The following is a 226,915-nucleotide window of genomic DNA, read 5'->3' on the forward strand; positions in this document are numbered from 1 at the left end:
ACCCGCTGGACGCCGCCGGAATCACCTACGTCGACTACAAGGACACCGACTTGCTGCGCAAGTTCATCTCCGACCGCGGCAAGATCCGCAGTCGCCGGGTGACCCATGTGACGCGTCAGCAGCAGCGGCAGATAGCACAGGCCATCAAGAACGCACGCGAGATGGCGCTCCTGCCCTACAGCTCCCGATAGGGCGATGGCCACGTGGCGGAGGTGGCAGAACCGGCTTCTTCCGCCACGCCCGGTACCGGTAGCGGACCCGGCCGCGGGTGAGGTTATCCGGAACTCTTGGTGTCCATACCGGGCCGGGCGGCGCCGTGGCCGTGTTCGCCGCCCGGCCCGGGGTCCTCAGGGGCTCGCCACGAGTTCGGGATGCTCGTGGTCGCAGGTGTCGTCGATGCCGTAGGTGTCCCAGACGGGGAACGGGTCCGTTGGCGGCAGGCTCTCGCCGCCGGCCATGAGGCAGTCGGTCAGTGCCGCGCGGAGTGCGTCCGCGTTCAGGTGCGTGCCGATGAAGACCAGTTCCTGGCGCTCGGGGCTGTCGGTGTCGCGTGCAGCGGAGGGCTCGAAGCGTGCGACGGAGCCCGCCTGTGACCACAGGCCCGTCACGTGCGGGCGGCTGGCGAGGGTGAAGAAGCCCTTGGAGCGCAGGATCTGTCCGTATGCGCCGCTGTCGAGTTCCTCGGTCACCAACGTCCACAAGTGACCATGGTGTCCAGGCGGGCGAGGTCGCCGAGGGTGGCGCCGTCGTCGCGGGCGAAGGCGAAGGTCGCGGCGACCGGCATGGGTTCGGAGATGCCGGACGACTCGATGAGCAGGTAGTCGAAGCGGCCCTCGCGGGCCAGCCGGTCGACCTCCTGAAGCAGGTCGTCGCGCAGCGTGCAGCAGATGCAGCCGTTGGTCATCTCGACCAGGCGTTCCTCGGTACGCGACAGGGCCGCCTCGCCGCCCCGCACCAGGGCGGCGTCGATGTTGACCTCGCTCATGTCGTTGACGATGACCGCGACGCGTAGTCCCTCGCGGTTGCCGAGGACGTGGTTGAGGAGAGTGGTCTTGCCCGCGCCGAGGAATCCGGACAGGACGGTGACGGGCAGGCGGCTGGCGGGGGCGGACGGCACCAACGCTCAGCCCTCGGGGCGGAGCAGCCCGCGCTCGTACGCCTTCACCAGCCGCTGAGGCACCAGGTATGACACTCCGTCGACGGTGACCGGCACGAGCGCCGGCGTGGTCGCCTTCCACTGGGCGCGGCGGTGGCGGGTGTTGCTACGGGACATCTTCCGCTTGGGAACGGCCATGGGAATCCTCCTGATTGGGTGGCGAGTAAAGGCTACATGAAAATGAACACCATTACGAAGTGGCGTCCATGGTTCATGGCTTTTGAGGCACCCGCCTGTTCCGCCGCCTCGGCCACGCGCTCGACGACCTGCGCACCGCCGTGGTGCCGGGGTTCACCGGGGCTGGTCCGCCGCCTGCAGTCGGCCGCAGTCCGGGCACACCCCGGACAACTCCACCGTGTGCCGGACGTTCGCGAACCCGGAGGTCTGCGCGATGGTGTCGGCCCAGTCCTCCACCGGGCCGGAGTCGACGGGTCGGCTCAGGCCGCATTCGGTGCAGATGAGGTAGTGGCGGTGTTCGGGGCCGGGGCGGTAGCGGAAGAGGCGTTCACCATTGGTGTCGCGGACCATGTCGGCCCGGCCGACTCCGGCCAGGGCGGTCAGCGTGCGGTAGACCGTGGAGAGGCCGACTGACGAGCCGGCGGCGGCGAGTTGGTTGTGGAGGGCTTGGGCGCCGATGAAGCCGTCGGCCCGGATGAGTGCCTCGACCACGGTGGTGCGTTGCTCGGTGAGGCGGCCGATCAGCGTGACGTCGTCCGACGGGGTGGGGGTGCACTTGCGGTCGGGTGCCATCGGTGCCTTCGCTCATGTGCCGGTGGGGACGGCGGTGTGCGGACCGGCCGTACGAGGATCGGAGGCGGGCCGTCGTATCAGGAAGGTGGCGGCGTATACGGCCGTGGCGGCGGTCATGATGGCGAAGCTCGGCGGCATCTTCGGCACCGCGTACGAGGCGAACAACCCCGCCCACATCTCCAGCACCGCAAGGCCGGCGGAGAGGGCGAGCGCACGGTAGGGGCGGTCGGTGAGGCGGATCGCGGCGCCCGCGGGGGCGGCGAGCAGGCCGAGCAGGAGCAGGGAACCGACCGCCTGGGTGGCCTCGGCGGCGCTGATCCCGGCCAGGGCGAGGAAGCCGTACCCGAGGAGGCGGACCGGTACTCCACGGGCTGCGGCCACGGCCTCGTCGAGCGTGGCGAACAGCAGCGGCCGGGCGATGAGGATCACCAGCAGGCCGACCCCGGCTGCCACCAGAGCGGCGACGACCGCGCCGGCGGAGGAGATGCCGAAGATGGAGCCGAACAGCACGCTGACGCCGGCGGTGCCGTTCGTGGTGCTGCGCGAGGTCGTGTAGAGCGTGATGAAGAAGGCGCCCAGGCCCAGGATCCAGGAGAAGACGCTCCCGATGACCACGTCGTCGGGTCGCGCCTTGCGGCCGAGGGTGCCGAAGAGCAGCGCCATGCCGATGGTGGCGGCGAACAGCCCGAGGCGCAGGTCGATGCCGAAGGCGAGGGCGGCCATCGCACCGGTGAAGGCGACATGGCTGAGCGCGTCGCCGGTGAAGACCTGGGCCCGCAGCACCAGGAAGTAGCCGACCAGTCCGCAGGCCGCGGCGATGGCGGTACCGGCGAGGAAGGCGTGCAGGAAGAACGGGTGGGACAGCGGGGAGGCGGCGAGCAGGACGCTCATGCGAGCACCTCCTTGGCGGTGGGCGTGGCCCCGGCCCCGGCGCGGCTGAATACCTCGCGCAGCGATCGTCGGCCCAGCGCGAGCAGGTATCCGGCGAAGGCGATGGTCGTCACGAAGAAGCCCAAGGGGTAGGGCGAGTAGTAGGCGGCGGTCAGTCCCAGCCAGGTGGCGGCGAAGGCCAGCAGGACGGCCAGCGCGAGGCTCAACGCCGGGCGGGCGGTGAGGACTTGCGCGGTGGCGGCCGGGATCACCATGAGGGCGAAGACCAGGAGGGTTCCGGTGATCTGACTCGCCTCGGCGGTGGCCGCGCCGAGCAGGACGAGGAAGACCACCGACAGGGCGCGGACCGGCACTCCGCGACCGGCGGCGACCTGAGGGTCGACGGACGCGAACAGCAGCGGCCGTCCGATGAGCGCCAGCACCGCGAGCACCACCGCGCCGACCACCGTCAGCACGGTCACCTCGGAGGAGGTGATCCCCAGGAAGGTGCCGAAGAGGATGGTCTGCGGCCCCTCCAGCAGCCCTCTGTACAGGGCGGTGAACAGGAACCCGGACGCGAGCAGGAACGCCTGCACGGTCCCGGTCAGCGCCGACTCCTCGTGCTCACCGCCACCGCGCAGGGCGGCGATGACCAGCGCGGCGGCCACGCACAGCGTGAAGTACCCGTAGACCGCGCTGAACCCGAGCAGCAGCGCCCCGGCGGCGCCGGGGAAGGCGACGGTGGAGACGGTGTGCGCGGCGAACGTCTGCCGCCGCAGCACCACGAACCACCCCACGACCGCCGAGACCACGGCCACGACCGCGCCGGCGCGGAACGCGTTGACCATGAAGGGGTAGGACCACATGTCCTGGAAGTCGGCCAGGAGGTTCCACGACCAGGTTGGTGCCCCTGTCTCAGCCAGCAGCATGACCGCTCCCCGGGGTGTCGTGCCGGTCGGTGTGCACCGCGGGCGCCTCCGGCTGTCCTACGACGACCAGCCGGCCGTCCGAGGTCCGCAGTACCTCGACCGGTGTGCCGTAGAGCCGGGTCAGCGTCTCGGAGGTGATGACCTCGGCCGGTGTGCCTGCGGCGGCGCCGCCCTCGGCCAGGTACACCACCCGGTTCAGGTGGTGGAGTATCGGGTTCACGTCGTGGGCGACCATGACCACCGAGACACCCTCCTGGTGGCAGATGCGCCCGATGAGTGCTGCGACGGCACTCTGGTTGGGCAGATCGAGGCTGTCCAACGGCTCGTCGAGCAGCAGCAGTTCGGGGCGGCGGACCAATGCCTGGGCGATCAGCAGCCGCTGCTGCTCACCGCCGGAACACTGCCCGATCGGCCGGTGCGCGTACGCCGAGGCTCCGACCAGTTCGATCACCTCGTCCACCCGCGCGCGGGCGGCCCGCCGACGCCCACTCGGGAGGGGCAGCGGCACCCCCCACCGGTCACCGTCCAGGCCCATGCGCACCACGTCCACGCCGCGGATCCGCAGATTGGCGTCGAAGCTGCGGCGCTGCGGCAGATAGCCGATGCGCTCGCTGGCCTGCCCGGGCCGGGCGCCGAGCACCTGAACCTCACCGGCCGCCGCGGGCAGCGCGCCCAGCAGGACCTTGATCATGGTGGACTTGCCGACGCCGTTGGGGCCGAGCACGGCGGTGAATTCGCCGGTCCCGATGCGAAGGTCCACCCCCGACCACAACGTCCGGCCGCCGACCCGCACGGCGGCCCCGCGCAGGGCGACCACCGGGCCGCTTCCCTCTCCCTCGACCGCCTCGTGACCGCCGCTGCGCTGGGTGGGCGCAGTGGGCACCGCGTGTGTGACGGCCTCGCGGGCCTTCGCTATCGGGTTCATGGCTTCAGTTCACTTCCCGGTGGCCTTGGCCAGGGCCTGCTCGATGCCCTGCAGTTCGGTGGTCTGCCACTGCTGGAAGGAGGCCCCAGCGGGGGCGAGGGTCTCGGTCACCGTGGCGACCGGGATGCCCTGGGCCTTGGCCTCCTTGACCTGCGCCTGCACGTCCGGCGTGGAGTTCTGGGAGTTGTAGACGTAGATCTTGATCTTCTTGTTCTTGATCTGCTGGTCGATGGTGGCCTTGTCCTTGGCCGTGGGGTCGGAGCCCTCGCTCATCGCGTCCAGGAACGTCTCCGGGGTGAGCATCTTCAGCCCGAGGCCCTCGGCGAGCGGCGTGACGATGGACTCGGAGGCACCGATCGGCGTGCCCGCGTACTTCGCCTCGATGTCGGCGATGAGCTTGTTGTAGCCGGCGAGCGTCTTCGTCTCGAAGGTCTTCTTCTGCTGGTCGAAGTAGGCCGCGTCGGCCGGGTCGATCTTCTTGTAGTCGGCGGTGATCTTCTCGATGACCTGGTGGACGTTGTCCGGGGAGTACCAGCGGTGCGGGTTGCCGCCCGGCTTGATGCCGACCAGGTCGCCGACCTTGAGCTGGGTGCGTCCGCTGCCGGGGTTGGCGGCCAGCAGCTTGTCGGCCCAGGCGTCGTAGCCGATGCCGTTGACGATCGTGTACTGGGCGCCGGCCACGGTGCGGGCGTCGGCGGCGGTCGGCTCGTAGTCGTGGGGGTCGGTGGCCGGGTTGTTGATGATGCTGGCCACCTTCACGTGGCTGCCGCCGAGTTGGGAGGCGATGCTGCCCCAGAAGTTCTCCGCCGCAACCACCTGGATCGTCTTGCCCGAGCCGCTGCCGCTTCCGGTAGCGGCGGTGTTGCTGGTGTGCGAGGAGGAGGTCGAGCAGGCGGTCGCCGTCGCGGCCGTCAGGGCGGCCGTCGCGGTGACCAGTGCGATCCTCGCGGTCGGGCGGGCGGAACGGGAGGCGGGGGCGGTGGACATGCGGGAACTCCTTCGGGCGATACCGGGCGCGCTACGGACACGCGCCGGCTGCGGGGCGACACCTTCGACTCTAGATGGAAATGATTTTCAGATCAATGTCAGATGAAAACCGTTGCCATCTTTTGACCGGGCGTACGACTGCTCCGAGGGCTGCGCAGGTAGGGGGTGGGGCGGATGTCGTCGGCACAAGCCTCGGCGGCCGTCGCTCACGAGAACCGGTTGTCCTGGTGGGCGACGGCCGCCAAGGGGTGAAGCGGCCGGCCTGATTACCGAACGCCGGTTCCGGCAGTCGGCGGTCGCGAGCGGCAGTGGTTCAGCAGTCGCGGAACTCCGGCGACTGGTTGAGGATCTGCGCCCGGAGCGAGGTGAAGCGGGTGTGGGTGTCGCCGCCGCGCGCCTCGGGGTGGAAGGCGGCGACGCGGTGGCAGTTCTGGAAGGCGAGGGCGATGCCGAAGTGGCGTTCCAGGCTGCCCCGGATGGCGTCGCTGGACAGGGCGCGCAGGAGTTGGCCGCGCTCCTTCTCGGAGGGCGGCGGGGTCTGGTTGTCGGTGAACTCCGCGGTGCCGGAGCGCAGTTCCTCCGCGAGGCGGGCGATGAGGTCGTAGGCGTACGGCAGGGAGGTGCGCACCGTTTCCACGAAGTCCTGCTCCCGTACCTCGCCGTTCTCGGCTTCGGCGAGCAGCTGCGGGGAGACGTCGAGTGACATGAAGGGCTGTCCTGTTCTCTTGCTCTCTGAGGCTCTGGTCTTGGGGAGTGGGGGTCAGGCGAAGGCGGTCAGTGATGCGGGGCCGTGCCGGAAGTCGGGATCGACCTGAGTGGCGAGGTCCTGGCCGGTGGCCTCGTTGGCCCAGGCGGCGGCGTTGCGCAGGTGGAAGTCCACGGCGTGCTTCTGGAAGGCCACCCAGTCCTTGGGGCGGGCGTCCACGGCCGCGCGCAGCAGGTTCAGGGTGTGAGTGTTGCGCGTCTCCAACTCGCCGTGGTCGCGGCCCTGTTCCTGCGCGCGCACGTAGGAGGACTGCTCGCAGTGCGCGAGCAGATCGTCGCCGACGTGCTCCTTGAGGAAGAGCAGGTCGTCCTCGCCGGTGACCTTGTTGCCGACGACGGCGATCGGGATGCCGAACTCGGCCGCGTGATCGCGGTACTGGCGGTACACCGAGACGCTCTTGCGGGTCGGCTCGACGACCAGGAACGTCATGTCGAAGCGGGTGAACAGGCCGGAGGCGAAGGCGTCGGCGCCGGCGGTCATGTCGACGACGACGTACTCGCCGGGGCCGTCCACGAGGTGGTTGAGGTACAGCTCGACCGCGCCGAGCTTGGAGTGGTAGCAGGCCACGCCGAGGTCGCTCTCGTCGAAGGTGCCGGTGACCATGAGCGGTACGCCGCCGACCTCCTGGACGTGGGGGCCGTGGATCTCGTCGTCGCCCAGCAGCCGCAGCAGCCGGGAGCCGCGTCCGGGCGGGGTTGTCTTGACCATGGCGTCGCGGGACGGGATCCGCGGATTGGTGCCCCGCAGGTAGTCCTTGATCTCGCCGGTGCGCGCGCTGAGCGGCGGGGCGGCGAAGAACTCGTCCTCGTCGAGACCCAGGGCGTGGGCCAGGTGCTGGTTGATGTCGCCGTCGATCGCGACGACCGGCGCCCCCGAGTGCGCCAGGTGACGGGAGAAGAGGGCCGACAGGGTCGTCTTGCCGCTGCTGCCCTTGCCGACGAAGGCAACACGCATGGCTAACCGCCACCCTCCCTATTGAAAATGGATGTCATGAGCATAGGCTGGTGGTGCGGCGAGGTGCTGTCAAATCGTCCGGCCTCAACTTGCTGTCGGCCAAGGCGGGTTGGAGTTTCCCTGGCGGCGAACAGAGGGATCCCTTTCACTCATACGGAGGAGACACGGAGATGAGCGATAGCGCAGGCGGCCGTCGGAGTCGCCCTTTCACCCTCGTGGTCTGCGGCTCATGCCGTGCCGCCGCGAGAGGGCGGGCGATGGACGAGCTGCGCCGTGCGGTCCAGCAGTGCCCCCACGGGGTGATGGTCTCCACCGGTTGCCTCGGGAAGGTGCTTCACTGCCGCAGGGGCCGCGGGCTCTACGCCGCCGTGCAGCCGTGCGTGGTCGACCGCACTCCCGCTGGGATCGTCGTACGCCTCGGTCCGCTGGTGACAGAAGCCGACGCCGAGGTGATCGGGGCGTGGCTGCGGGCCGGGATGCCCGACGACGGCACGCTGCCCGACCGGCTCCGCGCGGCCCCCGCGCCCCAACAGGTCGCCCACCTCAACTGACGGGCTGGTCGCGCACACCGAGTCGGAGGTGCTCGATGTGGTGGACGGCCTGGTCGAGGAGTCGGGCGACGTGGTCGTCGTAGAGGCTGTAGACGATGCGGCGGCCGTCGCGGCGGCCGGTGACCAGACCGAGGGCGCGCAGCAGGCGGAGTTGGTGGGAGACGGCGGACTGTTCCATGCCGACGGCGGCGGCGAGTTCGCCTACCGGGTAGGGCCGTTGCCGCAGGGTGGTGAGGATCAGCAAGCGGGACGGCGTGGCCAGGGCCTGGAGCGTGGTGGCGACGGAGGCGGCGGTGGCTTCGTCGAGCCGGGCGGCCGCGAGGACGTCGCGGCCGCCCGCGTCGAGGTCATCGGCGTGCACGGGCGCGGGCCTCGTGCGGTGGGCGGATGAACTGGAGGGCCAGGGCGGCGGGCGGCTCGGCGATGCCGGGTCCGCCTTGGGCTGCCCAGCGCAGCAGGTCGTCGGTGCTGTCGTCGTCCATGGCGAAGCCGACCCAGACGGCGCGGCCTCCGGCCCGGCGCCCGGCGGTGGAGGGCTGGACGACGATGACGTTGGCCTGGTCGCAGGGGCCGAGGCAGTCCGTCGTACGGACCTGGAAGCCGTACTGAGCCGCGCCGGCGCGCAGGCGTTCCAGTTGCCAGGCGTGGTCGGTGCCGGGGTGCTTGCGGGGGTTGCCGCAGCAGCAGCCCCGGCACACGACGAGCGTGCAGGGGCGGGGAGCGGCCGCCCGGATCACAGACCGGTTCACAGCGCGGTCCGGGACGGCACGCCGTACGTCTGGATCCGGCCGTCCCGCCAGGCGACGGCCAGCAGGTGAGGGCCTGCCCAGGCCAGCGCCCCGACCGCCGCACCGGTGCCGTCCAGTTCGCGCGCCGGGCGCAGGCGTGCCTGCGGCCGCCCGGCCGTGGCGTGCCACAGGGCTACGGTGCCGTCGGCGCCGCCGCTGGCCAGATGCCCGGCCGCCCCCGGCCGCCAGGCGAGCGCGGTGACCGTCTCGTGGCAGCGCAGGGAGCGCGGTGCCGTGCCCTCCGGGCCCTTGCCGGAGAAGTCCCAGACGGTCACGTCGGGTGCGCCGTCGGCGGCCAGCCAGAAGCCGGTGTCGTCGAAGGCGAGGCGGGAGACCTTCTCCGGGTAGCCGGACATGGTGAGTTCGCCGCCGTCGCGGGCGGGGGAGGCTTGGGCAACGTGGATGGAGGCGTCCTGGTTGCCGCTGCAGATCCACCTCCCCGTGGGTGCGACGGCGAGTGCGAGGTGGGAACCGACGTAGGGGTAGGTGGCGACCGGCTTCTCGGTGTGCCGTTCGTGGCAGCGCACCGCCCCGTACGCGGCCACGGCCAGGCGCCGTCCCTGCCGCATCCAGGCGAGGTCGGTGACGGTGGACGCGGCGGGCTCCGTGCGCCACAACTCGTCGCCGTCCGTGTCGAGTACGAGCGCGCGGCGGCCGGAGGCGACCGCGACCCGTGTGCCGTCGGCCCAGGCGGCCGCGGCCGACCAGGCACCGGACTCCCGCACCGTCGTACGCCCGTCGGAGCGGTGCCACAGTGCGTATCCCAGGGGGCCGGTCGCCATCACGTGGCCGGCATCCGGGGAGAGCGCGACCGCGAGGGCGCCTCCGGGAAGCTCGAACGCCCCGATCTCGGCGCCCATCGCCGCGTCGAGGACCTTCACGGTCCCCTCGGCCCCGGCGACGGCGACCAGATCACCTCGCGCACTCAGCGCGACGGGTGCGTCGTCGACGCGGGCCTCCCAGGCGAGCGGGGACTCCATCGTCGTGCTCACCGTCGTACTCACGCGGCCGCTCCCGCCGTGGCCAGGCAGTCGGCGAAGCCGCGTTCGAGGGCCTCGCGGTCGAGGTTGCGGCCGATGAACACCAGCTTGTTCGTGCGGGTTTCGCCGTCGCGCCAGTCGCGTCCGAAGGTGCCGTCCAGCAGCATGTGGACGCCCTGGAAGACGTACTGCTTGGGCGCACCGGCGATGGCGAGGATGCCCTTGGAGCGGAAGAGGTCGACGCCCTTGGTGCGCAGCAACTGGCCGAGCCAGGCGTTGAGCCGGTCCTCGTCCAGCTCGCCCGCCAGCTCGATGCCGACCGAGGTGACGGTGGTGTCGTGCTGGTGCTCGGTCTCGGTGAGGAAGGCGGGGTCGTCGGCGAGCACCCGCTCCAGGTCGAACGCGCCCACATCCAGGACTTCGTGCAGATTGATGCGGGCGTGCTGTGCGGGGATGATCCGCACCCCGCCGTTGACGGCCCGGATGCGGCGCACGACCTGTCCGATGGTCTCCTCGTCGGCCAGGTCGGTCTTGTTGAGGACGACCCGGTCGGCGAAGGCGATCTGCTCGACGGCCTCGTTCTCCACGCCCTCCGGCTTGATCTCGTCCAGGTGCTGGAGCACGTGTGCGGCGTCTACGAGCGTGACGATGGCGTCCAGCCGCAGCTGGGCGGCGATCTCGTCGTCCATGAAGAAGGTCTGCGCGACGGGCGCGGGGTCGGCCAGTCCGGTGGTCTCGATGAGGATGTGGTCGAACTTCTCGCGGCGCCGCATCAGCGCACCCAGGATGCGGATCAGATCTCCGCGCACGGTGCAGCAGATGCAGCCGTTGTTCATCTCGAAGATCTCTTCCTCGGCGTCGAGGACGAGCGCGTCGTCGATGCCGACCTCGCCGAACTCGTTCTCGATGACGGCGATCCTCATGCCGTGGTGCTCGGTGAGGATGCGGTTGAGGAGGGTGGTCTTGCCGGAGCCGAGAAAGCCGGTCAGGACGGTGACGGGAACCCTTTCGTCGCGCGGCTCTTCGGTTACGGGGGTGGTCAAGTCGTTCTCCTAGTCGTGCTGTTCAGCGGCGAGGAGGGCGGCCCGTAGGTCGTCCTCGGTGATCTGGTCGGCGGGGCGGTGCAGCGTCCAGCGGCGGGCGTCGCCCTCCATCGGCAGCACGACGACGACCGTCTCCAACGGCGGGCAGCCCGGTTCGGTGCAGGCGAGCTGGCGGATCAGGACGGCGGTGTCGTCGTCGAGACCGAGCAGGGCGCGCACGGTCTCCTTCAGCTCGCGCAGCTGCGGACTGGGTCCCGGAGGCCCGGGCCGCGAACCCAGTGGCATGGCTGTTCCTCTCCTCCCTCTGCGTCCCCGGACGGCCGGCCTCCGCCGGTGCGGGGCAGACACTCGGCGCAGACGCCGGTGAGTTCGACGGTGTGCTCCACGGCGGTGAAGCCGGTCGCGGCGGCGATCCGGCCCGCCCACTCCTCGACGACCTCGGAGTCCACCGGCCGGCTGCGGCCGCAGCCGCGGCACATCAGGTAGTGGCGGTGCCCGTCGGCCGGGCGCAGCCGGTAGAGCCGCCCGCCGGTCTCGTCGCGTACGACGTCCACACCGCCGTCCGCCTCCAGCTCGCGCAGGGCGCGGTAGACGGTGGTCAGGCCGATCGTGTGCTCGCCGGCCACCAGAAGGGCGTACAGCTCCTGGGCCGACACGAAGTCCTGGCAGGCCGCGAGTACCCGCGTCACCGCCTTGCGTTGTCGGGTCGTCCGGCCGCCCATGGCGCATCACCCCCTGTGGCTCGTGCCGGGTCGGCACGCTCCACCGTAGATGGAAATGAAATCCATGTCCATATGAATGACCGGTCATGTGCGGCTTGATTGGCGACGGCCTGGTTCAGCAGTGCTGCCGGGGCCATCGGACAGCAGGTCCTTGCGGGTGTGGGCTGTCAGGCCGGTGCCTTCGGGACGGTGGGATGTGACGGGAACCTCCCCGTGGAGCACCTCCCGGACTCCGACCCGCGTCGATAATGACCTTGTGCGCTCGCTAGCCAGGAATGCCGTCCTGCTCCTGACGCTGGTCATCGTCGGGACAGCCGCAGTGGTGGGCGACGCCGCCTGGGAAACTCATACGGCCACAAGCAGCGGGCGCGGCGGTTTCGGCAAGTCCGGCGAGCGGGGCCAGTCCCCGCAGGACCAGGACCAGGTCCTCTCCGCGACGGCCCCGGCCAAGGACGGCACCGCGTACACCCCTCGCAGGACCGAGGAGAACGCCCGGATCGGCGCGGTCTTCGAAAAGGACGACCAGGGCGCCCACTTCTGCACGGCGAGCGTGGTGCAGAGTCCGGGCCGGAACATGCTGATCACCGCGGCCCACTGCGCCTTCGACGCCGACGCCGGACAGCCACTGAACGACCTGGTCTTCGCCCCCGGCTACCGCAACGGCGACGAACCCACCGGCCTGTGGAAGGTCAGCAAGGTGGTCGTCGACGATCGCTGGGCCAAGTCGCAGGACGAGGACCTCGACGTCGCCTTCCTCATCCTCGACCAAAAGGACGGCAAGAACATCCAGGACGTCCTGGGCGGCAACACCCTCGGCATGAACCGCGGCTTCGACAACAAGGTCAAGATCACCGGCTACCCCGCCAGCCGGGACACCCCGATCTCATGCCAGAACCGCACCACGAAGTTCAACGACACCCAGCTGCGCATCCAGTGCACCGATCTCGAGGACGGGACCAGCGGCAGCCCCTGGCTCGCCCACTACGACCCCAAGAGCCACACCGGCACCGTCATCGGCGTCCTGGGCGGCCACGAGGGCGGCGGCGACCAGGACGATGTCTCTTACGCCGCGTACTTTGACGACGACATCGCCAAGCTCTACCGACGCGCCCAGGACGAGGACTGAGCCCAGTTCATCCGCACCCAGCTCACGGCGAAAGGGCCAGGACCGACAGCGGCAGGAAGGGCACTGAACCTGGGCAGAGCGGACCGGCCCAGCGGGCGGCGGCACCGCGGTGACCCTGTGGACGCCCGCGATGGAAGGCCAGCACCGCCCGTGGTGATCCCGCTGTTCTGAGGAGTCGGGCGGTCATGCCGGGGACAGGTTTTCGTCGCCGAGCTGCACGAGCTCCTTGAAGGCGGCCCGTCGGCCCACGGCGGCGACCGTGTGGGACAGGACGTCGCTGACGATGTGCGGGGTGCCGTACACGGTGACTCCTTCGTCGGGCCGGCTCTCTCACACGGCGCTTGCGGCGCCGTTGGGGGCGTAGAGGTCCAGCAGCCGGGTCCTGGTGGAGCGCAGGCGGTGGGCCAGTACGTCGCCGGCCCACTGGGTGACGGCCTGGCCGAGTGCCGGGTCGTCCTGGCAGAGGGAGCGGACGGCCGTGGCGTCGAACTCGTAGGCGCGTACCGGTGTCGCAGCTGTGGCGCCCAGATGCCACACGTGCGGCGCGAACAGCCAGGACACGCCGACGAGTTCGTTGTGGCCCAGGGTCTCGATGACGGCACGGCGCCGGCCGGGGACGTGTGTGTCGAGTTCGATGGAGCCGGTGCGGATGATCCAGAAGCGGTCCGCGCGTGCACCTTCGTTGAACAGGCGCGTCCCCTGCGGGAAGGACACCTCCCGGGCGAGACGCATGAGCCGTTGCCGGTGCTGGATGGGCAGGATGCGCAGCATGCTCGGGGTGTTCATGGCCGGCCTCCCGGTCAGGGTGTACGGACTGATACCTCAAGGGTGTGGCGCCGACTCGGCTCATGCGAGGGGCCATTGGGGCCGGAGCAGGGCCATCCGGCCCCGGGCAGAGGGCAGCGAAGACGGCCGCCGCCCCCGTGTCAGGGAGGGGCGGCGGCCATGGCGCGAGGATCGTGCCTCCCCAACACGAGACTCGCGCGGAAGCCCTCGCGGCTCCTGGGGTCTACGGGAGAACCGCCCCATCTCGAACGAGCCGTAAGGACATGGCACCGTCGGCCGGCCGGCACCGTGTCGCGAGCCCGGCCGTAGCTCCTGCCCTCGATTGTCGAGTTCGGCCCGGTGCCGACGATGGGCTGGGCGGGCCATGCCGTGGACCGAACGGCCCATGTCCTGCGGCCAGGAGCACCGGCAAGCAGACGAGTTGGGCTGGCCAGGCCTATGACAGCGGGACCATCGGGGTCGCGCGTGGGCCGTGTGGCCGCTGACTGTGTGCGGCGGATGGGTCACCGCCGACCGCGACACCGGCGCACTGACGGGCGTGGAGGCCGTCATCGACAAGGACCTCACCGCGGCTCTGCTCGCCGAGGACCTCAAGGCCGACTTCCTGCTCATCCTCACCGACGTCCCCTACGTCTACGAGAGTTACGGCAACCCCGGCCAGCGCCCTGTGCTCGACGCCACTCCCCGGGACCTGCGGCACGGAGGTTTCCCGGCCGGCTCCATGCGCCCCAAGACCGAGGCGGCTGCCCGCTTCGTCGAGCACACCGGCGGCCTGGCCGCGATCGGCGCCCTGGACGCGGCCTACGAGATCGTCCACGGCAGGTCGGGCACGCTCATCCGGCCGGACCTCACGGTGGGGTGACACAGCTGGGCGGCACCGCTCCGCGCCGCGCCTCCCGGACCGGTCCCTACCGCTCGCCACTCCACTCGCGGTAGGCGGCCACCGCGGTGGGCAGCGTGGGGAAGATGAGATGCGCGCCCACGGAGTCCGCCAAGCCGTACGCCTTCAGGTCGTCCAGGAACTGCTGCTTGACCCGGGCGAGTGCGAACACGATGCCGCGGTCGGTGAGTTCCCTGGTCCGACTACGGAGCCGGCATCGTCATCGAGTCCACCGGCCGCTTCCGCGGCCGCGACGCCGCGGCCCTGCACCTGAAGGCCACAGGTCTTCGGCTGGTACGACAACGAGTGGGGCCACACCAACCGGCTGTTGGATCTCACCGCGCTGGTCGCAGACGACTGACGGCGGGAGGGAGCGCGGCAGGCGTGCACCCCGGCGCGTGCTCACACCTTGAGGCTGAACCACGTTGTCTTCCCCTCGTCCGTGGGACGCACGCCCCAGTCGTCGGCGAGGGCACGGACGAGCAGCAGGCCTCGCCCGGACTCCTCGTCCTCCGTCGCGAGACGCGGCTGGGGCAAGTGGGAACTGCAGTCGCTGATCTCCACAGTGAGATCGGTGTCCGTGCGGCACACGTGCACCCCGATGGGGCCCTGGGCGTGCTGCACGGCATTGGTGAGGATCTCGGAGAGCAGCAGGAGCGCGTCGTCGGTCGTGCCGCCGCAGTTCCATGTGCTCAGTGCCTTGGCGAGGAAGTCGCGGCCCGCCGGCACCGACGCGGGCGTGGCGGGCAGGTCCGCGGTGGCCGTGGCCAGGGGAGCCGCGGGGAGCTGCGTCAGCAGCAGCGTGACGTCGTCGTGGCCGTCCGCGTCGGGCAGCAGCGTCGTCAGGACGTGGTCGGCGGCGGTCTCCAGGTCGGGCACCGCGGTCGGGAGTTCGTCGAGGGTGGCGACGAGCTGGGTGAGCTTGTCCTCGATGTCGGTTCCGGGGGTTTCTATCAGACCGTCGGTGTAGAGCACGAGGGTCGCGCCGGGCTCGATGGTGCTGCAGCACTGCTCGTAGATCACCCCGCCGACACCGAGGGGGGCGTTCACCGGTGCGGGTAGCGTCCGGGTGGGTGCGCCGGGTACGGCGACGAGAACCGGCAGGTGGCCGGCGGAACACACGGTCACCTCCCCTGTGTCGGCGGCGATGACCAGATAGCAGCAGGTGACCAGCTGGTCGGGGACGTCGAGATCGGCGACGACGGTGTCCATCGCCTGCATCAGTTGCCGCGGCTGCAGCCCCGTCTTGGCCAACGCATGGGCTGCCGAGCGGAGTTGGCCCATGACGGCGGCGGCCTCGAGACCCCGGCCCATCACATCACCGATCAGCACACCCACTCGGCCGGCGCCCAGCGGGATCAGGTCGAACCAGTCGCCGCCGACGCCGGCCCCCTGGGTCGCGGGCCGGTAGCGGCTCGCGGTGGCGAGGCCGGGGATGGCGGGCGGCGTACCCATCAGACTGCGCTGCAGGGTCAGGGCGATGTGCCGCTGCTGCTCGTACAGCTCCGTCAACTCCGCCTCGGCGCGCTTGCGGTCGCTGATGTCCCGGACGATCGCGCACGCTCCCACGACCGAGCCGTCCGCTGCCCTGGTCGGCCACAAGGTGACATCGACGTCCAGCAGCTCTCCGGAGCGGGTCAGCCGCAACGTCTCGAAGTGCTCGACCTTCTCCCCCCGGCGCAGCCGCTCCAGGAGCGCGGTGATCTCGTGCTCCCTCGCGGACGGCGCCAGCACAGAGACGTGCCGTCCCAGGACCTCGTCCGCCGTGAACCCGTACAACCGCTGCGCCGCGGCGTTCCAGTACGTGATGCGGCCGTCCAGGGTCTTCGCGAGGATCGCGTCCTGGGAAGACTCGACCAGCGCGGCAAGCTCGTTGATGCGCTCCTCGGCGGCTTTGCGTTCGCTGACGTCGCGTACGGCGGCGGAGACGAGGAGGCCGTCGGTGGTTTCCAGGGGGCTGAGGCTGATTTCGACGGGGAATTCGGTGCCGTCTTTGCGTAGTCCGTACAGGTCGAGTCCGGCGCCCATGGGGCGGACCTGCTGGTTGTGGGCGTAGCCGTTGCGGTGTGCGGTGTGGTGGGTGCGGAAGCGGTGGGGGACGAGGAGTTCGACGGGGTGGCCGAGGAGTTCTTCGCGCTGGTAGCCGAAGAGGGCTTCGGTCTGGGCGTTGACGAGGCGGATGGTGCCGGTGTCGTCGACGATGACCATGGCGTCCGGTGCCGCCTCCAGCAGCCCCCGGAACCTCTCCTCGGCGGCTTTGCGTTCGCTGACGTCGCGTACGGCGGCGGAGACGAGGAGGCCGTCGGTGGTTTCCAGGGGGCTGAGGCTGATTTCGACGGGGAATTCGGTGCCGTCTTTGCGTAGTCCGTACAGGTCGAGTCCGGCGCCCATGGGGCGGACCTGCTGGTTGTGGGCGTAGCCGTTGCGGTGTGCGGTGTGGTGGGTGCGGAAGCGGTGGGGGACGAGGAGTTCGACGGGGTGGCCGAGGAGTTCTTCGCGCTGGTAGCCGAAGAGGGCTTCGGTCTGGGCGTTGACGAGGCGGATGGTGCCGGTGTCGTCGACGATGACCATGGCGTCCGGTGCCGCCTCCAGCAGCCCCCGGAACCTCTCCTCGGCGGCGCCCGGAACGCCACCGGGGACCGCGGCGCCGCACCGGCACCTGCCAGGCTCCACCGTGCAGAGGGGATCAGGTGGTGCTGTTTCGATCAGGTCGTTCATTCTCGTCCTCGCCCCCCAGGCTCACGTTGAGACAGGTCATCCCAACGCAAACCATGTGGTTCTGTCACGACAAGTCATGTAGTGGCCCTCAGTGTCCGAACTTGTGCGCACACGACGGCCGCGCTGACTGTTCCTTGGCGGTGTCCGTCCGGTCACTGCCAAAGCGGCGATCCGCGGACACCCGCCCCCGGGGGGAATAAGGGCCGACCGGCCCTCAAAGGACCTCCGCACAGCCCATGGGATCCCGTCGTGATCCGCCTGATGCTCGAACCATCGAGAGGCTTGGAGGAGATCCCTGATGCCGGACGCCGTGCTCAACCGACCCCCGGTTCACGCCCTGCTCGCGGACGGCACCACCGTGTGCATCCGTCCTGTGACCCCGGCCGACCACGACCAGGTGCGGAAGCTCTACGAGGAGATGTCCCCGGAGAACCTGCGTCTCCGGTTCTTCTCGCTGAGCCCGCGGTCCGCCGCCCTCGCCGCCGACCGGGCCTGCGCCCCGGCGCACCCCGGCTACCGGGCCCTGCTGGCCGAGACGCACGGCCAGGTGATCGGGCTCGCCGAGTACGACACGGCGGGGGCGAAGGACGAGGCCGAGATCTCCATCGCCGTATGCGACGGCCTGCACCACCGCGGAATAGGGACCTTGCTTGTCGAGCACCTGGTCTCCGCCGCCCGCGCCGACGGCATCACGACCTTCACCGCCGACGCGCCCAGCGAGAACCGCGAGATCCTGCGGCTCTTCGCCGACCTCGGCCTGCGTACGGCCCGCCGGTTCGAGGGGCCCGAGGTGCGCTGCACCATACAGCTGGACTCGGACGACGCCTATCTGTCGGCCGTGGAGGCCCGGGGCCGTGCCGCCGACGTGGCCAGTCTCGAGCCGCTGTTGCGCCCGAACGCGGTCGCCGTCGTCGGCGCCGGCCGCAAACCCGGTTCCGTGGGCCGGGCGATCCTGCACCACCTGAAGGCGGGCGGCTACACCCACCGTCTGTTCGCAGTGAACCCGAGCGTGAACCACATCCTCGGCGTGCCGTCCTACTCGTCCGTGAGCGCGCTGCCCAAGACCCCCGACCTGGTGGTCGTGGCCGTCCCGGCAGCCGCTGTCCCGGCCACGGCCGAGGAGTGCGGCAAGGCGGGTGTCCGGGCGCTGCTCGTCGTCACCGCCGGCCTCGACGCCGACCAGGCGCACACGCTGCTGGCCACGTGCCGCACCCACGGCATGCGGCTGGTCGGGCCCAACTGCCTCGGGATCTCCCACACCGATCCCGGCCTGCGTCTGGACGCCACGTTCGCCGCCGACCACCCGCTCCCGGGGACCGCCGGTGTCGCGGTGCAGTCCGGCGGGGTCGGCATCGCGCTGCTCGACGGACTGTCCCGGCTCGGCATCGGCGTCTCCACCTTCGCCTCCCTCGGCGACAAGTACGACGTCAGCGGCAACGACATGCTGCAGTGGTGGGAGAGCGACGGCCGCACCGAACTGGCTCTGCTGCACCTGGAGTCCTTCGGCAGCCCGCGGTCGTTCTCCCGCACGGCCCGCCGTGTGACGCGCCGGATGCCGGTGCTGACCGTGGACGCGGGCCGTACCGAGGCGGGCCGCCGTGCCGCGGCCTCGCACACCGCGGCGGCCGCCACCCGCACCATGACCCGGCAGGCGCTGTTCACCCAGGCCGGCATCACCGCGACCCGCTCGGTCGGCGAACTGCTGGAAACCGCCGCCCTGTTGCACTCACAGCCGCTGCCCGCCGGTACCCGCGTCGCGATCGCCACCAACGCCGGCGGCGCCGGGGTCCTCGCCGCGGACGCCTGCACAGAGGCGGGACTCTCGTCGCCGCCGCTCCCCACCGAGGTGATCGACGACCTGCTCGCCGTGCTCCCGCAGGGTGCCGCGGTCGGCAACCCCGTCGACGCCACCGCCGCCGTCACCGAGGACCAGCTCGCCGGCTGCCTGGACCGGCTGATGCGCCATCCCGGCGTCGACGCCGTACTGGTGGCGCTCGTACCCACGGCGGTCGCCGCGGCGACCGGTGACGACCTGATCCGGGCACTCACCGACGCTCCCGGTCGCCGGGCCAAGCCGATTGCCGCGGTACGTCTCGAACAGGACCTGCCGGTCAGGCTGCTGCCCGCCGCCGACGGCGGCACGGTCCCCTCGTACGCCGAACCGCAGGCGGCCGCACGGGCGCTGGCCCACGCCGCACGCCGCGCGGCCTGGCTCGCCCGGCCCCTGGGCACCGTCCCGGAACTCGACGGCATCGACACCACCCGTGCCCAGGAGATCACCGACACCTTCCTGGCCGCGCATCCGGACGGCGGCTGGCTCGACCTGCGCCCCTGCGCCGACCTGCTGGCCTGCTACGGCATCCCGCAGATCCCGTGGGCGTGGGCGGAGACCGAGGACGATGCCGTCCTCGCGGCCCGGCGGCTGCGCGGCCCGGACGGCCGGGTGGTGATGAAGGCCCACTGGCCGGGACTGGTCCACAAGAGCGAGCAGCACGCCGTGCACCTCGACCTCCAGGGCGATGCCCAAGTACGCGCAGCCTTCCGGGACTTCGTCACACGCTTCTCGGGACTGCTCACCGGTGTGGTCGTGCAGCCGCTCGCTCCGCGCGGCACCGAACTGTTCGCCGGCGTCGTCCAGGACGAGGTCTTCGGCCCGCTCGTCCTGTTCGGCCTCGGCGGCACCGCCACCGAGGTCCTCGGCGACCACGCCGCACGACTCGCCCCGCTCACCGACCACGACGTCCACGACCTGATCACCGCGCCGCGCTGCGCCCCGCTGCTGTTCGGCGCCCGCGGCAACGGGCCGGCCGACCTCGAAGGCCTGGAGCAGCTGCTCCTGCGCCTGTCGCGCATGGCTGCCGATCTGCCGCAGCTCGCCGAGGTCGACTTCAACCCCGTGCTGGCGACCACGGCCGACGTCTCCGTGCTCGACGCACGGGTGCGGCTCGTGCCGCGCACACCCCACGACCCCTATCTGCGCCGACTGCGCTGAGGAGGAACCCGGGACGAAGCACGACAAGGTCGGATCCGTGATGACCGAAGACGTCGTCCGCGCCTCCTACGGCACCCCTTTCATCACCTCGTGACGGGCATCTGCCTCGTCGGGGAGCAGGACCGACGGGCCCAGTCCTCCAGGGCGGTTCGGCCCTATTCCGGGTGACGGCTACACCGGATGATCGAAGTGCCGGTCGGACCCGCACGACGGATCCCGGCTGTGACGGTGAACGCCGTCCCGCTGCCAGCTGATGGCCGGCGCGCTCATAGCCCAGGAGGCGCGCCTGTACCAGGAAGCCGAGGTCGACCCGCGCAAGCCGTGGCGGCCGTGGACCGTGGTCGAGCGGCGCGAGGAGACCCCGGACGTGGTCTCCTTCCTGCTGCGCCCGGCCGACGACGGCCCCCTGCCCAAGGCGTGCGCCGGCCAGTACGTCAGCGTTCGGGCGCTCATGCCTGACGGCATCCACCAGACCCGCCAGTACAGCCTGTCCAACGCTCCCGGCGACCGCCTGCGGCGCATCACGTCAAGCGGGTGGCGGGCGTCGCCGACGCCCCGGAGGGCGAGGTCTCCAACCACCTGCACCGCACCGTCCGGACCGGCGACGAGTTCACCCTGTCCGCTCCGTTCGGAGACGTGGTCCTCGACGACGCCGACACCCCGCTGCTGCTGGTCTCCGCCGGCACCGGCTGCACCCCGATGGTCGCCATGCTCGAACACCTCGCCGCCACCGGTTCGCCCCGGCCGGTATGGGTCCTGCACGCCGACCGCACCCCCGCCGGCCACGCCCTGCACGCCGACACCCGGCGTCTGGTCGGCCAACTGCCCGACGCGAGGGCTGAGTTCTGGTACGAAGAGGACGCGACCGAGAAACCCGGCGCTCACACCGGCCTGATGGACCTCGACGGTCTGGACCTGCCCACGGACGCCGACGTCTACCTGTGCGGCTCGCTGCCCTTCATGCGCGCCGTCCGCACCCAGCTCCTCCAGGCCGGCGTCCCGGCACGCAGCATCCGCTACGAGGTCTTCGGCCCCGACCTGTGGCTCGCCCACGCGGAAGGCTGAGGGCCCCCGACGGCGTAGGACGCCCGCCGGCGCGAGGTGAACCAGGGCAAGGGCGACTCGACGGGCGCGGAACCCGGAGCTGTCGCCCTGGCTGGTCACGCTGTGTGGCTCGGCTCGACGCCCACGCGGACGCGCAGCTGAACGGGACCGTAGCCCGCCTGCCGGTCCGCCGTACGTGAGCGTGCTCAGTCCCCACCCCGGCTGCGTCCACCGTGTCGCGGAGGCCTGCCCATGGTCGGGTGAGCGCGTAGGGTGACAGGGAACGGCGAGGTGATGACGGCGCCGGGTGGCGCCGGGAGGAATCTCACCATGGTGCACGACCCGTCCAACGACAGCCCGCAGGCCAGGGCCTTTCCGGTCGGCGAGGCGTGGCAAGCGGTCCCGGACGGAGTGACCGCGCATGGCTCGCCGCTCGTTCTCGATCCACAACGGCTGCGGCAGTTGCTCGGCACGGTCGTGGCGATGAGCGGCGACATGGACACCCGCGCCGTGCTGCACCGCATCGTGGAAGCGGCCGCTCAGTTCGTCGGTGCTCGCTACGGGGCATTGGGCGTGCTCTCGGAGAGCGGCAAGGTGACCGACCTGATCACCGTGGGTATCGACGACCCGCACCTGTGCGCTGCCATGGGCCTGCCGCAGGGCCATGGCCTGCTGCACACCATGGTGGACGACCGGCAGCCGTTGCGGGTGGCGGATGTGGCCGCGCACCCTCGTTCCGCAGGATTTCCGGCCGGGCATCCGGTCATGCGGACGCTGCTGGGCGTTCCGCTGATGGTGCGCGGGACCGTCTACGGCGACCTCTACCTCGCCGACAAGACGGACGGCACGCCCTTCGACGACGATGACGAGCACCTGCTGACCGCGCTGGCCAGCGCCGCGGGCGTCAGCATCGAGAACGCCCGTCTGTACGAGCACCTCAAGCGCGCCGCCGAGCAATTCCAGCGCCGTATGCTCCCCGTCCTTCCGGACCTGGCACCGCTTGAGGCCGCGGCCCGCTACGAGCCCGCGTCCGAGCTGCCCAGGCTCGGCGGGGACTGGTACGACGCCGTGGTCCTGCCCGACGGTGCCACCTGTGTGGTGGTGGGCGACGTGACCGGCCACGACGTCGAGGCCGCCCCGCTGATGAGCCAGATCCGCAACATGCTGCGCGCCCTCGCCTTCGACCGGTGCGGGCCGCCCGGCCTGGTCGTGTCGCGCCTGGACCACGCCCTGACGATGTTCGAGGAGCCGCCGACCGCCACCCTGGTGTTCGGCCGCCTGGAACGGATCCGGGAGGGATACACCTTCGGCTGGAGCAACGCCGGGCACCCGCCTCCGCTGCTGATCGGACCGGACGGCAGCACCTGCTACCTGGCGCCCGCCCGGCACGGGATCCCGGTGGGCATCGACGCGTCCGTCCCACGGTTCAACCACACGCACCCACTTCCGCCGGGCGCCACCCTGCTGCTGTTCACCGACGGACTGGTCGAGCGCCGCGACCAGGACATCGACACGGGGCTGGGCGATCTGGCCGAGCACGCCGCCCACCTGGCCAGGGCCCCGCTGGAGGAGCTGTGCGACGCCCTGATCATCCAGAGTCGGCAGGTGTTCGACGATGACGTGGCCCTTCTCGCCCTGCGCACCCCGGGCGGTTCAGGCCGATGAGACGCCGGCCCCTCCGTCCACCCTCGCGTCCGGGTCTCTGGGTCGCGCAGGGAACCGACGGCCGTCGGGCTCGGAGAAGCGGTGCCTCAGGTGGACGACGGGTGTGGCCAGTGCACGAGGCTCCCCAGCGAAGGAGCGGATCGCGTCGCGTCGGCCGACGAGTGGTAGATCTCGTAGCTCTCGCGCATGCCGCTGAGGTCGAAGATCTTCAGTACCCGGCCAGGGACGGACGCGATACGCAGCGAGCCTTCCTGTTCACGGATGCGTTTCGTGACCGCGACGATCACGCCCAGTCCCATCGAATCCATGAAGGGGACGAAGCCGAGGTCGAGGATGAAGTGGCGGTGTCCCTCACCGAGGAGCTTGATCACCGCTTCACGGATCATGGGGGAGGTGTGGGCGTCCAGGTCACCGTCGACCTCGACGACGGTCCACCCGTTCACCACGTCGTAGCTCGCCATCATGCTCTGTTGCCGGATGATGTTCGTCCGCATGTCCATCACTCTCCACGTCTCAGGACGGCGTCGGCTTCATCGCCGGCATCCCGCGTCTTCGTCATCGGTTCTTGGTGAGCCAATCGGCGAGGACGGCGGCCTGGCTGTGGTCCACATCCTTGGTGGCCGTCAGCAGCACGAGCTTGTCGTGCCCGGCCAGGTCACGCAGATGCCCGGCTGCCTCGCGGTGCCCGGCGTCGCGCAGTTCTGCCAGGTAGCGGCGACGGAACTCGCTGAAGCGGCTGGGTTCATGGCCGTACCACTTGCGGAGTTCGGTGGATGGGGCGACCTCACGCAGCCACTCGTCCAGGTGCGCTTCCTCCTTGCGCATACCCCGAGGCCAGACCCGGTCCACGAGTACGCGCTTGCCGTCCTGCGGCGAGGTCTCCTCATAGACCCTGCGGCAGGCGATCTGTCTGACCATGACGGTGCCCTTCCAGATCGGCCGGTCGGCCCGCCCGCGAGCGGATGGGTGGGCTCGCTTTCCCGCTGCGCAGGCGGGCCTGTGGCTCACTCATTTTATCGAGAGCCGGGGCCGCAGCAGCGTCTGCATCTCGGTGACGCACGCAGTGATCGTGATACGGGACCGGCTGATCATCGGCAGTCGCACAAGGTGTGCCTGGTCCGGCTCAGACGGCCGCCTTGGCCAGAGGGCCGCCTTGGCCGCCGTCGCGCCCTCGCAATGATCACGCCGGACATGAGAGAGCACGGGAGCGGTGTGAGACTGGGCGCGGAAGGGGTGATGCCCGTGTCGGACCCACCACACGCGTCCTCCGATCCTGACACCACCGTCGACGAGAATCGACTGGAAGAGCTGATCATCGAGGCGCAGACGGCCCTCCCCGTCGAACTGCCTGCCCTGGCGAACCGGTGTGCCTCGGCCCTCGGCCTGCACACTGCGCTGATCTACCTCGCCGACCTGCAACAACGGCTGCTCATCCCGCTCGACGAGGCCTCGGAGCCGCTGCCGGTGGAAGGCTCGTCGGCCGGCTGGGCGTACCGCACACTCGCTCCGCGGGTGGCTGATACCGAGGACGGCTTGATCGTATGGATGCCTCTGGTCGACGGTGCGGAGCGGCTGGGTGTGCTGGCGGTGGGGACCGCCGCGCTCGACCGGGTGCGGATGCGCCGCAGTCGGATGCTGGCCCACCTGTTCGCCATGCTGATCACCTCCAAGCGTGCCTACAGCGACTGGCTCGCAGCCCGTGCCCGCACCGCGACCATGGGGTTGCCCGCCGAGATGCTGCGGGCCTTCCTGCCACCGCGCACCATCGGCAGCATCAGGTGCGTCTCGACCGCGGTCCTGGAACCGGCGTACGACATCGCAGGAGACGCCTTCGACCACTCGGTGGTCAAGAACGTGCTGCACACCATGATCCTCGATGCCATGGGTCATGACCTGACCGCCGGCCTGACCACGTCGGTTGCCATGGCCGCGGCGCGCAACGCCCGCCGCGGCGGGCGCGACCTGGCCGACGTCGTCGATTCCGTCGACCAGGCGCTCGCCGAGTGGCTGCCCGACCAGTTCTGCACCGGCGTGCTGTGCCAGCTGGATGCGGAGACGGGGGTGCTGCGCTGGGTCAACTGCGGTCACCCCCCACCGCTGCTGATCCGTGCCGAGCGGGTGCTCACCGGGGCACTGGACAGCCCCCCGCAACCGCCGATCGGCCTGGCCGGCCCACTCGCCCCGGCAGCCCGGAAGGTCCACGAGACGACGCTGGAACCGGGGGACTGCGTCCTGCTCTACACCGACGGTGTCGTGGAGGCCCGCGACGCGGACGGCGCGGAGTTCGGCCTCGACCGGTTCACCGACTTCATCATCCGCTCCAACGCCGCCGGCCAGCGCCCGGCCGAAGTGCTGCGCCTGCTCATCCACGCCATCCTCGAGTACCAGCGCAACCAACTGCGGGACGACGCGACCATCCTGCTCTTCGAATGGCGCCCGCAGTACCAGTGAGGCGGTCTGCGCTGAGCCGGAGCCTCCCGGCCGTGATGAAGCCTCAGCCAGGGCGACGGTAAGCCGTGCCACGGCAGCGGGGTCGCGGTCCACGGCCGTGTAGGCGGCCGGGCCGCGTTCGAGGGTCAGCCGGGCCGTGGCCCCGAGGCCCGCGGCGAACTCCACCACTCGGTCGTCGCTGCGGATGTCCAGGGCGTCCAGCATCCAGCGGGTCAGCTCCAGGCCGCCGGTGCGGAGCACCCGCTTGCCCGGGCGGGCCAGCAGCCAGTGGCCGGGCATTCGGGCGGCGTCCAGTCCGTCGCCGGGTACGGGGATGCTTTCGTGGAGGGCACGAGGGTCCGTCGATGCCATGTTCGTGCCTCGCTCTCTGCGCGCACCGACCTCTACTTAGGCGAACCTAACTCGGAGTGCCGTCTGGGTGTGGGCCGAAGGTCCCGACCGAAGGGCCTCGTGGGCCGGTGTTAACGGGCACCGCCGGGTGTCTCTGCCGAGTTCGGACGGTGGTCGTCCTCGGCGGCCCACCTGGCCGCGAGTTCTCCTGCGCGCCGGGCTGCAGTTCCCACCGCGTCGGGACCGCCGCCGGCACGACCCGCCGCGTATCCGGCCAGGAAGGTGGTGATGTTCCAGCCCGGCTGCTTCGGTACGTACGGCATCCAGGTCGGTCCTCACACCCTGATCCTGGATGTTCTCCCCTCGTGTTCAGCCACGTCCGGCAGGGCTGACTACTCTGCCTGCATGGCTGCCCTCTCCCTTTCACCGCTTCGCTTCGCTCCGCAGGAGATCGCTGAGGTGGTCGACCTCTACACGAGCAACCCGGAGTACCTGCGCGCCGCTGGCGAGTACGACCCCGAGAACATCCAGGCCGACCGGGTCGAAGCCGATCTGCGGGAGGAATCCCGTACTGAGGGCTGCGAGGTACTGCTCGCCCGGGATGCGCGGAGGCAACTCGTCGCGCTACTGTGCCTGCTTGACCGTCACCCAACAGATGGCCAGCCCTGGATCGGGCTGCTGATGGTGCACGGCAACTTTCACCGCAAGGGCATCGGCCGATTGCTGGCCAACCTGGTTGAGGAGCGGTTCCGCAGCGAGGACCGGGACGGCATCCGTCTCGCCGTCCTGGAGAGCAACCCCGCCGCCCTCGTCTTCTGGAGTTCACTGGGCTGGCGGGAGATCGACCGTCGTGCCGACAGACAGCACGGCCGCCCCTGCATCGTCATGCACAAGCAACTGACCTGACCTTTGGAATACCTCGTCCAGCCTCGGTCTTTCATCAAGCCTCTGAGCGTTGCGGCTGAGTCTAAGTTCTGAGTGGGCTGGGTCGTGACGGTGTGATGCGGGCATGCGGCAGGTCCGGCGCGGTGACCGGGTGCTCCAGGAGTCCTCGGGGTCGTGGTCGGGCGGCATCGCGAAGCGGCTGGTCAGCAGATGGCCGGACGGGGCAGCGCGGCCAGGCGGGCGAAGGCGGTGACGAAGTCCCGGGCCCAGGGCCAGTGTTCGGCGATCCGCAGCCAGGTCTGTCTGCCGCCGGGGGTTGCGAGCGGCGGTGTGCAACAGTCGGCAGCGCCGTCGCTTGGGCTCGGCCTTGGCCAGTTCGCCGTCAAGGAGCAGTATCTGGATCCAGGCGATGAGGCCGATGCCGGCCAGGGCGAGTTCCAGCCAGGCGGCGTTGATGTTCGCCTGGCGCGACGGGAAGCGGCCGGACCCGGTGTCCTTGCCGCCAGATCGGCCAGCAGCCGGGCCCCGGCAAGCGAGACGCCACCTCGCCCGCCGGACGTTACGGACAGCCTCGAACGAGACGTTGCAGAGTTCACGTGAAACTGCTTCCGGCTGCGGCGCTTTGATCCTCGACAAGTCGGATCATCACAGCTCAGGGCGCACTTCTGCGTTCCGGTGTCAAGATCCGGACCTACTCGGTGAGACTGGTCGAGATCGAGTAGGCCCACGCCTGACCCACGCCGCCGATCCGCCCGGCCCCGCTGCGCGATCGACAAGGTGTTGAAATCCGGATGATGCGAAAGGAGCAGGGCGCTAGCGTGCGCGTATGGATCTTGAACCTGGAAAGACCGTGCCTGCCGTTCCCGTTCCTCTCGATGCCGAACTTCAGGTCGCTTATGACGCCTACCTGGCGGAGGAACCGGACTTGGCGCCGATGAGCCTCGAGAAGCTGTCGGCGATCCGCGCGGAGGCCGACGCCGCAGTGGCGGCGCTCGAGGACCTCAGCCATGGCGGGCGCTTCACCGTCTTCCAGCCTTCGGTGCCCGGCCTGGACGGCGCCCCCGAGATCCCGCTGCTGGTGTGCACACCCTCCGGCGCGCCCGCATCGCGGCCGGCGCTCTACTTCATGCACGGCGGCGGCTTCTACGGTAGCGATCACCGCACCGGGCTCGACCAGATACTCGAGACGGCCGAGCGGTTCGGGGCCACGCTGATCTCGGTCGGCTACCGGCTCGCGCCCGAACACCACTACCCCGCCCAGATCAACGACGCTTACGCCGGTCTACTGTGGGTCGCCGACCACGCGGACGAACTCGGCATCGACTCGGAACGCATCGTCGTCACGGGCTTCAGCGCCGGCGGCACCCTCAGTGCCGCGCTCGCTTTGACCGTGCGCGACAAGGGCGGTCCCCGCCTGCTCGGCCAGCTGCTGATTGCCCCGCTGCTCGACGACCGCCACGACAGCGCCTCGGCCCTGCAGATGGACGACGTCGAACTCTTCGACCGCAGCCGCAACGGGTTCGCCTGGAGTTCGCTGCTCGGCGACGCCCAGGGCGGAGCTGACGTGCCGCAGTACGCTGCGCCCGCCCGCGCCACCGACCTGGCCGGCCTGCCGCCCACATTCCTCGACGTCGGCTCCGCCGAGTGCCTGCGCGACGAGATCCTCGCCTACGCCGACCGGATCTGGCAGGCCGGCGGCGAAGCCGAGCTGCACGTGTGGCCCGGTGGAATCCACGGTTTCGACCGGAAAGCCCCCGAGGCGCGGATCAGCAAGGCCGCTGTCGCGGCACGCCGCAACTGGCTGGAGCACCTTCTCGCCACCAACTGACGGTCTCCTCCAGCGGTAGTCGGTCGCGGGATGGACAACGTGCCGGCCAGGTGTCCTGGAGCAACGTGGGCGAGGAACCTCGCGACGGAACTCAGGCGGATAGCTGCGTGACACCGAGCCCTCCAAGGTTCTGGACCAGCAAGTGTCCAGCATCCCGGCTCCGTCAAACCCCGAGCGCGTAGGAGCCGCGAAGCTCTGTGGCGGTCTTCGGGTACGCGTACGAGCCGGGCCCGGCCCTCCGACTCTGTCGCCGGGGCCGTACCGTATGCCCGCCCCGGTCGGCTGGTCTCCCCCGAAGTCCTGCCGCAGGGCCGTCTTGAGTTCGCCGAGCTGCGGATGGCCCAAGAGCGCAGGCGAGGAGGCAGCGGTGCCCTTCCCCCTCCCAACGTCGCCCCGAACGGCTGATGGTCCCGGCACGGGGCGGGCCCAGGCTGATGCCGGGCCTCGTACGGGTTCGGGGCCTCCTCACGGCCTGCGGGCTCCGACCTCATGTTGTGAGGTCGGAGCCCGCAGGGACGTGCTGCTTGCTTCGCAGATGGCCGCAGCGGATCTGCTGCGATCAGCCGCAAAGGCGGCTGGTCGTCTTGCCGTCAAGCGGGAAGCGCCTCACCGGCGCAGCACTGGGCCCTATGCGTACCTGCTGCTGGAGGCTGCCTTCGTGGTCCGCGCCGTGGTCACACGCAGATGCTCAGGGCGCAGACACCGACCTTGACCGGCAGGATGGTGATGCCGAACTGCGTCAGGTAGGTGTTGACGACCGCGGTCTGCAGCGCGGTGAGCTGGGTGGTGATGGGGGCGTTGACGTTGTTGTCGGCGACGTTGGCGAGCGCGACCTGCAGGTCGCTCAGCTGGGTTCCGTTCAGGACGTTGATGTCCTGGACGTTGACCGTGGTGTTGTCGAGCACGTTGTTGACGGTGATCAGTCCGGAGCAGTTGACCGTGTGGTTGGCGCCGCCGCCCTGGTTGGAGCAGGTGTAGGGGTGGCTGGTGGCGGGGCGCTGCTGCTGCGCTGCCGCGGGGGCGACCGCCGCGCCGGTCAGGGCTGCGGTCGCGGCGACGGCGGCGGCGAAACGAGCAAGCTTCACGGGTCGTCTCCTTCATCCAGGCCACTGGCCTGTGCCGGTGGCATGTGTGGTGCGGGACGCTGGAAGTCTTCCGCCGCAAGCAGCCTGGGCCCAAGAAGGATTTCGGCACGCCGGACACGCCACACGAACGACACACTTGCGGACCGTATGGCCGCTGGTGGGAGGCCTGATTCATCGATGAGCGCCGTACTGGAAGCTGTAGGTTGCTTCTCGGCCCCACTTCCTGACCCTGCAGGCAAAACCCCAGACCGCGGTGCTGCACTACCGGCGGGATGACGCCACGCTTGTGCACGTCAACCACGTCCCAAAAGGCCATGCGGCCAGGCGAGGTGGTCCCGTGTCCCGTCGCACACCACACGGGATCATCTCAAGCCCAAGGCCCGGTGACCGCGTCGTGTGCAGCGGTCAGTCGCGGAGGTGCTCGAGGAGCCACAGCCGGCCACCGCGTGACGCTGGGGGCGTGCCGCCGTCGGACAGCGCGACTCCATACAAAGTGAATCCCCAGGTCATCACGCGACTGCGGGAACGTCCCTTGCGGGCATTGCCCAGGTATGGGGGCCGTGGCAAGGGGCCCGCAGCTGTCGAGGAACGGCCCAGAGCGCCGCACGCTGCTGTCCTGTGCCACCGAACCGAGCGTGTGTGGTGGCCGGAGGGCTTGCAGGTGCACCGCATCCCCGCCACCCTACAGCTGAGCTGCTCGGCCAGTCCGACGATGATGCCCTCGGGGCCGCGGACGTAGCAGAGCCGGTAGCTGTCCTCGAACTGTGCCAGCTCGCCGACGAGTTCGGCGCCGTGAGTGCACAGGCGGGCAACGGTGTCCTCGATGTCGTCGACGGCGAACATGACGCGGTGCGTGCCCAGAATGTTGTGTGGTCTGTTGCGCGGCCCGGTGCTGATCGCCGCGGGGCTGCGGTACTTCGCCGGCTCAAGCCGGCTGTGACCGTCCGCGAGGCCAAACAGCGGCTGGGCGACCCGGTGGCCGCCTGGGCGGACATCGTGTCCGACCCCGAGCGCGCCCGCCGCTACAAGTCCGTGCGCGGCAAGGGCGGCCTGGTGCGGGCGAGTTGGGATCAGCGCGATGCTGCTCTTCGCGGCCTGGCCCTTCACCCGCCTGGTGCACATGCTCACCGCGCCGATCGGCTACCTCACCCGCCCCTGCATCGTCTACCGCAGCCGCGACACCCAGCGCGGCGCTCGCCCTCCCCGCCGCGGCTGGGAGCGTGTGGGCTGACCATTGCCGTGCAGGCAGTCCCTCGAAGGCTTGTGAACTCAGCGCCTGTCAGGGACCGAGTTCTGCTCCAACACTTCCTTCATCCGCTCGTGGCGGGCGAAGTCCCGCCCCAGCGGCGGAGTGTGGACGCGTTGCACGAGGATGGACCAGATACCGGCCCCCACCCCGACGACGAGCGGTATCAACAGCCAGACCAGTGCTCCCACGGGCGTGCCTCCTTCGGACCGTGTGTGCGGACGCCTTTCCGGCCTCCTCCGGGGTAAACGGGGTGAGTCCAGGCCTTCTTGCTTGGCCGGGGCGTGTTTGCAGCGAAGGGCTCGGGGCGCCTGCCGAGGGATGCTCCGTTTGGTTCTCTTCGGCAGGTGTAGCCCGAACGGCCCTGTCGGGTACCCGGCGCGGCGGCAGAGGGTGGGGCGTGCAGACCGGGATGTACGGCACCCGGAGCCCTGCCCCGACTCGGAAAGGATCCCCGATGTCCTTCGACACGCAGCAGACGCCCGTCCAACTGGAGGAGGACGAGCTGAGGTCGCTGGACGCCCACTGGCGCGCCTCGAACTATCTGTCCGTCGGCCAGATCTACCTCATGGCGAACCCCCTGCTCACCGAGCCCCTGCGCCCCGAGCACGTCAAACCGCGGCTGCTGGGCCACTGGGGTACGTCGCCCGGCCTGAACCTGGTGCACACCCACCTCAACCGCGTCATCAAGGCCCGCGGCCTGGACGCCCTGTGCATCTGGGGGCCTGGTCACGGCGGTCCGGCCGTGCTGGCCAACTCCTGGCTGGAGGGCTCGTACACCGAGACCTACCCGGACATCACGCGAGACGCGGCCGGCATGGGCCGGCTGTTCAAGCAGTTCTCCTTCCCCGGCGGGGTGCCCAGCCATGTCGCACCGGAGACGCCCGGCTCGATCCACGAGGGCGGCGAACTCGGCTACTCGCTCTCCCACGCCTACGGCGCCGCCCTCGACAACCCGGACCTGCTGGTCGCCTGCGTGATCGGCGACGGCGAGGCGGAGACCGGCCCGCTGGCCGCCTCCTGGCACTCCAACAAGTTCCTCGACCCCGTCCACGACGGCGCGGTCCTCCCGATCCTGCACCTCAACGGCTACAAGATCGCCAACCCGACCGTGCTGTCCCGCCTGCCCGAGCACGAACTCGACGAGCTGCTGCGCGGCTACGGACACGCCCCCCTTCACGTCACCGGCGACGACCCGATGGCCGTCCACCGGGCGATGGCCGCCGCGATGGATGACGCGCTGGAGCGCATCGCCGCCATCCAGCGCAGCGCCCGCGAGGACGGCGTAGCGGAGCGGCCGCACTGGCCGGTGATCGTGCTGCGCACTCCGAAGGGCTGGACCGGCCCGGCCGAGGTCGACGGCCTGCCCGTGGAGGGCACCTGGCGCGCCCACCAGGTCCCGCTGGCCGCCGTCCGCGACAACCCGGAGCATCTGCGGCAACTGGAGCAATGGCTGCGCTCCTACCGGCCGGAGGAGCTGTTCGACGAGCACGGCGCCCCCCGCCCCGACGTGCTCGCCTGTATCCCCGAGGGCAGGAGCCGGCTCGGCGCCAATCCCCACGCCAATGGCGGCCTGCTGCTGCGCGAACTGCCGCTGCCGCCCCTGGAGAAGCACGCCGTCGAGGTCGACAAGCATGGCGCGACCCTGCACGAACCCACCCGTGTTCTCGGCGACCTGCTCCAGGACGTCATGCACGCCACGAGCGGACGGCGCGACTTCCGTCTCGTCGGCCCCGACGAAACCGCCTCCAACCGGCTCCAGGCGGTCTACGCCGCGAGCGGCAAGGCCTGGCAGGCACAGGTGCTCCAGGTGGACGAACACCTCGATCGTCACGGCCGGGTGATGGAGATCCTGTCCGAACACACCTGTCAGGGCTGGCTGGAGGGCTATCTCCTCACCGGCCGGCACGGGCTGTTCTCCTGCTACGAGGCGTTCGTGCACATCGTCGACTCGATGGTCAACCAGCACATCAAGTGGCTGCGGACCACCCGCCGTCTGCCCTGGCGCGCTCCGATCGCCTCGCTCAACTACCTGCTCACATCGCACGTGTGGCGCCAGGACCACAACGGCTTCTCCCACCAGGATCCCGGCTTCGTCGACCACATCCTCAACAAGAGCCCCGAGGCGGTAAGGGTCTACTTCCCGCCGGACGCCAACACGTTGCTGTCGGTCGCCGACCACGCCCTGCGCAGCAAGGACTACGTCAACGTGATCGTGGCCGGCAAGCAGCCCTGCTTCGACTGGCTCTCCATGGAGGAGGCGAAGGTCCACTGCGCGCGCGGCGCAGGCATCTGGGAGTGGGCGGGCACGGCGGACGGCACTCGTGAACCGGATGTGGTGCTGGCCTGCGCCGGCGACGTCCCGACCCAGGAGGTGCTGGCCGCTGCCCAATTGATGCGCCGCCACCTGCCCGAGCTGACCGTGCGGGTCGTCAACGTGGTCGACATCGCCCGGCTGCTGCCCAGCGAGGAACACCCGCACGGGATGACCGACTTCGAGTACGACGGCCTGTTCACGCCGGACAAGCCCGTGATCTTCGCCTATCACGGCTACCCGTGGCTGATCCACCGCCTGGCCTACCGCCGCACCGGCCACCGCAACCTGCACGTGCGCGGCTACAAGGAGATCGGCACCACCACCACGCCGTTCGACATGGTCGTCCGCAACGACCTCGACCGCTACCGCCTCGTCATGGACGTCATCGACCGCGTCCCTGGCCTCGCGGTCCGCGCCGCGGGGGTACGCCAGCACATGGAGGATGCCCGTCAGCGCCACCACACCTGGATCCGCGAGCACGGCATGGACCTGCCCGAGGTCGCCGACTGGACGTGGGATGGCTGACCAGCCGTCCGCTGTCTCCGACGCCCCGGCCGCCCGACAGGGCAGCCGGGGCGTGCGGCGCGCACGATCGGTACGTGTCGCTGGAGGCGATCTTCCTGTCGACGTTCGTCATGATCGGCCAGAACCGGCAGGCGGCTTTTCAGCAGATCGTCCATCTGATGGAGGTGTTCCCCGTCTACGAGAGGCTGGACGAAGCCCTTGACCGGCGGGAAGCGTCAGCCTGTTGACGAGAGCGGAACAAACCACTCGATGACGGTACCGCTCGGCTGGTTCGCCGAGACGCTGAAGCCGCCGTCCAACTCCTCCGCGCGCTTGCGCAGGTTGGCCAAGCCGCTGCGGTGGGTGACCGCCGGGTCGATTCCGCGGCCGTTGTCCGCCACTCGCAGCTTCAACTCGGCATCGGTGACCCCGACGGTGACGTCGACGGTGCCGGCGTGCGCGTGCCGGGCGGCGTTGGACAGGGCCTCGCCGAGCACGGCCAGCAGTTGCTCGGCCTGGTCGGCGGAGACAACCGTGTCCAGCAGACCGGTCATGCGCAGAACGGGAGTCGAGCCGAGCGATTCGGTGGCCCGTTCGGTGGCCGCCACCAGCTCGGCGCGCAGCCCGCTGCCCCGACGGGACTGATCGTGCTCGCGCAGCCATCGCTGCCGGCGGTGGACGTCCTCGTACAGCCGGGCGTTGTCGATCGCCACACCGGCCGCCGCGGCCAGGGTGCGCAGCACCGCCTCGTCGTCGCTGTCGAACTCCGCGCCGCCCTGCTTGTTGGTCAGGTACAGGTTGCCGAAGACCTGATCACGCACGCGGACAGGGGCGCCGAGGAAGCTGGTCATCGGCGGGTGCCCGGCCGGGAAGCCGGCGGAGGCCGGGTGGTCCGCCAGGTTCGCCAGACGCGGCGGCTCCGGGTGCCGGACGAGCAGGCCGAGGATGCCCTCGCCGCGCGGGTAGTGCCCGATGCGTGCGATCGCCTCATCGTCCACCTCACGCGGACCTGGGCGGTGTGCGCAAGGCGAGGATGGCCAGGTCGTCGTGTCCGTCGCCGGGATGGACAATCGTCGGGGAGCCGGCCGAGTGAGATGCGGCGGAAGTCGCCGTGGGATCGCAGATGGGCGCGGCGCGTGGCTGCCGGAGTCCGGTGGGGTAGGTCAGGCGTTGCCCGGGGCCTCGGTGAAGTCTGATCCATTGGCCTCCCAGTGGCCGACATCGAGAGGGATCAGCTGTGCCATTGGTGCAGTCAATCGTGCGACAGTTGAGCCAATGGGTAGGGAGGTGGTTCCCTTTGTCCCATCCATGTACTTGTGGCGCCGCGTAGCGCCGGACGGCGACGAAGCCGGTCCCGGACCGCGGTGCCTTCGTCGTGCCTGCTTGTCGTCCGCCACCCGGGACGGCCGTTGGCAGGACGCGTACCACCATGAGGGGGGCGGCGCACCGCCGTGAAAAGGATGTTCGTGGCTCCGGACCCGGGGCGCTTGAGGCTGCGGAACGCGACCCGTGCCGTCATCGGTGTCGCCGCCGCCGTGGCCGTTTCCGAACTCTGCGGGCTATCGCTCACCGCATCGATCACCGGAGGGCTCGCGGCACTTCTCGCCCTCTTCACGGTCACCGATGCGACCGTCCGAGGCCAACGGCTCACCACCGCCCTGTTTCCTGTCGCCGGATTCCCCGTGCTGGCGCTCGCCACCACACTGCACGGCATCGCCCCGGCCCGTGACGTCGCGTTCCTGGCCGTCGTCTTCGGTGGGGTCTATGCCCGCCGCTGGGGCCCGCGGGGCCACGCGCTCGGGATCTTCGCGTTCATGAACTTCTTCATCCCGCAGTTCCTGCACGCAGTTCCCGCTCAGCTGCCCGAGCTGTACGCCGCCATGAGCCTCGCCCTCTTCGCGGCCGGTGCCATGCGCTTCGTACTCTGGCCCATCGAGCGTCACACCCCACCCGCGGCAGCCCCGCCGGCCCTGCCCGGCAGCGGATGGGCGCGGCCCACCACCCGGCAAGCCTTCCAGGCCGCTGCTGCCTCGACTCTCGCGCTTCTGGCCGGGCAGCTGCTCTCCGAAGCGCGCTGGTACTGGGCCGTCGGTACTGTCTGGTGGATCTTCGTCAACACGGCTTCTCGCGGGGAAACCCTGGTCCGCGGTTTCCGCCGGGTCTTCGGAACTGTGACCGGTATCGCCGTCGGCCTGCTGGTCGCCATCCCGCTGCATGGCGCCCCCGCGCCGACGGCCGCCCTCGTTGCCGTCTGTGTCTTCGGCATCTTCTACACCGCCGCCGTCTCCTATTCCTGGATGATGCTGGCAGTGACGGTCATGGCCAGCCTGCTCTACGGCTTGCTGGGCGTGCTGGACCTCAGCCTGCTCGAACTCCGTCTTGCGGAGACCGGTGTGGGCGCGCTGTGTGCCGCGCTGGCCGTGGCCCTCGTCCTGCCGGTCACCACCCACGCCGTCACCGACGCGTGGATCCAGCGCGCCCTGCGCTGCGTCCGCTCCTGCACGGCGGAGGCCGCCGACCGGCTCGCCGGCTCCGCGACGGCCGACCCGGCGCCGCGCGTGGCCGAACTGGAGCAGTTGCTCGGCCGGGTGCGGCTTGCCGTCGCCCCGCTGATGCACCCGCTGAATCCGATGCCGGCCCGCAAGCGGCGCGCCCGCCGGGTCCTCGCGCTCCTCGACGACTGCGCGCGCGAGGTGCGCGGCCTGGTGGCGATCGCGGCCGACCCCGAGGCCTCGCACGACGCCCGGCTGGCCGCGGCCTGCTGGCGGGTGGAGGCCGCCGTCGAGGCGCTCACCACGGGGCGCCCCGAGCCGGTCCGCGGCCCGGACGAGCCGCCCGCCGAACCCGCCCTGGCCCATCTGCACGGCCTGGAGCGCGCTCTCGCCGACCTCTCCGAGCCCCTGCGGGCACCGTCGGGCTCACGACTGGTCGGCGCCTGAGCCGACGAGAACCGGCGCCTGAGCCGACGAGAACCGGCGCCTGAGCCGACGAGAACCGGCGCCTGAGCCGACGAGAACCGGCGCCTGAGCCGACGAGAAGAGCAAGCGCATCGCCGCGCCTCTTGGTCTAGACCGGCATGATCGGCTGCTACCGTCGGCCCCGGACTGGCTCGACCGAGAGGGGACAGCGGTGGCACAGGACGGCAGCTCCGGCGCGCGCAGGGCGTTCATCGGCTCGTTCACGGCGGCGGGCGGACCCGGACTGGTGACCGCGCAGCTCGCGCCGGGCGGCGGGGCCCTCACGCTCGGCCCCGCCGTGGACGCCGTACCCGACCCGTCCTACCTGGTCCTGTCGCCCGACGGGGGCACGCTCTACGCGGTCAGCGAGACGGCCGAGGGCGCCGTCGCCGCCTTCCGGGTCGGCGGCGATCGGCCGGAACTCGCCGGGCCGCCCGTGCCGGTGGACGGCAGCGGCCCCACCCACCTCGCCCTGTACGACGGACATGTGCTGACCGCCAACTACGGCTCCGGCAGCGTCACCGCCGTACCCGTACGCCCGGACGGCACACTCGCCGCCAAGCCCTCGGGACTGCTCCAGCACACCGGTTCCGGCCCGCACGACCGGCGCCAGCGCGGCCCGCACGCCCACCAGGTGCAGCCCGATCCGAGCGGCCGGTGGGCGGTCAGCGTCGACCTCGGCACCGACTCGGTACGGGTGTGCGCCCTCGCGGACGGCACCCCCGTCCTGCACCGCGAGATCGCCCTGCGTCCCGGCTCCGGCCCCCGTCACCTGGTCTTCCATCCCGAGGGCGGGCACGCCTACGTCGTCAACGAACTCACCCCGACGGTGACCGTCTGCCGCTGGGACGCCGTCAGCGGCTCCCTGAAGCCGCTGACCGAGGTCCCCGTGCTGCCGGGCGCCCCGGTCGGCGACGCCTATCCGTCGGGGATCGTGGTCTCGCCCGACGGCCGCTTCGTGTGGACCGCCACCCGCGGTGAGGACGTCCTGTCGGTCCTCGCCGTCACGGGCGACGCACTCCGCCTCATCGGCGCGGTGACCTGCGGCGGGAACTGGCCGCGCGCACTCGCCGAGCACGCCGGCTTCCTCTACGTGGCCAACGAGCGTTCCGGCGACGTCACCTGGTTCACCGTGGACGAGGCGACCGGGCTGCCCCGCTACGACGGCTCGGTGCCGGTCCCTGCGGCCTCCTGCGTCGTCTTTGGCTGAGCTTTCCTGGACAGCGCCGTACGGAAGGCCGGCAGACACGGTGGAGCACGGCGAAGGGCCCGCTCCGGGGTGGGGAGCGGGCCCTGGGTGGTACGGGAGCCTTCGGGCGCCGGCGCGGGTCAGCGGACCGGCGTGCCCTGCGGCTGCTGCGGGGCGATGCCCAGCGCCGTCGTGTACTTGGCGAGGGCGAGTTTGCCGATCGCCGGGTACGCGCCGAGCGCCTCGGCCGTGGCGCAGCCGGCCTCCTCGGCGGCCGCCGCCAGCAGTCCCGGGTCGATCTCCGGGCCGATCAGATACGGCGCGAGGGCCAGCTGCTGCGAGCCGGAGGAACGCAGCTGCTCCGCGACGGAGGAGATCGCGCCCTCCTGGTCCAGGGCCGCCGCCATCACCGGCACGGCCAGGCGCGCGGCGAGCAGCATGCCGGTGATCCCGGCCGCCTGCACGGCCTCGTCGCCGCCCACGGACGCCAGGATGATGCCGTCCGCGGCGGTGGCCACCGTGAACAGCCGGGCGCGGTCGGCGCGGGCGAGGCTCGCCTCGGACAGCCGCACGTGCAGCGCCTCGGCGAGCAGCGGGTGCGGACCGAGGACATCGGTCAGGTCGGCCGCGACCCGGCTGTCCATCACGGACTGACGGATCTGGCGCAGCAGGGCGCTGTCCGGACCGGCCAGCAGCGGCACGACGACGGCCACCGGCCCGTCGGGCTCCTTGATCCCCTCGACACCGGCGGCGACGGCCTGCTCGTAGCGGGCCGCGCGCTCCTCGGCGGCGTGCGCCAGCACGGACCGGAGCGTGGGGAACTCGGCGTCGTCTCCGTCCAGGAACCCGATCCGGGCGTCCAGGCCGGGAAGCTCGGAGCGGGCGATGCTCACGACCTCCTCGGCGAGGCCACGGGTGGCGGTGCTGGGCGCACCGGGCACCGCGAGGACGAGCGCGGGCGCGCCCTCGGGAGCCACCAGCGGTTCCGGGCGGCGGTGCCGTCCGGGCTGGCGGGGTCGCGGCATTCGTACTGGCAGGCCGGACGCGGGTCCAGTGGGGGAGCTCATGGCGCCGCATGTTACTGGCTTCGCCGGTTCCTTCGTTCGGGGAGGGTGCAGGTGAGTGGTTTACGTCCGCTTTTGTCTGATGAGTTACGTACACGGGACACGTGTTCCGGGCACGTGCCGGGAACATGGGCCCGCACCGGCGCACAAGAGGGACAATCCGCTTTTACGGGGATCTCGACGCCGTTGCCGTACGGTGTCCTCAATCCCCTTGACCGGGGAGGACGTAGAGCATCGTCGCTTCACCCGGCAGGGTGAGGCGGCCGGCCGCCAGGTCGGTCGCGATCCGCACCGAGCCGTGCAGCGGATCGCCCTCGGCGGGCACCTGCCGGGCGTGCGGCAGCCTGCTCGCCAACTCCTCGCGCAGCGGTACGAGGAGGGGATCGCCCATGCCGAACAGGCCCCCGGTGAACGCCACTTCGGGCTCTCCCTCCGCCGGGCACACCGCAGCGGCGGAGTCGGCCATGTGCCGGGCCGCCGCGCGCAGGATGCCCGCGGCCACCGGGTCGTGCGCGGCGCACGCGGCCACCCGGGGCGCGAAGGAGGCCAGCACGGCGGGCCGGTCGGAGCGCGGGTAGAGCCGGCCCGGCAGCCCGTGCACCGGGCCGAACTGCTCCTCGGCACAGGCCAGCAGTGGTGCGGAGCCGCCGTCCCGGCCGTCGTGGGCGCGGAGCGCCGCCTCCAGGCCCGCCCGTCCGATCCAGGCGCCGCTGCCGCAGTCGCCCAGCAGATGACCCCAGCCGTCGGCCCGCCGCCAGCCGGTGAGGTCGGTGCCGACCGCGATCAGTCCGGTGCCCGCGGCGAGCACCGCGCCCGGACGCGGCCCGAGGGCGCCGACGTAGGCGGTGACGGCGTCGGCGGCCAGGGCCACCCGCCGCACCCCCAGCTCCCGGGCGAGCGCGCCCGGCAGTTCGGCGCGCAGGGCGTCGCCCAGCGTGGCGAACCCGGCGGCGCCGACGACGGCCGTGTCCAGCCCGTGGAGCCCGGCCTCCGCGGCCGCCGCGGAGGCCAGCGGGAGGAGTTCTGCCAGCAGATGGGCGGGATCGATGCCTCGCGCACCGGTGCGGACCGGCTCTCGTGACTCCCGTCGTGCCACGGGCGCCTGCCCCGGCACACCGACGGCGACCCGGAGGCCGGAGCCCCCGGAGTCGACCGCCAGATAGCCGCCGTCGGTCACGGCAGACGCCAGTCCACCGGCTGTCCGCCCTGCTGGACCAGCAGGTCGTTGGCCCGGCTGAAGGGACGCGAGCCGAAGAAGCCGCGGTCGGCCGACATCGGCGAGGGATGCGCGGACTCCACCGCCGGCAGACTGCCCAGCAGTGGACGCAGGTTCCTGGCGTCCCGGCCCCACAGCACGGACACCAGCGGCTTGCCGCGCGCCGCCAGCGCCCGTATCGCCTGCTCGGTGACCTCCTCCCAGCCCTTGCCGCGGTGGGCTCCGGGGCTGCGCGGGGCCGTGGTCAGCGCCCTGTTGAGCAGCAGGACGCCCTGCTGGGTCCAGGGGGTCAGGTCGCCGTTGGACGGCTGGGGCAGCCCCAGGTCGGTGTTCAGCTCGCGGAAGATGTTGATCAGGCTCGGCGGCAGCGGGCGTACCTCGGACGCGACCGAGAACGACAGGCCCACCGCGTGCCCGGGGGTCGGATAAGGGTCCTGACCGACGATCAGGACCCGTACGTCGTCGAAGGGTTGCTGGAAGGCCCGCAGGACGTTGGATCCCGCCGGGAGGTAGGTGCGTCCCGCGGTGATCTCCGCGCGCAGGAAGTCACCCATCGCGGAGATCCGTCCGGCGACGGGGTCGAGGGCCTTCGCCCAGCCCGGTTCGACGATTTCATGCAAGGGTCGTGGTGCCACGGGCGTCACCCTACTGCCGTGCACAGGCAGGTGATCAACCGATGGCCGGAGCACGACGCACAGGCTCCCGGCGCCCGGTCCGCGCGGTTCAGGCGATCACCGCCGCCCGCACGCACAGCACGTCCGGCAGGTGCGAGGCCAGCTGCTGCCAGCTGTCGCCGTCGTCGGCCGAGGCGTACACCTCGCCGTTGCGATTGCCGAAGTACACGCCGGCCGGGTCGGAGTCGTCCGTGCACAGGGCGTCCCGCAGGACCGTGCCGTAGTGGTCCTCCGTCGGCAGTCCCTTGGCCAGCGGCTCCCAGGTGCGGCCCGCGTCCGTGGTGCGGAAGACCCGGCAGCGGTGCTCGGCGGGCACCCGGTCCGCGTCGGCGTTGATCGGGAAGACGTAGGCCGTGTCGCCCCGGCGCGGGTGGGTGGCCACCGCGAAGCCGAACGTGGACGGCAGATCCGCCCCGATGTCGGTCCAGCGTCCGCCCGCGTCGTCGCTGCGGTACACCCCCCAGTGGTTCTGCAGGTACAGCCGGTCCGGGTCGGCCGCGTCCTTGGCGATCTTGTGGACGCACTGGCCGAACTCCGGGTTCGGATCCGGCAGGAACACCGCGGACACGCCGGAGTTGGACGGCTTCCAGCTCGCGCCGCCGTCGGTCGTACGGAACACCCCGGCCGTCGAGACGGCCACGGTCACCGTCTTCGGATCGCGGGCGTCGGTGACCACGGTGTGCAGGCCCTCACCGCCGCCGCCCGGCACCCACTGCGCGCGCGTCGGGTGCTCCCACAGCGGGCGGACCAGCTCGAAGCTCTCGCCGCGGTCCGCCGAGCGGTACAGCGCCGCCGGTTCCGTGCCCGCGTAGACCACGTCCGGCTCGGCGGCGGCCGGGTGCAGCTGCCAGACGCGCTCCAGTGAAGCGCCGGTGTCCTTCGGGAACTTGACGGCCGGCTGAGACGGCTCGGTCCAGCTGCGGCCGAGGTCGTCGGAGTGGAAGACCGACGGGCCCCAGTGGGCGCTGTCGCCGCCCGCCAGCAGCCGGGGCCGGCCCTCCCGGGTGTCGATGGCGACCGAGTAGACCGCCTGCGCGTTGAAATACGGGCTGTCGTCGAACTCCCAGGCCCCGCGGCCCTTTCGCCGCCCGATGAACAGGCCTTTGCGGGTGCCCACCGCCAGCAGAACCTCGGTCATGCCGATCACCTCCGGGACGCCTTTGTCCGGGTAGTCGTCAGATATCGGCCAGTGTGCACCCCACCACTGACACTCTCCCTCCCAGCTGGTGTTTGCACAGGTCACAGCGGTGCCGTCGGCCTTCGGCGAAGACCGTCGGGATGCGTTCCGGCATGCGCCTGCGCGAACGGGGTGCCGCGTGCGACCGTCGAGGAGACGGCTCGTCGTGAGCAATGGAGCGATCTCCCGCGTATGGGAGGGCGGTCCGGCCGGTCGGTGCGCTCGTGAGGAGGATGCCTTTGAAGGCGTTCCGTGGTCCGAAGGTGTGGCTGTGGCGCTGGCGGCGCAATCCGCTCAAACGCCGGGCCGACGTGGTGGAGGCCTGGGTGGTGCTCGGCGCGTGGCTGCTCACCGCCGTCGTCGGCGTGCTGAGCGGCCTCGCGGCGGCCCGGTCGGTGGAGGACGGACTCGCCCGGGAGCGCGCCGCCTGGCGTCCCGTCGTGGCCCGGGTCGTGGCACCGGCCCCTGGTGCGCCCTCCACGCATGGCCACATCCCCGCGGGTGAACGGGTGTGGGCCGAGGTGAGCTGGACGGCCGCCGACGGTTCCGCCCACACCGCTCAGGTCCGGGTGGAGCCCGGCAGCAAGGCCGGCACCCCGGTCACCGTATGGACCGATCCCCAGGGCCGTCTCGTCAGCCGGCCCACCTCCGCCACGGAGGGCGTCTTCCGGGGCACCCTCATCGGCGTGCTGGTGGGCCTGAGCGCCGCGGCCGTCCCCTTCGTCGGAGGCCTCGCCCTGCGCGGCCGGCTGGAACGCCGCCGGATGGACGCCTGGGACACGGAATGGTCGAGGCTCGGACCGCAATGGGGACGGATGGTCTGACCCCCGGCACCGTCCCCTGGCGGGCCACGCGCGCCGACGACGGCTGCCGGGCGAGGGCTCACCGCGCGGTGGCCTGGCCCGGCGGTTGGCCGGTGACGGTGTTACGCGATGGGGTTCATGTGGTGGGGCGGGCGGTTGGTGATGGTGTCGCGGTGGGGGTGCGTGCTCCGGTGGTGGCCGGGGCGGGATTCACTGTGGCGTGGCGTGGCGTGGTCCGGCTGCCGGCCGGTGACGGTGTCCGCCACGGTCCTGCCTTGGTTGGAGTGGTCGGCGACGGTGTACGGCGGGCCGCTTGGGCCGGCGGTCGGCCGGGTGATGGCCCACGGTACCGGGTGATGGCCCGCGGTGGGGTGGCGTGGTCCGGCGGTCAGCCGGCGTCGGCCTCGCCGCGCGGCCGTATGGTCCTGTGGCCGCCCCTACATCCCCGCCAGCACCTCCCGGCACGCGCTCAGCAGTGCCTCGTCCTGCGGTATGCCCTGGCCCCCGGAGCCGCCGGGGCCGCTCGGACGCGTCAGGTGGCGCAGATGGCGGCGCGGGGCGGCGAGTTCCGCCGTCACCAGGTCCCGTAGCGGAGAGGCGGCCGGGCCCATCGTCGTCAGGCACCGGGCGATCGGACCGCGGCTGCGCGGGTCCTCCGCCCAGGAGGACCGGAACACGGGCAGGACCGGCTCCGGATCCCCGTCGATGCGCCATAGCGCGCACGCGGCCGACGCCCGCTGCCGTATCCGCCCGGCCCCGGCGGTCCGGCGCAGTGCGGGCAGGGCGCGCCGCGCGGCCGGACCCAGTCCGCCCAGCCGCCGGGCGGCCAGACACCGGCGCGCCGGGTCGTCCTGTGCCAACTCCCGCAGCAGGACGGGGAGTACGGCCCCCGTGTCCCCGTCGGCCGACCAGAGCGCGCCGGCCGCGGCGGCCGCGTGCCGGGTGGGCAGGAGCGCCCGGAGGATCGGCACCGCATGCGCGGTGGCGCCAAGCGCCTCCAGTGTGCCGATGGCCTGTTCCACGATCGCGTCCCGCGCCCTCAGGCCGTCCGGGGCGTCCGAGAGGAGCCGCAGTACTTCCGGGACCGCGTCCGCGTCCCCGACGGCCCTGACCGCCGCCAGCAGCGGAGCGGCCAGCCGGGCGGCGGCGGGGGAGGACAGCGGGATCCGGCCGAGCCGGTGCCGTACCGCAGGGGCGAGCGGGGCCGCGGCTGCACCCAGGTGGGCCAGTTCGAACCCCAGCTCCTCGGGTGCGGCCGGGCCGGCCAGCAGCCGGGCCAGGGCCGGGACCGCCCGAGGATCACCGCTCCTGGCCAGCGCCTTGAGCGGGCCGCCGAGTGCGGGGGAGCCACGCTCCCAGCGGTGCGTCCACAGGTCGGGCCGGGCGCGCACCAGCGTGTACAGGTCGCCCCCGGCCGGCGCGGCCAGCGCGAACAGCTCCGTCAAGGCCGCGACCGCGGCGTCCCGCAACGGGTCCTGCTCGGCGGCCAGCTGGCCGCCGAGCAGTTCGACGGTCGCCGTGTGATCGCCGCGCCAGCCGCGCAGCAGGGAGGCCGCCATCCACACCGCGTTGCACCGGTCCACCGGGTCCGGACTGGTCAACTGCCCGGTCAGCAGGGCGATCCGGTCGCTCACCCGGTCACCGAGCGCGGTGTGCAGGGTGCGCAGCAGCTGGGCGCCTTCCTCGTCGGAGGGGCGCAGCCGCCGTATCCGGCCCACGAGGGTGTCGCCGCCGGAGGGCTCGGCGATCCGGGCGCGGTCCACGGACCGTTCCCGAAGCAGCTCGACCGCCGTCGGCACCAGGCCGGCCGGAAGCCGGGCGGGCGCGGCGAGCGCGAGCTGGCCGAGGGCGGCGAGCCGCAGACCGGCGTCGTACGGCGGCGCGCTCTGCTCGGCCAGGAGGGCCGCCGCGGCGTCGGCGTGCGCGGGGTGCCGGCGGACGAACAGGCCGAGCGCCTCGGTGAGGGCGAACAGGACGCGGCCGTCCCGCTCGGCCCGCAGCCGCTGCCGTAACAGCCCCAGGGCGCGCGCGGGCTCGGCCAGGAAGTGCACCAGGGCCCCGGCCGCCGCGCCGCGCACCGCCGGATCCGGGTCCCCGGCCAGCGGGACGAAGACCTCCGCTCCGGCGGACACCGCCTCACGCGCGCGTGTGTCCCCGTCCGTGCTCTCCGTGCCGATTCCGACCAGCAGTTCCACGATGCCGGCCCGGTCCGGCACTTCCGCGCGGGCCGCGAGCGAGAGCAGGAAGGGGACACAGGCCAGCGTCGAGTCGTACACCCGGCCCTCGTGGCGCAGCGCGCCGTACATCCCGTCGAGCGCGGTCGTCCGCTCGGCGGTGTCCGCGGACGCCAGTGCCCGCAGCCATCCGGGCACGTCCCGCGCGCTGCCGTGGGCGTGCCGCAGCGAGGCCCAGTCGACCTCGTCGATCCCCGTGAACACGTTGTCCTCCCCCAGGTGAGTGCCACCTGGTCGCGAGTGTGCACCATGGCACTGACAACGGTCCGGAATCACGCCCTGACTGTGTGCGATCCGTCGGCTGTCACCGGCCACACGCGCGCGTGGCGGCACCCGCCCGGTGAGAGGGGTCAGTTCAGGCCGGGCAGGGCCCGCTCGAGGATCGCGTCGACGCCGGTCCCGGAGGGCAGCGTGCCGAACGCGTGCCCCCAGTCGCCGCCCAGCCTGCTCGCGCAGAAGGCGTCCGCGACCGGCTGCGGGGCGTGCCGGACCAGCAGCGAGGCCTGGAGGGCGAGCGCCATCCGCTCGACCAGCCGACGGGCGCCCATCTGGTCGGTTTCGGCCAACTGGTCCTTGAGCGCGGCCACCGCCGTGTCCAGGCGGGCGTCCGCCCCGCGCGCGAGGGCGAGTTCCGCGAACAGGGCTTCGGCGGTGTCCTGTTCCCGGCCGAGGGCGCGCAGCACGTCGAGCGCGTTGACGTTGCCCGAGCCCTCCCAGATCGACAGCAACGGGGCCTCCCGGTAGTGCCGGGGCATGCCGGAATCCTCGACGTAGCCGTTGCCGCCCAGGCATTCCAGGGCCTCGGCGGTGAACGCCGGGCCGCGCTTGGTGACCCAGTACTTGCCCACCGCGGTGGCGATCCGCCTGAAGGCCCGCTCCCCGGCGTCCCCGCGCACCGCCCGGTCGGCCGCGCCGGCCAGCCGCAGCGTGAGCGTCGTCGCCGCCTCCGACTCCAGCGCGAGATCGGCCAGGACGTTACGCATCAGTGGCTGGTCGACGAGCCGGGCACCGAACGCGCTTCGGTACCGGGCGTGGTGCCCCGCCTCGGCCAGCGTCTTGCGCATCAGGGCCGCCGTGGACATCACACAGTCCAAGCGGGTGCAGTTGACCATCTCGATGATGGTCTTCACCCCGCGCCCCTCCGGCCCCACCAGCCAGGCCACCGTCCGGTCGAACTCCGGCTCGGAGGAGGCGTTGGAGCGGTTGCCCAGTTTGTCCTTCAGGCGCTGGATGCGGAAGGTGTTGCGGCTGCCGTCCGGCAGTACGCGCGGCACCAGGAAGCACGACAGCCCGCTCGGGGCCTGCGCCAGCACCAGGAAGACGTCGCACATCGGCGCCGAGGTGAACCACTTGTGCCCGCGCAGCGTGTACACCCCGGGCTCCCCGGTCGGCGTGGCCACAGTGGTGTTGGTGCGGACGTCCGAGCCGCCCTGCTTCTCGGTCATGCCCATGCCTGCGAGCAGCCCCGGCTTCTCGGTCGGCACACGCAGCTCCGGATCGTACTCCCGGCTCGTGAGCAGCGGTTCGTACACCTTGGCCAGGTCAGGCTGGGCGCGCAGCGCGGGGACGGCGGCGTACGTCATCGAGGTCGGGCAGCCGTGCCCGGCCTCGGTGTGCCCCCACACCAGTCCGCCCGCGGTCCGGGCCACGTGGGCGCCGGGCCGTCCGTCCGCCCACGGGGCGCCGGCCAGGCCCTCGGCGACCGCCGTGCGCATCAGGTGGTGCCAGCTGGGGTGGAAGTCGACCTCGTCGATCCGGTGGCCGTAGCGGTCGTGGGTGCGCAGCACCGGCTCGTGCCGATTGGCCAGTTCGCCCCACTCCTGCGCCTCGGCGCTGCCGGCGCGCGCCCCCAGCAGCCGGATGCCGTCCTCGGCCCACCCGGCGCCCTCCCGGCGCAGCCCCTCCAGCAGGGCCGGGTCGTCCGAGGCGTCGTAGGGAGCCAGGGGCGGGGCCTGGTTGGTGACGTCGTGCGTGGCGTACTGCGGCTGGGGCGGCGACTGCGCGGGAATCGAGACCATACCGCCATGTTGCACTCTTCCTACGGCTGCAGCAATAACGCAACAAGAGCGGTGCCCGTACAGTACGTGCCCATGCGCATGAACGTGTCGGCCGAGTCCCAGGGGGCGGACCTGCGGCCGCTGTCCGCCCGGTCGGTCGTGCTGAGCCTGCTCCTCGGCGCGCACCCGCCTCAGCTGCCGGTGAAGGACCTGGTCAGGCTCGTGGAACCCTTCGGCGTGGGCGGCTCCACGCTGCGGGCCGCGCTCAGCCGGATGGTGGCCGCCGGGGACCTGCGGCGCACGGACGCCGTCTACCGGCTCAGCGACCGACTGCTGGCCCGCCAGCGGCGCCAGGACGAGGCGTTGCGTCCCGGCACGCGCGCGTGGGACGGCGACTGGGAGATGGTGGTGATCACGGCGACGGGCCGCGGCCCCGCCGAACGCGCGGATCTGCGCGCCCGGTTGACGGCCCTGCGGCTGGCCGAACTCCGCGAGGGCGTGTGGCTGCGCCCGGCGAACCTCGACCGGCCGCTGCCGGCCGGTCTGCACCGCGTCGCCCTGACGTGCGCCGCCCGGCCCGAGGAGTCCGCGCACGACCTGGTCGCCCGGCTCTGGCCGCTGGACACCTGGGCGGCCACCGCGCGGACACTGCTCGCGCACACGGCGGCCGACCAGAGCCCGGCGAACCGTTTCACCGCGTATGCCGCGGCCGTACGGCACCTGCTCACCGATCCCGTCCTGCCGCCCGGGCTGGTGCCCGCCGACTGGCCGGGGGAGACCCTGCGCACGGACTACGCCGCCTATCAGCGGGAACTGACCGCGTCGGTGGGCCGACGGGAGCGCGCCGCGTGACGGCGACCGCCCTCGAGGCCTTCCTGCGGGCCCGGTTCGAGGAGGAGGAACGGGTGGCCCGGGACGCGATCACCGGCGCGCCCGGCGCCGTCTGGGGCGTCATGGCCGACGAGATCGAGCAGGTGCTCACCTCCCAGGACCGCGGAGTCACCCACACGCCCCTGGTGCAGTTCGGCGCCGACGACCCGGTACGCATGCTCAACCATGTGGCCCGCCACGATCCGGCCCGGGTGCTGCGCGAACTCGAGGCGAAACGGGCGCTGTTGGGGGAACACCGGACGTGGGACGACGGCAGGTGCCGCACCTGCCGCGAGGGTTCCCGTTCGCCCTGCACCACACTGCGCCTGCTCGCGGTCCCGTTCGCCGGCCACCCCGGGTACGAGGACCTCTGGCGCCCCTAGGTCCGGCCGGTCTCGGCGAGGGCGGCCGCACGTACTCGGCGGAGCGCGGCTCGAGGCCCACCCAGGCCGTGAGGACGGGGCTCACCTGTAGGTGATGTCGGAGCTGGACTACTCGCAGTACGTCCCGTCCGGGCCCGAGCCGTTGGTGGTCGGTTCCTTGCCCGTGTTGTTGCCGATGTACTTCTGGCACGGGACGATCTTCTTGCCCGAGTCCCCGACGACGCCGACGTCCTCCCATCAGACGTTCTGCAGGGTGCAGCTGCCCTCGCAGTGGATGCCGTCCGCGGCGGGAGCGCCGATGATGACGTTCTTCAGGGCTGTGCCGGGGGCCAGGTCCAGGATCGGGAGCTGGTGCTCGCTCTGTCCGCCGGTGCCCAGGTCCCCGCTGCCGTACAGGCGTTTCATCCCATAGTCCCTGGTGCCGGAGAGCGAGATGGTCTTGGTGACCGCCTGACTTCCGTTGGCGGTGGGCCAGGTGGCGGCGTGGGCGGGACCGCCGCTAGCCGTGATCATGCCTAACGTCAGGCCGAGGGAGGCGAGTCCGCCCGTCAGGGCGCGACCGGAGCGCGCGTGTGCTCGAGAAGTCATGTCCCGAACGCCTTCTTCCGAGTGGGGGTTATGTACATGACCAACGTGCGCTGTACCGAACTGAGTTGTGGAGGCGCGGGCACCGATCCGGACGCGCATGTCCCCTGTGCGGCACATCTGGTCACATCGATGAACGGACCGTAGGGTGTAAGCGCTTTCTGGTCAATGGATCGGGCAGAGGTGTCCCCAGTCGGCGGGAAGTATGGTGGGAGCGCTTCCATGGCGGATGTGTTCATGCCACGATGCCGCCGTGAAGCAGCCCGCCAGAGCGCCGTTCGCCACCGCGCTGAGTGTCTGTGTCCTCGTGCTGACCCTGGTCGTGACGGGTACGGCGGTCAGGTCCCTGCTCGGCAGACCCGGGCCGGCCACGGCCGGCGGGAGTCCGGGCGCCGGCAGGCACTGGGTGAACACGTGGACCGGCATGCCCCAGCTGACCGAGCCCGCCAACCTCCCGCCCGCGCCGTACACCGGTGACAAGTCGGTGCTCGTGGACACCACCCTGCGGCAGACCGTCCGGGTCACTGCCGGAGGCCATCGCATCCGGCTGCGTTTCTCCAACGCCTACGGCGACACCCCGCTGCCGCTCACCGCCGTGACCGTCGCCCTGCCCCAGGGCGGGAAGGCCGGCGTCAGCGGGGTCGAACCGGGGAGCCTGCGCCGGGTCACCTTCGCCGGCCGGGACTCCGCCACCGTGCCGGTCGGTGCCCAAGTGGTCTCCGACGACCTCGACTTCGACCTGCGCGCCGGGACCGAGCTGACGGTGACGGCGTACACCGCGCGCGGCCAGGCCTCGCTCGCGCTCACCTCGCACCCCGGCTCGCGCACCACCTCCTACCTCGTGCACGGCGACCACACGCGCGACCTGGACCTGTCGGGCGCGGCCGCCGTCGACCACTGGTACCTGCTCAGCGACGTCGAGGTGCTGGCCCCCGGCGGTACCCGCGCGGTGGCCGTCGTCGGCGACTCGCTCACCGACGGGCGCGGCTCCACGACCAACGGCAACGACCGCTGGCCGGACCAGTTCTTCGACCGCCTCCACAGCCGGCCGGACACCTCCGGCGTCGCCGTGCTCAACCAGGCGGCCGGCGGCAACCGTGTCCTCAACGACGGTCTCGGCCCCAACGTCCTCGCCCGCCTCGACCGTGACGTCCTCTCCCGCAGCGGGGTCGCCTGGCTGATCCTCTTCGAGGGCGTCAACGACATCGGCACCGCCGACGCCACCGTCGAGGCACAGCGAGCCGTCACCGACGACCTGATCGCCGGATACCAGCAGATCGTCGTCCGCGCCCACGCCCTGGGCATCCGGGTCTACGGCGCGACGCTCACGCCGTTCGGCGGAAACGCCGCCTATGACGACGCGGCCGGGCGGCGGGAGGCCTCCCGGCAGCGCGTGAACGCCTGGATCCGCACCCCGGGCCACTTCGACGCGGTGATCGACTTCGACCGGGCGGTGCGCGACCCCTCGGCGCCGGACCGGCTGCGGCCCGGCCTGCAGGTCGGCGACTGGCTTCACCTCGATCCGCAGGGCTACGGGGTGCTCGCCTCGGCGGTGCCCGAGGGGCTGTTCCGCGCCAAGGGATGACCGGCGGGTGGGGCATGCGGCGGGCAGGGGTGGCGGTCCTCACGGGCTTGCCAAAGCTGAGGGGCGCGCGCTGTGGTCCGCCGCCTTTCAGTACGCCGCCTTCAGAACACAGCCCCTGGGCGCCGTCCAGGGCGTCGGGCGTACCCCGCCCGGCCTGCCGTCCAGGGCGTCGGGCACACGCCGGTCGGTCCGGTCACCCGGTCAGGGTCCTGCCCGTGATGGGTCTGGCGCCGGCGGGGCAGTGGCGCCAGACCCACCGGGAGGAGAGGGTCCGCCGGCTGCTGTCGGGCCGGCCCGGGATCAGGCCGACCGGTGGTACTGGTCCGGCACACCGACCTCGCCGCCCAGTTCGCGGGCCGCGTGCCGGGCCCAGGACGGGTTGCGCAGCAGCTCGCGGCCCAGCAGCACGGCGTCGGCCTCGCCGTTCGTGACGATCTTCTCGGCCTGCCCGGCCTCGGTGATCAGGCCTACGGCGGCGACGGGTAGCGGGGTCTCGGCCTTCACCCGGGCGGCGAACGGCACCTGATAGCCGGGCTTGACCGGAATGGTCACACCGGAGGCGTTGCCGCCGGTGGAGACGTCGAGGAGGTCCACACCGTGGGCGTGCAGATCGCGGGCGAAGCGGACGGTGTCCTCGGTGGTCCAGCCGCCGTCCTGCAGCCAGTCGGTGGCCGAGATGCGGAAGAACACCGGCTTGTCCTCGGGCCACACCGCCCGCACGGCGTCCACGACCTCGAGGGCGAACCGGGTGCGGTTCTCGTACGAGCCGCCGTAGGCGTCGCTGCGGCGGTTGGAGTGTGGCGAGAGGAACTCGTTGATCAGGTAGCCGTGGGCGCCGTGGATCTCGGCGACCTCGAAGCCGGCGGCCCGCGCCCGTCGGGCCGCGGCGGCGAACTGGCCGACGATTTCGCTGATTTGATCGAGCGTCAGCTCGGTGGGTATGGCGTGGCGTTCGTCGAAGGGCACGGCGCTCGGGGCGACCGGCTGCCAGCCGTGTGCCTCCGGGCCGACCGGGGCGCCGCCCTTCCAGGGCCGGTCGGTCGACGCCTTGCGGCCGCCGTGGGTCAACTGGATCCCGGGCACCGTGCCCTGGGCGGTGAGGAAGCCGGTGATCCGGCGGAAGGCCTCCGTCTGTGTGTCGTTCCACAGGCCGAGGTCGTACGGCGAGATCCGGCCCTCCGGCGAGACCGCGGTGGCCTCCACGATGATCAGGCCGGTGCCGCCCGTGGCGCGCGCCGCGTAGTGCGCGAAGTGCCAGTCCTGCGGGGCACCCGTGAGCGGACCCTCCGGCTCGGCCGAGTACTGGCACATCGGGGGCATCCACACCCGGTTGGGGATGGTCACTTCGCGCAGGGTGATGGGCTCGAAGAGCGCGCTCACGACGGACTCCATTCGTCACGGACCGGTGGTGGCTCGTACGATAACCCTCGTACTACGACAGATGTCAAACTACGAAGAGTCTCGTACTATTCTTGGGATCGAGGGGTTCCGCGACGAAGGGCAACCGTCATGACCGACACCGCCGCCGCCGGCCGTGCCCTGCCGCACCCGGAGCCGGCGGAGATCCGGCTGGAGGCCGTGCTGCACGCGCTCTCGGATCCGATGCGGTTGCGGATCGTCCGTGAACTGGCAGCCGACGAGGCCGAGTTGTCGTGCTCCCACTTCGTCCTGCCGGTGACCAAGTCCACCACCACCCACCACTTCCGGGTGCTGCGTGAGAGCGGGGTCATCCGGCAGGTGTACCGGGGGACGGCCAAGATGAGCGTGCTGCGCCGGGACGATCTGGACGGCCTCTTCCCGGGACTTCTCGACTGTCTCCTGGCCGCCGCGGACCGGCAATCCGAACGCCTCGGCGACGGAACCTGACGCAGCCGCCTCGCTCGCGCCCGGGAGGCGGGGCGCCGTCACGGGCGTCATCGACCGTGTCCCCGGCGACCCGCGTGTGCTCTTCGCGGCGCGGCGCGGTGACTGTCGTGCCCGCGCGATGCCCAGGCGCAGGCTGGCGGTTCGCTACGCCGACCGCGCCGCCCCCAGCAGCGCGTCCCAGTCGGCCAGCTTGACCATGTTCCGCCCGAGCCGCGCGCCGAGCGCGGCCTCCGCCCGCTCGATCGCCAGCCATCCCTGCCACGGCACGGGGTCGATGCCCGCCGCCCGCAGCGCCGCCAGCGGCTCCTCGGGAGCCAGCGCCGCCATCAGCGCGGGGGCGTCCGCGAGCAGGGAGGCCGCCGTCTCCTTGGCGCACGGCCGGTTGGTGCCGATGACGCCTGTCGGGCCGCGCTTGATCCACCCGGCGACGTACTCGCCCGGCGAGACGACCCCGTCGCGCAGCACACGGCCCTCGCGGTGCGGCACGGTGCCGCTCGGCACGTCGAACGGCAGGCCCTCCAGCGGGACTCCGCGATAGCCCACCGAGCGCAGCACCAACTGGGCCGGCACCTCCTCGTACCGCCCGGTGCCCGTCACCCCCCCGCTCCCGTCCGGCGCCGTCCGCTCGAAGCGCACGGCGGCCACGCGGCCGTCCTGCTCGAGCAGTTCCACGGGCCGCAGGAAGAAGCGCAGCCGGATCCGGCGCTCCGCCTGCCGGGGCGGAGCGGCCGCCCAGCCGCGCAGCACCTCCACGTTGCGCCGCTGGACAGCCGTCAGCGCGTCGGGCGCGGATGTCGCCAACTCGGCTTCCTGCACGGTCACTTCGGTGCCGGGGACGGTGCCCAGCTCGCGCAGTTCCTTGGTGGTGAAGCGGGCCTGGGCCGGGCCGCGCCGGCCCACCATGTGGACGTCGGTGATCCCGCTCGCGGTCAGCGTGTCCAGGGCCGACTGCGGGATGTCCGTCGGATGCAGTTCCGCGGCCCCCCGGACCAGCATCCGTGCGACGTCCACCGCCACATTGCCCACGCCGATGACGACGGCCGAGCGCACGCCGCGCAGACAGCCCGCGTCGGCCGCGTCCGGATGCGCGCTGTACCAGGCCACGAAGTCGGTCGCCGACCAACTGCCCGGCAACTCCTCGCCGGGAATGCCGAGCCGGCGGTCGGCGGCGGCGCCGACGCAGTACACCACCGCGTGGTACAGCTGCCGCAGCCGCTCCACGGGCAGCCCGTCCGGACCGCCGACCCGGACCCCGCCGAGGAACCGCACCCGCTCGTGCTCCAGCACCGCGCGGAGGCTGCCCTGCAGGGACTTGATCTTCTCGTGGTCCGGGGCGACGCCGTAGCGGACCAGGCCGTACGGGCAGGGCAGCCGGTCCAGGACGTCCACGTGCACCCCGGGATCCCGCTGGACCAGGCTCTGGGCGGTGTAACACCCGCTCGGCCCCGAACCGACGACGGCGACACGCAGCACAGCGCTACTCCTTGCCCGAAGGACGGGTGCGGACACCTCCAGCATGGCATCGCCCGGCCCGTGACGGCAGAGGCCGGCGGGGTGAAGCGGACGCGTGTCCGTTCGTATGGAATGTGATCATGCGGTTACGTTGCGTGTGTGCTGGAAGCGTCCTTTCTTGATCTTTCTGCTCTCAATCTTTCCGAACGGAACGCGGAGGACGGCGCGGTGTCCGTGTGGCCCGCGTGGGAGGTGCGTGAGCACGGCGGCACCCTGTCCTGGTTCCACCTCCGGCTCTCCTTCCCCGACGGCGCCGGGGTCGACGCCCTGGCCGTCGTGCGCGAGGGCCGCGTCTCCATCGAGGACGTCCGGGCCGAGCCGGCCCTGTCCCTCGCCGACCTGTCGGTGCTCGCCGACTGGATCCAGGGCCCGCTGTTCGCGTCGTGCGGCGTGACGGCGGAGAGGACGGAGAGGACGGAGGGGAGGGAGGAGGAGAGGGAGGAGGGGGCGTTTGCGGGGGCGGGCGAGGGGTGGATGACGGTGTGGCGCGCGGGTCGTACGAGGAAGCCGAGCGAGAAGCCGGCCGGGAAGGCGGGCGGGAGGAGCGCGACCGCTCGGACGGTCGTGGGCCGGATGCCTGCGGCGGGCCGGGGGGCGGCCCCTGTGCGGGAGTGCGGCGCGCGCGGCCGGCCTGGCCGCGTGGCATCGAGGGGCGGCTGATGGTCGCCCGGGAGTACCGCGCGGCGCAGGAGGAGGGCGCCGATCCGGTGCTCGCCGTGATGAGCGCGACCGGGCGCAGCCGTCGCCGCTCCCTCAGGCTGATCGCCCAGGCGCGGGACGCCGGATTCCTGACGGCACGTCATGTACGGCGTGAATGACGGGTGCCGGGACCCTCAGGTCCGGTCCGGCCGTTCCTCCGTGGCGAAGAACCGGGACAGGTCCTGCCCCCGTGCCTCGGCGGCCGTCCCGCTCTCCGGCGGCACACCCAGCGACGAGTCGAGCCCGTACCGCTGGAACAGTTCGGCCCGCAGCACCGGAACGGGCATCGGCGCCCCGGGCATCAGCGCCGCGTACACCGCCCCCATCAGCAGGGCCCGCAGCCTCGGGTAGTCGGCGGAGACGTTCTGCGAGCCGTACCGGGCGACGGTGTCCCCGAGCAGCTCGCCCAGCCGCTGCTGTTCCGGGCACTGTACGAAGCCCTCCGCCTGGAGCAGGCCCGCCATGTGCTGGCGCATGAGCACGGGCTGGTCGCGGGCGAGGCCCAGGATCGCGTCGATGGCACGGGCCAGCCGCTCCCGGCCGTCCTCGGTGCGCGGCTCGCGCTCCAGCGCCTCCTCCAGGGTGCGGTGCATCAGCCGGTGCACGGCGGACTGCACCAACTGGCGCTTTCCAGGGAAGTAGTACGACACCAGGCCGCGTGCCGAACCGGCCCGGTCCGCGATGTCGCCCAGGGTGGTGGCCTCGAACCCGTGCTCGCCGACCAGCTCCACGGCCGCCTGCAACAGCCGCTCCCGGGAACGCCGCCGCAACTCTTCATTGACCGAGGCGCTGCGCGGGGACATCCTGTAACTCCTGCGTTGACTGGCTGCCAGCCAACTATACTCATCGCAGGGGACCGCCGTCGTGCGCGGGGTCCGTCCAGGGCTGCCGTCCGTCTGGGGCGACGCGGGGGATCGTCTCAGACGGACGGCGCGTGAACGAGTCCTTTTCAGCGGGCCCGGTCACGTCCACACCCACCACCGAGACCAGCACCGCCGCCACCGCGGACACGGAACCTATCGGTCGGCAAGGGCCGGGTGCCGCCCTGCCCGCTGCACCGCGGCACCCGCGCGCACCAGGCGCAGGGTGAGTGGATCCCGGCGGATCACGACGAGGGCGGGAGGCGGTCCGCGACAGGCGGCGAGGAGGGCCGCGGCGGGAGGCTCAGCCGAGTGCCCGCAACGCCGGTACCAGCGCCACCAGTACCGGGATCACCGGCACCAGCGCGGCCAGGGCCGTCAGCCGGAGCCGGTGCAGGGCGGGAAGGCGGTCCGGGGCGGACAGCAGGCGGTGGACGCGTTGCGGGACATGCGCCTGCGGGGTGGGTGAGGGGCCGAACACGCCCCGCTCCTCGTTGAGTTCGACCAGGGCCAGCGCGGTCGTCAGCCGGCCGAAGCGCCGGGAGGCCGTGTCGTCCGCGGCCAGTTCGACCAGCCGGTGCATCTCGTCCCGGAACGCGGCGAACACCGGCACCTGCGGGAATCCGCCCGCCAGCGCGGCCGAGCTGTGCAGCAGCCAGTCGTGCCGGGCCTGCGCATGGCCCTGCTCATGCGCGAGGAGCGCGTCCAGCTGACGCCCCTTGAGACGGCGCAGCGCCGCCGTGGTGATGACGAGCTGGGGCGCCGCACCGGGCAGCCACCAGGCGTCGGGACGCTCGCCCTCGAGCACCACCAGGCGACCGCGCACCGGCTCCTCACCGGGCAACAGCGGTGCGCGCACGAGGAGTTCGGCCCGCCGGGTGCGCCGCCGCGCCCGGGACCGTACGACCTCGCGCACCAGCATCGCGAGGCTCCACAGGCCACCGGAGGCGAGCACGACGGCGGTCGGCGCGGCCCACGGACCAGCCGTGCCGAGCGCGTACGCGTCCACGACCGCGCGCGGCGCCGGCCCGAACACGTTCCCCCGCACCGCCTCCCAGGCCGCGGCCGCGCTCAGCGTCATCGACAGCGCGCAGCACAGCAGGACGGCCGCCACGACGCACTGCCACGCCCAGAGGGCGACGACCGGTTCGCGGTCCACCCAGTCGGCCCGGGCGAGCAGCCGGGGACCGGCGACGGCGGTCAGGACGCCGAGCAGCAGCAGTGCCACGGGGACCATCATGGACAGCACCCTATGAGCGCGAGGCCGCTCACCGTACGGCCCATGGTGCCGAAGTGACGCAGGCAACGCTTCCGGCGGCCCCGCCCGCGCCGTTCACATGGCGAGCAGCATCGCCACCATGCCGATCCCCATCGACAGCCGGCACGCCCGCGCCAGCTCCGGGCGGTCGCCCCAGCGCACGGGCCCGGACCCGGCCACCGCGACCGCGGCGGGCACCAGACGGGCCCCGGCGAGCAGCACGTACCCCGTGAAATACACGAGGAGCGCGCCGGTCAGCAACGGCACGCCGAAACCGCCGTGCTCATGGTGCGCGGCGGGCGGGACCGCGGCCATCGCCACCGACATGTAGACCATCGCCGACGTGCCCACCAGGTGGTGCACATGGTGCGGCACGGTGCGGGCCGACCACAGCGCGCGCAGCGCCGCCGCCCCGAAGACGGCCGCGTACAGCGGCCATGCCCACCGCGGCGGAGTGAAGACCGCCGCCGGTACGGCCATCACGGCCATGCCGAAGCCCATCAGCGCCTCGCCGCCCGCGGCCCGGCGCTGCTCCTCCACCGCGCTGCGCATCCGCAGCAGGCAGTAGACCCCGGTCGCCGCGCACAGCGCGACCAGCAGCCAGGCCGCCGGTACCGGTCCGTGCACGCGCACCTCCCCGCTCGACGGTCGGTCCAGGGATGCGATGCCCACGCCATGCGGAGCGCACGCGAGCGCAAGGGGGTACACGGGGAGCATTCGGCGGAGCACGGCAGGTGAGCAGGGCCGGGAAGGGAATTACTTTACAAATAAAACACGTGCTAAATTGATGGGTATGAGCAGTGCGACCCCACACCGACTTCCCCTCGCCGGGGTGCTCCGCCTCGGGCGGCCCTCCGACATCTGGTTCAAGCCCGCGCTGAGCGTGGTCGCCGCGGTCGCCCCGCCCAACCTGATCCTGCTGGCGCTGGGCCACCTCGATCTCGCCATGTACACGATGGCCGGATCCCTGTGCGCGCTCTACGGCCACAACCGGCCCTATGCCGCCCGGGCCCGCGTCCTGGCCTGGGTGGTGCTCGGCATGGTCGGCGGCCTGGCGGTCTCGCTGCTCGCCGCTTCGCTCACCAGCGACGCCGTCGTCCTGGTCACCGTCGGCGCCGTCATGGCCGCCGCGCAGAAGACCGTGTGCGACGCCACCCGGCTCGGACCGCCCGCCAACGTCGTCCTCACCTTCATCAGCTCCGCCTCGCTGTTCGCACCGCAGACCCTCGGCCAGGTCCCGGGACACGTGGGGCTGGCCCTGACGGCGGGCGCCTGGGCCTGGCTGGTCGGTATGGCGCCCGGCCTGCTGCGCCCGCACGGCCCAGAACGGCGCGCCACCGCCCGGGCCCTGAACGCCGCCGCCGCGTACGCCGCCACGCGCGGCACCGGCGACGGACATGCCAAGGCCCGCGCGGCGAGCGCCGCCGCGATCCACGCCGCCTGGCAGTCGCTGCTCGCCCCCGGCGCCCGCCCCGACCGCGCCCGGCGTGCCCTCGAACAGCTCCTGGTGCGCGCCGAGGTCGCCCTCGCCGCCCCGGCCGACTGCGACCCGGCCCGGCTGCGCGCCTGGGCCCGCGAGCTGCGCGGCACCGGCCGCATACCGCGGGTCGCGAACCCGCGCGCAGCCGTCGGCGAACTCCTCGGCGTCGACCTCGACCTCGAACTCGCCCGGCCGACAAGCCCGTTGAGGCACCGGCTCGCCCCCCTCGCGCCGATCGCCGTGCGCACCGCGATCGGCTGCGCCCTCGCCGGCTACGCCTCCCTCGCGCTCGGCGTCGGCCGTCCCTACTGGGCCCTGGTCACGGCGGCCTCCCTCTACCAGGCCAACGTCACCCTCACCTGGAGCCGGGGCGTCCAGCGCGTCGTCGGCAACCTCCTCGGCGTGCTCGCCTTCGCCGCCCTCGCCCCGCTCGCCCATCTGCACCCGGCCGCCCTGGTGCTGTGCTGCCTCGCCCTCAACTTCGGCGCCGAGGCACTGATCGGCCGCAACTACTGGCTCGGCAGCGTCTGCGTGACCCCGATGGCCCTGCTCGTCACCGAGTTCGCCCGCACGCAGGACCCGGGGCGGCTGATGACCGAACGGGCCCTGGACACCCTCGTCGGCGCGCTGGCCGGCTTCGCCGCCGCCGTCGCCGTGACCAACCGGCGCGCGGGCGACCGCCTCGAACAGGCCCTGACCACGGCGGAACGCGCCCGTGAGAACACCGCCCGGCTGCTGGCCGAGCCACACCCGGCACCCGCCGTCCTGGAGTCCGCCCGCCGTGCCCTGGCCGCCGCCCTGGCCGACCTGCGCGCCACGGCCGACGCCGCCGCCGGCGAATGGTGGCAGCGCGCCCTGCCCGAGGAGCGGGTCGTGCTCGCCGAACAGGCCGGACACCGTACGCTCGCGGCGACGGTACGACGGCAGGGGTTCGTGCCGGGGCAGGACGAGGACCAGACCTGGGGCCGGGGGCAGGACCCGGACCGGGCGACGGAGGACATACGGCCATGACGGCGAGGAACGGCGGACCGGCGCCCGCGGGCGACCCGGCAGACGCGGGCCCGGGCGGCGGAGCGGACCGGACCGGCTCCGGCTCCGGGAACGGCCCCGGCTCCGGCTCCGGGAATGGCTCCGGCTCCGCAACCGGTACCCATTCCGGGACCGGCACGGTCACCGGCGAGGGCGGCAGTGCCGGCACCGCGCCGGGTGACACCGTCGCCGCGGTCGTCCGGCAGTGGCAGGCCGTGCACCCCGAGCTGGACACCGGACCCATGGAGGTCATCGGCCGGATCAACCGCTGTGCCGCCCTGCTCCAGCAGGCCGAGGACGCGCCCCTGCGCCGCGCCGGTCTCAGCCGCCCGGAGTTCGACCTGCTCGGCGCGCTGCGCCGCACCGGCCACGAGCTGACCCCGGGGGACCTGGTCCGTGAGACCTTCTCCTCCGGGGCCGCCGTCACCAAGCGGCTCAAGCAGCTGACCGAACGCGGTCTGGTCGAGCGGCGCGGTGACACCCGCGACCGCCGTGTCGCCCACCTCCGGCTCACCGACGCAGGGCGCGACCTGGTCGACGGCATCCTCCCCGAGCAACTCGCCTACGAGTCCACCGTCCTGTCCGTCCTGGCCCCCGCGAGGCAAGGCGAACTCGCCGGGATGCTGGGGGAGTTGCTCAGCCGTCTGGAGGGCCGGACGGGAGCGCTGCGGGCGTAGCGCGGGGCGGTCACAGGACGTCGTCCACCGTACGGCGGTGGGTGGAGCCCCGGTCGCCGTACCGCGTCCGCGTCCAGCCGGACCTCGGCGCTCGCCGGGCCGGCGGCGAGCTGCGCCTCCTGCGCGGCCACGCTGACCGGTACGACGTTCCCGGGCCGTTCCCAGACCACTTCGGGGTGCGCTCCAGCGGGCTGCAGCGCACCTGCGAACCGCTGGAGCGGGCCCAATCCCGCAGCTCTGCAAGGGCGTTGGCCACGGCGGTCTCCCGCGCGGTCCAGCCCCTCAGCCCTCCATGTCCGACACATGCACCCCGAACTCCGCGCCCTGCGGGTCCCGCAGCACGGCGATGCGCGGGCCGTCCGGCACCGTCACGGGGGCCACGACGACGGCCCCGCCCGCCCGCTCCGCGACCTCGGCCGCGGCGTCCACGTCGGCCACCGCGAAGTACGGCATCCAGTGCGCCGGCACCTCGGGCGGGAACCGGTCGCCCATGTCGGCCATGCCGCCGAACTCCGCGCCGCCGAGCGCCCACTGCGTGTACCACTCGGAGGATTCGGCGCTCCAGTCGAACACGGTGGTGTAGAAGTCCCGGGCCCGAGCGGTGTCCCGGGTGGCCAGCTCCACCCAGCCGAGCGTGCCGGGCGCGTTGAACAGCCCGGCGCCCCGGAAGGACCGCGCCTGCCACAGCTGGAACGCGGCACCCGTCGGGTCGAGGGCGACCGCGAACCGGCCCACGTCGAACACGTCCATCGGGCCGACGACCACCGTCCCGCCGGCCTCCTCCACGCGCCGTCCCGCCGCGTCCGCGTCCGGCACGGCGAAGGAGACGTTCCACGCCACCGGCTGGGCCTTCTGGTACAGCGGGGTGAGCGCGGCGACGGGGACGTCACCCAGGTGCGCCATCGTGTACCCGCCCGCCTCGGGCCGTGGATCCGTCTCCGGCCGCCACCCGAACAACTCGGCGTAGAACCGCTTGGCCCCCTCCAGATCGTTCGTCCCCAGCTCGGTCCAGCACGGGCCGCCGGTCACCGGCTTGTCGAACTCCATCACGGTTCCTTCCGGACGGGCGGACGGGCGGACGGGCTCCCCCACCACACGGAGCCCTCACCCGGCACGCTAACCCCGGCCCACGACCCCGGCCATCCGAGCCGCACCGGGGGCGGGGACCCGTCTGCCGCGTGCCCCTGAGCAGGTGGGGACCGTCGGCCGGGGGCGGCCCCGTCCGGAGGCCCGGCCCCGGCCCCTGTCCCGTTCCCGTCCCGGCCGGTGTCCCGTCCAGCCCCCGTCGGTGACCGCCTCAGATTCCCGGGCGGTACCGCATCGGATGGTCCGGCGGGATCTCCACCAGGGCGATGCGGACGCCGTCCGGGTCGGTGATCCACATCTCGATCAGGCCCCAAGGCTCCTTCACCGGTGGCCGGGCGATGGCGACGCCCTTCGCCCGCAGGTCGTCGTGCGCGGCCGTCACGTCGTCGACCTGCAGCCACAGCCGTACCGCGGGCGCCGGCGGGGTCTCGGACCGCCCGGAGACCTCCAGGAAGCCGCCGCCGAGGAAGTAGACCGTCCCGCGCTCGGGGCCGGTACCGAACTCGCGGTAGACGGACAGCCCCAGCTGCTCGCCGTAGAAGACGCGGGAGCGCTCGGGGTCGGTGGGGGTGAGCAGCGTCCGGCTGCTGAGTACGTGCACCATGCAGGCGGAGCCTAATGGCAGGGTTACCCTCGACCCTGGCTCAGCCACGCCCGAGATCGAAAGGCCGCCGTATGGACACCCCCGCCACCGGACTCACCTTCCGCGCCGCGACGGACGCCGACGTGGACGCCCTGGTCGCGCTGATCGAGTCGGCGTACCGCGGCGACTCCAGCCGGGCCGGGTGGACCACCGAGGCGGACATCCTGCAGGGGCAGCGCACCGACCCCGAGGGTGTGCTCGAGGTGATCAAGTCGCCGGACAGCCGGCTGCTGACCGTGGAGCGGGACGGCCGCGTCATCGCCTGCTGCCAGCTCGAACACCGCGGCGACCACGCCTACTTCGGCATGTTCGCCGTCAGCCCCACGCTGCAGGGCGCCGGCCTCGGCAAGGTGATCATGGCCGAGGCGGAGCGCCGGGTCCGCGAGGAGTGGGGCGTCACCGAGATGCACATGACGGTGATCTCCGTACGGGACGACCTCATCGCCTGGTACGAGCGCCGCGGCTACCGCCGTACGGGAAAGATGACGCCCTTCCCGTACGGCGACGAGCGCTTCGGCATCCCGCAGCGCGCGGACCTCCAGTTCGAGCTGCTGGTCAAGCCGTTGGCGTGACCCTCAGGCGGTGAAGCGGGCGGTGCGCTTGATCTCCGGGAAGTCGGTCGTCGCGCCGTCCAGCTGCAGGGCGCGCACCAGCCGCAGATGGTCCTGCGTGTTGACCACCCAGCCGATGATCCGCAGACCGGACGCGCGCGCGTGCTCGGCGATCTCCAGGGTGAGCCGGCGGATGTCGAGACAGACGGTCGGGGCGCCCACGGCCACGGCCCGCTCCACCACGTCGGTGCCGTAGCGTTCCGCGATCAGCGCGGTGCGCACGCCCGGCACCAGCCGGGCGATCTCGGCGATCGCGTCGTCGTGGAACGAGGACACCTCCACCCGCCCGACCAGGTCCCGCTCGTGCATCACCTTCGCCAGCGAGCGGGCCGCCGCCACATCCTTGATCTCGGCCTGCAGCGGCGTGCGGACCGCGTCCAGCACCTCCTCGAACACCGGCACCCGCTCCCCGCGGCCCGCGTCCAGGCCGCGCAGCTCGGCCAGGGTCTTCTCGGCGATCGGCCCGGAGCCGTCGGTCGTGCGGTCCACCTCGGCGTCGTGCATGACGACCAGCGCGCCGTCCTTGCTCAGGTGCAGATCGAGTTCGATGAGATCGAGGCCGGCGTCCTGCGCGGCGACGAAGGAACGAAGGGTGTTCTCGGGCTCGACACCCATGACCCCGCGGTGACCGATGGTAAGGAAGTTCAAGGTTCGACTCGCTTCCGTCGACGGCGGCTCGGCACGCGCGGGACGGGCGGACGCCGTCGTCCGCGCGGGCAGAGTCGCAGCCTAATCGCCGGGGCCCGCGATGAACCCGCACGTGCACGCCGTACGGGTGCGTGGCGCGCGCTTCAACTGGCCGGTATGCGCCCCGGCCGTCACCCGCTCGTGGGCGAGTCCCCGCGCTCTTGACCGGCCGGATCGGTGCCGCGGCGGGACCGTACCCGCTCGACGGAAGTGACCGCCGTCACGGTTTACGACAGGAAAATCGGCGGCCTACACGAGAATCGACAGGAAATTTTCCCGGGCTGCCCCTTGATGACGGAAACCGGGTATGCATACGGTGTCCTTACGCGAGGTTCTCCCGTGGAGGATGGGAAATGACGGAAATTCTTGTGCAGGCGGCTATGGAGGGACACGTTCCTTCGTCGACCAGGGTGATTGAGCACCCGGCCTGGCCCGTGCTCAAGGATGCCGTGGAGCAGATCCGGCCATGGCAGAGCAAGGACGGGTCGATCGACTTCGCGGCCGAGGGTGCCCCGGCCCGGGCCGAAGCCGAGGCTGCCGTGCGGAGTGTCGTCGAGGCGATCGAGCTGCTCTCCCCGTTGCTCCCGCACGACAAGGCCTACCACCAGGCCGTCGTGGACGACCTGCGGCGCTGGGCCGGGGGCGGCTTCGAGGTGCCCGACTTCCTGGACTCCCTGCTGGCCTTCCAGCCCGCCGCGCAGCGCGCGGACGGCCTGCAGCACCTGGTCGTCTTCCCGATGTACACGCAGAACGGCAACCTGGATCGCAACCTCGAGGCGGTCGTGCTGCGCATGGTCTGGCCCGACTGGCTGGCCGAGCTGGAGCGCACCCGCTACGACAACCCGCTGTTCTGCGGCATCACCTTCGAGGACTTCACGTCCGGCTACGACACCAACTCGGCCGTCCTCTTCCCGGAGACCATCGCCGTACGCGAAGCGCCGGAACGTTTCTCCTGGGGCGGCATCTTCTGCGACCGCGAGGCCGCCCGCTTCCGCCGGGTCACCGAGGCCGCCGTCGACATCCTCGGCCTCCAGCTGCCCGAGGACATCGCCGCGATGGTCCACGACCAGAAGCGCTGCGAGGAGGCCTTCGTGCTGTGGGACATGGTCCACGACCGCACCCACAGCCACGGCGACCTGCCGTTCGACCCGTTCATGATCAAGCAGCGGCAGCCGTTCTGGATGTACGGCCTGGAGGAGCTGCGCTGCGACCTCACCGCCTTCAAGGAGGCCGTGAAGCTCCAGGCGGACGGTGTCCCGCAGGCCCGTGACGTGCAGTACGCGGTGCTCTTCGACCGGATGTTCCGCTTCCCGGTCACCGGCGACCGCAACCGCAACTACGACGGCCTCGGCGGCCAGCTGCTCTTCGCCTACCTGCACAAGCACGACGTGATCCGCTGGACCGACAACAAGCTCTCCATCGACTGGGAGCGCGCCCCGCAGGTCACCAACCAGCTGTGCGCCGAGATCGAGAAGCTGTACCGGGACGGCATCGACCGCCCGAAGCTGGTGCACTGGTTCGCGGGCTACGAGCTGGTCGCCGACTACCTCGCCCCGCACCCCGGCTCCAGGTGGGCCAAGGGCCCGGACGCCCTGGACCTGACCCAGCCGCCGCGCAAGCTCGTGGACGACGTGCTTCCGGACGAGTTTCCGCTGAGCATGTTCTATGAGGCCCTGTCCAAGAAGCTGAAGAATGTGATCGCCTCCACCAAGGGCATCACGGCGGACGGCGCCGAGCGGGTCGCCGCGTGAGCGACCGCGTCCAGAACACTGCTTCAGAGGGGAAGAACATGGGGAACGGGGCGAACGGGCCGCTCAGCGGTTCGGTGATCGCGGTGGCCGGCGCGGGCGGACCCGCCGGCCGCGCGACCCTGCTGCGCCTGGCCGAGGCCGGGGCGACCGTCGTGGGCGCGGACAACGACCCGCAGCGCCTGTCGGAGGCCGTGGACGCGGCCCGGTACGCCTCCGGTGGCGCCTCCGTCACCGGAGACACGGTGGACCTGCTCGACCTGCAGTCCACCCGGGAGTGGGCCGCCCACGTCGAGAAGGACTTCGGGCGCGTCGACGGCCTTGTGCACCTGGTCGGCGGCTGGCGCGGCAGCGAGACCTTCACCAAGACCAGCCTCGACGACTGGGACTTCCTGGAGCTGCTGCTCGTCAAGACCGTGCAGCACACCTCGCTCGCCTTCCACGAGGCGCTGCAGCGCAGCGACCGCGGACGGTACGTCCTGATCAGCGCGGCCGGGGCGAGCAAGCCCACCGCCGGCAACGCGGCCTACTCCGCCGCCAAGGCCGCGGCCGAGGCGTGGACGCTGGCCATGGCCGACTACTTCCGCAAGGCGGGGATCTCCGAGGGCGCCGAGGGGCCCACCTCCGCGGCTACGATCCTGGTGGTGAAGGCGCTGGTGCACGACGCGATGCGCGCCGAACGCCCCAACGCGAAGTTCGCGGGCTTCACGGACGTCAAGGACCTGGCCGAGGCCATCGAGGGCGTCTGGAGCAAGTCCGCCGCCGAAGTGAACGGAAACCGTCTGTGGCTGACCGAGAAGCCGTGAACCCACCCAGGACCGACGCGCGTCGCCATCACGACCCGCAGGTCCGCGGTTTCGCCAGTGACAACTACGCCGGTGCCCACCCGGAGGTACTGGCCGCCCTGGCCCTGGCCAACGGCGGCCATCAGGTGGCGTACGGCGAGGACGAGTACACGGAGAACCTCCAGCGGATCGTCCGCAGCCATTTCGGGGCCGGTGCGGAGGCCTTCCCGGTCTTCAACGGCACCGGCGCCAACGTCGTCGCGCTCCAGGCCGTCACCGACCGCTGGGGCGCGGTGATCTGCGCCGAGAGCGCGCACATCAACGTCGACGAGGGCGGCGCTCCCGAACGCATGGGCGGTCTGAAGCTGCTCACCGTGCCCACGCCCGACGGCAAGCTCACCCCCGAGCTGATCGACAGGCAGGCCTGGGGCTGGGAGGACGAGCACCGCGCGATGCCGCAGGTCGTCTCGATCACCCAGAGCACGGAGCTGGGCACGCTCTACACGCCCGCGGAGATCCGCGCGATCTGCGAGCACGCCCACGCCCGCGGCATGAAGGTGCACCTGGACGGCTCCCGGATAGCCAACGCGGCCGCCTCCCTGGACGTGCCGATGCGGACCTTCACCAGCGCGGTCGGCGTCGACATCCTCTCGCTCGGCGGGACGAAGAACGGCGCCGTGTTCGGCGAGGCCGTCGTCGTCATCAACCAGGACGCGGTGCGGCAGATGAAGCACCTGCGGAAACTGTCGATGCAGCTCGCCTCCAAGATGCGCTTCGTCTCGGTGCAGTTGGAGGCGCTGCTGGCGAAGGACCTGTGGCTGCGCAATGCCCGGCACGCCAATGAGATGGCCCAGCGCCTCGCCGAGGGCGTGCGCGCGGTGCACGGGGTGGAGATCCTCTACCCGGTGCAGGCCAACGGCGTCTTCGCGAGGCTCCCGCACGACGTGAGCGAGCGGCTGCAGAAGCGGTTCCGGTTCTACTTCTGGGACGAGGCCGCCGGGGTGGTGCGCTGGATGTGCTCCTTCGACACCACGGAGGAGGACGTCGACAGCTTCGTGGCGGCGCTCAAGGAGGAGATGGCCCGCTAGTCACGCCGTATGCGCGGCGGTGTGGGTCAAGCTGCATAGATATGCGGTCACCTGAAAAGTCATTGACGTTCGGGTGATCGCATTCCTATGCTCTGCGCCCATGGAGCTGATCCAGAACACCGCCGACCTCTCGGCCTACTTGGCCGCCGACGAGGTCATCGACCATCACCATCCCGTGGTACGGGAAACGGCTGCCAAACTGGCCGGGGACGCCGTGGACTCGTATGCCTATGCGCGCGCCGCGTTTGAATTCGTACGCGACACCATCCCGCACTCCGACGACGCCGGTGACCCGCGCGTCACCTGGCGCGCCTCGGACGTGCTTCGGCAGCGCACCGGCATCTGCTACGCCAAGGCCCACGCGCTGGCCGCGCTGCTTCGGGCCGAGGACATCCCCACGGCCCTGTGCTACCAACGGCTGATGCACGACGACGGCAGCGGCCACGCCGTGCACGGCCTGGTCGCCGTGCGCTTCCACGGCGCCTGGCACCGGCAGGATCCGCGTGGCAACAAGCCCGGTGTGGACGCCCGGTTCTCGCTGGACGGCGAGCGGCTGGCCTGGATCCCCGACGCAGCGTCCGGAGAAGTGGACTATCCGGTCCTGTACGCCGAGGCGCATCCGCTCGTCCTCGCCGCCCTCGAGGCCGCACCGGACCGGTCGTACTTGTGGAAGACACTGCCGGACTCACTCTGAGACGAGCGGCGGCTCCCCCGCCCACCGCTCAGCCCGTCGCACCCGCCAACCCCCTTGGTGAAGTACCCGCCGTCGGCGGCGAGTTCACGCACCGCACCGGAAGGCGGCCGCGAACCCCGTCGACCGGGCCGTACGGCCGCAGGACCGGGTGCAGCGCTCAGTGGGCCTCGGCCGCGCGGAGTTGTTCCGCCGTCGGGGCCGTGCCGCCCAGGTGGGCGGGCAGCCACCAGGAGTCCTGCGGGTCCCTGGGGCGGCCGGGGTAGGCGCGCTGGGCGGCCTCGAGCAGTTCCTGGACGCGCTCGCGCAGGCGGCGGGTGATGGCGCCCGCGTACTGGTCGCGGGGCGCCTCGACCGCCTCGCCCACGCGGATCGTGACGGGCAGGTGGTTGCGCTTGAAGTTGCGGGGGTGGCCCTTGGTCCACAGCCGCTGCGTGCCCCACACCGCCATCGGGACCAGCGGGACGCCCGCTTCCTGGGCGAGGCGGGCCGCACCCGACTTGAAGCCCTTCAGCGTGAACGACTGCGAGATGGTGGCCTCCGGGAAGACCCCGATGACCTCGCCGGAGCGCAGCGAGTCCAGCGCGTGCGCGTAGGCCGCCTCACCCTGGCCGCGGTCCACCGGAATGTGCTTCATGCCGCGCATCAACGGGCCGGAGACCTTGTGCCGGAAGACGGACTCCTTCGCCATGAAGCGCACCAGGCGCTTCTGCGGCAGGGCCGCCAGGCCGTTGAAGATGAAGTCCAGGTAGCTGATGTGATTGCTCACCAGCACGGCGCCGCCCGAGTGCGGGATGTTCGCCGACCCCTGGCAGTCGATCTTCAGGTCCCAGACCTTGAACATCGTCTTGGCGAAACCGATGACGGGACGGTAGACCAGCTCTGCCATGGGCGGGGTGGACCCTTTCTGCTCTGCTCGGGAAAGGGGCTCCCGGCGGGAAGTTACGCAGCCGTAGGTTTACGGCGTCTCGCAGATCGTGCCCGAAGAACGGACCGGTAGCCAGTCCTGGTGCCCTGCGGCGGCGAGATCCTCGTCACGTCGGCCTACATCCCACCTCGGATCTTTAATGCGCCATTACGTGTGATTCGAGCCTTGCGCCACCAGGACTCTTCCGCGCGGCGGGAATCTTTGCACGCTGATCAGTGCTGACGCGGATGGTGACCGGAAGTGGCGGAGCGGGAGAGTGCGGGTGCGCGTGCGGGACGACGGCATACGGCTGGGAGCGGCCGAACTGGGCGCCGAACTGGGGGAGCGGGCCACGCTCGTGCAGTTCTCGAGCGCATTCTGCGCGCCCTGCCGGGCCACCCGGCGCGTCCTCGGCGAGGTGGCGGCGATGGTCCCCGGCGTGGCGCACGTCGAGGTCGACGCCGAGGCCCGACTGAGCCTCGTACGCGAGCTGGAGATCCTCAAAACGCCCACCGTGCTCGTCCTCGACGCGGGGGGCCGCGTCGTGCGGCGCGCCACCGGACAGCCCCGCAAGGCCGACGTCATCGCGGCACTGGGGGAGGCCGTGTGAGGGTGCCTCAGAAGCCGGCACGGGGTTCTCCGGATCCCGGACCGCACTTGACTGTGCCCATCACCTATCGTCAGCCTGACCGTATGCCGATCGAACTCCTTCTCTACGGGCGGGCCCACGTCGACCTCGCCCGCACCGCGAGCGCGTGCTGTCCGTGCTGTTGAGCAGCTACGAATCCGCCCCCACTCTCGGCTTCGCTCGAGCGGGGGACCCCAGCCTCCCTCGCCAGAAGGACAATTCCATGACGGCCTCGCCCGAACTCGGCACCCCTCAGCTCGCCTCCCCCGACCTGCTCCGCTCGGTCTTCCGCCGGCACGCGGCCGGTGTGGCGGTGATCACCGCGCGTGGTGCCTCCGGCCCCGTCGGCTTCACCGCCACCTCCCTCACCTCGGTCTCCGCCGAGCCCCCGCTGATCTCCTTCGGTATCGGCACGGGCGCCTCCAGCTGGCCCGCGATCGCCGGGACGGACCATGTCGGCGTGCACATACTCGGTGAGCACCAGAGCGAGCTGGCCGCCACCTTCGCCCGCAGCGGCGCCGACCGCTTCGGCGCGCCCACGGCCTGGCGTGAGGGCCCGGAAGGGGTGCCGGTGCTCGACGACGTGCTCGCCTGGCTGGTCTGCCGGATCACCGCCCGCGTCCCGGCGGGTGATCACCGCATCGTGCTCGCCGAGGTCGTCCTCGGTGACCCGTCCGGCTCCGGCAGCCCGCTGCTGTACCACCAGGGCCGCTTCAACGGCCTGCGGGATTGATCACGCCGCAGTCGCCTGCGCGGCCGTCGAGTTCCGGTTACGCTGCGTTGCAAAGGTCACAGTTCAAAGCGCTTGCTTAGCGGGCAGGAACTGGGTGTACTGGCGAGTAATATTTCGGTCGGAGCGCGCGGACGCCCCGATCGGGATCGGCCGCTTGAGGCGCCTATGCTGCCTGCAAGAGGCAGCCCGGAAATGACGATGCAGTAGGAGAGCCGGCGTGAGCTTGAGGATCGTTGTCACTGTGAAGTACGTGCCCGACGCCACTGGCGACCGGCACTTCGCCGATGACCTGACCGTCGACCGCGACGACGTGGACGGTCTGCTCTCCGAGCTGGACGAGTACGCGGTCGAGCAGGCGCTGCAGATCGCCGAGGACGCGGACGACGCCGAGGTCACCGTCCTGACCATCGGCCCCGAGGACGCCAAGGACGCGCTCCGCAAGGCCCTGTCCATGGGTGCCGACAAGGCCATCCACGTCGAGGACGACGACCTGCACGGCACCGACGCCATCGGCACCTCCCTGGTGCTGGCCAAGGCGATCGAGAAGGCCGGCTTCGACCTGGTCGTCTCCGGCATGGCCTCCACCGACGGCACCATGGGTGTCGTTCCCGCGCTGGTCGCCGAGCGTCTCGGTGTCCCGCAGGTCACCCTGCTGTCCGAGGTCTCCGTCGAGGACGGCACGGTGAAGGGCCGCCGCGACGGCGACGCCGCCTCCGAGCAGCTGGAGGCCTCCCTCCCGGCGCTCGTGTCGGTCACCGACCAGTCGGGCGAGGCGCGTTACCCGTCCTTCAAGGGCATCATGGCGGCCAAGAAGAAGCCGGTGGAGTCCTGGGACCTGTCCGACCTGGACATCGAGGCCGAGGAGGTCGGTCTCGAGGGTGCGTTCACCAAGGTCGAGGCCGCGAACGAGCGTCCGGCGCGCACGGCCGGCACCATCGTCAAGGACGAGGGCGAGGGCGGCAAGCAGCTCGCTGAGTTCCTCGCGAGCCAGAAGTTCATCTAAGGGCTCGCCCCCGCTGACCGCCCCTCAACTTCGTTACGCAGGAGAGCAATCCCATGGCTGAAGTCCTCGTCTACGTCGACCACGTGGACGGTGCCGTCCGCAAGCCGACCCTCGAGCTGCTGACCCTGGCCCGCCGCATCGGCGAGCCCGTCGCCGTCGCGCTGGGCAACGGCGCCGCCGACACCGCCGCCACGCTCGCCGAGCACGGCGCGGTGAAGGTCCTCACCCACGACGCGTCCGAGTACGCCGACTACCTGGTCGTGCCGAAGGTGGACGCCCTGCAGGCCGCCTACGAGGCCGTCTCCCCGGCCGCCGTGCTGGTCCCGTCCTCCGCCGAGGGCAAGGAGATCGCCGCCCGCCTGGCGCTGCGCATCGGCTCCGGCATCATCACCGACGCCGTCGACCTCGAGGCCGGCGACGAGGGCCCGGTGGCCACCCAGTCGGTGTTCGCCGCGTCCTTCACCACCAAGTCCCGTGTCATCAAGGGCACCCCGGTCATCACGGTCAAGCCGAACTCGGCCGCCGTGGAGGCCGCCCCGGCCGCCGGCAGCGTCGAGGCCCTCGCCGTGACCTTCTCGGACAAGGCGACCGGCACCAAGGTCACCGCCCGCACCCCGCGCGAGTCGACGGGCCGCCCGGAGCTGACCGAGGCCGCGATCGTGGTCTCCGGCGGCCGTGGCGTCAACGGCGCCGAGAACTTCTCGATCATCGAGGCCCTCGCCGACTCCCTCGGCGCGGCCGTGGGTGCCTCGCGCGCCGCCGTCGACGCCGGCTGGTACCCGCACACCAACCAGGTCGGCCAGACCGGCAAGTCGGTCTCGCCGCAGCTGTACATCGCCAACGGCATCTCCGGCGCCATCCAGCACCGCGCCGGCATGCAGACCTCCAAGACGATCGTGGCCGTCAACAAGGACGCCGAGGCCCCGATCTTCGAGCTGGTCGACTACGGCGTCGTCGGCGACCTCTTCGACGTCGTCCCGCAGCTCACCGAGGAGATCAAGACCCGCAAGGGCTGAGCCCCTCCCCGGCTGTACCAAGGCCCCTGTGACCGACGCGGTCACGGGGGCCTCGGTGCATCCTGAAGACGGCTCGGTGGGTGTTGACCAGCGGGAACCATGCCGGATAACTTCATCATACGGATTGTTGATTCCGCACAGCGGAAAATTGGAGGGTGTGGGATGGGTCAGCAGGAGAAGGTGGCGACGAGCCTCGCGGGCGCCGTGAGCGAGGAGATCAGCGCCTCCCTCGCACCGGTCGACGCGGAGCTGGAGCGCCGCTACCCCGGGGACCCCGGCACCCGGCAGCCCGTCCACACCGTCTACGTCCCCGGTGACGCCTTCGCCGCCGACACCATCGGCTCCTGGGGCGACCAGGCCCTCGCCGCGCTCGACGAGCACGCCCCCGACGCCGGCTCCTTCGCGGACGTCCTCGGCCTGTCCGGCGAACTGGCCGAACCGGTCTACTCGCGCGTGCGCGCCAAGCTGGAGCGCGAGCCCATCGAGGACCTGCGCGTCGACTTCGAGGACGGCTACGGCCCCCGCCCCGACGCGGAGGAGGACGAGACGGCGGCCCGCGCGGCCCGCCTGATCGCCGAGGCGTACGCGAACGGCACGGCGGCGCCGTACATGGGCATCCGCATGAAGTGCATGGAGGCCGCCGTCCGCGACCGCGGCATCCGCACCCTCGACGTGTTCCTCACCGGCCTGATGGGGGCGGGCGGCCTGCCCGAGGGCCTGGTCCTCACCCTGCCGAAGGTGACGTACGCCGAGCAGGTCGGTGCCTTCGTACGCCTCCTGGAGGCCTTCGAGAAGGCTCACGGCCTCGATGCCGGCCGGCTCGGCTTCGAGATCCAGATCGAGACCAGCCAGTCCATCCTCGCCACCGACGGCACCGCGACCGTCGCCCGGATGATCCAGGCCGCCCAGGGCCGCGCCACCGGGCTGCACTACGGCACCTTCGACTACAGCGCCTGCCTCGGTGTCTCCGCCGCCTACCAGGCCAGCGACCACCCGGCCGCCGACCACGCCAAGGCCGTCATGCAGGTCGCGGCGGCGGGCACCGGCGTCCGGGTCTCCGACGGCTCCACCAACGTGCTGCCCGTCGGCCCGACGGCCAAGGTCCACGACGCCTGGCGCCTGCACTACGGACTCACCCGCCGCGCCCTCGCCCGCGCCTACTACCAGGGCTGGGACATGCACCCGGGGCACATCCCGACCCGCTACGCCGCCGTCTTCGCCTTCTACCGCGAGGGCTTCGAGCAGGCCGCCGGCCGCCTCGCCCGCTACGCCAGCCGGGCCGGCGGGGACGTCATGGACGAGCCCGCCACCGCCAAGGCCCTCAGCGGCTACCTGCTGCGCGGCCTGGACTGCGGCGCCCTGGACATCGCCGAAGTCGCCCGCCTCAGCGGCCTGACCCGCGCCGACCTGGAGGGCTTCGCGGCGCCCCGGCGCGGCGACCTGACGGCCTCCGCGAAGTAGGCGAAGGCTACCTCGAGGCAGGGGGCGACCACACACCGGCGCCCGGGCGTGCGCTCCGCCGCCCGTCGGCGTACGGCTCGAGACCCGATGCCGTCACCCACCGCTGCTCGGCGAACAGCCGCGTGCCCCGCGCGCACAGCCCGGGATCACGGCGGGCCCGCGCACAGAACTCCTCCGGAGTGAGCCCGAACAGCTCGCGCAACGCAGCCGATCCCACGAGGAGTTCGGTGAGGAGCGTGTGCTGGTCGGCGGGATGCCGGCGCGGTGCACCGGCGCCGTCGTGCAGCACCCCGTGCCGGTTGACATAGGCGTAGGCCCCGGTGAGCCGGGAGCCGTCCGGCAGTTCGACCCGCACGTCCGGCGCGGGCAGCCAGGCCCGCCGGAAGTTGCCGCCGGGCAGCGGCACGCCCTCGCTGGCGTCGACCACCGCCAACTGGCGCCGGTCCAGCCAGAGCAGGAACAACTCCCGTGAAGCACCAGGTGACTTGACGGGAGACGCGGAGACATAGCCCATGAGGCTGACGTGTGCCGAGACGCCCACGTCGAGCCCGGACACCCGCGAGCGCACCATCGGCAGGGGGGATCCGATCCCGGACTCGGCCATCTTGTACCGCAGTTGGCCCGGGCAGGCGTTGGAGCCGACGGCGAGCACCGGCGTCCGGTCGTCGTACACCAGGCGTTCCAGCGGGAGCATCCGGTCGCCGTGCAGCAGCCCGGACTCGGCGGGCCAGGCGCCGGGATAGGTCAGCGGATGGTCGCGGGGGGCGTCGGCGAGGCCGAGTTCCTCCAGGGTGCGGCCGGTCACGCGCGGCTCAGTCGGCCGGCGGCAGCTCGCCCGAGCCGCGCGTGATCAGCCGGGTGGGCAGCTCGATGCGCTCCGGGGTGACCAGGCCGCTGTCCAGCTGGCGGAACAGGCGCTCGGCCGCCGTACGGCCGAGGGCGGCCGCGTCCTGGGCGACGACCGTGACACCCGGCTGAAGCAGGTCGGCCAGCTCCAGGTCGTCGAAGCCGACCAGGGCGACGCGGCGCGGATGCTCGGCCAGGACCCGGATCACGGTGACCGTCACCCGGTTGTTGCCCGTGAAGATCGCGGTGACGGGCTCGGGCCGCGACAGCATCTCCTGCGCGGCCCGGCGCACCCGCTCCGGGTTCGTCTGCCCCAGGGACATCCACGCGTCCTCGACGGGTATCCCGGCGTCCTCCATGGCCGCGCGGTAGCCGCGCAGCCGTTCGGCCGCGGTGTGGATGCGGGGCATGTCGCCGATGAACCCGATCCGGCGGTGGCCGTGCGCGATCAGATGGGCCACGCCGTCCCGGGCGCCGCCGAAGTTGTCGGACAGGACCACGTCGGCGTCGATCCGCCCGGCCGGACGGTCCACGAACACGGTCGCCACCCCGGCCCGGATCTCCGGCTCGAGATAGCGGTGGTCGTCCCCGGCCGGGATCACCACCAGCCCGTCCACCCGCCGCGCGCACAGCGCCAGCGCCAGCTCCTGCTCGCGCTCGGGATCCTCGGCGCTGGAGCCGTTGATCAGCAGCGCGCCATGGGCCCGGGCCACCTCTTCCACGGCGCGGCTGAGCGGGCCGTAGAACGGGTCGGCGAGGTCCTCCAGGACCAGGCCGATGCTCGCCGTACGGCCCTTGCGCAGCACCCGCGCACTGTCGTTGCGGCGAAAGCCCAGTGCGTCGATCGCCTCCTGCACCCGGCGTTCGGTGTCCGGCGTGACCCCCGGCTCGCCGTTGACCACCCTGGAGACCGTCTTCAGGCCGACACCCGCCCGCGCCGCCACGTCCTTCATGGTCGGGCGGTTGCCGTAGCGGCTCGCGGGCAGGCGGTCCGAGGAGCGGGTGGTGTCGGGCACGATGCGGCGTCCTGTCCTGTGGTCCGTCTGGTCCGTGTGATCGGTGCGTCCTGAAGGGGGTGGTGCGCCGATCCGGCGTTTGTATGAGGATGTGGCGTCGAGCATAGAGCCTGGACAACGTTGTCAGATGCGAGAGAGACTGTCCACCGCTGTCTGTCGGCCTGCGCCCCCACCGCTTGACCGGCCTGCTTCGCTTTGGTTCTCAAGCTTTGACGGGGAGATCTGACGCTCATGCACACCGACCTCGTGGCGGCCCTGGACATCGGTGGCACCAAGATCGCCGGCGCGCTCGTGGACGGCGACGGCCGGATCCTGGCGCGCGCCCAGCGTGGTACGCCCGCCCAGCAGGACGGTGAAACGGTCATGCTGGCCGTCGAGGAGGTGCTCACCGACCTCGCCGGATCCCCGCTGTGGGACCGGGCCGGCGCCCTCGGCATCGGCAGCGCCGGTCCGGTGGACGCCTCGGCGGGCACCGTCAGCCCGGTGAACGTGCCCGGCTGGCGTGAGTTCCCGCTGGTCGAGCGGGTCCGGGCGGTCACCGGGGGCCTGCCGGTCGAGCTGATCGGCGACGGCGTCGCGATCACCGCGGCCGAGCACTGGCAGGGCGCCGCCCGCGGCCACGACAACGCGCTGTGCATGGTGGTCTCGACGGGCGTCGGCGGCGGCCTGGTGCTGAACGGCCGGCTGCACCCCGGCCCGACCGGCAACGCCGGGCACATCGGCCACATCAGCGTCGACCTCGACGGCGACCCGTGCCCGTGCGGCTCGCGGGGCTGCGTGGAGCGCATCGCCAGCGGGCCCAACATCGCCCGCCGAGCCCTGGAACAGGGCTGGCGGCCGGGCCCCGACGGCGACACCTCCGCCGCCGCGGTGGCCGCCGCCGCCCGCGAGGGCGACCCGGTCGCCGTGGCCTCCTTCGACCGGGCCGCCCAGGCCCTGGCCGCCGGAATCGCGGCCACCGCGACCCTGGTCGAGATCGACATCGCGGTGATCGGCGGCGGCGTCGGCAAGGCGGGCGACATCCTCCTCGCACCGCTGCGCAAGGCGCTCACCGACTACGCGACCCTGTCCTTCGTCCAGCGTCTGACGGTCACCCCCGCACAGATGGGCACCGACGCGGGCCTGGTCGGCGCGGCGGCGGCCGCCCTGGCCCGCCGGCCGGACGCGACGGCGGCGGGGGTCTGAACCCCGGGTTCAGCAACTCACCCGTGCGTCCGCCCAGTCCGCGTGGTCCGAGTCGTTGCCGTCGCCGCCGTCGGTGACGACGAGGCGGACCACCTGGGCGCCGGTGACGTCGGCGGTGATCGGCTGAGCGGGCATCGCGTTGGTCAGGACACCCGTCGAGGCGACCTCGGCGCCGTCCGCCCAGATCTCGAAGGCGACGGTGCCCCGGGTGCCCTTCTCGTCGTCCACGCCGACGTCCGCGCTGACCTTCGTACAGGCCCTGCCGGTGTAGAAGGAGATGTCGCTCGGCGCGTGCGCACCGAGCCCCTTGGCGTACACCGTGGCGCCGATGGTGATCGGGTGTCCGTCGCCCGCGGCGCTCTCCCCGTTGCTGGTGTCGCGTTCCACCGGCCCCCAGCCGTTGGCCGCCGACAGCCAGGGCAGGTCGCTGAGGTACGACGTCCCGGCGGGCGGCCGCACGGCCACGGACGCGGTGACCGGGAGGGTGTCGCTGACCTGCTGACCGGCCGGTGAGCGGTAACGGGCGGTCAGCGTGAGGGCGTAGGAGCCGACCGGTGTCCCGGCCGGTGCGGTCACGCTCCAGCCGGTGCGCAGGGTGCGGCCGGTGGCGAGGGCGGCGGCCGTGGTCGCCGTGGTGGGCCGTAGGGTCCACCCGCCCGGGCCGGTCAGCGATACGGAGACCCGGCGCGCGGGCGTACGGCCGAGGTCGGTGACGGTGCCGGTCAGCGTGACCGGAGTGGCGGCCTCGAGCAACGGGCTGCCGTCCAGGCCGAGTTCGGCGGCCGGGGGCTGGGCCGCCCAGTGCGGGTCGGCGGCGATGCGCAGCAGGGCCGTGCCGTGGGCCGGGACCGTCGCCGCGATGGTGCCCGCGGTGTTGTAGCCACGGTGCTGCCACAGGTCCCGCAAGGTGTACGCGGGGGCGCCGGGCAGGCCCACGGCGCTCGCGGTGGTGGCGATGCGCTGCGCGGTGCCGGACTCGTTGAACAGGGCCACCGCGCGGCTGCCGTCCTTCATCTCCTTGGCGATCACCCAGCGCCCGCCCTCCGAGGAGACGACCGTTCCCTGCTTGCCGAGCGGGTCCTGGTCGACGGCGATGACCTCCTTGTTGTCCAGGATGGCGAGGGTCGCCGGGGAGGCCTTGCGCAGGTCGGTGCCGATGAGCAGCGGCGCGGCCATGACCGACCACAGCGAGAAGTGCGAGCGGTACTCGGTGTCCGTCATGCCGCCGTTGCCGACCTCCAGCATGTCGGGGTCGTTCCAGTGGCCGGGGCCGGCGTAGGGCGCGAGCGGCAGGTTCTGCTTGAGGATCGACACCATCGAACCCCAACTGTCGCTGATGTCACCGGTGGTGCGCCAGAGATGACCGATGTCCGACGCCCACTGCCAGGGCTTGTTCTCACCCCATTCGCAGATGCTGTAGACGATGGGCCGGCCGGTCGCCTTCAGTGCGTCGCGCATGGTCCGGTAGCGCGACTTGGCGTCGACGCCGAGGTTGTTGCAGTTGTCGTACTTCAGGTAGTCCACGCCCCAGTCGGCGAACTGCCGTGCGTCGCTGTACTCGTGGCCCAGAGCGCCCGGAAAACCCGCGCTGTTGCAGGTCTTGACGCCGGCGCTGGTGTAGATGCCGAGCTTGAGGCCTTTGGCGTGGACGTAGTCGGCGACGGCCTTGATGCCGTTCGGGAAGCGGGCCGGGTCGGGCACCAGCTTGCCGTCGGCGTCGCGGTTCGGCAGGGCCCAGCAGTCGTCCAGGTTGACGTACCGGTAGCCCGCGTCCTTCAGGCCCTTGGACACGAAGAGGTCCGCTATCCCCTTGACCATGGCCTCGTTGAAGTCGGCCCGGCAGTGCGTGGAGTTCCAGTTGTTGAAGCCCATCGGCGGAGTGAGGGCGAGGCCGTCGGCCAGGGCGGGGGTGGCGGGGGCGGGGGCCTGCGCGCGGGCCGCGGCGGCGGGGGCGGCGAAGCCCGCCGTGCACAGGAGCCCGGCCGTGAGTGCTCCGAGCAGTCTTCGCCGGGTGGTGCGGGTGTGAGGGTGACGCATCGTTGACGTTCCTCCGACTCGCGATAGGTGGCTGACGACAAGGCGCCGTCTGGGCGTCGTATGTGGGTCAGCTGTGCGCGTTTACGGTAGGAGCTGTCGGACTGTGTTGGAAGAGGTGTGCGTGACTGTTCGATATCTCGTCAAAAGCCTTGACAGCGGGGCCATTTCACTCTTTGTGTCCGCCGAGTGTTCGGATGTGTTGACTTTCGGCCGTCACGACCCGTCGCCGACGCGGCCCCAGCCCGGCAGTGGCGGCTGGGGCCAGGCGGGCGGGCGCGGCAGCGGGCGCGCCGGTCCGCCGGTGGTCAGCGTGCCGGCCTGAAGCCGTCCGGCGAGCCAGCCGAGCACCCGGTGTCCGGCCCCGGCGACCGAGGGACCCTGCGCCGCCAGGTACCATCGCCGGCCGAGATCCACGGCCTCCACCGAGGCGAGCGGGAACCCCTGGGCCCGCAGCGTGCCGAGGGTGTCGTCCAGTGCCCAGGAGACGTATGCGTCCGGCCACCGCTCGGTGCCGTGCCCGACGCCCAGGTCGAGGTGGTGCGTCTCCAGCTCCCGCAGACAGCGCAGCAGGAGGTACCAGGCCGGGTGCCGCCAGCCGGCCAGCGCCGCGACCACCGTGTCCCAAGCGGGAGCGGGCATCGCGCGCGCCTGCCCGGTGAACTGGTCGAGGCTCTCGCGCAGCAGGTCCGTGAGCCGCTCGGCGGACAGCGCCGCGTCCCGCCGCAGCGCCGCGGCCAGCGTCGCCCTGTCCGCGCGCGGGCCCGGCTCACGGCCGGTGCGCGCGAGCCCCAGCAGCCACACATAGGCGTCGGCGCTGTGGGCGACATGGGCGAGCACATGCCCGCGCGTCCATCCGGGCAGCGCCGACGGGGCGCGCAGTTCGGCGTCGGACAGCGCGGCGGCAGCCGCTACGAGCCTCTCGCCCGAGCGCGTCACGAGGTCGAGGGGATCGCCGTCGGGGCCGGCGGCCGGGAGGCCGCTCACCTGCACGCGCATACGACCTCGACCTCGATCCGTCCGGCATGGGGCGTGGACGGCGGCGGGGCACCGGCCCGGCGCCGTCGCGCTTGAACGTTCCGCCCGGACGATATCCGTCGGATGATCGCCGTGACCACGCGTTTTCCGGCCCCCGCACCGACGAGGACCGGCCTGGCACCGGCCCGGGACCGGCCCGATGGGCGGAACCGCCGCGGTTCGCGTGACCCTTGCGCCGTCGGCGTAGTTGATCAGCCCATGAAGAAGCGCAGCATCCTCGCCCTCGCCACCTTGGCCACCGGCTTCGTCGTGGCCGCCGTCACCCCCTCGCCCGAGGCGCACAACGCGTCGTTGGGCGACCTCAGCGTCCCGGACTCCCTCCACTCGGCCGGTGACCTCGTCTCCCAGGACAGCCTGGCCCCCGCCGACGCCCCCACCCCCGGGCTGGAGTAGGCCCGGCGGCCCATGGCGTGTGTGCCGGTGTCCCCGCCGCAGGGGGCACCGGCACTCGTGTGCGGGCACCCTCACCGGGGCGGGGTTTCCGTGGCAGGGTGTTGCGGGCAAGCCACAGGGGGCCAACAGAAGAGGGGGAGTCCGTGACCGTCGTCTGGATCAACGGCGCGTTCGGTGCGGGGAAGACCACAACCGCACGGGAGCTGATCGAACTGATCCCGAACAGCACGCTCTTCGACCCCGAGCTGGTCGGCGGGTCGCTCACGCACCTGCTGCCGCCCAAGCGCCTCGCCGAGGTCGGCGACTTCCAGGACCTGCCGATCTGGCGCCGGCTGGTCGTCGACACGGCCGCGGGGATGCTCGCGGAGCTGGGCGGGACCCTCGTGGTGCCGATGACCCTGCTCCGTCAGGAGTACCGCGACGAGATCTTCGGCGGCCTCGCCGCCCGCAGGATCGCCGTGCACCATCTGCTCCTCGCCCCGGCCGAAACGATACTGCGCGAGCGGATCGCCGGCCGTGAGGTTCCGGCCGACCTGCCCGACGGCGAGATACGGATACGGCAGTGGGCGTACGACCACATCGAGCCCTACCGCGCCGCCCTCGCCTCGTGGCTCGCCGCCGACGCCCACCTCGTCGACACCAGCGCCCTCACCCCGTACGACACCGCCGTCCGCATCGCCGACGCCGTCGCCGGCGGTGCCGTACCCCCCTGCGACATCGTCCAGACCCCCGAGCCGACCGCGGAGACGCTCGCCGCCGGGGTGCTGCTCTTCGACGAGCACGACCGGGTGCTGCTCGTGGACCCCACCTACAAGCCCGGCTGGGAGTTCCCGGGCGGTGTGGTGGAGCGCGGCGAGGCACCGGCCCGCGCCGGGATGCGCGAGGTCGCCGAGGAGACCGGGATAGAGCTGCGGGACGTGCCCCGGCTGCTGGTGGTGGACTGGGAGCGGCCCGCACCGCCCGGCTTCGGCGGGCTGCGGCTGCTGTTCGACGGCGGCCGGCTCGAGCCCCGCGAGGCGTCCCGGGTGCTGCTGCCGGGCCCGGAGCTGCGCGGCTGGCGCTTCGCCACCGAGCAGGAGGCCGCCGGAATGCTCCCGCCGGTCCGCTACGAGCGGCTGCGCTGGGCCCTGCGGGCCCGTGAGCGGGGGACTGTGCTGTATCTGGAGGGCGGCGTGCCGGTCGGGTGATCCGGGGTGCGCCCGGTGATCAGGAGGTGGCCGCCACCTCGCGCAGGGCCGCGGCGGCGTCCTTCAGGACCGGGTCGCCGTGTCCGAAGCACGCCACGGCCGCGTCCAGCTCGGCCAACTGCCGTACGGAGGCGAGGAGTCGGGGGCGGTCGAGGTTGAACACACCCGGCAGCACCGCGCCGTCGGCCGGCGAGGCCGCCACCGTGTCCCCGGTGAACAGCACGCCCTCGGCGGGCAGGAACAGCGCGATGCTGCCGTCCGTGTGCCCCGGGACATGGATCACCCGGGCCCCGCCGCCGAAGCCGAGGACGTCGCCGTCCGACACCTCGGTGACCGAGGCGGGCGGCATCGGCGATCCCTGGGGCAGCTGCCTGACCGCCGCGGCGTGGACCGGCAGCTCCCAGTCCTCGAACAGCGGCGGCGGGCCGGGCAGTTCACCGCGGACGAACGGAGCGTCCAGATGGTGCGCCAGCACCTCGGCACCGCTCAGCGCGGCGAACTCGCCCGCCCCGCCCGCGTGGTCCTCGTGGAAATGCGTCAGCACGATCCGCCGTACGTCCGCGGGCGCGCGGCCCTGCGCCGTGATCGCGTCGGCGATCGTCCGGCCGGCGCCGAGCGCGCCGGCATCGATCAAGGTCAACTCCTCGCCGTCGCGCCAGAGATAGGCCTGGCCGACGGGGAAGCGCAGCAGGTGCAGCCTGGGCAGCAGTTCGATGACGTCCATGGGCCGACCGTAGGCAGCGCCCCCGCCCGCGGGCGAGGGCGCTCTGCGGCGGGCAGAAGCGGTCAGCCGGCCGCGTAGTTGCGCAGGAACAGCGCCTCGGCGACCGACAGCCGCTCCAGCTCCTCGGGCGAGACGCTCTCGTTGACCGCGTGGATCTGCGCCTCCGGCTCGCTGAGGCCGATCAGCAGGATCTCCGCCTGCGGGTACAGGCCGGCCAGGGTGTTGCACAGCGGGATGGAGCCACCCTCGCCCGCGTACTGCATGGTCTCACCCGGGTAGGCGACCGCCATCGCGTCGGCCATCGCCTGGTACGCCGGGCTGGTGGCGTCGGCGCGGAAGGCCTGGCCCTGGCCGATCTGCTCGGTGGTGACCCGGGCGCCCCAGGGGGTGTGTGCCTGGACGTGCGCCTGGAGCAGCTTGGTCGCCTCCGTGGCGTCCACGCCCGGCGGCACCCGAAGGCTGATCAGCGCGCGGGCGCTCGAGTGCACGGACGGGGTGGCGCCGACGACCGGCGGGCAGTCGATGCCGAGGACGGTGACGGCGGGCCGGGCCCAGAGGCGGTCGGCGACCGAGCCGCTGCCGATCAGCCCGACCTCGTCGAGCACCTTGGCGTCCGCGCGGAACTGCTCCTCGGTGTACTCCAGGCCCTCCCACGTCCCCGTGGCGTCAAGACCGTCGACCGTCGTGGAGCCGTCCTCGGCGCGCAGCGAGTCCAGCACGCGGATCATCGCGGCGAGCGCGTCCGGAGCGGCGCCGCCGAACTGGCCGGAGTGCAGATTGCCCGCGAGGGTGTCGATCCGCACCCGGACCAGGGTCATGCCGCGCAGCGTGGTGGTCACCGTCGGCAGGCCGACGCGGAAGTTGCCCGCGTCGCCGATCACGATGGTGTCGGCCTCCAGCAGCTCCGGGTGCTCCTCGGCGTACCGCTCCAGGCCGCCCGTGCCCTGCTCCTCGGAGCCCTCGGCGATCACCTTGATGTTCACCGGGACGCCGCCGTTCGCCTTCAGGGCGCGCAGCGCGAGCAGGTGCATGATCACGCCGCCCTTGCAGTCGGCGGCCCCGCGGCCGTACCAGCGGCCGTCGCGCTCGGTCAGCTCGAACGGCGGGGTGGACCAGCCCGCCTCGTCCAGCGGCGGCTGCACGTCGTAGTGCGCGTAGAGAAGAACCGTTTTGGCGCCCTCGGGGCCCGGCAGGTAGCCGTAGACGGACTGCGTGCCGTCCGGGGTGTCGAGCAGGGCCACGTCGACGAAACCCTCGGCGCGCAGCGCGTCGGCGACCCAGTTCGCGGCGGCCTCGCTCTCGCTCTTCGGGAACTGCGTGAAGTCCGCCACCGACTTGAACGCGACCAGCTCCGCCAGCTCCGCCCTGGCTCGGGGCATCAGCGAGGCGACGGTCTCGGCGACCGGATTCGACGACATGGGCACGCTCCTCGTGGGTGCGACGTTGAACAGCTCGAACAGGGTGTGTGCCCCCGATACTCCCACAGTGGCCTGCGACGACTCCGCCGTAGGATGCGAGGGACACTACGGCAGCGGCTGGATCGGAGCGGTAGACCAACGTGAGCGGCGAGAACTCTTCGGCGGACGGCGTTCAGCAGGTGTGGGACGTCGTCGTGGTGGGCGCGGGACCCGCGGGGGCCTCGGCCGCCTATGCGGCCGCGGTCGCAGGGCGGCGCGTGCTGTTGCTGGAGAAGGCCGAGCTGCCGCGCTACAAAACCTGCGGCGGCGGCATCATCGGCCCCTCCCGTGACGCGCTGCCCCCCGGCTTCGAGCTGCCCTTCCGTGACCGGGTGCACGCGGTCACCTTCTCCCACAACGGGCGTTTCACCCGTACCCGCCGGGCCAAGCAGATGCTGTTCGGTCTGGTCAACCGCGCGGAGTTCGACCAGCAGCTGGTCGAGCACGCCCAGAAGGCGGGCGCCGAGCTGCGTACGGGCGTCACGGTGCAGCGGGTGGAGCAGCACGGCTCGGCGGTCCCAGACCGGCGCACGGTCGCCGTCGTCCTCCAGGGCGGGGAGACGGTGCTGGCCCGCGCGGTCGTCGGCGCCGACGGCAGCGCCAGCCGCATAGGAGCGCATGTCGGGGTGAAGCTGGACCAGGTGGATCTCGGCCTCGAGGCGGAGATCCCGGTCCCGGAGCCGGTCGCCGAGGACTGGAAGGGCCGCGTCCTCATCGACTGGGGCCCGATGCCGGGCAGTTACGGCTGGGTGTTCCCGAAGGGTGACACCCTGACGGTCGGTGTGATCTCCGCGCGCGGCGAAGGCGCCGCCACGAAGCGGTATTTGGAGGACCTCATCGCCCGGCTCGGCCTGTCCGGCTTCGAGCCCGCCGTCTCCTCCGGGCATCTGACCCGCTGCCGCGCGGACGACTCGCCGCTGTCCCGGGGGCGGGTGCTGGTCTGCGGTGACGCGGCCGGCCTGCTGGAGCCGTGGACCCGCGAGGGCATCTCCTTCGCGCTGCGCTCGGGCCGGCTCGCGGGGGAGTGGGCCGTCCGGATCGCCGAGGCGCACGACGCGGTCGACACCCGCCGCCAGGCGCTGAACTACGCGTTCGCGGTCAAGGCCGGGCTCGGCGTCGAGATGAGCGTCGGCAAGCGGCTGCTGACCGTGTTCGAGAAGCGTCCCGGCCTCTTCCACGCGGGCCTCACCGGCTTCCGCCCCGCCTGGCGGGCGTTCCGGGAGATCACCCAGGGCAAGAACTCGCTCGGTGAGATGGTCCGTTCCCACCCGCTCGCCCAGCGCGCCCTGACCGCGATGGACCGGGGGCAGGACGCCCCGGCTCAGGATCCGGTCAGTTCGTGACGGTGATGTGGAAGACGGGGTGGTCGGGGGCGATCCGGCGCAGGTCCTCGTCCGGGGAGTCGGGACCGACGCCGTTGAAGAAGACACCGACCTCCGCCTTCCAGCGCTTGAGGTAGGCGCGCAGCAGCGGGACCTTGTCGTCGTCGGCCACCTCGGTGGCGGCGAAGACGTCCACGTTCCTGCCGAGCCGCAGCTCGCCGCCGCCCGCCGCCCGCATGTTGCGGGTCCACTGGACGTGACCGCGCGGGGCGATCAGGTACTGCTGCCCGTCCACCGTCAGCAGGTTCACCGGAGTCGTGCGCCATTCTCCGCTCTTGCGTCCCCGCACGGCGAGGACCCGGGAGCCCCAGACGCTGATGCCGCGCCCGGTGAGCCAGGCCACCGCCCGGTTGAAGACATGGACGGTGAACCAGCCCGGCTTCTTGACGTGTGACGACATGGTGACCCCCACGGTTTGGGAGAGCGGTGCTCTCGGACGGCTCCAGTGTGGGGCAGGCCGGTACGAGAAAGCAAGAGCGGTGCTCTCTTTTGTGTGCACCGCTCTCTTTCGTGGCAGACTTCCGGTATGAGCACCCCACAGGGCGCCCGGGCGCGGGCCAGGATCGAAGTCACGGCCGCGATCAAGGAAGCGGCCCGCAGACAGCTGGCGCAGGAGGGCGCGGCAAAGCTCTCGCTGCGGGCCGTCGCCCGCGAGCTGGGCATGGTCTCGTCGGCCCTGTACCGCTACTTCCCCAGCCGCGACGAGCTGCTGACCGCCCTGATCATCGACGCCTACGACTCCCTCGGCGAGGCCGCCGAGCGGGCGGGCGCCGCGGTGTCCGGCGCCGCGCCGGCGGCCCGGTGGACCGCCGTGTGCGAGGCGGTGCGCGGCTGGGCGCTCGCGCATCCGCACGAGTACGCGCTCATCTACGGCTCGCCCGTGCCCGGCTACTCGGCGCCCGAGACCACCGTCCCGGCCGCCTCCCGCGTCGGCCTGCTCCTCATCGGCATCATCCGTGACGCCCACGAGGGCCCGGGCCTCGCCGGCCTGCCCCTGCCCGCCGCCGTGCGCCCCGAGGCCGAGCGCCTGGCCGCCGACCTCGCCCCCGATCTGCCCCCCGAGGTCGCCGTGGCGATGGTGGCGGCCTGGGCGCAGTTGTTCGGGCTGGTGGGCTTCGAGCTGTTCGGCCAGTTCAACAAGGTGGTGGAGGACCGGGAGGCCTTCTTCCGGCACGCGGTGACGGGGCTGGCGCACAGTGTGGGGCTGCGGTAGGCGGCACGGGTGGGGGCGCCGCCGGGTCCGGCGCGGGCGTCGTCGCACCTCGAGGGAGGCGCCGTACTCCCCGGGGAGTACGGGTGATCACCTCGACCGGCTGACGCCCTTGCGTGCCGGCGGCGTCTAGCGTGGCGGGCATGGAAGAGCAGCACGCGCCCGCGCCGTGGTGGCGGTACGGGCCTTGGTGGTCGCGGTACGGGCCGCCGTGGAGAGGCGGCCCGGACGACGCGCAGCCGCGCAGCGGTCCCCGCTGGCCCTGGCGCTCCACCGCGCTGTTCACCGCCTTCGTGCTGATCGGCAGCAACTTCGCCGGGCACGGCCAGCAGCACCGGGTGCCGCTCGACCCCTACGCGCGCGTGCTGCTGCTCGCCGCCTCGCTCCTGCTGCTGTGGCGGCACCGCCACCCGGTGGCCGTGGCGTTCGGCACCGCGACGGTGACCCTCGGCTATCTGGCCGCGGGCTACCCGTACGGGCCGGTCTACCTCACCGTCGCGGTGAGCTGCTTCAGCGCCGTGGTCGCCGGACACCGGCGGGCCGCCTGGGTGGCCGTGGGACTGCTGTGGGCGGGACACGCCCTGGTCGCGCTCTGGCTCTACCGCTGGCTGCCGCCCTCGGGGGACAAGGGTGCGGGCCTCGCCCAGGAGATCGTCATCGCCACCTGGGTGCTGGCCGTCGTCGCCCTGTCCGAACTGGCCCGGGTGCGGCGCGAGCAGTGGGCGCGGGAGCGCGCCGACCGGGTCGAGGCCGCCCGGCGGCGCGCGGACGAGGAACGGCTGCGGATCGCCCGCGAGCTGCACGACGTCCTCGCGCACAGCATCTCCGTCATCAACGTCCAGGCCGGCATGGGACTCGCGCTGCTCGACAGCGACCCCGAGCAGGCACGGGCCGCGCTCACGACGATCAAGGCCGCGAGCAAGGAGGCCCTCGGCGAAGTGCGTCAGGTGCTCGACACACTGCGCGCCTCCGGCGCCGCCCCGCGCACCCCCGCGCCGGGCCTCGACCGGCTGCCGGAGCTGGTGGCACAGGCGGCGGCCGCCGGTCTGACCGTCGAGGTCGAGGGCGAGCCGCCGCAGCTGCCGCCGGGCGCCGACCTGGCCGCCTTCCGCATCGTGCAGGAGGCCCTGACGAACGTCGTACGGCATTCCGGCTCGCGGCACGCGCGCGTGGTGTTCGCCCACGACGGCGACGCGCTGCGGCTGCGCATCGACGACGACGGACCCGCCACCGGAGCCGACGCCGGGGGCAGTGGGAACGGGCTGGCCGGGATGCGGGAGCGGGCCGCCGCGCTCGGTGGCACCATCGAGGCCGGCCCGCGCCCCGACGGCGGCTTCCGGGTGCTCGCCGTACTGCCGTCGCATCTCAGGGAGGACCAGTAGTGATCCGGGTACTGCTCGCCGACGACCAGTCGCTCGTGCGGGCCGGTTTCAGAGCGCTGCTCGACGCGCAGCCGGACATCGAGGTGGCCGGCGAGGCGGCCGACGGCGAGGAGGCGTCGCGCCTGGTGCGTGAACTGGCGCCGGACGTCGTCCTGATGGACATCCGTATGCCCCTGCTGGACGGCCTGGCCGCCACCCGGCGCATCACCGGCGACGCGGGGCTGAAGGACGTCAGGGTGGTCATGCTCACCACCTTCGAACTGGACGAGTACGTCTTCGAGGCGATCCGTTCCGGCGCCTCCGGCTTCCTGGTGAAGGACACCGAGCCGGAGGAACTCGTGCGCGCCGTACGGGCGGTGGTCGAGGGCGCCGCCTTGCTCTCGCCGGGCGTCACCCGCCGTCTGATCGCCGAGTTCGCGGCCCGTTCCAAGGAGCCCGCGGCGGCCGACGCCCTTGCCCGGCTCACCGAGCGGGAGCGGGAGGTGATGGCGCTGGTCGGCATCGGCCTGTCCAACGAGGAGATCGCCCGCCGGCTGGTGGTGAGCCCGCTCACCGCGAAGACCCATGTGAGCCGCGCGATGGTGAAGCTGGGCGCCCGGGACCGCGCCCAACTCGTCGTGCTGGCCTACGAGTCGGGGCTGGTACGACCCGGCTGGCTGGGCTGAACGGCGGCTGCGCCGCCCGGGGTGTCGCAGGTGCACGGCCGTGCGGGAACGTGACGACAGGGTCTAGTCGCGGACCGGCACGCGCTCCGCTTCCGCCGCCGTCATGGTGGATCCGGTGACCACGAGAGACGGCTGGCTGCGACGACCGCGCAGGCCTGTGAGGGTGATCAGCAGGCCGGCCAGGGCGATGCCCGTGACGACGAGGAAGCCGGGGCGGTAGCTGTCGAGGACGGCCTGCGGGCTGGCGTGCGCGGGGGCGCCCGCGGTGACCACGGCCGTCACGACCGCCAGGAAGAGCGCACCGCCCACCTGCACCGAGGTGTTGAGAAGACCGGAGACCATGCCCTGCTCGTGGTCCTCGACCCCGTTGGTGGCCTGGATGTTGAGCGAGGGGAAGACCAGCGCGCACGCCGCACCGATCAGCAGCATGGACGGCAGGACGACGGCCGCGTACACCGGGTCGAGGTCGACGCGCAGGAACAGGGCGTACCCGAGGGCCATGAAGGCGAAGCCGAGCGCGATCAGCCGCGGGGTGCCGAACCGGTCGACGATCGCGCCGACCTTCGTGGAGGACACCGCCACCAGCGCGCCGGCCGGCAGGAACGCGAGCGCCGTGTGCAGCGCCGACCAGCCGAGCAGGGACTGCATGTAGAGCGTCGTCAGGAACTGGAAGCCCACGTACGAGCCGAAGAAGGCGATCGCGCCGAGCTGGGCGCGGACCTGGCTGCCCGAGCGGAGCACGCCCAGCCGGATCAGCGGGCTCGGCGAGCGCCGCTCCACCAGGACGAAGGCCGTGAGCAGCACCGCGACGGCGAGGAACGACAGCAGCGTACGGGCCGAGGCCCAGCCGGCCTCGGGGGCCTGGACGACGGTGTACACCAGCAGCAGCATCGAGGCCGTGCCCAGGACGGCGCCGGGGATGTCGTAGCCGTCGTGGTTCTCCTCGCGGGCGCTGCGCGGCAGCAGCCTCAGGCCCGCGACCAGCGCGATCAGGGCGATCGGCGCGGGCAGCAGCATGGTGAAGCGCCAGCTGGCCTCGGTGAGCAGACCGGAGAGCACCAGGCCCATGGAGAAGCCGGTGGCGGCGCAGGTGGTGTAGATGGACAGGGCCCGGTTGCGCAGCGGGCCCTCCGGGAACGTGGTGGTGATGATCGACAGTCCGGCCGGTGCGGTGAAGGCCGCGCTCAGGCCCTTGATGAAGCGGCTGGCGATCAGCAGCGGACCGGAGTCCACGAGACCGCCGAGCAGCGAGGCGAGCGCGAAGACACCGAGCGCGACGAGGAACACCTGGCGCCGGCCGAGCAGATCGGCGGTGCGTCCGCCGAGGAGGAGCAGGCCTCCGTAGCCCAGGATGTAGCCGCTGACGATCCATTGCAGCGTCGACGTGAACAAGTGGAGATCGGAGCCGATGGACGGGAGTGCGACACCGACCATCGACACGTCCAGCGCGTCCAGGAACATCGCGGCGCAGAGCACCAGCAGGGTGCCCCACAGGCGAGGAGTCCAGCGGACGGCCGGGGACGGGACCGCGGAGGAGGTGAGCGGAGAGGTCATGCCGGCGACACTACATGCACATGCATCTCATGCAAATGCATTTAATTACGATGCAACAATCACCGTTCTCTGCTACGGTGCGCTCATGGCGGCGAACAAGGCCGAGCAGGCGCTCGTGGAGCAGTGGCGGGACATCCTGGCCCTGCATGCCCGCACCCAGTGCGAGCTGGACCGGGAGCTGCACGGACACGGCCTGTGCGCCAGCGACTTCGAGGTCCTCGACCTGCTGGCCGACGGGGTGGGGAGCGACTGCGCCTACCGTGTGCAGGAGATCTCCGAGCGGGTTCATCTCAGCCAGAGCGCGCTGTCCCGGCTGATCGGCCGCCTGGAGAAGGACGGCCTCGTCGAGCGCGCCATGTGTGCCGAGGACCGGCGCGGGGTGCGGGTGGCGCTGACGGCCAAGGGGCGCGCGCTGCACGGTGAGGTGCGGCCCGTGCAGCGCGCGGTGCTGGCCCGGATGCTGGCCCAAGCAGCCGACTGACGAAGTGTCAGATCCGGCCCTTCTCCCGCCACAGCTCGGCCAGGGAGCGGTCGCCGGTCACGCTCGGCACCGGCCCGCGGTTCCACAGCGCGAGGTACAACTGGTCGGCGGGACCGGACAGTTCGGCCTCGGCCTCGCCGACCGCGTCCCGTACGGTCACCGGCGGCTCGGCGGACAGTCGTACGGTCCACACCGCGTCCGTCCCCTGAGTCCCCCGCGTCCCGTCCGCGCCCGCGGTCAGCGCCCGCACCCGCACGATGCGCGGCTCCTCGGTGCGCAGCCGGCTCCGGGAGCGGGCGTGGAAGCCACGCAGCAGTTCGTCGATGCCGTCCAGGGCGAAGTCGGACGTGAAGTCCGGGGCGAGGGGGGACGCCGTACCGCCGCGGGCCGCCTCGGCGTCGTAGCGGTGGATCGTCGTCTCGTGCGCCTGCCGGCGGGTCCAGAACGCCAGCGGTGAGGGGCTGGGCGCCGGAAGGAACGTCCAGCACTCCACGTCGGCGGGTGCGGCGGACAGGGTGTCGACCAGCAGGCGGTGACTGTCCCGGTACCAGGCCACCAGCTCGGCACCGTCCAGGTCCGGCAGGTCGCCGAAGGGACGCGGCGCCAGGTCCGCGTCGGCGACGAAGCCGGCGGCCCAGCGGTGCACGGCGCCGGTGTGCCGCAGCAGGTCGCGCACCTGCCACTCGGGGCAGGTGGGCACCTTGGCACCGGTTCCCGCGGCTTCGGCGGCGGCCGCGAGCAGTCGGCCCTCCCGGTCCAGGGTCTGAAGGAAGTCGGCAGTCTCCATGGAAGCGAGTGTGCCGGATGGAGCGCGCTCGAAGATCCCTTCCACCGTGCGAAGTCCGCCCCCGCCGTGCGGCCGGGCCGTTCAGTGGCCCATGGTCCGTCGTGTCGTCACCCCGATGAGCGCGGCGACGGCGGCCAGCGCGGCCACGCTGGTGAGGGCGGTCGGCAGGGAGAACCAGTCGGCCATGAAACCGATCGACGGAGGTCCGAGGAGCATGCCGCCGTAGCCCAGCGTCGAGGCGACGGCGACACCGGACGGGCCGGTCAGCGCGCCCGCCCGCTCGACGGCGACCGGGAAGAGGTTGGCGAGCCCGAGTCCGGTGACGGCGAACCCGGCCAGGGCCGCCCACACAGAGGGCGCGAGGGATCCGAGCAGCATGCCCGCCGCCGCGACCGTGCCGCCGGCGACCACGGTGCGCGCTCGGCCGAGGCGCTCCAGAAGCGTTGTCCCGGTCGCCCGGCCGACGGTCATCGCCAGCGCGAAACACGAGTACCCGGCCGCCGCCACGCCCGACGACGCCGCCAGGTCCTGCTGGAGATGGAGGGCGCCCCAGTCGGCCATGGCGCCCTCGCCGTAGGCGGTGCACAGCGCGATCAGTCCGAATACGACGACCAGTGCGCCCCGGCCGCTTGGCCGCGTGCCGTCGTGGTCCGGCTGCGCGTGCGGCGATGCGCTCCGCTCCGGCGGCGCGGGCGGCTCGTGCCGCAGGAGAGTGCGCCCGGCGACGGCGGTGACGAGGAGTCCGATGAGCGTGAGACCGAGGAGGTGCCGGGTGGGGGAGAGCACACCGGCGACCAGTCCGCCGAGGCCCGCACCGATCATGCCGCCCAGGCTGAACGCCGCGTGGAAGGTGGGCATGACGGGCCGCCGCAACGCGGCCACCAGGTCCACGGCGGCACTGTTGAAGGCCACGTTGATGCCGCCGTAGGCGGCGCCGAAGAGCAGGAGCACGGCACCGAGGGCGGGCGCGGAGTGGGTGAGCGGGGGCAGTGCGACGCTGAGCGAGAGCAGTACGGCGCAGAGCACGGTGACCGGATGGCTGCCGTAACGGCGGCACAGACGTCCGGTGAGGGTCATCGTGATCACGGCACCGGCGGAGACCCCGAGCAGCGCCAGGCCCAGGTCGCTGGCCGAGGCGTGGGTCTGCTCCTTGATGGCGGGGATCCGGACGACCCACCCGGCGAAGATGAATCCGTCCAGGGCGAAGAAGGCGGTGATGGCGATCCGGAGACGGGTGAGGTCGTGGTGGCTGCCCGGCACGACACTGTGCGACAGGGGTTTGTTTATTAGCGGCACAAAGTCAGGTTAGGGGGAGCCGAGGGGAGGGGCAAGGGCATTCCGGGGCGCTCGACGTACCGGCTCGCGCCCGCCACGTCACCCGCTTCGGCACCCGCTCCCGTTGCGGTCGGGCCCGCCGCGGCCCGGTGTGACCGGCGCGCGTCGGTTCCGTCGTGAACGATGTGCCCTTGACCTGCGCCGACTTGTGGTGTCTCACGCCGGCTGTGACGTCAACGCGGAGCGGCGCATGCCCCGTTCGGGGTCGCGCGGACCTCGCCGCGCCCGGTCCCCGCTCGGATACAGGTCGGTTAATGCTTGCTCACGAGCTGGTTGCGGAGGGGTGAGCGGTCCATGATGGGCCCATGACGTTGGCCTCGCGCGCGCTCGCGCAACTGGCGACCTGGCCCGACCTGAGTCAGGCGGTCCCGAGCTGCGGCCTGGGACAGGCGGTGAGTTCGGCCCAGGGCGAGATCGCCCACTTCCACTCGGACCGCGATGTCGATCTACGGCTGACCGACCGGGCCGTCCGGCGCTTCGCCAAGGACCTCAAGGACTCGGGTGCGATCAGGATCGTGCCCGGCTCGCAGTGGGTGACCTTGCGCCTCGACGCGGCGAGCGACGTCGACCTGCTGCTGACGCTGGTGAGCGTGGCGCTCCAGGCCCAGCAGGTCTGGCCCGACCCGGCCGAGCGGCCGCCGACCGGCTGCAACGACCAGCGTGGCGCGGGGTTCGTGAAGGCCGACCTCGGGCGGATCTGAACCTGTTCGCCCGGCGCGGGTGCCGCTCGGGCCGACGGCAACCGGACCGGCTGGAGTGGGGTACGGACACCGTGGGTGCCTGCTGCCCGTCAGACCGCCGGTATCCGTAGCCCGTCACACCGTCAGGACCCGGACCCCCGCCTCCTCGAAGCGGCGTACCGTTTCCCGGGCCGCCGCCGTGTCCGTCACGAGGGTGTCCACCAGCTCCGTGCCGCAGATCCGGGCGAAGGCGCGCTGGCCGAGCTTGCTGGAGTCGGCGGCGACCACCACCCGCTCGGCGCGCTCGCACAGCAGCCGGTTGATCGCGGCCTCCGCCTCGTCGTGCGCCGCCGCGCCGTGTGTGACGTCGAAGGCGACGACGCCGAGTACGGCCACGTCGAGCGTGATCTGTCCGAGCACGCCGTCCGCGAGCGGGCCGATGAGTTCGTACGACTGGGGTCGTGCCACCCCGCCCGTCACCACGATCTTGAACTGAGGCCGTACGGCCAGCTCGTTGGCGATGTTGAGCGCGTTCGTGACGACCGTCAGCGCCGGTGAGCCGGTGGACAGGTCGCCGCGCACTGCCAGCGCGCGGGCCACCTCCGTAGTGGTCGTCCCGCCGGTCAGTCCCACCGCCTCGCCGGGCGCGAGGAGTTCGGCCACGGCCTTGGCGATGCGCTGCTTCTCGGAGGCGCGGCGGGCCGTCTTGTAGCGCAGCGGGAGTTCGTACGACACCCCGTGCACCACTGCTCCGCCCCGGGTGCGCACCAGCATCTGCTGTTCGGCGAGCTGGTCGAAGTCCCGGCGGATCGTCGCCGCCGACACCTCCAGCTCGGCCGCCGCCTCCTCGACCTCCAGCCGGCCGCGCTCCACGAGCAGCTCCAGCAGCGCCTGCCAGCGGGCGTCCCGGGACATCCGCACCTCCGTTCCGTTCTCCGCCCGGCCCTTGGCCGATCGGTGACCGTGTTGCGTCGACCTGTGACCGTACCCCGCCGATACGCGACCGCGTCCCGGCATTCCACGACCGCTCTCTGGTCGTTCGCCGACGTCCGTTCCCTGCCCGCTCGTCGGCCGCCGTCCGCTCCTCCGGCGACCCTAGCGCACCCACACTGCGCGCAAATGCTTGATTGTGCTCGAAAGTTCGCTATATCTTGCAGGAACAATCAGCCAAGGAGGTGTGGGTGTGACCCATGTCGAGGACGAGCTGAACAGCCAGCCCGAGTGCTGGACGCGGGCCGCCGAGCGGGCGGAGCGGCACAAGGCCGCGCTGCCTGAGCCGGGGGAACGGGTCGCGATCGTGGGGTGCGGGACCTCGTACTTCATGGCGCAGGCGGTGGCCGGCCTGCGGGAGGGCGCCGGACAGGGCGAGACCGACGCGTTCGCGGCCTCCGAGTTCCCGTACGAGCGGTCGTACGACCGGGTTCTCGCCCTCACCCGCTCCGGTACGACCACCGAAGTGCTGGAACTGCTGGGGCGGTTGAGGGGGCGGACCCGGACGACCGCGGTCACCGCCGACCCCGCAACGCCCGTCATGTCCGCGGCCGACGACCTTGTCGTCCTGGACTTCGCCGACGAACGTTCCGTCGTCCAGACCCGGTTCGCGACCACCGCCCTCACCCTTCTGCGCGCCCATCTCGGCCTGCACACCGACTCCGTCGTCGCCGACGCACACACGGCCCTGTCCACTTCTCTTCCCGAACGGCTGGTCGCCTGCACCCAGTTCACGTTCCTGGGACGCGGCTGGACCGTGGGCCTCGCGAACGAGGCCGGGCTGAAGATGCGCGAGGCCTCCCTGTCCTGGACCGAGGCCTATCCGGCGATGGAGTACCGGCACGGCCCGATCAGTGTCACGACCGAGGGCACGGCCACGTGGATGCTCGGCGAGGCGCCCGACGGGCTCGCCCAACAGGTCGGCGACACCGGTGGGTTGTGGATCGAGGGCGGGCTCGACCCGCTCGCCGAACTCGTCCGCGTCCAGCGGCTGGCGATCGCCGTCGCCGCCGCCCGCGGCCTCGACCCCGACCGCCCGCGCCACCTCACCCGCTCGGTGATCCTCACCCCCTGAAGCCCCTGGCCGAGCCCAGGCCGAGCCCCGGCCGGGCCATGGTCGAGTCTTGGCCGAGCCCGTGACCGATTCCTGGCCGAGCCCGGGCAGCCTCTGGCCGAGGCTCGGCGGATCCCTTGACCGACGCCCGGCCGAGGCTCGGCCGGGTCCCTGAACGATCCCCGGCCGAGGCTCGGCTGATCCCCAGACCGATGTCTCGCCGATCCCGGCCAGGCTCCCGACCTCCCGCCACCTCAACCGCTCGGTGTTTCTCACCCCTGAAGCTCCTGGCCGACCCCAGGCCGACCCCCGCCCCCCGGCCGCTCCCCGGCCGCCCCCGGTCCGCGTCCCGGAAGGACACCCGAAGTGCCCCTCGCGTCCACCGGCGAGCTGGTCACCGCCGCCTCCGCGGCCCGCCGCGCCGTCGCCGCCTTCAACGTCATCACGCTGGAACACATCGAGGCCGTCATCGCAGGCGCCGAGTCGGCCGGTACGTCCGTCGTCCTCCAAGTCAGCGAGAACGCCGTCAAGTTCCGCTACGGACGGCTGCTGCCGCTGGCCCGCGCCGCGGTCGCCGCCGCCGAACGGGCCACCGTACCCGTCGCGTTGCACCTGGATCACGTGCAGAGCGACGACCTGCTGCGGCAGGCGCCCGGCGCCGGGTTCGGCTCGGTGATGTACGACGCCGCCCGTCTGCCCTACGCCGACAACCTCTCCGCCACCCGGGCTGCCGCTGACTGGGCGCATGCCCAAGGTCTGTGGATCGAGGCCGAGTTGGGGCAGGTCGGCGGCAAGGACGGCAGGCCCCCGCTGGACGCCCACGCGCCCGGCGCGCGTACCGACCCCGACCAGGCCCGCGACTTCGTGGCCGGTACTGGTGTCGACGCCCTCGCCGTCGCCATCGGCAGCGTGCACGCCATGACCACCCGTACGGCCCGCCTCGACCACGGCCTGCTCAAGCGGCTGTCCGCCGCGGTCGCCGTCCCGCTCGTCCTGCACGGCTCCTCCGGTGTACCGGACGAGGGGCTGGTCGAGGCGGTCGTGGGCGGCATCGTCAAGGTCAACGTCGGCACGGCCCTCAACGTGGCCATGACCGGGGCGATCCGGGGGTTCCTCGCCGCGCACCCCGAGGCCGTCGACTCGCGCAAGTACCTGAGTGTGGGCCGGGAGGCGATGGCCCAGGAGGTCCGCCGGATCATCGGGGTCCTGACCCGGATCTCGGGCTGAGCGTGCGGGTGCTCGCGTCAGTCCTTCCTGACCGCCCGCAACACCACGAACTTCGGGTCGGACGCGACCAGTTCGCTGTTGCCGAACAAACGCCTCAGCTTCACGTGGTACCCCAGGTGCCGGTTGCCGATCACCCACAGCTCGCCGCCCGGCCGCAGCGCGCGCTTCGCGCCGGTGAACATCCGCCACGCCGTCGCGTCCGTCGTCGCCTGGTGGGAGTGGAACGGCGGGTTGTTCAGGACGAGGTCCACGCTGCCGGGTGCCACCCCGGCTAGCCCGTCCCCGACCCGGAACTCGGCGTGCCCGGGCACCCCGTTGGCCTTGTACGTCGCCTCCGCGGAGGCCACCGCCTGGAACGACTCGTCCACGAACAGCACCTCGGCCGCCGGGTCGGCCAGCGCCACCGCCGTACCGACGACACCGTTGCCGCAGCCGAGGTCGACCACGCGTCCCGCGCCCGGGCCGGGCAGGTGCTGCAGGAAGAAGCGGGTGCCGATGTCGAGCCGGTCCGCGCAGAAGACGCCCGCGTGGTTGACGACCGTACGCCCGGAGGCCGCCCCGATGCCGTCCGGGAGGGTGTAGGTGCAGGGCCACGGGTTCGTGGGGCGCTCCAGCGCCGGGTCCGGGGTGCAGAAGACCAGCCGGGCCTTCTGGCGTGCCAGCGAGGTGCGGGTCGGGCCGAGGATCCGCTCGAACAACTGGAGCGTGGAGGTGTGGATCTCCTTCACCATTCCGGTGCCGACGACCACTGTGCCCGCGTGCACGGCGGGCGCCAGCCGCAGCAGCTGGTCCTCCAGCAGCGCCAGGCTCTTCGGCACCCGCACCAGCAGCACGTCCACCCGCCCGGGCGCCGGATCCTGGGTGGTGAGCAGCTGGACGGCACCGGGCTCGACCCCGGCCCGGGCCAGGTTCAGCCGGGTCGCCTCCTGGCTCAGGAAGGAGTCGGTGATCTGCGTCGGACGATGCTCCGCGAGCGCCGTGGCCAGCGCGCCCCAGCGGTCCCCGAGCACCACCACCGAGCCGGTGAGCGGCACCCCCTCCTCGGCCAGGTGGCGCAGCAGGTATGCGTCGGAGGCGTCCCAGGCACGCAGCCGGTCGCGGGGATCCTCGGGGAAGCGGGTCAGCTCGACCTCGCCCCACGGTGTCGTCATACGGTCGCTCATCGTGTGTCCAGGCTAGCCGAGCCGCAGATCAGGGGTGGTGCGGCGGGCCTGCGCGATGATGGAGCGCGTGGACGCGGAGCTGTTTCCCAGGGAGCGCGCGCAAGTCGCGCCGGGCGCCGTGCACGCCCCGGACTGGCTGGACGACGAAGCGCAGCGCGAGCTGCTCGCCGCCTGCCGCGCGTGGGCGCGGCCCCCGGCCGGGCTGCGCACGGTCCGCACCCCGGGCGGCGGCACGATGACCGTCCGGCAGGTCTGCCTGGGCTGGCACTGGTACCCGTACGCCTACGCCCGCACGGCCGTCGACGGCGACGGCAGCCCGGTCAAGCCGTTCCCGGACTGGCTCGGCGAGCTGGGCCGCCGCGCGGTGGCCGACGCGCTCGGCCCGGAGGCGGTCCCGGCGGCGCCGTACGACATCGCGCTGATCAACTTCTACGACGGCGACGCCCGCATGGGCATGCACCGCGACGGAGACGAGCGCGCGGACGCTCCGGTGGTCTCGCTGAGCCTCGGCGACACCTGTGTGTTCCGCTTCGGCAACACCGAGACGCGCGCCCGGCCGTACACCGACGTGGAGCTGCGTAGCGGCGATCTGTTCGTCTTCGGCGGGCCGTCCCGGCTCGCGTACCACGGGGTGCCGCGGGTACATCCTGGTACGGCACCGCCCCGGCTCGGCCTGGCCGGCCGGCTGAACCTCACCCTGCGGGTGAGCGGCCTGTAGCGGGCGGCCCGGACCGACGATTGCGGATCATGGGAGACTCGCCCTCATGAGCGGCAAGGCGGACCCCCGGACGGCGGGGGAGAGAACGACCCCGAGGGCGCGGCTGGACCGGGGGCGCGGTGCGCTCGGGCCCGCGCTGGAGCTCGTGCACACCGGGCGGGCGCCGACCCGGGCCGTGCTCACCGCCGAACTCGGCGTCACCCGGGCGACGGCGGGCGCGGTGGCCGCCGAGCTGGAGGCGCTCGGGCTGATCCGGGTGGACGCCAGGCCCGCCGCGGCGGCCGGTTCCCAGGGGCGCCCCTCGCACCGGCTGGAAGTCGCCGAGGACGGGCCGGTCGCCCTCGCGGCCCAGGTCCACGCGGACGGGTTCCGGGCCGCGCTGGTCGGCCTCGGCGGGCGGATCGTGGCGACCGCGCCCGGCTGCGAGACCGTCGACGCCGACCCGGCGAAGGTCCTCGGCTCGGTGGTGGAAGCCGGCGCCGAGCTGCTGCGCACGACCGGCCGCCGCTGCGTCGGCGCGGGGCTCGCCGTACCGTCCGCCGTCGCCGAACCCGACGGACTGGCGCTCAACCCCCTCCACCTGGCCTGGCCGGTCGGCGCCCCCGTGCGGCAGATCTTCGCGCAGTGCGTGCGCGCCGCCGGCCTCACCGGCCCCGCCTTCGCCGGCAACGACGTCAACCTCGCCGCCCTCGCCGAGCACCGGCACGGCGCCGGCCGGGGCGCCCGGGACCTGCTGTGCGTGGCCACCGGTCACCGGGGCGTCGGCGGCGCCCTGGTCCTCGACGGCCGTCTGCACACCGGCAGTTCGGGCCTCGCCCTGGAGGTCGGCCACCTCACCGTCAACCCGGAGGGCCGCCCCTGCCACTGCGGCAGCCGGGGCTGCCTGGACGTCGAGGCGGACCCGCTGGCGCTGCTCGTCGAGGCGGGCCGCGAGCCGGGCCCCGAGGTGTCCCTGCTCCAGCAGGCCAACGACCTGCTGCGCACGCAGTACGACGACCCGGCCGTCCGCGGGGCCGCCGAGGCGCTGATCGACCGCCTGGGCCTCGGTCTCGCCGGGCTGGTCAACATCCTCAACCCGGACCGCATCATCCTCGGCGGCCTGCACCGCACCCTGCTGGACGCCGATCCCGGCCGGCTGCGCGCGGTCGTCGCCGACCGCAGCCTGTGGGGCCAGAGCGGCGGCGTGCCGATCCTGGCGTGCACACTGGACCACAACAGCCTCGTCGGCGCGGCCGAACTGGCCTGGCAGCCGGTCCTGGACGACCCGCTGGAGGCACTGCGGTGACCGACTCGGCCGTGGAGATCCTGCCCGCCGGACGCATCCGCCTGGTCGAGACGGCACTGCCGGCGCTGTCCGGTCCGCACCGCTCGGCGATGGACCGGGCGTGGGCGGAGGCGGTGGGGGCGAACCCCGCCCTCTTCGACGGCCCGGTGGCCGTCCTCACCCGGCTGGACCGGGACGGGGCGGGCGGCCTGGTGCTGTCCTGGGCGCGGGCCCGCTACCGGTACCGCGCGCTGCGGCACGTGCCCGGCGCGCCCGCGCTGGCGTCCTTGTTCGTGTCCGTGCTGCAGCCCGCCGACGACGGCCGTCTGATGGTGGGCCGGATGGCCCCCTCGACCGCGGCCCCCGGCCGCTGGCAGCTGCCCGGCGGAACCATCGAACCCCCGGACGCCGACGGCGAGTTGGACCTCGCCGCGCTGCGTGCCCACGCGGCCCGCGAACTGGCCGAGGAGACCGGCTCCGACACGCCGGCCGACGCCCTGACCCCATGGCTGACCACCCGCGGCGGACGCGGCAGCGTCGGCGTGACGTTCACCGCCCCGCCGCGCCCCGCACGGGAGTTGTACGACCGGTACGCGGAGCTGGTGCGCACGGAGACCGCCCGCGGCGCCGACCCCGAGTTCGACCGGATCGAGCTGATCGGCGCACCCTCGGATCTGGACGCGCTCGACGGACCGCACGTCGACTATCTGCGCCCGGTCGTACGCCGCAGCACCGGCGGCTGAGCACAGCCGACCCGTACGTGCACACCGCCGTGTGCGCCGTCAGGCTCCACAGCGCCGCCACCGGCGGCCGGCGCAGATCCGTGCGGCGCACACACAGCCCGATCGTGAACCGCTCCGGCGCCGGAAATGCAGGGACGGCCGGATCGGCCGGATCGGCCGGGACGACGGCCGGCCGGTCGCGGACCGTGCTGCGCTCCGGCACGAGCCGGGGGACGACGCCCGTGCCGCAGCCGAGCGCGACCGGAGTGGGGCAGGAACGACTACCTCCAGTCGGCGGCGAACGCCCGCCCCGGATGCCCGGTCAAGATCCGCTCCACCAACTCCTCGCCCAGCTCCGCCACCAGCCGTGGCCTGGCCCTGCGCAGCAGATACGGCATACCGGGCCCACCGTCGACCGAGCGGGCAGCGGCAAGCACGGTGTCGCAGCCGAGCAGCAGCCGGTCGCCGAAGCCCGCCTGCGCCAGCTCCCGCAGCGCATTCGGCATCCGCCAGTCGGTGGCGTGATGCGCGCGCGACGGCCCGTCGAAGGCCAGCCAGCAGCCCGATCCGGCCGCCTCCCGGTGCGTGACCGGGTCGGGCGAGCGGTTCAGGTGGCCGAGGATCACCCGGTCACCGGGCACGCCCAACTCACCGCACAGCAGGTCGAGTACGTCCAGCGCGCCGGTGCCCATCTCCAGGTGCACGGCGATGGGCGCACTGGTGGCGTGGCTCGCCTCGGCCGCCGCCGTCATCGTCCAGCGGGCGTGCGCGTCGAGCGTGTGGAAGCCGCCCGCCACCTTGATCAGCCCGGCCCGCACCCCCGTCCTGCCGATGCCGTCGGTCAGCTCGGACACGAACAGCTCGGCCAGCCGACCGCGCACCGCGTCGAGCAACTCCGGTGCGTAGTGCGCGGCTTGGTGCAGTCCGGTGGCACACACCACTGTGACGCCGGTGGTCCGGGACAGCTCCGCCAGGTCCGCCGCCCGGCGTCCCATCCCGTACGGCGTCCACTGCACCACGGCGGCCCCGCCGGCCGCCCGGAACGCCTCCAGCTCGGCCCGGGCCGCCACGGCGTCGTCCAGTTCCTGGCCCGGGAACTGCGGGCTGCTCAGAAAGAGATGGTCGTGCGCGTCGCACACGCCCAGCTCACCGGGCGGGATGTCGCCGAGGACCGTGCGGACGCGGCTCACCACTGCCGGCCCCGCGCGAGGCGGTCCCGGCCGGGCGCGGACAGGTGCAGCACCTGGAAGACGTCCCCCTCGGCCTTGGGCGCGTCGTGCTCCCAGAGCGAGAAATGCACCAGCTCCCACGCGCGCGTGTCCACGGCCGCCGCCGCCAGCACCGCACCGTCCTCGGCGGCCAGCCGCTCCGTCTCGCCCGCCGCGTCCGCCATGAAGGCCGCCAACTCCACGCCCTCCGGCACCGGTCGGCGCCTGCGCACGGCGAGCGCGGGCGCGGAGCCGGTGGCGGTGCCCTCCTCGAACGCCAGGCCCGTCCACTGCCGTATCGCCGGCCGCCCGAAGTCGCGCACGGTCCGCTGGAAGGCGTCCTCCGCCCACAGGAAGCTGTTCATGCCCTCCACGGTGTTCCAGAGGTAGAACGGCCCGTACTGGTTCACCGGCGAGCCGTGCACCCCGCGCTCGCGCAGCAGGTACGTCTTGATGCCGAGGCCGTCCCAGTCGTCCAGCAGATGCCCGACGCGGGCGACGCGGGAGCGGATGATCCCCAGGTCGTAGTTCGCGGGCAGGGTGAACTCGTACTGCATGGCGTGCATGTCGCGCGTCCTTTCTCAGGCGGTCCGGCCGGCGGGGCGGTCGGTCACGTGTGCGTGCCACTCGGTCGACGTGCTGTCCTCGGCGCCTCCACGACCGCGAGGCGGCTCAGGCCGGGTGATGTGCACGAAGTCACCGCTCCTGCTGGGCAGTCGGGGGTGCGAGCAGGGAGAGCAGGCCGCGTACGCCCGCGTCGAACGCGGCGGGCGAGCCCGAGGCGCGGGCGAGGACATAGCCGCCCTGGACGGTCGCGAGGACGGCCGCGCCGATCTCCTCGCCGTCCAGCGAGGGCGCGAACTGCCCCTGTCGCTTGCCCTCTTCGACGATCTGCGCGATCCGCTGCCGGATCCAGGCGATCGTCTCGTCCACCGGCGCGCGCAGTTCGTCGCTGGCGATCACGTCCGGGTCCATCGTCAGCCGGCCGATCGGGCAGCCGCGCAGCACGTCGCGCTCGCGCAGCAGATACGCCTCGATGCGCTCGTACGGCGTGCCCGGCCCGGCGAGGACGCGCTCCGCGGTGCCGCGCAGTTCCTCGGCGGTCCGCTCGATCGCCGCCAGGGCGAGGTCCGGCTTGCCCTTGAAGTGGTGGTACATGCTGCCCTGGCCCGCGCCCGCGCGCTCCAGGATCGCCTTGGGGCTGGTGCCCACGTAACCCCGCTCCCACAGCAACTCGCGTGTGGACTCGATCAGTCGTTCCGAGGTGCTCATGCACTCACTGTACATACTAGTAGTTACAGTTCGCCAGTCCCGGCGGAGCAGTTCACCGTCCCCGCCGTACTCCCCGGGGGGTATGCGCGGTGCCGCCGGCCGCACGACGACCCGGGCCCCTTGCCGGAGGGAACCTCGTGGCATCCCCGAAGACCGAGGACTACGCAGACGACAAGGGAGATGACCCCCGATGCAGACCCTGGCCAGCTGGCACGGCGGACCCGGCCCGTGGATCCTGTTCTTCCCGCTGATCTGGGCGGCCGTCGTGATCGGCGCCGTCACCTTCCTGCGGCGCACCGCGTGGCGTGGTCGCGGCGGCCCCTGGCGTCCCGTCGGCGCGGGCCGCCCGGCCGGTGACTCGCCGCTCGCGGTCCTCGGCCGCCGCTTCGCCTCCGGCGAGATCGACGAGGACGAGTACTGGCGCCGCCTGTCCGTCCTGGAGGAGCAGTTCGGCCGCACGGGCAAGGGCGGTGCGGCATGACCACGACGACCACCCTGCGAGCCGCCGCCCGTGTGACCGGCGCGGTGAAGGTCTACGGCGGCGGCGACACCGCCGTACGCGCGCTCGACGGCGTCGACGTCGACTTTCCCGCCGGACGCTTCACGGCGATCATGGGGCCCTCGGGCTCCGGAAAGTCCACCCTCATGCACTGCGCGGCCGGCCTCGACACGCTCACCTCCGGCAGCGCGCACATCGGCGACACCGACCTGGGCGCGCTGGACGACCGCCGGCTCACCCTGCTGCGCCGCGACCGGATCGGCTTCGTCTTCCAGGCGTTCAACCTGGTGCCGACGCTGACCGTCGCCGAGAACATCACCCTCCCGCTGGACCTGGCCGGCCGGCGCGGCGACCCGGAGTGGATCGACGCGCTCGTGGACGTCGTCGGACTGCGCGACCGACTGCACCACCGGCCCGCGGAACTCTCCGGCGGCCAGCAACAACGCGTCGCCGTGGCACGGGCGTTCGCCGGCCGGCCGGACGTCGTCTTCGCCGACGAGCCGACCGGCAACCTCGACTCGCGCTCCGGCGCGGAGGTCCTCGGTCTGCTCGGCCGGGCCGTACGGCAGATGGACCGTACGGTCGTCATGGTCACCCACGACCCGGTGGCCGCCGCACACGCCGACGAGGTGCTCTTCCTCGCCGACGGCCGCCTGGTCGACCGGATGCAGGCGCCGACCGCCGACCGGGTCCTGGACCGTATGAAGGCCTTCGAGGTGCGGACATGAACGCATCGGCACCGCTCCGGCTCAGCCTCGCCTCGCTGCGCGCGCACCGGCGCCGTTTCGCCGGCACCTTCCTCGCCGTGTTCCTCGGCGTGGCGTTCCTGGCCGGCACCCTCGTCATGGGCGACACACTGCGGGCCAGTTTCGGCACCATGTTCGGCGAGGCCACCGCCGGCACGGACGCCGTCGTACGCGGCGCCGACGCCATCACCGCACCCGGCCAGGCCCAGGGGGTACGACGGCCGGTCGGCCTCTCGCTGCTGCGGAGAGTCGAGCGGGTGCCGGGCGTGGCCGCCGCCGCCCCGGACATCGAGGGCCGCGGCCAGCTCGTGGGGGCCGACGGCAAGCCGGTCGGCGGTCAGGGGCCGCCCACCCTCGCCGGGAACTGGATCAGCGACCCGAAGCTCAACCCGTACCGGCTCGCCGAGGGCCGCGCCCCCGCCCGGAGGGGCGAGGTGGTGGTGAACCGGGGCGCCGCGAAGAAGGCCGGCCTGAAGATCGGTGACACCACCACCCTGCGCACCCCCGACCCGGTGCGCGTGACCGTCGTGGGCCTCGCCACCTTCGGCGGCCAGGACGGCATGGCCCAGGTGACGTTCACCGGCATGACCCAGGCCGACGCCGAGCGGTACCTCGCCGCGCGGCCCGGTGAGGCGTCGGCCATCGACGTGCGGGCCGCACCCGGAGTGAGCCAGACCGCCCTGGTGAGGCGGCTGACTCCGGTACTTCCCAAGGGGGTCGAGGCCATCACCGGTCAGCGGTCCGCGCAGGAGAACACCGACATGATCTCCGGTCAGTTCCTGACCCTCTTCACCACCTTCCTGCTCGTCTTCTCCGGTGTCGCTCTGCTGGTCGCCACCTTCTCCATCCACAACACGTTCGCGATCGTGGTCGCCCAGCGCACCCGTGAGAACGCTCTGCTGCGTGCCCTGGGCGCCGCCCGACGGCAGGTGACCGCCGTCGCCCTCGCCGAGGCCCTGGCCGTCGCGCTCACCGCCTCGCTCACCGGACTCGCGGGCGGCATCGGCATCGCCGCCGGACTCCAGGCGCTGTTCCCGGCGATCGGATTCCCCTTCCCGGGCGGCGAGTTGGTGATCAAGTCGCTGTCGATGGTGCTGCCGTTCACGGTCGGGGTCGTGGTCTGCCTGGCCTCCGCACTGGTGCCGGCCCTGCGCGCAGGACGCACCGCGCCGCTCGCCGCCCTGCGCGATTCGGCCGTGGACACCTCGGGTGCCTCCCGCTCACGCGCGGTCACCGGCGCCGCCCTCGGCGCGCTCGCGCTCACCGCGACCCTCGGCGGCGTGCTCGTCACCCCGTCCGTGTGGCTGGCGGGCCTCGGCGCGCTGCTGGCCCTGGCCGCCTTCGTGGTGCTCGGCCCGGTCGCCGCGACCACCGTCGTACGGCTGCTCGGCGGCCCGCTCGACCGGCTGCGCGGGGTCACCGGCGGCCTCGCCCGGCGCAACGCCCTGCGCAGCCCGAAGCGGACGGCGGCCACCGCGAGCGCGCTGATGATCGGCGTGGCCGTCGTGTCGCTCTTCACCGTCTTCGGCGCCTCGCTGAAGGCCACCATGGACCGGACGGTGTCCGGGTCCTTCGCGGGCGACGTCGCCGTCAGCACCCCGTCCTTCGGCGCGGGCGGCAGCGGACTCAGCCCCCGGCTCGCCCCGGCCCTGCAACGGCTGCCCCAGGTGGACACCGCCGTCGGACTCGGCCGAGGGGTCGCCGAAGTCGACGGCAGGGGAAGGGCGTTGACCGTCACCGATCCGGTCGCGCTCGCCCACACCTTCGACCTCGGCACGGTCACCGGTTCCCTGCGCGGCCTCGGCACCGACGGCATCGCACTCGCCCGGGCGGAGGCCGGCCGGCAGCACCTGCGCACGGGGGACACCGCCCGCCTGACCTTCACCGACGGCCGGCGCGAGAACTTCACCGTCCGGGCCGTCTACGGCCGGTCGGAACTCGCGGGCGACTACGTCATCACCCGGGCCGCCTGGGCCCCGCACCGCACCCAGGACTCCGACACCCTGATCGCCGTCACCTTCAGGCACGGGGTGGGCGCCGACGCGGGCAAGGCGGCCGTACGGCAGGTCGCCGCGGGGTACGGCAACCCCCAGGTGCAGACCCGCGACGAGTACGCGCGGTCATCGGCCGGCGGCATCGACATGATGCTCACCCTCGTCTACGCGCTGCTTGCCCTCGCGGTGGTCATCGCCCTGCTCGGCATCGCCAACACACTGACCCTCGCGCTGCACGAACGCACCCGGGAACTGGGCCTGCTGCGGGCCGTCGGCCAGACCCGTGCCCAGCTGCGCGCGATGGTCCGCTGGGAGTCGGTCCTTCTCGCCGCGTTCGGGACGACGGGCGGACTGGGCCTCGGCGCCTTCCTCGGCTGGGTGCTGGTGAAGGCCTCCGACGGCGCGAGCGACACCGCGTTCGTCTTCGCCCTGCCGCCCGCGCGGCTCGCGGTGGTGATGCTCGTCGGCGTCGTCGCCGGCGCCCTCGCGGGCCTGCGCCCGGCCCGGCGGGCGGCCCGCCTGGACGTCCTGTGGGCCATCGCCACGGAGTGAGGACCGGCGGCCGGCGCCTTCGTCGTACCCGGGGAGGTCACCGCCCGGTCAGCCGGAAACGGCCGACCGGGCGGGAGCCTGCACCCCGGCCACGACGGAGGAGTGCGTTACGGCGGGGGCGGGAGCGGAGACGGAGGCGCGGACGGGGGCGGGGGCGCGGACAGGGGTGGGGCCGGGGACCGGGTCTGCACTCGCGACCGGAGCGCCGGCACCGACGGGCGCCCCTGCGGGCACGGGAGCCTCCGATGTCTCGGGAGCCCCGGTGGCAACGGAGGCTCCCGACATCACGGCAACTGCCCCTGACGTCACAGGAACCCCCGCAGCGACTGAAGCTCCCAGCGTCACAGGTGTGCCAGGCGCCAGGGCCGTCCCAGCGGCCACGGTGACGGACACAGTGGCCGCCGCGGAGGCGGGTTCCCGCGTCGGTCGTGGCTGTGCCTTACGCGGTGGCGTGGCGTGCGGAGCGGTCCGGGCCGGCGTCGGCGCGGGCAGCGTGAACCACACGACCTTGCCCTTCTCGCCGTCCGGCCGCGCGCCCCAGCTCTCGCTCACCGCGGCCACCATCGCCAGTCCCCGCCCACAGGTGGCCAGCGGGCCGGCGTCCGGCGTGTCCGCGGCGGCGGGCGGCACCGGCAGCCGCGGATCGCTGTCGCGCACCGAGACCGTGAGCCGGTCCGACAGCAGCTCCAGCTCGACCGTGCACGACTTGTCGGGTCTCGCGTGCCGGTGGACGTTGCTCAGCAGCTCCGTCACACCGAGCGCGGCCCGGTCGATCAACGGGTCCATGTGCCAGTAACGCAACTGCGCAGATACGATTCTGCGGACCTGGCCGATCCGCGACGGCAGGGCCTGGAGCTCCACCGTGCAGTGCCTGCTCGGATGACTGATCACGGCTGCGACTCCCCGGTGTAGAGGTCCCGAAGGACCGGAAGAACACGGAGAACAACGGATCCAGCAGGGTGCTTGCGTCCAAACGTCCGCCTGCTGTCATGGCCGGCGGGCTGGTTCGCAGCGTTATCGCCGGTAAACCCAGAGTGACGTGAGAACAGCGTGACAGGGCGGATGCGCTCCCGCAACTCGCCGCGACGGACCGCCGCTCGGCGGATGCGACCGATGCGGCCGGTGTGTTCCTCGGCCGGGCCGGCCCGTGCGTCCGTCAGCCGGCTGCTGCGTCTGTCATCGGCTCCTGCCGGCTGTCAGCCGGGTCCTGCGTCCCTCAGCCGCCGCGTCCGGCGGCCCGGCGCACGGCCTCGATGAACCGCCGTGCCGTGGGCGGCCCCGGCTCGCCCGGAGCGGGGTCGTGCTCGCCCAGTGTCAGCAGGTACCGCTTGCCGTTGAGGTCGGCCAGCGCCCGGTCGTCCGCCGCGAACCACGGCTTGGACGCCCGCACGGCCTGTACCGGCGCGCTGTCGATCTCGCTGCCGTAGCTGTTGAGCAACTCCAGCCGGCCGTCGTTGATCCGGACCTGCCCGGCCCGGGTGAGCGAACGCAGTCGCTTGCCGATCCGCACGCCCATGGCCGTGAACTCCGGCTCCGCCATCCCTCGCCGCCCCCTTGTGCCTGTGCTTGCGCGGTCCAGTGTGCGCCCCCGTTCGGGACGATCGTCCCGACGCGTGCAGTCTGCCCCGATGCGGCGGAGAGCACCAGTGCACGCGGGGCGCGCGCGACGGTCTGCCGGAGCACTCCCGCCAATGCGCCCCCAGGCGCCTCGCACACCTGTGGCCCCAGGGCGGCTTTGACTGGCTCAAAGATGCGTTTATGCAGGTGGGAAGCGGTGCGAAAGATGCTTATGCTCAAGTTGGCGGCCGCGTCAGGCGCCGTCGGCGCCCAGCGTAAGGAGTACCGCCGTGAGCACCAGCCACCAGACCAGGACCGGCGCCACCCTCGACGTCGACCGCAGCGACGCCGCCTACCGCGACTGGCTGAAAGAGGCCGTGCGCAAGGTCCAGGCCGACGCCAACCGATCGGCGGACACGCACCTCCTGCGCTTCCCGCTCCCCGAGCGGTGGGGCATCGACCTCTACCTCAAGGACGAGTCGACGCACCCCACCGGCAGCCTCAAGCACCGCCTCGCCCGCTCCCTGTTCCTCTATGGTCTGTGCAATGGCTGGATCCGTCCCGGCCGCCCGGTCATCGAGGCGTCCAGCGGCTCCACCGCCGTCTCCGAGGCCTACTTCGCCAAGCTGATCGGGGTGCCCTTCATCGCGGTCATGCCGCGCACGACCAGCGCCGAGAAGTGCCGCCTGATCGAGTTCCACGGCGGCCGATGTCACTTCGTGGACGACTCCCGGAAGATGTACGAGGAGTCGGCCCGCCTCGCGGTGGAGACCGGCGGCCACTACATGGACCAGTTCACCTACGCCGAGCGGGCCACCGACTGGCGCGGCAACAACAACATCGCCGAATCCATCTTCCGCCAGCTGGAGTTGGAGCGGTTCCCGGAGCCGGCGTGGATCGTCGCGACGGCGGGCACCGGCGGCACCTCGGCGACGCTCGCCCGCTACGTCCACTACATGCAGTACGACACCCGTATCTGCGTCGCCGACCCGGAGAACTCCTGCTTCTTCGACGGCTGGACCACCGGCGATCCGGACGTCACCTGCGACTGCGGCTCCCGGATCGAGGGCATCGGCCGGCCGCGCATGGAGCCGAGCTTCGTGCCCGGCGCGATCGACCGGATGATGAAGGTCCCGGACGCGGCCAGCGTCGCCGCCGTACGTGCCCTGGAGCGGGCCATCGGCCGCAAGGCGGGCGGCTCCACGGGCACCGGGCTGTGGAGCGCGCTGAAGATCGTCTCCGAGATGGTGGCCGAGGGCCGCACCGGCAGCGTCGTCACCCTGCTGTGCGACCCGGGCGACCGCTACCTCGACAAGTACTACTCCGACGCCTGGCTCGCGGAGCAGGGCCTGGACGTCACGCCGTACGCGGCGGCGATCGAGACCCTGCTGACGACGGGCGTGTGGCCGGACTGAGTCCGCGGGCCGTTCAGCGCAGGCGCCGGTCCAGCGCCGTGACCGCGTTCCGGAACGCCTGGCCGGTGCCCGGCCGGACGAGCCGGCACGCGAGGCGGAAGGGGACCGTGCCGTCGAGGGCGAAGGTCATCCGCACCCGGGTTCCCGTACCGGCCGGGACCAGCCGCCACTCCTCGGCCCAGGCGCGGGCGCCCGGCGTGTTCGTCATGTCGACCCGGTAGGCGTACACCTCGGGTGCCTTCGCCACCAGCACCGTCTCCTGGAAGCGGATCCCGCCCCGCAGCCGTACCTCCCGCCCGCCCTCGACCGGCCGGGCGGCGGCCACCGCCGAGAACCACTCCGGCCAGCCCGGCACGTCCTCGGCGAGGGCATGGAAGACCGCCTCGGGGGCGGCGGCCATGTCCCTGGTGAACACGAACCGCACGGGCGCGTTCTCGACGAACTCCGGCCCGACCGGGCGCAGACGCTGAGCCATGACGACGAACCCCTCGTGAAGTCCCGTCCGGAAGCGGGGCGTTGGCCGTCAGCGTAGTTGACGCACCGTCAGATGTCCTCGTCCGCTTCGGGTTCCCCGGCCACGATCAGCCGTGCCAGGTGCTCCGAGATCTCCGCGCGCGCCTCGGCCGGCAGACCCGCGTCGGTGACGAGCGTGTCCACCTGCTCCAGCTCGGCGAACGAACTGAGGCCCACCGTGCCCCACTTGGTGTGGTCGGCGACCACGACGACCCGGCGCGCGGAGTGCACCAGCCGCCGGTTGGTCTCGGCCTCCGCGAGGTTCGGCGTGGACAGTCCCGCCTCGAGCGATATGCCGTGCACACCGAGGAAGAGCAGATCGAAGTGGAGGGCGGCGATCGCCTGGTCGGCGACCGGACCCACCAGCGAGTCCGACGGGGTGCGCACCCCGCCGGTCAGCACCACCGTGGCCGCGCCCTGGCGCTGGCCCGAGGTGCGCTGTGCCGCGTGGAACACGTCCGCGACCCGCACCGAGTTCGTCACGACCGTCAGGTCGGGCACCTCCAGCAGGTGCTGCGCGAGCGCGTACGTCGTCGTACCGCCGGACAGGGCGATCGCCGTGCCCGGGGTGACCAGCCGGGCCGCCGCCCGCGCGATGTCCTCCTTGGCGGTCAGCTCCAGACCCGACTTCGCCTCGAAACCCGGCTCGTGCGTGCTGGCCTCGACCACCGGCACCGCGCCGCCGTGCACCTTCTCCAGCATGCCCTGGCGGGCGAGCGCGTCCAGGTCCCGGCGCACGGTCATGTCCGACACGCCGAGCTTGCGGGTCAGTTCGTTGACCCGCACGCCGCCCCGGCGCCGGACCTCGTCCAGGATCAGGGCGCGGCGCTGCTCCGCGAGGAGGTTCTGATTCTCACTCACGTACGCTCCGGTCCTTTCGCCGCCAACCGTCCGACACGCCCGGCGCACGGGTCCCGACCAGGAGATTCCGTACGGCCGAAGGTGCGCGGGCGTCCCATCCTTTCACGGGTCGGTACGGGTTGCGCCACCCGTCTGTCACGACGCGCACATGCCACTGCCGGCACAGCCGTCCCGGCCGCCGTCACCCGGATCGGGGAGATTCCGTGACGAGTGGTGCACGACGCCGGTGCAGCCGGGATCCTGAACCCCTGAGCGGCACAGGCCTTCGGGCGCGTCACGGGGGTGCGAGAACGGTGGAACGCGCACAGCACCGCCCCACAGGGCGACAGACGGACAGGCTCGGCGAGCCGGGGACCGACCGGGCGGACAGGGGCGCGGACAGCGGCGCCGCACCGGATCCCGACCGTCCTGCCGGGGGACCGCCGGAGCCGGAGCTGGAGCTGCTCGTGCACGGGGTCGGTGGCACCACGCCCGAGAAGATGCTCGGCGACCCGCGTACCGTCCGTGTCACCGGCGACGACACCGCCGCAGTCTTCCGGCGCGCGGCGGACGCCGGGCCCGGGAAGGGCCCCCGCGGCGAGCCCGTGCAGGAGGCCTACGTCTGGTGCAACCTGACCTCCGGCGACAGCAGCCGCGCCCTGTGGCTGTTACTGCTGCCGTTCATGGTGGTCAACCTCGCGCACTGGATGCGCCCAGCCGCGGCCGGCCGGCCGCGCGTCATCCGCCTGTACGGCCTCCTCGTCCGCCTGACGGCCCTCACCCTGACGATCCTGCTGGTGGCCGCCGCCTGCGAGGTGGCCCTGGACCTGGTGGCCTGGCAGTGCGCGGGTGTCCACGACTGCGCCCGCCGCCATCCCTGGCTGACCTTCTCCGCCGTCACGGCATCCGGTGTGGACGGCGGCTGGTGGAGCCTGCCCGGGCGCCGTCTCGGCCTCGCCGCACTCGTGCCGACCGCACTGACCGTCCTGCTCTGGTACCTCTCGCGCCGCACCTGGAGCGCGTACGAGTCCCACCGGCCGATGTCGCGCGAACCCGAACCGGAGACCGACGGCAGCGCGCTGGCCAGGCCCGGCTTCTGGTACGGGCGCCGCCTCGTGGCCCGGCTCCGCGCCGCCCACACCGCGGCCGCCCTGCTGACGGTGGCCGCCGCCGTCGCGACGCCGGCCGCCCGCTACGACCACCGGCCGGGCGGACCCGCCGCCCTGAACGTCCTGAGCTGGCTGCTGACCGCGGCCCTGCTGGCCTCGGCGGCAGCGGCGGTGGGCGTGGTGTGCCGGCGCGGCCGCAGCGAGAACCTCCTCGACCAGCGGCTCGACCGGCACCTCGTACGCCGCCTGCCGCTCGGCGCGCTCGGCCTGCTGCTGCTCACCGCGCTCTACGCCGGCTGGTCCCGGCCCGGCTGGCACTCCACCGGGCGGCTGCCGGGCGACCCGACGTTCGGCACCCTGATGCTGGCGCAGGGGCTCCTCGTCATCGCCCTCGCCGTCGTGGCCCGGTACCTGCACCGCCGCGACCCCGACCGGCGCGCCGGGATGCGCGGCCTGTGCGGACCCGCCGTCGCACTGCTCGCGTGCGCGCTGGGCGGCGTGATGTCCGGCGGGGTCGCGCAGCGCGTGGCCGGCTGGCTGGACGGGGCCCACACCCTGCTCACCGGGCCGCCCGTCCTGCTGACCTGGCAGGCGGCCACGATTCCACCGGTCCTCGCGGCCCTGCTGCTCCTCGCCGCCCGGCTCGGCCTCGGCACCGCCCGGATCGCCCGCGCCGAACGCGCGCGCGTCCGCCACGAGCACCCCGGCGAACCCGAGGACCCGGGCCGTACCCGCGCCATCGCCCACGTCCGGGCGATGGCCACCCTCACCGACCGGGCGCCCCTCGCCGTCGCCGTGCTCACCGTCACCACCCTGCTGCTGGGGGCGGTGGCGCTGGCCGGTGCCATGGCCACCGGCAAGACACCCGACGGAGCGGCCCGCCGCACCTACGACGTCCTCCAGGCCACCGCCGAGACCTCGCAGGCGCTCGGCTCCTGGCTGGTCGGATTCGGTTTCCTGCTGTTCGTGACCTGGGGCCGGCGCGCCTACAAGGACGCCTCCGCACGGCGCACCATCGGCATCCTGTGGGACGTCGGCACCTTCTGGCCGCGCGCCGCGCACCCTTTCGCGCCCCCGTGCTACGCCGAGCGGGCGGTGCCGGACCTGACCTGGCGGATGGCCACCTGGACAGAGCGCACCGGGGGCCGGCTGGTCCTCTCCGGCCATTCCCAGGGCAGTGTCCTCGCCGCGGCCGCCGCCTGGCAGCTGACCCCGTCGACCCGTAAACGCATCGCCCTGCTGACCTACGGCTCACCGCTCGAGCGCCTCTACGGCCGCTGGTTCCCGGCCCACTTCGGACCGCCCGCGCTCGCCTCCCTGCACCGCGACGTCGCATGCTGGCGCAACCTCTACCGGCGTACCGACCCCATCGGCGGCCCCGTCCATGTGTCCGACGACACCACTCCCGAGGTCGACCACACCCCCTTGCGGGACCCGCTCGCCTACGGCCGCACCCCGGCCCACCCCCTTCCGGCGCCCATCCTCGGCCACTCCGACTACCAGGCCGACCCCGTCTTCGCCCAGGAACGCGCCCGCCTGCTCCGCCGGCTGCGTCCGGAGCCGGCGGAGCAACACCCGGAGCCGGTCGGCCCCGGGACGCGGGCGGCGGAGGGCGGCTGAAGCAGGGCCGACGGCATCCGCTGCGGTCCGGCAGCGTCCCGAAGGAGCGTGGGCAACCGCGCGACCGGCCACGAAGGCGCCGCAGCGGACCGACGGCACATCGCGGCGCTGCCGGCGGAGCGCTCAGGCCCTGTGCTCGACGTACTCCAGGACGACCCCGCCCGGGTGCCGCACGGTCGCGTTGCGGCCCGTGGGCACCTCGCGCGGGCCGTCGAGGATCTCCCCGCCGTGGGCCGTCACGAACGTGTGCAGCCCGTCCAGGTCGTCGACGAGCACCGTGCTCTGCACGCGCCGGAACGGGGCGAGCGCCTGCTCGCTGCCCGCGACCAGCAGAAACCCGCCGATGCTCGCGACGTCCACAGCGCCGTGGGAGAACCGCGTGCGGACGTCCTCGCCGGTCAGCTCGCGCAGCGCGGGCAGCGCCTCGTCCAGGTCGTCCACGTAGAGCCGGGCGAGCGTCGTCAGCGCCTTCATGGGGAAACCTCCGGGGGTGTGCGGCCGGCGGGACTGCTCACGTGAGTTCCGGCAGGTCGTCCGCGTACAGCAGGGTCAGATCGTCGGTGCTCGGGTCCTCGAGCTGGGCGACCCGGCTCGCGTGCCGCTCCACCATCGCCTCGAAGGTCTGCCGGGCGGTGCGGCCGTTGCCGAACGCGGGGCCCTTCGGCATCGCCGTGAAGTACTTCAGCAGCGCCTCGGACGCGCCGGCCGCCAGCCGGTACTCGTGCTCGTCGGCCTGCTGCTCCACGATCCGCAGCAGCTCTTCGGGGCCGTAGTCGCCGAAGGTGATCGTGCGCGAGAAGCGGGAGGCGACACCGGGGTTGACGGACAGGAAGCGCTCCATCTCCGCCGTGTACCCGGCGACGATCACCACCACCGCGTCCCGGTGGTCCTCCATCAGCTTCACCAGGGTGTCGATGGCCTCCTTGCCGAAGTCCCGCCCCGCGTCCTGCGGGGAGAGCGCGTACGCCTCGTCGATGAACAGCACACCGCCGTGCGCCCGTTGGAAGGCCTCCTGGGTGCGGATCGCCGTGGAACCGATGTGCTCGCCGACCAGGTCCACCCGGGAGACCTCGACCAGGTGTCCCTTCTCCAGCACCCCGAGCGAGGCGAGGATCTCGCCGTACAGCCGGGCGACCGTCGTCTTGCCGGTGCCGGGGGAGCCGGTGAAGACCAGATGCCGCTTGACCGAGGCCGCTTTCAGCCCCGCCTGCTGCCGGCGCCGGCCCACCTCGATCATGTCGGTCAGCGCCCGCACCTCGCGCTTGACGCTCTCCAGGCCGACCAGCGCGTCCAGTTCCCCGAGCACGTCCTTCGACGTCCGCACCGGCTCGACCGGCTCCGGAGCGGTGATCAGCGGCTCCTGCTCCGTGGTGCGCTGCCCCGGGATCGAGCCGAGCAGCCCGGCGGAGTGCGTCACCGTCTGAACGGCGCTCTCGCGCACCGTCGGGGGCCGCAGACCGCCGCTCTCGTCGCTGGTGCAGTCCTCCACCAGCGGGCCTGACCCGGACCCCGCGTCCGGCCCTCCCTCGGCGAACTCGTAACCACCGCGTGCGCAGCGCTCCGTACGGCACTTGCGCAGGGTCGCCCGGCAGCCGTCGATCACATGGAAGCCGTAGCCGGCGCTGCCGCTGACCCGGCAGTTCAGGAAGCTGCCGCGGCCGCCCGCGGAGACGTAGAAGCCGGCCTCGGCGGGGGAGTCGACCGTGCAGCGCTCGATGGTCGGGTCGGCGCCCTTGGTGACGATCACACCGGTCTGGGTGCCGTCCAGGGTGCAGTTGTTCAGCGTGCCGCCGCTGCCGTGGTCGCGGAACCACGCGCCGGTCGCCGCCTCCCGGATCCGGCAGTCGTCGAGCTGCGCGGTCGCCCCGTCGCTCACCGACACCGCCGTGTTGCGCACCTGGGACAGATCGCTGTCCACGACGTCCGCGCGTGAGCCCCGGTCCAGCACGAACAGCGCGTCCGGTACGTCGTGCACCCGGCAGGAGTCGAGCACGGCGGTGGCGCCGTCACTCACCCAGACCGCCGGATAGTCGCCGGTGCTGTCGAAGATCTCGCACTGGTTGGCGTCCACCCGGGTGCCCGGGTCCCACACCGACAGGCCGTTGCGCCCGAACTGACGGACCGTCGTGCGGGTCAGCGTCAGCACCGAGCGGGAACGCAGATCGACCGCGTTCTCGGGGATGTCGTGGATGCGGCAGTCGGCGAGCGTGAGCACGGCGTCGGTGTCCAGCGTGACGCCGTCGGCGGTGGTGCGGTGCACATCGCAGTCGGTCAGATGGGCGGTGGCGCGCTGGGTGATCTGCACACCGGAGCCGCGGACCTCGTAGATCTCGCAACCCACCGCCTCCAGCGCGGAGTTCTCCCCGGTGGCGGTCAGCCCGGTGCCGGAGGCGTGGTGCACCCGGCAGCGCTCCAGACGCGGATGCGCGCCGCCCCGGACGGCCACGCCGGCCTGCCCGGCCGCGACGACCTCGCACTCCTCGAACACTCCGCCGCCGCCGTCGAGCACGGCGATGCCGATGCCCGCGGGGTTGTCCACCGTGCAGCGGCGCACGGTCGGGCGGGCGCCGCCGCGCACCTCGATGCCGGCGGCGGACCGGGTGACGATCCGCACGTCCCTCAGCTCGGGCGTGCCCTCCTCGACCAGCAGCGCCGGTGCCGCCGCGTCCTGGCCTTCCACATGCAGGTCCTGCACCACGGCCGAGGCCCGCACGGTCAGCGGCACCCCGTCCACGGGCGCGATCCGCACCGAGCCGGGGGAGCCCTCGGGGCCGCGGAGCGTCACCGCCCGCTGGACGACGAGATTCTCCCGGTAGGTGCCCGGGGCGATGGTGAGGACGTCGCCGTCGGCGGCGGCCTCCAGGGCGGCGGCGAGCGAAACGTACTCACCCGTGCGGCGCCGCCACCGCGACGTACCGGTGTGCGTCACCTGGACCGTGCCCTGTGCCATGGCGTTGCCGTGCCCCCACCTCGTCGTACTGATGGCTCGCTCCCGCGCGGGGCCTTGCCGCGGGTGCCGGGAACGCTACCGTGCCCGGCCCTGGGGCCCGTGCGCGTTCGCGCTCCCGAAAAACCTGCGTGCCCCTGCGGTTCGCTGCTCCGCGGGTTGTCGCCGAAAGCGTTCCGGCCGGTCCACCGTAGCGTGTGCGTGCATGGTGGGTTGACCAGAGCCGTCGGTCCGTCAGCTGCCGGTGCCCGCCTTGCCCCAGTCCGGGCCCGCCCGCTCCCAGGCCTGGTCCCAGCGTGCGTAGCGCCGGCGCACCATGCGCCAGAGGGTCAGCCGCCGGGCGCCCTCGACCAGGCCCGCGATCAGCAGGGCCGCGCCGAACCCGGCCAGCACCGCGTGCGTCGTCGCGGTGGGGGAGTCCAGCGGCCGGGTCGTTATTCGGCCCTGCGGGTCCGTCCAGATGCTGAAGTGGTCGCCCGGGTGCGGGGACTTGAGGCTCGCCAGGGTCGTGCCGTGCTGCCGGGTACCGCCCGGCGCGGACCAGTTCGCGAGGACGCGGTGGCGGATCTCGCGCGCCGTGGTGGTGTCGGGATCGGCCTCCAGGGGGGCATCCCCCAGGTCACGTACCACCGTTGCCCTGACGAGGTGGCGTGTGTGCTGCTGCTCGCGCACGGAGCGCTGCAGCGCGTCCTGGGCGACGGCGCCGGCCAGACAGCCCGTCAGGGGTGCGGCCACGGTGATCAGCACCAGCGCCACGAGCGCCACCCACGCCTCGGCGAGGTCGGTCGCGCGGCGCAGCGGATTGCGCCGCCAGCGCCACAGACCACTGATGGCCCGCATGCTCCCCACCCCCCTTCCGCTCCGTCATAACCCCGGGCGAGGGCGAGCGACCGCGCCCCGGAGCAAGAGAGAGCGACATCACGTCCGCCGCGGACGGTCACGCACGCGGCTTCTCAGGCGTTTCTCATGTCCTCTCAACGACCGGGCCCCGGTTCGGGTTCCCCCCTCGTGCGGTGTTTCCGGTGCGTCACTCCATCACCCGGACCGTGTCCCCCACCCTGATCGTGCCGCGCGAGAGGGGTACCAGGTTCTGGCCGAAGATCAGCTTCGAGCCGGCCTTGCGGTGGCGTGCCAGGGTGAGCAGGGGCTCCCGGCCGCGTTGGGCGGTGTCCTGGTCGACGGTGGTGACCACGCACCGCCCGCTCGGCTTCGCGACGCGGAAGAGCACCTCGCCGACCGAGACCCGCGACCAGTGGTCCTCGGCCCAGGGCTCGGTGCCCGCGATGACCAGATTGGGCCGGAAGCGGTTCATCGGCAGCGGGCCCTCGTGGGCGTGAGCGCCGTCCGCTATCCGGGAGTTGAGGGCGTCGAGAGAGGCCGCCGTCGTGACGAGCAGGGGATAGCCGTCGGCGAAGCTCACTGTCTCGCCGGGCAGGGCGTACGCGGGGTCGATCGGGCGGCGGGTGGCCGGATCGTCCATGTGGACCAGGCGGACGTCCGCCCCCAGATAGGCGCTGCACCAGGCATGCGCGTCCGCCGTGGCCGGGACCGCCTCCACCTTCGTGCCGAACACACTCATCGGCACGGTCTCGGCCGGCTCGGGCACCGGCACCGTCAACGGCGCCCGGCCGGGCGCGGACAGACGGATGCCGCCGCCGGTCAGAAGCTCGGCGGCGGCCAGCGCGAGACGCGGCTGCTCGCGCTGTGTGACGACCTTTCCCCCGTCGTCGATCAGTGCCCAGCGCCGGTCTCCGGTCAGGCCCCATGGCTCCACCACAGCTTGCCGGGGCGCGAATCCCCGGAACGCCTTGACCGGATGGACGTGGATCGACTGCACCTCGGCGTGTCCCATGACGCCATCGTGCCAGGCGGCACCGACAGCGCGGGGGCGCCGGTCAGTAGCCGCGGTACTGCTGGTTGTTGTACGGGTCCTGGTAGGGAGCCGGCCCGGGCCGCGGCGAGGCCGGGCGCATCGCCTCGTACCCCGTGCCGGCCCCCATCGGGCGCTGGGGCTGCGGGGCCTGCGGACCGGGGTAACCCCGCGGGGCGCTCGCCTGCTGCGGGATGTACGCCGTGGGCGCCTGCTGCAGTGGCGCGGGCTGCGGCGTCTGCGGGTAGCCGTAGGCGGGGGCCTGCGGGGAGGGGCCCGCCGGGAGGGCGGGCAGTGCCGACGGCAGGGCGGGCAGGTTGCCGCCCGTGTCGTAGGCGGCGGGGACCCGGATCGGGGCGATCTGCGGGGTGCCCCGCTCGGCGACGAGGGAGTCGTAGATCGGGGTGTCCGGGAAGGAGGCGGAGTAGTAGCCGCCACCATAAGTGGAGCGGGGGGAGGTCATGGCACATAAGTTAAGCCCACGATGTGCTCGTTGGGGAGACCGATAAGAGGGTTCTTTTCCGTGTCGGCAGTGACCTGGGATCCCCAATCCGAGCGAAGTTGGCAAAATAGGGCGCCGACCTACGTTTGGATACTGTAAAGGCAGACTTTCTGCAGGGTTACCGGCGGTCGACCGGCGATCTTCCGGTCCCGCCCGGAGGAGTTCACCGGACCCGGGAACAGGCTGGGCGGGTAGGGATCACTGGACGGCCGGGGCGTCCGGAAGCCGAAGCGGATTGGGGCGGACATGTCAATGTCGAAAGGGTCGAACGCGCCGGTGCCGATCACGGCCCTGCGCGTCGAATTGGGCTGGCGTTCCGGTCCCGGCGTGCCCGACGCAGACGCCTCGGCGCTGCTGCTCGCCGCCGGAAGGGTCCGCTCCGACGGCGACTTCGTCTTCTACAACCAGCCCGCCCACTCGTCCGGCGCGGTGCGCCACGAGGGCAAGCGGACGGCCGGCGGGCAGGTCACCGACATCCTTTCCGTCGACCTCGCGCGCGTGGAGGGCGCGATCGAGCGGATCGTCCTCGCCGCCTCCGCCGACGGCGGGACGTTCGGGCAGGTGCCGGGCCTCTACGTCGAGGTGACCGAAGCGGCGACCGGGTCGGTCGTCGTCCGCTTCGACAGCCCCGGCGCGACCTCGGAGACGGCCTTCGTGCTCGGCGAGTTCTACCGCCGCCAGGGCGGCTGGAAGTTCCGCGCGGTCGCCCAGGGCTACAGCAGCGGACTCGAAGGCCTGGCAACGGACTTCGGGATCACGGTGGACGAGCCCCGCCGCGCCGCGCCGCCCGCCGCCGCTGCCCAGGTGCGGCCCCCGGCGGCCATGCCCCCGGTGCCCGCGACGGCCCCGGTGCCGCCCCCGCCCGCGCCCCCGCCCGCGGTCTCCCCGGTCGCCGCGCAGGGCACCGCGGCCCGGCCGGTCCGGCTGTCCAAGGTCACCCTCACGAAGGCCACCCCCTCCGTCTCGCTCGCCAAACAGGGCGGAACCTCCGGTGCCATGCGGGTGAACCTCAACTGGCAGGTGCGCAAACAGCTTTCGGGCTGGGGCGGCCGCCGGGGAGGCGGCGGCCGAGGGGACCTCGACCTCGACCTGTGCGCCCTGTACGAACTCGCCGACGGCCGCAAGGGCGTCGTCCAGGCACTCGGCAACGCCTTCGGATCGCTGCACCGGCCGCCCTACATCCATCTGGACGGCGACGACCGCACCGGAGCCGTGGCCGCCGGGGAGAACCTCACCGTCAATCTCGACCACCGGCAGGACTTCCGGCGCATCCTCGTCTTCGTCACGATCTACGAGGGCGCCAGCTCCTTCGCCGACCTGCACGCCACCGTCACCCTGCGGCCCCAGCACGGCGCACCGATCGACTTCTCGCTCGACGAGTGCACCGTCCCCTCCACCGTGTGCGCGCTCGCCCTGCTCACGAACACCGGCGGCGATCTGCTCGTGCAGCGCGAGGCGCGCTATCTGGTGCCGGAGCGCGGAGTGAGCCCGCAGCGGACCGTGGACCGCGCCTACGGCTGGGGCATGAACTGGACGCCCGGCCGCAAGTGACCGGGCTCAGCTCTCGTCGGGCACGGCACCCGGACGCGCGTACGTACGGCCCTTCCAGGCGGCCCCGCGCCCCCGGTAGTGCTGCACGGCCGAGTCGACCGTCATCAGCAGGTAGAGAAACGCGGTGAACGGCAGCAGCGGGGCGAGCCACAGCGGCTGGCCGTAGTAGCGCAGCATCGGCAGATACGTCCCCGCCATCACCGCCCACGCCAGGGCGCCGAGCACCGCCGTGGCCGTACCCGCGCCGGCCGCGCCCGCGACCAGTGCAGCGGGCGGCACCAGGTACACCAGGGCGAGCCCGGCGACCGTGCCGAGGAGCAGCAGCGGGTTGTGGCGCAGCTGGGCGTAGGCGCTGCGCGAGACCATCCGCCACAGGTCGTGCAGCCGCGGATAGGGCCGCACGCTGTCCACCCGCTCGGCCAGCCCCAGCCAGACGTGCCCCCCGACGGCCTTCACCGCGCGCGCGAGCGCCACGTCGTCGATCACGGCGTGCCGGATGGCGTCCGGGATGCGCGCCCGCTCGGCCGTGCCGGCGCGCAGCAGGACACAGCCGCCCGCCGCCGCGGCCGCACGCGATCCCCTGCGGCCGATCCGGCGGAAGGGATACAGCTGCGCGAAGAAGTACACGAACGCCGGAACCACCAGCCGCTCCCACAGGCTCTCCACCCGCAGCCGCGCCATCTGCGACACGACGTCGAAGCCCCCGGCGTCCGCGGCCGCGACCAGTTCGCGCAGGCTGTCCGGGGCGTGCGCGATGTCCGCGTCGGTCAGCAGCAGAAACCCGGGATCACGCGCGCGTGCCAGGCCGATGCCGTGCCGCACCGCCCACAGCTTGCCCGTCCAGCCCGCCGGCGGCTCCCCGGGCGAGCCCACCGTCAGTGGCAGCCCGCCGTGCCGCCGGGACAGTTCGCGGGCCAGCTCGCCGGTGCCGTCGCTGCTCCCGTCGTCCACCAGGAAGACCTCCGCCCGCCCGGGATAGTCCTGCGCGAGCAGCGACGGCAGGCTCGCGGGCAGCACGGCCGCCTCGTCACGGGCCGGTACGACGACACAGACGGACGGCCAGGCGTCCGGCTCACGGCGCGGCGGCAGCCGGACGTCCGTGCGCCAGAAGAAGCCCTGGCACAGCAGCAGCCAGCACCAGGCGGCCAGCGAGACGACGGTGATCCACATCAGGGCGCTCACGGCCGCAGTCTGCCCCACCCGGGCGGTCCCCAGGGGCGGATCGACTATCGTGGCCGGGTGAAGATCGCGCTCATGGACTCCGGAATCGGCCTGCTCCCCGCAGCCGCCGCGGTACGGCGGCTGCGCCCCGACGCGGATCTCGTGCTCTCCTGGGACCCGGACGGGATGCCCTGGGGGCCGCGCACCCCCGAGGACATCACGCAGCGGGCCATCGCCGTGGCCGAGGCCGCCGCCGCCCACGGGCCCGACGTCCTGATCGTCGCCTGCAACACCGCGTCCGTGCACTCCCTGCCGCAGATGCGGGCCCGTTTCGAACCGGATCTGCCGATCATCGGGACCGTTCCGGCGATCAAGCCGGCCGCAGCGGGCGGCGGCCACGTCGCCATCTGGGCCACCCCCGCGACCACCGGAAGCGCCTACCAGCGCGGTCTGATCGAGCAGTTCGCCGCCGGAGCGACCGTCACCGAGGTGGCCTGCCCCGGCCTCGCGGACGCGGTGCACCATGCCGACGAGGCCGCGATCGAGGCCGCGATCGCCTCGGCCGCCGCCCGCACCCCCGAGGACGTGACGACCGTCGTCCTCGGCTGCACCAACTACGAGCTGGTCGGCGAGCGGATCCGCGCGGCCGTCCAGCGTCCTGAGCGGCCGCCGCTCGTGCTGCACGGCTCCGCCGGGGCGGTGGCCGCCCAGGCACTGCGCCGCATCGGCGCGCGGCCGGACCCGGACGCCGTCGCCGACACCACCCTCACGGTGCTGCTCAGCGGTCACGAGGGGCCGCTCCCGGGCACCGCCTTGTCCTACACGGAAGGCCGCTTCCTGCGGGCCGTCAGCCCCGTGCGCTGACCGGTCGGCACAGCCGGGGCCGACGTGCCCCCACCCGGGCCGGTCACGCTCCGCCACGCCCTGCCCGCGCAGCGAAACCTGAGTAACCTCATAAATATGAGGGACCACCCCCACGCCGACGACGCCACGCACCCCGACGTCTGGACCGGGCGGGCCACCAACCGCTGCCAGTGGCTGCTGGCCCTGGCCGGCGCGGCCTGCATGGCACTCGGCATCGAACTGGCCGTGGAATCGGCATGGACCTCCGGCATCGCGCCGCTGGTGATGTCCGTCGTGGGCTGCATCGCGGCCGGTCTGCTGGTCCTGTTCGGCACGCTCGCCTTCGTGCACGTCGATCTCCGGCTCGACAAGGAGTGCCTCGAGGTGCGCTGCGGCCACATGGGGCTGCCGCGCCGCCGCATCCCGCTCTCCCACGTGGCCGGCGCCGACTTCACCGCCCTGGTCACGCCCCGGCACTGGGGCGGCTGGGGCTACCGGTGGCGGCCCGAGAAGGGCACCGCGGTCGTCGTACGCCGGGGCGAGGGCATCGTGCTGCGCCTGTGGGACGGCCACACCTTCACGATCACGGTGGACAACGCGGAAACGGCGGTACGGGTCATCCGGGCCCGGCTGCGGACCATCACACCGGGTCCGGCCGCCTGAGGCCCGGCGCCGGTGAAGGACGCACGGGGCACGGCACCGCTCAGAGCCGGGGTTCCCCCTCGCGCGCCCAGGGCCGCGCCGTCGCCCATCCGGCGAGCAGTCCGGCGCCCGCCGTCACCGACGTGAAGCTCAGCGCGTTGCTCACCGTGGCCAGCGCGGCCAGCGTCGTCAGGGCGGCACCGGCGGTGAGGGCGACCGGCGTCGAGCGGGGCGTGCGCCACAGTGCGTGCAGCACCCAGCAGAACGCGGCCGCGATCAGCGCCACCCCGACCAGTCCCTGCTCAGCCGCCACCTGAAGCGGGGCCGAGTGCGGCTTGCCGTCGGCGGGCGCCGTCTGCGACACCGCCGGACTCAGCTCGCCGAACCGGTCAGGGCCGACTCCGAGGCCCCGGTTCCGGTCGGCCATCCGCAGGGCGTCCTGCCACAGCTCCACCCGGTGCGGGGTGAGCCGGGCCTCGAGCACGCCCGCGAGCCCACCGGGCAGGGCATCCGCGGCGAGCGCCCACGCCGTGCCCGCCACCAGGGCCGCCGCCGCGGCCAGACCCAGCAGGGACACCCCCCGGCGCACCGGCGAGCCCGCGGCCAGCGCACACAGCAGCACGGCCGCACTCGCCGCGCACCCGGCCGCCGAACCCAGGACGGCCCCGGTCGGTACGGTCCCGGCGGCCAGCGCCCACAGCCCGATCCGCAGCGCCGGCGCGGGCGCGGCCCAGGCGGCACAGCAGGCGGCTCCCGTGGCCAGCGCCAGCAGAGCGGCCGTGCCACCGGTCTGCCCCAGCGGGGTGGCGTACCAGAGGCCACCGGCGGACAGGTCGGGCCGCGCCGCCGCCAGCGCGAGGGCGGCCAGCGCACCGGTGCAGGGCGCGGCCACCGGCAGCAGGGCGCCGGAGACCCGGCCGACGGCGTGCCCGGCGGCCACGGCGAGCACCGCGAGCAGCACGCCCTCGGGCCGTCCGTCGTGGGCCGCGGCGGTGAGCAGCGCCCATCCCGCGCAGGCGCCGAGCAGGATCATGCCCGCGCCGTCAGAAACGTTTCCTCTGATGTCTCCCGCGTCCGTACCGGCCGCAGGCCTCATCTCTGTCGAGCCCACCCGCCGCCCCTCGTCCCCGAACGCCCCTGTCAGGCCACGGCAGGGCACGGCGCCGAGTCCGGCCGCACTGCCGAGGCTGGGCACACCGTAGCGGCTGATGACCGCTTTGGGTACGAGATGCGGTGGAACGTCGTGGTGCGGGAGCGCGCCGGCGCGGCTGGCCGGTGCTCCCCGGGCGGACGATTCCGGTCGTTCGACGGCCCCCCCGGACGGCGGCCGGCGGCGGAACGGAGGGCTGCGGCCGGCCCGCGGACCGTGCTGTCGGTGGCCAGGTCAGCCGCCGTACACTCACCCGGGTGACCGTCACCGCAACTTCCGTGGACCAGCCGGACCAGCTCCAGCCGTCCGCCTTCGGCCCGCGTGGCGCCCGGCTGCTGCGCCTGGTCCCGGCCCTCGCCTCCGCGCTCTGCGGAGTGCTGCTCTACGTCAGCTTCCCGCCGCGCACCCTGTGGTGGCTGGCGCTGCCCGCCTTCGCCGGCTTCGGCTGGGTGCTGCGCGGCCGGAGCTGGAAGGCGGCCCTCGGCCTCGGTTATCTTTTCGGGCTCGGCTTCCTGCTGCCGCTGCTGGTGTGGACCGGCGTGGAGGTCGGGCCCGGTCCCTGGCTGGCCCTGGTCGCGATCGAGGCGATATTCATCGCCCTGGTAGGTGTCGGCATCGCCGCGGTCTCCAAACTGCCCGCCTGGCCGCTGTGGGCCGCCGCCCTGTGGATCGTGGGCGAGGCCGTACGCGCGCGTGTGCCCTTCCGGGGCTTTCCCTGGGGCAAGATCGCGTTCGGTCAGGCGGACGGCGTCTTCCTGCCGCTCGCCGCGGTGGGCGGCACTCCGGTGCTGGGCTTCGCGGTCGTCCTGTGCGGCTTCGGCCTGTACGAGGCCGGCCGGCTGGTCGCCGAGCAGCGCCGGAGCCGGGACGTGCGGCGCGCGGCCGCGGCCGCCGCACTGCTGAGCGTGGCCGTCCCGGTGGCGGGCGCGGTCGCCGCCCGGCCGCTCGTGAGCGACAAGGCGGAGGCCGGCACCCGGACCGTCGCCGTCATCCAGGGCAATGTGCCGCGCTCCGGGCTCGAGTTCAGCGCCCAGCGGCGGGCCGTGCTCGATCACCACGTGCGCGAGACCCTCAAGCTCGCTGCCGACGTCAAGGCGGGCAAGGTCGCGAGGCCCGACTTCGTGCTGTGGCCGGAGAACTCCTCCGACATCGACCCCTTCGCCAACCCCGACGCGGCCGTCGTAATCGAGGAGGCCGCCAAGGCGGTCGGGGTGCCCGTCTCGGTCGGCGGAGTCGTGGAGCGCGACGGGAAGCTGCTCAACGAGCAGATCCTGTGGGACCCGGTGAAGGGACCGACGCAGACGTACGACAAGCGGCAGATCCAGCCGTTCGGCGAGTACCTCCCGCTGCGCGGGCTCGTCGGCGCGGTCAACAAGAACTGGACCGGCATGGTCCGCCAGGACTTCAGCCGGGGCAGCAAGCCCGGCGTGTTCGACCTCGACGGTGCCAAGGTGGGCCTGGCCACCTGCTACGAGGCCGCCTTCGACTGGGCCGTACGGGACACGGTCACGCACGGCGCGGAGATGATCTCCGTACCCAGCAACAACGCCACCTTCGACCGCAGCGAGATGACCTACCAGCAGCTCGCCATGTCCCGGATCCGTGCCGTCGAGCACAGCCGCACCGTGACCGTGCCGGTCACCAGCGGCGTCAGTGCGATCATCATGCCGGACGGCAGGATCACCCAGAAGACCGGCATGTTCGTGCCCGCCTACCTCGTGCAGAAGGTGCCGCTGCGCACCTCCGAGACCCCCGCGACCCGGCTGGGCATCCTCCCGGAGATCGCCCTGGTGCTGATCGCCGCGGGCGGCATCGGCTGGGCCATCGGGTCCGGGCTGCGGGCCCGGCGCGCCGGCGGCGCGTAGCCGTACGACCGGCGTACGGCTCCTGAATCGGCAGAAGAGCCCTGGCCCGGCCCGTTAGGGTCGGGTCATGGCTACCCCTGACTTCATCCGTACGCTGCGGGCCTCTGCGGGACAGCAGTTGCTCTGGCTTCCCGGGATCACGGCGATCGTCTTCGACGACGACGGCAGAGTGCTGCTGGGCCGGCGGGCCGACAACCACGAGTGGTCGGTGATCGGCGGTATCCCGGATCCGGGTGAGCAGCCGGCGGCGTGCGCGGTGCGGGAGGTCTTCGAGGAGACGGCGGTGCACTGTGTCGCCGAGCGGGTCGTCCTGGTCCAGGCCCTGGAGCCGGTCACGTACCCCAACGGCGACACCTGCCAGTACATGGACATCACCATCCGCTGCCGCGCCGTGGGCGGCGAGGCGCGGGTCAACGACGACGAGTCGCTGGAGGTGGGCTGGTTCGCCGTGGACGCGCTGCCCGACCTGAACGAGTTCGGCCTCCTGCGGATCAAGCAGGCCATGTCCGAGGCACCCACATGGTTTGACCCTATGACCATCGACTGAAGTGTGGGTGCACACCACATGTGGTGACGGGTGTGTTCCGCTTAGGGTCGGCACATGACCGCGTCCAGCCTCCAACCCGGCCTTCGCGCCCAGCCCCTCGCTCTCGACCTCGGCGGCCGCACCGCCCTCGTCACCGGTGCCGCCGGCGGCATCGGCCGCGCCTGCGCGCTGCGGCTCGCCGCCGCCGGGGCCGAGGTGCGGGCCGTCGACCGTGACGCCGCCGGCCTGGCCGAACTGGCCGCGCAGGCGGAGCGGGCCGGCGACCTCTCCGGGACCGTCGTACCGCACGTCGTGGACCTCACCGACCTCGCCTCCGCCGAGCAGGCCGCCGCCGGGACGGACGTGCTGGTCAACAACGCGGGTCTGCAACTGGTGCGCCCCATCGAGGAGTTCCCGCCCGAGGTCTTCCACACCGTGCTGACCGTGATGCTGGAGGCGCCGTTCCGGCTCATCCGCGGTGCCCTGCCGCACATGTACGCGCAGGGCTGGGGCCGGATCGTCAATGTGTCCTCCGTCCATGGTCTGCGCGCCTCCGCTTTCAAGTCGGCCTATGTGGCCGCCAAACACGGTCTCGAGGGCCTGTCCAAGACGGCCGCTCTGGAAGGCGCCGCCCACGGTGTGACCTCGAACTGTGTGAACCCGGCCTATGTGCGCACCCCGTTGGTCGAGAAGCAGATCGCCGACCAGGCACAGGCGCACGGCATCCCCGAGGAGCGCGTGCTGTCCGAGGTGCTGCTGAAGGACAGCGCAGTCCAGCGGCTCATCGAACCGGACGAGGTCGCCGAGGCCGTGGCCTACCTGTGCAGCCCCCAGGCGTCCTTCGTCACCGGCACCTCACTCGTCCTCGACGGCGGGTGGACGGCGCACTGACGGAGCGCCGGGAGGCCCGGGAGCCGGGAAGCCGGGAGGCCCGGGAGCCGGGCGGCCCGAGGGCCCCGGAGTTGTCCACAGGCCCGACCGGCCGGGCCGTCGATGCGGAATCCTGTGACCATGTCTCGCGATCACGTTCAGCCGGCACCCGGCCGCAGCCCCGAGGCCCCGTACCTCGAGCTGCTGGCCCGCGACGCCTCCGTGGAGGCCTATGAGCAGCCGGTGCTGCTCGCCCGGGCCGCGGGCCGCACGGCCGACCGGATCGCCGAGCTGGAACAGACCAGACTGCTCGCCCTGCGCGTCCGGGCCGAGCTGGAGGGACGCCGGCGCCGCGAGGCGGAGCTGTCCGCGCTCTTCGAGACCGCACACGACCTCGCGGGCCTGCGCGATCTGGACGCCGTCCTGCAGGCCATCGTGCAGCGCGCCCGCTCCCTGCTCGGCACGGACGTCGCCTACCTCACCCTGCACGACCCGGCGCGCGGCGACACCTACATGCGGGTGACGGAGGGCTCGGTCTCCGCCCGCTTCCAGCAGCTGCGGCTCGGCCTGGGGGAGGGGCTCGGCGGGCTGGTCGCGCAGACCACGCGGCCGTATGTCACCGACGACTACTTCCAGGACGCCCGCTTCCAGCACACCCTCACCATCGACGCCGGTGTCCGCGACGAAGGGCTGGTCGCCATCCTCGGCGTGCCCCTGATGCTCGGTCCGCACGTCATCGGGGTCCTCTTCGCCGCCGACCGCCGGGCACGCGTCTTCGAACGCGCGCAGATCGCCCTGCTCGGTTCCTTCGCCGCGCTCGCCGCCGCCGCGATCGACACCGCCAACCTGCTCACCGAGACCCGTGCCGCGCTGGCCGGGCTGGAGCGGGCCAACGAGATCATCCGGGACCGCAGCGCCGTCATCGAGCGCGCCTCCGACGTGCACGACCGGCTCGCCGAACTCGTCCTGCGCGGCGGCGGGGTGCACGACGTGGCCGCCGCCGTCTCCGAAGTCCTCGACGGCACAGTCGAGTTCACCGAGGCCGACGCGGCACCGGCCGAGGCGCTCGAGGCGACCCGGGCCGAGGGGCATGCCGTACCGCACGGCACGGACTGGATCGCCCCGGTGGCCGCCGGCGGTGAACTGCTCGGCGCACTGGTCCTGCGCGGACACCCCGGCCTGGACCCCGTGGACCAGCGCACACTGGAGCGGGCGGCCATGGTCACCTCGCTGCTCCTGCTCGCCCGCCGCTCCGCCGCCGAGGCCGAACATCGCGTGCGGGGCGAGCTGCTCGACGACCTGCTCGACGCCCGCGACCGGGACCCGCGCCTGCTGCGCGAACGCGCCGACCGGCTGCGCGCCGACCTCGACGCGACCCATGTCGTCCTCGCCGCACGCCTGGACGGCCCGGCGGCCGACGCCGACGAGGAGGCCGCGGCCCGCCGCCGTCTGTGGTCGGCCGCCTCCCACCTCGCCGCCACCCGGCAGGGCCTGGCCGCCGCACGCGACGGCGGCACCGTCCTGCTGCTGCCGCTCGGCGCCGGGGACAGCGCCACGGAGCTGGCCCGCCGCACCGCCCGCCATCTGGGCACCGCCGTCCGGCAACCGGTCACGGTGGGCGCCTCCGCCCCCGTCCGTGACCTCGCCGCACACCCCGAGGCCGTCACCGCCGCCTACGCCGAGGGCCGGCGCTGCCTGGACGCGCTGCACCTGCTCGGCCGGGCCGGGGACGGCGCGGCGGCCGAGGACTTCGGCTTCCTCGGCCTGCTCCTCGCGGGCGAACGGGACATCGTCGGCTTCGTCGAGCGGACCGTCGGCCCGGTCGTGGCGTACGACGAGCGGCGCGGCACGGAACTGCTGCAGACCCTGGAGGCCTATTTCGCCTGCGGGATGAGCCCAGCCCGCACCAAGGACACGCTCCACGTCCACGTCAACACGGTGGCCCAGCGGCTGGAGCGGGTGGGCCGGCTGCTCGGCGCGGACTGGCAGACCCCCGGCCGCGCCCTGGAGATCCAACTGGCCCTGCGGCTGCACCGGTTGGCGGCCCCGGGCAGACGCTGACCCCCGTACGTGCGTACCGTACGGGGGCCGTGGCGGCCGGAGTGAGACGGGTCAGACGGTCCGCGCCCCGGCGGCCGCACGCGCATCGGCCCGCTCGCCGTCCCCGGCCTCGATGCGGGCCAGGTCCCGGTGCCGGGTCTCCCGTGCCACGCTCACCGCCACGAGCGTCAGTACGGCCGCGGCGATCACGTACAGGGCGATCGGGGTGGAGCTGCCGTAGTCCTCGAGCAGCGCGGTGGCGATGAGCGGAGCGGGCGCGCCGGCCGCCACGGAGGCGAACTGGGCGCCGATGGACGCGCCCGAGTACCGCATCCGGGTGGCGAACATCTCCGCGAAGAAGGCGGCCTGGGGTGCGTACATCGCTCCGTGCAGCACGAGCCCGACGGTCACGGCCAGGACCAGGTACCCGAAGGACCCGGTGTCCACGAGCGCGAAGAACGGGAACATCCACAGGCCGACTCCGGCCGCGCCGAGCAGGTACACGGGCCGCCGCCCGACCCGGTCGGACAGGGCGCCCCAGGCCGGGATGACGGCGAAGTGCACGGCGGAGCCGATGAGTACGGCGTTGAGCGCGCTCTGCTTCGAGACACCGGCCGAGTCGGTGGCGTAGACGAGGACGAAGGCGGTGATGACGTAGTAGCCGATGTTCTCCGCCATCCGCGCCCCCATCGCCACGAGCACGTCCCGCCAGTGGTCCCGCAGAACGGAGACGAGCGGAAGGCGCCCCGGCTCCGCCGTCCGCCGGGACTCGGACCGCTCCAACGCCTCCTTGAACACGGGCGATTCATCGACGGAGAGCCGGATCCACAGCCCGATGAGCACGAGCAGCCCGGAGAGCAGGAACGGAATCCGCCAGCCCCAGCGTCCGAAGGCGTCGTCCGAGAGCACGCCGGTGAGCAGCGACAGCACACCGGTGGCGAGCAACTGCCCCGCCGGCGCACCGGTCTGCGGCCACGAGGCCCAGAAACCGCGCCGGCGCGCGTCCCCGTGCTCCGACACCAGCAGGACGGCCCCGCCCCACTCGCCGCCGAGCGCGAAGCCCTGGACGAGCCGCAGGGTGGTGAGCAGCACGGGTGCGGCACTCCCGACGGTCGCGTGGGTGGGCAGCAGCCCGATGGCGAACGTCGCCCCGCCCATCATCACCAGGCTCAGCACGAGCAGCTTCTTCCGTCCGAGCCGGTCCCCGTAGTGCCCGAACACGAGCGCCCCGAGCGGGCGCGCCGCGAACCCCACGGCATACGTCAGGAACGACAGCAGCGTCCCGACGAGCGGGTCGGAGTCCGGGAAGAACACCTTGTTGAACACCAGCGCGGCGGCGGAACCGTAGAGGAAGAAGTCGTACCACTCGATGGTGGTGCCGATGAGGCTCGCGGCGACGATTCGGGGGAGGCTGGCGGGGGGTGGGGGAGCGGTGGTTCCGGAGGCCATGTGCGCCACTTCCTCGTGTGCGGTGGGGACGGGTGGGTGTCGGCACACGGTAGGAAGGTCCACGTCAGGGGCACATATGGCGGGGCAACATAGTTCGAGGGTTGGTTATGCGTCCGGCCACCATGCCAGCTGCCCGGCCGCCGCTGTGACTGTGCGGGTTCAGCTGGACACGTTCAGCTGCTCCGGGCCACGGGCCTGGTCGATTTGCTGCGATACGCTGTGAAAAAAGCTGTCTGTACTGCGGGACAGCTGTCGTCCGTAGGTCCGTTCTCCCGTAGGTCGGTGCTCATGGACCTCAACACCATCACCGAAGTAATCCGGCGACCGTCCGAGCGGCCAGGCGTGGACTGGCACGAGGGCGACGCCTGGCTCGCAGGCGGAACATGGCTCTATTCCACGGAGCAGCCCGAACTGCGACGGCTGATCGACCTGACGGCATTGCGTTGGGAGCCTCTTGTCACGACGGACGAGGGCCTGGAGATCAGCGCCACCTGCACCATCCGCGACCTGTACGCCTTCCAGTGGCCGGTGGGCTGGACCGCCGGAATCCTCTTCCGGAAGAGCTGCGAGGCGTTCCTGTCCTCGTTCAAGGTCTGGAACGCGGCGACCGTCGGCGGGAACATCTGCATGTCCTTGCCCGCCGGCCCGATGATCACCTTGACGGTCGCGCTCGAGGCGCGGTACGAACTGTGGGCGCCCGACGGCTCGGTGCGCTTCGTCGACGCCCTCGACTTCGTCACGGGCGACCACCGCAACGTTCTCGCCCCCGGAGAGATCCTCCGGCGCGTCACCGTTCCGGAGCACGCGCTGCGCAAGCGCACCGCGCACCGCCGCTTCACGCTGACCCGGCTCGGCCGTTCGACGGTGTTCCTCGTCGGCACGCAACGGCCAGGAGCGAGTGACCTGCTGCTCACCGTCACCGCCGGCACCACACGGCCGGTCCGTTTCGCCTTCGACTCCCTGCCCGAGGCCCGAACCCTGCGGCAGAGCATCGACGCCGTCCCTGTCGATGTCTGGTTCGCCGATCCCAACGGGACCCCCGACCACCGCCGGCATCTGACACGGCACTTCGCCGAAGAGATCCGCCGCGAACTCACCGCTGGGGACCTGGCATGAACTACATCGTGAACGGCAAGGAATTCCACCGGGAGCCGGCCCCGGGCCAGTGCCTGCGCACCTTCCTGCGCGAACTCGGCCACTTCGGCGTCAAGAAGGGGTGCGACGCGGGCGACTGCGGCGCCTGCACGGTGTGGCTGGACGGCGTACCGGTGCACAGCTGCATCACCCCCGCGTTCCGCGCGGACGGCCGTGAGGTGACCACGATCGAGGGCCTCGGACGGCCCGGCGCCCTGCATCCCATGCAGCGGCAGTTCGAGGACGCCCCGGGGTTCCAGTGCGGTTTCTGCACCGCGGGGATGATCATGACGTCGGCGACCTTCACCGAGGACCAGAAGGCGGACCTGCCCAGGGCGTTGAAGGGCAACCTCTGCCGCTGCACCGGTTACCGGGCGATAGAGGACGCCGTGAAGGGCGTCGGTGCGGTGGAGACGGCAGCACCGGGCAAGGCTGTGGGGACGAGCGTCGGCGCGCCCGCGGGCCACGACGTGGTGACGGGTCACGCCGAGTTCACCATGGACACGCACATCGACGGCATGCTGCACCTCAAGGTGCTCCACTCACCCCACGCGCACGCCCGGATCGTCTCGATCGACAAGAGCGCCGCACTCGCGGTGCCCGGCGTGCACCGGGTCTACACCTGGGAAGACGTACCCCGCAGACGCTTCACCACGGCGATCCACACCGACCACCTGGTCGACCCGGACGACACCTTCATCCTCGACGACACGGTCCGTTTCGCCGGGCAGCGCGTCGCCGCGGTCCTGGCCGACACCGTCGGGGCCGCGGAGGAGGGCTGCCGGCGACTCGTCGTCGAGTACGACGCGCTGCCCGCGGTCTTCGACCCCGAGGAGGCGATGGCCGACGGCGCACCCCAACTGCACGGCTCGCACGATCCGTTCGTCCGCGACCCCGTCCACAACATCCTGCTCGAACTCCACTCGCACATCGGCGACGTCGACGCGGGATTCGCCGCGGCCGACGTGATCCACGAAGGCACGTACTTCTCACCGCGGGTGCAGCACGCCCATCTGGAGACTCACGGTTCCATCGCCTGGATGGAGGACGGCCGGCTGAACGTGCGTACCAGTTCGCAGTCGGCGTCGATCGCGAAGGTCAAACTGGAGTACCTGTTCGCGCTGCGCCCGGACCAGGTGAGGGTGTTCTGCAAGCGCGTCGGCGGCGCGTTCGGCGGCAAGCAGGAGGTGCTCTCGGAGGACCTGGTCGCGCTCGCCACCCTGGACACCGGAAGGCCCACCTGTCTCGAGTACACCCGTGAGGAGGAGTTCACCACGGCCTCGCCGCGGCATCCGATGACCCTGACGGTCAAGCTCGGCGCGAAGGCCGACGGAACGCTCACCGCCTTCCAGGTACGCAACGTGTCCAACACGGGCGCCTACGGCAACCACGGCGGGGAAACGCTGTACGCGGGCGGAGGCGCCGTCATGATCTACCGCTGCCCCAACAAGAAGTACGACGCGTACTCCGTCTACACGAACACCGTGCCGAGCGGGGCGCTGCGCGGTTACGGGATGACGCAGCCGGCGTTCGCCGTGGAGTCGGCGATGGACGAACTGGCCCGCGCCCTTCACCTCGACCCGCTGGAACTGCGCCGGCGCAACATCGTGCGGCCGGGTGAGCCCCTGGTCGCCCTGCACGACGGCCCCGACGACGTGGTCTTCACCGAGGACGGACTCGCCAAGTGCATCGACCTGGTGGGCGACGCCCTGGCCCGTACGGCAGACCGGCCGCCGCCCGGCCCCGAGTGGCTCGTCGGAGCCGGCGTGGCCAGTTCCCTGCACGAGACCGCGCCGCCGACGGAACACCTCTCCGAGGCCTGGGTCACGCTGGGCGACGATCTCATCTACGAACTGGCCGTCGGAACCCCCGAGTTCGGCGAGGGAACCTCCACGGCCCATGTCCAGATCGCGGCCGACCAACTGGGCACGACGCCCTCGCGGATCCGACTGGTGCAGTCCGACACCGACCGCACGGGATTCGACACCGGCGCCTTCGCGAGCGCGGGCCTGTTCGTGGCGGGCAACGCGGTCCTGCGGGCGGCGGGCGCCGTGCGCGACCGCATCCTGCACTTCGCCGCGGCGCACACGGGCATCCATGTCGTGATGTGCACGATGGACGACGACGGTGTCGTCTGCGGGGACCGGCGGGTGCCGCTGGCCGAACTGGTCGCGCTGGCCCGGGCGCGTGGCATCCGGTTCACCGCCGCACGCAGGGCATACGGCTCGCCCCGGAGCGTCACCTCCAACACACACGGGTTCCGGGTCGCCGTGCACCGTGTGACGGGTGAGACACGCATCCTGTACAGCGTGCAGGCGGCGGACGTCGGGGTGGTCATCAACCCGGCGCAGGTCCGGGGGCAGATCGAGGGCGGTGTCGCCCAGGGCATCGGCTTCGCGCTGACCGAGAACCACCACGTCGACGACAACGGCGTCATGGTCAACCCGAACCTCCGCAACTACCGCATCCCCACCTACGCCGACATCCCCCGTACCGAGGTCCTCCTGGTGGGCTCGGCGGACTCGGTGGGGCCCATGCGGGCGAAGGGGATGGCGGAGTGCTGCATCAACCCGGTGGCCCCCGCGCTCGCGAACGCGGTCCATGACGCCACGGGCGTCCGCTACCGTGCGCTGCCGCTGACTCCGGAACGCATTTACGGCCGACTCCCCGCGGAGCAGTCGGTGTCGACAGGGTGAGCCACCATGAACACCCGGAAGAACGTAGCCGCCGCGGCGACGGCGATCATCGGCCAGAAGGTCCTGCCCGGGACGGAGCGCGAGTTCGAGGCGTGGCAGGAGGACGTCAACGCAGCGGCCGCCTACTACCCCGGCTTCCTCGGCGCCGAGATCTCTGCGCCGACACCGCTGCAGCCCGACTGGGTCGTCGTGTACCGGTTCGACTCGGTGGCGCACCTGCAGGTGTGGATCAACAGCGCGACCAGGCAGACGTATCTGGACGCCGGCGCCAAGTACTTCGACGGCCCGGCGACCCAGCAGGTGGTCAGCAGCGGCACCCAGTCACTGGATCCGCTGGTCACCGTGGTGGTCACCCACCGCGTCCCGGCGAACCAGGTCGACGACTTCCTCGCCTGGCAGCACCGCATGGTCGAGGAGGAGAGCAAGTTCGACGGGTTTCGCGGGACCGAACTCTTCCGTCCCATCGAGGGGCTCCAGGAGGAGTGGACCACGCTGTACCGCTACGACAGCGCCGAGCACCTCGACGCCTGGCTGACGTCGCCCGAACGGCAGGAGATCCTGGCCGAGGGCGAGAAGTTCAGCGACTTCCGACTGCACACGATCGACAACTCGTTCGGCAGCTGGTTCGCCTTCGAGGGCGACGGCAAGGAGGCACCGCCGCCACCCTCCGAGACCAGGACCTCCCTCGCCGTCTGGGTCGGCCTGTACCCGACCGTCGTGCTGCTGACACTCGCCCTGTCCCCGCTGCACATGCCGCTCTGGATCGGTCTGCTCGTGGGCAACCTGCTGTCGAGCTTCATCATGAGCTTCCTCACCATGCCCTACTACGTGAACCCACTGCTCGGGCGGTGGCTGCGGCCGTCGCCGGACGAACCGGCGGCAAGGACCAACCTCCGTGGCCTCGGTACGGTCGCGGTGCTGATGGCCTTCTGGGCCGCCCTCGTCTACCTCGTCACGGTGCGGTTCTGGACGCTGCCCTGACCGGCGAGCGCCCGGACGGCCGGTCCGTCAGGGGCAGGTCACCACCTGCGCCGCGTAACTGAGTCCGGCCCCGAAGCCCATCAGCAGGACGGGGTCGCCGGAACGCAGCCGGCCGAGGTCGATGAGACGGGTCAGGGCGAGCGGGACGGAGGCCGCCGAGGTGTTCCCCGTCTCCACGATGTCGCGGGCGATCGCGGCGCCGGTCGCGCCGAGAGTGCGCGCGAGATGCTCGATCATCCGCAGATTGGCCTGGTGCGTGACGAACCCCTTGAGGTCCCCGGGAGCCACACCGGCGTGCGCACAGGCCGCTCGGGCAACCTCGGTGAGTTCGGTGGTGACCCAGCGATAGACCGCCTGCCCGCTCATCGTCACGCTGCTGTGCCGGTCGGGAATGGCGACCAGGGAGGCCTTCTCCCCGTCACCGCCCCACACCACCGGGTGGATTCCCGTGCGTTCGGCGGGCACGACGACCGCCGCGCCCGCTCCGTCCGCGAAGATCGTGGCGGTGTCCACGTCCGTGGGATCCACCCAGTCCGTCATCCGCTCGGCCCCGACGACCAGCGCGCAGCGGCTCGTGCCGGAGCGGACCAGTCCGTCGGCGATGCCCAGTGCGTAACAGAACCCGGCGCAGGCGGCGTTGACGTCGAAGGCCGCGACCGTGGGGATGCCGAGCAGGGCGGCGACGGACGCCGCGCCGTTCGGCATCGGGGACGGCATGGAACAGGTCGCGAGGATGACCAGATCGACGTCGGCCGGGCCCAGCCCCGCCGTCGACAGGGCCTTCGCGGCCGCGTGGGCGCCCATGCCCGGCACCGAGTCGCCGGGCCCCGCGAAGCGCCGCTCCCGGATGCCGACGCGCCGCTCGATCCATTCGGCGGACACGCCGAGCGGATTCCCCAATTCCGTGTTGCTCACTATTCGTTCCGGCCGGAAGTCGGCGACAGCGGCGATGCGTGAACCGGCCCGGGCTTCGTGGACGACGGGTGCGGACGGATGGAACGACATTAGTCACCTCGGTTACTCTGCGGCACTGCGGCGCGCCGTTTGCATCCGGTTTCCGCCGCTCTTCATGCGGGGGTAAGCATGTTCAAAAGAAGTTGCCAACCTCCTGCGATCGCCGCAGTACAGGCGGGCAGGAAGCGGCTTCTCCGATCCCGCCGACAGGGACTGCCGTCGGTTTACGGCTGACAACTTCCCAGTACAGCAGTAGAGTTCAGGCATCACGGGGGTGATGGCCATTCGGCATCTGGTTCATGCAATTTCTCCTGTGGTTGACAATTCATTCGAGGGTTGGAGAGCGCATGAACGGGGACAGCGCACCAATGGAAATCGCGGGAGCCGTAAGGCTGGCACACGTGGATCTCTCGGCGCTGGATACGCTGACACCTCGCGAGCGGGAAGTGCTCCGAGTGCTGCCGATGGGGGAAGGCAACCGGGCCCTGGCCCGCCGCCTCGGCATCGCCGAACGCACGGTGAAGGCCCATCTGACGAGCATCACCCGCAAACTGGGCCTGCGGAACAGGGTGGATGCCACGCTGGTGTCGGTGCGCTGGGCGGAGCAGCTCGGCTCCGACGGGACGTTCCCCGAGCGCACGTGACGACGACTCCGGACAGTCCCGGCGAGGTCGCCGTGTGGACCTTGTGGATCCCCGATCACGCCGAGGCGGCAGCCGGCAGCGCGTGGATGCTCGATGCCGAGGAGGCCGCGCGAGCCGCCGGCTTCCAGGACCAGGTGGCCCGGCAGCGGTATGTCACCTCCCACGTCGGCCTTCGCGTGCTGCTCGGCGGGTATCTGGGGATCGCCCCGCAGGACGTGGAGTTCCTCCGTGAACCGTGCGGGATGCCGGACTGCGAGGAGCCGCACGGGCGGCCGGTGATCGCCGGCCGCCCCCGGCCCTCCTTCTCGCTGTCGCACGCCGGCGACGCGGCCCTCTTCGCGATCGCCGAGTCGCCCGTCGGCGCGGACATCGAGTCGGCCGGGCTCGCGGGGGACGGCCTCGCCGGTGCGGGCCGCCGGCTGCACACCGAGGAACGGCGTGCGGTCGCCTGCCTTCCGCCGGCCCTGCGCGACCGGGCCCTGCTGGGCTGCTGGGTGCGCAAGGAGGCGTACTTCAAGGGCCTCGGGACCGGGCTCGCCGCCGGCATCGGCCGCCATCACGTGGGCCTTCCCGAGGAACTGGCGCCCGCCTGGGCCCCGCCGGGACCGGCGGGCTGGTCCCTCGTGGACGTGCCCGCGCCCGCCGGATACCAGGCCGCCGTCGCCGTACGGGACGGGGGCGCGGGCAATGGCCTCGCCGTCCGGGTCCGCCCCCTTCGGCTTCCGTAGTGCCGGCCGGCCCATCGCTCGCCGCCCCGCCTACCGGTCCTGGCCGCTGCTCGCGCTGACCACCTTGTTCAGGCGGTGCATGCGCGTGGCCAGGCTCATCCGGCCCTCCAGGCGGAAGGCCGGCGGACGACGGCCGTCGACGTCGGTGAAGCCGTACTCGGCCGCCAGATCGCCGGTGCTCAGCACCTGACCCGAGCGCTCCATGACCTGCGGGTCGGTGACCAGCGCGGCGACCGCACGGCCCACGTACTCGGGCGAGTGCACCACCGACGCCGGGCCGCTGCCCATCGCCGCCCAGGCCGCCTCCACCCGCTCGGTCCGGACGAAGCCCGGATGCAGGCAGAGCGCCGCGACCCCGCGCTTGCGCAGGTCCGCGGCCATGCCCCGGCACATGCGGTCGGCGGCCGACTTGAAGACGTCGTAGCCGACCTGCCCGAGGTAGATGTCGCCGTCGGAGAAACTGATGCCCACCACCAGGCCGCTCTGCTGCGGGAGCATCAGCGGCACCAGCCTGCGGGTCACGTCGTACTGCCCGCGCAGGGATGCCTCGAACAACTCGTAGCGCCACAGCGGCTGTTCCCAGAACGGGGCGTCGAAGCGGACCTCGGCGGACCGCTCGTACCCGCCCCAGGCGTTGTTGACGAGGAGGTCGAGGCGGCCCTGGTCCGCCGCCACCCGTTCGGCGAGGGCCGCGTTGTCCGCCGGATCCCCGTGGTCGCAGCGCAGCGCGATGCCCTTGCCGCCGCGGCGGGTCACCTCCTCCGCGGTGTCCTCGACCGTGCCGGGCATGTTCTCGGTGCGCTCGCCGGTGCGGGTGCTGCGGCCCGTGACGTACACGGTCGCGCCCGCCTCGCCGAGGGCGAGCGCGATGCCGCGGCCCACGCCCCGGCTGGCCCCGGTGACCACGGCCACCTTTCCGCCCAGGTCCGGGGCGTTCCAGGTGTCGTTCACGCCAGTGTCCTTCCGTTGGTGTCGGTTGCGCAGAGCCGGCGGGGACCGTGCGGTCCGCTCAGCCGAGGTGCTCGGCGGCGTACTCCAGGCCGGCCAGGTAGGCGGCCGTGTCGTCCACGCGCGCCACGCCGTAGCGCTCGCGCAGTTCGGGCATGGAGGTGGGCAGGACGCCGCCGCTGCACCGGGTGACCTCGCTGACGTCGCGGAGGACCGAGAGGTAGGAGCGGGTCATCGGGGGAGTCCTGGCCAGGACGTCCGGGTCGAGCGTGTCGGCGTCGACCAGCGGCGGCAGGGTGAGCGACCGGCCGCGCCCGGCCACGTGCTTGGCGAGCACCTCCAGGCAGGTCTCGGTGTCCATGGCCTCCTCGCCGTACGTCACCCAGAACTCGCCCTCGTCGTCGCCGAGTTCGATGGCGCGCAGCACGGCCTGCGACAGCAGGTCCTGCGGTACGAAGTCCATGCGGATGCCGGGGTGCACCGGGATGAACGGCGCCCGGCCCCGGGCCAGCCAGTCCGACATCAGCTGGACGATCTGGCCCCGTGAGGTCCAGCCCGTCCTCGAGTCGCCGATGAGGTTCGTGGGCCGGAAGACGGTGTGCGGCAGCCCGCTGTCCCGCAGCAGGTGCTCCGCCCGGTGTTTGGAGCGGATGTAGTTGACGCAGACGTTGCCCTCGCTGAGCGGTACGGGCGCGTCCGGCGCGAGCGCGGCCACGAATGCGGTGCTCATGAAGTGGACGGTGGCACCGGCCCGTTCGGCGAACTCGGCGACGCGGCGGGTGCCCTCGATGTTGATCGGCTCGTACCGTTCGGCGGGCAGGCCCCACTCGGTCAGGCCGGCCGAGTGGATGACGACGTCCACCTCGGCGGCGAGCGCGGCGTAGCCGTCCGCGTCCAGCCCGAAGCGGTCGGCCGTCATGTCCAGAGCCAGGGGCGGCTCCTGCGCCTCGGGGACCGGTGAGCTGTGCGCGGCGGGGATGATCCGGGGGCCCGACGGCCCGCTCTCGCGCAGGATGCTGCGGCCCACCACACCGGAGGCTCCGGTCAGCAGGACCGTGCGACGGGCCGTCATACCCGCGACTCCTTCCAGTCCAGCAGCCGGGCCACCGCACGGGCGCCGACATAGAGAGCCGGATCCGGAGGGAAGTTCGCGGGCGGCTTGCGCCGCTCGTCGTCCACGAACAGCAGCCGCGAGTAGTCCGTGTCCTTGCCGAGGGTGAGGTCCCGCAGCACCTTGCCGCCCGTGTGGGTCGCGGCGATCCCGTTCCCGCAGTAGCCGTACCCGTAGAGGATGTTGCCGCCGGCCAGGGAACCGAAGTGGGGGGCGTAGTCACGGACGACGTCCGCGGTGCCGCCGTAGGCGTAGGTGAACTCCACGTCGGCCCACATCGGGAAGAAGCGGAGGAACTCCTGGTGGATCTGGCGGTACACGCCGGGCCGGTTCATGTTCCGCTGCCGTTTGTCCCGGCCGTAGTAGTACGGCGCGGGCCCGCCGGCGAACATGATGCGGTTGTCGTGGGTGAACCGGGCGCATGTCAGCAGCGACTTGGCCTCGACCATGCCCTCGCGGCCGGCCCACTCCACCCGGGCGAGCTGGGCGTCGGTGAGGGGCTCGCTCACCATCGCGTACGTCCAGATCGGCACGACCTTCCGGCGGAAGGGCGGGAAGGCGGACATGTGGACGTTCGTGGCGAGGACGACCTTGTCCGCGGTCACCCGGCCGCCGGCGGTGACCACGCTCGGCCGTACACCGGGTTCGACGCGCAGACAGGGCGACTGGTCGTAGATCGTGACGCCCTTGTCACGGACGACGCGGGCGATGCCGCGCGCCAGCTTGAAGGGGTTGACCAGGGCCCCGCCGGTACGCATGCTGCCGATGACCGCGGGCGAGCCGATGATGGCCCGGGACTCCTCACGCGGCAGGATCTCCGCCTGCGCCGCGCCCATCCGCTCGGCCAGGGCACGGTCCTGCTCCAGCCGCCCGAGCTGCGCGGCGTCGGTGGCGACCATCAGGTAGCCGCTGGTCTCGTACTGCGCGTCGATACGGTTCCTGCGCAGGAACCTGCCGATCTCCAGGATCGAGCGGCCCACAGCCTGCGAGGCCTCCAGGGCCCGCTGCAGACCGAATTCCTTGACCAGGGCTTGAATGTCCTTGCCGATGGTCGGGGTGACGAATCCGTCCGCGCGGCCCGATGCCCCGTAACCGGAGTGGTTCGCCTCCACGATCCGGATGTCGAGCGCGGGCTCGGCCTCTTTGAGGAAGTACGCGGTCCACAATCCGGTGAAGCCGCCCCCGACGATACACACGTCACAGTCGACGGTTTCCCGCAACGGGGCTCCGACGGTGACCTGTTCGGTGTCGTGCCAGTAGACGACGTGTTTGTATGCGTTCACTTCAGTGCTCCTCAACAGGTCCACCGGACCGGCCGTCGGCGGGCGGGTTCTCGGACCGCTCCTCACACGGCTTCGAGGATGAGCCGGGACAGACCCAGATGACGGTTGGCGAAGTGGCCGACCGTCGAGCCCAGATAGCGCTCGTAGTTGGCGACGTTGTCCTCACCGGCGATGGCCACGGCCCGGTCGCGGTTGGCCCGCAGGCGCTTCAGCCATTCCTGGCAGGTACGGCTGTAATGGTCCGGGTCATTGCGCAGCCGCACGATGTCGAAGCGTTTCTCGCTCGCCTCGACGACCTCGGAAAGAGCCGGTATCTCGGATTCCGGAAAGATGATGTCGATGATGAACATCAGGTCCCGGACGGTCTGCTTGTCCATCCGGACGTTGTTGCCCTTGATGTTGGTCTGCAGCGCCAGCCGGCCGCCCTTCGGCAGCCAGGCCCGGCACCGCTCGAAGAACTCGCGGTAGGCGGCGACGCGCTCGGCGCGGGTCAGGCCGGTGCGGGCGAAGTGCTCGAAGGCGCCGATGGAGATGACGGCGTCGTACGGCTCGTCCGGCTGGTGGTCGAGCCAGTTCTCCACCCGCACCTCGGTGCGCGGCAGCGCGATCTCGCGCAGCCACTCGGCCTGGCTGTCGCTGAGCGTGAGGCCGACCGCGTGCTGGACGCCATGGGTGTTGACCAGGCGGTCCAGCAGGCTGCCCCAGCCGCAGCCGACGTCGAGGACCCGGCGGGCGCCGGATGCGCGGGCGCCCTCGATCAGATGGTCCAGCTTGCGCTGCTGGGCGGTCTCGAGGGTGTCCCCGGGGTCGCCGAAGTCCCACAGCGCGCAGGTGTAGGTGCGGCCGGCGTCCAGCCACAGGGCGAAGAAGTCGTTCGACAGGTCGTAGTGGTGCCGAATGGATTCCGCCGTGGCGCCCTGGTAATCGGTGGCCGTCACGCGGCGGCGCCGCCCTTCGCGCTCTCCTGCGCGAGCGCCACGAGATCCGCCACCGTCTTGACCCCGGCGGCCTTGCTCTCGTCGAACTCGATACCGAGATCGTCCTCGATGCCGTAGACGATGTCGGCGATCTGCAGGCTCGAAAGGCCCACCGAGTCGAAGGCGGTGTCCGCACCGAGCGTGTAGGAGTCCGCCTTGCTGCCGAGCTTCTTGGCGATACGGGCGCAGACCTCTTCAGAAGTAATCACGGAAAATGCCCTTCCAGTGACTAGGCGATGGTGGTCGGAGAGAGAGTTCCTGTGGCGTGCGGCCCCACCGCACCGCCGGAGGAGCCGGGGGTGGTTTCGGGGGGACGACGGGAACAGCCGCGCATCACACCGCGGCAAGTTCTGGCCAAGACAGGCGAGTTGTCACCGTACCCAGACGGCCCGCTGATGACCATTGCCCTTAAGGGCAATGATCGTTTCCGGGAAAGTTCATGGTGGCGAAATCGGGCCGGAGGTGTTTTGCTTGCTCACGGCTCACCTGGACGGGGGCGGTGCGCCGTCGGCTGGTCATGTACGGTGACAGCCGGCTTCGGCGCCGTTCCCAACCTCCTCATCCAGACCGGGACCAAGGAGATGCGAATGGCCGAGGTACACCTTGCGGCGGGGACGGTGGAGTACCAGGACACCGGTGGCAAGGGTCCTGTGGTGGTCCTGCTGCACGGTGTCGCGATGGACGGTTCCCTGTGGCGCAACGTGGTGAGACCTCTGCGCGCGGATTTCCGGTGCGTGGTCCCGACGCTGCCCCTGGGCGGGCACCGCACGCCCATGCGGCCGGATGCGGACCTGTCCGTCGCCGGAGTGGCCCGGCTCGTCGCGGAGTTCCTCGACGCACTGGACCTGCGTGACGTCACCCTGGTGATGAGCGACTGGGGCGGGGCTCAGGCCCTGGTGGCCCTCGGCCGGGACGAGCGGATCGGCCGGCTCGTCATCACCTCCTGCGAGGCGTTCGACAACTTCCCCCCAGGTGTGCCGGGTTCCAACCTGTACATGTCCGCGAAGATGCCGGGAGGCATCAACCTCGCCTTCAAGCTGCTGAAGGCGAAGCCGATGCGGCGACTGCCCATGACCTGGGGATGGATGAGCAAGCGACCCGTTCCGCACGAGGTGATGGACGCCTGGTTCACCCCCTTGTGGACCTCGGCGGAGATCCGCCGGGATCTGCGCAAGTACGTCCTGGGCGTCCCGCAGAAGAGCGAACTGCTGCGGTGGGCGGAGAAGTTGCGGGACTTCGACCGTCCGGCTCTCGTGGCCTGGGCGGCCGAGGACAAGGTGATGCCGCTCGAACACGGGCGCAGACTCGCCGAGCTGCTGCCCAAGAGCGAGCTGGTGGAGATCGCCGACAGCTACACCCTCATCCCCGAGGACCAGCCGGCCCGACTCGCCGCACACATCAGGTCGTTCCTGCTCACGGGAAAGGCCGCCGGGTAGGCCGCGGACAGGCCTGCGCCACCGGTCGGTACGACGGCCACGACAGCAGGAGGCGGTGCCGGTGCCCTCGGGCATCGGTGAGTGAGGTGGCGGGCTCCCGCCTGTCCGGGTGCGGTCCGGGACCGGGCGTGCGGGCCGGCCGCAGGGCGCGGGAGCGTGTGCCCGCGAGCAGGAACGCACGGCCGTGACGGACCCGCCGCCGTCAGGGCGGCACCGGTCTCCGTGACCCCGGGGTGGTCCCGGACGGAGAACTGGAGTTGATGGATCCGGAAAAGATACCGGGCAGGCGGATTGCTTTGACGTGCGCTGACCCGGCCGGTCAGGGACGGAGCCGGGGCGGACGCCCGGCCGTACGGCGGGACCCTCTGTGACCGCTCTCCTGCGCGGGAGCGTGGCGAGGCGTGACCAGCGCAGGGCGATGACGTGGAGGACGGCATGACGGACAGCAGGGACGCGGCAGACCCGATGGACGACCGGAGCAACCCACTGAAGGAGCGGCTGGCCGCGCTGCGGGCGGACGCCCGGTACCCGGTCCTCCTGCACCTGGTGCGGGAGCAGACCGCCGAACTCCTCGGCACCGCCCCGGAGGACGTCGCACCCGACCTCGCCTACCGTGACTTCGGCTACAACTCCCTGGCCGCGGTGGAGCTGACGAACGGCCTGAGCGCGGCCTGCGGACTCGAACTGCCCCTCACCCTCCTCTTCGACCACCCCACGCCCGCCGCGGTGGCCGCACACCTCCAGGAGCTGCTGGGGTTCGCGCCGACAGCCGCCGAGACACCCGAAGCCGGGGAGGAACCGGGCTCCGGCGCCGGCGACGACCCCATCGCGGTGGTGGGCATGGCCTGCCGCTACCCGGGCGGTGTCGCCTCCCCCGCCGGCCTGTGGGAGGTCGTGGCCGCCGGGCGCGACGTGATCTCGCAGTTCCCGGCCGACCGGGGCTGGGACCTGGACGGGCTCTTCTCGGACGACCCGGAGCAGCCGGGTACGAGCTACGCCCGCACCGGCGGATTCCTCGAATCGGTCGCCGACTTCGACGCCGACTTCTTCACGATCGCCCGGCGCGAGGCGCTCGCGATGGACCCGCAGCAGCGGCTGCTCCTGCACACCGTGTGGGAGTCGCTGGAACACGCGGGTATCGATCCCGGCTCCCTGCGCAGGTCCCCGACAGGTGTGTACATGGGCAGCAGCGGCCAGGACTACGAGCAGGTGGCCCGCTCGGGGCCGCAGGAGCTGGAGGGCTACTGGGGCATCGGCTCGGCCGGCAGCGTCCTGTCCGGCCGTGTCGCCTATGCCTTCGGCTTCGAGGGCCCCGCGCTCACGGTCGACACCGCCTGCTCGTCGTCCCTGGTGAGCGTGCACCTCGCCGCCCAGGCGCTGCGCGCCGGCGAGTGCTCCCTCGCCCTGGCCGGCGGCGCCGCCGTGATGGCGACACCCAAGGTGTTCACGGAGTTCAGCAGGCAGCGCGCGCTCTCCCCGGACGGGCGGTGCAAGTCGTACGCGCAGGCCGCGGACGGTACCGGCTGGGCCGAGGGCGTCGGGGTGCTCGTCCTGGAACGCCTCAGCGAGGCCCGGCGGCTCGGCCACCGCGTCCTCGCCCTCATCCCCGGCTCGGCCGTCAACCAGGACGGCGCGAGCAACGGTCTGACGGCACCGAACGGTCCGTCGCAGCGACGGGTGGTGCAGCAGGCGCTGGCGGCGGCCGGCCTGCGCCCGGGCGACATCGACGCGGTCGAAGGCCACGGCACCGGTACGAAGCTCGGCGACCCGATCGAGATCGACGCGCTCGTCTCGGTGTTCGCCGGGGACCGTCCGGACGGCAGGCCCTTGCGGCTGGGTTCGCTGAAATCCAACATCGGGCACAGCCAGGCCGCGGCGGGCGTCGGCGGCCTCATCAAGATGATCATGGCCCTGCGCCATGAGGTACTGCCCCGTACCCTGCACGTCGACCGGCCCACCCCCAAGGCGGACTGGACGAGCGGCGCGGTCGCCCTGCTGACGGAGGCGACGCCGTGGCCGCGCGGCGCGCGCGTGCGGCGGGCCGGGGTGTCGGCGTTCGGAGTCGGCGGGACCAACGCGCACGTCCTGGTGGAGGAGGCGCCGAACGACGCCCCGGCGACCGGGCAGCCGGCACCGGGCGACCAGCAGGCACCGGCGGACGGGGGCCCGGGCGGCACCCCACCGCCCGTCGTGCCCTGGGTGCTGTCCGCCAGGACCCCGGCCGCCCTCGCGGAGCAGGCCCGCCGGCTGCACACGCACCTCACCGCCCGGTCCGAAGCCACCCCCGTCGAGGTGGGGGCCGCACTGGCGCTGACCCGGGCCCACTTCGAGCACCGCGCGTCCGTGACCGCGGCCACCCGCGCCGAACTCCTCGAAGCCGTGGCCGCGCTCGCCCGCGGCGAGAGCGCGGAAGGGACCGCCCTGGGCCGGGCCCGCACCGGCGCCAGGACCGTCTTCGTCTTCCCCGGGCAGGGCTCGCAGTGGCTCGGCATGGGCCGCGAACTCGCCGACGCCCACCCGGTGTTCGCGGAGAAACTGAGCGCCTGCGCCGAGGCGCTCGCGCCCCACGTCGACTGGTCGCTCGACGCCGTGCTGCGCGGTGAGCCCGGCGCACCCGCCCTGGACCGCGTGGACGTCGTACAGCCCGCCCTGTTCGCCGTGATGGTCTCGCTCGCCGCACTCTGGCGGCACCACGGGGTGCATCCGGACGTCGTCGTGGGCCATTCCCAGGGCGAGATCGCGGCCGCCCACGTCGCCGGCGGGCTCTCGCTCGAGGACGCGGCCCGCGTCGTGGCGCTGCGCAGCCGGGCCATCGCCACCACCATGGCCGGACAAGGAGCGATGGCCTCGGTGACCGCGTCCCCCGACCGGCTCCGCCCGCTGCTCGACCGCTGCGGCGGACGCATCTGCGTGGCGGCCGTGAACGGGCCCTCCTCCCTGACCGTCTCCGGCGACCCGGCCGCCCTCGACGAGCTGCTCGCGCTGTGCGCCGCCGAGGACATCTGGGCCCGGCGCGTCCCCGTCGACTACGCCTCGCACTCCCCGCAGGTGGAGTCCGTCGAGGACTGGCTCGCCGAGGCCCTCGCCCCCCTCGCGCCCCGCTCCGGCCAGGTCCGCTTCCACTCCACGGTCACCGCCGCCGAGATGGACACGGCCACGCTCGACGCCGGCTACTGGTACCGGAACCTGCGGCAGCCCGTCCGCTTCGACGAGGTCGTGCGGGACCTGCTCGCCCAGGGCCGCACGACGTTCATCGAGGTGAGCCCGCACCCCATCCTGACGGTTGCGCTGGAGCAGACCGTGGAGGCCGCGGGCGCCGGTGCCGCCGTCCTCGGCTCGGCCCGCCGCGGCGCCGAACGGGCCCGCTTCACCGCCGCGCTCGCCGAGGCGCATGTGCACGGAGCACCGGTCGCCTGGGACGCCCTGTTCGACGTGCGGGCCGCACGCCGTACGGAGCTTCCGACCTACGCCTTCAGGACGGCCCGGCACTGGGCCACCCCACGCCCCGGCGGGGGCGACGTCACCGGGGCGGGGCTACGGCGTACCGGCCACGCGCTGCTCACCGCGGTCACCGAACTCGCCGACAGCGACGGGTGGTTGCTGACCGGCCGGGTCTCCCTCGCCCTGCACGGATGGCTGGCCGACCACGCGGTCCACGGCACCGTCCTGCTGCCCGGCACCGCCTTCGTGGACATGGCCGCACAGGCGGCCGAGCTGACCGGCTGCGACATGGTGAGCGAGCTGACCCTGGAGGAACCGCTGGCCCTCGCCGACGAACAGGCCAAGGACCTGCAGGCGACGGTCGGGGCGCCCGACGCGACGGGACGCCGGCCACTGGCCGTCCACGCCCGCGCCGTCGGCACCGACGAGCCGTGGACCCGGCACGCCTCCGGCTTCCTGGCGGTGGCCCCGTCGCCCGCCGTACCTCCGGCGGCTGCGCAGGCCTGGCCCCCGCCCGGCGCCACGCCCGTCGACGTCGACGCCCTCTACGAAGACCTCGCCGACCGGGGCTTCGGCTACGGACCCGCCTTCCAGGGGCTGCGCGCGGCCTGGCGGCACGACGGCACACTCTTCGCGGAGGCGGACACCACGGCGGCCGGTGACGGCTTCGGAATCCATCCCGCGCTGCTCGACGCGGCGTTCCACGCCCAGCTGAGCGAACTGCCGTCCGCCGGCGCCGAGTCGGGGCAGGTGTGGCTCCCGTTCACGTGGTCCGGCATTCGGCTCGAGGGGCCGGGCGCGACCCGGCTACGGGTGACGCTCACCGCGCGGGGCGAAGGGGTCGTGGCCATGTCCGCGACCGACGAGACCGGCGCCCCCGTGGTCTCCGTCGAGTCGGTGGTGGCCCGCCCGGTGTCCGCGGCCGGATCCGCGTCCCTGGGCCCGGCCGCGCAGGCGCTGTTCCGCCTGGAGTGGCAGCCCGGGCCGGCCGCGACCGCGCCGGTGGCCGCCGTGGCCCGGCCGGTGCTGCTGGGTACGGCCGAGGGCGTGCTGCCCGCTGCGGACGCCACGGTGTACGGCGATCTCCCGGACCTCATCGCCGCCGTCGACACCGGCGCCCCCGTCCCCGAGACCGTGATCGCCCCGGTCCCCGGCACACCGACGACCGCCGGCGAGGTCCGCGCCCTCACGCGCCGCACCCTCGCCCTGCTCCAGGGCTGGCTGGCCGACGAGCGTCTCGCCGGCTCCCGGCTGGTCCTCGTCACCCGTGGCGCCGTAGCCGCCGGCCCCGACGACACCGCCCTGCGGCCGGGCCTCGCACCCGTGTGGGGTCTGGTCCGCGCCGCCCAGTCCGAGCACCCCGGGCGGTTCACGCTCCTCGACCTGGACGGCACGCGGACACCCGCCTTCGCCACGCTGCCGGTCGCAACCGAGCCGCAGCTCGCCGTGCGCGACGGCATCGTCCGCGTACCCCGCGTCGTACGCACCCGCACCACCGGGAACGCCGGACCGCTGCCGTTCGACCCGGACGGCACCGTGCTCGTCACCGGCGGCACCAGCGGCATCGGCGCCCACGTGGCCCGGCACCTCGTCACCGAGCACGGCGCCCGGCACCTGCTCCTGGCGAGCCGCCGGGGCGAGGCTGCCGCCGGGGCGGCCGGGCTGGCCGCGGACCTGCGCGCACTCGGCGCCGACGTCACCGTCGCCGCCTGTGACGTCGCCGAGCGCGACCAGGTGGCCCGGCTCCTTGCGGCCGTACCGCCGGCCCACCCGCTCACCTCCGTGATCCACTCCGCCGGCGTCCTGGACGACGGTCTGCTCGAAGCGCTCACCGGCGAACGCCTCGAGCGCGTCCTGCGGCCCAAGGTGGACGCCGTACTCCATCTGCACGAGCTGACGGCCGGCGCACCGCTGCGCTCCTTCGTGCTCTTCTCCTCCGTGGCCGGGACCATCGGCGGCGCCGGACAGGGCAACTACGCGGCTGCCAACACCTTCCTCGACACCTTCGCGCAGTGGCGGCGGGCGCATGGGCTGCCGGGCAGCTCGCTCGCCTGGGGGCTGTGGGAGGAGGCGAGCGGCATGACCCGGCATCTGGAAGGGGCCGGAGTGGCACAGCTCGGCAGGTCGGGCCTCGCCCCGCTGGCGACCGGCGAGGCGCTGCGGCTCTTCGACACCGTGCACGGCACGGACGACGCGCTGCTCCTGCCCGCGTGGATCGACCTGGGCGCCCTGCGTGCCCAGGCCCGCGACGGCGTGCTCCCGCCCGTCCTCGCCGCGCTCGTACCCGCCGCGGGACGCCCGGCGCACTCCCGCGCGGGTACGCTGCGCACGCGGTTCGCGGCCACCGGGCCCGAGGAGCGTGACGCGCTCCTCATGGCTGTCGTGGCCGACGAACTCGCCGCGGTCCTCGGCGCGGACGCCGGGGCGTTCGATCCCGAACGGCCCTTCAAGGACCTGGGACTGGACTCGCTCGGCGCCGTACGACTGCGCAACCGGCTGGGCCAAGCCACCGGGCTCACCCTGCCCTCGACCCTCGTCTTCAGCCATCCGCGGGTACCGGACCTAGCCGCCCGGCTGCGGACCCTGCTGGAGCAGAGCGCCGAACCCGACGGCCGCGAGCAGGAACAGGGCGCCCCGGCCGTGAACGCCGAACTGGACCGGCTGGCCGCGCTGCTTCCTTCCGTCGGGCCGGGTGACGTCGACGCCGTCGGCGCCCGGCTGCGCTCCCTGCTCACCTCACTGCCGGGCGGGGAGCGTGCCGAGGCCGGGCCCAGTGTCGAACACGCCACCGCCGACGAGATCTTCGACCTGATCGACAACGACCTGGGGGTGGCCTGAGCCATGGCGGACGACGACAGGACACTGAGCTACCTCAAGCGGGTGGTCGGCGAACTCCAGCGCACCCGCGAGGAGTTGGAGCGAACCCGGCAGCGTGTCACCGAACCGGTCGCGATCGTCGGCATGGCCTGCCGCTACCCCGGCCACATCGCGTCCGCCGATGACCTGTGGGACGCCGTGGTCCAGGAGCGCGACGTCGTCGGTGACTTCCCCGAGGACCGGGGCTGGGACCTCGCCGGCCTCTTCGACGACGACCCGGACCGGCCCGGGACCACGTACACCCGCGCGGGCGGATTCCTCGACGGGGCAACGGAGTTCGACGCCGAGTTCTTCGGCATCGGACACGTCGAGGCTCTCGCCATGGACCCGCAGCACAGACTGCTCCTGGAGACCGTCTGGGAGTGCCTGGAGAACGCCGGCATCGAACCCGGCACGCTGCGCGGCTCCCGTACCGGCGTGTTCGTCGGCACGACCGGTCAGGACTACGCCCAGCTCGCCCGCTCCGGTCCGAGCGACCTGGAGGGCTACTGGGGCATCGGTTCGGCGGGCAGTGTCCTGTCGGGGCGGGTCTCCTACGTGCTCGGATTCGAGGGCCCCGCCCTCACCATCGACACGGCCTGCTCCTCCTCCCTCGTCGGTGTGCACCTGGCGGCGCAGGCGCTGCGCGCCGGCGAGTGCTCGCTCGCCGTCGCGGGCGGTGTGACGGTGATGTCCACGCCCGGTGTGTTCACCGAGTTCAGCAGGCAGCGCGGCCTCTCGCCGAGCGGCCGCTGCCGGTCCTTCGCCGAGGCGGCCGACGGCACCGGCTGGAGCGAGGGCGTCGGCGTCGTCCTCCTGGAGCGGCTCGGCGAGGCCCGGCGCAACGGCCACCGTGTCCTCGCCGTCGTCAGGGGCTCGGCCGTCAACCAGGACGGCGCGAGCAACGGGCTCACCGCCCCCAACGGCGTCTCCCAGCAGCACGTCATCGGCCAGGCACTGGCCGCGGCCCGGCTGCGCCCCGCCGATGTCGACGCCGTCGAGGGCCACGGCACCGGCACCTCGCTCGGTGACCCCATCGAGGTCGACGCGCTGAACGCCGTCTACGGCCGCGAGCGCGGCAGCGCGCCCCCCGTCGGGCTCGGTTCGCTGAAGTCCAACCTCGGGCACACCCAGGCGGCCGCCGGTGTCGGCGGTCTCATCAAGATGGTGCAGGCGCTGCGCCACGAACTGCTTCCCCGCACCCTGCACGTGGACCGGCCCACCCCCAAGGCCGACTGGTCCGACGGCGTCCGGCTGCTGACCGAGGCCACACCCTGGCCCCGCGGGGAGCGGATCCGCCGGGCCGGTGTCTCCTCCTTCGGCATCAGCGGCACCAACGCGCACGTCATCGTCGAGGAGGCGCCCGAGGAGGCACGCGGGGAAGCCCCTGAGCAGGCAGGCGGGGAAGCGCCCGGTGCCGTGCCGGAGCGGCCCGGGTCGCAGTCTGCCGCCCTGCCCGTGGTCCCCTGGGTGCTCTCGGCCCGGACGCCCGCCGCCCTGCGCGGCCAGGCCCGCCGCCTGCACACGCACCTCACCGCGCACCCCGGTACCCCGCCCGCCGAGGTCGGCGCCGCCCTGGCCCGCACCCGGACCCGGTTCGAGCACCGCGCCGTCGTCATCGGAGCCGGAGCCGACGAACTCCTCGCCGCCCTCGCCGCCCTGGGCGAGGGCGAGCTGCCGGGCCGTGCCGTACGGGGCGTGGCCGCGCGCGCCCGCAAGGCGGCCTTCCTGTTCTCGGGGCAGGGCTCCCAGCGTGCCGGAACGGGACGGGAACTGCTTGCCGCCCACCCGGTGTTCGCCGACGCGCTCGAGGCGGTGTGCGACGAGCTGGACCGGCACCTGCAGACCCCGCTGCGGCAGGTGATGTTCGCCGCCGAGGGCACCGAGCAGGCCGGCCTGCTGCACCACACCGGCTACACCCAGCCGGCCCTGTTCGCCCTGGAGGTCGCCCTCTACCGCCTCGTGGAGTCGTGGGGCTTCACCCCCGACCTCCTGCTCGGCCACTCGGTCGGCGAACTGGCCGCCGCCCATGTCGCCGGAAGTCTCTCGCTCGCCGACGCGAGCGCACTGGTCGCGGCCCGCGGCGCGCTGATGCAGGCGCTGCCGGCGGGCGGTGCGATGGTCGCCGTGCAGGCGTCGGAGGAGGAGGTGCGCGCGAGCCTTCAGGGGCACGCGCAGCTGGCGGTGGCAGCCGTCAACGGCCCGCGCTCCGTCGTCGTGTCCGGCGCCGCCGAGGCCCTCGACGGCTGGGCGGCCCGCTGGCGGGAGCAGGGCCGTCGCACGCGCCGGCTGCGGGTGAGCCACGCCTTCCACTCGCCGCTGATGCGGCCCGCGCTCGGCTGCCTCGCCGAGGTCGCGGGCAGTCTGAGCTACCGCGCGCCGCGCATTCCCGTCGTCTCCGCCGTCACCGGCACCCTCGCCGACCCGGCCGCCTTCGCCACCGCCGACTACTGGGTGGCCCAGGCCGAGCACCCGGTCCGTTTCCTGGACGGCGTGCGCACCCTGGAGAACGCCGGGGTGAGCGCCTTCCTGGAACTCGGGCCGGCCGGGGTGCTCACCGGCATGGCGCAGGACTGTCTTCAGGACCCCTCGGCGGCCGTGCTCGCCTCCGCGCTCGGCGGGAGTGGTCCCGAGCCCGTCTCGCTGGTGACCGCGCTCGCCGAACTGCATGTCGGGGGCGCGGGCGGCGACCTGGAGGGTCTGTTCGCACCGGGGGCGGGCCGCGGGGTGAGCCTGCCCACGTACGCGTTCCAGCCGCGCCGGCACTGGATCGACCTGCCGCGGACCGCGCCCGGACCGGGTGCACCGGACACCGGTGTGTCCCTGCCGGAGCGGCCCGCGGAGGAACCCGCCCGCCCGGCGCGGACACCGGACGCCCTCGCGCTCGTCCAGGCCCAGGCGGCCCTCGTCCTCGGCTACGACGACGCCGCGACCGTGGCCGCGGACAAGACCCTGCTGGAACTCGGCATCGACTCGCTGGGCGCGGTCCGGCTCCAGCGGCGCCTGGCCTCGGTCACCGGACTCGAACTGCCGGCGACGCTGCTCGTGGACCACCCGACGCCGCGGGCGATCGCGGACCACCTGCGGCCGCTGATCGCCGGGGCCTCGGATGCGGCGCACGGACCCAGGGCCGAAGACGGCCCTGCCACGGTCCTCAAAGCCGCTCACGCCCGGGGCGAACTCCCCTCCGTCATACCGCAGTTGCGCCAGGCCGCCACCCGACTGCCGTCCTTCCCGGGCCCGGACCGGCCCGCCGCCCCGCCCCGGCCCACCCTGCTCTCCGACGGGCCGGCGGAGCCCGCCGTGGTGTGTGTGCCCTCCTTCCTGGCCGGTTCGGGCCCGCACCAGTTCGCACGGTTCGCCGCCGGCTTCCGGCACCGCCTGCGCATGTCGGCGCTCACACTGCCCGGCGTCGGCATCAACTCGGCGCCCCTGCCAAGCACTTGGGACTCGGCGATCGACAGCCTGGCTGACGCGACCCGCTCGGTTGCGGCCGGCGCCCCGGTGCTGCTCGCCGGGCACTCCATCGGAGGCGCCCTCGCGCACGCCGTCGCCGCCCGCCTCGAACGCGCCGGGCACGAGGTCACGGGCGTCGTCCTGATCGACACCTACGAACCCGAACCCGGCCAACAGGGCGAGGTGTTCGGCTGGGCGATGGGACACATCCTGTCCGGGGAGCAGACGTCGGCGGCCGTCGACGACGCGGCCGTCCTGGCCATGGGCGGCTATCTGCGCCTCTTCGACGACTGGGCCGCCGACCCGCTCGCCGCCCCCGCCCTGCTCCTGGCCGCCGAGCGCGGCCCCGACGCACCGGACAGCGGAGCCTGGCGCCTGTGGCGGGCGGCGGACACCGTCACACGGGTCGCGGGCGATCACTTCTCGCTCCTCGAGGAACACGCCGCCGAGACGGCACGGACGGTCGAGGACTGGCTTCGAAAGGAACTCTCATGCAGCCCGTCGGCATAGTCGACTTCGGCAGCCATCTGCCCGAGAACGTCGTGGGACCCGAGTTCTTCCACGACCCGGACGCCCCGGTCGACCCCCTCGCCAACGCCCCGCTGTTCAAGGTCCCCGCGACCCGGCACCACGTCGCACCGGACGAGCGGGCCTCCGACATGATCGCGAAGGCCGCCGCGCCCCTCTTCGAACGGCTCGGCGGGAAACCCCCCGTGGACGTGTTCCTCACGAACGTGCTGCTCCCGGACGACCCGTTCATGGGCGTCGGAGCCCAAGCCGCCCACCGCCTCGGCATCGACCCCGAGTGGATCGTGGACCTGCACAACGCGGGCTGTGCCTCGTTCATGTACATGCTCCAGCTGGCCCAGAAGATCATGGCCGACGGCACCGCCAGGACCGCCCTGGTCGCCAACGTGCAGAACACCGCCGGGCAGATGTTCGCCCAGTCCGAGGTGCGCAAGCGCTCCCACGCGGCGATCCCGGGCGACGGCTGTGGCGTGGCCTACCTGCGGGCGGGCGGCGGTTCGCCGATCCTCGGGGTGCGCAGGCGCAGTACGCCCGAGTACTCGGTCGACCTGGGCCTGTCCGCGTCGGACGGGCGCAAGTACTGGGAGCCCGGCACCGGGCAGACGGACATCTGGTTCGACACGGAGAAGCAGAAGGAGATCCTCGAGCGCGGCAACACCCTGGTGCCCGAGCTGGTCCGGGAACTGTGCGCGGACCTCGGCGAGGATCCCGCCGGCATCGACGTCCTGGTCACCAACCAGCCGAACCGGATCTTCCTGCGGAACTGGCGGCAGGCCCTGAACCTCGACGCCAAGCGGCACCTGGACACCTTCGACCGCCTCGGCAACCTGTACGGAGCGGCGGTGCCCATCACTCTCGACCAGGCCGCGCGCGCCGGCGAGCTGCGCGACGGCGACCTCGTCGTGATGTCCGGGTTCGCCCACGCCGGTGACTTCGCGGCCGCGGCCGCGGTGCGCTGGAACGGCGCGTCATGAGTGCCGCGGGAACGGACGTCGCCACGGAGGACTTCGACGTCGTCGTCGTGGGCGCACGGTGCGCCGGCGCCACGCTCGGCGCACTCCTGGCCCGCCGGGGCCTGAGGGTCGCCGTGCTCGATCAGGCCGCGCGGATCCGCTCGACGCTCTCCTCGAACATCCTCCAGGCCGACTCCCTCGCTTTCCTCCACCGCCTCGGCGTCATGGACGAGTTGCGGGCCGCAGGGGTCACCACGATGAGCCACGTCGACATGCGCCTGGAGGAGTTCCGCGCGGTGGCCGCCTTTCCGCAGCAGGCCGGAGACGCCGGCGGAGCGGCCTGCATCCGCCGGGAGGTCCTCGACCCCGTGCTCGTGGGCGCGGCCCGCACCGCCGGCGCGCAGGTCCGGCTGGGCACGCGCGTGCTCGGGGTGGTCCGCGAGGGCGGCCGCGTCGCGGGCGTCCGGGCCGCCCTGGGCGGCGCCGAGACCGTCCTGCGCGCCCGGCTCGTCGTCGGCGCCGACGGCCGCACCTCCACGGTCGCCCAGGCCTGCGGCTCGCGCATGTACCACGTCAGCCCGGGCGAACGCAGCTACTACTGGACGTACTTCGAGGGCGCCGACCCCGGCGAGCACCCCACCTTCGTCTTCCACCGCTGGGGCGACCGGCACATGCTCGGCGGCCCCGCCGACAACGGCCTCTACATCGTCGGTGTCTCCCCGCAACGGCACGAGCGCGAGTCGTTCCGGACCGACCTCGAAGGGTCCGTCATGGCGCACGCCCTGCGCTGCGCGCCCATTGCCCGGGCCCTGTCGGGCGCCACCCGGGCGAGCAGGATCTACGGCATCCGCCGCTTCTTCGGATACTTCCGGGAGGCGTCCGGCGCCGGCTGGGTGCTGCTCGGGGACGCCGGGCACTTCAAGGACCCGGCGGGCGGCCGCGGTATCGGTGACGCCTTCCACCAGGCCGAGCGGCTGGCCGCGGCGATCGCGGCGGCGCTGCCCGACCCCGGCGAACTCGACCGCGCCACGGCCCGGTTCGGCGTATGGCGGGACCGCACGTACGCCGAGTACTACGGGCTGGCCGCGGACCTCGGCGTCGCCGGACCCATCGCGGGCGTCGTCCCCCGCGTCGTGCGCACCCTGCACGCCAAGGGCGCGATGGACGGCGTCCTGAACCTGCTCAGCCACCGCGCCCGCGTCATGGACGTCCTGACGCCCGGACGGGTGCTGGGCGCCACCGGCGCGGCCCTGTGGCACGGCCGGGGCGGACGCCGGTCCGCCGTGGCGGAGCTGGCCCGGCTCGCCACAACGGAGATCCGCCGCCGCGGGGCGATGCGCACGCCCGTCTACGAAAGCGGCCCCCACCCGGGCCCCGTCCAGCAGGACTCGCTTGAACCGGAGCCGACCAGATGACCAGTACCCTTCCGTCCGCGAACACCCCCGCAACCCTTCCGCCGCCCGGCGTCCGGCTGGACTTCGAGCAGACCGTTCCGCGCTCGCTGGCGCACCGCAGCCAGATCGGCGAGGTGTTCGTCGCCGATTCCGCGCAGAGTTCGGACGACGACTTCCACCTGTCGTTCCAGGTTCCGCGCGCGCACAGCCTGTGGTCGGACCGGGACCCCGCGCACCATGACCCGTTCGCATCCGCCGAGGCCGCCCGGCAGTCCATCTTCGTCCTGCTGCACCGGTACGTGGGTGTGCCCGTGGGCGCCCCCTTCAGCCTCCAGCGGATCGCACTGCGGGTCGAGGACCCGCAGGCCTACGCCAACGACGGGACCACTCCGCTCCAGGGCCACCTGCACTTCCGCGTCGCCGAACGACAGGGCAGGGGCTCGGACGTGGTGAGCATGGTCCTGTCGGGCGTCATGGAGATCGCCGGCCGGCGGGCGATGACGCTCAGTGCCGTCCTCGCCTTCATGTCGCAGGAGGACTACGACGTCTTCCGGGCCTTCCAGCGGGCGCAGAAGCCGGTGGCCACCGCCGAGCTGACGCCCGCGCGCCCGCTCGCGCCGGTGCTCGTCGGCCGCGAACTGCGGCGCAACGTGGTCATCGGCTCGCCCGGCCCGGACAGCACCGGGCCGGACGACGGCACGGCACGCTATCTGCTCGCCGCCGACCGGAGCCACCCCGCGTTCTTCGACCACGAGTACGACCATGTGCCCGGCCCCCTGATGGTCGAGGGCCTGCGGCAGGCGGCCGTCGCCGCGGCCTGCCGCAGCGGGGCCCTCGCCTCGCCGCACGCGCTGCCGGTCGGCTGCGAGGCGTCCTTCCTGGACTTCGCCGAGTTCGAGGCGGATCTCACCTACGAGGCGGAGGTCCACCCGCCCGGCACGGACGGCCGCCTGCCGGTGACCGTCCGGCTGCGGCAGTTCGGCGCGACGGTCGTCGAGGGCCGTATCGAGCTGCTGCCGGACACCGGAGCACTGTCCCGTCCCACCGCACAAGGCCACGGAGTCTGATTCATGTCACTGGAACCCACACAGCAGCGGGTGGCCGTGGTCGGCGGCGGTATCGCGGGCCTGACCGCCGCCCTCCGGCTCGACCTGCTCGGCTACCACGTCGAGGTCATCGAGGCCGACGGCACGCTGGGCGGCCGCTTCGGCCTGGACAGGCTGGGCGACCGGCCGGTCATGACCGGCGGCAAGAACATCGGCCGCGAATACCACACCTTCCGCTGGTTCACCGCGGAACTGGGCTGCGACGCGTACGACAGCTTCGGGTACAACGCCTCCCGCATCAAGGACGGCCAGATCCTGACGCTCGACAGCGAGCGCCGCAGCCAGACCCTGAAGAACATCCGGCGCATGGGATCGGCCCGGGACTTCACGCGGATGGCGGCCATGGCAGCCCGCATCCGCGCCGACCGGCGCAACCGCTTCCTCGGCTCCCGCTACTTCACCGGCGTCTCACGCAGGCACGACCACGCCCCCCTCAGCGAGTTCTTCGGCCCCCAGATGACGGACATGCTGGTACGGCCCATGGTGATCCGGAACAACGGAGCCGAGCCGCACGAGGTCTACCCCGGCACGTTCGGCACCAACATCGCGATGCTGCTGGACCACTACGACCAGCTCTCCGACGGCATCCAGCCCGTACTGGAGGCGTTCGCCAAGCGCGTGCCGGTCAGGCTCAACGCGCGCGTGACGGACCTCGTGATCCGCGGCGGCAAGGTCACGGGCCTGCGGATCTGCGAGGACGGCGCCGAGCCGAGGACCGCCGACTACGACGCCGTCGTGCTCGCCACCCCCGCGTACGCCACGGCCGAGATAGTCCGCTCGGTCCGGCCCGCACTCGCGGGCAGGCTGGCCGACGTCACCTACTTCCCGTCGACCGTGGTCCTCGTGGAGTACGACCGGGACATCTTCACGCACGAGGTGCGCGCGCTCGCCATGGACGACGGGCCGTGCACCAACGCCGGCTCGTACGGCCAGGAGGAGCGCCACATCGTCCGCTACACCTACAGCGGTCGCGAGGGCAGGCTCACCGACCTCAGCCCGCAGAACATCGACAGGTTGACCGGCCAGACCGAGGAGCGGCTGCGCAGATACCTCGGCGCCCCGCGCGCCGAGCGGGTCAACCTCCTGGTCAAGCACTGGAAGGCCGCCTACAGCGGCTATCTGCCGTACCACGCCGAATTCCTGGCCGAGGTCCGCGAGAGCGTCGCGCAGATCGCCGGCCTGGAACTCGCCGGCGACTACATCCAGGGCGTGTCCATCGAGGGCTGCGCACGGACGGGCCGCGCGGCGGCCGGGCGGATCGCCGGCCACCTCGGCTCGCCGCGGCGGCCCGCATGAACGGCGCTAAGTGGGCGGTGGTCACCGGCGCCTCCTCGGGCATCGGCGAACACCTCGCGCGGGGCCTCGCCGCCCGCGGACACGACCTGTGGCTCGTCGCGCGCGGTACCGAGGCCCTGGAACGGCTCGCCAAGGAGCTGCAGGAACGGCATCGCGTCACGGTCCGGGTCAGAACCTGCGACCTCGCGGACCCGGCCGCGCGCGGCGCGCTGACCGAGGAGCTGGCCGGGGAGCCGGTGTCGGTGCTGTGCGCCAACGCCGGGTTCCCGACCTGCGGGCCGTTCAGCACCAACGACCCGGCGAAGGAGACTGCCGAGGTCCAGGTCAACGTGGTCGCGCTGCACGCCCTCACCCAGGCCCTGCTGCCCGGGATGCTGGCGCGCGGACACGGCCGGATCCTGGTCACCGGCTCCACCGCCGGCTGCCAGCCCGTGCCGACGGCGGCGACCTACGCGGCGACCAAGGCCTTCGCCAACAGCTTCGCCGAGTCGCTCCACGTAGAGCTGCGCGGGACCGGGGTGACATGCACCCTGCTCGCCCCCGGTCCCGTGCGCACCAACTTCTACCTGGAGGGGGGCATCCAGGACCTGCAGAAGCACGCGTTCCTCGCCTGGCTCACCCCCCGCCGGGTCGCCGAGGCGGGCCTGCGCGGCATGGCGGAAGGACGCCGTGTGGTGGTCCCCGGCCCCGTCGCCAAAGCCCAGTACCTCGCGGGCCGCCACACCCCCCGCGCACTGCTCTTTCCCGTGCTGGGCGCGGCAGTTCTGCCCCTGTTCCGCCGGGCAAGGGGCGGGACCGGGGGCACCATCCCGAACCGACAGTCGGTCAACTCCCGGAAAGTGTGAGGCACATGGACGGCAGGAAACATCGCTGGTTCATCCTGGGGGCGTCCCTGATCCCGCTGCTCGCGGTCTTCGGCGCCATGGTTCTGCTCTGGAACGAGATCTTCGCCTGGTCGGACGTGGTCGTCCTGGTCATCATGTACGCCGTCTCCGGCTTCGGGATCTCCGCCGGCTACCACCGCATGCTCACCCACCGCTCGTTCGAGACGTACAAGCCCATCCGCTACGCCCTCGCCACCGCCGGAGTGATGGCCGGCCAGGGCCCGCCGCTGATCTGGGCCGCCCATCACCGCAAGCACCACCGCGTCGCCGACAAGCCGGGCGACCCGCACTCCCCGCACCTGGACTTCGAGCCGGGCTTCAAGGGCACCATGGCCGGGCTGTGGCACGCCCACCTCGGCTGGCTCTTCGACGTCAGCCTCAGCTCCGACCCGATGCGTTACTGCCCCGACCTGGTCCGCGAGAAGCCGCTGCGCTGGCTGAGCGAGAACCTGGTCCTGGTCACCGCCTCCAGCGTGGTGCTGCCCGGCCTGATCGCCTTCGGCATCACCGGCGGATCGGTGCGGGCCGCGCTGACCGGCATGCTGTGGGGCGGCCTCGTCCGGATCTTCCTGATCAACCACATGACCTACGCCGTCAACTCCGTGGGGCACGTCTTCGGCCGCCGCCGCTTCGACACCACCGACCAGTCGCGCAACGTGGCCTGGCTGTCGGTCCCCTCGTTCGGCGAGGCCTGGCACAACAACCACCACGCCTTCCCGCGCTCGGCCCGGCACGGCATGAAGTGGTACGAGATCGACCTCTCCGCGATCCTCATCTGGAGCCTGGAGAAGTCCCACCTGGCGTGGAAGGTGATCCGCATCGACCCCGAGCGCATGACCATGCGCGAGGCCAACGTCAGCCGGGTCGAGGCGGCTTCGGCGGACAAGCGGCAGCTCCTGGAGTCGCAGCAGGCCCTCGCCCCCATGGCGGAGCGGCGCCGCGACGCCGACGCCTCCCTGGTGGACGTGGAGTAGGCACATGGAGTTCTTCAACGCCCTGACCAACGGCTCCTCGCACGGCGTGCTGCACGAGTGGAACGGCGAGGAGTTCGACCACACTCCATGGCGCGAGGTGGTCAAGGACGCCCACGCGATGGCCGTCGGGCTGCGCTCCCTCGGGGTGCGGCCCGGCACCCGGGTCGCCTGCATCCTCACCAACACCCCCGACACGGTCCGCGGCCTGCTCGCGGTCTGGCTCGCGGGCGGCGCGGTGGCCTCCCTTCCGCTGCCCACCCGGGGCCAGAGCCACGAGGCGTACGGCGAGCAGCTCGTCGCCCTCGCGGCGCGACTGGACCCGACGCTGCTGCTCGTCGACGAGTGGCTGACCGCGATGGTCCCGCAGGAGCTGGCCGGGCAGGTCCCGGTCCACGGCTTCTCGGCGCTGCGCCGCGGCGGGCACATCGAACCGAGCCCGCCGGGCCGGGACGACCTGGCCTTCATCCAGTACTCGTCCGGATCCACCAGCACACCCAAGGGGTGTGCGCTCACGACCCGCGCCATCGAACAGCAGCTGCAGATCATCCTGCACCTGACGGGCGGCCGCCCGGGTGCGGACACCGTGGCCTCCTGGCTGCCGCTCTCGCACGACATGGGCATGTTCGGCTGCCTGCTGTACTCGTGGGCGTACGACTTCGACTTCGTGCTGTCCTCGCCCGACCGGTTCGGGATGGCACCGCGGACGTGGTTCCGCGACATGTCGGAGTACGAGGCGACGATGACGGCGGGCACGAGCACCGCCGTGTATCTCGCGGCCCGGGCGCAGGGCCGGGGCTCGCTGCCGAAGGAGCTGAAACTGCGGGCCGCCGTGATCGGCGCCGAGCGCGTCGACTGGGACACGCTGGCCCGGGCGACACAGACCTTCCGCCCCTTCGGCCTGACCGACACGGCGTTCCAGCCGGCCTACGGCATGGCCGAGGCCACGCTGGCGGTGACCGGCAAACCCTGGGCGCAGGCCCCCAGGGCGCTCGCGTTCGACGGCCCCGCGCTCGTGGAGGGCACGGTGACCGAGGTCCCGGCGGACCACCCGAAGGCCACCTTGCTGGTCTCCAACGGCCCGGCGCTGCCCGGGGTGCGCGTCAGGGCCGGGGCGGCCGGGGGAGTCGCGGAGATCCAGGTGGCCTCGCCCAGCCTGGCCTCCGGCTACCACGCCGACCCGGAGCGCACCGCCGCCCGGTTCCAGGACGGCTGGCTGCACACCGGCGACCTGGGCTTCGTCCACGGCGACGAGCTGTATGTCCTCGGCCGCGCCGACGACATGCTCTCGGTGGGCGGACGCAAGGTGTACGCCTCCGAGATCGAGTCGGCCGTCGACGGCCTCAGGAACATACGCAAGGGGTGCGCGGCCGTCGTCGACGCGAGCGACGCCGGCGTGACCCGGCTGGTGCTGATGGTGGAGCCGCAGGGCAACCCCCGCGACTACCGGCCCATCGCCGAGGAGGCGGCGTCACTGGCCATGGCGAAGGCCGGTGTCGCGCTCGCGGAGTGCCTGTTCCTGCCGCGCGGGGTGCTTCCGAAGACGCCCAGCGGCAAGATCCAGCGCTTCCGGTGCCGGGCGCTGCTCGCCACGGAGGGCTTCGCCCCCGTGGCCCGGGTGACCTTCGCCTGACCGGCGTGCCCGCGGGGGCCCGCCCGGCCGGGCCCCCGCACCCCTGGGCGCACCACGCCCATCCGTGCCACCAAGGAGACAACCACTGATGAGCCACTACCGGTCGAACCTGACAGACCTGGAGTTCACCCTCTTCGAGGTGTTCGGCAGGGCGGAGGCGTACGGCCGGGGCGTGTTCGCGAGCACCGGCACGGAGGCCGCCCGCGACCTGCTCGCCGAGGTGGAGCGGCTGGCCGTGGAGCAACTCGCCGACGCCGCCGTCGACGCGGACCGCACCCCGCCCGTGTACGACCCCGAGAGCCGCTCGGTGACGGTGCCGGACTCCTTCCGCAAGGCCTACCGCGCCTGGATGGACTCCGGCTGGTACCTGGCCGACCTGCCTGCCTCGCTCGGCGGCGCGGACATACCGCCGTCCCTGCACTGGGCCATGGCGGAACTGGTGCTCGGGGCCAATCCGGCGCTGTACATGTACCAGTCGGTCGGCGGCTTCGCGAAGATCATCGACCGGCTCGGGACGGTCGCGCAGCGGCCATGGGCGCGGCACATCGTCGAGCGGCAGTGGGGCGCGACCATGTGCCTCACCGAGCCGGGTGCGGGCAGTGACGTGGGCGCGGGGCGGACCAAGGCCGTACGGCAGGCCGACGGCAGCTGGCACCTCACGGGCGTGAAGCGGTTCATCACCTCCGGCGAGCACGATCTCGCCGAGAACATCGTGCATTTCGTGCTGGCGCGCCCCGAGGGCCACGGCCCCGGCACCAAGGGCCTCTCGCTCTTCCTCGTGCCGAAGTTCCACGTGGCCGACTGGGCCACCGGTGAACTCGGCGCCCGCAACGGGGTGTTCGCGACCGCCCTCGAGGACAAGATGGGCCTGAAGGCGTCGGCCACCTGCGAGCTGGCCTTCGGCGACGGGACGACGCCCGCGGTCGGCTGGCTCCTCGGCGAGGTCCACGACGGCATCCGGCAGATGTTCCACATCATCGAGCAGGCCCGGATGATCATCGGGACCAAGTCGATGGCCGCCCTGTCGACCGGCTACCTCAACGCCCTGGAATACGCCAAGGTCCGCACCCAGGGCCCGGACCTGACCGGCATCGCCGACAAGACGGCCGCGCGCGTCCCCATCCTGCGCCACCCCGACGTCCGGCGCACCCTCCTGCTCCAGAAGGGGTACGCGGAGGGGCTGCGGGCCCTCGTCCTGTACGCCGCCACCGTGCAGGACCGGATCGCGACGGCGGACGCCGCGGGCGAGCCCGACGAGGACGCGGCGGCCCGCAACGACCTGTTGCTGCCGATCGTGAAGGGCTACGCCTCCGAGACGGCCTGCGCGCAGCTGGGACACGCGCTGCAGACCATCGGCGGCTCGGGCTACCTGCGGGACTTCCCGCTGGAGCAGTACATCCGCGACACCCGCATCGACACCCTGTACGAGGGCACGACCGCGATCCAGGGCATGGACCTCTTCTTCCGGAAGATCGTCCGGGACCAGGGCCGGGCGCTCGGCGCGCTGCTCGCCGAGGTGGACGAGACGGCGGCGGACGGCGCGGCCGGCGACGAACTGGCCGCGGAACGCGCCCTGCTGGCCGAGTCGTCCGCCCATGTCAGGTCGATGGCGGCCGGTCTCGGCGACCGGCTCCTGGCGTCACTGGACGAGCCGACGGCCATCTACCAGGTGGGCCGCAACACCACGCGGCTGCTGATGGCGGCCGGTGACGTGCTGGTGGCCTGGCTGCTGCTGAAGCAGGCCACGGTGGCGGCGGACCGCCTGGCCGAGGCGCGGCGCGGTGCCGTACGCACGCCCGGTGCCCGACTCGCCTTCTACCGCGGAAAGATCGCGACCGCGCGGTTCTTCGCCCGGGAGGTCCTTCCGCTCGTCGCGGCGCACCGGAGCATCGCCGAACGCACGGACCCGGTACTCATGGAAGTGGCGGAGGACAGCTGGTAGGTCTCGAGCGGGTCAGCGACGGACAGGCTTGCTCACCGCCGGCACGGTGAGCACACCGTGACCGGTGCCCGTCGAAGTGGCGCGGAGGAACAGGTCGTTCCTACACTCGCCCGCGTGGAACATGAGCGCGTCGTGGAATGGGACGGCATCACCCGCCGGTCGAGCCTGAAGGAGAAGTACGCGGCACTGCGTGACCAGTTGGCCGATGCGGCGCGGGACGGCGACTGGCGGACCGTTCTGCGGGTCCTCGACGAGCACCCCTCCTGGGTCAACACCGCGCGGCTGGAGGGCCGTAGCGGCTACACGCCCCTGCACCAGGCGGCCTGGCACGGCGCCCCCGCCGAGACGGTCGGGCGCATGCTGGAGGCCGGCGGCTGGCGGACGCTGCGGGCCGGCGACGGAGCCCGCGCCGTGGACATCGCCGCACAGCGCGGCCACCACCACATCACGGCCCTGCTGTGCCCGGAGATCCGGCACCCCCTGCCCGCCGACGTGGCCGGCCGCCTCCAGTACCACCTGCACCGGCTGATCCGGCACCGGGCGGGCGCGGGGGACGGCCCGGACCTCGCCACCCGGCAGGAGATGCGGCTGCCGGAGGTGGAGGTGCTGACCGAACTGCCGTACCCGGCCTGCTGGTTCCCCGTGCCCGGCATGTACGGGGGCTTCAAGATCCGCCTGAGCCGTGGCCGGCTGACCGTGGACAGCTGGATCCGCATCGTGGGCGGCTCGGAACGGACCGACACGGTGACCGTCGACGGGGTGAGCGTCCAGGAGGGCGGGCAGCTGTGACGTCCGGTCAGGAACGCCCTGGCTCGTCGTCGGGCGCCGGGGGCAGCGCGAGGTGGGCCAGGTCGGCCGGCCGGGGCGTGGTCACCGGCCACAGGGGAGCGGCCTCCCCGTCGGCGAGCGCGGCCGGGGCGTCGGTGAGGTTCATGCGCTCGCGCAGCCGGCCGTAGAAGTCCGTCGGGCCCAGCCGTACGGCCTTGAGCCGGCGGGGCGCGGCGTACACACCGATCCAGTCCCCGGGGCTCAGCACACCGCGCAGCTGGCCGTCGATGCTGACCGCGGCCTGGCCCGACCGGTCCAGCACCCGCAGTGCGACGGGCTCGTCGGGGGCGGCCACGACCGAGCGGTTGAAGACCATGTGCGGGGCGACCGGCGTGAAGACCAGGCCCTCCGCGCGCGGCGAGACGACCGGGCCGCCCGCGGCGAAGCTGTACGCCGTGGAGCCCGTCGGCGTGGCCACCAGCAGCGCGTCGGCCGAGTAGCAGGCCAGCAGCCGCCCCGCCAGATACACGCCGACCGACACCTGCCGGTCCCGGGCCAGTTTCTCCAGGACGACGTCGTTCAGCGCCGTGACGTTCAGGGCGACACCCCACTCGTCGCCCGTCTCGCACTCGGCGCGCACCCGGGGCGGCGGCAGCATCGGACCGCGCCCGTACCGCAGCAGCACCTCCATCTGCGCGGGCACCTCGAGCCGGCAGGACGCGCGCATGGTCAGCAGTATCCGGCTCTCAACGGTGATCCGTCCGTCCTGCACGGCGTCCAGTGCCGCGTGCACCGCGGTGACGGGAACCTCGGTCAGGAACCCGACCCGGCCGAGGTCGACACCGAGGACCAGGGCGTCGTGCTCGGCCGCGAGCCGGGCACCGCGCAGAAAGGTGCCGTCGCCGCCGAGGGTGACGATGAGGTCCGGATCGCCCGCGGCCTCGACCTCCTCCAGCGCGCTGTGCCGCGAACCCTCCTGCCACACGTCGATGTCGGCGCATCCCACGGCGTGCTCGGCACACCACGCGCGTACGGCCCGTGCCGCGACGACGGCCTCGGCCCGCCCGCCGTGCACCACCAGCCCGACCCGGTTCACCGTCATACCCGCCTCCCGGCCGCCTGCCTGAGACCGCCATCCTCACCGCGCACCCCGCCCCAGCGGCACACGCCACGCCGTCGGATCCGGCGCCCGGCGGCCCGCCGTCACACCTGGGCAGGGGCGCCTCGCAGCCGCGCGTGGCCGCCGGGCGGGTGCCCGGGCGGCCCGAAGGCGCGGTGGAAGACGCCGGTCGCCCTGATGCCGGCGCCGAGCCGGCTGCTCCTGCGCACCCTCCCCGAGCCCGACACGACACCCCACGGCCCGAGCCCGGCACCCCCTCGGCGCCAAGGATCCGGCCCCATACCCAGCGCGCCGGTGACCAGCGCCTGTCCGCCGCATCCGGTGCGCCGTCGTAAAGCCGGTGAAACGGCGGAGCAACAGCGTGCCGCCACCCTTCCCTGCAATGCCCCGGGGCCGCCCGGGGCGCACCACAGGAGGAGGGAGCAACCGTGACGGACACCGTCGACCACGAGGCGCCGCCGGCCGCGGGCACCCGCACGTACAACGGGTGGGCGCGCAACGACACGCTGGAGGACTACTCGCTGCGCTACGCGCCCAAGTCCTTCCGCCGCTGGACGCCGTACGTGGTGGCCACCACGGCCCTCGGCGGGATCGCCTACCTCGCGGACTTCGCCATCGGCGGCTCGATCGCCGTCTCCCACGGCTTCGCGAGCGCCCTGGCGGCCATCCTGACCGCGGCGGCCGTCATCTTCCTGACCGGCATCCCGATCGCGTACTACTCGGCCAAGTACTCCATCGACATGGACCTGTTGACCCGGGGCGCCGGATTCGGCTACCTGGGCTCGACGCTGACCTCGGTGATCTACGCCAGCTTCACCTTCATCTTCTTCGCCCTCGAAGGCTCCATCATGGCGCAGGCCCTCCAACTCGGCCTGCACGTCCCGCTCGCCGCCGGCTATCTCGTGTGCTCGCTGATCATCCTGCCGCTCGTCGTGTACGGCATGACCGCCCTGTCGAAGATGCAGGTGTGGACGCAGCCGGTCTGGCTGGTGCTGATGGTCGCGCCGTTCGTGTCCATCGCCGTCCAGGAGCCGGGTAAATTCGCCGAGTTCACGCACTTCGCGGGTGACTCGCCCACGGGGCCGGGCATCAGCGTGCTCGGGGTGGGGGCGGGCGCGGGCGTCGCGCTGTCGCTGATCGCGCAGATCGGGGAGCAGGTCGACTATCTGCGTTTCATGCCCGACAGGACGGCCGAGAACGGCAGGCAGTGGTGGACGGCGGTGCTCGGCGCCGGACCCGGCTGGGTGGTGCTCGGCGCACTGAAGCAGATCGGTGGCGCCTTCCTCGCCTTCTCCATCGCCTCGAGCGTCGGCCTGGCCAAGGCGAACGAGCCGATCCAGCAGTACGTCCACGGGTTCCGCACGTTCGCCGCGCCCGTCGCCCTGGGACTGGCCACCTTCTTCGTCATCCTGTCCCAGATAAAGATCAACTCGACGAACGCGTACTCCGGTTCGCTGTCCTGGTCGAACTTCTTCTCCCGGCTGACGCACCGTCACCCGGGCCGCGTGGTCTACATCTTCCTCAACGTCGGTATCGCCCTGGCCCTGATGGAGGGAGGCGTCTTCGGCTTCCTCAACACCGTTCTCGGCTTCTACTCCAACGTGGCGATCGCCTGGATCGGCGCGGTCGTGGCCGACCTCGTCATCAACAAGCCGCTGAAGCTGAGCCCGTCGTACATCGAGTTCAAGCGGGCGCATCTGCACCACTTCAACCCGGTCGGCTTCGGCTCGATGCTGATCGCGTCGGCGGTCTCCATCGCCGCCTACTTCGATGCCTTCGGGGCCTACGGCAAGGCGTTCTCGCCGTTCATCGCGCTGTTCCTGGCCATGGTGCTCTCGCCGCTGTTCGCCGTGCTCACCCGGGGCCGCTACTACCTCGCCCGCGTGGACGGCCTGTCCGAGCCCCCGCTCGGGCCCGACGGACTGCCCTCGGCGGCCACCCTGACCTGCTCGGTGTGCGCGACCGGCTTCGAACGGCCCGACATGGCCGGCTGCCCCTTCCACCGGGGTGCGATCTGCTCGCTGTGCTGCAGCCTGGAGAAGAACTGCCACGACTCCTGCAAGCGCACGGGCGCAACGGGCCTGGTCGCCCTGCCCCTGCCCACCGTCCGCGATTGACGCTCCCGGTGCCCCGGCCCGGCGTGATCCGGACACGTCCAGACAGGCAGGGCAGGCGGCTCGGCGATGACGCGCCCGAAGGATCCCGCCTTCGCGCTCCAGCCTCCGAAGGCCGGACTCTGGGAGCTGGACGGCGAGTTCGCCCGCCACGCGGACCACGTCCTGGACGCCTCCACCTTCGGCAAGTGGACCCCGGAACTCGCCGCCCGCCCGGACCCCGGCGACCGTCTGGTCCTGGCCGGTGTCAGCACCGACTGCTGTGTGCCCTCCACCGCCCTGGCCGCCGCCGACGCCTGCGCGGGCGACGACTCCCATCTCAAGGCCCTGCAGGTGATGGACCTGCACCGGCCGCTGATCCGGGGCACCACCGTCACCGGCCTGCTCGCGGAGCCCGGGCCGTGACCGGCGTCCCGCCGGGGCACCGGCGGATCGGCCGGATCCCCGCCGAGGGGATCGCACCGGCAACCGGCCGCTGACCGACTGCCTGGCGACCGGCTGCCTGGCCACCGACCGTCCGGCGACCGACCGTCCGGCGTACACGCCCTCGCCCAGGGCTTCCGCGTCAGCCGTACGACCGTCCGGCCGGCCCTCGCCGAGCCGACCGAGGCGGGCCGGGCCCTGCCTGACCACCACCCGCACCGGCGAAGGCTCCTTCGGCCGGGTGCGCTGCCAGGGGCACGCACACGCGGTCACCAGACCTGCCCGTGATCCTCACGCATGCCCCGGACCCCAGCGGGTACGCGAGCCGGAGCACCCGGGCACGCATCCGCCCGGAAGTCGTGATACCGCAGCAACCTGGGGATCTGCCATGGAGACATCCGCAGCACACGAGGACCGGCCCACGCCGGCCCAGCAGGCGCTGGACGCGCTGACCGTGAACGCCGAGGACCAGGCCGCCCTGGACACCCTCGCCCACAGCGACGTGCTCGTCCCGGTGCCGGACGACGCGATCGACCAGGAGGGCGCCGAGACCTCCTCGGTGGCCCTGCCCGTCCTGGAACAGCCCGGAGGGGAACCGGTAGTCCCCGTGTTCACCACGGAGGGCGAGATGGCCGGCCTGCTCCCGTTCGTCTCGCGCTACCGCCTCGTCCCGCTGGGCGCACTTGCCGCACAGTGGCCCGAGGACGACCTGTCCCTGGCCATAGACGGCAGTTCCACGCACGCCCTGACCCTCACGTCACAGGGGGTACGAACGCTGCTGGCCCGTTGACCGACGCGCCCCAGGGGCGCGAGGAAACGGCGCGAGCAGCCGGAAACGAGTCCGCGCCCGCGCACGAAACCGACGACCCCACCTCTTCAGGCCCCCAAACGGCCGGAACTGCCCCCTGATCCAGGGTGGTCACACACCCCGCGATGGGAAGACCCCACCGGGAAACAGGTCCGGACGCGCGAAGGAGCCGATCGTCGTGAGGGTCGTCCTGCTGGGCACCGCCGCCGGGGGCGGCTTCCCGCAGTGGAACTGCGCATGCGAACTGTGCACGGCCGCCCGGGACGGCGAGCTGCCCTCCCGGACCCAGGAATGCGCCGCCGTCACGGGCAACGGCCGCGACTGGTGGCTGCTGAACGCCTCACCCGATCTGCGTGCCCAGCTGACCGCCACACCGGCGCTGCGGCCCGGGCCCGGCCCCCGGGACACGCCGCTGCGCGGTGTCCTGCTCACCGACGCCGAGGCCGACCATGTCACCGGCCTGGCCGAGCTGCGCGGAGCGGCGGGCCTGAAGATCTACGCGGCCCCGCCGGTCCGCGCCGTCCTCGCCCCGGCCCGCGCCGCCCTGGACCGGTACGCCCCCTGGGAGTGGGCGGACAGCCTGGCCGACGGCGGTTTCGTGCTGGCCGGCGGGCTGGTGGTCACCGCCCATCCGGTGGGCGCGAAGATCCCGAAGTACGTGCCGGCGCAGGTGCCGCCGCCCGCCGGCCCCTGGGTGACGGCGTACCGCGTGGAGGACCTGGCCAGTGGGGGAGTACTGGTGTACGCGCCCTGTGTGGCCAGCTGGAGCGAGGAGCTGGACGAGCTGTGCTCCGAGGCCGACTGCGTCCTGCTGGACGGCACCTTCTGCACGGCGGACGAAATGCGCGGTGCGGTGCGGTCCGGGGCAGGGCAGGCGGCCATGGGGCATCTTCCGGTCACGGGCCCGGACGGCTCACTCGCCGCCCTGGCCCGGCATCGCGGCGCGCGCCGGGTCTACACCCACCTCAACAACACCAACCCCCTGCTCGACCCGGCGTCACCGGCACGCGCGCGTGCCGCCGAGGAAGGGGTCGAGGTGCTGCCCGACGGGGCCGAGCTGGTGCTCTAGCCCTCGCGCAGTGTGCTGCCGCTCCAGCTCTCCTGCTCGGTCAGCATGCGCTCCAGCACCGCCCGCTGCAGCGGCAGCACCGCGGCGTGCAGCCTGCGGCCCCGGGGGGTGAGCGCCACCCACACCCCGCGCCGGTCCTCCGCACACACCGAGCGCTCGACCAGCCCGTCCTTCTCCAGCCGGCCGATCAGCCGGGACAGCGCGCTCTGGCTGAGATGGACCCGTCCGACCAGGTTGTGCACCCGGCAGTGGTCGCCCTGCGCGGGAGACTCGGCCGCCAGGATGTCCAGTACCTCGAAGTCGCTGGCGCCCAGCCCGTGCGGGTGCAGGGCCCGGTCGATCTCGCACATCGTGTGCGCGTGCACCGCGAGGATGCCCCGCCACCGTTCCTCGAGCCGGGTGTCGGCCGTCTTGACTGCCATACCCCGACCGTAGCACCGATCCGGCCAATCGTTGAGTGTGCAACTAGTTCGGGGTGTGGGTGGCGCGCGGGACTCAGGCGGCCGGGTCCTGGAGCAGACCGATCAGGTTGCCGTCGGGGTCCTTAACGGAGGCGATCAGCCGGCCGTTGCCCACGTCCCGGACGTCCTGGAGCACCTCCGCGCCCGCCTCCACCAGGGCCGCAAGGCGCTCCCGCAGGTCGGTGACGTGCCAGAACGGTACCGGCCCGGTCAGGCCCTGCGCGTGCCCGTTCGGGTCGAGACCGACGTCCTGCCCGGCGGCCTTGAACCCGATGTAGTACGGCTCGTCGGCATACGGCTCGACGCCCAGCAGGGCGGTGAACAGCGCCTTGGCGGCCTTCGGGTCCTTGACGGGGTAGATGATCGTCTGCACTCCGGCGGTCATGGGACTCTCCTTGTGAGGTGCGTGGCCCCGACGGTTCTCCGTCGGTGCACTTCACGCTAGGTCCGGGGAGCCCGCCTCGGCTTCTTCGATCCTGACCGGTTGCGGGCCCCCGGCGGCGCTATTCGTTGTGCAGCACCTCGGCGACGGTCAGGCGGGCCGCGCGCCGGGCGGGGACCAGCGCGCCCACCACGGCGATCACAACACCGGCCAGCGCCAGCTCCGCGAGCTGCGGCGCGTGCCAGACGTCCGTCATGTACGACGGCAGGGTGATGTCGATCCCCGCGGCCATTCGCGGGACGACCACCTCGTAGGCGGCGATGCCCAGCGGCACGCCCAGCACCGACCCGAGCGCGCCGAGCACCGCCATCGACGTCACCGTCATGACCGTCACCTGGCGCGGGGTCATCCCGATCGACTTCAGCATGCCGAGGTCGCGGCGCCGGTCGTGGGTGTTGAGCACGACCGTGTTGAACACGCCGAGGGAAGCGACGAGGGCCAGCATCAGGGTGAGGGCGGTCGCCGAGCCGTTGATCGTCCGGGTGATGGTGTTCGGGCCCTTCAGCTGCGTACTGAGCCCCTTGTCGAGGTCCCGGGCGGCGTGTGCGTACGCCGTCGGGTCCGCGCCCTTGCGCAGTTTGACGTGGTAGGCGATGGCCTTCCCGTCGGGGATCAGACCGGTGAAGGTCGCCCATGTGCCGGTGATCATCCGGTCGCTCGCCGAGGTCGTCTCACCGACCACGGTGATCTCCTCCTCATGGCCGCGATTGGCCAGCCGCAGATGGTCACCGATGCGCACACCTTTGCGGCGCAGCAGCGCCGAGCCGGCGACGACCTCTCCCTTGCGGTGCATCCAGCGGCCCCGGACGAGTACGTTCCCCAGGGGCAGATCCGGCCCGCGCCTGCCGTCGAGTGTGACCTTCTGCGCGGAGCCCACGACCAGGGCGTCCTCGTCCCCGCGGGCCGTCACCTGTGCCGCGCCCGGCAACGACCCCAGCAGCGACTGGAGTTCCCGGTCGCCGTGGACCGGCGCCACGATCTTGCCGTGCACGTCATTGCTCGCGTACACGGTGACGTCGAACGCGCCCTTGCCGCCGTCGCCGAAGCGGGTCATCGTCGCCCCGAGACCCGTCGCGAACGTCACCGTCGTCACCCCCAGGACCACCGCGGCCAGGGTGAGCCCGCTGCGCGCGGGCCGGGCGAACGGCAGCCCCGCCCCGAGGCTCACCGAACGCGGCAACCGCAGGCCCGCGAGCCGTCGTTGGATGCCGAGCGCCCGCCCGGCACGCGGTGCGCTGCCCGCGCTGATCGCCCGCGCCGCCGACAGCCGCCGGGCCCGCACGGACGGGCCGAGCGCGGCCAGCACACAGACCAGCGGCATGCCGGACAGGGCGAGTCCGTTCACCCAGGGCGCGATGCCGATCCTGTCGTGCAGCACACCCGAGTCCGGCCCCGTGAACACGAACTGGAAGAAGGGCTCGGCCAGCAGATTGCCGACGAGTGTGCCGAGCGCGCAGCCCAGCACGGCCGGCACGGAGACCATCACGAGATAGACGCCCAGCACCTGGGCCGGAGTGAACCCGAGGGCCTTGAGGATGCCGATGTGCCGGAAGCCCGACACCACCGCGCCGCCGACCACGTTCGCGACGATCAGCACCGCCACCAGGATCCCGAGGATGCCGAACGCCATGAGGTACGGGGCGTACGCGCGCGCGTTGCTGCCGATCCGGTCCCTGAGCGCCAGATAGTCGTGCGATCCGCTCAGCGAGCCCTTGGGCAGCCCCTCGGTCACCCGGGCCAGACCCGCACGCAGCGCGCTCTGTGAGGAGGCGTCCCGGAACCGGTACAACATCTGCGTGGTGTCCGGGTGCAGGGCCGCGATCTGGTCCGGGGCGACCCACACGTCCGCCGTGTGGCTCAGGTCGAAGGCGAATCCCACGATCGTCAGGGTCGGCCCGCCCGGCGGACGGAACTTCTTGCCGATGTCGTCACCGGTCCCGTCGGACTGCCGGTTGACGACCATCTCGCCCGGCCGGGCCGGCCACCGGCCCGCCCACAGGTCCGCCCGGCCCACCGCGCCGCCGGGACCGGAACGGCCCACGACCGTGATCTCGCCGCCGAGCCCCAACTCCTCCATGCTGCGCGGAATGTCCACCGTCGCCTGCGGGAAGGGGCCGGCCACCGCCTCCACTCCGGGCTGCTTCGCGGCTCGTTGCACCTGCGCGTCCGTCACCTTGCCCGGATCGAACTCGGCGACCACATGCGGCCCGCGCTGGGCAGCGAAGACATGGTCGAAGGGCTCCGACGCCGCGTCCACGAGCCCGAGCGCGACCACGATCGACCCCGTCGACACCAGCGTGACCAGCCAGATCACCAGCGTCTGAAGTCTCCGCCTGCGCACGGCCGCCCGCGCGGCCTTCCACACCGCCCTCATGCCGAGGGCTCCAGGGCGTGCTCACCGGTGATCCGGCCGTCGGCCAGCTGCACCAGCCGGCTCGCACAGCGCTGCGCAAGACGCTCGTCGTGCGTGACGATGACGAGGGTCTGCCCGATCTGGTTCAGGTCGATCAGCAGGTCCATCACCTGTTCCCCGGCCCGGCTGTCCAGCGCGCCGGTCGGCTCGTCGGCCAGCAGCAGCGCGGGCCGGTTCATCAACGCCCGTGCGACGGCGACACGTTGCCGCTCGCCACCGCTGAGCACCGCGGGGTAGGCGTTGCGCCGGTCCGCGATGCCGAGCTCCTCGAACAGCTCCAGCGCCCGCCGCCGCGCCTGCCGGGCCGGAGTGCCGGTCAACTGGGCGGCCAGCGCCACGTTGTCCAGGGCCGACAGGTCGTCGATGAGGTTGAAGAACTGGAAGATCATGCCGATCCGGCGCCGCCGGTACAGTGCGAGCCCCTTCTCGCTCAACTCCCCGACGTCCTCGCCATGTACGACGACACGGCCGGCCGTCGGCCGGTCGAGGCCGGCGATCATGTTGAGCAGCGTGGACTTGCCGCACCCCGAGGGCCCCATCACCGCGACCGCGTCCCCGGCCCGGATCCCCAGCGACACCCCGTCGAGCGCGACCGTCTCGCCGTACTCCTTGCGCACCCCGTCGAGCCGTACGACGGGGTCTTCCGTTCTCACCTCAGTGACCATGGGCAGGACGCTAGACGGACGGCCACGGCCGGGACATCCCTCCCCGGGTGGCATCGGCGGGCGCGCCTCATCCTGGGGATGCAGAGCGCTGAATCCCCAGGTCGATGCGGATGTCAGTGCCGTCTGCGACCATGAACGGCATGGGGGAGTACGACGTGATGACGACGGCGCTCGCGGTGGCGTGCACGGCCGTTCTCGGACTGACGGCGGCGCTGGTGCGCACCCGGCGCCGCTGGCGGACGGCGATCGGCGAGCGCGGCTGGCTGCTGGAGCGCGAGCGGGAGAGCGCCACCGAGGCAGCGGTCGCGGCCGAACGTGACCGGATCGCCCGTGAGTTGCACGACATCGTCAGCCACAACGTCAGCCTGATGGTCGTCCAGGCGAGCGCCGCGCGCGAAGTGCTGGGCACCATGCCGGACGAGGCCGCGACCGCGCTCAGAGCCGTCGAGGACGCCGGGCGGGGTGCGATGACCGACCTCAGACACCTGCTGGGCCTGCTGGCACCCGCCCAGGACGGCACCGACACCGGCCCGGCACCTGACGCCGACAGGGCGAGCACGCCGCTGGCCCCGCAGCCCGGCCTCGACCGGCTCGGCCCGCTGGTGGACCGGATATCGTTCGCGGGACTCCCCGTCGAGGTCCGCGTCTCGGGCGACCCGCGCCCGCTGCCGCAGGGCATCGACGTGACCGCCTACCGCATCATCCAGGAGGCCCTGACCAATGCGCTCCGGCACGGCGACGGCGGAAAGGCGGAGGTGAGCGTGCGCTACGCGGACCACGCCCTGCGGGTCGAGATCGTCGACACCGGCCCCAGCGTGTTCACCGGCAGCGGACCGGCCGCACCGAGACCCGCGGCCGACGGCACCGGCCGTGGCCTGCTCGGCCTGCGCGAGCGCGTCGCCGTCTACGGCGGCGACCTGGACGCCCGGCGCAGGCTCGGCGGAGGCTTCCGCGTCCGGGCCCGCATTCCGCTGGACCGGCCATGACCGCCGACGCGCCCGAGCGGGCGCCCCGGGTCCTGATCGCCGACGACCAGACACTGATCCGCACCGGCTTCCGGCTGATCCTCACCGCCCGGGGCATCGAGGTGGTGGGCGAGGCCGCGGACGGCGCCGAGGCGATCGCCGCGGCCCGGGAACTGCGCCCGGACGTCGTCCTGATGGACATCCGCATGCCGGTCATGGACGGACTGGAGGCCACCCGGCGCATCCTGGGGCGGATCCCCGACTGCCGGGTGCTCATGCTGACCACGTTCGACCTGGACCGCTATGTGTACGAGGCCCTGTCGATCGGCGCCAGCGGCTTCCTGCTCAAGGACGTCACCCCCGAGCACCTGGCGGCGGCCGTGCGCCTGGTCGGCACCGGCGACGCCCTGCTGGCACCGCAGATCACCCGGCGCCTGGTGGAGCGGTACGCGGCGGAGGCCGAGCGGACGGGCCAGGCCGCCGTGCCCGCCGACCTGGCCGCGCTCACGCCCCGCGAGCGCGAGGTCCTGACCCTGCTGGGCCGCGGCCTGTCCAACACCGAGCTGGCCACCGAACTGACCCTGAGCGAGGCCACGGTCAAGTCCCACGTGGCCCGCATCTTCGCCAAGCTGGGTCTGCGCGACCGCGCCCAGGCCGTCGTCCTCGCCTATGAAACGGGGCTGGTGGCGCCCCAAAGGGGCGCGGGGAGCGGCGCTACCGGCCCCAACGCTGCCGCAGACGCCTGACGATCCTTCCCGGCATCCCGGTGGGCGCCACGGCTCAAGCCGACTCGCGCCGCACCAGCTCCGTAGGAAGGATCACCGCTGCCGGATCCTCGCCCCCGATCTGCGCGAGCAGCACCCGCACCATCTCGCTGCTGATCCGGTCCCACGGCTGCCGGATCGTGGTGAGCGCCGGGGTGGCGGCGGTCGCCGCCGGGGAGTCGTCGAAGCCGCCGACAGCGATGTCGTCCGGTACCCGCTTCCCGGCCCGGTGCAGCGCCGCCAGCACGCCCTGCGCCATCAGGTCGGAGGCCACGAACACCGCGTCCATGTCCGGGGCCTGCGCCAGCAGCCGCTCCGCGGCCACCTCACCGCTCGCCCGGCTGTAGTCGCCGGAGACGATGAGCCGCTCGTCCGGCCCGATGCCCGCCTCGGTGAGCACCTCCTTGTAGCCGGCGAGCCGCTCCACACCGCCGGGCGTGTCCAGCGGTCCGGTGACCACGGCGATCCGGCGCCGGCCGAGCGACAGCAGATGCCGGACCATGTCCCGGGCGCCGTCCCGGTCGTCGGCGGCGACGTAACTCACCTTCGAACCGAGGCCGATGGGCTTGCCGCAGGCGACGAGCGGCACGCCCGCCTCCCGCAGCTCCTCCGCGACCGGATCGCCGAAGTGGCTGGAGACCAGCAGGACCCCGTCCACGTGCCCGGCGGTGATGTACCGCGTGATGCGCCGCCGTTCGTCCTCGGTGCCCGCCAGCATCAGCAGCAGCGGCACGTCGTGCGCGGCCAGCGCCTGGGTGCAACCACGCAGCAGGACATTGAAGTTGGGGTCCTCGAAGAACCGCTCCTGCGGCTCGGTCAGCAGGAAGCCGACCGAGTCCGAGCGGCCGGTGATCAGCGAGCGGGCGTGCCGGTTCACGACATACCCGGTCTTGCGGATGGCGGCGTTGACCGCCTCCTGCGCGGCGGGGCTGACGTAGTGCCCGCCGTTGAGCACGCGCGAGACGGTGCCGCGCGAGACGCCTGCCTCGCGCGCCACGTCGTGGATCGTCGGCGGTTTGCGCCGGCCCCCCGAATTGCTCATGGTCATGACTTTACGGCCCCGGAGAGCAGGTCGAGGCTCCAGAACCGCTGAATGACCAGGAACAGCGCGATCAGCGGCAGCACCGCCAGGAACGCGCCCGTGATCACCAGGGTGTACAGCGCCGGGGTGTTGGAGCCCTGTTCCAGCAGCGTGTACAGACCCAGCGTGAGCGGGAACTTGTTGTCGTCGCTGAGCATGATGAACGGCAGCAGGAAGTTGTTCCAGATCGCGACGAACTGGAACAGGAACACCGTGACCATGCCCGGGATCATCATCGGCAGCGCGATCCTGGTGAAGATCCGCCACTCGCTCGCCCCGTCCATCCGCCCGGCCTCCACCACGTCGGCGGGGACGGCGGCGGAGGCGTAGATCCGGGCGAGGTAGACGCCGTACGGGGCGAGGATCTGCGGCAGCAGCACGGACAGGTAGGAGTCCGTGAGGTTCGCCTTCGCCAGCAGCAGGTACTGCGGGATCGCGAGGATCACCGGCGGCATCAGGACGCCCGCGAGCAGGACGTTGAAGATCGCTTCGCGGCCCTTGAAGCGGTACGTCGCGAGCGCGTAGCCGCTGAACGCCGACACGGCCGTGGACAGCAGGGCACCGAGGCCGGAGTACAGGGCGGAGTTGCCCATCCACTTCCAGTAGATGCCGCCCCGGTAGGCGTTCAGGTCCGTGATGTTCCGGGTGAACCCGCTGCCCGGCAGGAAGGTGAAGGTGGAGAACAGCTCGTGCCCGGACTTGGTGGACGCGATCACCACCCAGGCGACCGGCAGCAGCGTGTAGATCGCGCCGAGCAGCAGGGTGATCGTCGGCACCAGCGCGATCCGGCGGCGCAGCGGCGGGCCCTGAGCGGTGCCGGGCGTGGTGCCGGCGGCCGGCGCGGCCTTGCGGAGGGCAAGAGAACTCATCGAACAGCTCCTTGACTGTCGTCCCGCTTGTTCCGGCGGTTCGCGGCCCGCAGGAACCCGAACGACAGCAGCAGCGTGACGATGGCGATCAGGACCGCCTCGGCGGCCGCCGAGTAGATGTCGTTCCGGTGGAAGGCGTCCTGGTACACCTTCATCAGCGGACTCCAGCTGGTATTGACGGAGTTGGTCAGCGGTTTGAGGGTCGTCGGCTCGTTGAACACCTGGAGTGTCGCGATGATCGAGAAGAAGAAGGTCAGCACCAGCGAGGACGCCACCATCGGGATCTTGATCTTCAGCGCGACCTGCAGCGGGGTGGCGCCGTCCAGCTTCGCCGCCTCGTACACCTCGGCCGGGATGGACCGCAGCGAGGTGTAGATGACGATCATGTTGAACCCGGTGCCGCCCCAGACCGCGATGTTCGACAGGGCGAGATAGAGCGGACCGCCGTCCAGCAGGTTCGGCTGCGGCAGATGGAGCTTGCCGAGCACGTAGTAGAAGGGGCTGACGTCCGGCAGGTACAGGAAGCCCCACAGCAGCGCCGCCACCACGCCGGGGATGGCGTACGGCAGGAAGATCGCGAGCCGGGTGAACGGGGCGAGCCGCACCTTCTCGGAGTCCAGCATCAGCGCGAACAGCAGGGCGAGGCCCAGCATCACCGGGACGACGATGCAGCCGTAGCCGAGCACGCGCAGCGCGCCGTGCAGCAGCGCGCTGTCCTTGAAGGCCTCGGTGTAGTTCTCGAAGCCGGCCCAGACCTCGCTCCGGGCGTTCGCGCCGAGCCCGAGCCCGGAGATGTGTGTCTTGCGGAAGCTGAGGAAGAGGGCGTAGCCGATGGGCAGCGCGAAGAAGAGGGCGAACAGAACGGCGGCGGGGAGCAGGAAGGCGTACGGGGCCCCCTTGACCCCGTACGGCTTCCGGTTGGCGGTGCTGGTCACTGGGAGACCCCGAAGCCCTGCTTCTTCATGTCGGCGACCGTGGCGTCCTGCATCTTCTTCAGGGCGGCGGCGAAGTCCGACTTGCTCTTGGCGGCGGCGCCGAACGCGTCGTTGAAGGTCGCGTAGGCGACGTTCACGTTCGGGCCCCAGGCCGAGGGCGCCGTGCTCTTCGCGATCTCGGCGGCCTTGGGGTAGAAGTCGGCCTGGTTGGAGAAGTAGTCCGGCGGGTTCGAGAACGCGCCGCTGAGCTGCGCGGACGTCGAGGCAGGGTAGATTCCGCCGTCCTTCGCCAGGGCGTCGAGGGCGTCGTGGTCGGTGTTCAGCCAGGCGGCGAACTCGGCGGCGGCGTCCTTGTGCGCGGAGTCGGTGGTCACGGCGGTGGAGGAGCCGCCCCAGCTGCCGGTCACGTCCTGGGCCGCCGACCACTGGGGGAGCGGGGCCATGGCCCACTTGCCCTTGGTGTCGGGCGCGGCCGTGGTCAGCGTGCCCGGAGCCCACACGGCGCTCACCCAGGCGATCTGCTTGCCGGTGTCGATGGCCTTGTTCCAGGACGGCGTGTACATCGGCTGGTTGTCGATGACGCCCTCCTTGACCAGCCCGCCCCAGAACGTGGCGACCTTCTGCGTGGCCGCGTCGTCGATGGCGACCTTCCACTTGCCGCCGGAGGCGGTCCACCACTTGGCGCCGGCCTGCTGGGCGAGACCCGCGAAGAGGCCGGAGTCGTTGGCGGAGAAGGTGGTCAGGGACTTGTCCGGCGCCTTCTGCTTCAGCTGACGGGCGACCTGGGCGAACTCGTCCCAGGTGGTGGGGACCTTCAGGCCGTACTGCTTGAACAGGTCCTCGCGGTAGTAGAACATCATCGGGCCGATGTCCTGCGGGATCGCGTAGACGGCGTCCGTGCCGAGCGTGGTCTGCTGCCAGACACCGTCGGTGAACTTGCTCTTCACGTCGCCGACCTGCTTGGAGATGTCGGCCAGCGCGTCATTGCTGACCAGCGTCGGCAGCGCCTGGTACTCGGCCTGCACCAGGTCCGGGGCCTGCTTCGCCTTGTGCGCGGTGAGGATCTTGGTGACCAGCGTGTCGCCGGACGCCTGCTTCTTCACCGTGACGGTGATCCGGTCCTTCTTCCCCGGCCCCTTGTTCCACAGGTCCACGACCTTGTCCATGCCGGGCGTCCAGGTCCAGTACGTCAGCGAGACCGGACCGGACTCGGACTTGCTGCCGTCCCCGGAACCGCAGGCGGCGAGGGTGGTCGCGCCGAGCGCGACGGCGAGGGCGGTTGTCACGAGGCGACGGCGCTTCGTGTGCGGCATGGTTTCTCCCCTGACCTGGGTCCCCGCCCGCTGCGGGGACCTGCCATGCAGATGTGCGGTGTGCACGTTCACATGCTGGGTGCCCGCCCGTCGCGAGCCCCTGCCATGCTTCTGTGAGCGTTCACAGTAGAGAAACATCCCGGACACTTGTCAATGGTTGTTGCTGTGCGGTTATGTTGGGCTCGCACCGCCGCCGTTGTGTGTGCACGTTCCCAAATGATCGATTTCACGGGAGACACCCATGCCGGACACCAGCCCCAGGGGCCTCACCAGGCTCGCCTTCGGTGGCGACTACAACCCCGAGCAGTGGCCGGAAGACGTCTGGCAGGAGGACGTCCGGCTGATGCGCGAGGCCGGCGTCACCATGGTCAGCATCGGGATCTTCTCCTGGGCCCTGCTGGAGCCGGCTCCGGGGGAGTACGACTTCGGCTGGCTGGACCGGATCATCGGCCTGCTGCACGAGAACGGCATCCGCGTCGACCTCGGCACGCCCACCGTGGCGCCGCCCGCCTGGTTCTACCGGGCCCACCCCGAGGCCCTGCCGGTGACCGCCGAGGGCATGCGGCACGAGTTCGGCTCACGCGGCGCGATCTGCCACAGCAACGCCGACTACCGGGCCGCCGCCAAGGCGATCACCGTGAAGCTCGCCGAACGCTACGGCGAGGACCCCGCACTCGCCCTGTGGCACGTGCACAACGAGTACGGCGTCCCCGTCTCGGCGTGCTACTGCGACTCCTGCGCGGCCCACTTCCGCCGTTGGCTCGCGCGGACCTACGGCACCGTCGACGCGGTCAACGAGGCCTGGGGAACGGCCTTCTGGGGGCAGCACTACACGAGCTTCGAGCAGATCAATCCGCCCCGGGCCGCCCCGACCGTCGGCAACCCCGGCCAGGCCCTCGACTACAAGCGCTTCGCCGACGCGACCATCCGCGAGAACTTCGTCGCCGAACGCGACATCCTGCACCGCCTCTCGCCGGGCGTCCCGGTGACCACCAACTTCATGACCGCGCTCAGCCAGTGCGACTCGATCGACTACTGGGCCTGGGGCCGCGAGGTCGACCTCGTCACCAACGACCACTACCTGATCACCGACGGCCGCCGCACCCACGTCAACCTCGCGATGGCCGCCGACATCACCCGCTCGGTGGCCGGCGGCGCCCCCTGGCTGCTTCTCGAGCACTCCACCTCGGGCGTCAACTGGCAGCCCCGCAACCCCGCCAAGGCCCCCGGCCAGATGGCCCGCAACTCCCTCGCCCACGTGGCGCGCGGCTCCGAGGGCGCGATGTTCTTCCAGTGGCGCCAGTCCCGGCGCGGCGCCGAGAAGTTCCACTCGGCGATGCTGCCGCACGGCGGCACCGACACCCGTGTGTGGCGGGAGGTCGTCGAACTCGGCGCGCACATCGACTCGTTGAGCACGATCCGCGGCGCCCGCACCGAGGCCGACGTCGCCCTGCTGTGGGACTGGCAGTCCTGGTGGGCGCAGAACCTCGCGTGGCGCCCCAGCGAGGACCACGACCCGCGCGAACGCGCCGACTCGTTCTACGAAGCCCTCTACGACCACCACCTCACGGTCGACTTCGCCCACCCGGAAGCCGACTTGTCGGCCTATCCCCTTGTCGTCGTACCGGCCCTCTACCTGATGACCGAGGCGGCCGGGAACAACGTCAGGGAGTACGTCGAGAACGGCGGCACGCTCGTGGTGTCGTACTTCTCCGGCATCGTCGACGAGCACGACGCCGTGCACGAGGGCGCCTACCCGGGCGCGCTGCGCGACGTCCTCGGCCTGACGGTGGAGGAGTTCTCGCCGCTGCTGAGGGACGAGCGGGTACGGCTGACCGGCCCCGACGGCTCCGGGCTGACGGGCGACGTGTGGACGGAGTTCGTGGTGCCGCGCGGCGCCGAGACCGTGTGGACCTACGCCGAGGGACTCACCGCGGGCCGCCCGGCGGTCACCCGGCACCGGCTCGGGAAGGGCACCGCGTGGTACGTCTCGACCCGCCTCGACGCCCGGGGCCTCGACGCGCTGATCGGCCGGGCCGCCGACGACGCCCGGATCGCCCCGCGCGCCGGCCTGCACCGGGACGTCGAAGTGGTGCACCGCAGCGGAGAGTCGGGCCGTTACCTTTTCGTGATCAACCACACCGCCGGCGACACCAAGGTGCCGCTGGATGCGCCCGGCACCGAGCTGCTGACGGGCGAACGCGCCGCGGGCCGCCTCCCGGTCCCGGCGGGGGCCGTCCGGGTCGTACGACTTGACGGCTGAGCCGGCTCCCCTCCGCCCGCGTGTGCCACGAGAGCCGTGGGCGGAGGGGTCCTCCTCCGGCCGCACCGGAGGACCCCCTCCCCAGTTACGTCGAAGGGACGACGGACGATGAAGTTCCATCCCAGACGCACCATCAGGGCCCTGCTGCTGCCGCTCACGGCCGGGCTCGCCCTCACCTTCCTGCCCGCCCAGGCCGCGCACGCCGCGAGCACGCTGACCAACGGCGGCTTCGAGGCCGACGGCACCGGCACGGCCGCCCCCGCCGGCTGGTCCGAGTACGGCGACACCGGCGCCTCGTACACCGAGTCCGGCGGGCACAGCGGGAGTTACCGGCTCACCCACTACTCGGCGTCCGCCTACAAGGTCGAGACGTACCAGTACCTGTCCGGGCTGACCAACGGCCACTACACGTTGACCGCCTGGGTCCGCTCCAGTGGTGGGCAGAATTCCGCGTACATAGCGCTCAAGAATTGCGGAAGTTCGGAGCAGCGCACCGATCTGCCCATCTCGTCCAGTGGATGGATCCGTATCGTCACGCCGATCAATGTGACGAACAACCAGTGCACCATCAGCATCAACAGTGACGCGAACGCCGGCAACTGGATCAACGTTGACGATCTGACCTTCACGTCCGGCACCACCGGTACGTCCATCCACGGCGCCGACGTCTCCTCCCTCGCCAAGAGTGAGGCCAAGGGTGGTGTCTACAAGACGAGTTCGGGCACCACGGGCGACGCGCTCGCCGTCCTGAAGTCGTACGGCATGAACTACGCCCGCCTGAAGGTCTGGGTGAACCCGGCCGACGGCTTCAACGACAAGACGCACGTCCTCGCGATGGCCAAGCGCATCAAGGCGCAGGGCATGAAGCTCCTGGTGGACTTCCACTACTCGGACACCTGGGCCGACCCCGGCGCCCAGACCAAGCCGGCCGCATGGACGGGCCATACATACAGTCAACTCAAGACGGACGTGTACAACCACACGTACGACGTGTTGAACGCCTTGAAGGCTCAAGGCACCACCGCCGACATGGTCCAGATCGGCAATGAGATCAACGGCGGCATCCTGTGGTCCGAGGGATCCACGTCCAACTGGAGCCAGCTCGCCGGCCTGCTCAACTCGGGCTACAGCGCCGCCAAGGCGGTCAGCTCCTCCACGGTCGTCGCGCTGCACCTGGCCAAGGGCGGGGACAAGGCCGGCACCGAGACGTTCTTCGACAACGCGGTCGCGGGCGGCGTGAAGTTCGACGCGATCGGCCTGTCGTACTACGGCTACTGGCACGGCCCGCTCTCCGACTTCCAGACCACGCTCGACGACGCGGCCTCCCGCTACGGCAAGCCCGTCTTCGTCGCCGAGACCGCCTACCCCTTCACCCTGGCCAACAACGACTCGCTGGAGAACCAGATCGACACCACCGCCAAGCTGGTCTCCGGCTACCCGGCGACGGTGGCCGGCCAGACCAAGTGGATGAACGACGTGGCGAGCATCGTGGAGGCCGTCCCGAACGGCCGTGGCCTCGGCGTCTTCTACTGGGAGGCCACCTGGACCGCCGTCACCGGAAACGGCTGGGACCCCACCGACGCCACCTCCGGCAACGGCTGGGAGAACCAGGCCCTGTTCGGTTACGACGACAAGGCGCTGTCCTCCATGACGTGGTTCAGCCACCGCTGAGCCACCCGCGACGGGGCCCGGCCGTAAGGGGCGGCCGGGCCCTCGCCGTGTGCGCGGCCCGGGCACGGCGCTCCTCGGCCGCATGCCCGATCCGTACCGGACAACGACCCGCGAGTCCCCCACGCGTCGGCGTCGCCCGGGCCACAGTGGGAACACTGCGTACGAGGAGGCCGGCGACGGAGGGCGGACGGATGACGGGAAATCCCTCGGGCCGGTTACGGCGCACGATCCTGGAGTGTCTCAAGGACCCGGCGGTCCACTTCCCGGCCCGCGGCAGCGGCGACCTCGGCGAGACCGGCGTCACCGCGCGGGCCGTCGCCGCCAAGCTGGGCGTGCCCCGCCGCACCGCCCGCGCCCATCTGGACTTCCTCACCCGCCTCGGCCTGCTGCGCACCCGCCGCGTGCGCTGCCGCGTCTGCTACCGGCGCGACGAGATCCGCATCGCCGAAGTGGCCCGGGTGTTCGAGAAGGGCTGGTGAGAAGGCCGGGAGAAGGCCCCAGGTCAGGCCTGAGGCAAGGGCTCAGACAAGGGCTGAGGCAGGGCCTGGGAGAAGGCCTGTGAGACAGGTCCGCGTAGCCGGGTCCGGCAGGCCGCCCGCCCGCCGGACACGCGGCCTGCCGCCCACCCCTCCGGCGGTACCCTGGTGCCCGGCCGTGATCACCCGTCGGGGCAGGCCCGAACAGGAGACGTACGAGCATGACAGCCCCGGAAGCCGAGAGCATCCGTGTCCGTCCCGCACCGCGGCGGCGGTCCGAGTGGCGTACCCAGGCACCGGTCGTCGCGGTGGTCGCGATCGGCGGCGCCCTCGGTGCGTGCGCCCGCTACGGGCTGACCCTCGCCTGGCCCACGCCGGCCGGCTCCTTCCCCTGGGCGACGTTCTGGACGAACGTCGCCGGCTGCGCCGTGATCGGTGTGTTCATGGTGCTCATCACCGATGTGTGGGCCGCTCACCGCCTCGTCCGCCCCTTCTTCGGCACCGGCGTCCTCGGCGGCTTCACCACCTTCTCCACCTACGCCGTCGACATCCGCAGACTGGTCGACGCCGGCCGCCCGGGCACCGGGCTGGCCTATCTCGCCGCGACACTGTGCGCGGCCCTCGCGGCGGTGTGGCTGGGCTCGGTGGCCGCCCGCCGGACGCTGACCGGGAGGCAGCGATGACATCGCTCAGCGGCCGGGCCCTCAGGCTGACCGTCTACATCGGTGAGGACGACACCTGGCACCACAAGCCCCTCTACTCCGAGATCGTGCACCGCGCGCACGCCGCCGGACTCGCCGGGGCGAGCGTCTTCCGGGGCATCGAGGGCTTCGGCGCCTCCTCCCGCATCCACACCTCGCGGCTGCTGTCCCTGAGCGAGGACCTGCCCGTGGCCGTCGTCGTCGTGGACGCCGAGGAGCGCGTGAGGGCGTTCCTGCCGCAGCTCGACGAACTGGTCGGCGAGGGCCTCGTGACCCTGGAGGAGTGCGAGGTCGTGCGGTACGTGGGGCGGGCCCAGGGCCCGGACACGGCGGAACCGAAGGGTAAGAAGTAGTTGTGAACTGGCTGCTGGTCATTGCGGGGGCCGTTGTCGGTGCACCGCTGCGCTACCTCACCGACCGCGCCATACAGGCCCGCCACGACTCGGTCTTCCCCTGGGGCACGTTCGTCGTGAACGTCAGTGGATCTCTGGTATTGGGTCTGCTCACGGGCGCGGTCTCCGCCGGAGCCGCCGGGCCGCATCTGCAGCTCCTGATCGGCACCGGGCTGTGCGGCGCGCTGACGACGTACTCGACGTTCTCGTACGAGACCCTGCGGCTGTCCGAGGCCGGCTCCGGGCTCTACGCTGCCGTCAACGTCGTCGCGAGCGTGGTGGCCGGGCTCGCCGCGGCCTTCGCCGGCGTCTCCCTCGCAGGCGCGCTGTGGGCGTAGGCGTTTTGCGATACGGCCGGGCATAGTACGTACTTTCTACAGCACTGTCGACCAACTCTCCTCAGAACTGGATCCCATGAGCGCCATCTCCGTCGGTCAAGCCGTCGTCCTCGGAGTCGTCGAGGGGGTGACCGAGTTCCTCCCGGTGTCCTCCACCGGTCACCTGAAGATCACCGAGGGGCTCATGAACATCCCCGTCGACGACAAGTCCGTCGTCGGCTTCTCCGCCGTCATCCAGGTCGGCGCCATCGCCGCCGTGCTCGTGTACTTCTTCAAGGACATCAAGCGGATCGTCACCGCCTGGTTCCGCGGTCTGACCGACCGCGAGGAGCGCTACCACCACGACTACAAGTTCGCCTGGTGGGTCATCTACGCCACCATCCCGATCGTGGTCGTGGGCCTGGCCGCCAAGCCGCTGATCGACGGTCCGCTGGGCTCCCTCTGGGTCGTCGCCGGTTCCCTGATCCTCGGCTCCGTCGTGATGTGGTGCGCGGACCAGATGGGCCGGCACAAGCGCGGTGAGGACGACACGTCCTTCAAGGACGCGATGTGGGTCGGCTGCTCCCAGATCCTCGCCCTGCTCTTCCCCGGCTTCTCCCGCTCCGGTGCGACCATGTCCACCGCGCTCATCCTGGACCTGGACCGTGTCGCCGCCACCCGGCTGTCCTTCTTCCTCGGCATCCCGGCCCTGACCGGCGCGGGCATCTACGAGCTGAAGGACGCCCTCGGCGCGGGCGTGGGCGCCGCCCCGCTGGCCGTCGGCACCATCGTCTCCTTCGTGGTCGCCTACGCCTCCATCGCCTGGCTGCTGAAGTTCGTCGCCAAGCACTCCTTCAACGCCTTCGTGATCTACCGCATCCTCATCGGCGCGGGCCTGCTCGGCCTGCTCGCCACGGGCGTGCTCGACGCCTGACCGAACGCCGCTGATCACCCACGGGGTGCGGATGCCCGCATACGGGCGCCGCACCCCGTGAATGTTTCCTTACGCGACGTCTTGACAGTTACCTGACGCAACCCGCAGGATCGCTCCGTGAACCTGTCAGACAGCCAGACAGGTGGCCCGGCCCCTCGGCGTGTGAGCGCCATGGAAGCGGTCCTCGGCCACCTCCGCGGCGCCATCGAACGCGGCGAGTACGCCCTGGGTGACAAGCTGCCCTCCGAGGCCGAGCTGTGCCGCACCCTCGAGGTGTCGCGGCCCGTGCTGCGCGAGGCGCTGCGCGCGCTGCAGACGATGGGGCTGACCGTCTCCCGGACGGGCAAGGGCACCTTCGTCATCGCGAACGCCGTCGAGGACCCCACCTTCGGTGACTACGCGGCCAGCGACCTGCTGGAGGTGCGCCGGCACATCGAGATCCCGGTCGCCGGGTACGCGGCGCTGCGCCGCAGCCCGGAGAACCTGGACCACCTGGCCCACCTGCTCGACCGCATGGAGCGGGAGACCGACACGACCGCCTGGGTCGCGATGGACACCCTCTTCCACCTCGCCGTGGCCGAGGCCGCCCAGAACCCGGTCTTCCGCCGGGTCATCGAGGAGATCCGCGACGCACTGGCGCGTCAGTCGGCCTTCCTCAACGAGCTGGGCGGGCGCCGTGAGCAGTCCAACCGCGAGCACCGGGCGATCGTCGAAGCGCTGATCGACGGTTCCGAACACGACGCGGTGGAGGCGATGAGCCACCACCTGGACCGCGTCGAGACGACCCTCACCGACATCGTGCGCCCCGCGCGCACGGACCTCCCCACGGAAGGCGGACCCGAGGCGTGAGCGAGCAGCACCTCAAAGACGAGACGCGCCCCTCGTCCGGCCATGTCGACGCCGGAGACGCCGGCTACAGCAAAGGCCTGAAGCACCGGCACGTCAACATGATCGCCATCGGCGGAGCCATCGGCACCGGCCTCTTCCTCGGCGCGGGCGGCCGGCTCGCCGACGCCGGGCCCTCCCTGTTCATCGCGTACGCCGTCTGCGGCGTCTTCGCCTTCCTGGTCGTGCGCGCGCTCGGCGAACTCGTCCTGTACCGCCCCTCCTCCGGCGCCTTCGTGTCGTACGCCCGGGAGTTCCTGGGGGAGAAGGGCGCGTACACCGCGGGCTGGATGTACTTCCTCAACTGGGCCACCACCGGTATCGCCGACATCACCGCGGTCGCCACCTACACCCACTACTGGGGCATGTTCTCGGACATCCCGCAGTGGGTGATCGCGCTCATCGCGCTGGCCGTCGTCCTCACCGTGAACCTGATCTCGGTGAAGATCTTCGGCGAACTGGAGTTCTGGTTCGCGATCGTCAAGGTCAGCGCGCTGGTGGTCTTCATGTGCATCGGCATCTTCCTGCTGGTCACCCAGCACCCGGTCGACGGCCACCACCCCGGCCCGTCCCTGATCACCGACAACGGCGGCGTCTTCCCCAACGGCATGCTGCCCATGCTGCTGATCATCCAGGGCGTCGTCTTCGCCTACGCCTCCGTCGAACTGGTCGGCGTGGCCGCCGGCGAGACCGAGAACCCCGAGAAGATCATGCCGAAGGCGATCAACTCGATCATGTGGCGGGTGGGCCTGTTCTACGTCGGCTCCGTCGTCCTGCTCTCGATGCTGCTGCCCTGGAACCAGTACCGGGCCGGCGAGAGCCCCTTCGTGACCGTGCTGTCGCACATCGGCGTCCCGGCGGCCGGCGGCGTGATGAACCTGGTCGTGCTCACCGCGGCCATGTCCTCGCTCAACTCCGGCCTGTACTCCACCGGCCGCATCCTGCGCTCCATGGCGATGAGCGGGTCGGCGCCGAAGTTCACCGGGAAGATGAGCCGCAGCCAGGTCCCGTACGGCGGGATCCTGCTCACCAGCGGTATCTGTGTCCTCGGCGTGGGCCTCAACTATGTCGTCCCCGCCGACGCGTTCGAGATCGTCCTCAACTTCGCGGCGATCGGCATCCTCGCGACCTGGGGCATGATCATGATCTGTCACATGCTCTTCTGGCGGAAGACCCAGAAGGGCGAGCTGCACCGGCCGTCCTACCGGCTGCCGGGTTCCCCCTGGACCGAGATCGTGACGCTGGCGTTCCTCGTCTCCGTCCTGGTCCTCATGTACGCCGACGGCGGCGCCGGACGCACCACCGTGCTGTGTCTGCCGCTGATCGCCGCAGCGCTGGTCGCCGGCTGGTACGTCATCCGCGGCCGCATAGCGCGCTCATCCACCGGTGCCGACGCGTGACCCGCGAACCGGCCCGACCCGACCCATCGATACAGGCAGTGATGTACAGCAGTTCCCCCGCCGACGCTCCCGTCGTCCGCGAACCCCTGCACGCTCCCGTCGCCCACCTCGTGCGCGGCGGGGTCGTCGAGGGCATCCACTACGGCTCCGTCGTCGTCCTCGGCGCCGACGGCCGGGTGGAGTTCCAGCTCGGCGACATCGAGGCCGCCTTCTACCCGCGCTCGGCCGTCAAGCCCCTCCAGGCCGTGGCCATGCTGCGGGCCGGACTGCCGCTCGAGGGCGAACTCCTCTCGCTGGCCGCCGCGAGCCACTCCGGCGAGGAGCGGCACCTGGCCGGCACCCGGCGCATCCTCGAACTCGCCGGACTCGGCGAGGACGACCTGCGCAACGTCCCCGACATGCCGTTCGACCCGGTCGTCCGGGACGCCTGGGTGCGCGAGGGCCGCATGCCCTCCCGCCTCGCCCAGAACTGCTCCGGCAAGCACGCGGCGATGCTGTGGACCGCCCAGCTCAACGGCTGGTCCCTGACGGACTACCTCGACCCGAAGCACCCGCTCCAGCAGGCGATCCAGGAGATCGTCGAGGACCTGACCGGCCAGCGTGTCGCCCGGGTCACCGTGGACGGCTGCGGAGCGCCCCTGTTCTCCATCTCCCTGCACGGCCTCGCCCGCGCCGCCGCCCGGATCACCTCCGCCGCGCCGGGCACGCCCGAGGCCAAGGTCGCCGACGCCATGCGCGCGCACGCCGAAATGGCCTCCGGCTCGGGGCGTGACGTGGCCGCGCTGATGCGGGCCGTGCCCGGGCTGCTGGCCAAGGACGGGTTCGAGGGCGTTCAGGTCGCCGCGCTGCCCGACGGCCGGGCCATCGCGGTGAAGATCGCCGACGGGGCGAACCGTGCGCGTATTCCGGTCGCGGCGGCCGCTCTGGCTCGCGCGGGCGTCGACCCCGGGCTGCTGGCCGAGTTCGCGGGTGAGCCCCTCCTCGGTGGGGGCGAGCCGGTGGGGTTCGTGCGGGCTGTCCGCGCGCTGGACCCGGTTCCGATGCCTGCCTGCGCATAGCGCCGCGCCGGATCGGCCGCCTCGGACCCGCGGGTCGGTGGCGGTCGATCGCGCCCACGCGGCGGAGCCGCACATCGGTACAGCCCCGCGCCCCCTTTGACACCTCCGTACCTCAGAAAGAGGACCGTATCCTCATGACTGCCGCCGCCACCCGCCGCGAACACGACCTGCTCGGCGACCGTGACGTACCCGCCGACGTCTACTGGGGTGTGCACACCCTGCGGGCCACCGAGAACTTTCCCATCACCGGCACCCCGATCTCCGCGTACCCGCATCTGATCGACGCCCTGGCCGCCGTCAAGGAGGCCGCCGCGCTCGCCAACGAGGAACTCGGGCTGCTGGCGCCCGAGAAGGCGCGGGCGATCGTCGCCGCCTGCCAGGAGATCCGGGCGGGCAAGCTGCACGACCAGTTCGTCGTCGACGTGATCCAGGGCGGCGCCGGCACGTCCACCAACATGAACGCCAACGAGGTCGTGGCGAACCGGGCGCTGGAGCTGCTCGGGCACGCCAGGGGCGAGTACGCGTATCTGCACCCCAACGAGGACGTCAACCTGGGTCAGTCGACCAATGACGTCTACCCGACCGCCGTCAAGACAGCGACGGTGTTCGCGGTACGTGGACTGCTCAAGGCCATGGCTGTACTGCAGGACTCGTTCGCCCGCAAGGCCGTCGAGTTCCGTGACGTGCTCAAGATGGGCCGTACACAGTTGCAGGACGCGGTGCCGATGACGCTCGGTCAGGAGTTCTCCGCATATGCCGTCATGATTGAGGAGGACCGCAGCCGTCTTGCCGAGGCCGTCGAGTTGATCCATGAGATCAACCTGGGTGCCACGGCGATCGGCACGGGACTCAACGCGCCCGCCGGATACGCCGAGGCGGCCCGCCGCCACCTGGCCGCGATCACCGGGCTGCCGCTGGTCACCGCCGCCAACCTGGTCGAGGCCACCCAGGACTGCGGTGCCTTCGTCCAGATGTCCGGTGTGCTCAAGCGGATCGCGGTCAAGCTCTCCAAGAGCTGCAACGACCTCAGGCTGCTGTCCTCGGGTCCGCGCGCGGGACTCGGCGAGATCAACCTGCCGCCGGTGCAGGCCGGTTCGTCGATCATGCCGGGCAAGGTCAACCCGGTGATCCCCGAGGTGGTCAACCAGGTCGCCTTCGAGGTGATCGGCAACGACGTCGCCATCACCATGGCCGCCGAGGCCGGACAGCTCCAGCTCAACGCCTTCGAGCCGATCATCCTGCACTCCCTGTCGGAGTCGATCACGCATCTGCAGAGCGCCTGCCTGACGCTGTCCGAGCGCTGCGTGAACGGCATCACCGCCAACACCGAGCGGCTGCGCGCGACCGTGGAGAACTCCATCGGTCTGGTCACCGCGCTCAACCCGCACATCGGCTACACGGCGGCGACCGACATCGCCAAGGAGGCCCTCGTCACGGGCCGCGGCGTGGCCGAACTGGTCCTGGAGAAGGGCCTGCTGCCGGCCGAGCGGCTCGCCGGCCTGCTGCGCCCCGAGGTCCTCGCCGGCCAGGGGGCACCCCTGGCCTGACCTGCGGCAACGCGCGCTCGATTACGCTCCGGGACCGTGCGGGAGGCACAATGGCGATCATGACAACGACGTCGTCCCACACCTTCCTGCCGGTCCTGGAGCGCATCGCCGAGGAGATAGGCCGCACCCCCGGCCGCGGCCGTCCCGCCGACTACATCCCGGCCCTCGCCGCCCGCGATCCGCGCAGCTTCGGCATGGCGGTCGCCGAGCTGGACGGCACGGTGTACGGGGTGGGGGAGTGGCGGCAGCCCTTCTCCACGCAGTCCATCACCAAGGTCTTCACGCTCGCCCTGGACCTGGCCCGCGAGGGCGACGAACTCTGGGAGCACGTGGGCCGCGAGCCCTCCGGCAACCCGTTCAACTCCCTGGTCCAGCTCGAGTACGAGAACGGCATCCCGCGGAATCCTTTCATCAACGCCGGTGCGCTCGTCGTCACCGACCGCCTCCAGACCCGTACCTCAGACGCGGCCGGAGAGCTGCTGGCCTTCCTGCGTGCCGAGAGCGGCAATCAGGCGCTGGACTTCGACAAGGAGGTCGCCGCCTCAGAGACCGCCCACGGCGACCGCAACGCGGCCCTCGCCCACTTCATGGCGTCCTACGGCAACATCGACAACGACGTGACGGTCCTGCTCGACCAGTACTTCAGGCAGTGTTCCGTCGCCGCCTCCTGTGCCGACCTGGCCCTCGCCACCGGCTTCCTCGCCCGGCACGGCATCCGCGCGGACGGCGGCCGGCTGCTCACCCGCAGCCAGGCCAAGCAGGTCAACGCGGTGATGCTGACCTGCGGGACGTACGACGCGGCCGGTGACTTCGCCTACCGCGTGGGCCTGCCCGGCAAGAGCGGCGTCGGCGGCGGCATCATCGCCGTCGTACCCGGCCGCTGCACCCTGTGCGTGTGGAGCCCGGGCCTGGACGAACGCGGCAACTCGGTGGCGGGGGTGGCGGCCCTGGACCGCTTCACGACGCTGACCGGTCTGTCGGTCTTCTGAGGGGTTCGGGAGGACCGGCTCGGGAGATCGGTGAGCGGAACTCCACCGCTGCTCACATGCCGGTCACATGCGGGCCGCCCGCCGGTGGAGGAAGCGTCGCCTTCCGGCCATTCGGCGTTGACACGCTGAACCAGTGTTGGCCATGGCATTCCCCGTCGATCTCCGCCGCTGCCAGTTGCTGGGGCTGGCCGGTACGGCCTTCCTCGCGCTGGGCGGGGAGAGCGCCGGCGCCCTGCCCGTGCAGGACCTGCTGGCCCCCGCCTCGGCACGGGCCGCGCTCGGCCTGGTCGGGGTGTACTTCGGCGTCGTCCTGCTGGTGGCGGCCTGGGTGCTGCTCGGCCGTCTGGTGCGCGGGCCGCGGCCGCCCAGCCCACGGGCGCTGCTGCTCGTGCTGGCCGTGTGGGCGGCCCCGCTGCTGCTCGCCCCGCCGCTGTTCAGCCGGGACGTCTACAGCTATCTCGCGCAGGGCGCCATGGTCGACGCCCACATCAACGTCTATGCCCACGGCCCCGATCGGCTCGGCGGTCCGCTCGCCGACGAGGTCGCGCCGATGTGGCAGCACACCGGCGCCCCCTACGGCCCCGCCTTCCTGGGGCTCGCCTCCGCGCTGACCGGGCTGACCCGCGGCGCGCTGCCCGCGGGCCTGTTCGGCATGCGCCTGGTCGCCCTGCTCGGGGTGGCCCTCATGGCCCTGGCGCTGCCCCGGCTCGCCCGGCACAGCGGCGCCGACCCGGCCGCCGCCCTCTGGCTCGGTGCCCTCAACCCGCTGGTCCTGCTGCACCTGGTGGCGGGCGCCCACAACGACGCCCTCATGCTCGGCCTGCTGGGACTCGGCCTCGTCGCCGCGTGCGGCCGACGGCCGGCCTGCGGTGTCGCAGCGGCGGTCCTCGTCACCCTGGCCGCCCTGGTCAAGGCGCCCGCCGCGCTCGGCCTCCTGGCGGTGCTCGCCCTGCAGGTCCGCTCCGGCCGACGTCCGGTGCCGGCCGCCCTGACCACGCTGGCGGTCGCCGCCGCGACCACCGTCACGGCCACCGCCGTCGCTGGTACCGGATATGGCTGGATCGGTGCCCTGGCCACCCCGGTCTCCCCGCAGAACTGGGCCCTGACCAGCCTGCTCGGCCGGGCCACCGGTGCCCTGCTGCACCACCTCGGCAGTGGTCTCGCCCCGCTGGCCGTCCCGGCCTGGCATCTGCTGGGCCTTACGGCCACCGCCGTCGCCGTGGCGCTGATATGGCTCCGGCTGCGGCTGAGACCGGTGTACGCGCTCGGGCTGAGCCTGCTGACCGTCGCCGTGTTCGGCCCGGCGATCCGCCCCTGGTACGTGCTGTGGGGCCTGTTCCTGATCGCCGCCGCCGCGCCCGACACCTCGGTACGGCACCGGGTCGCGGCCCTGGCCGGTGTCCTCGCCCTCGCCGTGCTGCCCAGCGGCGGCCCCGCCGACCCCGGGCAACTCGTCCTCGCAGTCTCCGGCGGGCTGCTCGGCGTGGTCGTCCTGTGGCAGGCCCGCCAGGCGGCCCAGGCCCCGGCACCGGGACGCACCGCGTGACCGCGCTGACCGGGCCGATGTGGCCGCGTACGGCCAGATCCCGGCTGCTGCTCGTTCTCGCGGCCGCCGCCGCGGTCACCGTCTTCACGGCGACCGTGCCGCTGCTGCGGGACTTCTTCGACCTGCGCGTCTACTACGGGACCGTGCACACCTGGGTGCACCACGGCGGCCGGATCTACGACTACCGGGTGCCCGGCACCTCGTACGGCTTCACCTACCCGCCGTTCGCCGCCCTCCTCATGCTGCCGCTGGCCCTGCTCGGCCGGAACACCGCGATCGCGCTCTCGCTGCTGGTCAACCTGGCCGCGCTGGCGGTGGTCCTGGGGATCCTGGCCGGTCCCCGGTGGCGGCGGCACGGCTGGTACCGCTGGTCGCTCGCCCTGTGCCTGCTCGCGCTGTTCGAGCCGCTGCGGGACACCTTCAGCTTCGGCCAGGTGAACCTGGTGCTCCTCGCCCTCGTCCTCGGCGACTCCTGGCTGCTGACCACCGGCCGGGGCCGCTGGGCGGGCGCGGGGATCGGGCTCGCCGCCGCCGTGAAGCTGACGCCCGCCCTGTTCATCGGCCTGCTGCTGCTCGCCGGGCGCCGCCGGGCGGCCGGGGTGGCGACAGCGGTGGCCGCCGCGGCGACCGCGCTGGCGGCCTGGGCGGACCCGCGGGCGACCCGCTTCTACTGGACCGAGGCACTGTGGGACACCAGCCGGGTGGGCCGTCTCGACTACGTGTCGAACCAGTCGCTCCAGGGCGTGCTGGCCCGCCTCGGCGAGAGCGGCCGTCCGCTGTGGGCGACGGTGGTCCTGCTGACCCTGTGTGTCTGGGCCTGGCGGGTCCGGCGGGCGGTGACGGCCGGCGACTGGACGGCCGCGTTCGCGCTCACCGGGGCGGCGGCCTGTCTGGTCAGCCCGATCACCTGGGTGCACCACCTGGTGTGGCTGCTGCCGTCCTTCGTGGTGCTGGTCCGCGCCGGGCGCCCGCGGCTCGCGGGCGCCCTGTACGCGGTGCTGTGCACGAGCGTGGTGTGGCTCTGGTACGACGGGGCCTCGGGCGTCAGCGGCTTCCTCGGCAGCAACGCCTACACGTGGATCACGCTCGGCCTGCTGCTCGGTCTTCCTGCGGGTCAGTCACGCGCCATTTTGCGCCTGAGCCGCAGGAAAAGCGACGTCACCGCCCCGGTGCCGAGTCCCACAAGCCCCGCGACCACCGCGGTGCGCGGCCAGTTCATGCCGTCACCCGGAGCCTGTGCGGCGGCCGCGGCCACCGGTACGGGCGCCGGCTTGGCCGGTCGGGACTTGGCGCGCAGTGCGTCCAGCGAGCCGACCGGATCGACCCGCCCGGCCGCGTCGAAGCCCCAGTCGAGCAGTTCGCGGGCCTCCTGGTACACCGACAACCCGCCGCCGGCCTGAGGGTTCATCACGGTCACCACGAGCGTGCGCCCGCCCCGGCGGGCCGCCGCCACGAGGGTGTTGCCCGCCTTGGAGGTGTAGCCGTTCTTGATGCCGAGCAACCCCGGATACCGCTCCACGCCGTTCGCACCGGTCAGCAGTCGGTTGGTGTTCTGGATCCCGAACGCCCAGCCGTCGGCGGGGAATGTGGCCTCGGCGGTGGAGCAGTAGCGGGCGAAGTCGGGGTTGCGCAGCCCTTCCCGGCCGAAGACCGCCAGGTCGTAGGCGGAGGACACCTGGCCGTCCGCGTCGTAGCCGTCGGGGGAGACGACATGGGTGTCCAGGGCGCCGAGCGTGCGGGCCTCGTCCTGCATCCGCGTGGCCGTGGCGCCCCAGCCGCCTGCCATCGAGGCGAGCACGTGGACGGCGTCGTTGCCGGACCTGAGGAACACTCCGCGCCACAGGTCGGCCACCTGGTAGGTGCGGCCTTCCTTGATGCCGACCAGGCTGCTGCCCTGGCCGATGTCCTTCAGCTCCTCGTCCCGCACGGTGTGCCGCATCCCGCCCGGCAGCTTGGGCAGCACGGTGAGGGCGAACAGCGTCTTCAGGGTGCTGGCGGGCGGCAGCCTGCGGTGGGCGTCGCTCGCGGCCAGCACGTCCCCGCTGCCGGCGTCGGCCACCACCCAGGACAGCGCCGACACCGCCGGGACCCCGGGAATGCCCCGGTGCGGCCTGACCTGAGTGCCGGAGCGGTAGAGCAGGGACGGCCCGGGCATCGCTGCCTCGGGTCCGGGCGGGGCGGGGTCCCCGGCCCGGTGCCCGGCCGATGCGGTGGCCGGCGTGAACGCCAGCACCCCCGCCACGCACAGGGAGCAGGCCGACACCGCTACCCGACGAGAAAGTCCGTTGATCATACGAATCAACGTAGGGGTGGGTCTGCTGTTCTTCGCGCCGTCCGGTCCGTTCGGCCCACGGGAGTAACCCGGACGAGGCACCCGGGGACCGTGGGCGGTGGTCAGCCCGTCGGCAGGGTGGGCCGGATCTGCCGCAGGAACGTGGCGTTGTCGGGGGTGGCGCGCAGCCGCTCCAGCAGGGTCTCCAGGCCGGACGGACCGCCCTCCCGGGTGCGCAGGGCGCGGCGCAGGCCGCGTACGGCGGTCAACTCCGCCGGGGTGAGCAGGAGTTCCTCGCGGCGGGTGCCGGTGGCGTCGATGTCCACGGCGGGGAAGAGACGGCGGGCGGCCGCTTCCCGGTCGAGCCGCAGCTCCATGTTGCCGGTGCTCTTCAGCTCCTCGAAGTAGTACTGGTCGGCGCGGGAGCCGGTGTCCACCAGCACGGTGGCGAGGACGGTCAGCGAGCCGCCCTCCTCGGCCTGCCGGGCGGCGCCGAAGAACCGCTTCGGGCCGAGCAGCGCGCCCGCGTCGACTCCGCCGCTCAGGGTGCGTCCGCCCGCGGCGGAGGCGTTGTTGTGGGCCCGGCACAGCCGGGTCAGCGAGTCCAGCAGGACGACGACGTCCTCACCGGCCTCCACCAGGCGCTTGGCGCGCTCTACGACGAGTTCGGCCAGCGCGATGTGCTCCTTGGGAGTCCGGTCGAAGGTGGACGCGTACACCTCGCCGCGCACCGAGCGGCGCATCTCGGTGACCTCCTCGGGCCGCTCGTCCAGCAGCAGGACCATCAGCCGGCACTCCGGGTGGTTGCCGGCCACGGCCGCGGCGAACTGCTGGAGCAGCACCGTCTTGCCGCTCTTCGGCGGGGCCACGACGAGGCCGCGCTGGCCCTTGCCGACCGGTGCGAGGAGATCGGTGACCCGGCCGGCCGCTCCGGACCCGGGGTGTTCGAGGCGGAGGCGGTCGTGCGGGTGCAGCGGGGTGAGGTCGCGGAAGTGACGCCGGGCGCGCGGCCCGGCCGGGGCGCGTCCCTCGACGCGCGTGACCTCGGTCAGCGTTCGCCGCTCGCCCCGCACGCCCTCGACCAGGTCGCCCTTGCGCAGCGAGTGGCGCCGGATCAGGGCGGCCGGCACCTGGAGGTCGGCCGGGGTGGACAGGAGGTGCACGGCCCGCAGGTGCCCCTTCCCCTGCGCGTCGATGTCGAGGACACCGGTGACGAGCCGGGCTGCCGGGGCCTGCGGGGCCACGGGAGGGTGTTCGAGTGTGGTGGTCATGGTGGGAGGTCCTTTCGCGGACACGGGAGAAGACGTGGGAAGGGGGAGAGGCCGCGAGCGGGAGGCGGACACGCCTGCCTCCGGGCGGCGGGAACAGCACCTCGGGACACGGCGGAAACGCCCAGGTCACGAGATGGTCCTGAGAACAAGCCCGGGCCGGTCGGAAACTCGGCCGAGGGGCTGGGGGAGAAGAAGGCGGCACCGGTGTCCGTACGACGGGACACGCACATGCGCTGATCGCACTATACCCGTGCGTCCGCCTGGGTCAACATGATGGCGTCCGTTTCCATTCCCCCCCCGACCGTTCAGGAGAACCCGTGGTGACCTCCGCCGCCCGGCCCCCGTACCGTCTGGACCCCTCCGGCGGCTGCCCGCACGCCGTCAACGCGCGCCTCCTGGCCGACGGTTCCGTGGCCCCGGTCGAACTGCCCGGCGGCATCGAGGGGATGGCCGTACTCGGGCACGAGGCGTTGAAGGAGTTCCTCCAGCATCCCGAAGTCGCCAAGAACGCACGGCACTTCACCGCCCTGCGGGAAGGCCGGATCGCCCCCGGCTGGCCGATGCTGACCTTCGCGACCGTGCGCGGCATGACCACCGCCGACGGCGACGACCACCGCCGGCTGCGGTCCCTGGCCGGCCGGGCCTTCACCCCGCGCCGCGTGGCCGGACTACGCCCCCGGATCGAAGAGTTGACCGCCGAACTGCTCGACGGTCTCGCCCGCGCCGCCGACGCGGGTGGCGGGGTCGCCGATCTGCGGCGGCACTTCGCCCTGCCCCTGCCGATGGCCGTCATCAGCGAACTCCTCGGCGTGGAAGAGAAGTTCCGCGAACGGCTGCACCACCTCAGCAACCAGGTCGTGGCCACCGACATCACGCCGGACCGGGCCATCGCCGCCAACCGCGAACTCGTCGCCGTACTCGGCGAGATCGCGGCGGCGAAGGCCGCGCACCCCGCCGACGACCTCACCAGCGCGCTCATCGCCGCCCGCGACGAGGGGGGCGACCGGCTCAGCGACCAGGAGCTGACCGGCACCCTCGTGCTGATGATCGTCGCCGGGCACGAGACCACGCTCAACCTCGTCACCAACGCCGTACGCGCCCTGTGTGCCCACCGCGACCAGCTCGCTCTGGTGCGCGCGGGCGGGGCGAGCTGGGCCGACGTGGTGGAGGAGACCCTGCGCTGGGACGCCCCGGTCAGCTACTTCCCGTTCCGCTACCCGGTGCGGGACCTGACCGTCGACGGCACCGTCATCCCCGCGGGAACCCCCGTGCTGGCCGGCTACTCCGCCGCCGGCCGCGATCCGGCCGCGCACGGCCCCGACGCCGACCGCTTCGACGTCACCCGCCCCGCCCGGCCCGGCGCCGTACGCCACCTCTCCCTCGGGCACGGCGCGCACTACTGCCTCGGCGCGCCGCTGGCCCGGCTGGAGGCGGGGATCGCGCTGGAGCGGCTGTTCACGCGCTTCCCGGACCTCGAACTCGCCGCGGCCGAGGCCGATCTGCCGGCCCCCTCCGGTTTCGTCGGCAACAGCGTGCGCACCCTGCCGGTCAGGCTCGCACCCGGGCACATGAGCCCCGGGCCCTCCGCGCGGGTCCGTCATGTCAGGGAACCGCATCAGATGTCCCCAGACCATAACGATGCCGGATGTCAGGGGACTTGACCGTCAACCATGGACTAAATTCAAGACATGTCCACGCCACCGTAGCCGCCCCAGCCGGCCGACCAGCCGGTACCGCAGCCCCCGTCGGCAGCCCAGCCCCAGCAGCCTGCGCAGCAGCCCGCCGTCCCGCCGCAGCCGACGGCCTACCCGTACCCGAGCCCGCAGTCGCCGCCAGGGAACTTCTACGCGCAGCCCACCCTGGTCGGCCAGCCCGCCGCCCAGCCCCTGCCGGGCCAGCCGGTGCCACCGGGCCAGCCGGGCCAGTTCGGCCAGCCGGTGCAGCCGCAGCCGGGCAACCCCTATGCCCAGGCACCCCAGTACGGGCCCGCGGTACCCGTCCCTGCGGCCGGTGGCAGGGGCGGCGGGGCCGGCAAGGCGGTGCTGTGGGCGGCCGTCGGCGCGGTCGTCGCCTCCGCCGCCTGGGCGGGCGGTGTCTTCCTCATCGGCGGCAAGGGCGACAGCGCGGACCTGCGGGGCTACAAGGCGCCCGCCGACATGTGCTCCGGCGGCGACTACTCCTCCTTCAAGAGCGAGTATCCGCAAGATGACGGCTCGCCGACCAAGAACACCCTCAAGAACCCGGCCATGGACGAGAGTTACTGCAGCCTCGCCCTGAAGAAGACCGGCTCGACGTACGCCGACGCCTACCTCACCATGCAGCTGGACCTGCACAGGAAGACGAACCCGGGGCCCGAGTTCACCGCCACGTGGAAGAACTACGGGGACAGCCACACCGGTTACGACGCCTCCCCGGTCAGCGGCATCGGCGACGAGGCCTACCTGGTCAGCCAGGACACCACGGGCAGCTCCTCCTCCGGCAGCGGCTCCCGCTACGCCACGCTCGCCGTCCGCGACGGCTGGGTGACGTACGAGATGACCTACAGCGCCTACCTCACCTCCTACGACCAGGACAAGAACCCGCCCTCGCTGAGCAATGTGACCGGCTGGCTGAAGAAGGACGCCGCCGCCACGCTGGGCAAGCTGAAGGGCTGACGCTTCTGGGCGCCGGCGCCCGAGGGGAGGGCGTACACCGGCGCGATCACCCGCACCGTGGCGTGAGGGTGACGGCGGAGGCGCGCTCACACCGACCGCGCCTCCGCCGCCCGCACGATCCGGTCGAACCGCGCGCCCATGGCCTCGGCGAGGGCCTGCGCGGCGGACAGCGGACGGACCATGACCATGAAATCGTCGATCAGGCCGTCCTCGTTCACATGCAGGAAGTCGCAGCCGGTCAGCTCGCGGTCGCCCACCCGGGCCGTGAAGACCAGCGCGTGGTCGGCGCCGTCCGGCTCGCCGATCTCACGGACGTACCGGAAGTCCTCGAAGACCTGGACCACCGCGCGCAGGATCGCCGCGGTGATCGCCTTGCCCGGATACGGCTTGAAGACGACCGGGCTGGTGAAGACGACGTCCTCCGCCAGCAGCGCCTCGGCGGCGTCGATGTCCCCGGCCTCCACCGCCTCGCGGAACGCGCGCATCGGATCACCCCACATAGTCAATTAATTGATTAGGTGCGGATGAGATTAATCAACGACTGCTACCCTGTCCATATGTCGCTCAAATACGCCGTCCTGGCCGCTCTGCTGGAGGGCGAGGCCTCCGGCTACGAGCTGTCGAAGGTGTTCGACGTCTCGCTCGCGAACTTCTGGCCCGCCACCCCGCAACAGCTCTACCGTGAACTGGAGCGCCTCGCGCAGGACGGACTCGTCGAGGCCCGGACCGTGCAGCAGGAACGCCGCCCCAACAAGCGGATGTTCACGCTCACCGGGGCCGGCCGGGCCGAACTGAGCGCGTTCGCCGCCGAGCCGCCGAAGCGGCCCACGGCCCTGCGCGACGAACTCCTCATCAAGATCCAGGCGATGGACGGCGGCGACCCGGAGGTCACGCGGGCGCTGATCGAGGAGCGCATGGGCTGGGCACGCGGCAAGCTGGACCGCTACCGTCGCGTGCGCGACCGCCTCCTGACCGGGCGGACCGAGGAGGAGTACCTGCGCACCGCCGACCGCGTCGGGCCGTACCTCACCCTGCTGGCCGGGATCGCCTACGAGGAGGAGAACCTGCGCTGGTGCGAACGGGTCCGCACGATCCTCGCGGAGCGAGTGGCCCTGGGCTGAGACGATGTTCGGTCCCGAAGGCCCCAGCCTGCGTGAACTCGCCGTACAGGCACTGTCGTCCGTCGAGCGCGGCTACGACCTGCTCGCCCCGAAGTTCGACCACACCCCCTTCCGGACACCCGACGAGGTGCTGGAGTCCGTCGCGGAGGCGCTCGCCCCGCTCGGCCCGTTCACGGACGGGCTCGACCTGTGCTGCGGCACGGGCGCGGGCACGCAGGTGCTGACCGGGCTGTGCGGCCGGAGCGTCACCGGGGTCGACTTCAGTGCGGGCATGCTCGAGATGGCCCGGCAGCGGGTGCACCCGCCCGCAGGCGGGCCCGAGGTCGCCTGGGTGCGCGGCGACGCCCGGGCCCTGCCGTTTCCGGCCGCCTTCGATCTCGTGGTCTCCTTCGGGGCGTTCGGTCATTTCCTGCCGCGCGAGCTGCCGGGACTGTTCGCCCAGGTCCACTCGGTCCTGCGGCCCGGCGGCCGATTCGCCTTCCCGGTGCTCGCCCCGCCCCGCCCGACGCGGCCCGGCTTCTGGGCGCTGCTCGGTTTCGACGCGGCGATGCGCGTGCGCAACGCCCTGTGGCGGCCGCCGTTCGTCATGTACTACCGGACCTTCCGGCTCGGCGACGTGCTGGGGGAGTTGGGGCGCGCCGGATTCGACGTCGAGCTGTGTGCCCTGCCGCGGTTCGGCCGGCGGCGGGACGGCAGCCCGCGGGCCCGGCTCGTGGTGGCCCGGCGCGGTCAGCCCGCGGCGGGCAGCGTGAACTCGTAGACCAGCGCGTCCTGTTCGTTCACGACCAGCTCGGTGATCTCCAGCGGCCGGGCGTACTGGTCGTGCACCCGCCGGGTCACCCGCACCGAGAAGGCGTCGCCGACCTGCGTGATGGCATCCCGGTGGTGCAGGGCCAGACCGGCCTTGCGCATCCAGTCGTAGGCCCGGCGCAGCTGCGCGGGTGTGGCCCCGTCGGCCCGGTCCCGGTACCGGGCCAGTTCCGCGACCTCCGCCAGTGCCACCGCCGAGAACGAGGTCACCGCCGTGCGCAGCGACCGGCCGTCCGGCGTGGCCGACCGGTAGCGGTGCACCAGCGTCGGCCGGTGCGGGGCCAGCCCCAGCGCCTGGGCGTGCTCCGGCGGCGGCGCCTCCCAGGTCACCGTGGCCCGGTCGACCGCACACGGGTCCGCCGAGCGGGCGCCCAGCGGGAAGACCGGCGCCGCCGGCGCCTCGACCGGCCGGCCGGGCAGCGTGGCATGGCTGCCACGCCGGTCGGTCGCGACCAGACCACTGCGGCGCAGCACCTCCAGCGCCTGCCGGACGGTCTCCCGGCTGACCTGGTAGTGCGCGGCCAAGTGCCGCTCGCCCGGCAGCCGTTCGCCCGGGGGTATGGTGCCGGCGCGCAGTTCGTCGAGCAGCAGTGCCGCGATCCGCCCGTACAGGGGCCGGTCGTCGAACTGCGCGGGTTCGTGGCTCTGCTCGGGTTCGTGGCTCTGTTCGGGTTCGTGCGGGGTGGTGCGGGCCATGCCGCGCCCTCCTGTGGTGACAAGACGTAGCCGTGCGGGCTCATTGCGCGACCACAATTAGCATTGGTCTAAACCACAAGGGAAGGGCGGCCCGACGGTTCGGCCGAAAACCCGCCCCGCTCCGTCAGGCGTACGACCCCAGCCAGCGCACCTTCTCCGCCTCGTGGAACGGACCGCCGCCCTCGTGGTCGTTGAATTCGTACACCTCGATCGCCTTGTCCTCGTGGGCCCAGGCGTTGAAGGCCGCGAACACCGTCGACGGCGGGCAGGTCTGGTCCTCCAGGGCCGCCGAGAACAGGGCCGGCGCCCGGCCCCGCGCCGCGAAGTGCACCCCGTCGAAGTAGGACAGGGTGCGCCGCACCTCTGCCGAGCGGCCGCGGTGCGTCTTGAGGAACAGGCCGATCTCACGGTATGGGTGACGGTCCGTCAGGACGGTCGCGCGCGGGAAGTCGCACAGGAACGGGACGTCCGGCGCGACCGCGACCAGATCGGGGACCAGGCCGCCGACGGCGAGCGTGATCCCGCCACCCTGGCTCGCACCGAGCGCCACGGTGCGTGCCGCGTCGGTCAGCGGGTGCGCACGGGCCGCCTCGACCGCGCGCACGGCGTCTGTGAACACCCGGCGGTAGTAGTAGTTCTCGGGCGCGTCCAACCCTCGTGTCATGAAGCCCGGGTAGGCCGGTGCCGCGCCCACCGGGTCCGCCGTGCCGCCCCCGCCGCCCCAGGCGCTGCCCTGGCCGCGGGTGTCCATCACGAAGTGGGCCCGGCCCGTCGACGCCCACAGCAGGTTCTCGTGCGGCAGTCCGCGCCCGCCGCCGTAGCCGATGAACTCCACGATCAGCGGCAGGGGCTCGGTCGCGCCGGCCGGCAGCCGCAGCCAGCCCTTGACGGGGTGACCGCCGAAACCCGCGAAGGTCACGTCGTACACCTCGACCGTGGACAGTCCGGTGTCCACCGGTTCGAAACGGGCGTCCAGTTCGTACGCGCGCGCCTGCTCCAGGGTCTTGTCCCAGAAGGCGTCGAAGTCGTCGGGCTCGGTGGACTCGCTCCGGTATGCGCGCAGTTCGTCGAGGGAAAGGTCGAACAGGGCCATCAACAACCGCCTTTGCGAAGAGACAGTGCCTCAGCTCACCGTACGTGCGTGATCGGATGACTGACCAGGCCCAGGAGCGCGGACGGACGTGGTTTCTGCGGGATCACCGTGCTGGTCACACGAGGAGTAAGCGCTTGCTCCCGGCTGAGACGTGTTGTTCGTCGGCGGGCAGCGATCGGGTCACCGTCAGGTCCGGGGCTGGGTCCACCTCGGTCCGGTCTCCGCCCACTCCCGTTCCCACTCCGCCATGCGGTGGCGCAGCGCGATCCGGCGCTCCACGGCGTGGCCGAAGAGCACGACGGCCGCAGTGCCGCCCGCAGCGCACACGCCGATGGTCACCGAGTGCTGCCACACCGCCGTGTCGTCCGGGGGCGGGGCGACGGGGCGGCCCTGCGCGTCGAACCACACGGACACCGTGTCACCGGTCCGGGTCCCCGCCGGCACCCGGGTCCAGGCGGTCCGGGTGACCTTGCCGGGCTCGGTCCAGCGGACCTGGGCCCGGTAGGGGTTCTGGCGGTCGCCCTCCACCGCGGACACCCGCCGGGGCGGATCGCCGATCACCTGGGCGCGCACCTCGTGGCGGGAGGCGCGGGCCGCCGCCGCGAGCGCACCGGCCTGGCTATGTGCGCGCAGGCCCGCGGCCACGCCGACCAGGGGTGCCACCACGAACAGCAGGACGGCGACGACCAGCACCGCCCACGCTTCCACGACATCCGAGTGGCGCCGCAGCGGATTGCGCTGCCAGCGCCAGCCGCACACCCGGGTACGCATGTCCACCTCCTCGCCGGTCGGCGCCGGAGAACGGGACGAGCCGCCGTGCGGCCCGCCGCCCCCTCCGCCGCTCACGCACACGAGCGTCCACACTCGTCTCGTACCCCGTACGGTGCCCCTCGTTCACGCCGCGAACCGCGGGTTCAAGCCCGCTTGGAGCGCGGATCGAGCCATGCGCCCCACGATCGCGCGCCCGATCCCGACGCGTGACCCCCTCTGCCTGGCCTTCGGACTGGGGCAGGCGTCTCACCCTGGGGCGCGGGCGAGCGGGCGAGAGGGACTGCAGCGGCCGGCGGGCTCGGTCCGGTGGTTCGCCGTCGGGACCGGGCCCGGGTCGGAGGGCCGGTCCTGGCCGCGGGCGGTGGGTCAGCCGAAGCGTTCGATGCGGATGCGGTCCACCGGCTGGCCCGCCGCGACCAGCAGCCGGGAGGCGTGCTCGGCGAATGCGTTCGATCCGCACACATAGGCCTCCCACCCATGGGCAGGCCGCTCGGCCAGGAGCGGCGCCACATGTGCTGCCGCCATACGTCCCACCGGCATCCCCTGTGGGGCGCGGCGGGTGAACACGGGCGTCGTCTCCGTGCCCAGCTCCGACGCGTAGATCAGCTCCTCGGGGCTGCGCGCCGAGACCAGCAGGCGCAACGGGACGGCGAGGCCGCGCAGCCGGTGGTGCCGCACCATCGACATCAGCGGTACGACCCCGGAACCGGCGCCGATCAACAGCGCGGGCCGGTCGCCCGGCCAGGCGAAGAAGCCGCTCAGCGGCCCGCGCACCTCGACCGTGTCGCCGAGGCGGGCCACCGTGTGGAACCAGCCGGAGACCTCGCCGTCCGGCACGTGATCAAGGGTCAGCTCGATGTGCCCGGAGTCGTCCGGCGCCGACGCGATGGAGTAGTGGCGCTGCGCCGTGTAACCGTCCGCAGCGGTCAGCCGCAGCATCAGATGCTGACCGGGCAGATGCCCCGCCCACCGGGGCACGGCCAGCCGGAACGTGGCCGCGCGCGGCGTCTCGCGCCGGATCTCCGTGAGTGTGGCGGTCTGCCACACGGCCGCCTCCTGATTGCTCACCTCGATCCGCCCGGGCACGGCGAACCGTGTCGCGGGAACGGTCGGGCCGGTCACCGGGCCGGTGGCCGGGGCGGTCGGCTCCGGAGCGGCCGTGATCGGGCCCGGGGCCGTCGGGTTCGTCGTCACCGTCTCAGTCACCGGAGTACCGCTGCTCCTCCCAGGGGTTGCCACGCTCGTGGTATCCGTTGCCCTCCCAGAAGCCCGGCTCGTCGTGGTCGAGCAGTGTGAGGCCCGCGATCCACTTCGCGCTCTTCCAGAAGTACAGGTGGGGCACCACCAGCCGCGCCGGGCCGCCGTGCTCGGACGGCAGCGGTTTGCCGTCGTACTCCCAGACGATCCAGGCCCGCCCGCCGGTGAGGTCGGCGAACGGCAGGTTCGTGGTGTATCCCGTGTGGGAGTAAGCGATCACATGTGTTGCGGACACATGGGGCCGCACCACAGTGAAAAACGCGTCCAACGAGACGCCGCCGAACCGCACACCGAACTTCGACCAGCCGGTCACACAGTGGATGTCGCCGTCGTACGCCGACGCCGGCAGCGTGTGCGCCGCGTCCCAGTCCCAGGTGTGCGGCCGCTCGACCAGGCCGTCGATACGGAAGGACCAGTCGGCCGGCGCCAGGTCGGGCGTGACCTCGGCGGACAGGACCGGCCAGTCCTCGCCCGCGTCGTACTGCCCGGGCGGCAGCCCCGGGTTGTGGACGCGCGGACGGCCCGTGAAGCCTCGCGTGACGTTCATACTTCAACCGTACGCTGTCGTTCCGGGTGCTCCGTCCCAGGTCACCGCCCGGATCATTGCGTCCGTATGAACTCTTTCGGGCCCAGGGAATAGCTCCGCGGCGCTTCTCCTTTGCGCTCGGTGCCGGCACCGGTACACCGGTGACAGCGCGAGAGAAGCGAGGAACGAGCATGCCCAAGGCGTACGTCTACACGCGGCACGGCGGACCGGAGGCCGAGGCGCTGACCGAACTGGACCGTCCGAGCCCCGGCCCCGGCGAGATCCTGATCGCGGTCCGCGCGGCCGGAGTCAACCCGGTCGACTGGAAGCTGCGTCAGGGCTTTCGCCGCCCCGGCGAGGATGAGCGCGTCTTCCCCATGGTCTTCGGCAGCGAGGCCGCCGGTGTCGTGGAGGAGGTCGGCCAGGGTGTGACCGGCTTCGCCGTCGGGGACGAGGTGTTCGGCAGCACACAGGCCGGCGGCTACGCCGAGTACGCCCTGCTCGCCGCCGGCGTCAGCGCCCACAAGCCGGCCGCGCTGTCCTTCCGCGAAGCCGCCACCCTCCCGGTCGCCGCGGCCACCGCCTACGACGGCGTCCGCCAGCTCGACCTGCCCGGGGGCTCGACCCTGCTGGTGACGGGCGCGGGCGGCGGGGTCGGCAGCGCGGCCGTGCAGATCGCCCGCGCCTTCGGGCTGCGCGTCGTGGGGGTGGCGAGCGAGGGCAAGAAGGACTTCGTGGAGTCCCTCGGCGCCGTCCACGTGTCCTCCGGCCCCGGCCTCGTCGAGCGGGTCCGGGCCGCCGCGCCCGAGGGGATCGACGGGGTGTACGACCTGGTGGGCGGCCCGCTGCTCGCCGAGGCCGCCGAGTTGCTGAAGGACCGCAGCAAGCTCGTCACGGCCGGCTCCCCGCTCGACGCCGTCGCCGCGCTGGGCGGCGCCCGGGTCGAGCGGGTCCGCACGGCAGCCGTCATGGAGGCCGTCGCCGACCTCGTCGTACGCGGTGCCCTGAAGCCGTTCGTCACCCGCACCTTCCCGCTGGAGCAGGCCGGCCAGGCGCTGCGCGCCGTGGAGGACGGCCACACCCGCGGCAAGATCGTGATCGAGGTGACCGCGTGAGCGTCATAGCCGGCTCCGGCGGCGACGAAGCGGCCACCGCCGCCGCGCACGTCCTCGACAATCCCGCCCTGGCCGCGCTGACCGGCCCGCACGCCCGCTTCGCCGAGCGGCGCGGCCGGGTGCTGCGCTACCCGCTCGACGTCTCCCCGTGGCTGGCGCTGCCCGACGAGCCGGACGCACGGGACTGGGCGGACCTGGCCGCGCTGGCGGGTCCCGGCGCAGAGGTCCCGCTGCCGGGCTTCCGCGGCGAGGTGCCCGAGGACTGGGAGATCACCTTCCGCATCGAGGGCGTGCAGCTCGTGGACGACGGTCTCGATGCCGCGCCGGACGCGGAGGCGGTCCGTCTCGGCCCGGCGGACGTGCCCGAGATGCTCGACCTCGTGGCGCGCACCCGTCCCGGACCGTTCCTGCCCCGCACGATCGAACTGGGCACCTACCTCGGCGTCCGCCGTGACGGCGCGCTGATCGCCATGGCCGGGGAGCGGCTGCACCCGCCGGGCTGGACCGAGATCAGCGCGGTCTGCACCGATCCGGGCTTCCGCGGCGAGGGCCTCGCCACCCGGCTGATCCGCGCGGTCGCGCACGGCATCCGGGAGCGCGGCGAGACGCCGTTCCTGCACACGAGCGCCCAGAACGCGAACGCGATCCGGCTGTACGAGTCCCTGGGCTTCCGGCTCCGGCGCCGCACCGCGTTCGCCGCCGCCCGCACCCCGCGACGGCCGGCGGACGAGCGCAGCGCGGCGGCGGTGGCGTAGCCGTCACGCGCGGGGCGCAACCGGTGCCCGGATGACCCGGCGACGGCCGGTCAGTCGGACGCAGAATCGCCGGGCCCCGCGTTGTACCGCTCCAGATAGGCCGCGAAGCGGACCAGGTCGTGCTCCGGCCAGTCGGCGAGCCGCTCGCGGAAGGCGGCGCGACGGCTGCGGGTGACCTGGGCGAGGATCTCCTCGCCCGCCTCCGTCAGATGCAGCACCTGGACCCGGTGGTCCTCCGGGTCCAGCCGGCGCTCGATCAGCCCGGCCCGCTCCAGCGCCGCCACCTGTCGGCTCACCGTGGACTTGTCCAGGGCGTAGTGCGCCGCGAGGTCCGTGGCCCGGCAGCCGCCCTGCTCCTCCAGATGGCCGAGCAGGGTGTACGACACCAGCGACAGCTCGGGGTGCATACGGCCCGCCGAGGCGCGGGCCCGGCGGGCGAAGATCGTCATCTCGCGCTGGATGGTCTCGACGGCCGACTCCGCTGCGCTCACGGGAATACCTCCTCCGGCGTTCTAGTTGTATAGTACAACTTGAACAGGGAGTTGTATAAGCCAACCTTTGGAGGTCCTGCGCGATGAGGTCCCCGGCCCTGCGCCATGTGCTCACGCACCTGATCACCCCGCTGCTGATGTGCCTAGGCATGGGGCTCGCGTACATGGGGGCCTTCGTCACCCCCGAGCCGCACCACCTGCCGGTCGCCGTCGTCGGCACCACCCCGCAGGCGAAGGTGTTCGCCCAGACGGTCAAGGACACCGCGGGGGACAAGCTCGACGTCCGTACGGTCGCCACCCGCGCCGACGCCCTCGACCTGCTGAAGTCCCGCGAAGTGACCGGCGCCTACGTGCCGAGCGCACGCACGCCCGAACTGCTGGTGGCCAGCGCCGCCTCGGACATGGGCGCGACGGCCGTCGAGAGGGTCTTCACACCGGTCGCCGCCCGGGAAGGCGTCCCGCTGAAGGTCACCGATGTGGCCGCGCCGGTCGCCGACGACCCCACCGGCCAGGGCTTGTTCTTCCTGCTGATCGCAGTCAGCATTGGCTCCTACGCCTCGGTCGCCGCCCTCGGCGCCGCGGGTGCCGCGCTCGCGATGCGGGTACGGGCGCTGCTCGCGCTCGGTGTCGCCGTCGTGGTCGGCGGCATCGGGACGCTGCTCGCCGGGCCGGTGTTCCACCTCGCGCACCACGACCTCGCGAGCGTGTGGGGGATGGCCTCGCTCTACTCCGCGGGCATCCTGCTGATCGGCGTCGGCCTGCACACCTTCCTGAAGCGGTGGACCACGCTGACCATGATGGTGCTGTTCGTGATGCTGAACTTCACCAGCTCCGGCGGACTCTTCCGCCCTGAGCTGCAGAACGGCTTCTTCGGCACCCTGCACGCCTTCTGGAACGGCGCCGGTTTCGTCGAGGGCATCCGCAGCCTGCTGTACTTCGGCGACGACGGCCTCGCCCGCAACGTGTGGACCCTCGTGGTCTGGCTGCTGGTGGGCCTGGTGGTGACCGGGATCGCGGCGCTGTACGAGCGGCCCCGGCACGCCCGGCACGCAGCCGGCCACAACGGGCCCACCGCTCAGCCGCAGCCGGCTGCCGCGCCGCGCACGACGGTGGACCAGGCCAGGGTCCGGACCCTCGCGGACACCGAGGAGACGGCCAAGGAGACGGCCGACGAGAAGGCCGAGGAAGAGATCGAGGAAGAGGTCGAGGAAACGGTCGGTGTCTGACCCCGGCACCGGCCGGGACCCCGCTGCCGAAGGGAAACAGCGACGCCGGGCCCCGGCCGCCGACGCCCCGGCCACCGGCCCACCCGTCGGGCACCGGCAGGGAACGTGCCGTCCGCTTCGAGGCGGGCAGTGCTCCTGCCGGGCCGTCAGGCCGGTGCCGGGCCGATTGTCACCACCCGTGCCCACGTGGGCGGTGTCTCCGGCCGGTAGGCGGGATCGTTCTCGTCGTACGATCCGCCGCTGCGCGCGAACAGTCCCACCACCGTCCGGCAGGGCGGCCGTGCCTCGGGCCAGGGTGTCTGTCCGTCGGTCAGGACCACCACCACGTCGGGCCGCCTCCGCAGGGCCCGGGCGAACCCGGTGCGCAGATCCGTGCCCCCGCCGCCCACCAGCTCGACGCCCTCTGTCCGGCACAGCGGCTGCACGGTCCGGGCCGCGGCGTCGCAGGACAGCACGGAGACCAGGTCCCGCCGCCCGCCCAGCGCCCGGCAGATGGCGGCCACCTCCAGCAGGGCGCTGCCCAGTTCGGTGTCACTGACCGAGCCCGAGGTGTCGACGACCACACAGACCCGCGGCGGACTGCGCCGCAGGCTCGGCAGCACCACCTCGGGCAGCCCCGCCGAGCGGCGCGCCGGACGGCCGTAGCGGTAGTCCTCGCCCACCCCCGGCGCGGAGACGACCGAGCGGAGCGCCGAGCCCAGCAACTGGCGCCACGGCTGCGGCGGATGGAACACCTCCTCGGCCCAGCGCCGCCAGCCCCGCGGGGCACTGCCCGGCACGCCCTTGATGCCCTGGGCCACCCGGAAGCGGACCGCGTCCCGCTCCTGCTCGCTCAGCCCGTGCGCGCCGTCGGGCCCCAGCTCCCACGCCCGCTCCAGTCCGTCGGCGCCGCTGCCGCAGTCCAGCCAGGCCAGCCGTTCCAGCCCCGGACCGAGCCGGAACTGCCGCAGGTAGTCCTCCATCAACTCGCCCGGGGGCAGGCCCAGTTTCCCCGGCGTCACGGCGTCCTCGGGGCACACCAGCCCGTCGCCGTACACGTCGTCGTTGATCTCGCAGTCCGCGGCGATGTTCATCCGCAGCCGCTCCGCCGGGCCGTGCAGTCCGCGCTCGCGGGCGACCCGGTCGCCGCGCCCGTGATGGTCGCGCAGCAGATGGGCCACCTCGTGCACCCACACCGCGGCCAGTTCCTCGAGCGGTGTGCGGTCCACGAAGGCCGGCGAGACATAGCACCGCCAGTACCGGTCGACGCCCATGGTCGGCACCTCGCGCGACTCCACCAGCCGCAGCGCGAACAGCGCCGTGGCCAGGTACGGCCGGACGCGGGCGGCGTGCAGCCGCGCGGCGAACAGCTTCCCGAGGTCCAGCGCCCCGGGTGCGTCCGCCGTCATCGCCGGGCCCCGGCACTCCGCGCGCCCCGGCGGGCGGCCTCGTCGGCCCGCCGGGACAGCGACACCACCCCGGACAGCCGCTCGACGGCCGCCGGAACGTCCCAGCCCTCCCGGCGCAGCGACGCCAGGGTGGTCGCCGGGACGACCACGACGTCCGGCGCGCCGGTCTCCATCGCCCGCACCAGCAACGCCCAGGCCGCGTCCCACCGGGCCCGTTCCGGCCGCGTGCGGACGGCGGCCACCACCGCGTCCAGCGCGGCCTGCCGCAGATCCCCGCGCTCGGGCAGCACGGCACCGGCCGGGTCGGCCAGCAGTGACTCCGGATCGGGCAGGTCCATCCGGTCCAGGCTCGCCAGCAACTCCAGCCCGGGACCGTCCCCGACGGTGCCCCGCACCAGCAACGACAGCACGTCCCGCGAGGCCCCGGCGGCGGTCGTGAAGGCGATCAGCCGCACCGTCGCCTCCCAGCTCCGGGGCGACGGCCACGCCCCGCCCCGCCGGCTCTCGCCCTGGGGCAGCCGGTGCACGAGCCCGGGCCGCGCGACGAGGAACTCGCACACCGCGCGCCGCGCGAACGCCACGGCCTCGGGCAGCCGCTCGGGGTCGAGCCGGGGCAGGGCCGCCCGTGGCCAGGTCCCGCCGAGGCCCCGTACGACGACGTCGTGGTCGTGGGTCCACTGCAGGTGCACGAACCGGTTGGCCAGCGGCGGGCTCAGCTCCCAGCCGTCGGCCGCCGAGGAACGCGGGTTGGCCGCGGCCACGATCCGTACCCCGGCCGGCAGCCGCAGGGAGCCGATCCGCCGCTCCAGCACCAGCCGCAGCAGCGCCGCCTGCACGGCCGGGGGAGCGGTGGACAGCTCGTCCAGGAACAGCAGCCCCCGCCCGTCGCGCACGATCCTCACCGCCCAGTCCGGCGGAGCCATCGGGACGCCCTGCACGGCGGGATCGTCACCCACGACGGGCAGCCCCGAGAAGTCGGACGGTTCGTGCACGCTCGCGATCACGGTGGTGAGCGGCAGGTCCAGAGCGGCGGCGAGCTGGGTCAGCGCCGCCGTCTTGCCGATGCCGGGCTCACCCCACAACAGGACCGGAAGGTCGGCGGCCACGGCGAGGGTCAGCGCCTCCAGCTGGGTGTCGGCGCGCGGTTCGGTCGTCGTGACCCGCAACAGGTCCAACAGGGAGTCGGCGACGGCGAGTTGAGGTGCATATGCAGTCATGTGGGATCACCTGGAGGGGAGTCGAGTCAGCGGGAGGAAGGAAAGGGAGTTCCGTCAAGTGGGCGGAAATGCCCGGCCGTTCAGCGCACGTGGCGGCGCTGCTGGTGCCCTGTCCGGTTGCGGTACGGGTCGGCGGGGGCGCGGCCGGGACCGGCGAGACCGGCCCGGTACAGCCCGTAGGCGATGCGCCGCTCGGCCGCGGCCGCCAGCTCGTCCCGCAGGGGGCCGTCCCGCAGCACCGCGTCGGGGCCCAGCAGCGCCTCCACCACCGCCAGGGCGCCCGCGCTGTCGCCGTGGTCCAGCCGTTCACGGACACCGGCGAGGCAGTCCGGACGCCGGTGCGCCTGGTCGATGACCCGCAGACAGGGCAGCGCGGGGCCGCCGAGCGCGGCCAGCAGCTCCTCGCGGCGGATCTCGTCCGGGCCGTGGTCCAGCGGGACCAGGACACCGTCGACCAGACCGATCCGGTGCCGGGCGCCCCGGCATTCCACGAGGCGTGCCTGGGCCACCGGATCGAGGGCGCGCGAGGGCCCGGCCGGCCGGTGACCGGGGGCCAGCGCGGCCGCCACCAGCGGGTGCAGCCGGTCCGGTGCGAGCAGGCCCGCGCGGAGCAGTTCCAGGTCGGGCGGGATCCAGGTCGCCGCGTCCGGCAAGGCGGGCAGCGCGGTCGGACCCCCGGCCGGGAGCTTCGGTACGCGCCGCAGAGCGGGCGTCGCCCCGTCCGCGCCCGGGAACAGCTCCAGGACCAGCCTGCGCCGGCCGCCGCACCGTACGACGAAGGCGCCGGCGGACCGCCCCTCGGCGGCCAGCAGGAGGTCCGCCTCGGCGGCCCAGCGGCCGACGGCACAGCCGTGCCCGGGCGGTGCGAGCCCCAGCGGATCGGCGTCCGGCGGCGCGGGCCCGCCGGCCCCCGACCGGTCGCGCAGCTCGGCGGCCCTGCGCGCGTCCCACAGGTGCCGGTGCAGATCGAGCCGGTAGCGCCGGTTGGGGTGCGGATGCGGATGGCCGCCGGTGTGCGCGTCGGCCGGATCCCACAGGGCGAGGCTGATCCGCTGGCCGGCCTCCGACCAGGCCGGCGGGGTACGGGCCACGAGATGCAGCGGACCGGCCCGGCCGGACCCGCCGTAGCGGGCCAGCGTCAGGGTCAGCCCCGGGCGCAGCAGCCCGTCGGGCGCGATCCTCGGCATGTGCCAGCGCAGCAGGTCGGGGGCGAGATGCCGCAGGTCGGCGCGGAGGCGGGCGGCCGTTTCCCGGCCGTGGGCACGGGCGACGGAACGCAGATCGAGGTCGGTGTCGATCCGGGCGGCGGAACAGGCCCCCGCCCAGTCACCGGCGGCACGGCGGCCGGTGGCCAGCTCGATCATGGACGGTGGCACGGCGTACGCACGTACGCGCTGCCACAGGGAGAGCCGGGAATCCCCGTACGCGGTGGAAGGGAGCATCAGCGCTCACCTGCCGCGGACGGGACCCCCAATCCGAAAGTGGAGTGAGTCGTCATCGCCAGGAGCGTAACCACGAACGGGGCGGCGCGTCACCCGTATTTCGCGGTGGCTCCGTGCGGTCGGTCCCCGCCGGCTCCGCGCGGCCGTTGGGATAAGGTGGCCGTCCGGTCGCGCATCGGTCGCGGCCCCGATCGCCGAGGAGGTGGGACCCATCACCGCTGTGTCAGCCGGGGTGCTCTCTCCTCAGGACGGCGCGGTGCGCCGGAAGCGGTGACCGCGGGAGCGCCCACCGGTCAAGCGCTCCCGAAAGGCTCCATCCCTCGTGCCCTCTTCTTCCCTCCCTCCTTCCCCTTCCTCTGCTTCCTCTGCTTCCTCTGCTTCTTCTCTTTCTTCCCTTTCCGCGGTCGTCTCCGCGCTGCGCGCCGCCGGGTGCGTCTTCGCCGAGGACGAGGCGGAGTTGATCCTCGCCACCGCCCGCGACGCGGCGGAAGTGGCCTCGATGGTGGACCGGCGGGCCGCCGGGCTCCCGCTGGAACAGGTCCTCGGCTGGGCCCGGTTCCACGGGCTGCGCGTCCGTGTGGAACCGGGGGTGTTCGTCCCCCGCCGCCGTTCCGAGTTCCTGGTCGACCAGGCGCTGGCGCAGGCGCCGGACGCGTCCGTCGTCGTGGACCTGTGCTGCGGCTCCGGCGCGCTCGGCGCCGCCCTCGCCGCCGCCCTGGACGGTGCCGAGGTGCACGCCGCCGACATCGACCCGGCCGCCGTCCGCTGCGCGCGCCGCAACCTCGCCCCCTTCGGCGGCCGGGCCCACGAGGGTGACCTCTACGGCGCCCTGCCCGCCGCACTGCGCGGGCGCGTCGGTGTCCTCGTGGCCAATGTGCCCTACGTCCCCACCGCCGAGGTCCCCCTGCTGCCGGCCGAGGCCCGCGACCATGAGCCGCTGGCCGCCCTGGACGGCGGTGCGGACGGCCTCGACGTGCTGCGCCGGGTGGCCGCCGGGGCCCCCGAGTGGCTGGCGCCGGGCGGCCGCCTGCTGACCGAGACCAGCGAACGCCAGGCACCGGCCGCCCTGCGGGCCCTCGCCGACGCGGGCCTGACGCCCCGTGCGGCGGTGTCCGAGGAGCTGTACGCGCACGTCGTCATCGGCGAACTTCCGTAATCCCTACGGCAGTTTCTGAGACCGGGCGATGAGCAGGGCGACGTCGTCGTGGTTGTCGGGGTGGTGCAGGGTGCGCAGGAGGAGGTCGCAGGTGTCCTCCAGGGGGCGGGCCGGGTCGTCGAGCAGGGACAGCAGGAAGTCCAGCCGCTCGTCCAGCGAGTGGCAGCGGGTCTCCACCAACCCGTCGGTGTAGAAGACGAGTTCGTCGCCGGGCTCGAAGTCGACGGTGACGGTGGAGAACGCGATCCCGCCCACCCCCAGCGGGACCCCGGTGGGCAGGTCCAGCAGCTCCGGCGGCCGGCCGGGGCGGACCCGGGCCGGTGGCAGATGGCCCGCGTTGGCGATCCGGCACTGCCGCAGATGCGGATCGTGGACGGCGTACACACAGGTCGCGATGGAGTGGTCCAGGGCCGACGTCGTCTTGTCCAGGTGCTCCAGCAGCAGCGCCGGGTCCAGGCCGAGGGCGGCCAGTGTGGTGGTGGCCGTGCGCAGCCGGCCCATGGTCGCCGCCGCGCTGATCCCGCTGCCCATCACATCGCCCACCACGAGCGCGGTTCTGCCGCCGTCCAGCGGGATGACGTCGAACCAGTCGCCGCCGACCTCGCTCGTCGCCCCGGCGGGCTGGTAGCGCGAGGCCACCTCCAGGCCGGTGGTGAGCGGCGGATGGCTGGGCAGCAGACTGCGCTGAAGGGTGAGGGCGGTGTTGCGGGCGTTCTGGTACCAGCGCGCGTTGTCGATCTGCACCGCCGCGCGGGCGGCCAGCTCCCGGGCGAGCACGACGTCGTCCTGGTCGAACGGCGCCGGGTTGCGGGTGCGTTTGAGGTCCAGGGCGCCGAGCACCTCGCCGCGCGCGATCAGCGGCACCGCGAGATACGAGTGCAGGCCCGCCCGGCCCAGCAGCTCGGCGGCCTCGGGGGAGCGGGCGATGCGCGGCAGGTCGTCGTCCTTCACCTGGGGCACCAGCACCGCCTCGCCCGAGCGCACGCACTGGGTGACCAGCCGGTCGGGCTCGTACCGGGCGGTCGCGCCGGGCGGATCGGCGGCCCGTACGGCGTGCGAGCCGTCCTGCGGGCGCACCGCGAGGGCCCGGATCACCGCCGACTCCGCGGGACCCAGCGTGCTGGGCCGGCCCTCCACGACCGCCTCCAGCAGGTCCACGGCGGCCACGTCGGCGAGTTCCGGTACGGCGACCTCGGCCAGCTCACAGGCGGTGCGGTCCAGTTCGAGCGTCGTACCGATCCGGGCGGAGGCGTCGGCGATCACCGCGAGCCGGCGCCGGGCGGCCTCCGCCCGCAGGGCGTCCTGGTGCTGCTCGGTGATGTCGACGACCGTGACCGCGACACCGAGCACATTGCCCGTGGCGTCCTCGAGCCGGTACAGCGAGTGCGCCCAGGTGTGGTCCTCGTCCGGGTCGGCGGGGGTACGGCCGACCAGGATGTTGTCGATCACGGGCACGCCGGTGTCCAGCACGCGACGGGCGTCGGCCAGCACGGGCTCGGAGTTCAGCATGGGGAGGACTTCGCGCAGGGTCCGTCCCAGGTGCTCGGCGGCCGGCACCCCGTTGATCTTCTCCAGGGCCGGGTTGACCGAGACGTACCGCAGCCCGGTGTCCAGGACCGCGTATCCGATCGGCGACTGCTTCACCATCCGCTCGGACAGCGCCACGTCCTGTTCCAGCCGCCGTACGGTCGACTGGTCGGCGGCGAGGCCCAGCGCGTACACGTCACCGTGGTCGTCCAGCAGCCGCATGTTGCGGAACTCCACCAGGCGGGTGCTGCCGTCCTTGTGCTTGACGGGGAAGCCGCCGGCCCAGCTCTGCCCGGTGCGCATCACGTCGGCGAAGAGCTTGCCGACCAGCTCCAGGTGCTGCTCGTGGACCATGAGCCGGGCGGCGTGCCGGCCGAGCGCCTCCTGCGCGGTGTAACCGAACAGTTCCTCCGCCTGCGGGCTCCACAGCACGATGCGGCCGTCGGTGTCCAGCACCACCGAGGCCACGCCCAGCACATCGAGCAGGCCGCCCGGCCGCACCGGCCCGGGCTCACTGCCCTGGGCCGCCGTCGCCTCGGCTGCACTCATGCCCTGCACCGCCTTCGCCCATCGGCACGGCATGTCGTCCCCTGTGCCGACTCCCCTTGCTCCACGCGCTCACACCCGACTCCCCGGCGCCTTTGCCGGCTATCTCCACCATCTCGTACACGGCCGTGCGCGTCCGCCGAAGCCGCAGCGGCCGACCCGACTCCCCACGCGCACATCCTGCACGCGGACCGCGCGGGCCGGGAGAGTTCACGCTCATGTTGCTCTATTGGTCTGTACATGACCACCTGGCCACGCCAGACTGTCCGCCGACCGAGTGCCCCACCCCCCTGTCCGAGGAGTCGGCCATGCCCGCGCCCGCCCGGCAACGTTGTCACGCAGTCCTCGCCGGACTCGTCACCCTGGCCACCGCCGCCGTCGTGTCCCTCGCCGCACCCGTGCCCGCGTCCGCGGCCGACAACTGGACCGAGACGGGCTCCGACCGCGCCGATCCGCTGACCGAGAGCCAGGGGCTGACCTCGGTTGAGATCCCGGCGAACAGCCCCAACCGGTACACCGGCATCGGCACCATCCCACTGAGCGTCTCCAGCCGGGGCTGGAATCACGTCGGCGACCCCGACGCCTCGTACAACGGCTACTACATCGAGCCCTACCAGCAGGACTCCGGCAACTCGAAGATGTACCGGGTGCAGGCGCCCGACGGCACCTGGTCGGAGTACGTCCACGCGCTGAGCCCCGGCGAGGCCCTGAACAACTCCTGGGACGCGATCTCGCCCGACGGCCAGTGGATGCTCTCCGGCGAGTGGGGGACGATGAACCGCTTCCTCGTCTTCCCGACCCCCGGCGTCAACCCCGGCACCTCGCCCGCGGCCGATCTCCCGCAGGCCTCCACGGTCAACCTGGACCACCCCGTTCGCGACGTCCAGGGCTGCGACTTCTCCGGCCCCACCACCCTGCTGTGCTCCTCCGACGATCCGGACGGCAGCCTCTTCGGCATGACCAAGCCGCTGCTCCAGATCGACCTGTCGGCCGCGCCGAACGGCTCCTCGGACGTCACCGGCCATGTCACCGCCCTGCGCCAGCTGCCGCTGCGCAGCGGCTGCTCGGGCACCTTCGAGGTGGAGGGCATCGACTACGACCGGCGTACCGGCATCCTGCGCGTGATCGTGATGTCGCCCGGCTTCTGCATCCTCACCGACAGCAAGACGTACAAGTTCTCGCGCGGCTGAGCCCGGCTGGGGGTGTGCTCCGCGGCCGGTGGTGTTTTCCTGGGGGGTGGACGCGGTTCGGCGGGGTACCCCGTTCCATCGCAGCGCGGCCACGAAAGGAGCGATCAATGGCACACACGGAGCGGTCGCATCCGGAAACCGTCACGGTGGAGATCAGCGGCTCCAAGGAGGACGCCCGCATCGTCTTCGACGCCCTGAGGTCCTGCTTCGCGTCCGACCGGGGCGCGGAGGAGGTGCCGCAGCAGTTGCACGAGACACGGCCGATGGTGTGGCTCGGCACGTACGACGTCGCGGAGGAGCACGAGCGGCACTGCCCGCCGGTCCACCTCGGCTCGTCCGTCCAGGCGGACATCCAGGGCGGCTACTGGGCGGTGAACCGGTTCCGGCACACCCTGGACTCGATCTTCACCGTTCAGGAGACCTGCACGGCCTCCGGCGACCAGGAGCGGGACCTGCACCTGCGCCTGGAAAGTGCCTGACAGGGGCAGCGGCAGTCCTGCGGCAGCGCCCCGGCCGGCTCCTCGCCGTCCGGGGCGCACCTGTGCCGCCTCGCGCCGAGACGGTCGTACACACCAGTGGTCACAGAGTGGTCGGCGTCACCTCACGGTGATTGTGCAACTAGTTGCACAAAGGCTCGGGTGTCCTCTACAACAAGGAGGGACGACACCCGTGCACGGAGGGCCCGATGAGCCGATACCCGCATCTGATGACCCCGCTCGACCTGGGCTTCACCACCCTGCCCAACCGCGTGCTCATGGGCTCCATGCACGTCGGCCTGGAGGAGGCCGAGCGCGGCTTCGAGCGGATGGCGGCGTTCTACGCGGCCCGCGCGCGCGGCGGAGTCGGTCTCATCGTCACCGGCGGCATCGCGCCCAACGACGAGGGCCGGCCGTACGAGGGCGGCGCCAAGCTCACCACCGAGGCGGAGGCCGAGCAGCACCGGGCCGTCACCGAGGCCGTGCACCGCGAGGGCGGCCGGATCGCGATGCAGATCCTGCACTTCGGGCGGTACGCCTACCACCAGGACCTCGTCGCGCCGAGCCCGCTGCAGGCGCCGATCAGCCCCTTCGCGCCGCGCGAGATGACCGACGCCGACATCGAGCGGACCATCGACGACTACGCCCGCGCCGCCCGCCTCGCCCGGCAGGCAGGCTACGACGGCGTGGAGATCATGGGCTCCGAGGGCTACCTCATCAACGAGTTCATCGCCCTGCAGACCAACCGGCGCACCGACCGCTGGGGCGGCTCCTACGAGAACCGGATGCGATTCCCCGTCGAGATCGTCAAGCGGGTGCGGCAGGCCGTGGGCGAGGACTTCATCGTCGTCTACCGGCTGTCCATGCTGGACCTGGTCCCGGGCGGCTCCTCGCTGGCGGAGGTCGTCACCCTCGCCAAGGAGATCGAGGCCGCCGGCGCGACGATCATCAACACCGGCATCGGCTGGCACGAGGCCCGCATCCCCACCATCGCCACCTCGGTCCCGCGCGGCGCCTACACCTGGGTCACCAAGAAGCTCATGGGCGAGGTGTCCGTGCCGCTGGTGACCACCAACCGCATCAACACCCCCGAACTCGCCGAGGAGTTGCTGGCCGGCGGCTTCGCCGACATGGTCTCCATGGCCCGCCCGATGCTCGCCGACCCCGACTTCGTCGCCAAGGCCGCCGCCGGCACCCCGGAGGCCATCAACACCTGCATCGGCTGCAACCAGGCCTGTCTCGACCACACCTTCAGCGGCAAGATCACCTCCTGCCTGGTCAACCCGCGCGCCTGCCACGAGACCGAGCTGGTGCTCTCCCCGACCCGGCTGAAGAAGCGCGTCGCCGTCGTCGGAGCGGGACCGGCCGGCCTCGCCTGCGCGGTCAGCGCCGCCGAACGCGGCCACGAGGTCACGCTCTTCGACGCCGCGAGCGAGATCGGCGGCCAGCTCAACATCGCCCGCAAGGTCCCCGGCAAGCAGGAGTTCGACGAGACCCTGCGCTACTTCCGCCACCAGCTCGACGCCCACGGCGTCGACGTACGCCTCGACACCTGGGTCACGGCCGGGACCGTGGCGGGCTACGACGAGGTCGTCGTCGCCACCGGCGTCACCCCGCGCACCCCCGACATCCCCGGCGCCGACCATCCCCGCGTCCTCGGCTACCTGGACGTGCTGCGCGACGGCGCGCCCGTCGGCGAGCGGGTCGCCATCCTCGGCGCCGGCGGCATCGGCTTCGACGTCGCCGAGTTCCTCACCGACAGCGGCGACAAGGCGAGCGAGGACCCGGCGACGTACTTCCGCGGCTGGGGCGTCGACATGGACTACCGGGTGCCGGGCGGCCTCGCCGCGCCCGAACGGCCCGCCCCGCCCCGCCAGGTCCACCTGCTCCAGCGCAAGACCACCAAGGTCGGCGCCGGGCTCGGCAAGACCACCGGCTGGATCCACCGCACCGAGCTGAAGCACCGTGGCGTGACCATGGTCCCGGGCGTGCGCTACGACCGGATCGACGACGCCGGCCTGCACATCACCGTCGGCGAGGAGAGCACGGTCCTCGAGGTCGACACCGTGGTGCTGTGCACCGGCCAGGAGCCGCGCCGTGACCTGTACGAGGAGCTTGCCGCCGCCGGGCACAGCGTCCATCTGATCGGCGGCGCGGACATCGCGGCCGAGCTGGACGCCAAGCGGGCCATCAAGCAGGGCACGGAGCTGGCGGCGGCGCTGTAGGGCCGCCCGGCGCGTCCTTAGGATGAGCCCATGTCACTCCCGCACGCGATCCTCACCGCCCTGCTGGAAAAGCCGTCGTCGGGACTGGAACTGACCCGCCGGTTCGACAAGTCGATCGGCTACTTCTGGTCCGCGACGCACCAGCAGATCTATCGCGAGCTGGGGAAGCTGGAGGCGGAGGGGTTCATCCGCACGCTGCCGTCGCAGGCCCCGGCCCGCGGGCAGAAGAAGAGCTACGAGGTCCTGCCCGCGGGCCGTGCCGAACTGGCCCGCTGGACCGCCGCCGAGCAGGACCCCAAGCCGCTGCGGGACACGCTCCTGCTGCGGCTGCGGGCCGCCGCGGTGGTCGGCACGGCGGGTCTGGAGGCGGATCTGCGCCGTCATCTGGAGCTGCACCGGCGGCAGTTGGCCGAGTACCGGGAGATCGAGGAGCGGGACTTCCCGCCGGACCGGGACGCCCCCGAGGACCGGCTGCGCCATCTCGTGCTGCGGGCCGGCATCGACCTGGAGACCTTCTGGACCCAGTGGCTCGGCCACGCCCTGGACCAGTTCGCCGAACTGCCCGACGCCGACTGACCCTTGCCCGGCCGTTACGGCCGCTACGGCCGCTCAGAGGCGGTACGGCTTCGAGCGGCGGCGCAGCAGCCATCCCGTGGCGATCACTCCGGTGCCCACCAGGGACGCGCCGACGCCCAGGGTCAGGGGACCGTAGTCCCGGGCGGCGCCGCCCAGGTCGCCCATCATGCCCCGCTTCGGCGCCGCCGAGTCCGTCGGCGAGGTCGCAGGCGCCGCGTGCGACGGGACGACCACCGACCGGGTGCCCGCCGTGCTGCCGCTGGAGCAGACCACGACCACGGTGTAGGTCCCCGGGCTCACCTTCGGCCAGGCCGCGGTCTGGCTGACGGACGTACCCGCCAGGGACACCTGCCGGCCCTGTGCGAAGTTCGCCTGCCGGCTGGTCAGCAGAGCCGCTCTGCCCCAGCTGCCGTTGATCGCGGAGCAGGCGCTGGTGACGACCGAGACGGTGGACCCGCTGGTGCTGACGGAGATGCCCGAGGCCGCGGCGGCCGGCCCGGCGAGGCCGGACGCAAGCGTGGCGGCGGCCGCCAGGGCCGGACCGGAGCGGAGGAGGAGTCGCGAGGTGTGCATGGGCTGGCCTCCGGCGGCACGGTCGGCGGTACGTCCCGTGCGCCGCCGAAGGTCGGAAACGTCCGTGCTGCCTGGTCAGCAGCCAACGCGGCCGGGGCCCCGCCCGCACCCGGACGGCACCCGGTCAGGTGACGGCTTCCTCCCTGCGGCGCAGAGCGGCGCACCCGGCCGTGCGGGCCTCAGCCGCCCGTGGTCACCGTCCACTGCGCCGACCAGCCGCCCCAGGTGCCGTCCGGCAGCCGGGCCCGCAGCCGCACCCGGTGGCTCTGGCCGGCGCCGGTGCCGCCGTAGAAGCTGTACCTCGCCCGGCCGGGCGGTGGCGTGCCGCCCCACACCAGTGAGGTGGCCGCCGTGCCGTCGAGCTGGATCTGGTACTCGGTGATCACCCCGTCCGTGCGCGGCGGGTCCCAGGCCAGGTCGATGTAGCAGGCGCCGCCGGCCCGGTGGGTCGTGGCCGTGAAGCCGGTGGGCGCGGTGTTCCGGCCGTCGTCGGTGCCCGGAGTGGTCAGGCGGACCGGGGCGCTCGCGGGGGAGAGGTTGTCGGCCGCGTCCCGGGCCCGGACCGTGAAGACGTAAGCAGTACCCGGGCGCAGCCCGGTGATCACGGTCGCCGTCCGGCCGCCGCCGACGGTGTGGATCCGCGCCCCGCCCTGGTAGACGTCGTACGACACCACGCCCCGGTCGTCCCGGGACGCGCCCCACGACAGCTGGACCGCGCGGCTGCCCACGACCCGCCCGGCGGGCGTCGACGGCCGGGTCGGCGCCGAGCGGTCCGCCGTCACCCAGGCCGGTGTCCGCGCCTGTACCGCCTGGCTCGGCGGGCCGAGGCGGCCGGCGCCGTCCCGGGCTCGCACGGTGAAGGCGTACAGGGTGGACGGCCTGAGCCTGGTGACGTCCACCATGTGCTGCGAACCCGGCACTTCGGCCGCTTTCGTGGTGCCGCGATATACCTCGTAGCTGCGGATGCCGGGGGAGAAGGCCACCGCGTTCCACATCACGTGCACACTCGTGGCGCTGCCCGCCTGTGCGGTGACCCCGGTCGGAGCGCCGGGCGCCCGGCCGTCCCCGCCCTCGTCGGCCCGGCCCCAGCCGCAGGAGGCGACCAGCAGCGGGGCCGTGCAGACCACGGCGAGCGGCAGGGGTACGCGTCGCACGGCTCTGCCTCCCCGGGGACGGCATCGGCATCACGCAAAGGTCCGGACCAATATGCCCGGCGGCTACGGCCCCGGCAAGAGGCCCGCGGGGTCGTCAGCCGAGCGGGCCCCGCACGGGCGAGCATCCGGGGGCGTTACGTATGCTGAGGCTCCCCATGGCTGAACTGCCCGCGAGAACACGGGAGTTCATTTCGCCGGCGCGGACACGCTGTCGTCGCCGAAGCCGCGCCGACGCGGGCGGCCGGGGGGTCCGGGCCGGCTGTGTCCCGGACCTCCGGCCCCTGTTGACCCGGCCGTCGCTCCGGTCCCACACGGGTCCTGTCCCTCACGGGGCGTCAGAAGCGTGCTCCATCCGGCCCCTTCGGAGCGGCCGGGACGGCCCGGGGTGCGGCCCGGCACCCACAGTGGGCTGGATGTCCGCCCGTCCCCGACGAGAGGATCCCCCATCGTGCGTGTCCCGTCGCTGACGCTGGCCGCGGCCGGCGCAGCCCTGCTCGCCCCGGCCGCACTGCCCGGCCCGGCCGCCGCCGTCCCGCCGCGGGAGCGGCCCGAGGCCCGCAGCGAGGGCGCCGTCGCCGCAGCCGACCTGCTGGCCCGGGTGGGCGAGTGCCACCAGATCTCCCGGGGGCGCTACCGCACCGACGCCGGCGGCCCCAGGACCGTCCGCGTGTGCGGCACCCGGCACGCCGTGTTCTGGAAGGCCGACCTGGACATCGACTGCGACGGACAGGCAACCGCCCGCTGCAACCGCCGTACCGACCCCGGGTTCGCCGCCGCCACCGCCTTCCCGCAGTCCGACGGCCGCAATCTGAACGCCGCGGCACTGCCCTACATCGTCGTCCCGGCCCCGAGCCGTACCTGGAACCCGAGCGCCGACGGCGTGCGGGGCGGCTCCGTCGCCGCCGTCGTCTACCGGGGCCGGGTGCAGTACGCGGTGGTCGGCGACACCGGCCCGAGCGACGTCATCGGCGAGGCCTCCTACGCCACCGCCCGGGGCCTCGGCATCAGCGCCGACCCGCGCGACGGCGGGGTACCTTCCGGCGTCACCTACATCGTCTTCAAGCACTCCAGCGTGCACCCCATTGAGGAGCACGCGGCGGCGGTGGCGGCGGGGGAGCGGCTGGCCCGGCTGTTCTCCGTCGACCGGTGACCGGCCCCGCTCCCGCCGCCGACCGCGGCCGTCACACCTTGCGGTAGCCGTACGACTCCGCCGCCGCGGCCTCCACGGCGTCCAGACCGGCGCCCGTGGCGGCGGTGACCACGGCGGCCACGGCGCCCTCGAGGAACGGCGCGTCCACCAGCCGGGTGCCGTCCGGCAGTTCGTCGCCCTCGGCGAGCAGCGCCTTCACGGTCAGCACGGCGCTGCCGAGGTCGGTGAGCACCGCGACCCCGGCGCCCCGGTCGACCGAGGCCGCGGCGGCGGAGATCAGCTCGGCGCTGGTGCCGAGTCCGCCGCCCTCGGTGCCGCCCGCCGGGGCCACCGGCACGGCCGCGGCCCCGCCCGCGAGCCCCTTCGCCAGCTCGGCCACCGAGGCGGCCACCTGCGCGCTGTGCGACACCAGCACGATCCCGACCCGCTTCTCCTCGCTCACGGGATCAGCCCTCCGCCGCCGCTTCCAGCCCGGCGATCAGCAGCGCCGACGAGGTCGCCCCCGGGTCCTGGTGACCGATGCTGCGCTCGCCGAGATAACTCGCCCGGCCCTTGCGGGCCTGGAGCGGGGTGGTGGCCCCGGCGCCCCGCTCGGCTGCGGCCCGCGCCGCGGCGAAGCCGTCGCCGAGCGCGTCCACGGCCGGCTCCAGGGCGTCGACCATGGTCTTGTCGCCCGCCTCCGCCCCGCCGAGCTTCTTCACCGCTTCCACGCCGTCCCGCAGCGCCGCGGCCAGCTGCTCCTCGCCGACCTCGGCCGCCTCGCCGAGCGCCTTGCCGGTCCGGCGCAGCAGGGTGCCGTAGAGCGGCCCGGACGCCCCGCCGACCGTGGAGATCAACTGCCGCCCGGCCAGGACCAGAACGGCCCCCGGGGTGTCCGGCGCATCCTTCTCCAGAGCGGCCATGACGGCCGTGAAGCCGCGCTGCAGATTGGTGCCGTGATCGGCGTCCCCGATGGGCGAGTCGAGTTCGGTGAGCCGCTCCGCCTCACGGTCGACGGACGCGGTGGTCGCCGCCATCCAGCGGCGGAAGAAATTGGCGTCGAGCACTGGATCTCCTTGCGTGGCAGGGGCTTTGACGGGCGTGGCGAGGGTGCGGGAGTGCCCGCGCGTATCACATCTCACATCCCCCAGCGCAGCGCCGGGGTCTTCACCGGCGCGTCCCACAGCCGCAGCAGCTCCTCGTCGATCTGACACAGCGTCACCGAGGCACCCGCCATGTCCAGGGAGGTGACGTAGTTGCCGACGAGCGTGCGGGCCACGGCGACCCCGCGCTCGGCGAGCACCCGCTGCACCTCGGCGTTGAAGCCGAACAACTCCAGCAGCGGGGTGGCGCCCATGCCGTTGACCAGCACGAGCACCGGATTGCGCGGGGGCATGTCCTCCAGGATCGCGTTCACCGCGAAGTCGGCGATCTCCCCGGAGGTCATCATCGGCCGCCGCTCCCGGCCCGGCTCGCCGTGGATGCCGATGCCCAACTCCAGCTCGCCGTCCGGCAGATCGAAGGTGGGGCTGCCCTTCGCCGGGGTCGTACAGGCGCTGAGCGCCACACCGAAGCTGCGGGAGTTCGCGTTCACCTGCCGCCCGATGGCCTCCACGCGCTCCAGCGGCTGCCCCTCGGCCGCGGCGGCGCCCGCGATCTTCTCCACGAACAGCGTCGCACCGGTGCCGCGCCGGCCTGCCGTGTAGAGGCTGTCGGTGACCGCCACGTCGTCGTTCACGAGCACCTTGGCGACCTGGATGCCCTCGTCCTCGGCCAGTTCGGCCGCCATGTCGAAGTTCAGTACGTCACCGGTGTAGTTCTTCACGACGAACAGCACGCCCGCACCGCTGTCGACGGCGGCCGCGGCGCGGGCCATCTGGTCCGGCACGGGCGAGGTGAACACCTCTCCGGGACAGGCGGCGGACAGCATGCCGGGGCCCACGAATCCGCCGTGCAGCGGCTCGTGCCCCGACCCGCCGCCCGACACGAGCGCGACCTGCCCGGCCACGGGAGCGTCCCGGCGCACGATCACCCGGTTCTCCACGTCCACGGTCAGATCGGGGTACGCGGCCGCCATACCGCGCAGCGCGTCCGCGACGACGGTCTCCGGCACGTTGATCAGCATCTTCATGCCTGTCTCCTAGGGAAGGTAGCAGGTGAGCCTCGGGGCGGGTGGGCGGAGTCCTGCTCCTCAGTATCGGCCTTGCGCCGGTGAAGGTCATGGGGCGTAGGGGGTGAAATGCGCCGGGGTGTGGTCGATGGGCAGCTCGGGGCGCCATGCGGTGAGGATCTGGGCGCTGCACACGAACAGGCCGTCGGGCAACCGGTCCAGGGGGTACCAGGAGGCCTCAGCGTCCGGCATCACCGCTCAAGGGCCGGTCACGAGGTGGTTCGGGCTGGGCGGGGGATGGTGCCTGTGGGGGCGTACTGAGCGGCTTGCGCGTCGAACATCGAGGCGTAGCGCCCTTGGGCGGCCATGAGTGTGTCGTGGCTGCCGTGCTCGACGAGCCGCCCCTGGTGCAGGACGTAGATGTGGTCGGCATGGCGGACGCCGGACATGCGGTGGGTGACCAGGACGACGGCCCGGTTCGGGGCGGCGAGCCGGCGGATGCGGTCGAAAGCGACGATCTCGGCTTCCGGGTCGAGGGCCGAGGTGGGCTCGTCCACGATGAGCACGCCGTCGGCGGCCGAGGTGACGCTGCGCCAGTGGGTCCGGGCGAGCCCGATCTTCTGCCACTCGCCGCCGGACAGCTCGCTGGCACCGCGGAACATCCGGGCCAGCAGGCTGTGCAGGCCGTCGGG

201 protein-coding genes and 13 pseudogenes (2 of these 214 running past the window's edge) are annotated in these 226,915 nt (G+C 72.4%); 110 read left to right on the forward strand and 104 right to left on the reverse strand.

Going from position 1 to position 226,915, the window contains the following annotated elements; all coding sequences use genetic code 11:
* Window positions 1-191: the 3' portion of a 30S ribosomal protein S18 gene (rpsR, locus tag A6P39_RS35680; protein ID WP_067052542.1), read on the forward strand. Its footprint begins 52 nt before the window's first position; 191 of the gene's 243 nt are visible here — the last part of the coding sequence; the start codon falls outside the window, past its left edge; the stop codon is at window positions 189-191.
* A 156-nt stretch (window positions 192-347) separates the two neighbouring features.
* Here rpsR and A6P39_RS35685 read toward each other — a convergent pair.
* The 9 genes and pseudogenes from A6P39_RS35685 to A6P39_RS35725 form a co-directional block, all read right to left on the reverse strand.
* Window positions 348-1,117, reverse strand: a pseudogene (locus A6P39_RS35685) (GTP-binding protein).
* Between the two features lie 6 nt (window positions 1,118-1,123).
* Complete coding sequence (gene rpmF / locus A6P39_RS35690; protein WP_067052544.1) at window positions 1,124-1,294, reverse strand: 50S ribosomal protein L32; 171 nt, start codon at window positions 1,292-1,294, stop codon at window positions 1,124-1,126.
* Window positions 1,295-1,447: 153 nt separating this feature from the next.
* Window positions 1,448-1,906, reverse strand: coding sequence for a Fur family transcriptional regulator (locus tag A6P39_RS35695; protein WP_067052546.1), 459 nt, complete (start codon window positions 1,904-1,906; stop codon window positions 1,448-1,450).
* Between the two features lie 12 nt (window positions 1,907-1,918).
* Window positions 1,919-2,797, reverse strand: coding sequence for a metal ABC transporter permease (locus A6P39_RS35700; protein WP_067052548.1), 879 nt, complete (start codon window positions 2,795-2,797; stop codon window positions 1,919-1,921).
* On the reverse strand, window positions 2,794-3,705 hold the full coding sequence (locus tag A6P39_RS35705; protein ID WP_067052550.1) for a metal ABC transporter permease: 912 nt from the start codon (window positions 3,703-3,705) through the stop codon (window positions 2,794-2,796). The genes A6P39_RS35700 and A6P39_RS35705 overlap by 4 nt, the downstream gene beginning before the upstream one ends.
* The gene (locus tag A6P39_RS35710; RefSeq protein WP_067052552.1) at window positions 3,692-4,630 is read right to left on the reverse strand and encodes a metal ABC transporter ATP-binding protein; all 939 of its coding nucleotides are present in this window, start codon (window positions 4,628-4,630) and stop codon (window positions 3,692-3,694) included. The genes A6P39_RS35705 and A6P39_RS35710 overlap by 14 nt, the downstream gene beginning before the upstream one ends.
* 9 nt (window positions 4,631-4,639) lie before the next feature.
* The gene (locus A6P39_RS35715; RefSeq protein ID WP_067052554.1) at window positions 4,640-5,617 is read right to left on the reverse strand and encodes a metal ABC transporter solute-binding protein, Zn/Mn family; all 978 of its coding nucleotides are present in this window, start codon (window positions 5,615-5,617) and stop codon (window positions 4,640-4,642) included.
* A 313-nt stretch (window positions 5,618-5,930) separates the two neighbouring features.
* The gene (locus tag A6P39_RS35720; protein ID WP_067052556.1) at window positions 5,931-6,323 is read right to left on the reverse strand and encodes an SCO5389 family protein; all 393 of its coding nucleotides are present in this window, start codon (window positions 6,321-6,323) and stop codon (window positions 5,931-5,933) included.
* Between the two features lie 54 nt (window positions 6,324-6,377).
* Window positions 6,378-7,337, reverse strand: coding sequence for an ATP-binding protein (locus tag A6P39_RS35725; RefSeq protein WP_067052558.1), 960 nt, complete (start codon window positions 7,335-7,337; stop codon window positions 6,378-6,380).
* A 257-nt stretch (window positions 7,338-7,594) separates the two neighbouring features.
* Between A6P39_RS35725 and A6P39_RS35730 the strand changes: the two genes are divergently transcribed.
* Window positions 7,595-7,888: a hypothetical protein gene (locus tag A6P39_RS35730; RefSeq protein ID WP_234379142.1), complete on the forward strand. Its 294-nt coding sequence runs from the start codon at window positions 7,595-7,597 to the stop codon at window positions 7,886-7,888.
* Here the strand turns inward: A6P39_RS35730 and A6P39_RS35735 are convergent.
* The 6 genes from A6P39_RS35735 to A6P39_RS35760 are packed head-to-tail and all read right to left on the reverse strand — an operon-like array spanning window position 7,881 to window position 11,421.
* Window positions 7,881-8,249 carry an ArsR/SmtB family transcription factor gene (locus A6P39_RS35735; protein ID WP_067052562.1) on the reverse strand — a complete coding sequence of 123 codons (369 nt, stop codon included), beginning with the start codon at window positions 8,247-8,249 and terminating at the stop codon, window positions 7,881-7,883. The genes A6P39_RS35730 and A6P39_RS35735 overlap by 8 nt on opposite strands.
* Complete coding sequence (locus tag A6P39_RS35740) at window positions 8,236-8,637, reverse strand: (2Fe-2S) ferredoxin domain-containing protein (RefSeq protein WP_234379143.1); 402 nt, start codon at window positions 8,635-8,637, stop codon at window positions 8,236-8,238. The genes A6P39_RS35735 and A6P39_RS35740 overlap by 14 nt, the downstream gene beginning before the upstream one ends.
* On the reverse strand, window positions 8,634-9,680 hold the full coding sequence (locus tag A6P39_RS35745; RefSeq protein ID WP_267893370.1) for a WD40 repeat domain-containing protein: 1,047 nt from the start codon (window positions 9,678-9,680) through the stop codon (window positions 8,634-8,636). Before A6P39_RS35745 ends, A6P39_RS35740 begins: the two co-directional genes overlap by 4 nt.
* Window positions 9,677-10,699 carry a CobW family GTP-binding protein gene (locus tag A6P39_RS35750; protein WP_067052564.1) on the reverse strand — a complete coding sequence of 341 codons (1,023 nt, stop codon included), beginning with the start codon at window positions 10,697-10,699 and terminating at the stop codon, window positions 9,677-9,679. The genes A6P39_RS35745 and A6P39_RS35750 overlap by 4 nt, the downstream gene beginning before the upstream one ends.
* 9 nt (window positions 10,700-10,708) lie before the next feature.
* Entirely contained in the window at window positions 10,709-10,918 is a 210-nt protein-coding gene (locus A6P39_RS35755; RefSeq protein ID WP_234379144.1) for a hypothetical protein, read from the reverse strand.
* Between the two features lie 8 nt (window positions 10,919-10,926).
* Complete coding sequence (locus A6P39_RS35760) at window positions 10,927-11,421, reverse strand: Fur family transcriptional regulator (protein ID WP_079133670.1); 495 nt, start codon at window positions 11,419-11,421, stop codon at window positions 10,927-10,929.
* 256 nt (window positions 11,422-11,677) lie between these two features.
* Here A6P39_RS35760 and A6P39_RS35765 point away from each other — a divergent pair, with 256 nt between their 5' ends.
* The gene (locus tag A6P39_RS35765) at window positions 11,678-12,547 is read left to right on the forward strand and encodes a trypsin-like serine peptidase (RefSeq protein ID WP_067052567.1); all 870 of its coding nucleotides are present in this window, start codon (window positions 11,678-11,680) and stop codon (window positions 12,545-12,547) included.
* Window positions 12,548-12,877: 330 nt separating this feature from the next.
* Here A6P39_RS35765 and A6P39_RS35770 read toward each other — a convergent pair whose 3' ends face one another.
* Window positions 12,878-13,333 (reverse strand): cyclic nucleotide-binding domain-containing protein, encoded by a 456-nt coding sequence (locus tag A6P39_RS35770; protein WP_067052569.1) that lies wholly within the window; start codon window positions 13,331-13,333, stop codon window positions 12,878-12,880.
* Between the two features lie 493 nt (window positions 13,334-13,826).
* On the opposite strand from A6P39_RS35770, the pseudogene A6P39_RS35775 reads away from it, so the two are divergent.
* Window positions 13,827-14,195 (forward strand): annotated as a pseudogene (locus A6P39_RS35775) (amino acid kinase family protein); the annotation flags it as partial.
* A 46-nt stretch (window positions 14,196-14,241) separates the two neighbouring features.
* Here the strand turns inward: A6P39_RS35775 and A6P39_RS35780 are convergent.
* Window positions 14,242-14,385, reverse strand: coding sequence for a hypothetical protein (locus A6P39_RS35780; protein WP_199840942.1), 144 nt, complete (start codon window positions 14,383-14,385; stop codon window positions 14,242-14,244).
* A 230-nt stretch (window positions 14,386-14,615) separates the two neighbouring features.
* Entirely contained in the window at window positions 14,616-16,886 is a 2,271-nt protein-coding gene (locus tag A6P39_RS35785) for a SpoIIE family protein phosphatase (protein WP_275883936.1), read from the reverse strand.
* Window positions 16,887-17,229: 343 nt separating this feature from the next.
* On the opposite strand from A6P39_RS35785, the gene A6P39_RS35790 reads away from it, so the two are divergent.
* The 3 genes and pseudogenes from A6P39_RS35790 (at window position 17,230) to A6P39_RS35800 (ending at window position 22,632) form a co-directional block, all read left to right on the forward strand.
* A complete protein-coding gene (locus tag A6P39_RS35790; protein ID WP_067052571.1) occupies window positions 17,230-19,923 on the forward strand; it encodes a bifunctional acetate--CoA ligase family protein/GNAT family N-acetyltransferase in 2,694 nt (897 codons plus the stop codon).
* Window positions 19,924-20,173: 250 nt separating this feature from the next.
* Window positions 20,174-20,988 (forward strand): annotated as a pseudogene (locus tag A6P39_RS35795) (hemin transporter); the annotation flags it as partial.
* A gap of 309 nt (window positions 20,989-21,297) precedes the next feature.
* The gene (locus tag A6P39_RS35800) at window positions 21,298-22,632 is read left to right on the forward strand and encodes a PP2C family protein-serine/threonine phosphatase (protein ID WP_079133672.1); all 1,335 of its coding nucleotides are present in this window, start codon (window positions 21,298-21,300) and stop codon (window positions 22,630-22,632) included.
* A gap of 86 nt (window positions 22,633-22,718) precedes the next feature.
* Here A6P39_RS35800 and A6P39_RS35805 read toward each other — a convergent pair whose 3' ends face one another.
* Together A6P39_RS35805 and A6P39_RS35810 are read right to left on the reverse strand one after the other, a co-directional pair.
* A complete protein-coding gene (locus tag A6P39_RS35805; protein WP_159396158.1) occupies window positions 22,719-23,126 on the reverse strand; it encodes an STAS domain-containing protein in 408 nt (135 codons plus the stop codon).
* Window positions 23,127-23,187: 61 nt separating this feature from the next.
* Window positions 23,188-23,550: a DUF488 domain-containing protein gene (locus A6P39_RS35810; protein WP_067052573.1), complete on the reverse strand. Its 363-nt coding sequence runs from the start codon at window positions 23,548-23,550 to the stop codon at window positions 23,188-23,190.
* A 318-nt stretch (window positions 23,551-23,868) separates the two neighbouring features.
* Between A6P39_RS35810 and A6P39_RS35815 the strand changes: the two genes are divergently transcribed.
* Entirely contained in the window at window positions 23,869-25,083 is a 1,215-nt protein-coding gene (locus A6P39_RS35815; RefSeq protein WP_067052577.1) for a PP2C family protein-serine/threonine phosphatase, read from the forward strand.
* 461 nt (window positions 25,084-25,544) lie between these two features.
* Here A6P39_RS35815 and A6P39_RS35820 read toward each other — a convergent pair whose 3' ends face one another.
* On the reverse strand, window positions 25,545-25,736 hold the full coding sequence (locus tag A6P39_RS35820; protein ID WP_267893372.1) for a DUF6457 domain-containing protein: 192 nt from the start codon (window positions 25,734-25,736) through the stop codon (window positions 25,545-25,547).
* 82 nt (window positions 25,737-25,818) lie between these two features.
* Here A6P39_RS35820 and A6P39_RS35825 point away from each other — a divergent pair, with 82 nt between their 5' ends.
* Entirely contained in the window at window positions 25,819-26,319 is a 501-nt protein-coding gene (locus tag A6P39_RS35825; protein ID WP_067052671.1) for a GNAT family N-acetyltransferase, read from the forward strand.
* 182 nt (window positions 26,320-26,501) lie between these two features.
* Here the strand turns inward: A6P39_RS35825 and A6P39_RS35830 are convergent.
* Window positions 26,502-26,799, reverse strand: a pseudogene (locus tag A6P39_RS35830) (transposase); the annotation flags it as partial.
* A gap of 325 nt (window positions 26,800-27,124) precedes the next feature.
* Here A6P39_RS35830 and A6P39_RS35835 point away from each other — a divergent pair.
* On the forward strand, window positions 27,125-28,126 hold the full coding sequence (locus A6P39_RS35835; protein ID WP_067052578.1) for an alpha/beta hydrolase: 1,002 nt from the start codon (window positions 27,125-27,127) through the stop codon (window positions 28,124-28,126).
* 674 nt (window positions 28,127-28,800) lie between these two features.
* On the opposite strand, the gene A6P39_RS35840 is transcribed toward A6P39_RS35835, so the two are convergent.
* The gene (locus tag A6P39_RS35840) at window positions 28,801-29,211 is read right to left on the reverse strand and encodes a preprotein translocase subunit TatB (protein ID WP_067052580.1); all 411 of its coding nucleotides are present in this window, start codon (window positions 29,209-29,211) and stop codon (window positions 28,801-28,803) included.
* Between the two features lie 690 nt (window positions 29,212-29,901).
* A pseudogene (locus A6P39_RS35845) lies at window positions 29,902-30,156 on the reverse strand (VOC family protein); the annotation flags it as partial.
* A gap of 124 nt (window positions 30,157-30,280) precedes the next feature.
* On the opposite strand from A6P39_RS35845, the pseudogene A6P39_RS35850 reads away from it, so the two are divergent.
* A pseudogene (locus A6P39_RS35850) lies at window positions 30,281-30,442 on the forward strand (respiratory nitrate reductase subunit gamma); the annotation flags it as partial.
* Window positions 30,443-30,480: 38 nt separating this feature from the next.
* Here A6P39_RS35850 and A6P39_RS35855 read toward each other — a convergent pair.
* Window positions 30,481-30,648, reverse strand: coding sequence for a hypothetical protein (locus A6P39_RS35855; protein WP_159396160.1), 168 nt, complete (start codon window positions 30,646-30,648; stop codon window positions 30,481-30,483).
* A 266-nt stretch (window positions 30,649-30,914) separates the two neighbouring features.
* On the opposite strand from A6P39_RS35855, the gene A6P39_RS35860 reads away from it, so the two are divergent.
* Entirely contained in the window at window positions 30,915-33,299 is a 2,385-nt protein-coding gene (locus tag A6P39_RS35860) for a phosphoketolase family protein (protein ID WP_067052582.1), read from the forward strand.
* A gap of 74 nt (window positions 33,300-33,373) precedes the next feature.
* Window positions 33,374-33,526, forward strand: coding sequence for a hypothetical protein (locus tag A6P39_RS35865; protein WP_159396161.1), 153 nt, complete (start codon window positions 33,374-33,376; stop codon window positions 33,524-33,526).
* Here A6P39_RS35865 and A6P39_RS35870 read toward each other — a convergent pair.
* Window positions 33,515-34,276, reverse strand: a pseudogene (locus A6P39_RS35870) (GAF domain-containing protein); the annotation flags it as partial. The gene A6P39_RS35865 and the pseudogene A6P39_RS35870 sit on opposite strands and share 12 nt — an antisense overlap.
* Window positions 34,277-34,738: 462 nt before the next feature.
* On the opposite strand from A6P39_RS35870, the gene A6P39_RS35875 reads away from it, so the two are divergent.
* Both A6P39_RS35875 and A6P39_RS35880 read left to right on the forward strand, forming a co-directional pair.
* Window positions 34,739-36,217: an FUSC family protein gene (locus tag A6P39_RS35875; RefSeq protein ID WP_067052586.1), complete on the forward strand. Its 1,479-nt coding sequence runs from the start codon at window positions 34,739-34,741 to the stop codon at window positions 36,215-36,217.
* A gap of 190 nt (window positions 36,218-36,407) precedes the next feature.
* Window positions 36,408-37,445, forward strand: a complete 1,038-nt coding sequence (locus A6P39_RS35880; protein ID WP_067052588.1) for a lactonase family protein — start codon at window positions 36,408-36,410, stop codon at window positions 37,443-37,445.
* A gap of 119 nt (window positions 37,446-37,564) precedes the next feature.
* Here A6P39_RS35880 and A6P39_RS35885 read toward each other — a convergent pair whose 3' ends face one another.
* The 4 genes from A6P39_RS35885 to A6P39_RS35900 all read right to left on the reverse strand — a co-directional run bounded on the left by A6P39_RS35885 (window position 37,565) and on the right by A6P39_RS35900 (window position 41,516).
* The gene (locus A6P39_RS35885) at window positions 37,565-38,491 is read right to left on the reverse strand and encodes a sirohydrochlorin chelatase (protein WP_107304465.1); all 927 of its coding nucleotides are present in this window, start codon (window positions 38,489-38,491) and stop codon (window positions 37,565-37,567) included.
* Between the two features lie 199 nt (window positions 38,492-38,690).
* On the reverse strand, window positions 38,691-39,665 hold the full coding sequence (locus tag A6P39_RS35890) for an N-acetylglucosamine kinase (RefSeq protein WP_067052592.1): 975 nt from the start codon (window positions 39,663-39,665) through the stop codon (window positions 38,691-38,693).
* Entirely contained in the window at window positions 39,662-40,339 is a 678-nt protein-coding gene (locus tag A6P39_RS35895; RefSeq protein ID WP_067052594.1) for a uracil-DNA glycosylase, read from the reverse strand. The genes A6P39_RS35890 and A6P39_RS35895 overlap by 4 nt, the downstream gene beginning before the upstream one ends.
* A gap of 88 nt (window positions 40,340-40,427) precedes the next feature.
* On the reverse strand, window positions 40,428-41,516 hold the full coding sequence (locus A6P39_RS35900; protein ID WP_067052596.1) for a WD40/YVTN/BNR-like repeat-containing protein: 1,089 nt from the start codon (window positions 41,514-41,516) through the stop codon (window positions 40,428-40,430).
* 272 nt (window positions 41,517-41,788) lie between these two features.
* Between A6P39_RS35900 and A6P39_RS35905 the strand changes: the two genes are divergently transcribed.
* The gene (locus tag A6P39_RS35905; RefSeq protein ID WP_067052598.1) at window positions 41,789-42,379 is read left to right on the forward strand and encodes an Rv1733c family protein; all 591 of its coding nucleotides are present in this window, start codon (window positions 41,789-41,791) and stop codon (window positions 42,377-42,379) included.
* 416 nt (window positions 42,380-42,795) lie between these two features.
* Here A6P39_RS35905 and A6P39_RS35910 read toward each other — a convergent pair whose 3' ends face one another.
* Together A6P39_RS35910 and A6P39_RS35915 are read right to left on the reverse strand one after the other, a co-directional pair.
* Window positions 42,796-44,796 carry a HEAT repeat domain-containing protein gene (locus A6P39_RS35910; protein ID WP_067052600.1) on the reverse strand — a complete coding sequence of 667 codons (2,001 nt, stop codon included), beginning with the start codon at window positions 44,794-44,796 and terminating at the stop codon, window positions 42,796-42,798.
* A 146-nt stretch (window positions 44,797-44,942) separates the two neighbouring features.
* Entirely contained in the window at window positions 44,943-46,610 is a 1,668-nt protein-coding gene (locus tag A6P39_RS35915; protein ID WP_067052601.1) for a DNA alkylation response protein, read from the reverse strand.
* A 72-nt stretch (window positions 46,611-46,682) separates the two neighbouring features.
* On the opposite strand from A6P39_RS35915, the gene A6P39_RS35920 reads away from it, so the two are divergent.
* Complete coding sequence (locus A6P39_RS35920; protein WP_067052603.1) at window positions 46,683-47,441, forward strand: PaaX family transcriptional regulator C-terminal domain-containing protein; 759 nt, start codon at window positions 46,683-46,685, stop codon at window positions 47,439-47,441.
* A complete protein-coding gene (locus A6P39_RS35925; protein WP_067052605.1) occupies window positions 47,438-47,842 on the forward strand; it encodes a DUF6221 family protein in 405 nt (134 codons plus the stop codon). Before A6P39_RS35920 ends, A6P39_RS35925 begins: the two co-directional genes overlap by 4 nt.
* Before the next feature lie 108 nt (window positions 47,843-47,950).
* Here A6P39_RS35925 and A6P39_RS35930 read toward each other — a convergent pair.
* Window positions 47,951-48,430 (reverse strand): annotated as a pseudogene (locus A6P39_RS35930) (pectate lyase).
* A 250-nt stretch (window positions 48,431-48,680) separates the two neighbouring features.
* On the opposite strand from A6P39_RS35930, the gene A6P39_RS35935 reads away from it, so the two are divergent.
* Window positions 48,681-50,012 (forward strand): SGNH/GDSL hydrolase family protein, encoded by a 1,332-nt coding sequence (locus tag A6P39_RS35935; RefSeq protein WP_067052607.1) that lies wholly within the window; start codon window positions 48,681-48,683, stop codon window positions 50,010-50,012.
* Between the two features lie 300 nt (window positions 50,013-50,312).
* Here the strand turns inward: A6P39_RS35935 and A6P39_RS35940 are convergent, their stop codons facing one another.
* Entirely contained in the window at window positions 50,313-51,392 is a 1,080-nt protein-coding gene (locus A6P39_RS35940) for an NADH:flavin oxidoreductase/NADH oxidase (RefSeq protein WP_067052673.1), read from the reverse strand.
* A gap of 129 nt (window positions 51,393-51,521) precedes the next feature.
* Here A6P39_RS35940 and A6P39_RS35945 point away from each other — a divergent pair, with 129 nt between their 5' ends.
* Window positions 51,522-51,878 carry an ArsR/SmtB family transcription factor gene (locus A6P39_RS35945; RefSeq protein WP_067052609.1) on the forward strand — a complete coding sequence of 119 codons (357 nt, stop codon included), beginning with the start codon at window positions 51,522-51,524 and terminating at the stop codon, window positions 51,876-51,878.
* Window positions 51,879-52,022: 144 nt separating this feature from the next.
* On the opposite strand, the gene A6P39_RS35950 is transcribed toward A6P39_RS35945, so the two are convergent.
* Entirely contained in the window at window positions 52,023-53,351 is a 1,329-nt protein-coding gene (locus A6P39_RS35950; protein ID WP_067052611.1) for an FAD-dependent oxidoreductase, read from the reverse strand.
* 138 nt (window positions 53,352-53,489) lie between these two features.
* Here A6P39_RS35950 and A6P39_RS35955 point away from each other — a divergent pair, with 138 nt between their 5' ends.
* Both A6P39_RS35955 and A6P39_RS35960 read left to right on the forward strand, forming a co-directional pair.
* Window positions 53,490-54,050 (forward strand): DUF6214 family protein, encoded by a 561-nt coding sequence (locus A6P39_RS35955; RefSeq protein WP_443053013.1) that lies wholly within the window; start codon window positions 53,490-53,492, stop codon window positions 54,048-54,050.
* Window positions 53,996-54,208: pseudogene (locus A6P39_RS35960) on the forward strand (DUF6214 family protein); the annotation flags it as partial. The gene A6P39_RS35955 and the pseudogene A6P39_RS35960, both read left to right, overlap by 55 nt.
* A gap of 15 nt (window positions 54,209-54,223) precedes the next feature.
* Here the strand turns inward: A6P39_RS35960 and A6P39_RS35965 are convergent.
* The 3 genes from A6P39_RS35965 to A6P39_RS35975 all read right to left on the reverse strand — a co-directional run bounded on the left by A6P39_RS35965 (window position 54,224) and on the right by A6P39_RS35975 (window position 56,834).
* Window positions 54,224-54,892, reverse strand: a complete 669-nt coding sequence (locus tag A6P39_RS35965) for a TetR/AcrR family transcriptional regulator (protein ID WP_067052613.1) — start codon at window positions 54,890-54,892, stop codon at window positions 54,224-54,226.
* Between the two features lie 361 nt (window positions 54,893-55,253).
* Window positions 55,254-56,189 carry a M56 family metallopeptidase gene (locus tag A6P39_RS35970; protein ID WP_067052677.1) on the reverse strand — a complete coding sequence of 312 codons (936 nt, stop codon included), beginning with the start codon at window positions 56,187-56,189 and terminating at the stop codon, window positions 55,254-55,256.
* Between the two features lie 93 nt (window positions 56,190-56,282).
* Window positions 56,283-56,834, reverse strand: a complete 552-nt coding sequence (locus A6P39_RS35975; protein ID WP_067052615.1) for a DUF5134 domain-containing protein — start codon at window positions 56,832-56,834, stop codon at window positions 56,283-56,285.
* 166 nt (window positions 56,835-57,000) lie between these two features.
* Between A6P39_RS35975 and A6P39_RS35980 the strand changes: the two genes are divergently transcribed.
* Both A6P39_RS35980 and A6P39_RS35985 read left to right on the forward strand, forming a co-directional pair.
* On the forward strand, window positions 57,001-58,698 hold the full coding sequence (locus A6P39_RS35980) for an FUSC family protein (RefSeq protein WP_067052617.1): 1,698 nt from the start codon (window positions 57,001-57,003) through the stop codon (window positions 58,696-58,698).
* Window positions 58,695-59,393 (forward strand): MarR family winged helix-turn-helix transcriptional regulator, encoded by a 699-nt coding sequence (locus A6P39_RS35985; protein ID WP_107304466.1) that lies wholly within the window; start codon window positions 58,695-58,697, stop codon window positions 59,391-59,393. The genes A6P39_RS35980 and A6P39_RS35985 overlap by 4 nt, the downstream gene beginning before the upstream one ends.
* Before the next feature lie 282 nt (window positions 59,394-59,675).
* Here the strand turns inward: A6P39_RS35985 and A6P39_RS35990 are convergent, their stop codons facing one another.
* Window positions 59,676-60,440, reverse strand: coding sequence for a VOC family protein (locus tag A6P39_RS35990; RefSeq protein ID WP_067052620.1), 765 nt, complete (start codon window positions 60,438-60,440; stop codon window positions 59,676-59,678).
* Between the two features lie 250 nt (window positions 60,441-60,690).
* On the reverse strand, window positions 60,691-61,083 hold the full coding sequence (locus A6P39_RS35995) for a VOC family protein (protein WP_067052622.1): 393 nt from the start codon (window positions 61,081-61,083) through the stop codon (window positions 60,691-60,693).
* A 14-nt stretch (window positions 61,084-61,097) separates the two neighbouring features.
* Between A6P39_RS35995 and A6P39_RS36000 the strand changes: the two genes are divergently transcribed.
* On the forward strand, window positions 61,098-61,694 hold the full coding sequence (locus A6P39_RS36000) for a GNAT family N-acetyltransferase (protein ID WP_079133679.1): 597 nt from the start codon (window positions 61,098-61,100) through the stop codon (window positions 61,692-61,694).
* A 3-nt stretch (window positions 61,695-61,697) separates the two neighbouring features.
* On the opposite strand, the gene A6P39_RS36005 is transcribed toward A6P39_RS36000, so the two are convergent.
* A complete protein-coding gene (locus tag A6P39_RS36005) occupies window positions 61,698-62,381 on the reverse strand; it encodes a glycerophosphodiester phosphodiesterase (protein WP_079133680.1) in 684 nt (227 codons plus the stop codon).
* A gap of 392 nt (window positions 62,382-62,773) precedes the next feature.
* Between A6P39_RS36005 and A6P39_RS36010 the strand changes: the two genes are divergently transcribed.
* The 4 genes from A6P39_RS36010 (at window position 62,774) to A6P39_RS36025 (ending at window position 66,735) form a co-directional block, all read left to right on the forward strand.
* Window positions 62,774-64,171: a DUF6421 family protein gene (locus tag A6P39_RS36010; RefSeq protein ID WP_067052628.1), complete on the forward strand. Its 1,398-nt coding sequence runs from the start codon at window positions 62,774-62,776 to the stop codon at window positions 64,169-64,171.
* 38 nt (window positions 64,172-64,209) lie between these two features.
* The gene (locus A6P39_RS36015; protein WP_067052630.1) at window positions 64,210-64,974 is read left to right on the forward strand and encodes an SDR family NAD(P)-dependent oxidoreductase; all 765 of its coding nucleotides are present in this window, start codon (window positions 64,210-64,212) and stop codon (window positions 64,972-64,974) included.
* Window positions 64,971-66,041, forward strand: a complete 1,071-nt coding sequence (locus A6P39_RS36020) for a threonine aldolase family protein (protein ID WP_067052632.1) — start codon at window positions 64,971-64,973, stop codon at window positions 66,039-66,041. The genes A6P39_RS36015 and A6P39_RS36020 overlap by 4 nt, the downstream gene beginning before the upstream one ends.
* A 100-nt stretch (window positions 66,042-66,141) precedes the next feature.
* The gene (locus A6P39_RS36025; RefSeq protein ID WP_275883937.1) at window positions 66,142-66,735 is read left to right on the forward strand and encodes a transglutaminase-like domain-containing protein; all 594 of its coding nucleotides are present in this window, start codon (window positions 66,142-66,144) and stop codon (window positions 66,733-66,735) included.
* A 157-nt stretch (window positions 66,736-66,892) separates the two neighbouring features.
* On the opposite strand, the gene A6P39_RS36030 is transcribed toward A6P39_RS36025, so the two are convergent.
* Window positions 66,893-67,621 carry a lysophospholipid acyltransferase family protein gene (locus A6P39_RS36030; RefSeq protein ID WP_275883938.1) on the reverse strand — a complete coding sequence of 243 codons (729 nt, stop codon included), beginning with the start codon at window positions 67,619-67,621 and terminating at the stop codon, window positions 66,893-66,895.
* Between the two features lie 247 nt (window positions 67,622-67,868).
* Between A6P39_RS36030 and A6P39_RS36035 the strand changes: the two genes are divergently transcribed.
* From A6P39_RS36035 to A6P39_RS36055, 5 genes are all read left to right on the forward strand, one after another.
* Window positions 67,869-68,249 (forward strand): TlpA family protein disulfide reductase, encoded by a 381-nt coding sequence (locus A6P39_RS36035; RefSeq protein ID WP_079133644.1) that lies wholly within the window; start codon window positions 67,869-67,871, stop codon window positions 68,247-68,249.
* A gap of 241 nt (window positions 68,250-68,490) precedes the next feature.
* A complete protein-coding gene (locus A6P39_RS36040) occupies window positions 68,491-69,000 on the forward strand; it encodes a flavin reductase family protein (RefSeq protein ID WP_067052091.1) in 510 nt (169 codons plus the stop codon).
* A gap of 217 nt (window positions 69,001-69,217) precedes the next feature.
* Complete coding sequence (locus A6P39_RS36045) at window positions 69,218-70,003, forward strand: electron transfer flavoprotein subunit beta/FixA family protein (RefSeq protein ID WP_067052089.1); 786 nt, start codon at window positions 69,218-69,220, stop codon at window positions 70,001-70,003.
* Window positions 70,004-70,056: 53 nt separating this feature from the next.
* A complete protein-coding gene (locus A6P39_RS36050) occupies window positions 70,057-71,019 on the forward strand; it encodes an electron transfer flavoprotein subunit alpha/FixB family protein (RefSeq protein WP_067052087.1) in 963 nt (320 codons plus the stop codon).
* Between the two features lie 162 nt (window positions 71,020-71,181).
* Window positions 71,182-72,480, forward strand: a complete 1,299-nt coding sequence (locus A6P39_RS36055; RefSeq protein WP_067052085.1) for a DUF6986 family protein — start codon at window positions 71,182-71,184, stop codon at window positions 72,478-72,480.
* Between the two features lie 7 nt (window positions 72,481-72,487).
* Here the strand turns inward: A6P39_RS36055 and A6P39_RS36060 are convergent, their stop codons facing one another.
* Both A6P39_RS36060 and A6P39_RS36065 read right to left on the reverse strand, forming a co-directional pair.
* Window positions 72,488-73,285, reverse strand: a complete 798-nt coding sequence (locus tag A6P39_RS36060) for a hypothetical protein (RefSeq protein WP_067052083.1) — start codon at window positions 73,283-73,285, stop codon at window positions 72,488-72,490.
* Window positions 73,286-73,292: 7 nt separating this feature from the next.
* A complete protein-coding gene (locus tag A6P39_RS36065) occupies window positions 73,293-74,342 on the reverse strand; it encodes a LacI family DNA-binding transcriptional regulator (RefSeq protein ID WP_067052081.1) in 1,050 nt (349 codons plus the stop codon).
* Window positions 74,343-74,573: 231 nt separating this feature from the next.
* Here A6P39_RS36065 and A6P39_RS36070 point away from each other — a divergent pair, with 231 nt between their 5' ends.
* Window positions 74,574-75,527: an ROK family protein gene (locus A6P39_RS36070; RefSeq protein ID WP_067052079.1), complete on the forward strand. Its 954-nt coding sequence runs from the start codon at window positions 74,574-74,576 to the stop codon at window positions 75,525-75,527.
* Window positions 75,528-75,536: 9 nt separating this feature from the next.
* On the opposite strand, the gene A6P39_RS36075 is transcribed toward A6P39_RS36070, so the two are convergent.
* A complete protein-coding gene (locus tag A6P39_RS36075) occupies window positions 75,537-77,564 on the reverse strand; it encodes an NPCBM/NEW2 domain-containing protein (protein ID WP_199840926.1) in 2,028 nt (675 codons plus the stop codon).
* A 213-nt stretch (window positions 77,565-77,777) separates the two neighbouring features.
* A complete protein-coding gene (locus A6P39_RS36080) occupies window positions 77,778-78,560 on the reverse strand; it encodes a maleylpyruvate isomerase family mycothiol-dependent enzyme (protein WP_067052076.1) in 783 nt (260 codons plus the stop codon).
* Window positions 78,561-78,797: 237 nt separating this feature from the next.
* Between A6P39_RS36080 and A6P39_RS36085 the strand changes: the two genes are divergently transcribed.
* Both A6P39_RS36085 and A6P39_RS36090 read left to right on the forward strand, forming a co-directional pair.
* Entirely contained in the window at window positions 78,798-78,992 is a 195-nt protein-coding gene (locus A6P39_RS36085; protein ID WP_199840925.1) for a hypothetical protein, read from the forward strand.
* A gap of 143 nt (window positions 78,993-79,135) precedes the next feature.
* On the forward strand, window positions 79,136-80,179 hold the full coding sequence (locus A6P39_RS36090) for an NUDIX hydrolase (RefSeq protein ID WP_067052074.1): 1,044 nt from the start codon (window positions 79,136-79,138) through the stop codon (window positions 80,177-80,179).
* 19 nt (window positions 80,180-80,198) lie between these two features.
* Here the strand turns inward: A6P39_RS36090 and A6P39_RS36095 are convergent, their stop codons facing one another.
* Window positions 80,199-80,903 carry an MBL fold metallo-hydrolase gene (locus A6P39_RS36095; RefSeq protein ID WP_067052072.1) on the reverse strand — a complete coding sequence of 235 codons (705 nt, stop codon included), beginning with the start codon at window positions 80,901-80,903 and terminating at the stop codon, window positions 80,199-80,201.
* A 62-nt stretch (window positions 80,904-80,965) separates the two neighbouring features.
* Window positions 80,966-82,321: a dipeptidase gene (locus A6P39_RS36100; protein WP_067052070.1), complete on the reverse strand. Its 1,356-nt coding sequence runs from the start codon at window positions 82,319-82,321 to the stop codon at window positions 80,966-80,968.
* Between the two features lie 140 nt (window positions 82,322-82,461).
* Here A6P39_RS36100 and A6P39_RS36105 point away from each other — a divergent pair, with 140 nt between their 5' ends.
* Window positions 82,462-83,703, forward strand: coding sequence for a geranylgeranyl reductase family protein (locus tag A6P39_RS36105; protein ID WP_067052068.1), 1,242 nt, complete (start codon window positions 82,462-82,464; stop codon window positions 83,701-83,703).
* Here the strand turns inward: A6P39_RS36105 and A6P39_RS36110 are convergent.
* Complete coding sequence (locus A6P39_RS36110) at window positions 83,693-84,142, reverse strand: nitroreductase family deazaflavin-dependent oxidoreductase (RefSeq protein WP_067052151.1); 450 nt, start codon at window positions 84,140-84,142, stop codon at window positions 83,693-83,695. The genes A6P39_RS36105 and A6P39_RS36110 overlap by 11 nt on opposite strands.
* A gap of 126 nt (window positions 84,143-84,268) precedes the next feature.
* On the opposite strand from A6P39_RS36110, the gene A6P39_RS36115 reads away from it, so the two are divergent.
* From A6P39_RS36115 to A6P39_RS36125, 3 genes are all read left to right on the forward strand, one after another.
* On the forward strand, window positions 84,269-84,955 hold the full coding sequence (locus A6P39_RS36115; RefSeq protein WP_067052067.1) for a TetR/AcrR family transcriptional regulator: 687 nt from the start codon (window positions 84,269-84,271) through the stop codon (window positions 84,953-84,955).
* A 140-nt stretch (window positions 84,956-85,095) separates the two neighbouring features.
* Window positions 85,096-86,334: a sensor histidine kinase gene (locus A6P39_RS36120; RefSeq protein ID WP_107304460.1), complete on the forward strand. Its 1,239-nt coding sequence runs from the start codon at window positions 85,096-85,098 to the stop codon at window positions 86,332-86,334.
* Window positions 86,334-86,999, forward strand: a complete 666-nt coding sequence (locus tag A6P39_RS36125) for a response regulator (protein ID WP_067052063.1) — start codon at window positions 86,334-86,336, stop codon at window positions 86,997-86,999. Before A6P39_RS36120 ends, A6P39_RS36125 begins: the two co-directional genes overlap by 1 nt.
* A 63-nt stretch (window positions 87,000-87,062) precedes the next feature.
* Here A6P39_RS36125 and A6P39_RS36130 read toward each other — a convergent pair whose 3' ends face one another.
* The gene (locus A6P39_RS36130; protein ID WP_067052061.1) at window positions 87,063-88,553 is read right to left on the reverse strand and encodes an MFS transporter; all 1,491 of its coding nucleotides are present in this window, start codon (window positions 88,551-88,553) and stop codon (window positions 87,063-87,065) included.
* 85 nt (window positions 88,554-88,638) lie between these two features.
* Here A6P39_RS36130 and A6P39_RS36135 point away from each other — a divergent pair, with 85 nt between their 5' ends.
* The gene (locus A6P39_RS36135; protein ID WP_067052059.1) at window positions 88,639-89,034 is read left to right on the forward strand and encodes a MarR family winged helix-turn-helix transcriptional regulator; all 396 of its coding nucleotides are present in this window, start codon (window positions 88,639-88,641) and stop codon (window positions 89,032-89,034) included.
* Window positions 89,035-89,041: 7 nt separating this feature from the next.
* Here A6P39_RS36135 and A6P39_RS36140 read toward each other — a convergent pair whose 3' ends face one another.
* The gene (locus tag A6P39_RS36140) at window positions 89,042-89,821 is read right to left on the reverse strand and encodes a maleylpyruvate isomerase family mycothiol-dependent enzyme (RefSeq protein WP_067052057.1); all 780 of its coding nucleotides are present in this window, start codon (window positions 89,819-89,821) and stop codon (window positions 89,042-89,044) included.
* An 81-nt stretch (window positions 89,822-89,902) separates the two neighbouring features.
* Complete coding sequence (locus A6P39_RS36145) at window positions 89,903-91,081, reverse strand: MFS transporter (RefSeq protein WP_067052055.1); 1,179 nt, start codon at window positions 91,079-91,081, stop codon at window positions 89,903-89,905.
* 380 nt (window positions 91,082-91,461) lie between these two features.
* On the opposite strand from A6P39_RS36145, the gene A6P39_RS36150 reads away from it, so the two are divergent.
* Window positions 91,462-91,857, forward strand: coding sequence for a luciferase domain-containing protein (locus A6P39_RS36150; protein WP_159396146.1), 396 nt, complete (start codon window positions 91,462-91,464; stop codon window positions 91,855-91,857).
* Between the two features lie 114 nt (window positions 91,858-91,971).
* Here the strand turns inward: A6P39_RS36150 and A6P39_RS36155 are convergent, their stop codons facing one another.
* Window positions 91,972-92,751, reverse strand: coding sequence for a DeoR/GlpR family DNA-binding transcription regulator (locus A6P39_RS36155; protein WP_067052053.1), 780 nt, complete (start codon window positions 92,749-92,751; stop codon window positions 91,972-91,974).
* Between the two features lie 268 nt (window positions 92,752-93,019).
* Between A6P39_RS36155 and A6P39_RS36160 the strand changes: the two genes are divergently transcribed.
* Complete coding sequence (locus A6P39_RS36160; protein WP_067052051.1) at window positions 93,020-93,901, forward strand: SIS domain-containing protein; 882 nt, start codon at window positions 93,020-93,022, stop codon at window positions 93,899-93,901.
* Window positions 93,902-94,246: 345 nt separating this feature from the next.
* A complete protein-coding gene (locus A6P39_RS36165) occupies window positions 94,247-95,107 on the forward strand; it encodes a class II fructose-bisphosphate aldolase (RefSeq protein ID WP_067052049.1) in 861 nt (286 codons plus the stop codon).
* Between the two features lie 17 nt (window positions 95,108-95,124).
* Here A6P39_RS36165 and A6P39_RS36170 read toward each other — a convergent pair whose 3' ends face one another.
* Window positions 95,125-96,258, reverse strand: coding sequence for a methyltransferase (locus A6P39_RS36170; protein ID WP_067052047.1), 1,134 nt, complete (start codon window positions 96,256-96,258; stop codon window positions 95,125-95,127).
* Window positions 96,259-96,337: 79 nt separating this feature from the next.
* Between A6P39_RS36170 and A6P39_RS36175 the strand changes: the two genes are divergently transcribed.
* From A6P39_RS36175 to A6P39_RS36185, 3 genes are read left to right on the forward strand one after another with little or no spacing between them, the layout of a single operon-like run.
* A complete protein-coding gene (locus A6P39_RS36175) occupies window positions 96,338-96,988 on the forward strand; it encodes an alpha-ketoglutarate-dependent dioxygenase AlkB family protein (protein ID WP_067052045.1) in 651 nt (216 codons plus the stop codon).
* A gap of 46 nt (window positions 96,989-97,034) precedes the next feature.
* Window positions 97,035-98,273, forward strand: coding sequence for an ROK family protein (locus A6P39_RS36180; protein WP_067052043.1), 1,239 nt, complete (start codon window positions 97,035-97,037; stop codon window positions 98,271-98,273).
* A complete protein-coding gene (locus tag A6P39_RS36185) occupies window positions 98,270-98,995 on the forward strand; it encodes an NUDIX domain-containing protein (RefSeq protein WP_067052041.1) in 726 nt (241 codons plus the stop codon). Before A6P39_RS36180 ends, A6P39_RS36185 begins: the two co-directional genes overlap by 4 nt.
* 260 nt (window positions 98,996-99,255) lie before the next feature.
* Here A6P39_RS36185 and A6P39_RS36195 read toward each other — a convergent pair whose 3' ends face one another.
* From A6P39_RS36195 to A6P39_RS36205, 3 genes are all read right to left on the reverse strand, one after another.
* Window positions 99,256-100,164 (reverse strand): phosphotriesterase family protein, encoded by a 909-nt coding sequence (locus A6P39_RS36195; protein ID WP_067052147.1) that lies wholly within the window; start codon window positions 100,162-100,164, stop codon window positions 99,256-99,258.
* Window positions 100,161-100,748: a DUF4865 family protein gene (locus A6P39_RS36200; protein WP_067052039.1), complete on the reverse strand. Its 588-nt coding sequence runs from the start codon at window positions 100,746-100,748 to the stop codon at window positions 100,161-100,163. The genes A6P39_RS36195 and A6P39_RS36200 overlap by 4 nt, the downstream gene beginning before the upstream one ends.
* Before the next feature lie 130 nt (window positions 100,749-100,878).
* Window positions 100,879-101,469, reverse strand: coding sequence for a TetR/AcrR family transcriptional regulator (locus A6P39_RS36205; protein WP_067052037.1), 591 nt, complete (start codon window positions 101,467-101,469; stop codon window positions 100,879-100,881).
* Between the two features lie 175 nt (window positions 101,470-101,644).
* Between A6P39_RS36205 and A6P39_RS36210 the strand changes: the two genes are divergently transcribed.
* From A6P39_RS36210 to A6P39_RS36220, 3 genes are read left to right on the forward strand one after another with little or no spacing between them, the layout of a single operon-like run.
* The gene (locus tag A6P39_RS36210; protein WP_067052035.1) at window positions 101,645-101,935 is read left to right on the forward strand and encodes an SHOCT domain-containing protein; all 291 of its coding nucleotides are present in this window, start codon (window positions 101,645-101,647) and stop codon (window positions 101,933-101,935) included.
* Window positions 101,932-102,681: an ABC transporter ATP-binding protein gene (locus tag A6P39_RS36215; protein ID WP_067052033.1), complete on the forward strand. Its 750-nt coding sequence runs from the start codon at window positions 101,932-101,934 to the stop codon at window positions 102,679-102,681. Before A6P39_RS36210 ends, A6P39_RS36215 begins: the two co-directional genes overlap by 4 nt.
* Window positions 102,678-105,245, forward strand: coding sequence for an ABC transporter permease (locus A6P39_RS36220; RefSeq protein ID WP_067052031.1), 2,568 nt, complete (start codon window positions 102,678-102,680; stop codon window positions 105,243-105,245). Before A6P39_RS36215 ends, A6P39_RS36220 begins: the two co-directional genes overlap by 4 nt.
* A 399-nt stretch (window positions 105,246-105,644) precedes the next feature.
* On the opposite strand, the pseudogene A6P39_RS36225 reads toward A6P39_RS36220, so the two are convergent.
* Both A6P39_RS36225 and A6P39_RS36230 read right to left on the reverse strand, forming a co-directional pair.
* A pseudogene (locus A6P39_RS36225) lies at window positions 105,645-106,136 on the reverse strand (ATP-binding protein); the annotation flags it as partial.
* Between the two features lie 325 nt (window positions 106,137-106,461).
* Window positions 106,462-106,785: a hypothetical protein gene (locus A6P39_RS36230; protein WP_067052027.1), complete on the reverse strand. Its 324-nt coding sequence runs from the start codon at window positions 106,783-106,785 to the stop codon at window positions 106,462-106,464.
* A 307-nt stretch (window positions 106,786-107,092) separates the two neighbouring features.
* Here A6P39_RS36230 and A6P39_RS36235 point away from each other — a divergent pair, with 307 nt between their 5' ends.
* A complete protein-coding gene (locus tag A6P39_RS36235) occupies window positions 107,093-108,217 on the forward strand; it encodes a PLP-dependent cysteine synthase family protein (protein ID WP_067052025.1) in 1,125 nt (374 codons plus the stop codon).
* A 13-nt stretch (window positions 108,218-108,230) separates the two neighbouring features.
* Here the strand turns inward: A6P39_RS36235 and A6P39_RS36240 are convergent, their stop codons facing one another.
* Together A6P39_RS36240 and A6P39_RS36245 are read right to left on the reverse strand one after the other, a co-directional pair.
* The gene (locus A6P39_RS36240) at window positions 108,231-108,692 is read right to left on the reverse strand and encodes an SRPBCC family protein (RefSeq protein WP_067052023.1); all 462 of its coding nucleotides are present in this window, start codon (window positions 108,690-108,692) and stop codon (window positions 108,231-108,233) included.
* 68 nt (window positions 108,693-108,760) lie between these two features.
* A complete protein-coding gene (locus A6P39_RS36245; protein WP_067052022.1) occupies window positions 108,761-109,591 on the reverse strand; it encodes a DeoR/GlpR family DNA-binding transcription regulator in 831 nt (276 codons plus the stop codon).
* Window positions 109,592-109,884: 293 nt separating this feature from the next.
* Here A6P39_RS36245 and A6P39_RS36250 point away from each other — a divergent pair, with 293 nt between their 5' ends.
* Window positions 109,885-112,299: a hypothetical protein gene (locus A6P39_RS36250; protein WP_443053014.1), complete on the forward strand. Its 2,415-nt coding sequence runs from the start codon at window positions 109,885-109,887 to the stop codon at window positions 112,297-112,299.
* 123 nt (window positions 112,300-112,422) lie between these two features.
* Here the strand turns inward: A6P39_RS36250 and A6P39_RS36255 are convergent, their stop codons facing one another.
* From A6P39_RS36255 to A6P39_RS36275, 5 genes are all read right to left on the reverse strand, one after another.
* The gene (locus A6P39_RS36255; protein WP_067052020.1) at window positions 112,423-112,773 is read right to left on the reverse strand and encodes a VOC family protein; all 351 of its coding nucleotides are present in this window, start codon (window positions 112,771-112,773) and stop codon (window positions 112,423-112,425) included.
* A gap of 37 nt (window positions 112,774-112,810) precedes the next feature.
* Window positions 112,811-115,249 (reverse strand): right-handed parallel beta-helix repeat-containing protein, encoded by a 2,439-nt coding sequence (locus tag A6P39_RS36260; protein ID WP_067052018.1) that lies wholly within the window; start codon window positions 115,247-115,249, stop codon window positions 112,811-112,813.
* A gap of 231 nt (window positions 115,250-115,480) precedes the next feature.
* Entirely contained in the window at window positions 115,481-116,086 is a 606-nt protein-coding gene (locus A6P39_RS36265; RefSeq protein WP_067052016.1) for an Rv1733c family protein, read from the reverse strand.
* A 187-nt stretch (window positions 116,087-116,273) separates the two neighbouring features.
* Window positions 116,274-117,098: an MOSC domain-containing protein gene (locus A6P39_RS36270; RefSeq protein WP_067052014.1), complete on the reverse strand. Its 825-nt coding sequence runs from the start codon at window positions 117,096-117,098 to the stop codon at window positions 116,274-116,276.
* A 43-nt stretch (window positions 117,099-117,141) separates the two neighbouring features.
* Window positions 117,142-117,579 carry a DUF6643 family protein gene (locus A6P39_RS36275; protein WP_067052012.1) on the reverse strand — a complete coding sequence of 146 codons (438 nt, stop codon included), beginning with the start codon at window positions 117,577-117,579 and terminating at the stop codon, window positions 117,142-117,144.
* A 285-nt stretch (window positions 117,580-117,864) separates the two neighbouring features.
* Between A6P39_RS36275 and A6P39_RS36280 the strand changes: the two genes are divergently transcribed.
* Entirely contained in the window at window positions 117,865-119,169 is a 1,305-nt protein-coding gene (locus A6P39_RS36280; RefSeq protein ID WP_199840924.1) for a TerD family protein, read from the forward strand.
* Between the two features lie 6 nt (window positions 119,170-119,175).
* Here A6P39_RS36280 and A6P39_RS36285 read toward each other — a convergent pair whose 3' ends face one another.
* Window positions 119,176-120,339: a glycosyltransferase gene (locus tag A6P39_RS36285; RefSeq protein WP_067052008.1), complete on the reverse strand. Its 1,164-nt coding sequence runs from the start codon at window positions 120,337-120,339 to the stop codon at window positions 119,176-119,178.
* Between the two features lie 69 nt (window positions 120,340-120,408).
* Here A6P39_RS36285 and A6P39_RS36290 point away from each other — a divergent pair, with 69 nt between their 5' ends.
* Both A6P39_RS36290 and A6P39_RS36295 read left to right on the forward strand, forming a co-directional pair.
* Window positions 120,409-121,194, forward strand: a complete 786-nt coding sequence (locus A6P39_RS36290; RefSeq protein ID WP_067052006.1) for a glutamate racemase — start codon at window positions 120,409-120,411, stop codon at window positions 121,192-121,194.
* 96 nt (window positions 121,195-121,290) lie between these two features.
* Entirely contained in the window at window positions 121,291-121,836 is a 546-nt protein-coding gene (locus tag A6P39_RS36295) for a hypothetical protein (RefSeq protein WP_067052004.1), read from the forward strand.
* Window positions 121,837-121,876: 40 nt separating this feature from the next.
* On the opposite strand, the gene A6P39_RS36300 is transcribed toward A6P39_RS36295, so the two are convergent.
* Window positions 121,877-122,848 carry an O-antigen ligase family protein gene (locus A6P39_RS36300; RefSeq protein WP_067052002.1) on the reverse strand — a complete coding sequence of 324 codons (972 nt, stop codon included), beginning with the start codon at window positions 122,846-122,848 and terminating at the stop codon, window positions 121,877-121,879.
* A 374-nt stretch (window positions 122,849-123,222) separates the two neighbouring features.
* Between A6P39_RS36300 and lnt the strand changes: the two genes are divergently transcribed.
* From lnt to A6P39_RS36320, 4 genes are all read left to right on the forward strand, one after another.
* Window positions 123,223-124,830: an apolipoprotein N-acyltransferase gene (lnt, locus tag A6P39_RS36305; RefSeq protein ID WP_067051999.1), complete on the forward strand. Its 1,608-nt coding sequence runs from the start codon at window positions 123,223-123,225 to the stop codon at window positions 124,828-124,830.
* A 67-nt stretch (window positions 124,831-124,897) separates the two neighbouring features.
* Window positions 124,898-125,377 carry an NUDIX hydrolase gene (locus tag A6P39_RS36310; RefSeq protein WP_067051997.1) on the forward strand — a complete coding sequence of 160 codons (480 nt, stop codon included), beginning with the start codon at window positions 124,898-124,900 and terminating at the stop codon, window positions 125,375-125,377.
* A gap of 54 nt (window positions 125,378-125,431) precedes the next feature.
* Window positions 125,432-126,247, forward strand: coding sequence for a 3-hydroxybutyrate dehydrogenase (locus tag A6P39_RS36315; protein WP_067051996.1), 816 nt, complete (start codon window positions 125,432-125,434; stop codon window positions 126,245-126,247).
* Between the two features lie 120 nt (window positions 126,248-126,367).
* A complete protein-coding gene (locus A6P39_RS36320) occupies window positions 126,368-128,287 on the forward strand; it encodes a helix-turn-helix domain-containing protein (RefSeq protein WP_067051994.1) in 1,920 nt (639 codons plus the stop codon).
* A gap of 51 nt (window positions 128,288-128,338) precedes the next feature.
* Here the strand turns inward: A6P39_RS36320 and A6P39_RS36325 are convergent, their stop codons facing one another.
* On the reverse strand, window positions 128,339-129,715 hold the full coding sequence (locus tag A6P39_RS36325; RefSeq protein ID WP_067051991.1) for an MFS transporter: 1,377 nt from the start codon (window positions 129,713-129,715) through the stop codon (window positions 128,339-128,341).
* 288 nt (window positions 129,716-130,003) lie between these two features.
* On the opposite strand from A6P39_RS36325, the gene A6P39_RS36330 reads away from it, so the two are divergent.
* From A6P39_RS36330 to A6P39_RS36340, 3 genes are read left to right on the forward strand one after another with little or no spacing between them, the layout of a single operon-like run.
* Window positions 130,004-130,831: an FAD binding domain-containing protein gene (locus A6P39_RS36330; protein ID WP_067051989.1), complete on the forward strand. Its 828-nt coding sequence runs from the start codon at window positions 130,004-130,006 to the stop codon at window positions 130,829-130,831.
* Window positions 130,828-133,545: a molybdopterin-dependent oxidoreductase gene (locus A6P39_RS36335; protein ID WP_067051987.1), complete on the forward strand. Its 2,718-nt coding sequence runs from the start codon at window positions 130,828-130,830 to the stop codon at window positions 133,543-133,545. Before A6P39_RS36330 ends, A6P39_RS36335 begins: the two co-directional genes overlap by 4 nt.
* Window positions 133,546-133,551: 6 nt before the next feature.
* Window positions 133,552-134,526 (forward strand): antibiotic biosynthesis monooxygenase, encoded by a 975-nt coding sequence (locus A6P39_RS36340; RefSeq protein ID WP_067051985.1) that lies wholly within the window; start codon window positions 133,552-133,554, stop codon window positions 134,524-134,526.
* Window positions 134,527-134,553: 27 nt separating this feature from the next.
* Here A6P39_RS36340 and A6P39_RS36345 read toward each other — a convergent pair whose 3' ends face one another.
* A complete protein-coding gene (locus tag A6P39_RS36345; protein ID WP_067051983.1) occupies window positions 134,554-135,531 on the reverse strand; it encodes a beta-ketoacyl-ACP synthase III in 978 nt (325 codons plus the stop codon).
* Window positions 135,532-135,881: 350 nt separating this feature from the next.
* On the opposite strand from A6P39_RS36345, the gene A6P39_RS36350 reads away from it, so the two are divergent.
* Together A6P39_RS36350 and A6P39_RS36355 are read left to right on the forward strand one after the other, a co-directional pair.
* The gene (locus A6P39_RS36350) at window positions 135,882-136,124 is read left to right on the forward strand and encodes a response regulator transcription factor (protein ID WP_234379110.1); all 243 of its coding nucleotides are present in this window, start codon (window positions 135,882-135,884) and stop codon (window positions 136,122-136,124) included.
* On the forward strand, window positions 136,121-136,852 hold the full coding sequence (locus tag A6P39_RS36355; RefSeq protein WP_067051980.1) for a 4'-phosphopantetheinyl transferase family protein: 732 nt from the start codon (window positions 136,121-136,123) through the stop codon (window positions 136,850-136,852). The genes A6P39_RS36350 and A6P39_RS36355 overlap by 4 nt, the downstream gene beginning before the upstream one ends.
* 30 nt (window positions 136,853-136,882) lie before the next feature.
* Here the strand turns inward: A6P39_RS36355 and A6P39_RS36360 are convergent, their stop codons facing one another.
* The 5 genes from A6P39_RS36360 to A6P39_RS36380 all read right to left on the reverse strand — a co-directional run bounded on the left by A6P39_RS36360 (window position 136,883) and on the right by A6P39_RS36380 (window position 141,380).
* On the reverse strand, window positions 136,883-137,803 hold the full coding sequence (locus A6P39_RS36360) for an SDR family NAD(P)-dependent oxidoreductase (RefSeq protein ID WP_067051978.1): 921 nt from the start codon (window positions 137,801-137,803) through the stop codon (window positions 136,883-136,885).
* A 58-nt stretch (window positions 137,804-137,861) separates the two neighbouring features.
* Window positions 137,862-138,872, reverse strand: a complete 1,011-nt coding sequence (locus tag A6P39_RS36365; protein WP_067051976.1) for an SDR family oxidoreductase — start codon at window positions 138,870-138,872, stop codon at window positions 137,862-137,864.
* Window positions 138,869-140,194 (reverse strand): NAD(P)/FAD-dependent oxidoreductase, encoded by a 1,326-nt coding sequence (locus A6P39_RS36370; protein WP_067051974.1) that lies wholly within the window; start codon window positions 140,192-140,194, stop codon window positions 138,869-138,871. Before A6P39_RS36370 ends, A6P39_RS36365 begins: the two co-directional genes overlap by 4 nt.
* Before the next feature lie 62 nt (window positions 140,195-140,256).
* Window positions 140,257-141,132 (reverse strand): SAM-dependent methyltransferase, encoded by an 876-nt coding sequence (locus A6P39_RS36375; RefSeq protein ID WP_067051972.1) that lies wholly within the window; start codon window positions 141,130-141,132, stop codon window positions 140,257-140,259.
* Window positions 141,129-141,380 carry an acyl carrier protein gene (locus A6P39_RS36380; protein ID WP_067051970.1) on the reverse strand — a complete coding sequence of 84 codons (252 nt, stop codon included), beginning with the start codon at window positions 141,378-141,380 and terminating at the stop codon, window positions 141,129-141,131. The genes A6P39_RS36375 and A6P39_RS36380 overlap by 4 nt, the downstream gene beginning before the upstream one ends.
* A gap of 378 nt (window positions 141,381-141,758) precedes the next feature.
* Between A6P39_RS36380 and A6P39_RS36385 the strand changes: the two genes are divergently transcribed.
* From A6P39_RS36385 to A6P39_RS36440, 12 genes are all read left to right on the forward strand, one after another.
* Window positions 141,759-142,607 (forward strand): alpha/beta fold hydrolase, encoded by an 849-nt coding sequence (locus A6P39_RS36385; protein ID WP_067052143.1) that lies wholly within the window; start codon window positions 141,759-141,761, stop codon window positions 142,605-142,607.
* Window positions 142,608-143,042: 435 nt separating this feature from the next.
* Window positions 143,043-148,886: a type I polyketide synthase gene (locus A6P39_RS36390; protein ID WP_159396145.1), complete on the forward strand. Its 5,844-nt coding sequence runs from the start codon at window positions 143,043-143,045 to the stop codon at window positions 148,884-148,886.
* A gap of 3 nt (window positions 148,887-148,889) precedes the next feature.
* Entirely contained in the window at window positions 148,890-152,870 is a 3,981-nt protein-coding gene (locus tag A6P39_RS36395; RefSeq protein ID WP_275883939.1) for a type I polyketide synthase, read from the forward strand.
* Window positions 152,852-153,862 carry a 3-oxoacyl-ACP synthase III family protein gene (locus A6P39_RS36400; protein ID WP_067051962.1) on the forward strand — a complete coding sequence of 337 codons (1,011 nt, stop codon included), beginning with the start codon at window positions 152,852-152,854 and terminating at the stop codon, window positions 153,860-153,862. The genes A6P39_RS36395 and A6P39_RS36400 overlap by 19 nt, the downstream gene beginning before the upstream one ends.
* Window positions 153,859-155,256, forward strand: a complete 1,398-nt coding sequence (locus tag A6P39_RS36405) for an NAD(P)/FAD-dependent oxidoreductase (protein ID WP_067051959.1) — start codon at window positions 153,859-153,861, stop codon at window positions 155,254-155,256. Before A6P39_RS36400 ends, A6P39_RS36405 begins: the two co-directional genes overlap by 4 nt.
* Window positions 155,253-156,302 (forward strand): AfsA-related hotdog domain-containing protein, encoded by a 1,050-nt coding sequence (locus A6P39_RS36410; protein ID WP_067051957.1) that lies wholly within the window; start codon window positions 155,253-155,255, stop codon window positions 156,300-156,302. The genes A6P39_RS36405 and A6P39_RS36410 overlap by 4 nt, the downstream gene beginning before the upstream one ends.
* A 3-nt stretch (window positions 156,303-156,305) precedes the next feature.
* On the forward strand, window positions 156,306-157,637 hold the full coding sequence (locus A6P39_RS36415) for a protoporphyrinogen/coproporphyrinogen oxidase (RefSeq protein ID WP_079133642.1): 1,332 nt from the start codon (window positions 156,306-156,308) through the stop codon (window positions 157,635-157,637).
* Window positions 157,634-158,482 carry an SDR family NAD(P)-dependent oxidoreductase gene (locus A6P39_RS36420; protein ID WP_067051955.1) on the forward strand — a complete coding sequence of 283 codons (849 nt, stop codon included), beginning with the start codon at window positions 157,634-157,636 and terminating at the stop codon, window positions 158,480-158,482. Before A6P39_RS36415 ends, A6P39_RS36420 begins: the two co-directional genes overlap by 4 nt.
* A gap of 5 nt (window positions 158,483-158,487) precedes the next feature.
* A complete protein-coding gene (locus A6P39_RS36425; RefSeq protein ID WP_067051953.1) occupies window positions 158,488-159,495 on the forward strand; it encodes an acyl-CoA desaturase in 1,008 nt (335 codons plus the stop codon).
* Window positions 159,496-159,499: 4 nt separating this feature from the next.
* A complete protein-coding gene (locus A6P39_RS36430; protein ID WP_067051951.1) occupies window positions 159,500-161,125 on the forward strand; it encodes an AMP-binding protein in 1,626 nt (541 codons plus the stop codon).
* A gap of 88 nt (window positions 161,126-161,213) precedes the next feature.
* A complete protein-coding gene (locus tag A6P39_RS36435) occupies window positions 161,214-163,067 on the forward strand; it encodes an acyl-CoA dehydrogenase (protein ID WP_067051949.1) in 1,854 nt (617 codons plus the stop codon).
* Between the two features lie 114 nt (window positions 163,068-163,181).
* Complete coding sequence (locus A6P39_RS36440; RefSeq protein WP_079133641.1) at window positions 163,182-163,856, forward strand: ankyrin repeat domain-containing protein; 675 nt, start codon at window positions 163,182-163,184, stop codon at window positions 163,854-163,856.
* A 7-nt stretch (window positions 163,857-163,863) separates the two neighbouring features.
* Here the strand turns inward: A6P39_RS36440 and A6P39_RS36445 are convergent, their stop codons facing one another.
* Window positions 163,864-164,937, reverse strand: a complete 1,074-nt coding sequence (locus tag A6P39_RS36445; protein ID WP_067051947.1) for an NAD(+)/NADH kinase — start codon at window positions 164,935-164,937, stop codon at window positions 163,864-163,866.
* Window positions 164,938-165,383: 446 nt separating this feature from the next.
* On the opposite strand from A6P39_RS36445, the gene A6P39_RS36450 reads away from it, so the two are divergent.
* The 4 genes and pseudogenes from A6P39_RS36450 (at window position 165,384) to pqqB (ending at window position 169,369) form a co-directional block, all read left to right on the forward strand.
* Window positions 165,384-167,072, forward strand: coding sequence for a purine-cytosine permease family protein (locus A6P39_RS36450; RefSeq protein ID WP_067051945.1), 1,689 nt, complete (start codon window positions 165,384-165,386; stop codon window positions 167,070-167,072).
* A gap of 90 nt (window positions 167,073-167,162) precedes the next feature.
* Window positions 167,163-167,474, forward strand: a pseudogene (locus A6P39_RS36455) (isochorismatase family protein); the annotation flags it as partial.
* A gap of 406 nt (window positions 167,475-167,880) precedes the next feature.
* On the forward strand, window positions 167,881-168,282 hold the full coding sequence (locus A6P39_RS36460; protein ID WP_067051941.1) for an SseB family protein: 402 nt from the start codon (window positions 167,881-167,883) through the stop codon (window positions 168,280-168,282).
* Between the two features lie 196 nt (window positions 168,283-168,478).
* Window positions 168,479-169,369: a pyrroloquinoline quinone biosynthesis protein PqqB gene (gene pqqB / locus A6P39_RS36465; RefSeq protein WP_067051939.1), complete on the forward strand. Its 891-nt coding sequence runs from the start codon at window positions 168,479-168,481 to the stop codon at window positions 169,367-169,369.
* On the opposite strand, the gene A6P39_RS36470 is transcribed toward pqqB, so the two are convergent.
* The 4 genes from A6P39_RS36470 to A6P39_RS36485 form a co-directional block, all read right to left on the reverse strand.
* Complete coding sequence (locus A6P39_RS36470; RefSeq protein WP_067051937.1) at window positions 169,366-169,791, reverse strand: MarR family winged helix-turn-helix transcriptional regulator; 426 nt, start codon at window positions 169,789-169,791, stop codon at window positions 169,366-169,368. The two genes, pqqB and A6P39_RS36470, sit on opposite strands and share 4 nt — an antisense overlap.
* A 73-nt stretch (window positions 169,792-169,864) precedes the next feature.
* On the reverse strand, window positions 169,865-170,215 hold the full coding sequence (locus tag A6P39_RS36475) for a VOC family protein (RefSeq protein WP_067051935.1): 351 nt from the start codon (window positions 170,213-170,215) through the stop codon (window positions 169,865-169,867).
* A gap of 118 nt (window positions 170,216-170,333) precedes the next feature.
* Window positions 170,334-172,646 (reverse strand): ABC transporter permease, encoded by a 2,313-nt coding sequence (locus A6P39_RS36480; RefSeq protein WP_067051933.1) that lies wholly within the window; start codon window positions 172,644-172,646, stop codon window positions 170,334-170,336.
* On the reverse strand, window positions 172,643-173,350 hold the full coding sequence (locus A6P39_RS36485) for an ABC transporter ATP-binding protein (protein ID WP_067051931.1): 708 nt from the start codon (window positions 173,348-173,350) through the stop codon (window positions 172,643-172,645). The genes A6P39_RS36480 and A6P39_RS36485 overlap by 4 nt, the downstream gene beginning before the upstream one ends.
* 140 nt (window positions 173,351-173,490) lie before the next feature.
* On the opposite strand from A6P39_RS36485, the gene A6P39_RS36490 reads away from it, so the two are divergent.
* Both A6P39_RS36490 and A6P39_RS36495 read left to right on the forward strand, forming a co-directional pair.
* Window positions 173,491-174,336: a sensor histidine kinase gene (locus tag A6P39_RS36490; RefSeq protein WP_067051929.1), complete on the forward strand. Its 846-nt coding sequence runs from the start codon at window positions 173,491-173,493 to the stop codon at window positions 174,334-174,336.
* Window positions 174,333-175,061, forward strand: coding sequence for a response regulator (locus tag A6P39_RS36495; RefSeq protein ID WP_067051927.1), 729 nt, complete (start codon window positions 174,333-174,335; stop codon window positions 175,059-175,061). The genes A6P39_RS36490 and A6P39_RS36495 overlap by 4 nt, the downstream gene beginning before the upstream one ends.
* Window positions 175,062-175,095: 34 nt before the next feature.
* On the opposite strand, the gene A6P39_RS36500 is transcribed toward A6P39_RS36495, so the two are convergent.
* From A6P39_RS36500 to A6P39_RS36515, 4 genes are read right to left on the reverse strand one after another with little or no spacing between them, the layout of a single operon-like run.
* A complete protein-coding gene (locus A6P39_RS36500; protein ID WP_067051925.1) occupies window positions 175,096-176,127 on the reverse strand; it encodes a LacI family DNA-binding transcriptional regulator in 1,032 nt (343 codons plus the stop codon).
* The gene (locus A6P39_RS36505; RefSeq protein ID WP_067051923.1) at window positions 176,124-177,029 is read right to left on the reverse strand and encodes a carbohydrate ABC transporter permease; all 906 of its coding nucleotides are present in this window, start codon (window positions 177,027-177,029) and stop codon (window positions 176,124-176,126) included. Before A6P39_RS36505 ends, A6P39_RS36500 begins: the two co-directional genes overlap by 4 nt.
* A complete protein-coding gene (locus A6P39_RS36510; RefSeq protein ID WP_067051921.1) occupies window positions 177,026-177,964 on the reverse strand; it encodes a carbohydrate ABC transporter permease in 939 nt (312 codons plus the stop codon). Before A6P39_RS36510 ends, A6P39_RS36505 begins: the two co-directional genes overlap by 4 nt.
* The gene (locus A6P39_RS36515) at window positions 177,961-179,277 is read right to left on the reverse strand and encodes an ABC transporter substrate-binding protein (protein WP_067051919.1); all 1,317 of its coding nucleotides are present in this window, start codon (window positions 179,275-179,277) and stop codon (window positions 177,961-177,963) included. The genes A6P39_RS36510 and A6P39_RS36515 overlap by 4 nt, the downstream gene beginning before the upstream one ends.
* A gap of 241 nt (window positions 179,278-179,518) precedes the next feature.
* On the opposite strand from A6P39_RS36515, the gene A6P39_RS36520 reads away from it, so the two are divergent.
* The 14 genes from A6P39_RS36520 to A6P39_RS36585 all read left to right on the forward strand — a co-directional run bounded on the left by A6P39_RS36520 (window position 179,519) and on the right by A6P39_RS36585 (window position 194,856).
* Complete coding sequence (locus tag A6P39_RS36520; RefSeq protein WP_067051917.1) at window positions 179,519-181,540, forward strand: beta-galactosidase; 2,022 nt, start codon at window positions 179,519-179,521, stop codon at window positions 181,538-181,540.
* A 108-nt stretch (window positions 181,541-181,648) separates the two neighbouring features.
* Window positions 181,649-183,211 carry a glycosyl hydrolase 53 family protein gene (locus A6P39_RS36525; protein WP_067051915.1) on the forward strand — a complete coding sequence of 521 codons (1,563 nt, stop codon included), beginning with the start codon at window positions 181,649-181,651 and terminating at the stop codon, window positions 183,209-183,211.
* Window positions 183,212-183,402: 191 nt separating this feature from the next.
* The gene (locus tag A6P39_RS36530) at window positions 183,403-183,690 is read left to right on the forward strand and encodes a helix-turn-helix domain-containing protein (protein ID WP_067051913.1); all 288 of its coding nucleotides are present in this window, start codon (window positions 183,403-183,405) and stop codon (window positions 183,688-183,690) included.
* Window positions 183,691-183,908: 218 nt separating this feature from the next.
* Entirely contained in the window at window positions 183,909-184,370 is a 462-nt protein-coding gene (gene crcB / locus A6P39_RS36535; protein WP_067051911.1) for a fluoride efflux transporter CrcB, read from the forward strand.
* Window positions 184,367-184,741 carry a DUF190 domain-containing protein gene (locus A6P39_RS36540; RefSeq protein WP_067051909.1) on the forward strand — a complete coding sequence of 125 codons (375 nt, stop codon included), beginning with the start codon at window positions 184,367-184,369 and terminating at the stop codon, window positions 184,739-184,741. The genes crcB (A6P39_RS36535) and A6P39_RS36540 overlap by 4 nt, the downstream gene beginning before the upstream one ends.
* 2 nt (window positions 184,742-184,743) lie before the next feature.
* Window positions 184,744-185,118, forward strand: a complete 375-nt coding sequence (crcB, locus tag A6P39_RS36545; protein ID WP_067051907.1) for a fluoride efflux transporter CrcB — start codon at window positions 184,744-184,746, stop codon at window positions 185,116-185,118.
* A gap of 76 nt (window positions 185,119-185,194) precedes the next feature.
* Window positions 185,195-186,031 (forward strand): undecaprenyl-diphosphate phosphatase, encoded by an 837-nt coding sequence (locus tag A6P39_RS36550; protein ID WP_067051905.1) that lies wholly within the window; start codon window positions 185,195-185,197, stop codon window positions 186,029-186,031.
* Between the two features lie 171 nt (window positions 186,032-186,202).
* A complete protein-coding gene (locus tag A6P39_RS36555; protein ID WP_067051903.1) occupies window positions 186,203-186,880 on the forward strand; it encodes a FadR/GntR family transcriptional regulator in 678 nt (225 codons plus the stop codon).
* The gene (locus A6P39_RS36560) at window positions 186,877-188,316 is read left to right on the forward strand and encodes an amino acid permease (protein WP_067051902.1); all 1,440 of its coding nucleotides are present in this window, start codon (window positions 186,877-186,879) and stop codon (window positions 188,314-188,316) included. Before A6P39_RS36555 ends, A6P39_RS36560 begins: the two co-directional genes overlap by 4 nt.
* 41 nt (window positions 188,317-188,357) lie before the next feature.
* Window positions 188,358-189,374, forward strand: coding sequence for an asparaginase (locus A6P39_RS36565; protein WP_067051900.1), 1,017 nt, complete (start codon window positions 188,358-188,360; stop codon window positions 189,372-189,374).
* Between the two features lie 134 nt (window positions 189,375-189,508).
* Window positions 189,509-190,921, forward strand: coding sequence for an aspartate ammonia-lyase (gene aspA, locus A6P39_RS36570; RefSeq protein WP_067051898.1), 1,413 nt, complete (start codon window positions 189,509-189,511; stop codon window positions 190,919-190,921).
* Between the two features lie 50 nt (window positions 190,922-190,971).
* Window positions 190,972-191,910, forward strand: a complete 939-nt coding sequence (locus A6P39_RS36575) for a glutaminase (RefSeq protein WP_067051896.1) — start codon at window positions 190,972-190,974, stop codon at window positions 191,908-191,910.
* 142 nt (window positions 191,911-192,052) lie between these two features.
* The gene (gene mptB / locus A6P39_RS36580) at window positions 192,053-193,456 is read left to right on the forward strand and encodes a polyprenol phosphomannose-dependent alpha 1,6 mannosyltransferase MptB (protein ID WP_067051894.1); all 1,404 of its coding nucleotides are present in this window, start codon (window positions 192,053-192,055) and stop codon (window positions 193,454-193,456) included.
* 17 nt (window positions 193,457-193,473) lie between these two features.
* On the forward strand, window positions 193,474-194,856 hold the full coding sequence (locus A6P39_RS36585; protein WP_067052137.1) for a glycosyltransferase family 87 protein: 1,383 nt from the start codon (window positions 193,474-193,476) through the stop codon (window positions 194,854-194,856).
* Window positions 194,857-194,867: 11 nt separating this feature from the next.
* Here A6P39_RS36585 and A6P39_RS36590 read toward each other — a convergent pair.
* Together A6P39_RS36590 and rho are read right to left on the reverse strand one after the other, a co-directional pair.
* Window positions 194,868-195,749, reverse strand: a pseudogene (locus A6P39_RS36590) (D-alanyl-D-alanine carboxypeptidase family protein); the annotation flags it as partial.
* A gap of 101 nt (window positions 195,750-195,850) precedes the next feature.
* Entirely contained in the window at window positions 195,851-196,999 is a 1,149-nt protein-coding gene (gene rho / locus A6P39_RS36595; RefSeq protein WP_067051886.1) for a transcription termination factor Rho, read from the reverse strand.
* A gap of 317 nt (window positions 197,000-197,316) precedes the next feature.
* On the opposite strand from rho, the gene A6P39_RS36600 reads away from it, so the two are divergent.
* Both A6P39_RS36600 and A6P39_RS36605 read left to right on the forward strand, forming a co-directional pair.
* Window positions 197,317-198,660, forward strand: coding sequence for a cytochrome P450 family protein (locus A6P39_RS36600; RefSeq protein ID WP_079133639.1), 1,344 nt, complete (start codon window positions 197,317-197,319; stop codon window positions 198,658-198,660).
* A 276-nt stretch (window positions 198,661-198,936) separates the two neighbouring features.
* Window positions 198,937-199,653, forward strand: a complete 717-nt coding sequence (locus A6P39_RS36605; protein ID WP_234379106.1) for a hypothetical protein — start codon at window positions 198,937-198,939, stop codon at window positions 199,651-199,653.
* Window positions 199,654-199,739: 86 nt separating this feature from the next.
* On the opposite strand, the gene A6P39_RS36610 is transcribed toward A6P39_RS36605, so the two are convergent.
* On the reverse strand, window positions 199,740-200,138 hold the full coding sequence (locus A6P39_RS36610) for a nuclear transport factor 2 family protein (protein WP_067051885.1): 399 nt from the start codon (window positions 200,136-200,138) through the stop codon (window positions 199,740-199,742).
* A 72-nt stretch (window positions 200,139-200,210) separates the two neighbouring features.
* Between A6P39_RS36610 and A6P39_RS36615 the strand changes: the two genes are divergently transcribed.
* Together A6P39_RS36615 and A6P39_RS36620 are read left to right on the forward strand one after the other, a co-directional pair.
* A complete protein-coding gene (locus tag A6P39_RS36615) occupies window positions 200,211-200,774 on the forward strand; it encodes a PadR family transcriptional regulator (protein WP_067051884.1) in 564 nt (187 codons plus the stop codon).
* Between the two features lie 4 nt (window positions 200,775-200,778).
* Window positions 200,779-201,534, forward strand: coding sequence for a class I SAM-dependent methyltransferase (locus tag A6P39_RS36620; RefSeq protein WP_067051883.1), 756 nt, complete (start codon window positions 200,779-200,781; stop codon window positions 201,532-201,534).
* Here A6P39_RS36620 and A6P39_RS36625 read toward each other — a convergent pair.
* The 5 genes from A6P39_RS36625 to A6P39_RS36645 all read right to left on the reverse strand — a co-directional run bounded on the left by A6P39_RS36625 (window position 201,504) and on the right by A6P39_RS36645 (window position 205,948).
* Entirely contained in the window at window positions 201,504-202,280 is a 777-nt protein-coding gene (locus A6P39_RS36625) for a GntR family transcriptional regulator (protein WP_067051882.1), read from the reverse strand. The genes A6P39_RS36620 and A6P39_RS36625 overlap by 31 nt on opposite strands.
* 124 nt (window positions 202,281-202,404) lie before the next feature.
* Entirely contained in the window at window positions 202,405-203,373 is a 969-nt protein-coding gene (locus tag A6P39_RS36630) for an acetylxylan esterase (protein WP_067051880.1), read from the reverse strand.
* A gap of 186 nt (window positions 203,374-203,559) precedes the next feature.
* Window positions 203,560-204,144: an Rv1733c family protein gene (locus tag A6P39_RS36635; protein ID WP_067051878.1), complete on the reverse strand. Its 585-nt coding sequence runs from the start codon at window positions 204,142-204,144 to the stop codon at window positions 203,560-203,562.
* 366 nt (window positions 204,145-204,510) lie between these two features.
* A complete protein-coding gene (locus A6P39_RS36640) occupies window positions 204,511-205,230 on the reverse strand; it encodes a ferredoxin reductase (protein WP_067052134.1) in 720 nt (239 codons plus the stop codon).
* 112 nt (window positions 205,231-205,342) lie between these two features.
* Window positions 205,343-205,948 (reverse strand): sulfite oxidase-like oxidoreductase, encoded by a 606-nt coding sequence (locus A6P39_RS36645; RefSeq protein WP_067051876.1) that lies wholly within the window; start codon window positions 205,946-205,948, stop codon window positions 205,343-205,345.
* Between the two features lie 170 nt (window positions 205,949-206,118).
* Between A6P39_RS36645 and A6P39_RS36650 the strand changes: the two genes are divergently transcribed.
* Both A6P39_RS36650 and A6P39_RS36655 read left to right on the forward strand, forming a co-directional pair.
* On the forward strand, window positions 206,119-207,042 hold the full coding sequence (locus A6P39_RS36650; protein WP_067051874.1) for an NADP-dependent oxidoreductase: 924 nt from the start codon (window positions 206,119-206,121) through the stop codon (window positions 207,040-207,042).
* Window positions 207,043-207,047: 5 nt separating this feature from the next.
* Window positions 207,048-207,797 carry a GNAT family N-acetyltransferase gene (locus tag A6P39_RS36655; RefSeq protein ID WP_067052132.1) on the forward strand — a complete coding sequence of 250 codons (750 nt, stop codon included), beginning with the start codon at window positions 207,048-207,050 and terminating at the stop codon, window positions 207,795-207,797.
* A 50-nt stretch (window positions 207,798-207,847) separates the two neighbouring features.
* On the opposite strand, the gene A6P39_RS36660 is transcribed toward A6P39_RS36655, so the two are convergent.
* A complete protein-coding gene (locus tag A6P39_RS36660) occupies window positions 207,848-208,246 on the reverse strand; it encodes a MarR family winged helix-turn-helix transcriptional regulator (RefSeq protein WP_234379115.1) in 399 nt (132 codons plus the stop codon).
* A 125-nt stretch (window positions 208,247-208,371) separates the two neighbouring features.
* On the opposite strand from A6P39_RS36660, the gene A6P39_RS36665 reads away from it, so the two are divergent.
* Complete coding sequence (locus A6P39_RS36665; protein WP_067051872.1) at window positions 208,372-209,514, forward strand: hypothetical protein; 1,143 nt, start codon at window positions 208,372-208,374, stop codon at window positions 209,512-209,514.
* Between the two features lie 146 nt (window positions 209,515-209,660).
* Here the strand turns inward: A6P39_RS36665 and A6P39_RS36670 are convergent, their stop codons facing one another.
* The 3 genes from A6P39_RS36670 to A6P39_RS36680 all read right to left on the reverse strand — a co-directional run bounded on the left by A6P39_RS36670 (window position 209,661) and on the right by A6P39_RS36680 (window position 213,561).
* Window positions 209,661-210,902: a vWA domain-containing protein gene (locus A6P39_RS36670; protein ID WP_067051871.1), complete on the reverse strand. Its 1,242-nt coding sequence runs from the start codon at window positions 210,900-210,902 to the stop codon at window positions 209,661-209,663.
* Complete coding sequence (locus tag A6P39_RS36675) at window positions 210,899-212,119, reverse strand: AAA family ATPase (RefSeq protein WP_067051870.1); 1,221 nt, start codon at window positions 212,117-212,119, stop codon at window positions 210,899-210,901. Before A6P39_RS36675 ends, A6P39_RS36670 begins: the two co-directional genes overlap by 4 nt.
* 80 nt (window positions 212,120-212,199) lie before the next feature.
* Window positions 212,200-213,561, reverse strand: a complete 1,362-nt coding sequence (locus A6P39_RS36680) for a hypothetical protein (RefSeq protein ID WP_067051868.1) — start codon at window positions 213,559-213,561, stop codon at window positions 212,200-212,202.
* 322 nt (window positions 213,562-213,883) lie between these two features.
* Here A6P39_RS36680 and A6P39_RS36685 point away from each other — a divergent pair, with 322 nt between their 5' ends.
* On the forward strand, window positions 213,884-214,717 hold the full coding sequence (locus tag A6P39_RS36685; RefSeq protein ID WP_079133637.1) for a putative protein N(5)-glutamine methyltransferase: 834 nt from the start codon (window positions 213,884-213,886) through the stop codon (window positions 214,715-214,717).
* 3 nt (window positions 214,718-214,720) lie between these two features.
* Here the strand turns inward: A6P39_RS36685 and A6P39_RS36690 are convergent, their stop codons facing one another.
* On the reverse strand, window positions 214,721-216,793 hold the full coding sequence (locus tag A6P39_RS36690; protein WP_199840923.1) for a SpoIIE family protein phosphatase: 2,073 nt from the start codon (window positions 216,791-216,793) through the stop codon (window positions 214,721-214,723).
* Window positions 216,794-217,098: 305 nt separating this feature from the next.
* Here A6P39_RS36690 and A6P39_RS36695 point away from each other — a divergent pair, with 305 nt between their 5' ends.
* The 4 genes from A6P39_RS36695 (at window position 217,099) to A6P39_RS36710 (ending at window position 221,257) form a co-directional block, all read left to right on the forward strand.
* Entirely contained in the window at window positions 217,099-217,980 is an 882-nt protein-coding gene (locus A6P39_RS36695; RefSeq protein ID WP_067051866.1) for a hypothetical protein, read from the forward strand.
* A 107-nt stretch (window positions 217,981-218,087) separates the two neighbouring features.
* Window positions 218,088-218,459, forward strand: a complete 372-nt coding sequence (locus A6P39_RS36700) for a hypothetical protein (RefSeq protein ID WP_067051864.1) — start codon at window positions 218,088-218,090, stop codon at window positions 218,457-218,459.
* Window positions 218,460-218,665: 206 nt separating this feature from the next.
* On the forward strand, window positions 218,666-220,681 hold the full coding sequence (locus A6P39_RS36705; protein WP_067051861.1) for an NADPH-dependent 2,4-dienoyl-CoA reductase: 2,016 nt from the start codon (window positions 218,666-218,668) through the stop codon (window positions 220,679-220,681).
* A 30-nt stretch (window positions 220,682-220,711) separates the two neighbouring features.
* Window positions 220,712-221,257, forward strand: coding sequence for a PadR family transcriptional regulator (locus tag A6P39_RS36710; protein WP_067051857.1), 546 nt, complete (start codon window positions 220,712-220,714; stop codon window positions 221,255-221,257).
* Between the two features lie 33 nt (window positions 221,258-221,290).
* Here A6P39_RS36710 and A6P39_RS36715 read toward each other — a convergent pair whose 3' ends face one another.
* Together A6P39_RS36715 and A6P39_RS36720 are read right to left on the reverse strand one after the other, a co-directional pair.
* On the reverse strand, window positions 221,291-221,830 hold the full coding sequence (locus A6P39_RS36715) for a hypothetical protein (RefSeq protein ID WP_067051856.1): 540 nt from the start codon (window positions 221,828-221,830) through the stop codon (window positions 221,291-221,293).
* Window positions 221,831-222,009: 179 nt separating this feature from the next.
* Window positions 222,010-222,984, reverse strand: coding sequence for a fibronectin type III domain-containing protein (locus A6P39_RS36720; protein WP_067051855.1), 975 nt, complete (start codon window positions 222,982-222,984; stop codon window positions 222,010-222,012).
* Between the two features lie 448 nt (window positions 222,985-223,432).
* Between A6P39_RS36720 and A6P39_RS36725 the strand changes: the two genes are divergently transcribed.
* Complete coding sequence (locus A6P39_RS36725; RefSeq protein WP_067051854.1) at window positions 223,433-224,134, forward strand: glycoside hydrolase family 75 protein; 702 nt, start codon at window positions 223,433-223,435, stop codon at window positions 224,132-224,134.
* A 31-nt stretch (window positions 224,135-224,165) separates the two neighbouring features.
* Here the strand turns inward: A6P39_RS36725 and A6P39_RS36730 are convergent, their stop codons facing one another.
* The 5 genes and pseudogenes from A6P39_RS36730 to A6P39_RS36750 form a co-directional block, all read right to left on the reverse strand.
* Complete coding sequence (locus tag A6P39_RS36730; RefSeq protein ID WP_067051853.1) at window positions 224,166-224,576, reverse strand: PTS fructose transporter subunit IIA; 411 nt, start codon at window positions 224,574-224,576, stop codon at window positions 224,166-224,168.
* 4 nt (window positions 224,577-224,580) lie between these two features.
* A complete protein-coding gene (gene dhaL, locus A6P39_RS36735) occupies window positions 224,581-225,180 on the reverse strand; it encodes a dihydroxyacetone kinase subunit DhaL (RefSeq protein WP_067051851.1) in 600 nt (199 codons plus the stop codon).
* A 71-nt stretch (window positions 225,181-225,251) separates the two neighbouring features.
* A complete protein-coding gene (gene dhaK, locus A6P39_RS36740) occupies window positions 225,252-226,244 on the reverse strand; it encodes a dihydroxyacetone kinase subunit DhaK (RefSeq protein ID WP_067051850.1) in 993 nt (330 codons plus the stop codon).
* 87 nt (window positions 226,245-226,331) lie between these two features.
* Window positions 226,332-226,454, reverse strand: a pseudogene (locus A6P39_RS36745) (NUDIX hydrolase); the annotation flags it as partial.
* A gap of 38 nt (window positions 226,455-226,492) precedes the next feature.
* Window positions 226,493-226,915, reverse strand: partial view of an ATP-binding cassette domain-containing protein gene (locus A6P39_RS36750; protein ID WP_067051848.1) — the 3' portion only. It continues 1,527 nt past the right edge of the window; the window shows 423 of its 1,950 coding nt (coding positions 1,528-1,950); the start codon falls outside the window, past its right edge — the gene reads right to left on this strand; it ends in the stop codon at window positions 226,493-226,495.

The organism is Streptomyces sp. FXJ1.172, from assembly GCF_001636945.3.
GTDB lineage: Bacteria > Actinomycetota > Actinomycetes > Streptomycetales > Streptomycetaceae > Streptomyces.

Bases quoted from the DNA above. Each gene is read 5' to 3' on its own strand.
- A6P39_RS36475 (WP_067051935.1), bottom strand. From the start codon at position 170,215: ATGACCGCCGGAGTGCAGACGATCATCTACCCCGTCAAGGACCCGAAG.
- A6P39_RS36385 (WP_067052143.1), top strand. From the start codon at position 141,759: ATGGCCGAGGTACACCTTGCGGCGGGGACGGTGGAGTACCAGGACACC.
- A6P39_RS36115 (WP_067052067.1), top strand. From the start codon at position 84,269: ATGAGCACCCCACAGGGCGCCCGGGCGCGGGCCAGGATCGAAGTCACG.
- A6P39_RS36425 (WP_067051953.1), top strand. From the start codon at position 158,488: ATGGACGGCAGGAAACATCGCTGGTTCATCCTGGGGGCGTCCCTGATC.
- rho (WP_067051886.1), bottom strand. From the start codon at position 196,999: ATGACCACCACACTCGAACACCCTCCCGTGGCCCCGCAGGCCCCGGCA.
- A6P39_RS36155 (WP_067052053.1), bottom strand. From the start codon at position 92,751: ATGTCCCGGGACGCCCGCTGGCAGGCGCTGCTGGAGCTGCTCGTGGAG.
- A6P39_RS36670 (WP_067051871.1), bottom strand. From the start codon at position 210,902: ATGACGGCGGACGCACCCGGGGCGCTGGACCTCGGGAAGCTGTTCGCC.
- A6P39_RS36650 (WP_067051874.1), top strand. From the start codon at position 206,119: ATGCCCAAGGCGTACGTCTACACGCGGCACGGCGGACCGGAGGCCGAG.
- A6P39_RS36515 (WP_067051919.1), bottom strand. From the start codon at position 179,277: ATGCCGCACACGAAGCGCCGTCGCCTCGTGACAACCGCCCTCGCCGTC.
- A6P39_RS35720 (WP_067052556.1), bottom strand. From the start codon at position 6,323: ATGTCACTCGACGTCTCCCCGCAGCTGCTCGCCGAAGCCGAGAACGGC.
- A6P39_RS36300 (WP_067052002.1), bottom strand. From the start codon at position 122,848: ATGATCCTGCTCGGCGCCTGCGCGGGATGGGCGCTGCTCACCGCCGCG.
- A6P39_RS36555 (WP_067051903.1), top strand. From the start codon at position 186,203: ATGGAAGCGGTCCTCGGCCACCTCCGCGGCGCCATCGAACGCGGCGAG.
- A6P39_RS36365 (WP_067051976.1), bottom strand. From the start codon at position 138,872: ATGACGGCCCGTCGCACGGTCCTGCTGACCGGAGCCTCCGGTGTGGTG.
- crcB (WP_067051911.1), top strand. From the start codon at position 183,909: ATGACAGCCCCGGAAGCCGAGAGCATCCGTGTCCGTCCCGCACCGCGG.
- A6P39_RS36200 (WP_067052039.1), bottom strand. From the start codon at position 100,748: ATGCACGCCATGCAGTACGAGTTCACCCTGCCCGCGAACTACGACCTG.
- A6P39_RS36575 (WP_067051896.1), top strand. From the start codon at position 190,972: ATGGCGATCATGACAACGACGTCGTCCCACACCTTCCTGCCGGTCCTG.
- A6P39_RS36285 (WP_067052008.1), bottom strand. From the start codon at position 120,339: ATGTGGATCACCGTCGTCTCGCTGGCCGCCTGGTGCTGGCTGCTGCTG.
- A6P39_RS36255 (WP_067052020.1), bottom strand. From the start codon at position 112,773: ATGAAGGCGCTGACGACGCTCGCCCGGCTCTACGTGGACGACCTGGAC.
- A6P39_RS36275 (WP_067052012.1), bottom strand. From the start codon at position 117,579: ATGACCTCCCCCCGCTCCACTTATGGTGGCGGCTACTACTCCGCCTCC.
- A6P39_RS36485 (WP_067051931.1), bottom strand. From the start codon at position 173,350: ATGGTCACTGAGGTGAGAACGGAAGACCCCGTCGTACGGCTCGACGGG.
- A6P39_RS36025 (WP_275883937.1), top strand. From the start codon at position 66,142: ATGGAGCTGATCCAGAACACCGCCGACCTCTCGGCCTACTTGGCCGCC.
- A6P39_RS36150 (WP_159396146.1), top strand. From the start codon at position 91,462: ATGACGTTGGCCTCGCGCGCGCTCGCGCAACTGGCGACCTGGCCCGAC.
- A6P39_RS36505 (WP_067051923.1), bottom strand. From the start codon at position 177,029: ATGAGTTCTCTTGCCCTCCGCAAGGCCGCGCCGGCCGCCGGCACCACG.
- A6P39_RS36410 (WP_067051957.1), top strand. From the start codon at position 155,253: ATGACCAGTACCCTTCCGTCCGCGAACACCCCCGCAACCCTTCCGCCG.
- mptB (WP_067051894.1), top strand. From the start codon at position 192,053: ATGGCATTCCCCGTCGATCTCCGCCGCTGCCAGTTGCTGGGGCTGGCC.
- A6P39_RS35730 (WP_234379142.1), top strand. From the start codon at position 7,595: ATGGACGAGCTGCGCCGTGCGGTCCAGCAGTGCCCCCACGGGGTGATG.
- A6P39_RS36265 (WP_067052016.1), bottom strand. From the start codon at position 116,086: ATGCGGGCCATCAGTGGTCTGTGGCGCTGGCGGCGCAATCCGCTGCGC.
- A6P39_RS35725 (WP_067052558.1), bottom strand. From the start codon at position 7,337: ATGCGTGTTGCCTTCGTCGGCAAGGGCAGCAGCGGCAAGACGACCCTG.
- A6P39_RS36040 (WP_067052091.1), top strand. From the start codon at position 68,491: ATGACGGCCTCGCCCGAACTCGGCACCCCTCAGCTCGCCTCCCCCGAC.
- A6P39_RS36390 (WP_159396145.1), top strand. From the start codon at position 143,043: ATGACGGACAGCAGGGACGCGGCAGACCCGATGGACGACCGGAGCAAC.
- A6P39_RS36085 (WP_199840925.1), top strand. From the start codon at position 78,798: ATGAAGAAGCGCAGCATCCTCGCCCTCGCCACCTTGGCCACCGGCTTC.
- A6P39_RS35820 (WP_267893372.1), bottom strand. From the start codon at position 25,736: ATGCCGTACGTACCGAAGCAGCCGGGCTGGAACATCACCACCTTCCTG.
- A6P39_RS36710 (WP_067051857.1), top strand. From the start codon at position 220,712: ATGTCACTCCCGCACGCGATCCTCACCGCCCTGCTGGAAAAGCCGTCG.
- A6P39_RS36500 (WP_067051925.1), bottom strand. From the start codon at position 176,127: ATGACCATGAGCAATTCGGGGGGCCGGCGCAAACCGCCGACGATCCAC.
- A6P39_RS35990 (WP_067052620.1), bottom strand. From the start codon at position 60,440: ATGGAGTTCGACAAGCCGGTGACCGGCGGCCCGTGCTGGACCGAGCTG.
- A6P39_RS36540 (WP_067051909.1), top strand. From the start codon at position 184,367: ATGACATCGCTCAGCGGCCGGGCCCTCAGGCTGACCGTCTACATCGGT.
- dhaK (WP_067051850.1), bottom strand. From the start codon at position 226,244: ATGAAGATGCTGATCAACGTGCCGGAGACCGTCGTCGCGGACGCGCTG.
- A6P39_RS36345 (WP_067051983.1), bottom strand. From the start codon at position 135,531: ATGTCGTTCCATCCGTCCGCACCCGTCGTCCACGAAGCCCGGGCCGGT.
- A6P39_RS36615 (WP_067051884.1), top strand. From the start codon at position 200,211: ATGTCGCTCAAATACGCCGTCCTGGCCGCTCTGCTGGAGGGCGAGGCC.
- A6P39_RS36405 (WP_067051959.1), top strand. From the start codon at position 153,859: ATGAGTGCCGCGGGAACGGACGTCGCCACGGAGGACTTCGACGTCGTC.
- A6P39_RS36210 (WP_067052035.1), top strand. From the start codon at position 101,645: ATGCAGACCCTGGCCAGCTGGCACGGCGGACCCGGCCCGTGGATCCTG.
- A6P39_RS35860 (WP_067052582.1), top strand. From the start codon at position 30,915: ATGTCCTTCGACACGCAGCAGACGCCCGTCCAACTGGAGGAGGACGAG.
- A6P39_RS36660 (WP_234379115.1), bottom strand. From the start codon at position 208,246: ATGACGATCTTCGCCCGCCGGGCCCGCGCCTCGGCGGGCCGTATGCAC.
- A6P39_RS36400 (WP_067051962.1), top strand. From the start codon at position 152,852: ATGCAGCCCGTCGGCATAGTCGACTTCGGCAGCCATCTGCCCGAGAAC.
- A6P39_RS36100 (WP_067052070.1), bottom strand. From the start codon at position 82,321: ATGTCGTCGAATCCGGTCGCCGAGACCGTCGCCTCGCTGATGCCCCGA.
- rpmF (WP_067052544.1), bottom strand. From the start codon at position 1,294: ATGGCCGTTCCCAAGCGGAAGATGTCCCGTAGCAACACCCGCCACCGC.
- A6P39_RS35815 (WP_067052577.1), top strand. From the start codon at position 23,869: ATGCCCGTGTCGGACCCACCACACGCGTCCTCCGATCCTGACACCACC.
- A6P39_RS36420 (WP_067051955.1), top strand. From the start codon at position 157,634: ATGAACGGCGCTAAGTGGGCGGTGGTCACCGGCGCCTCCTCGGGCATC.
- A6P39_RS36315 (WP_067051996.1), top strand. From the start codon at position 125,432: ATGACCGCGTCCAGCCTCCAACCCGGCCTTCGCGCCCAGCCCCTCGCT.
- A6P39_RS36645 (WP_067051876.1), bottom strand. From the start codon at position 205,948: ATGAACGTCACGCGAGGCTTCACGGGCCGTCCGCGCGTCCACAACCCG.
- A6P39_RS36070 (WP_067052079.1), top strand. From the start codon at position 74,574: ATGCACACCGACCTCGTGGCGGCCCTGGACATCGGTGGCACCAAGATC.
- A6P39_RS35805 (WP_159396158.1), bottom strand. From the start codon at position 23,126: ATGCGGACGAACATCATCCGGCAACAGAGCATGATGGCGAGCTACGAC.
- A6P39_RS36080 (WP_067052076.1), bottom strand. From the start codon at position 78,560: ATGCGCGTGCAGGTGAGCGGCCTCCCGGCCGCCGGCCCCGACGGCGAT.
- A6P39_RS36445 (WP_067051947.1), bottom strand. From the start codon at position 164,937: ATGACGGTGAACCGGGTCGGGCTGGTGGTGCACGGCGGGCGGGCCGAG.
- A6P39_RS36490 (WP_067051929.1), top strand. From the start codon at position 173,491: ATGGGGGAGTACGACGTGATGACGACGGCGCTCGCGGTGGCGTGCACG.
- A6P39_RS36055 (WP_067052085.1), top strand. From the start codon at position 71,182: ATGGGTCAGCAGGAGAAGGTGGCGACGAGCCTCGCGGGCGCCGTGAGC.
- A6P39_RS35700 (WP_067052548.1), bottom strand. From the start codon at position 2,797: ATGAGCGTCCTGCTCGCCGCCTCCCCGCTGTCCCACCCGTTCTTCCTG.
- A6P39_RS36430 (WP_067051951.1), top strand. From the start codon at position 159,500: ATGGAGTTCTTCAACGCCCTGACCAACGGCTCCTCGCACGGCGTGCTG.
- A6P39_RS36120 (WP_107304460.1), top strand. From the start codon at position 85,096: ATGGAAGAGCAGCACGCGCCCGCGCCGTGGTGGCGGTACGGGCCTTGG.
- A6P39_RS36075 (WP_199840926.1), bottom strand. From the start codon at position 77,564: ATGCGTCACCCTCACACCCGCACCACCCGGCGAAGACTGCTCGGAGCA.
- A6P39_RS36260 (WP_067052018.1), bottom strand. From the start codon at position 115,249: ATGGCACAGGGCACGGTCCAGGTGACGCACACCGGTACGTCGCGGTGG.
- A6P39_RS36520 (WP_067051917.1), top strand. From the start codon at position 179,519: ATGCCGGACACCAGCCCCAGGGGCCTCACCAGGCTCGCCTTCGGTGGC.
- A6P39_RS35705 (WP_067052550.1), bottom strand. From the start codon at position 3,705: ATGCTGCTGGCTGAGACAGGGGCACCAACCTGGTCGTGGAACCTCCTG.
- A6P39_RS36015 (WP_067052630.1), top strand. From the start codon at position 64,210: ATGGGGAACGGGGCGAACGGGCCGCTCAGCGGTTCGGTGATCGCGGTG.
- A6P39_RS36630 (WP_067051880.1), bottom strand. From the start codon at position 203,373: ATGGCCCTGTTCGACCTTTCCCTCGACGAACTGCGCGCATACCGGAGC.
- A6P39_RS35980 (WP_067052617.1), top strand. From the start codon at position 57,001: ATGAGCAGTGCGACCCCACACCGACTTCCCCTCGCCGGGGTGCTCCGC.
- A6P39_RS36415 (WP_079133642.1), top strand. From the start codon at position 156,306: ATGTCACTGGAACCCACACAGCAGCGGGTGGCCGTGGTCGGCGGCGGT.
- A6P39_RS36395 (WP_275883939.1), top strand. From the start codon at position 148,890: ATGGCGGACGACGACAGGACACTGAGCTACCTCAAGCGGGTGGTCGGC.
- A6P39_RS36320 (WP_067051994.1), top strand. From the start codon at position 126,368: ATGTCTCGCGATCACGTTCAGCCGGCACCCGGCCGCAGCCCCGAGGCC.
- A6P39_RS36550 (WP_067051905.1), top strand. From the start codon at position 185,195: ATGAGCGCCATCTCCGTCGGTCAAGCCGTCGTCCTCGGAGTCGTCGAG.
- A6P39_RS35825 (WP_067052671.1), top strand. From the start codon at position 25,819: ATGGCTGCCCTCTCCCTTTCACCGCTTCGCTTCGCTCCGCAGGAGATC.
- A6P39_RS35995 (WP_067052622.1), bottom strand. From the start codon at position 61,083: ATGGTGCACGTACTCAGCAGCCGGACGCTGCTCACCCCCACCGACCCC.
- A6P39_RS36230 (WP_067052027.1), bottom strand. From the start codon at position 106,785: ATGGCGGAGCCGGAGTTCACGGCCATGGGCGTGCGGATCGGCAAGCGA.
- A6P39_RS36110 (WP_067052151.1), bottom strand. From the start codon at position 84,142: ATGTCGTCACACGTCAAGAAGCCGGGCTGGTTCACCGTCCATGTCTTC.
- A6P39_RS36565 (WP_067051900.1), top strand. From the start codon at position 188,358: ATGTACAGCAGTTCCCCCGCCGACGCTCCCGTCGTCCGCGAACCCCTG.
- A6P39_RS35965 (WP_067052613.1), bottom strand. From the start codon at position 54,892: ATGTCCCCGCGCAGCGCCTCGGTCAATGAAGAGTTGCGGCGGCGTTCC.
- A6P39_RS36585 (WP_067052137.1), top strand. From the start codon at position 193,474: ATGTGGCCGCGTACGGCCAGATCCCGGCTGCTGCTCGTTCTCGCGGCC.
- A6P39_RS36665 (WP_067051872.1), top strand. From the start codon at position 208,372: ATGAGGTCCCCGGCCCTGCGCCATGTGCTCACGCACCTGATCACCCCG.
- A6P39_RS36325 (WP_067051991.1), bottom strand. From the start codon at position 129,715: ATGGCCTCCGGAACCACCGCTCCCCCACCCCCCGCCAGCCTCCCCCGA.
- A6P39_RS36525 (WP_067051915.1), top strand. From the start codon at position 181,649: ATGAAGTTCCATCCCAGACGCACCATCAGGGCCCTGCTGCTGCCGCTC.
- A6P39_RS35715 (WP_067052554.1), bottom strand. From the start codon at position 5,617: ATGTCCACCGCCCCCGCCTCCCGTTCCGCCCGCCCGACCGCGAGGATC.
- A6P39_RS35920 (WP_067052603.1), top strand. From the start codon at position 46,683: ATGCGCATGAACGTGTCGGCCGAGTCCCAGGGGGCGGACCTGCGGCCG.
- A6P39_RS36695 (WP_067051866.1), top strand. From the start codon at position 217,099: ATGCCCGCGCCCGCCCGGCAACGTTGTCACGCAGTCCTCGCCGGACTC.
- A6P39_RS36000 (WP_079133679.1), top strand. From the start codon at position 61,098: ATGGCAGGGTTACCCTCGACCCTGGCTCAGCCACGCCCGAGATCGAAA.
- A6P39_RS36095 (WP_067052072.1), bottom strand. From the start codon at position 80,903: ATGGACGTCATCGAACTGCTGCCCAGGCTGCACCTGCTGCGCTTCCCC.
- A6P39_RS35695 (WP_067052546.1), bottom strand. From the start codon at position 1,906: ATGGCACCCGACCGCAAGTGCACCCCCACCCCGTCGGACGACGTCACG.
- A6P39_RS36140 (WP_067052057.1), bottom strand. From the start codon at position 89,821: ATGGAGACTGCCGACTTCCTTCAGACCCTGGACCGGGAGGGCCGACTG.
- A6P39_RS36310 (WP_067051997.1), top strand. From the start codon at position 124,898: ATGGCTACCCCTGACTTCATCCGTACGCTGCGGGCCTCTGCGGGACAG.
- A6P39_RS36240 (WP_067052023.1), bottom strand. From the start codon at position 108,692: ATGGCTCAGCGTCTGCGCCCGGTCGGGCCGGAGTTCGTCGAGAACGCG.
- A6P39_RS36610 (WP_067051885.1), bottom strand. From the start codon at position 200,138: ATGCGCGCGTTCCGCGAGGCGGTGGAGGCCGGGGACATCGACGCCGCC.
- aspA (WP_067051898.1), top strand. From the start codon at position 189,509: ATGACTGCCGCCGCCACCCGCCGCGAACACGACCTGCTCGGCGACCGT.
- A6P39_RS36030 (WP_275883938.1), bottom strand. From the start codon at position 67,621: ATGGCAGAGCTGGTCTACCGTCCCGTCATCGGTTTCGCCAAGACGATG.
- A6P39_RS36495 (WP_067051927.1), top strand. From the start codon at position 174,333: ATGACCGCCGACGCGCCCGAGCGGGCGCCCCGGGTCCTGATCGCCGAC.
- A6P39_RS36135 (WP_067052059.1), top strand. From the start codon at position 88,639: ATGGCGGCGAACAAGGCCGAGCAGGCGCTCGTGGAGCAGTGGCGGGAC.
- A6P39_RS36220 (WP_067052031.1), top strand. From the start codon at position 102,678: ATGAACGCATCGGCACCGCTCCGGCTCAGCCTCGCCTCGCTGCGCGCG.
- A6P39_RS36635 (WP_067051878.1), bottom strand. From the start codon at position 204,144: ATGCGTACCCGGGTGTGCGGCTGGCGCTGGCAGCGCAATCCGCTGCGG.
- A6P39_RS35900 (WP_067052596.1), bottom strand. From the start codon at position 41,516: ATGACCGAGGTTCTGCTGGCGGTGGGCACCCGCAAAGGCCTGTTCATC.
- A6P39_RS35770 (WP_067052569.1), bottom strand. From the start codon at position 13,333: ATGAACACCCCGAGCATGCTGCGCATCCTGCCCATCCAGCACCGGCAA.
- A6P39_RS36470 (WP_067051937.1), bottom strand. From the start codon at position 169,791: ATGGCAGTCAAGACGGCCGACACCCGGCTCGAGGAACGGTGGCGGGGC.
- A6P39_RS36170 (WP_067052047.1), bottom strand. From the start codon at position 96,258: ATGACGACACCGTGGGGCGAGGTCGAGCTGACCCGCTTCCCCGAGGAT.
- A6P39_RS35970 (WP_067052677.1), bottom strand. From the start codon at position 56,189: ATGATGGTCCCCGTGGCACTGCTGCTGCTCGGCGTCCTGACCGCCGTC.
- A6P39_RS35790 (WP_067052571.1), top strand. From the start codon at position 17,230: ATGCCGGACGCCGTGCTCAACCGACCCCCGGTTCACGCCCTGCTCGCG.
- A6P39_RS36460 (WP_067051941.1), top strand. From the start codon at position 167,881: ATGGAGACATCCGCAGCACACGAGGACCGGCCCACGCCGGCCCAGCAG.
- A6P39_RS36180 (WP_067052043.1), top strand. From the start codon at position 97,035: ATGAGCGGCAAGGCGGACCCCCGGACGGCGGGGGAGAGAACGACCCCG.
- A6P39_RS36625 (WP_067051882.1), bottom strand. From the start codon at position 202,280: ATGGCCCGCACCACCCCGCACGAACCCGAACAGAGCCACGAACCCGAG.
- A6P39_RS36480 (WP_067051933.1), bottom strand. From the start codon at position 172,646: ATGAGGGCGGTGTGGAAGGCCGCGCGGGCGGCCGTGCGCAGGCGGAGA.
- A6P39_RS36270 (WP_067052014.1), bottom strand. From the start codon at position 117,098: ATGGGACACGCCGAGGTGCAGTCGATCCACGTCCATCCGGTCAAGGCG.
- A6P39_RS36700 (WP_067051864.1), top strand. From the start codon at position 218,088: ATGGCACACACGGAGCGGTCGCATCCGGAAACCGTCACGGTGGAGATC.
- A6P39_RS35905 (WP_067052598.1), top strand. From the start codon at position 41,789: ATGCCTTTGAAGGCGTTCCGTGGTCCGAAGGTGTGGCTGTGGCGCTGG.
- A6P39_RS36705 (WP_067051861.1), top strand. From the start codon at position 218,666: ATGAGCCGATACCCGCATCTGATGACCCCGCTCGACCTGGGCTTCACC.
- A6P39_RS36205 (WP_067052037.1), bottom strand. From the start codon at position 101,469: ATGTACAGTGAGTGCATGAGCACCTCGGAACGACTGATCGAGTCCACA.
- A6P39_RS35710 (WP_067052552.1), bottom strand. From the start codon at position 4,630: ATGAACCCGATAGCGAAGGCCCGCGAGGCCGTCACACACGCGGTGCCC.
- A6P39_RS36050 (WP_067052087.1), top strand. From the start codon at position 70,057: ATGGCTGAAGTCCTCGTCTACGTCGACCACGTGGACGGTGCCGTCCGC.
- A6P39_RS36215 (WP_067052033.1), top strand. From the start codon at position 101,932: ATGACCACGACGACCACCCTGCGAGCCGCCGCCCGTGTGACCGGCGCG.
- A6P39_RS35800 (WP_079133672.1), top strand. From the start codon at position 21,298: ATGGTGCACGACCCGTCCAACGACAGCCCGCAGGCCAGGGCCTTTCCG.
- A6P39_RS35885 (WP_107304465.1), bottom strand. From the start codon at position 38,491: ATGAGCTCCCCCACTGGACCCGCGTCCGGCCTGCCAGTACGAATGCCG.
- A6P39_RS35760 (WP_079133670.1), bottom strand. From the start codon at position 11,421: ATGGGCGGCCGGACGACCCGACAACGCAAGGCGGTGACGCGGGTACTC.
- A6P39_RS35810 (WP_067052573.1), bottom strand. From the start codon at position 23,550: ATGGTCAGACAGATCGCCTGCCGCAGGGTCTATGAGGAGACCTCGCCG.
- A6P39_RS36295 (WP_067052004.1), top strand. From the start codon at position 121,291: ATGAGGGACCACCCCCACGCCGACGACGCCACGCACCCCGACGTCTGG.
- A6P39_RS35945 (WP_067052609.1), top strand. From the start codon at position 51,522: ATGACCGACACCGCCGCCGCCGGCCGTGCCCTGCCGCACCCGGAGCCG.
- A6P39_RS36530 (WP_067051913.1), top strand. From the start codon at position 183,403: ATGACGGGAAATCCCTCGGGCCGGTTACGGCGCACGATCCTGGAGTGT.
- A6P39_RS35915 (WP_067052601.1), bottom strand. From the start codon at position 46,610: ATGGTCTCGATTCCCGCGCAGTCGCCGCCCCAGCCGCAGTACGCCACG.
- A6P39_RS36675 (WP_067051870.1), bottom strand. From the start codon at position 212,119: ATGACTGCATATGCACCTCAACTCGCCGTCGCCGACTCCCTGTTGGAC.
- A6P39_RS36690 (WP_199840923.1), bottom strand. From the start codon at position 216,793: ATGAGTGCAGCCGAGGCGACGGCGGCCCAGGGCAGTGAGCCCGGGCCG.
- A6P39_RS36010 (WP_067052628.1), top strand. From the start codon at position 62,774: ATGACGGAAATTCTTGTGCAGGCGGCTATGGAGGGACACGTTCCTTCG.
- A6P39_RS36330 (WP_067051989.1), top strand. From the start codon at position 130,004: ATGGACCTCAACACCATCACCGAAGTAATCCGGCGACCGTCCGAGCGG.
- A6P39_RS36435 (WP_067051949.1), top strand. From the start codon at position 161,214: ATGAGCCACTACCGGTCGAACCTGACAGACCTGGAGTTCACCCTCTTC.
- A6P39_RS36130 (WP_067052061.1), bottom strand. From the start codon at position 88,553: ATGACCTCTCCGCTCACCTCCTCCGCGGTCCCGTCCCCGGCCGTCCGC.
- A6P39_RS36335 (WP_067051987.1), top strand. From the start codon at position 130,828: ATGAACTACATCGTGAACGGCAAGGAATTCCACCGGGAGCCGGCCCCG.
- A6P39_RS36715 (WP_067051856.1), bottom strand. From the start codon at position 221,830: ATGCACACCTCGCGACTCCTCCTCCGCTCCGGTCCGGCCCTGGCGGCC.
- A6P39_RS35835 (WP_067052578.1), top strand. From the start codon at position 27,125: ATGGATCTTGAACCTGGAAAGACCGTGCCTGCCGTTCCCGTTCCTCTC.
- A6P39_RS36340 (WP_067051985.1), top strand. From the start codon at position 133,552: ATGAACACCCGGAAGAACGTAGCCGCCGCGGCGACGGCGATCATCGGC.
- A6P39_RS36280 (WP_199840924.1), top strand. From the start codon at position 117,865: ATGTCAATGTCGAAAGGGTCGAACGCGCCGGTGCCGATCACGGCCCTG.
- A6P39_RS35985 (WP_107304466.1), top strand. From the start codon at position 58,695: ATGACGGCGAGGAACGGCGGACCGGCGCCCGCGGGCGACCCGGCAGAC.
- A6P39_RS36680 (WP_067051868.1), bottom strand. From the start codon at position 213,561: ATGCTCCCTTCCACCGCGTACGGGGATTCCCGGCTCTCCCTGTGGCAG.
- A6P39_RS35875 (WP_067052586.1), top strand. From the start codon at position 34,739: ATGTTCGTGGCTCCGGACCCGGGGCGCTTGAGGCTGCGGAACGCGACC.
- A6P39_RS36620 (WP_067051883.1), top strand. From the start codon at position 200,779: ATGTTCGGTCCCGAAGGCCCCAGCCTGCGTGAACTCGCCGTACAGGCA.